Source organism: Thermococcus sp. GR6, from assembly GCF_012027415.1.
GTDB classification, from domain to species: Archaea; Methanobacteriota_B; Thermococci; order Thermococcales; family Thermococcaceae; genus Thermococcus; species Thermococcus onnurineus.
On record NZ_SNUM01000002.1, the window covers coordinates 341487 to 560459 of the forward strand.

The 218973-nt window shown below is 52.5% G+C and carries 232 protein-coding genes, 8 tRNA genes, 2 rRNA genes and 1 pseudogene (2 of these 243 running past the window's edge); 101 read left to right on the forward strand and 142 right to left on the reverse strand.

The genetic code is table 11. The annotated features are described in order from the left end of the window. From trxB to E3E32_RS07995, 4 genes are all read right to left on the reverse strand, one after another. Positions 1-972: the 5' portion of a thioredoxin-disulfide reductase gene (gene trxB / locus E3E32_RS07980; RefSeq protein ID WP_167731286.1), read on the reverse strand. It extends 21 nt beyond the left edge of the window; the window shows 972 of its 993 coding nt (coding positions 1-972); its start codon is at positions 970-972; the stop codon falls past the left edge of the window. A gap of 71 nt (positions 973-1043) precedes the next feature. Next, positions 1044-1886, reverse strand: coding sequence for a hypothetical protein (locus tag E3E32_RS07985; RefSeq protein ID WP_167731287.1), 843 nt, complete (start codon positions 1884-1886; stop codon positions 1044-1046). A 45-nt stretch (positions 1887-1931) separates the two neighbouring features. Beyond that, a complete protein-coding gene (locus E3E32_RS07990; RefSeq protein WP_167731288.1) occupies positions 1932-2459 on the reverse strand; it encodes a metal-dependent hydrolase in 528 nt (175 codons plus the stop codon). Next, positions 2456-3661 (reverse strand): ATP-binding protein, encoded by a 1206-nt coding sequence (locus E3E32_RS07995; protein ID WP_167731289.1) that lies wholly within the window; start codon positions 3659-3661, stop codon positions 2456-2458. The genes E3E32_RS07990 and E3E32_RS07995 overlap by 4 nt, the downstream gene beginning before the upstream one ends. Before the next feature lie 61 nt (positions 3662-3722). On the opposite strand from E3E32_RS07995, the gene E3E32_RS08000 reads away from it, so the two are divergent. Genes E3E32_RS08000 through E3E32_RS08015 form a run of 4 tightly spaced genes read left to right on the forward strand, consistent with a single transcriptional unit; the run spans position 3723 to position 5650 of the window. Further along, positions 3723-4208, forward strand: coding sequence for a THUMP domain-containing protein (locus tag E3E32_RS08000; protein ID WP_167731290.1), 486 nt, complete (start codon positions 3723-3725; stop codon positions 4206-4208). Positions 4209-4246: 38 nt separating this feature from the next. Beyond that, entirely contained in the window at positions 4247-4945 is a 699-nt protein-coding gene (locus E3E32_RS08005; protein WP_167731291.1) for a SagB/ThcOx family dehydrogenase, read from the forward strand. Continuing rightward, a complete protein-coding gene (locus E3E32_RS08010) occupies positions 4942-5115 on the forward strand; it encodes a hypothetical protein (RefSeq protein ID WP_167731292.1) in 174 nt (57 codons plus the stop codon). Before E3E32_RS08005 ends, E3E32_RS08010 begins: the two co-directional genes overlap by 4 nt. A 46-nt stretch (positions 5116-5161) precedes the next feature. Then, on the forward strand, positions 5162-5650 hold the full coding sequence (locus E3E32_RS08015) for a ferritin family protein (protein ID WP_167731293.1): 489 nt from the start codon (positions 5162-5164) through the stop codon (positions 5648-5650). Between the two features lie 274 nt (positions 5651-5924). On the opposite strand, the gene E3E32_RS08020 is transcribed toward E3E32_RS08015, so the two are convergent. The 37 genes from E3E32_RS08020 to E3E32_RS08200 all read right to left on the reverse strand — a co-directional run bounded on the left by E3E32_RS08020 (position 5925) and on the right by E3E32_RS08200 (position 35626). Beyond that, on the reverse strand, positions 5925-6383 hold the full coding sequence (locus E3E32_RS08020; RefSeq protein ID WP_167731294.1) for a 4Fe-4S dicluster domain-containing protein: 459 nt from the start codon (positions 6381-6383) through the stop codon (positions 5925-5927). Next, positions 6380-7372 (reverse strand): respiratory chain complex I subunit 1 family protein, encoded by a 993-nt coding sequence (locus E3E32_RS08025; protein ID WP_167731601.1) that lies wholly within the window; start codon positions 7370-7372, stop codon positions 6380-6382. The genes E3E32_RS08020 and E3E32_RS08025 overlap by 4 nt, the downstream gene beginning before the upstream one ends. A gap of 5 nt (positions 7373-7377) precedes the next feature. Further along, positions 7378-8658: a nickel-dependent hydrogenase large subunit gene (locus E3E32_RS08030; RefSeq protein WP_167731295.1), complete on the reverse strand. Its 1281-nt coding sequence runs from the start codon at positions 8656-8658 to the stop codon at positions 7378-7380. Beyond that, positions 8655-9224 (reverse strand): NADH-quinone oxidoreductase subunit C, encoded by a 570-nt coding sequence (locus E3E32_RS08035; protein WP_012572554.1) that lies wholly within the window; start codon positions 9222-9224, stop codon positions 8655-8657. The genes E3E32_RS08030 and E3E32_RS08035 overlap by 4 nt, the downstream gene beginning before the upstream one ends. Then, entirely contained in the window at positions 9224-9751 is a 528-nt protein-coding gene (locus tag E3E32_RS08040) for an NADH-quinone oxidoreductase subunit B family protein (RefSeq protein ID WP_012572553.1), read from the reverse strand. Before E3E32_RS08040 ends, E3E32_RS08035 begins: the two co-directional genes overlap by 1 nt. A 4-nt stretch (positions 9752-9755) precedes the next feature. Continuing rightward, positions 9756-10103: a hydrogenase gene (locus tag E3E32_RS08045; protein WP_167731296.1), complete on the reverse strand. Its 348-nt coding sequence runs from the start codon at positions 10101-10103 to the stop codon at positions 9756-9758. A 1-nt stretch (position 10104) separates the two neighbouring features. After that, the gene (locus E3E32_RS08050) at positions 10105-11703 is read right to left on the reverse strand and encodes a proton-conducting transporter membrane subunit (protein WP_167731297.1); all 1599 of its coding nucleotides are present in this window, start codon (positions 11701-11703) and stop codon (positions 10105-10107) included. After that, a complete protein-coding gene (locus E3E32_RS08055; RefSeq protein ID WP_012572550.1) occupies positions 11700-12059 on the reverse strand; it encodes an NADH-quinone oxidoreductase subunit K in 360 nt (119 codons plus the stop codon). Before E3E32_RS08055 ends, E3E32_RS08050 begins: the two co-directional genes overlap by 4 nt. After that, positions 12056-12502, reverse strand: a complete 447-nt coding sequence (locus E3E32_RS08060) for a Na(+)/H(+) antiporter subunit B (RefSeq protein ID WP_167712072.1) — start codon at positions 12500-12502, stop codon at positions 12056-12058. Before E3E32_RS08060 ends, E3E32_RS08055 begins: the two co-directional genes overlap by 4 nt. Further along, positions 12499-12795: a hydrogen gas-evolving membrane-bound hydrogenase subunit E gene (gene mbhE, locus E3E32_RS08065; RefSeq protein WP_012572548.1), complete on the reverse strand. Its 297-nt coding sequence runs from the start codon at positions 12793-12795 to the stop codon at positions 12499-12501. Before mbhE ends, E3E32_RS08060 begins: the two co-directional genes overlap by 4 nt. After that, positions 12792-13058 (reverse strand): DUF4040 domain-containing protein, encoded by a 267-nt coding sequence (locus E3E32_RS08070; protein WP_012572547.1) that lies wholly within the window; start codon positions 13056-13058, stop codon positions 12792-12794. The genes mbhE and E3E32_RS08070 overlap by 4 nt, the downstream gene beginning before the upstream one ends. Continuing rightward, a complete protein-coding gene (mnhG, locus tag E3E32_RS08075; protein ID WP_012572546.1) occupies positions 13055-13426 on the reverse strand; it encodes a monovalent cation/H(+) antiporter subunit G in 372 nt (123 codons plus the stop codon). Before mnhG (E3E32_RS08075) ends, E3E32_RS08070 begins: the two co-directional genes overlap by 4 nt. Then, complete coding sequence (locus tag E3E32_RS08080; RefSeq protein ID WP_012572545.1) at positions 13423-13686, reverse strand: cation:proton antiporter; 264 nt, start codon at positions 13684-13686, stop codon at positions 13423-13425. The genes mnhG (E3E32_RS08075) and E3E32_RS08080 overlap by 4 nt, the downstream gene beginning before the upstream one ends. Continuing rightward, positions 13683-14189: a monovalent cation/H+ antiporter subunit E gene (locus E3E32_RS08085; protein WP_167731298.1), complete on the reverse strand. Its 507-nt coding sequence runs from the start codon at positions 14187-14189 to the stop codon at positions 13683-13685. The genes E3E32_RS08080 and E3E32_RS08085 overlap by 4 nt, the downstream gene beginning before the upstream one ends. Before the next feature lie 137 nt (positions 14190-14326). Next, on the reverse strand, positions 14327-14914 hold the full coding sequence (gene mobA / locus E3E32_RS08090) for a molybdenum cofactor guanylyltransferase MobA (RefSeq protein ID WP_167731299.1): 588 nt from the start codon (positions 14912-14914) through the stop codon (positions 14327-14329). Positions 14915-14966: 52 nt separating this feature from the next. Beyond that, positions 14967-16535, reverse strand: coding sequence for a proton-conducting transporter membrane subunit (locus tag E3E32_RS08095; RefSeq protein WP_167731300.1), 1569 nt, complete (start codon positions 16533-16535; stop codon positions 14967-14969). Between the two features lie 11 nt (positions 16536-16546). Next, the gene (locus tag E3E32_RS08100) at positions 16547-17032 is read right to left on the reverse strand and encodes a Na+/H+ antiporter subunit E (protein ID WP_167731301.1); all 486 of its coding nucleotides are present in this window, start codon (positions 17030-17032) and stop codon (positions 16547-16549) included. After that, the gene (locus tag E3E32_RS08105) at positions 17029-17433 is read right to left on the reverse strand and encodes a sodium:proton antiporter (protein WP_167731302.1); all 405 of its coding nucleotides are present in this window, start codon (positions 17431-17433) and stop codon (positions 17029-17031) included. The genes E3E32_RS08100 and E3E32_RS08105 overlap by 4 nt, the downstream gene beginning before the upstream one ends. Continuing rightward, on the reverse strand, positions 17430-18185 hold the full coding sequence (locus E3E32_RS08110) for an MnhB domain-containing protein (RefSeq protein WP_167731303.1): 756 nt from the start codon (positions 18183-18185) through the stop codon (positions 17430-17432). Before E3E32_RS08110 ends, E3E32_RS08105 begins: the two co-directional genes overlap by 4 nt. Continuing rightward, positions 18186-18440 carry a hydrogenase subunit MbhD domain-containing protein gene (locus E3E32_RS08115; RefSeq protein WP_167731304.1) on the reverse strand — a complete coding sequence of 85 codons (255 nt, stop codon included), beginning with the start codon at positions 18438-18440 and terminating at the stop codon, positions 18186-18188. Beyond that, on the reverse strand, positions 18433-18792 hold the full coding sequence (mnhG, locus tag E3E32_RS08120; RefSeq protein WP_167731305.1) for a monovalent cation/H(+) antiporter subunit G: 360 nt from the start codon (positions 18790-18792) through the stop codon (positions 18433-18435). The genes E3E32_RS08115 and mnhG (E3E32_RS08120) overlap by 8 nt, the downstream gene beginning before the upstream one ends. Further along, complete coding sequence (locus E3E32_RS08125) at positions 18789-19070, reverse strand: monovalent cation/H+ antiporter complex subunit F (protein ID WP_012572536.1); 282 nt, start codon at positions 19068-19070, stop codon at positions 18789-18791. Before E3E32_RS08125 ends, mnhG (E3E32_RS08120) begins: the two co-directional genes overlap by 4 nt. Before the next feature lie 41 nt (positions 19071-19111). Next, on the reverse strand, positions 19112-20140 hold the full coding sequence (locus E3E32_RS08130; RefSeq protein ID WP_167731306.1) for a formate/nitrite transporter family protein: 1029 nt from the start codon (positions 20138-20140) through the stop codon (positions 19112-19114). A 5-nt stretch (positions 20141-20145) separates the two neighbouring features. Beyond that, positions 20146-20427, reverse strand: coding sequence for a hypothetical protein (locus tag E3E32_RS08135; protein WP_167731307.1), 282 nt, complete (start codon positions 20425-20427; stop codon positions 20146-20148). Beyond that, positions 20387-21208 carry an NADH-quinone oxidoreductase subunit B family protein gene (locus E3E32_RS08140; protein WP_167731308.1) on the reverse strand — a complete coding sequence of 274 codons (822 nt, stop codon included), beginning with the start codon at positions 21206-21208 and terminating at the stop codon, positions 20387-20389. Before E3E32_RS08140 ends, E3E32_RS08135 begins: the two co-directional genes overlap by 41 nt. Continuing rightward, a complete protein-coding gene (locus E3E32_RS08145) occupies positions 21205-21702 on the reverse strand; it encodes a 4Fe-4S dicluster domain-containing protein (protein ID WP_167731309.1) in 498 nt (165 codons plus the stop codon). The genes E3E32_RS08140 and E3E32_RS08145 overlap by 4 nt, the downstream gene beginning before the upstream one ends. A 1-nt stretch (position 21703) precedes the next feature. Continuing rightward, on the reverse strand, positions 21704-23458 hold the full coding sequence (locus E3E32_RS08150; RefSeq protein WP_167731602.1) for an NADH-quinone oxidoreductase subunit C: 1755 nt from the start codon (positions 23456-23458) through the stop codon (positions 21704-21706). A gap of 10 nt (positions 23459-23468) precedes the next feature. Continuing rightward, positions 23469-24392 (reverse strand): respiratory chain complex I subunit 1 family protein, encoded by a 924-nt coding sequence (locus E3E32_RS08155; RefSeq protein WP_167731603.1) that lies wholly within the window; start codon positions 24390-24392, stop codon positions 23469-23471. A gap of 10 nt (positions 24393-24402) precedes the next feature. Continuing rightward, positions 24403-26475: a proton-conducting transporter membrane subunit gene (locus E3E32_RS08160; protein WP_167731604.1), complete on the reverse strand. Its 2073-nt coding sequence runs from the start codon at positions 26473-26475 to the stop codon at positions 24403-24405. Between the two features lie 2 nt (positions 26476-26477). Continuing rightward, positions 26478-27692 carry a complex I subunit 5 family protein gene (locus E3E32_RS08165; RefSeq protein WP_167731310.1) on the reverse strand — a complete coding sequence of 405 codons (1215 nt, stop codon included), beginning with the start codon at positions 27690-27692 and terminating at the stop codon, positions 26478-26480. 3 nt (positions 27693-27695) lie between these two features. After that, positions 27696-29138 carry a hydrogenase 4 subunit D gene (locus E3E32_RS08170; protein WP_167731311.1) on the reverse strand — a complete coding sequence of 481 codons (1443 nt, stop codon included), beginning with the start codon at positions 29136-29138 and terminating at the stop codon, positions 27696-27698. A gap of 4 nt (positions 29139-29142) precedes the next feature. Beyond that, a complete protein-coding gene (locus E3E32_RS08175) occupies positions 29143-29643 on the reverse strand; it encodes a 4Fe-4S dicluster domain-containing protein (RefSeq protein WP_012572526.1) in 501 nt (166 codons plus the stop codon). A gap of 5 nt (positions 29644-29648) precedes the next feature. After that, entirely contained in the window at positions 29649-31784 is a 2136-nt protein-coding gene (fdhF, locus tag E3E32_RS08180; RefSeq protein ID WP_167731312.1) for a formate dehydrogenase subunit alpha, read from the reverse strand. A gap of 350 nt (positions 31785-32134) precedes the next feature. Beyond that, positions 32135-32893, reverse strand: coding sequence for a formate dehydrogenase accessory sulfurtransferase FdhD (fdhD, locus tag E3E32_RS08185; RefSeq protein ID WP_167731313.1), 759 nt, complete (start codon positions 32891-32893; stop codon positions 32135-32137). 47 nt (positions 32894-32940) lie between these two features. Further along, positions 32941-33771: a Coenzyme F420 hydrogenase/dehydrogenase, beta subunit C-terminal domain gene (locus E3E32_RS08190; protein ID WP_167731314.1), complete on the reverse strand. Its 831-nt coding sequence runs from the start codon at positions 33769-33771 to the stop codon at positions 32941-32943. Then, positions 33768-34451, reverse strand: coding sequence for a 4Fe-4S binding protein (locus E3E32_RS08195; RefSeq protein WP_238516391.1), 684 nt, complete (start codon positions 34449-34451; stop codon positions 33768-33770). Before E3E32_RS08195 ends, E3E32_RS08190 begins: the two co-directional genes overlap by 4 nt. After that, a complete protein-coding gene (locus E3E32_RS08200; protein WP_167731315.1) occupies positions 34448-35626 on the reverse strand; it encodes a nickel-dependent hydrogenase large subunit in 1179 nt (392 codons plus the stop codon). Before E3E32_RS08200 ends, E3E32_RS08195 begins: the two co-directional genes overlap by 4 nt. A 274-nt stretch (positions 35627-35900) precedes the next feature. On the opposite strand from E3E32_RS08200, the gene E3E32_RS08205 reads away from it, so the two are divergent. The 4 genes from E3E32_RS08205 to E3E32_RS08220 all read left to right on the forward strand — a co-directional run bounded on the left by E3E32_RS08205 (position 35901) and on the right by E3E32_RS08220 (position 38665). Beyond that, the gene (locus tag E3E32_RS08205; protein ID WP_012572520.1) at positions 35901-36113 is read left to right on the forward strand and encodes a TRAM domain-containing protein; all 213 of its coding nucleotides are present in this window, start codon (positions 35901-35903) and stop codon (positions 36111-36113) included. 113 nt (positions 36114-36226) lie between these two features. After that, entirely contained in the window at positions 36227-37504 is a 1278-nt protein-coding gene (locus E3E32_RS08210; protein ID WP_167731316.1) for a tRNA (N(6)-L-threonylcarbamoyladenosine(37)-C(2))-methylthiotransferase, read from the forward strand. Positions 37505-37677: 173 nt separating this feature from the next. Continuing rightward, positions 37678-38079, forward strand: a complete 402-nt coding sequence (locus tag E3E32_RS08215) for a hypothetical protein (protein ID WP_167731317.1) — start codon at positions 37678-37680, stop codon at positions 38077-38079. A gap of 19 nt (positions 38080-38098) precedes the next feature. Next, the gene (locus E3E32_RS08220) at positions 38099-38665 is read left to right on the forward strand and encodes a signal peptidase I (RefSeq protein ID WP_167731318.1); all 567 of its coding nucleotides are present in this window, start codon (positions 38099-38101) and stop codon (positions 38663-38665) included. On the opposite strand, the gene E3E32_RS08225 is transcribed toward E3E32_RS08220, so the two are convergent. Beyond that, entirely contained in the window at positions 38662-39018 is a 357-nt protein-coding gene (locus E3E32_RS08225) for a cupin domain-containing protein (RefSeq protein ID WP_167731319.1), read from the reverse strand. The genes E3E32_RS08220 and E3E32_RS08225 overlap by 4 nt on opposite strands. 108 nt (positions 39019-39126) lie before the next feature. On the opposite strand from E3E32_RS08225, the gene E3E32_RS08230 reads away from it, so the two are divergent. The 3 genes from E3E32_RS08230 to E3E32_RS08240 all read left to right on the forward strand — a co-directional run bounded on the left by E3E32_RS08230 (position 39127) and on the right by E3E32_RS08240 (position 42760). Further along, entirely contained in the window at positions 39127-40764 is a 1638-nt protein-coding gene (locus tag E3E32_RS08230; RefSeq protein ID WP_167731605.1) for a metallophosphoesterase, read from the forward strand. Positions 40765-40860: 96 nt separating this feature from the next. Next, the gene (locus E3E32_RS08235) at positions 40861-42081 is read left to right on the forward strand and encodes an inorganic phosphate transporter (protein WP_167731320.1); all 1221 of its coding nucleotides are present in this window, start codon (positions 40861-40863) and stop codon (positions 42079-42081) included. Between the two features lie 4 nt (positions 42082-42085). Then, positions 42086-42760 (forward strand): TIGR00153 family protein, encoded by a 675-nt coding sequence (locus E3E32_RS08240; protein WP_167731321.1) that lies wholly within the window; start codon positions 42086-42088, stop codon positions 42758-42760. A 45-nt stretch (positions 42761-42805) separates the two neighbouring features. On the opposite strand, the gene E3E32_RS08245 is transcribed toward E3E32_RS08240, so the two are convergent. After that, entirely contained in the window at positions 42806-43033 is a 228-nt protein-coding gene (locus E3E32_RS08245) for an Lrp/AsnC family transcriptional regulator (RefSeq protein ID WP_012572508.1), read from the reverse strand. A gap of 52 nt (positions 43034-43085) precedes the next feature. Between E3E32_RS08245 and E3E32_RS08250 the strand changes: the two genes are divergently transcribed. Next, a complete protein-coding gene (locus E3E32_RS08250; protein WP_167731322.1) occupies positions 43086-43733 on the forward strand; it encodes a phosphotransferase in 648 nt (215 codons plus the stop codon). Here the strand turns inward: E3E32_RS08250 and E3E32_RS08255 are convergent. Next, entirely contained in the window at positions 43701-44027 is a 327-nt protein-coding gene (locus tag E3E32_RS08255) for a hypothetical protein (RefSeq protein WP_167731323.1), read from the reverse strand. The two genes, E3E32_RS08250 and E3E32_RS08255, sit on opposite strands and share 33 nt — an antisense overlap. Before the next feature lie 68 nt (positions 44028-44095). Here E3E32_RS08255 and E3E32_RS08260 point away from each other — a divergent pair, with 68 nt between their 5' ends. Next, on the forward strand, positions 44096-45967 hold the full coding sequence (locus E3E32_RS08260) for a S9 family peptidase (RefSeq protein WP_167731324.1): 1872 nt from the start codon (positions 44096-44098) through the stop codon (positions 45965-45967). A gap of 6 nt (positions 45968-45973) precedes the next feature. On the opposite strand, the gene E3E32_RS08265 is transcribed toward E3E32_RS08260, so the two are convergent. From E3E32_RS08265 to E3E32_RS08275, 3 genes are read right to left on the reverse strand one after another with little or no spacing between them, the layout of a single operon-like run. Continuing rightward, positions 45974-46828: a methyltransferase domain-containing protein gene (locus tag E3E32_RS08265; protein ID WP_167731325.1), complete on the reverse strand. Its 855-nt coding sequence runs from the start codon at positions 46826-46828 to the stop codon at positions 45974-45976. Positions 46829-46873: 45 nt separating this feature from the next. After that, positions 46874-47809, reverse strand: a complete 936-nt coding sequence (locus E3E32_RS08270) for a dipeptidase (RefSeq protein ID WP_167731326.1) — start codon at positions 47807-47809, stop codon at positions 46874-46876. 9 nt (positions 47810-47818) lie between these two features. Beyond that, complete coding sequence (locus E3E32_RS08275) at positions 47819-48898, reverse strand: hypothetical protein (RefSeq protein ID WP_167731327.1); 1080 nt, start codon at positions 48896-48898, stop codon at positions 47819-47821. A 63-nt stretch (positions 48899-48961) separates the two neighbouring features. On the opposite strand from E3E32_RS08275, the gene E3E32_RS08280 reads away from it, so the two are divergent. The 3 genes from E3E32_RS08280 (at position 48962) to E3E32_RS08290 (ending at position 51525) form a co-directional block, all read left to right on the forward strand. Beyond that, on the forward strand, positions 48962-49513 hold the full coding sequence (locus tag E3E32_RS08280) for a DUF531 domain-containing protein (protein ID WP_167731328.1): 552 nt from the start codon (positions 48962-48964) through the stop codon (positions 49511-49513). Then, positions 49486-49962 (forward strand): signal peptidase I, encoded by a 477-nt coding sequence (locus tag E3E32_RS08285; protein WP_167731329.1) that lies wholly within the window; start codon positions 49486-49488, stop codon positions 49960-49962. Before E3E32_RS08280 ends, E3E32_RS08285 begins: the two co-directional genes overlap by 28 nt. 813 nt (positions 49963-50775) lie before the next feature. Further along, positions 50776-51525: a biotin/lipoate A/B protein ligase family protein gene (locus E3E32_RS08290; protein WP_167731330.1), complete on the forward strand. Its 750-nt coding sequence runs from the start codon at positions 50776-50778 to the stop codon at positions 51523-51525. A 4-nt stretch (positions 51526-51529) separates the two neighbouring features. On the opposite strand, the gene E3E32_RS08295 is transcribed toward E3E32_RS08290, so the two are convergent. Further along, complete coding sequence (locus E3E32_RS08295; protein WP_240910606.1) at positions 51530-52228, reverse strand: hypothetical protein; 699 nt, start codon at positions 52226-52228, stop codon at positions 51530-51532. Positions 52229-52370: 142 nt separating this feature from the next. On the opposite strand from E3E32_RS08295, the gene E3E32_RS08300 reads away from it, so the two are divergent. Further along, positions 52371-52447, forward strand: a tRNA-His gene (locus E3E32_RS08300). Between the two features lie 299 nt (positions 52448-52746). Here E3E32_RS08300 and E3E32_RS08305 read toward each other — a convergent pair. Next, on the reverse strand, positions 52747-53034 hold the full coding sequence (locus E3E32_RS08305) for a hypothetical protein (RefSeq protein WP_167731331.1): 288 nt from the start codon (positions 53032-53034) through the stop codon (positions 52747-52749). After that, positions 53031-53987, reverse strand: coding sequence for an endonuclease NucS (locus E3E32_RS08310; protein ID WP_167731332.1), 957 nt, complete (start codon positions 53985-53987; stop codon positions 53031-53033). The genes E3E32_RS08305 and E3E32_RS08310 overlap by 4 nt, the downstream gene beginning before the upstream one ends. 108 nt (positions 53988-54095) lie before the next feature. Here E3E32_RS08310 and cobO point away from each other — a divergent pair, with 108 nt between their 5' ends. Both cobO and E3E32_RS08320 read left to right on the forward strand, forming a co-directional pair. Further along, positions 54096-54623 carry a cob(I)yrinic acid a,c-diamide adenosyltransferase gene (cobO, locus tag E3E32_RS08315; protein ID WP_167731333.1) on the forward strand — a complete coding sequence of 176 codons (528 nt, stop codon included), beginning with the start codon at positions 54096-54098 and terminating at the stop codon, positions 54621-54623. 107 nt (positions 54624-54730) lie between these two features. Continuing rightward, complete coding sequence (locus E3E32_RS08320) at positions 54731-54982, forward strand: UPF0147 family protein (protein WP_012572490.1); 252 nt, start codon at positions 54731-54733, stop codon at positions 54980-54982. Between the two features lie 65 nt (positions 54983-55047). On the opposite strand, the gene E3E32_RS08325 is transcribed toward E3E32_RS08320, so the two are convergent. Together E3E32_RS08325 and E3E32_RS08330 are read right to left on the reverse strand one after the other, a co-directional pair. Continuing rightward, positions 55048-55605: an aldolase gene (locus tag E3E32_RS08325; RefSeq protein WP_167731334.1), complete on the reverse strand. Its 558-nt coding sequence runs from the start codon at positions 55603-55605 to the stop codon at positions 55048-55050. Then, a complete protein-coding gene (locus E3E32_RS08330; RefSeq protein ID WP_167731335.1) occupies positions 55602-56183 on the reverse strand; it encodes a hypothetical protein in 582 nt (193 codons plus the stop codon). The genes E3E32_RS08325 and E3E32_RS08330 overlap by 4 nt, the downstream gene beginning before the upstream one ends. A 76-nt stretch (positions 56184-56259) precedes the next feature. Between E3E32_RS08330 and E3E32_RS08335 the strand changes: the two genes are divergently transcribed. After that, positions 56260-56337 (forward strand) — tRNA-Tyr (locus E3E32_RS08335). Between the two features lie 136 nt (positions 56338-56473). After that, positions 56474-56914, forward strand: a complete 441-nt coding sequence (locus tag E3E32_RS08340) for a Tfx family DNA-binding protein (RefSeq protein WP_167731606.1) — start codon at positions 56474-56476, stop codon at positions 56912-56914. On the opposite strand, the gene E3E32_RS08345 is transcribed toward E3E32_RS08340, so the two are convergent. Then, the gene (locus tag E3E32_RS08345) at positions 56879-57553 is read right to left on the reverse strand and encodes a CidB/LrgB family autolysis modulator (protein WP_167731336.1); all 675 of its coding nucleotides are present in this window, start codon (positions 57551-57553) and stop codon (positions 56879-56881) included. The genes E3E32_RS08340 and E3E32_RS08345 overlap by 36 nt on opposite strands. Beyond that, a complete protein-coding gene (locus E3E32_RS08350) occupies positions 57550-57903 on the reverse strand; it encodes a CidA/LrgA family protein (RefSeq protein ID WP_012572485.1) in 354 nt (117 codons plus the stop codon). Before E3E32_RS08350 ends, E3E32_RS08345 begins: the two co-directional genes overlap by 4 nt. A gap of 80 nt (positions 57904-57983) precedes the next feature. Between E3E32_RS08350 and E3E32_RS08355 the strand changes: the two genes are divergently transcribed. Continuing rightward, the gene (locus tag E3E32_RS08355; RefSeq protein WP_167731337.1) at positions 57984-59432 is read left to right on the forward strand and encodes a DUF2139 domain-containing protein; all 1449 of its coding nucleotides are present in this window, start codon (positions 57984-57986) and stop codon (positions 59430-59432) included. Between the two features lie 14 nt (positions 59433-59446). Here E3E32_RS08355 and E3E32_RS08360 read toward each other — a convergent pair whose 3' ends face one another. Beyond that, positions 59447-59752 (reverse strand): DUF3213 domain-containing protein, encoded by a 306-nt coding sequence (locus E3E32_RS08360; protein ID WP_167731338.1) that lies wholly within the window; start codon positions 59750-59752, stop codon positions 59447-59449. Between the two features lie 10 nt (positions 59753-59762). Next, a complete protein-coding gene (tes, locus tag E3E32_RS08365; RefSeq protein WP_167731339.1) occupies positions 59763-61535 on the reverse strand; it encodes a tetraether lipid synthase Tes in 1773 nt (590 codons plus the stop codon). A 161-nt stretch (positions 61536-61696) separates the two neighbouring features. Here tes and E3E32_RS08370 point away from each other — a divergent pair, with 161 nt between their 5' ends. The 5 genes from E3E32_RS08370 (at position 61697) to E3E32_RS08390 (ending at position 67326) form a co-directional block, all read left to right on the forward strand. After that, positions 61697-62056, forward strand: coding sequence for a hypothetical protein (locus E3E32_RS08370; RefSeq protein ID WP_012572481.1), 360 nt, complete (start codon positions 61697-61699; stop codon positions 62054-62056). A 9-nt stretch (positions 62057-62065) separates the two neighbouring features. Continuing rightward, on the forward strand, positions 62066-62653 hold the full coding sequence (gene udg, locus E3E32_RS08375) for a type-4 uracil-DNA glycosylase (protein WP_167731340.1): 588 nt from the start codon (positions 62066-62068) through the stop codon (positions 62651-62653). A 309-nt stretch (positions 62654-62962) separates the two neighbouring features. After that, on the forward strand, positions 62963-64621 hold the full coding sequence (locus E3E32_RS08380) for a Na+/H+ antiporter NhaC family protein (protein ID WP_167731341.1): 1659 nt from the start codon (positions 62963-62965) through the stop codon (positions 64619-64621). 73 nt (positions 64622-64694) lie between these two features. Further along, the gene (locus E3E32_RS08385; protein ID WP_167731342.1) at positions 64695-65597 is read left to right on the forward strand and encodes a pantoate kinase; all 903 of its coding nucleotides are present in this window, start codon (positions 64695-64697) and stop codon (positions 65595-65597) included. Between the two features lie 49 nt (positions 65598-65646). Beyond that, a complete protein-coding gene (locus E3E32_RS08390) occupies positions 65647-67326 on the forward strand; it encodes an ATP-dependent DNA ligase (RefSeq protein WP_167731607.1) in 1680 nt (559 codons plus the stop codon). Here the strand turns inward: E3E32_RS08390 and E3E32_RS08395 are convergent. Beyond that, the gene (locus E3E32_RS08395) at positions 67316-68035 is read right to left on the reverse strand and encodes a hypothetical protein (protein ID WP_167731343.1); all 720 of its coding nucleotides are present in this window, start codon (positions 68033-68035) and stop codon (positions 67316-67318) included. The genes E3E32_RS08390 and E3E32_RS08395 overlap by 11 nt on opposite strands. A gap of 106 nt (positions 68036-68141) precedes the next feature. Here E3E32_RS08395 and pyrE point away from each other — a divergent pair, with 106 nt between their 5' ends. Then, positions 68142-68699: an orotate phosphoribosyltransferase gene (gene pyrE / locus E3E32_RS08400; RefSeq protein WP_167731344.1), complete on the forward strand. Its 558-nt coding sequence runs from the start codon at positions 68142-68144 to the stop codon at positions 68697-68699. Here pyrE and E3E32_RS08405 read toward each other — a convergent pair. Together E3E32_RS08405 and E3E32_RS08410 are read right to left on the reverse strand one after the other, a co-directional pair. Further along, positions 68649-69482, reverse strand: coding sequence for a MinD/ParA family protein (locus E3E32_RS08405; RefSeq protein ID WP_167731345.1), 834 nt, complete (start codon positions 69480-69482; stop codon positions 68649-68651). The genes pyrE and E3E32_RS08405 overlap by 51 nt on opposite strands. Positions 69483-69530: 48 nt before the next feature. Next, positions 69531-69746: a helix-turn-helix transcriptional regulator gene (locus E3E32_RS08410; RefSeq protein WP_167710965.1), complete on the reverse strand. Its 216-nt coding sequence runs from the start codon at positions 69744-69746 to the stop codon at positions 69531-69533. A gap of 107 nt (positions 69747-69853) precedes the next feature. Here E3E32_RS08410 and rlmD point away from each other — a divergent pair, with 107 nt between their 5' ends. Further along, positions 69854-71113 (forward strand): 23S rRNA (uracil(1939)-C(5))-methyltransferase RlmD, encoded by a 1260-nt coding sequence (gene rlmD, locus E3E32_RS08415; protein WP_167731346.1) that lies wholly within the window; start codon positions 69854-69856, stop codon positions 71111-71113. A 63-nt stretch (positions 71114-71176) separates the two neighbouring features. Then, a complete protein-coding gene (gene lrpA / locus E3E32_RS08420) occupies positions 71177-71602 on the forward strand; it encodes an HTH-type transcriptional regulator LrpA (RefSeq protein ID WP_167731347.1) in 426 nt (141 codons plus the stop codon). A 626-nt stretch (positions 71603-72228) separates the two neighbouring features. Here lrpA and E3E32_RS08425 read toward each other — a convergent pair. Continuing rightward, positions 72229-72306: transfer RNA gene (locus tag E3E32_RS08425), tRNA-Gly, on the reverse strand. Between the two features lie 10 nt (positions 72307-72316). Further along, entirely contained in the window at positions 72317-72952 is a 636-nt protein-coding gene (locus tag E3E32_RS08430) for a class I SAM-dependent methyltransferase (protein ID WP_167731348.1), read from the reverse strand. Between the two features lie 100 nt (positions 72953-73052). Between E3E32_RS08430 and E3E32_RS08435 the strand changes: the two genes are divergently transcribed. After that, entirely contained in the window at positions 73053-73688 is a 636-nt protein-coding gene (locus E3E32_RS08435) for a hypothetical protein (RefSeq protein ID WP_167710964.1), read from the forward strand. Here the strand turns inward: E3E32_RS08435 and E3E32_RS08440 are convergent. The 13 genes from E3E32_RS08440 to gcvT all read right to left on the reverse strand — a co-directional run bounded on the left by E3E32_RS08440 (position 73685) and on the right by gcvT (position 88397). Then, positions 73685-73984 (reverse strand): DUF2103 domain-containing protein, encoded by a 300-nt coding sequence (locus E3E32_RS08440; protein ID WP_167710916.1) that lies wholly within the window; start codon positions 73982-73984, stop codon positions 73685-73687. The genes E3E32_RS08435 and E3E32_RS08440 overlap by 4 nt on opposite strands. A gap of 32 nt (positions 73985-74016) precedes the next feature. After that, positions 74017-75723 (reverse strand): archaeosine synthase subunit alpha, encoded by a 1707-nt coding sequence (gene arcS, locus E3E32_RS08445; protein ID WP_167731349.1) that lies wholly within the window; start codon positions 75721-75723, stop codon positions 74017-74019. 9 nt (positions 75724-75732) lie between these two features. Continuing rightward, positions 75733-76635: a coiled-coil protein gene (locus E3E32_RS08450; protein ID WP_167731350.1), complete on the reverse strand. Its 903-nt coding sequence runs from the start codon at positions 76633-76635 to the stop codon at positions 75733-75735. A gap of 147 nt (positions 76636-76782) precedes the next feature. Next, positions 76783-77625, reverse strand: coding sequence for an ATP-dependent Clp protease proteolytic subunit (locus tag E3E32_RS08455; RefSeq protein ID WP_167710913.1), 843 nt, complete (start codon positions 77623-77625; stop codon positions 76783-76785). Positions 77626-77672: 47 nt separating this feature from the next. Further along, on the reverse strand, positions 77673-78620 hold the full coding sequence (gene arcC, locus E3E32_RS08460; protein ID WP_167731351.1) for a carbamate kinase: 948 nt from the start codon (positions 78618-78620) through the stop codon (positions 77673-77675). A 51-nt stretch (positions 78621-78671) separates the two neighbouring features. Then, positions 78672-80942, reverse strand: a complete 2271-nt coding sequence (locus E3E32_RS08465) for an ABC transporter substrate-binding protein (RefSeq protein ID WP_167731352.1) — start codon at positions 80940-80942, stop codon at positions 78672-78674. Between the two features lie 64 nt (positions 80943-81006). Beyond that, complete coding sequence (locus E3E32_RS08470) at positions 81007-82269, reverse strand: NAD(P)/FAD-dependent oxidoreductase (protein ID WP_167731353.1); 1263 nt, start codon at positions 82267-82269, stop codon at positions 81007-81009. A gap of 90 nt (positions 82270-82359) precedes the next feature. Further along, complete coding sequence (gor, locus tag E3E32_RS08475; protein ID WP_167731354.1) at positions 82360-84321, reverse strand: glyceraldehyde-3-phosphate:ferredoxin oxidoreductase; 1962 nt, start codon at positions 84319-84321, stop codon at positions 82360-82362. Between the two features lie 156 nt (positions 84322-84477). Further along, positions 84478-85605 carry a fructose-1,6-bisphosphate aldolase/phosphatase gene (fbp, locus tag E3E32_RS08480; RefSeq protein WP_167731355.1) on the reverse strand — a complete coding sequence of 376 codons (1128 nt, stop codon included), beginning with the start codon at positions 85603-85605 and terminating at the stop codon, positions 84478-84480. A 107-nt stretch (positions 85606-85712) separates the two neighbouring features. After that, positions 85713-85949: a hypothetical protein gene (locus E3E32_RS08485; protein ID WP_167731608.1), complete on the reverse strand. Its 237-nt coding sequence runs from the start codon at positions 85947-85949 to the stop codon at positions 85713-85715. 209 nt (positions 85950-86158) lie between these two features. Next, positions 86159-86298, reverse strand: a tRNA-Trp gene (locus E3E32_RS08490). A gap of 42 nt (positions 86299-86340) precedes the next feature. Next, a complete protein-coding gene (locus tag E3E32_RS08495) occupies positions 86341-87168 on the reverse strand; it encodes a DMT family transporter (protein WP_167731356.1) in 828 nt (275 codons plus the stop codon). A 32-nt stretch (positions 87169-87200) separates the two neighbouring features. After that, positions 87201-88397: a glycine cleavage system aminomethyltransferase GcvT gene (gene gcvT / locus E3E32_RS08500; RefSeq protein WP_167731609.1), complete on the reverse strand. Its 1197-nt coding sequence runs from the start codon at positions 88395-88397 to the stop codon at positions 87201-87203. Between the two features lie 102 nt (positions 88398-88499). On the opposite strand from gcvT, the gene E3E32_RS08505 reads away from it, so the two are divergent. Then, complete coding sequence (locus E3E32_RS08505) at positions 88500-89336, forward strand: universal stress protein (protein ID WP_167731357.1); 837 nt, start codon at positions 88500-88502, stop codon at positions 89334-89336. Positions 89337-89429: 93 nt separating this feature from the next. Here the strand turns inward: E3E32_RS08505 and E3E32_RS08510 are convergent, their stop codons facing one another. Both E3E32_RS08510 and cutA read right to left on the reverse strand, forming a co-directional pair. Further along, complete coding sequence (locus tag E3E32_RS08510; protein ID WP_167731358.1) at positions 89430-90038, reverse strand: DUF99 family protein; 609 nt, start codon at positions 90036-90038, stop codon at positions 89430-89432. After that, complete coding sequence (cutA, locus tag E3E32_RS08515; RefSeq protein WP_012572453.1) at positions 90011-90325, reverse strand: divalent-cation tolerance protein CutA; 315 nt, start codon at positions 90323-90325, stop codon at positions 90011-90013. Before cutA ends, E3E32_RS08510 begins: the two co-directional genes overlap by 28 nt. A gap of 73 nt (positions 90326-90398) precedes the next feature. On the opposite strand from cutA, the gene E3E32_RS08520 reads away from it, so the two are divergent. After that, positions 90399-90674, forward strand: a complete 276-nt coding sequence (locus E3E32_RS08520) for an acylphosphatase (protein ID WP_167731359.1) — start codon at positions 90399-90401, stop codon at positions 90672-90674. Here E3E32_RS08520 and E3E32_RS08525 read toward each other — a convergent pair. Continuing rightward, positions 90664-91257: a regulator of amino acid metabolism, contains ACT domain protein gene (locus E3E32_RS08525; protein ID WP_167731360.1), complete on the reverse strand. Its 594-nt coding sequence runs from the start codon at positions 91255-91257 to the stop codon at positions 90664-90666. The genes E3E32_RS08520 and E3E32_RS08525 overlap by 11 nt on opposite strands. A gap of 141 nt (positions 91258-91398) precedes the next feature. Here E3E32_RS08525 and E3E32_RS08530 point away from each other — a divergent pair, with 141 nt between their 5' ends. The 4 genes from E3E32_RS08530 (at position 91399) to E3E32_RS08545 (ending at position 94144) form a co-directional block, all read left to right on the forward strand. Beyond that, positions 91399-92292, forward strand: a complete 894-nt coding sequence (locus E3E32_RS08530) for an ADP-dependent ribose-1-phosphate kinase (RefSeq protein WP_167731361.1) — start codon at positions 91399-91401, stop codon at positions 92290-92292. Between the two features lie 112 nt (positions 92293-92404). Then, entirely contained in the window at positions 92405-92689 is a 285-nt protein-coding gene (locus tag E3E32_RS08535) for a hypothetical protein (RefSeq protein WP_012572449.1), read from the forward strand. A 142-nt stretch (positions 92690-92831) separates the two neighbouring features. Next, on the forward strand, positions 92832-93368 hold the full coding sequence (gene tfe, locus E3E32_RS08540) for a transcription factor E (RefSeq protein ID WP_167731362.1): 537 nt from the start codon (positions 92832-92834) through the stop codon (positions 93366-93368). A gap of 41 nt (positions 93369-93409) precedes the next feature. Further along, positions 93410-94144, forward strand: a complete 735-nt coding sequence (locus tag E3E32_RS08545; protein ID WP_167731610.1) for a DUF2110 family protein — start codon at positions 93410-93412, stop codon at positions 94142-94144. Here the strand turns inward: E3E32_RS08545 and E3E32_RS08550 are convergent. The 9 genes from E3E32_RS08550 to E3E32_RS08590 form a co-directional block, all read right to left on the reverse strand. Next, positions 94128-95495, reverse strand: coding sequence for a hypothetical protein (locus tag E3E32_RS08550; protein WP_240910607.1), 1368 nt, complete (start codon positions 95493-95495; stop codon positions 94128-94130). The genes E3E32_RS08545 and E3E32_RS08550 overlap by 17 nt on opposite strands. A gap of 128 nt (positions 95496-95623) precedes the next feature. After that, entirely contained in the window at positions 95624-96541 is a 918-nt protein-coding gene (locus tag E3E32_RS08555; RefSeq protein ID WP_167731363.1) for an Mrp/NBP35 family ATP-binding protein, read from the reverse strand. A gap of 130 nt (positions 96542-96671) precedes the next feature. After that, entirely contained in the window at positions 96672-97667 is a 996-nt protein-coding gene (porB, locus tag E3E32_RS08560) for a pyruvate synthase subunit PorB (RefSeq protein WP_012572444.1), read from the reverse strand. 10 nt (positions 97668-97677) lie between these two features. Further along, positions 97678-98862: a pyruvate synthase subunit PorA gene (porA, locus tag E3E32_RS08565; protein WP_167731364.1), complete on the reverse strand. Its 1185-nt coding sequence runs from the start codon at positions 98860-98862 to the stop codon at positions 97678-97680. Between the two features lie 11 nt (positions 98863-98873). Continuing rightward, positions 98874-99191 (reverse strand): pyruvate synthase subunit PorD, encoded by a 318-nt coding sequence (gene porD / locus E3E32_RS08570; protein ID WP_012572442.1) that lies wholly within the window; start codon positions 99189-99191, stop codon positions 98874-98876. A 62-nt stretch (positions 99192-99253) separates the two neighbouring features. After that, complete coding sequence (locus E3E32_RS08575) at positions 99254-100189, reverse strand: 3-methyl-2-oxobutanoate dehydrogenase subunit beta (protein WP_167731365.1); 936 nt, start codon at positions 100187-100189, stop codon at positions 99254-99256. 5 nt (positions 100190-100194) lie between these two features. Next, positions 100195-101382: a pyruvate ferredoxin oxidoreductase gene (gene porA / locus E3E32_RS08580; RefSeq protein WP_167731366.1), complete on the reverse strand. Its 1188-nt coding sequence runs from the start codon at positions 101380-101382 to the stop codon at positions 100195-100197. A 10-nt stretch (positions 101383-101392) separates the two neighbouring features. Then, the gene (locus E3E32_RS08585; RefSeq protein WP_048055100.1) at positions 101393-101710 is read right to left on the reverse strand and encodes a 3-methyl-2-oxobutanoate dehydrogenase subunit delta; all 318 of its coding nucleotides are present in this window, start codon (positions 101708-101710) and stop codon (positions 101393-101395) included. Between the two features lie 38 nt (positions 101711-101748). Beyond that, complete coding sequence (locus tag E3E32_RS08590) at positions 101749-102306, reverse strand: pyruvate/ketoisovalerate ferredoxin oxidoreductase subunit gamma (protein WP_048055181.1); 558 nt, start codon at positions 102304-102306, stop codon at positions 101749-101751. Between the two features lie 229 nt (positions 102307-102535). Between E3E32_RS08590 and E3E32_RS08595 the strand changes: the two genes are divergently transcribed. Beyond that, positions 102536-103498, forward strand: a complete 963-nt coding sequence (locus E3E32_RS08595) for an inorganic phosphate transporter (RefSeq protein ID WP_167731367.1) — start codon at positions 102536-102538, stop codon at positions 103496-103498. Here E3E32_RS08595 and hflX read toward each other — a convergent pair. Continuing rightward, positions 103478-104764 (reverse strand): GTPase HflX, encoded by a 1287-nt coding sequence (hflX, locus tag E3E32_RS08600; protein ID WP_167731368.1) that lies wholly within the window; start codon positions 104762-104764, stop codon positions 103478-103480. The genes E3E32_RS08595 and hflX overlap by 21 nt on opposite strands. Before the next feature lie 110 nt (positions 104765-104874). Here hflX and E3E32_RS08605 point away from each other — a divergent pair, with 110 nt between their 5' ends. Beyond that, positions 104875-105234 (forward strand): carboxymuconolactone decarboxylase family protein, encoded by a 360-nt coding sequence (locus E3E32_RS08605; protein WP_167731612.1) that lies wholly within the window; start codon positions 104875-104877, stop codon positions 105232-105234. Between the two features lie 39 nt (positions 105235-105273). Here the strand turns inward: E3E32_RS08605 and E3E32_RS08610 are convergent, their stop codons facing one another. After that, positions 105274-105609, reverse strand: coding sequence for a nascent polypeptide-associated complex protein (locus E3E32_RS08610; protein WP_167731613.1), 336 nt, complete (start codon positions 105607-105609; stop codon positions 105274-105276). A 228-nt stretch (positions 105610-105837) separates the two neighbouring features. On the opposite strand from E3E32_RS08610, the gene E3E32_RS08615 reads away from it, so the two are divergent. The 3 genes from E3E32_RS08615 (at position 105838) to E3E32_RS08625 (ending at position 107044) form a co-directional block, all read left to right on the forward strand. After that, positions 105838-106209 carry a hypothetical protein gene (locus E3E32_RS08615; RefSeq protein WP_167731369.1) on the forward strand — a complete coding sequence of 124 codons (372 nt, stop codon included), beginning with the start codon at positions 105838-105840 and terminating at the stop codon, positions 106207-106209. A gap of 83 nt (positions 106210-106292) precedes the next feature. Then, the gene (locus E3E32_RS08620; protein WP_167731370.1) at positions 106293-106772 is read left to right on the forward strand and encodes a hypothetical protein; all 480 of its coding nucleotides are present in this window, start codon (positions 106293-106295) and stop codon (positions 106770-106772) included. A 17-nt stretch (positions 106773-106789) separates the two neighbouring features. Next, positions 106790-107044: a hypothetical protein gene (locus tag E3E32_RS08625; protein WP_206205260.1), complete on the forward strand. Its 255-nt coding sequence runs from the start codon at positions 106790-106792 to the stop codon at positions 107042-107044. A gap of 4 nt (positions 107045-107048) precedes the next feature. Here the strand turns inward: E3E32_RS08625 and E3E32_RS08630 are convergent, their stop codons facing one another. From E3E32_RS08630 to E3E32_RS08640, 3 genes are read right to left on the reverse strand one after another with little or no spacing between them, the layout of a single operon-like run. Beyond that, positions 107049-108080: a tetratricopeptide repeat protein gene (locus E3E32_RS08630; RefSeq protein WP_167731372.1), complete on the reverse strand. Its 1032-nt coding sequence runs from the start codon at positions 108078-108080 to the stop codon at positions 107049-107051. Continuing rightward, the gene (otg, locus tag E3E32_RS08635) at positions 108056-108595 is read right to left on the reverse strand and encodes a methylated-DNA--protein-cysteine methyltransferase (RefSeq protein WP_167731373.1); all 540 of its coding nucleotides are present in this window, start codon (positions 108593-108595) and stop codon (positions 108056-108058) included. The genes E3E32_RS08630 and otg overlap by 25 nt, the downstream gene beginning before the upstream one ends. Further along, entirely contained in the window at positions 108582-109301 is a 720-nt protein-coding gene (locus E3E32_RS08640) for an RNA methyltransferase (RefSeq protein WP_167731374.1), read from the reverse strand. Before E3E32_RS08640 ends, otg begins: the two co-directional genes overlap by 14 nt. 45 nt (positions 109302-109346) lie before the next feature. On the opposite strand from E3E32_RS08640, the gene E3E32_RS08645 reads away from it, so the two are divergent. From E3E32_RS08645 to E3E32_RS08670, 6 genes are all read left to right on the forward strand, one after another. Further along, on the forward strand, positions 109347-110246 hold the full coding sequence (locus E3E32_RS08645) for a 2-dehydropantoate 2-reductase (protein ID WP_167731375.1): 900 nt from the start codon (positions 109347-109349) through the stop codon (positions 110244-110246). A gap of 34 nt (positions 110247-110280) precedes the next feature. Continuing rightward, complete coding sequence (locus E3E32_RS08650) at positions 110281-110928, forward strand: TIGR00153 family protein (RefSeq protein ID WP_167731376.1); 648 nt, start codon at positions 110281-110283, stop codon at positions 110926-110928. Then, complete coding sequence (locus tag E3E32_RS08655; protein ID WP_167731377.1) at positions 110925-111848, forward strand: hydroxyacid dehydrogenase; 924 nt, start codon at positions 110925-110927, stop codon at positions 111846-111848. Before E3E32_RS08650 ends, E3E32_RS08655 begins: the two co-directional genes overlap by 4 nt. Before the next feature lie 107 nt (positions 111849-111955). Then, positions 111956-112033, forward strand: a tRNA-Ala gene (locus E3E32_RS08660). Positions 112034-112377: 344 nt separating this feature from the next. Further along, positions 112378-113484, forward strand: coding sequence for a M20 family metallopeptidase (locus E3E32_RS08665; protein ID WP_167731614.1), 1107 nt, complete (start codon positions 112378-112380; stop codon positions 113482-113484). Positions 113485-113574: 90 nt separating this feature from the next. Next, positions 113575-114852 carry a phosphoadenosine phosphosulfate reductase family protein gene (locus E3E32_RS08670; protein ID WP_167731378.1) on the forward strand — a complete coding sequence of 426 codons (1278 nt, stop codon included), beginning with the start codon at positions 113575-113577 and terminating at the stop codon, positions 114850-114852. On the opposite strand, the gene E3E32_RS08675 is transcribed toward E3E32_RS08670, so the two are convergent. Continuing rightward, positions 114847-116763, reverse strand: coding sequence for a S16 family serine protease (locus tag E3E32_RS08675; RefSeq protein ID WP_167731615.1), 1917 nt, complete (start codon positions 116761-116763; stop codon positions 114847-114849). The two genes, E3E32_RS08670 and E3E32_RS08675, sit on opposite strands and share 6 nt — an antisense overlap. 117 nt (positions 116764-116880) lie before the next feature. Here E3E32_RS08675 and E3E32_RS08680 point away from each other — a divergent pair, with 117 nt between their 5' ends. From E3E32_RS08680 to E3E32_RS08690, 3 genes are read left to right on the forward strand one after another with little or no spacing between them, the layout of a single operon-like run. Then, a complete protein-coding gene (locus tag E3E32_RS08680) occupies positions 116881-117426 on the forward strand; it encodes a universal stress protein (protein WP_012572421.1) in 546 nt (181 codons plus the stop codon). Between the two features lie 9 nt (positions 117427-117435). Then, positions 117436-118713: an SLC13 family permease gene (locus E3E32_RS08685; protein ID WP_167731616.1), complete on the forward strand. Its 1278-nt coding sequence runs from the start codon at positions 117436-117438 to the stop codon at positions 118711-118713. Positions 118714-118716: 3 nt separating this feature from the next. Then, on the forward strand, positions 118717-119166 hold the full coding sequence (locus E3E32_RS08690) for a universal stress protein (RefSeq protein WP_167731379.1): 450 nt from the start codon (positions 118717-118719) through the stop codon (positions 119164-119166). Here the strand turns inward: E3E32_RS08690 and E3E32_RS08695 are convergent. Next, positions 119163-119417, reverse strand: a complete 255-nt coding sequence (locus tag E3E32_RS08695; protein ID WP_012572418.1) for a hypothetical protein — start codon at positions 119415-119417, stop codon at positions 119163-119165. The two genes, E3E32_RS08690 and E3E32_RS08695, sit on opposite strands and share 4 nt — an antisense overlap. Then, the gene (locus E3E32_RS08700; protein ID WP_012572417.1) at positions 119414-119923 is read right to left on the reverse strand and encodes a metalloregulator ArsR/SmtB family transcription factor; all 510 of its coding nucleotides are present in this window, start codon (positions 119921-119923) and stop codon (positions 119414-119416) included. The genes E3E32_RS08695 and E3E32_RS08700 overlap by 4 nt, the downstream gene beginning before the upstream one ends. A gap of 82 nt (positions 119924-120005) precedes the next feature. Here E3E32_RS08700 and E3E32_RS08705 point away from each other — a divergent pair, with 82 nt between their 5' ends. The 4 genes from E3E32_RS08705 to E3E32_RS08720 all read left to right on the forward strand — a co-directional run bounded on the left by E3E32_RS08705 (position 120006) and on the right by E3E32_RS08720 (position 125583). Continuing rightward, a complete protein-coding gene (locus E3E32_RS08705) occupies positions 120006-121367 on the forward strand; it encodes a TldD/PmbA family protein (protein WP_167731380.1) in 1362 nt (453 codons plus the stop codon). Next, positions 121364-122659, forward strand: a complete 1296-nt coding sequence (locus tag E3E32_RS08710; RefSeq protein ID WP_167731381.1) for a TldD/PmbA family protein — start codon at positions 121364-121366, stop codon at positions 122657-122659. The genes E3E32_RS08705 and E3E32_RS08710 overlap by 4 nt, the downstream gene beginning before the upstream one ends. 64 nt (positions 122660-122723) lie before the next feature. Continuing rightward, entirely contained in the window at positions 122724-123386 is a 663-nt protein-coding gene (locus E3E32_RS08715; protein WP_167731617.1) for a DUF257 family protein, read from the forward strand. Positions 123387-123426: 40 nt separating this feature from the next. Then, a complete protein-coding gene (locus tag E3E32_RS08720) occupies positions 123427-125583 on the forward strand; it encodes an alpha-amylase family glycosyl hydrolase (RefSeq protein WP_167731382.1) in 2157 nt (718 codons plus the stop codon). A gap of 39 nt (positions 125584-125622) precedes the next feature. Here the strand turns inward: E3E32_RS08720 and E3E32_RS08725 are convergent, their stop codons facing one another. Genes E3E32_RS08725 through E3E32_RS08750 form a run of 6 tightly spaced genes read right to left on the reverse strand, consistent with a single transcriptional unit; the run spans position 125623 to position 133513 of the window. After that, complete coding sequence (locus E3E32_RS08725) at positions 125623-126198, reverse strand: PH domain-containing protein (RefSeq protein WP_167731383.1); 576 nt, start codon at positions 126196-126198, stop codon at positions 125623-125625. A 38-nt stretch (positions 126199-126236) separates the two neighbouring features. Continuing rightward, a complete protein-coding gene (locus E3E32_RS08730; RefSeq protein ID WP_167731384.1) occupies positions 126237-127085 on the reverse strand; it encodes a hypothetical protein in 849 nt (282 codons plus the stop codon). Next, the gene (locus E3E32_RS08735; protein ID WP_167731385.1) at positions 127082-128335 is read right to left on the reverse strand and encodes a DUF58 domain-containing protein; all 1254 of its coding nucleotides are present in this window, start codon (positions 128333-128335) and stop codon (positions 127082-127084) included. The genes E3E32_RS08730 and E3E32_RS08735 overlap by 4 nt, the downstream gene beginning before the upstream one ends. A 1-nt stretch (position 128336) precedes the next feature. Then, complete coding sequence (locus E3E32_RS08740; RefSeq protein WP_370456376.1) at positions 128337-129308, reverse strand: AAA family ATPase; 972 nt, start codon at positions 129306-129308, stop codon at positions 128337-128339. A 7-nt stretch (positions 129309-129315) separates the two neighbouring features. Beyond that, a complete protein-coding gene (locus E3E32_RS08745; RefSeq protein WP_370456370.1) occupies positions 129316-130311 on the reverse strand; it encodes a hypothetical protein in 996 nt (331 codons plus the stop codon). Further along, entirely contained in the window at positions 130295-133513 is a 3219-nt protein-coding gene (locus E3E32_RS08750) for a transglutaminase domain-containing protein (protein WP_167731388.1), read from the reverse strand. Before E3E32_RS08750 ends, E3E32_RS08745 begins: the two co-directional genes overlap by 17 nt. Before the next feature lie 150 nt (positions 133514-133663). Here E3E32_RS08750 and E3E32_RS08755 point away from each other — a divergent pair, with 150 nt between their 5' ends. The 7 genes from E3E32_RS08755 to glmM all read left to right on the forward strand — a co-directional run bounded on the left by E3E32_RS08755 (position 133664) and on the right by glmM (position 138749). Further along, complete coding sequence (locus tag E3E32_RS08755; RefSeq protein WP_167710883.1) at positions 133664-134449, forward strand: BtpA/SgcQ family protein; 786 nt, start codon at positions 133664-133666, stop codon at positions 134447-134449. Positions 134450-134552: 103 nt separating this feature from the next. Next, on the forward strand, positions 134553-134678 hold the full coding sequence (locus E3E32_RS10205; RefSeq protein WP_255453214.1) for a hypothetical protein: 126 nt from the start codon (positions 134553-134555) through the stop codon (positions 134676-134678). 4 nt (positions 134679-134682) lie between these two features. Next, positions 134683-135030, forward strand: a complete 348-nt coding sequence (locus E3E32_RS08760; RefSeq protein ID WP_167731389.1) for a hypothetical protein — start codon at positions 134683-134685, stop codon at positions 135028-135030. Next, complete coding sequence (locus tag E3E32_RS08765; protein WP_167731390.1) at positions 135014-136195, forward strand: hypothetical protein; 1182 nt, start codon at positions 135014-135016, stop codon at positions 136193-136195. The genes E3E32_RS08760 and E3E32_RS08765 overlap by 17 nt, the downstream gene beginning before the upstream one ends. Next, positions 136192-136953 (forward strand): hypothetical protein, encoded by a 762-nt coding sequence (locus E3E32_RS08770; RefSeq protein WP_167731391.1) that lies wholly within the window; start codon positions 136192-136194, stop codon positions 136951-136953. Before E3E32_RS08765 ends, E3E32_RS08770 begins: the two co-directional genes overlap by 4 nt. Before the next feature lie 4 nt (positions 136954-136957). After that, positions 136958-137341, forward strand: a complete 384-nt coding sequence (locus tag E3E32_RS08775) for a hypothetical protein (protein WP_167731392.1) — start codon at positions 136958-136960, stop codon at positions 137339-137341. 58 nt (positions 137342-137399) lie between these two features. Beyond that, entirely contained in the window at positions 137400-138749 is a 1350-nt protein-coding gene (gene glmM, locus E3E32_RS08780; RefSeq protein WP_167731393.1) for a phosphoglucosamine mutase, read from the forward strand. Here glmM and E3E32_RS08785 read toward each other — a convergent pair. From E3E32_RS08785 to E3E32_RS08795, 3 genes are read right to left on the reverse strand one after another with little or no spacing between them, the layout of a single operon-like run. Further along, positions 138746-139321, reverse strand: a complete 576-nt coding sequence (locus E3E32_RS08785; RefSeq protein WP_167731394.1) for a hypothetical protein — start codon at positions 139319-139321, stop codon at positions 138746-138748. The two genes, glmM and E3E32_RS08785, sit on opposite strands and share 4 nt — an antisense overlap. Continuing rightward, positions 139318-139890 carry an AAA family ATPase gene (locus tag E3E32_RS08790; protein ID WP_167731395.1) on the reverse strand — a complete coding sequence of 191 codons (573 nt, stop codon included), beginning with the start codon at positions 139888-139890 and terminating at the stop codon, positions 139318-139320. Before E3E32_RS08790 ends, E3E32_RS08785 begins: the two co-directional genes overlap by 4 nt. Continuing rightward, positions 139887-140687 carry a hypothetical protein gene (locus E3E32_RS08795; protein WP_167731396.1) on the reverse strand — a complete coding sequence of 267 codons (801 nt, stop codon included), beginning with the start codon at positions 140685-140687 and terminating at the stop codon, positions 139887-139889. The genes E3E32_RS08790 and E3E32_RS08795 overlap by 4 nt, the downstream gene beginning before the upstream one ends. Before the next feature lie 133 nt (positions 140688-140820). Here E3E32_RS08795 and E3E32_RS08800 point away from each other — a divergent pair, with 133 nt between their 5' ends. Then, complete coding sequence (locus tag E3E32_RS08800; protein ID WP_167731618.1) at positions 140821-141414, forward strand: hypothetical protein; 594 nt, start codon at positions 140821-140823, stop codon at positions 141412-141414. Here the strand turns inward: E3E32_RS08800 and E3E32_RS08805 are convergent. From E3E32_RS08805 to pyrB, 3 genes are read right to left on the reverse strand one after another with little or no spacing between them, the layout of a single operon-like run. Next, positions 141391-142953, reverse strand: coding sequence for a D-glucuronyl C5-epimerase family protein (locus E3E32_RS08805; RefSeq protein WP_240910621.1), 1563 nt, complete (start codon positions 142951-142953; stop codon positions 141391-141393). The two genes, E3E32_RS08800 and E3E32_RS08805, sit on opposite strands and share 24 nt — an antisense overlap. A 44-nt stretch (positions 142954-142997) precedes the next feature. Beyond that, positions 142998-143453, reverse strand: coding sequence for an aspartate carbamoyltransferase regulatory subunit (gene pyrI / locus E3E32_RS08810; RefSeq protein WP_167731398.1), 456 nt, complete (start codon positions 143451-143453; stop codon positions 142998-143000). A gap of 2 nt (positions 143454-143455) precedes the next feature. Then, entirely contained in the window at positions 143456-144388 is a 933-nt protein-coding gene (gene pyrB, locus E3E32_RS08815; protein WP_167731399.1) for an aspartate carbamoyltransferase, read from the reverse strand. A 119-nt stretch (positions 144389-144507) separates the two neighbouring features. Here pyrB and E3E32_RS08820 point away from each other — a divergent pair, with 119 nt between their 5' ends. Genes E3E32_RS08820 through E3E32_RS08830 form a run of 3 tightly spaced genes read left to right on the forward strand, consistent with a single transcriptional unit; the run spans position 144508 to position 146094 of the window. Then, complete coding sequence (locus E3E32_RS08820; RefSeq protein WP_167731400.1) at positions 144508-145398, forward strand: thiamine-phosphate synthase family protein; 891 nt, start codon at positions 144508-144510, stop codon at positions 145396-145398. After that, positions 145395-145688: a VanZ family protein gene (locus tag E3E32_RS08825; RefSeq protein ID WP_167731401.1), complete on the forward strand. Its 294-nt coding sequence runs from the start codon at positions 145395-145397 to the stop codon at positions 145686-145688. The genes E3E32_RS08820 and E3E32_RS08825 overlap by 4 nt, the downstream gene beginning before the upstream one ends. Continuing rightward, entirely contained in the window at positions 145675-146094 is a 420-nt protein-coding gene (locus E3E32_RS08830; RefSeq protein ID WP_167731402.1) for a secondary thiamine-phosphate synthase enzyme YjbQ, read from the forward strand. Before E3E32_RS08825 ends, E3E32_RS08830 begins: the two co-directional genes overlap by 14 nt. A 154-nt stretch (positions 146095-146248) precedes the next feature. Here E3E32_RS08830 and E3E32_RS08835 read toward each other — a convergent pair whose 3' ends face one another. Both E3E32_RS08835 and E3E32_RS08840 read right to left on the reverse strand, forming a co-directional pair. Next, complete coding sequence (locus tag E3E32_RS08835) at positions 146249-146518, reverse strand: PLDc N-terminal domain-containing protein (protein WP_167731619.1); 270 nt, start codon at positions 146516-146518, stop codon at positions 146249-146251. An 89-nt stretch (positions 146519-146607) separates the two neighbouring features. After that, positions 146608-147954, reverse strand: coding sequence for a cyclic 2,3-diphosphoglycerate synthase (locus tag E3E32_RS08840; protein WP_167731403.1), 1347 nt, complete (start codon positions 147952-147954; stop codon positions 146608-146610). A gap of 208 nt (positions 147955-148162) precedes the next feature. On the opposite strand from E3E32_RS08840, the gene E3E32_RS08845 reads away from it, so the two are divergent. Together E3E32_RS08845 and E3E32_RS08850 are read left to right on the forward strand one after the other, a co-directional pair. Further along, entirely contained in the window at positions 148163-148618 is a 456-nt protein-coding gene (locus E3E32_RS08845; protein ID WP_167731404.1) for an alanyl-tRNA editing protein, read from the forward strand. Positions 148619-148630: 12 nt separating this feature from the next. Continuing rightward, positions 148631-149995 (forward strand): TldD/PmbA family protein, encoded by a 1365-nt coding sequence (locus E3E32_RS08850; protein WP_167731620.1) that lies wholly within the window; start codon positions 148631-148633, stop codon positions 149993-149995. A gap of 8 nt (positions 149996-150003) precedes the next feature. Here the strand turns inward: E3E32_RS08850 and E3E32_RS08855 are convergent, their stop codons facing one another. Continuing rightward, positions 150004-150792 (reverse strand): extradiol dioxygenase, encoded by a 789-nt coding sequence (locus E3E32_RS08855; protein WP_167731621.1) that lies wholly within the window; start codon positions 150790-150792, stop codon positions 150004-150006. A 113-nt stretch (positions 150793-150905) separates the two neighbouring features. Between E3E32_RS08855 and E3E32_RS08860 the strand changes: the two genes are divergently transcribed. Continuing rightward, a complete protein-coding gene (locus E3E32_RS08860) occupies positions 150906-151187 on the forward strand; it encodes a hypothetical protein (protein ID WP_167731032.1) in 282 nt (93 codons plus the stop codon). Here the strand turns inward: E3E32_RS08860 and thrC are convergent. The 5 genes from thrC to E3E32_RS08885 are packed head-to-tail and all read right to left on the reverse strand — an operon-like array spanning position 151171 to position 155815. Further along, entirely contained in the window at positions 151171-152304 is a 1134-nt protein-coding gene (gene thrC / locus E3E32_RS08865) for a threonine synthase (protein WP_167731405.1), read from the reverse strand. The genes E3E32_RS08860 and thrC overlap by 17 nt on opposite strands. 7 nt (positions 152305-152311) lie before the next feature. After that, a complete protein-coding gene (locus tag E3E32_RS08870) occupies positions 152312-153400 on the reverse strand; it encodes a hypothetical protein (RefSeq protein WP_167731406.1) in 1089 nt (362 codons plus the stop codon). 38 nt (positions 153401-153438) lie between these two features. After that, on the reverse strand, positions 153439-154041 hold the full coding sequence (gene psmB, locus E3E32_RS08875; protein WP_167731407.1) for an archaeal proteasome endopeptidase complex subunit beta: 603 nt from the start codon (positions 154039-154041) through the stop codon (positions 153439-153441). A 35-nt stretch (positions 154042-154076) separates the two neighbouring features. Continuing rightward, on the reverse strand, positions 154077-154799 hold the full coding sequence (locus E3E32_RS08880) for an ABC transporter ATP-binding protein (RefSeq protein WP_167731622.1): 723 nt from the start codon (positions 154797-154799) through the stop codon (positions 154077-154079). Continuing rightward, positions 154799-155815: an iron ABC transporter permease gene (locus E3E32_RS08885; RefSeq protein WP_167731408.1), complete on the reverse strand. Its 1017-nt coding sequence runs from the start codon at positions 155813-155815 to the stop codon at positions 154799-154801. Before E3E32_RS08885 ends, E3E32_RS08880 begins: the two co-directional genes overlap by 1 nt. 84 nt (positions 155816-155899) lie before the next feature. Here E3E32_RS08885 and E3E32_RS08890 point away from each other — a divergent pair, with 84 nt between their 5' ends. Continuing rightward, positions 155900-157843 (forward strand): hypothetical protein, encoded by a 1944-nt coding sequence (locus E3E32_RS08890; RefSeq protein ID WP_206205261.1) that lies wholly within the window; start codon positions 155900-155902, stop codon positions 157841-157843. Positions 157844-157854: 11 nt separating this feature from the next. Here E3E32_RS08890 and nurA read toward each other — a convergent pair whose 3' ends face one another. Genes nurA through herA form a run of 4 tightly spaced genes read right to left on the reverse strand, consistent with a single transcriptional unit; the run spans position 157855 to position 164973 of the window. After that, positions 157855-159189: a DNA double-strand break repair nuclease NurA gene (nurA, locus tag E3E32_RS08895; RefSeq protein WP_167731409.1), complete on the reverse strand. Its 1335-nt coding sequence runs from the start codon at positions 159187-159189 to the stop codon at positions 157855-157857. Further along, positions 159182-161836 carry a DNA double-strand break repair ATPase Rad50 gene (gene rad50, locus E3E32_RS08900; protein ID WP_167731410.1) on the reverse strand — a complete coding sequence of 885 codons (2655 nt, stop codon included), beginning with the start codon at positions 161834-161836 and terminating at the stop codon, positions 159182-159184. Before rad50 ends, nurA begins: the two co-directional genes overlap by 8 nt. Further along, on the reverse strand, positions 161833-163203 hold the full coding sequence (gene mre11 / locus E3E32_RS08905) for a DNA double-strand break repair protein Mre11 (RefSeq protein ID WP_167731411.1): 1371 nt from the start codon (positions 163201-163203) through the stop codon (positions 161833-161835). The genes rad50 and mre11 overlap by 4 nt, the downstream gene beginning before the upstream one ends. 9 nt (positions 163204-163212) lie before the next feature. Beyond that, positions 163213-164973 (reverse strand): DNA double-strand break repair helicase HerA, encoded by a 1761-nt coding sequence (herA, locus tag E3E32_RS08910; RefSeq protein WP_167731412.1) that lies wholly within the window; start codon positions 164971-164973, stop codon positions 163213-163215. Positions 164974-165175: 202 nt separating this feature from the next. Here herA and rimI point away from each other — a divergent pair, with 202 nt between their 5' ends. Genes rimI through E3E32_RS08925 form a run of 3 tightly spaced genes read left to right on the forward strand, consistent with a single transcriptional unit; the run spans position 165176 to position 166586 of the window. Further along, positions 165176-165679, forward strand: a complete 504-nt coding sequence (gene rimI / locus E3E32_RS08915) for a ribosomal protein S18-alanine N-acetyltransferase (protein WP_167731413.1) — start codon at positions 165176-165178, stop codon at positions 165677-165679. Then, positions 165676-166191, forward strand: a complete 516-nt coding sequence (endA, locus tag E3E32_RS08920; RefSeq protein WP_167710861.1) for a tRNA-intron lyase — start codon at positions 165676-165678, stop codon at positions 166189-166191. Before rimI ends, endA begins: the two co-directional genes overlap by 4 nt. Beyond that, on the forward strand, positions 166191-166586 hold the full coding sequence (locus E3E32_RS08925; RefSeq protein WP_167731414.1) for a hypothetical protein: 396 nt from the start codon (positions 166191-166193) through the stop codon (positions 166584-166586). The genes endA and E3E32_RS08925 overlap by 1 nt, the downstream gene beginning before the upstream one ends. 23 nt (positions 166587-166609) lie before the next feature. On the opposite strand, the gene E3E32_RS08930 is transcribed toward E3E32_RS08925, so the two are convergent. Beyond that, complete coding sequence (locus E3E32_RS08930; RefSeq protein WP_167731624.1) at positions 166610-167797, reverse strand: glycine C-acetyltransferase; 1188 nt, start codon at positions 167795-167797, stop codon at positions 166610-166612. A gap of 146 nt (positions 167798-167943) precedes the next feature. On the opposite strand from E3E32_RS08930, the gene E3E32_RS08935 reads away from it, so the two are divergent. Further along, a complete protein-coding gene (locus E3E32_RS08935; RefSeq protein ID WP_167731415.1) occupies positions 167944-168924 on the forward strand; it encodes a replication factor C small subunit in 981 nt (326 codons plus the stop codon). Then, a complete protein-coding gene (locus tag E3E32_RS08940; protein ID WP_370456371.1) occupies positions 168924-170426 on the forward strand; it encodes a replication factor C large subunit in 1503 nt (500 codons plus the stop codon). Before E3E32_RS08935 ends, E3E32_RS08940 begins: the two co-directional genes overlap by 1 nt. A gap of 4 nt (positions 170427-170430) precedes the next feature. Here E3E32_RS08940 and E3E32_RS08945 read toward each other — a convergent pair whose 3' ends face one another. Genes E3E32_RS08945 through moaA form a run of 3 tightly spaced genes read right to left on the reverse strand, consistent with a single transcriptional unit; the run spans position 170431 to position 173292 of the window. Beyond that, on the reverse strand, positions 170431-171444 hold the full coding sequence (locus tag E3E32_RS08945; RefSeq protein ID WP_167731416.1) for a class I SAM-dependent methyltransferase family protein: 1014 nt from the start codon (positions 171442-171444) through the stop codon (positions 170431-170433). After that, entirely contained in the window at positions 171380-172330 is a 951-nt protein-coding gene (locus E3E32_RS08950; RefSeq protein WP_167731417.1) for a DUF835 domain-containing protein, read from the reverse strand. Before E3E32_RS08950 ends, E3E32_RS08945 begins: the two co-directional genes overlap by 65 nt. A 38-nt stretch (positions 172331-172368) precedes the next feature. Continuing rightward, on the reverse strand, positions 172369-173292 hold the full coding sequence (moaA, locus tag E3E32_RS08955) for a GTP 3',8-cyclase MoaA (protein ID WP_370456377.1): 924 nt from the start codon (positions 173290-173292) through the stop codon (positions 172369-172371). A gap of 129 nt (positions 173293-173421) precedes the next feature. Here moaA and E3E32_RS08960 point away from each other — a divergent pair, with 129 nt between their 5' ends. The 3 genes from E3E32_RS08960 to E3E32_RS08970 are packed head-to-tail and all read left to right on the forward strand — an operon-like array spanning position 173422 to position 178576. Next, the gene (locus tag E3E32_RS08960; RefSeq protein WP_167731418.1) at positions 173422-174168 is read left to right on the forward strand and encodes a hypothetical protein; all 747 of its coding nucleotides are present in this window, start codon (positions 173422-173424) and stop codon (positions 174166-174168) included. Beyond that, positions 174134-175549, forward strand: a complete 1416-nt coding sequence (locus E3E32_RS08965; protein WP_167731627.1) for a ribonuclease E/G — start codon at positions 174134-174136, stop codon at positions 175547-175549. The genes E3E32_RS08960 and E3E32_RS08965 overlap by 35 nt, the downstream gene beginning before the upstream one ends. Before the next feature lie 48 nt (positions 175550-175597). Then, a complete protein-coding gene (locus E3E32_RS08970; protein ID WP_167731419.1) occupies positions 175598-178576 on the forward strand; it encodes a type ISP restriction/modification enzyme in 2979 nt (992 codons plus the stop codon). A 73-nt stretch (positions 178577-178649) separates the two neighbouring features. Here E3E32_RS08970 and radB read toward each other — a convergent pair whose 3' ends face one another. Further along, positions 178650-179324, reverse strand: coding sequence for a DNA repair and recombination protein RadB (gene radB / locus E3E32_RS08975; protein WP_167731420.1), 675 nt, complete (start codon positions 179322-179324; stop codon positions 178650-178652). Positions 179325-179335: 11 nt separating this feature from the next. Then, positions 179336-179970, reverse strand: a pseudogene (locus E3E32_RS08980) (MBL fold metallo-hydrolase). Positions 179971-180071: 101 nt separating this feature from the next. On the opposite strand from E3E32_RS08980, the gene E3E32_RS08985 reads away from it, so the two are divergent. The 9 genes from E3E32_RS08985 to E3E32_RS09030 all read left to right on the forward strand — a co-directional run bounded on the left by E3E32_RS08985 (position 180072) and on the right by E3E32_RS09030 (position 188941). Next, a complete protein-coding gene (locus E3E32_RS08985; protein ID WP_167731421.1) occupies positions 180072-180452 on the forward strand; it encodes an ASCH domain-containing protein in 381 nt (126 codons plus the stop codon). Next, on the forward strand, positions 180442-181146 hold the full coding sequence (locus E3E32_RS08990) for a DUF1614 domain-containing protein (protein ID WP_167731422.1): 705 nt from the start codon (positions 180442-180444) through the stop codon (positions 181144-181146). The genes E3E32_RS08985 and E3E32_RS08990 overlap by 11 nt, the downstream gene beginning before the upstream one ends. Before the next feature lie 66 nt (positions 181147-181212). Continuing rightward, the gene (locus E3E32_RS08995; RefSeq protein ID WP_167731628.1) at positions 181213-182052 is read left to right on the forward strand and encodes a ribose-phosphate diphosphokinase; all 840 of its coding nucleotides are present in this window, start codon (positions 181213-181215) and stop codon (positions 182050-182052) included. A gap of 9 nt (positions 182053-182061) precedes the next feature. Next, on the forward strand, positions 182062-182358 hold the full coding sequence (locus E3E32_RS09000; protein ID WP_167731423.1) for a hypothetical protein: 297 nt from the start codon (positions 182062-182064) through the stop codon (positions 182356-182358). Further along, positions 182355-182516 carry a hypothetical protein gene (locus tag E3E32_RS09005; RefSeq protein WP_167731424.1) on the forward strand — a complete coding sequence of 54 codons (162 nt, stop codon included), beginning with the start codon at positions 182355-182357 and terminating at the stop codon, positions 182514-182516. The genes E3E32_RS09000 and E3E32_RS09005 overlap by 4 nt, the downstream gene beginning before the upstream one ends. A 485-nt stretch (positions 182517-183001) precedes the next feature. Next, positions 183002-184488 (forward strand): 16S ribosomal RNA (locus E3E32_RS09010). A 52-nt stretch (positions 184489-184540) separates the two neighbouring features. Continuing rightward, positions 184541-184617, forward strand: a tRNA-Ala gene (locus E3E32_RS09015). Between the two features lie 120 nt (positions 184618-184737). After that, positions 184738-187767: ribosomal RNA gene (locus tag E3E32_RS09020) — 23S ribosomal RNA — on the forward strand. Together the 16S and 23S rRNA genes with 1 tRNA gene alongside form the textbook arrangement of a ribosomal RNA operon. 607 nt (positions 187768-188374) lie before the next feature. Beyond that, entirely contained in the window at positions 188375-188941 is a 567-nt protein-coding gene (locus E3E32_RS09030) for a DUF366 family protein (protein WP_167731425.1), read from the forward strand. Here the strand turns inward: E3E32_RS09030 and E3E32_RS09035 are convergent. Together E3E32_RS09035 and E3E32_RS09040 are read right to left on the reverse strand one after the other, a co-directional pair. Then, a complete protein-coding gene (locus E3E32_RS09035; RefSeq protein WP_167731426.1) occupies positions 188938-189546 on the reverse strand; it encodes a hypothetical protein in 609 nt (202 codons plus the stop codon). The two genes, E3E32_RS09030 and E3E32_RS09035, sit on opposite strands and share 4 nt — an antisense overlap. Before the next feature lie 70 nt (positions 189547-189616). Further along, positions 189617-190492 (reverse strand): PhoI, encoded by an 876-nt coding sequence (locus E3E32_RS09040; protein WP_167731427.1) that lies wholly within the window; start codon positions 190490-190492, stop codon positions 189617-189619. 135 nt (positions 190493-190627) lie between these two features. On the opposite strand from E3E32_RS09040, the gene lysS reads away from it, so the two are divergent. Together lysS and E3E32_RS09050 are read left to right on the forward strand one after the other, a co-directional pair. Further along, on the forward strand, positions 190628-192208 hold the full coding sequence (gene lysS / locus E3E32_RS09045) for a lysine--tRNA ligase (protein WP_167731629.1): 1581 nt from the start codon (positions 190628-190630) through the stop codon (positions 192206-192208). A gap of 127 nt (positions 192209-192335) precedes the next feature. Next, positions 192336-192917 (forward strand): indolepyruvate oxidoreductase subunit beta, encoded by a 582-nt coding sequence (locus E3E32_RS09050; RefSeq protein ID WP_167731630.1) that lies wholly within the window; start codon positions 192336-192338, stop codon positions 192915-192917. A gap of 3 nt (positions 192918-192920) precedes the next feature. On the opposite strand, the gene E3E32_RS09055 is transcribed toward E3E32_RS09050, so the two are convergent. Continuing rightward, positions 192921-194087: an MFS transporter gene (locus E3E32_RS09055; protein ID WP_167731428.1), complete on the reverse strand. Its 1167-nt coding sequence runs from the start codon at positions 194085-194087 to the stop codon at positions 192921-192923. 89 nt (positions 194088-194176) lie between these two features. Here E3E32_RS09055 and E3E32_RS09060 point away from each other — a divergent pair, with 89 nt between their 5' ends. The 4 genes from E3E32_RS09060 (at position 194177) to E3E32_RS09075 (ending at position 198213) form a co-directional block, all read left to right on the forward strand. Further along, on the forward strand, positions 194177-195091 hold the full coding sequence (locus E3E32_RS09060) for a phosphate uptake regulator PhoU (protein WP_012572355.1): 915 nt from the start codon (positions 194177-194179) through the stop codon (positions 195089-195091). Between the two features lie 66 nt (positions 195092-195157). Then, on the forward strand, positions 195158-196078 hold the full coding sequence (locus E3E32_RS09065; protein WP_167731631.1) for an isoaspartyl peptidase/L-asparaginase family protein: 921 nt from the start codon (positions 195158-195160) through the stop codon (positions 196076-196078). Continuing rightward, the gene (locus E3E32_RS09070) at positions 196079-197263 is read left to right on the forward strand and encodes an MFS transporter (RefSeq protein WP_167731429.1); all 1185 of its coding nucleotides are present in this window, start codon (positions 196079-196081) and stop codon (positions 197261-197263) included. It abuts the gene before it with no gap. A 2-nt stretch (positions 197264-197265) separates the two neighbouring features. After that, entirely contained in the window at positions 197266-198213 is a 948-nt protein-coding gene (locus tag E3E32_RS09075) for a radical SAM protein (RefSeq protein ID WP_167731632.1), read from the forward strand. Here E3E32_RS09075 and E3E32_RS09080 read toward each other — a convergent pair. Genes E3E32_RS09080 through E3E32_RS09090 form a run of 3 tightly spaced genes read right to left on the reverse strand, consistent with a single transcriptional unit; the run spans position 198203 to position 200213 of the window. Next, a complete protein-coding gene (locus E3E32_RS09080; protein WP_167731430.1) occupies positions 198203-198694 on the reverse strand; it encodes a hypothetical protein in 492 nt (163 codons plus the stop codon). The genes E3E32_RS09075 and E3E32_RS09080 overlap by 11 nt on opposite strands. Then, complete coding sequence (locus E3E32_RS09085) at positions 198684-199619, reverse strand: serine/threonine-protein kinase RIO2 (protein WP_167731431.1); 936 nt, start codon at positions 199617-199619, stop codon at positions 198684-198686. The genes E3E32_RS09080 and E3E32_RS09085 overlap by 11 nt, the downstream gene beginning before the upstream one ends. Before the next feature lie 42 nt (positions 199620-199661). Next, the gene (locus tag E3E32_RS09090) at positions 199662-200213 is read right to left on the reverse strand and encodes a hypothetical protein (protein ID WP_167731432.1); all 552 of its coding nucleotides are present in this window, start codon (positions 200211-200213) and stop codon (positions 199662-199664) included. A gap of 83 nt (positions 200214-200296) precedes the next feature. Between E3E32_RS09090 and E3E32_RS09095 the strand changes: the two genes are divergently transcribed. Further along, positions 200297-201424, forward strand: coding sequence for an MFS transporter (locus E3E32_RS09095; RefSeq protein WP_167731433.1), 1128 nt, complete (start codon positions 200297-200299; stop codon positions 201422-201424). Here the strand turns inward: E3E32_RS09095 and E3E32_RS09100 are convergent. Beyond that, positions 201411-202607, reverse strand: coding sequence for a proteasome-activating nucleotidase (locus E3E32_RS09100; protein ID WP_167731434.1), 1197 nt, complete (start codon positions 202605-202607; stop codon positions 201411-201413). The two genes, E3E32_RS09095 and E3E32_RS09100, sit on opposite strands and share 14 nt — an antisense overlap. Before the next feature lie 233 nt (positions 202608-202840). Between E3E32_RS09100 and cas6 the strand changes: the two genes are divergently transcribed. Further along, on the forward strand, positions 202841-203590 hold the full coding sequence (gene cas6, locus E3E32_RS09105) for a CRISPR-associated endoribonuclease Cas6 (RefSeq protein ID WP_167731435.1): 750 nt from the start codon (positions 202841-202843) through the stop codon (positions 203588-203590). On the opposite strand, the gene E3E32_RS09110 is transcribed toward cas6, so the two are convergent. Continuing rightward, positions 203547-204455 carry a glycosyltransferase 4 family protein gene (locus tag E3E32_RS09110; RefSeq protein WP_167731436.1) on the reverse strand — a complete coding sequence of 303 codons (909 nt, stop codon included), beginning with the start codon at positions 204453-204455 and terminating at the stop codon, positions 203547-203549. The genes cas6 and E3E32_RS09110 overlap by 44 nt on opposite strands. Before the next feature lie 55 nt (positions 204456-204510). Between E3E32_RS09110 and E3E32_RS09115 the strand changes: the two genes are divergently transcribed. After that, entirely contained in the window at positions 204511-205833 is a 1323-nt protein-coding gene (locus E3E32_RS09115) for a glycosyltransferase (protein ID WP_167731437.1), read from the forward strand. Between the two features lie 5 nt (positions 205834-205838). Further along, a complete protein-coding gene (locus tag E3E32_RS09120; protein ID WP_012572329.1) occupies positions 205839-206204 on the forward strand; it encodes a DUF2304 domain-containing protein in 366 nt (121 codons plus the stop codon). Here E3E32_RS09120 and E3E32_RS09125 read toward each other — a convergent pair. From E3E32_RS09125 to E3E32_RS09135, 3 genes are read right to left on the reverse strand one after another with little or no spacing between them, the layout of a single operon-like run. Beyond that, on the reverse strand, positions 206201-206740 hold the full coding sequence (locus tag E3E32_RS09125; protein WP_167731633.1) for a cytidine/deoxycytidylate deaminase family protein: 540 nt from the start codon (positions 206738-206740) through the stop codon (positions 206201-206203). The genes E3E32_RS09120 and E3E32_RS09125 overlap by 4 nt on opposite strands. Before the next feature lie 5 nt (positions 206741-206745). Beyond that, positions 206746-207528 carry a M48 family metallopeptidase gene (locus E3E32_RS09130; protein ID WP_167710848.1) on the reverse strand — a complete coding sequence of 261 codons (783 nt, stop codon included), beginning with the start codon at positions 207526-207528 and terminating at the stop codon, positions 206746-206748. 6 nt (positions 207529-207534) lie between these two features. Next, positions 207535-207900 carry a BlaI/MecI/CopY family transcriptional regulator gene (locus E3E32_RS09135; protein WP_167731438.1) on the reverse strand — a complete coding sequence of 122 codons (366 nt, stop codon included), beginning with the start codon at positions 207898-207900 and terminating at the stop codon, positions 207535-207537. A 153-nt stretch (positions 207901-208053) separates the two neighbouring features. Here E3E32_RS09135 and E3E32_RS09140 point away from each other — a divergent pair. Continuing rightward, positions 208054-208131 (forward strand) — tRNA-Arg (locus E3E32_RS09140). A gap of 312 nt (positions 208132-208443) precedes the next feature. Here E3E32_RS09140 and E3E32_RS09145 read toward each other — a convergent pair. Both E3E32_RS09145 and dph5 read right to left on the reverse strand, forming a co-directional pair. After that, positions 208444-208521, reverse strand: a tRNA-Val gene (locus E3E32_RS09145). 42 nt (positions 208522-208563) lie between these two features. After that, positions 208564-209358: a diphthine synthase gene (gene dph5, locus E3E32_RS09150; RefSeq protein WP_167731634.1), complete on the reverse strand. Its 795-nt coding sequence runs from the start codon at positions 209356-209358 to the stop codon at positions 208564-208566. 357 nt (positions 209359-209715) lie between these two features. Here dph5 and E3E32_RS09155 point away from each other — a divergent pair, with 357 nt between their 5' ends. Next, positions 209716-210447 (forward strand): helix-turn-helix domain-containing protein, encoded by a 732-nt coding sequence (locus E3E32_RS09155; protein WP_167731439.1) that lies wholly within the window; start codon positions 209716-209718, stop codon positions 210445-210447. A gap of 10 nt (positions 210448-210457) precedes the next feature. On the opposite strand, the gene E3E32_RS09160 is transcribed toward E3E32_RS09155, so the two are convergent. Continuing rightward, positions 210458-211243, reverse strand: a complete 786-nt coding sequence (locus E3E32_RS09160) for a 4-phosphopantoate--beta-alanine ligase (protein WP_167731635.1) — start codon at positions 211241-211243, stop codon at positions 210458-210460. 205 nt (positions 211244-211448) lie between these two features. Between E3E32_RS09160 and E3E32_RS09165 the strand changes: the two genes are divergently transcribed. After that, the gene (locus E3E32_RS09165; RefSeq protein WP_012572337.1) at positions 211449-212297 is read left to right on the forward strand and encodes a sulfide/dihydroorotate dehydrogenase-like FAD/NAD-binding protein; all 849 of its coding nucleotides are present in this window, start codon (positions 211449-211451) and stop codon (positions 212295-212297) included. Next, positions 212298-213746, forward strand: a complete 1449-nt coding sequence (gltA, locus tag E3E32_RS09170) for an NADPH-dependent glutamate synthase (RefSeq protein ID WP_167731440.1) — start codon at positions 212298-212300, stop codon at positions 213744-213746. A 15-nt stretch (positions 213747-213761) separates the two neighbouring features. Here gltA and E3E32_RS09175 read toward each other — a convergent pair whose 3' ends face one another. From E3E32_RS09175 to E3E32_RS09190, 4 genes are all read right to left on the reverse strand, one after another. Further along, positions 213762-214226, reverse strand: coding sequence for a hypothetical protein (locus E3E32_RS09175; protein WP_167731441.1), 465 nt, complete (start codon positions 214224-214226; stop codon positions 213762-213764). Positions 214227-214474: 248 nt separating this feature from the next. Next, positions 214475-215275, reverse strand: a complete 801-nt coding sequence (locus E3E32_RS09180; protein WP_167731442.1) for a TrmB family transcriptional regulator — start codon at positions 215273-215275, stop codon at positions 214475-214477. A gap of 181 nt (positions 215276-215456) precedes the next feature. Further along, positions 215457-216755, reverse strand: coding sequence for an MFS transporter (locus tag E3E32_RS09185; RefSeq protein WP_206205263.1), 1299 nt, complete (start codon positions 216753-216755; stop codon positions 215457-215459). A gap of 14 nt (positions 216756-216769) precedes the next feature. Next, positions 216770-218973: the 3' portion of a PEP/pyruvate-binding domain-containing protein gene (locus E3E32_RS09190; RefSeq protein WP_167731443.1), read on the reverse strand. Its footprint extends 307 nt past the window's final position; 2204 of the gene's 2511 nt are visible here — the last part of the coding sequence; its start codon lies beyond the right edge, outside the window; its stop codon occupies positions 216770-216772.

Here is a 218973-nt window from a genome sequence, read left to right on the forward strand (position 1 = left end):
CCACTCCTCGAGGAGCTCCTTCGCTGAGTTGGCAGCGATGGCACCCTGACCGACTGCAACGGCTATCTGCTTGAAGACGTTGGTTATATCACCAGCAGCGAAGATGCCCTTGACCTTGGTGCGCATGTGCATATCAACCGGAATGTAGCCGTACTCGTCGGTTATGCCGAGGTGCTTGACGAAGTCCGTCTTCGGCTCGTATCCTATGAAGATGAAGACGCCGTCAACGGCCATCTCCGTCTCCTCGCCGGTCTTAACGTTCTTGAGCTTCACCGCCTCGACCTTGCTGGTTCCCTTGATCTCGGTGACGACGGTGTTGAGTATCGTCGGAATTCCGCTGGCCTTGAACCTGTCCTGGAGTATCTTGTCGGCCCTGAACTGGTCGCGCCTGTGGACGAGGGTGACATCGACGCCTATGCTCTTGAGGTAGAGGGCCTCCTGCAGGGCGGTGTTTCCGCCGCCGACAACTATGACCTTCTTGCCTTTGAAGAGCGGGCCGTCGCAGGTGGCGCAGTAGCTGACTCCCCTGCCTGTGAACTCGGCCTCGCCTGGAACGTTGAGCTTCCTTGGGGCGGCGCCGACGGCTATGATTATGGTCTTGCCCTTGTACTCCTTGCCGTTCTTCGTCCTGACGACGAACTTGCACGGCCCCTCGTAGTAGGCGCACTCGGTCGGGTCGATCCTCTCGACCTCGTCAAAGACTATGTCAACGCCAAGCTTTTTGACGTGCTCGTGCATCCGGGTGGTCAGCTCCGAGCCGCTGATGCCCTCCGGGAAGCCGGGGTAGTTCTCTATGAGGTCCGTCAGTGCCATGTTTCCGCCGAGGTCCTTGCTGATTATCAGGGTCTTCAGTCCGAAGCGTGCCGCGTATATCGCTGCGGTGAAGCCAGCCGGTCCCGCGCCTATGATGAGCACGTCCCAGGCCTTCTTCTCGTACTCGCCTCCGCGTGAAAATCCTCCCAGACTGAACATCTCTCTCACCCCCAGGCTTTTCTAACGTGGGCTATTTAAAAGCATTATTGCCCACAAATGTGTAAATATATTCACACGACAACCTTCACCTTGACCTCTCCATCAGGTACCCTTTCCCCGGGTTTGACCCTTAAAGTTGCCCTATCGTGAATGTCGCTCCCGAGGGGAACGTCGAGGGTGAGCTCTATAATGTACTCGCCGTGTCCTTCTAAGAGGACGCTCTTTCCAAGGAGCTTCTTGAATTCCCTCGGATCGACGACGTTCTTGTTGGATATTATCATGAGCTTCTCCCTCATGAACTCCCTGCTGAATTCAGTGCTTTCCCTTGTTTCAGCAAGCTTCTCAGTGACCTTAGGGTCTTTCCTCTTCAGCTCCATCCTCACTCCTCTGCACTTCTGAACGATGGCGTAGATCCATCCGGAAAAGCCCCACTCGGTTATGTCAATCCTTGCATGGGCAAATTCCATCTCCTTTGAGGCCTCCAGCGATTGCTTGTCGATCTCGAACCTGTAGGACGGAATTATAGGTATCAGCAGGATGTTTTTAACCTCTGGATCCATGAGGAGGTACGCTGGAACATCTATGAGGGTCTCCTCGCTCTTATTCATGATCAGGGAGAACCTCTCTGGCTTCAGTTCTATTCTGTCTGTTTCTAACTCCTCACTCTGAGTGAACTTCCTGTCGATATGGTAATGCCGTCCCTTTCCAGAGCTCGACCAGTACCCCCTAAGGGTGATTCTCCCCTTAACGAGCCTCATCCTCCTCGGGAGAACCAGCTCGTTTCCCTCGATCCTTACCTCTCCCCTGAACCTTTCGGCTTTCTGCCTAGCAGTCTCCCGCTGGCTATAGCCCCAGAGAATGATCGCTAAGATGATGAATATGATCAAGAAGAAAAAGAAAATTCCCGGATCCATAACACCACCGATCGGTGTTGTCTCCTGGAACGATAAACCTTTTCCTCACACCATCGAGACGTCCCTGTCGAGTACTAGGTGGAGCGTGTAGCCGCTGAAGGCCGCAAAGCCGAGGAAGACGGATTCTTCAAATGGCAGTCCAACCCCAAAGTTCCCGAGGGCGAATGCGATCAGGCCGTAAACGAAGGCAAAGAGCAGGGAGTGAATTATACCCCTGTGCTTTGGCATTATGGCCGTGAAGCCATACCATGCTATGACTCCTGCTATGGCCCCAATAACCCATGCGAGGGTGATGTTCTCCCACTCAGTCCCGATGTTTACAATGTCTACGCTCCTGAGGTAGACGACGCTGCCGACTGCAACTGAGACCAGCGGCTTCGTTCCGCGGTGGATGAGGGCGTTGGGATGATCCATGTCCGGCAGGTCGCTTCCCAAAACGTAGAGGGCGTAGCCGAGCACCATTGCCATTGTGCTGAGCTCAATCGGAAGACCAAAGTTTTTGAGGAGGGAAGCCACCGCGATGGCCAGGGGATACGTTATTATCCCGGCCAGCACGTGCTCCTCGTAGTTCATTCTGTCTCCTCCCTATTCGAAGCCTCCTCGAGGAACTTTCTGACGTAGTCTGGAATCTTGTAGTTGCCTTTTGGATCACCGACGAGGAAGCCGAGCCTTATTAGCTCGTTGAGCTGATCGTAGACCTGTATTCCGGGCCTCTTGACATGCTTCGCGACCTGTATGTAGCTGATCGGTCCGCCGTTGAACTCGAAGACTATCGCTTCGACGAGGTCCTTGTAGTTCTTAGGAATCCTTGTGAGATACTCTTCGAGGCTCTTGGGCTCCTCGAGGATAGTAGTGACCACGTAGTCGTCTATCGGATCGAACTTGTGCTTGGCAGCTTCGCTCAGAACGTAGTGAAGTAAGCGAAGAATCTGTCTCGGGTTGCCCTTTCCGAGCTCGTGGATGAGCTTTATGGCCTCCTCCGTGAACGGATAAAGCGGGTCGTCGGTGTCCCTTATCCTGACCATGTTGAGCCTCTTCTTGACGAGCTCGTAAGCCTCGTCGAGGCTCATCGGCCTCAGCTTGAACTCATAATGCAGACGCATGAAGAATGCGGGAAATATCTTGCTGTACTCTTCGTAGGCCTCGGGCACACAGGCGAAGGCCACTATACAACCCTTGGGCATGTTGCTTATAAAGTGCCTCAGCATCTCGAAGAACTGTATCTTCTCCTGCTCACTCGCGGTCTGCATGTTCTCGAGCTCGTCGAGGAGAAGGGCACAGTAGGGGTACTTGCTCATCTGCTCCGTCAAAAGCTCGGCTATGTCCCTGCTCTTGTATTCCTTGGTATCGCTTAGCATCTTTTCCAGTCTGTCAATAAAGCCAAGCTTTTTGCTCAGGTTCTCAAGGAAGATGTTCGTCCTGCTCTTTGGCGGCTTCAGTGCGTAGAATATGTCGCGCGTAAGTTTGAGGATGTCATTGGTATCAACCTTGACGTAGATGGCTTTTCCTTTATTTTCTTCAATGGCCTTTGCTATGGTTTTCAGCCTCTGGGTTTTGCCCATTCCAAGGGGGCCGACTATGGAGAGGGCTATGGAGCTTTTATTTCCTATGATCTCGGAGAGTATCATCTGCAGGCGCATGTCGATTTCCTGATAGACGTGAATGCCCTCGACGTCGGCTATTCCCTCACTTGCGAGTTGCTCAAAGGGGTTCCGAGAAAGGCCATAAACCTCGTATGACTGGTAGGGGTAAAGCTTAAGGCCGCCGGTTTCCATTTTAACTCACCGCATAGTTTAGGATTGTAAAATATAAAAGTTTGTCCATCGGTGAGCAAAAATGACAGTTCTGATCGTTACGGCACCTCAGGGCCGTGAGGGGGATGCAATCCTCGAGCTGGAATGGGCGCTGGAGAAGGTTAAGGTCAAGGGAACGGACTGGAAGGGTGTTCTCCTGGCCGAGACACCCCTGTCCCGAGAGGAAGTCCTCGAAAGGCTTAAGCGCTTCGAAACGCAGACAATACAGAGGGTCATCCCGCTGGAAGTTCTTGTTCCTGCTAGAAGGGAGGAGATAGAGGAAGCCGCCCTTAAACTTGCAGAAAAAATCGATGGAACCTTCGCCGTTCGGGCAAAGGTTAGGGGAAACAGGACACTAAAGGCGAGGGAGCTTGAGATTGACCTCGGCTCTCTAATCGTCGAGCGCTACGGACTCAAAGTGGATCTGAGCGAGCCGGAATATACCCTCGTCGTCGAGGTTATTGGAAAGAAGGCCGGAGTGGGGGTTCTCAAGCCCGACGAGATGCTCAGGTTCGAGGTGAAGGACTAATGGGAAACCTAAAATACGATTAAAGACCAATTCATAACATGGACTACCGACACGTCTCGTATATGGTGATTCTGCTCGTCATAGTCTCTTCGCTTCTGATACTTGTAAAGCCCTACCTTGGGCGTGGAGGAGGTGAGACCATCTCAGGCAAAGTCGTTCTACTCCCGGAACCTAGATTAACAGGTGAGATGAGCCTTGAAGAGGCCATAGCGATGAGAAAGAGTGTACGCTCCTATAGGAACGAGCCTCTAACCTTGGAACAGCTCTCTCAGCTTCTCTGGGCTGCTCAGGGTATAACGCACGGGAACAAACGAAGTGCCCCGAGCGCTGGAGCCACCTATCCCTTTGAGGTCTATATTGTCGTTGGAAACGTCGAGGGCCTTAAGCCGGGTATCTACCACTACGATCCCTTTAAGCACAGCCTGACGCTGGTAAAGGAGGGCGACTACAGGAAGGCACTACAGAAGGCTGCCCTCGACCAGAAGTGGGTCGGAAACGCTTCTGTTGACATAGTCCTCGTGGCCTTCTATGAGAGAACGACCTCATATTACGGCGACAGGGGAATAAGGTATGTCCACATGGAGGCCGGACACATCGGGCAGAACATATATCTTCAGGCCACCGCCCTCGGACTTGGAACCGTCGCTGTTGGGGCCTTCTATGATGATCAGATATCCGAAATACTTGGGACAGAAGGTGTTCCTCTTTACATTTTTCCGGTGGGTGTTCCAGGATGATAGACCACCACACGCTCGGCTATCTTACCTTTGCCCTCATAAGCTTGACGATGCTCAGTGGAGCTTTCATTTTCCTCTCGGAACGAAAGAACTTCTGGATCAAGGTTCACGTAGTCCTCAGCGTCGTGACGTACCTTATTATGGTAATTCTCATATGGTTTGTGAGGTGAACTCAAGGTTTTTAGTCCTATGAGAGTAGTGTTATTGTGATTGACCATGTATGACGTTGACGAGATAATTGAGACCCTCCAAAAATTGAACTACGAGGAGGTTCTGGCTTACTGGATAGAAAGTGAAAAGGAGGAGGCAAAATTTTACAGAAAGCTGACAAAAAGAGCCCGGGATCTTGGACTCGGTGAAGGGCTCGTGAAGACTTTTGAGAAGCTTGCTGAGGATTCCCTGGAACACGCAAAAGACCTAGAGGGACAGTTCAGAGTAAAGTACGGCAGAAAGCCGAGGAGTGAAGTTCCACCGCTTGAAGTTCTGCCCCTTCTCGATAAGTTTGAGAGGGCCGACCAGCTCGAGGAGATACTCAAAGCCGCGATGGAGAGCGAGCTGATAGCCCACGAGTCCTACAAGCTCCTTGCAGAGAGGGTTGGAGACGAAGAGCTAAAGAAACTCTATGCAAAGCTGGCCGAAGTAGAGTGGGGCCACTACGAGCTTCTCAAAAAGAGGTACGAAGAACTGAAAGTCAGAGCCATCTAACGTCAAAATATAGTAGAAAATCCTTCTTGTATTTTTAGATGTCCGTTGTTGTTCCGTTTTTTGTCTTCAAATGCCTTGTTATAGATAGCTGTGTCAAAGCGTGCATAAAAGATCGCGGCGTATGTTTCATAAGTGATGTTCTCATACTCCTGCTCCACTTAGAAGCTCTACTAGAAGGTCGTTAGGCCCCCATAAATGAGTACTCCCACTAGAACAGAATAAAAGAGGTATGAGGGAATAGCTTCACGTTCGCCTCCGGACTTCCGTACTTCCTTCACTTTTTGGCCTCTTTCCCTGCCTCCTTTTTCTCTGCGGCTTTCTTGGCAGCTGGGGCTGCCTTCGCTTTCTTTTGCTCCTCCAGTTTCTTCTTTATCTCTTCAACCTTTTCGGGCTTGAGCGGGATGAACTTGTCGTCGTAGTTGTTGTAGCTTGCCAGCAGGAACTCATCGCTCATCTGGAGGGCTGCGGTCGGACAAACGTCAACACACTGCGAGCAGTAGACACATCTAGCGGTCCACAGAGCGACCTTCCTTATCTCAGGTAGGAAGACGAAGACGCCGGCTGGGCAGACTGTGACGCACATCCTGCAGCCGACACACTTGTCCACGTTGTACTTCAGCTGGCCCCTGAAGTTATCTGGAACCGGCACTGGTTCAGTCGCAGGAAAGAGGTTGGTGGCAGGCTTTTTGAACATGTTTCTGAGTACGGTGGGGATGAGCGGGGAGAGCCTCACATTATCACCTCCATAGCGATAAGGAGTGCGCCGATGAGCGAAGCTAAGAAGACGTTCTTCCAGAGGAATCCGACGGCCTGCGTTATTTTGAGTCTGCCTGTAGTGGCCCTGAAGACACTCTGCACAGCAAAGAGCAGTATGAATACCTTAAGTGTATGGAAGAGCAGGTTTACGACGTTTGCTGGAAGTCCGGTGAGGTTGAAGTAATCTGCTATTCCCCAGGGGAAGAATATTGCTACGACGAGCGATGCTGCTATGTAAGTTTTCAGTGCCTTCGTGAGCTTTAACAGGGCCAGGTAGCGCCCGCTGTACTCGGCGAGCAGTCCCTCGGCTATCTCTTCCTCAGCATCTGGTATGTTGAAATATCCGACTTCTATTTCACTTGCCAGCCAAATGACGAAGACGTAAAGGAGGATTACAGCACCTACGAGGCTGAGCGGGGTACCTATTTCCCAAATGTTGTACTGGTAGAAGACCTCCATGCTGAATGGCTTGTTGACTCTGAGTTTTCCAAGACGCCACAGTATGGCGAATAGGGCTAGCATCATGGCAGGCTCTCTGGAAACCATTATTGCTGCTTCCCTTGCAGCTCCTATTTTTGCGTAGGGGCTTCCTGAGCTTATGCCACCGAGTATCTTGAAGAAGCCAATGAGGGTGAGGAGATATATGAAAACGATGACGTCTCCCTTGCTCGCGAGTAGTGGAGCAAAGCCCATCGGGGTGTAAGCGAGGAGTGCTATGGCCGTTGCCAAGGCGAGTATAGGTGCGGCTCTAAACATAAAGTTAGCCGTGTTGGGGATTATTGTTTCCTTGCTCGCTAGCTTGAAGAAGTCATAGAGGGGCTGGAGAAGCGGTGGCCCTACCCTTCTCTGCATCCTTGCGACGAGCTTTCTGTCTATACCTTCCCAGACGAGCGATGCCAGTGAGACGAAAGCGTAAAGGCCTATTAAACCTGCTACCGGATAAACGATGTTCGCCATTACGTCCATCCCCATCACCTCGAGCAGCCGAAGCCGACCGGTGTTGGGTCGCCTTTAACTTCGGGGTTTATCTCGCGTGTCTTCTTTATTGAGAGTCTCAGCAGGTCGGTCTCCGTAAGAATTCTCTTCTTTCCATCCTGTACTACGGCAACCCTGTCTGTACAGCTCAGGCACGGATCTATCGAGGCCACTGCCAGCACGAAGTCTGCCATCTGATCACCTGTCACACCCTTGGCAACTGCGAAGAGGTTCGGGAAAGTTGGCTCCCTTGGTTTCCAGCGGAGCGGTTTATCGGAGCCTTTCTTTCCGCGAACATAGTGTACCAGCTCGCCACGCGGAGCCTCGTACCTTCCGATTCCCTCTCCGTCAACCATAATCTTGAGCTTGGCAACCAAGACGTTGTCCTTTGGGAATGTCTTTATCTTACCCTCTGGCATCTGGTCTAGTGCGTGTTCGAGCATGTCGAGGCTCTGGTATATTTCTCCTATTCTTACGGCTGCCCTGTCGAATACATCACCGTGCGGCTTTTCTCCCGTAACGTCCTGTGGCATCACTGGCTTAACTCCTAGGTCAGGGTAAACACCAAGCCTCTCACTCCACCTGGCGTCGACCTTTAGACCAGAAGCTCTGGCAGTCGGTCCCACTGCACCCTGCTCAAGGGCGACGCGCTTGCTTATCACCGCACAGTCCCTCAAACGGGCTTCTATAGTGGGGTCATGGAGGAAAATCTCTTCTATCTGAGGCATTATGCTCCTGTAGTACTTTATCATATTGAGAATGAGCCGCTTCCCTTTTTCATCGATGTCTCTTCTCACACCGCCTATGGTTACCATCGAGTAGTTCACGCGGTTCCCTGAGATGGCTTCAAGAACATCCATGACCCTCTCGCGTGCCAGCCATGTGAGGTGAAGGACCGTGTCGTAGCCTATGTCGTGGCCAAGGACACCGAGGTTAAGCAGGTGGGAGTGAACCCTCTCGAGCTCGCCTATTATGGCACGGATGTACTCAGCCCTCTCTGGCACTTCTATTCCGGCCGCTTCCTCAACGGCTCTGGTGTAGGTGTGGTTGTGGGAGAACGAACAGATGCCACATATCCTCTCCGCGAGGTACATTATCTGGACGTAATTTCTCCTGTATGCTATCCACTGCAGGCCACGTAGATTGTAGCCAAGCTTAACATCAACGTTGACTATCCTTTCGCCATCGAGCGTAAGTATGAACTTCTCAGGTTCCTCTAAGCCGGGATGAATTGGGCCGAACGGTATCTTTATCCAGTACTCGACCTTCTTGGTCATTTATCTCCCCCCTTCAGGTAGTACGGGTGTCCAGCGTTCTTGACGATCTCTTCTGGTATGCCTTTCTCGTCGAGTCTGAGCGGGTAGATACCTTCTGGGAAGTCGTCCGGGAGGAAAAGCCTTCTACTGTCGGGGATACCTTCGAAGACTATGCCCATCATCTCAGCGGCTTCCCTTTCGTACTGGAGTGCTATCGGGAAGATGTCGCTGATATCGGGAATTACTGGATCGTCTTTGGGTACTCTAACATCGACGAGCAGTGAGACTGCTGGAGCATTGTCGTAGTGCAGGAGGATGTGGCTCATATAGCCTATCTCTTCCCCATAGTCCTGCTCTATTCCTATCGAATAGTGGGCCTCTGGATCGAGTTCAAGGAGGAACTTCATGAGCGCTTTGTAGTCTTCTCGTGGAACGATCACCCAGACGCGCTTCCTTCCCCACTTGTTCTCCCGTATCTCCACGTGAGCATTGGGGAAACGGCTCTTTATGGTCTCAGCGACAGTATCTTCCTTGGTTGGTTCTCTAACATTATCAACATTCTCCATGATTCTGTTATCATCAGCCATCACTCTTCACCCTCCGGAACTTCGCCTTTCAGGATTTTAGCCAGCTTTTCAAGGGCCAAAACGACGCCGTAGAGTATGGCCTCGGGCCTTGGTGGACAGCCTGGCACGTAGACGTCAACCGGAATGATGTTGCTCAGCGGCGCATTGGTGAATGGGCTCTCATAGAACACGCTACCGCCAGTGGGGCACGATCCCACTGCTATGACTATCTTTGGGTCTGGTGTCTGCTCGTAGACAAGCTTGACCCTTTCAAGGCTCTGGTCTGTGACTGGCCCTGTTACTAAGAGAACATCAGCGTGCCTGGGGCTTCCCACGAGCTTGACGCCAAAGCGCTCGGCATCATAGCGCGGGGTCAGGGCGGCTATGATTTCGATGTCACAGCCGTTGCAGCTTCCACTGTTTACGTGAAATACCCAGGGTGATCTTCCTATGAAGCGGCACAACTGGGCTATTCTCTTCTCCAGCATCTCGCGCTCACTCGTGGTTCCGTTTGTTCTATTCTGGTCAGCGGGAACCTTGATGCTCATTCAATCACCCCCAAATCAGTATCACTCCGAGCACGAAAGCCGTCGTTATGAGTAGGTAGCTTACGTAATCAGTGAGCAGACCTGTGTGCTCATTCCTGAGGAGGGCGAAGAACCTTTTGAGGGCGTATGTGAGACCCCACATGACGTTCTTGCCAGTGTAGTAACCTTCGTAATGCTCGAAGCCTGGGATTATCTTGTCCGGGTCCTCACCACTGATGAAGACTTTCGTGCCATCACCGGCTTCTCTCGTACCCATTCCAGACTTCTTGGCCCATTCGTTCAACATCCATGCTATGATGAGGCCGATAATAAAGATAAAGACAAAGTAAAGAGCGTCCCAGTATCCAAACATTTCACGCACCCCCAACAAGGCTCATTAGAGCGTTTATGTACTCAAACCTGAACTGCTCCAGCATCCTGGCTGCAGGTATCATGACCTTGTCGCTTATCTGCCACGGGAGGAGCCCCATGACGATTATTGCAAGCACGAGCAGGAGCATTGGGAGCATCATTGAGGTTTCTGGGTCTTTGGCGGCCATCACCTTCTCGCTCGGCCTACCAAAGAACGTGTAGAGCACCCTGACGTAGGCTGCCGTACAGAATGCCGTTCCAATGATGGCTATTGCACCAAGGATTGGATTGAAGATGGCCGAACTCTCATAGATGAGCCACTTGCTGGCAAAGCCGTTCAGTGGGGGCATTCCTACTATAGCGGCTGCACCTATAAGAAATGCAAACGTTGTTTTGGGCATGGTTTTCGCCAATCCACTCAGCTCGTTGAGATTCCTCGTGCCAAGCTGGTGGATTACGACACCCGCAACGAGGAACAAGAGGGCCTTCATGAGCGCGTGGTTTACAGTGTGGTAGATTGCACCTGCCAGGGCTATCTCGCCTGTCTGAGTCCCGTAGGCAGCTATACTTATTCCAAGGCCCAGGAGTATGTAACCTATCTGTCCGACGGAAGAGTAGGCCAACAGTCTCTTCATATCCGTTTGGATGACTGCCATTGCGTTGCCAATTATTAGCGTTAAGCACGCAAAAATGATGATGACCCATCCTATCGCGCTCATATTAATGTGGGGCTGGAGATACGCTTTAAGCACGATACTGTGGGCCATTGGAGTGTAGATGCTGAAGAGTATTCTCGCTATCGCATAGATTCCACCGATCTTAATGACTAGACCCGAGAGCATTGCCGAGATGCTGCTCGGTGCCGCGGGGTGTGCATCGGCGAGCCACATGTGAACTGGGGAGGCACCGCTCTTAAAGAGCAGCCCCGCTATGAAGAGGGCCAATGCAACCTTGGCAGTGACAGTGGGATTCTGCACGATTTTAACTGCGAGATACCCCATTGTGAGGGTTCCGTACTGGCCGTAGAGGAGGGCCACACTAAGGAGCACGAAAGCACTGGCTATCGAGCCAACGAACATGTACTTTATGCCGGCTTCGATGCCCTCCCATGTGTCATTCCTGAATGCCACCAGGGCATAGCTGGCTATGCTCATGATTTCGAGGAAGACGTAGAAGTTGAACAGGTCGCCGGTTATGGCTATGCCAAGCATTCCCAGCTCAAGGATGAGTATGAGTGTGTAGTATTTGTCGAGTCCGGTGTCGTGCTTCATGTAGCCGATGGAGTAGATTACTGCCATTAGCGAGACAAACGCCACAATGAACACCATTATTGCGCCGAAAAGGTCGACTTCCCAGACTATCCTAATTGGGAAATCAACCCCCTGGCCGAATGGTGTCTCTGCACCAAGGGTGTAAACTATAATTTCTCCAGTGTTCCAGATGTGGTAGAATATCACCGAACTTATGATGAACGTCAGCGCACTTATGAGGACTGCCCAAGCATCTCTCGCTTTTTTTCCTGCAAGATTCACTATGGGCATCGCAAACGCTCCGAAGAGCGGGATGATTATGAGGTAGGGAAGTATCGCTTCCCCGTTCATCCTCTCAACCTCCTGAGGGCGTTAACGTCGAGGGTACCGTAGTGGCGGTAGGCGTTTATCGTGAGGGCCATCGCAAGAGCCAGAACACAGACGCCAATGACGATGCTCGTGAGCACGAGAGCTTGTGGAAGTGGGCCAACCATAGGGCTCTTGAGCGTCTCGTAGCCTGTGTAAATTGGCGCGGTGGGGAGCTCGTTAAGCTCCATGCGGTATCCGAGGCTTACAAGGAGCAAGTGGATGCCGGAGTCTATAATGTCCAATGCGAGGATGAGCTTGATGAGGTTTCTCTTGTACAGGAAGGCGTATATGCCCAGAGCTATCATTAGGAAGGCTGTGATGAACTGGAAGGGTATCATGACTTCCACCTCCTGTAAAGTGCTATGGCAGCCATCGCGCTGACGAGGCCAGTGAAAACCTTCAAACCGACGGCTAGGTTCATTATTGGGAGGAACCCAGCTGAAAGAAGCGTTCCGGGCTCACCATTGAGGATTGGGCCGTTGTTCCAGAGTATGTTGTAGAAGAACGCCGTGCCTATGCCGAGCATTGCTGCGCCGAGGAAGACAAGTCCGCCGATTCCCTCAAGGACTGAGTAGAGGTGCTTGTTGTATGCCTTCTTCATCTCTTTCAGGCCGAATGCTATGAGGAAAAGTATGCCCGCTCCCGCTATGGTGGCGCCTCCCTGGAAGCCACCACCTGGCGTCAGATGACCGTGGGAAACCACGTAGGCTCCGAATATCCCGATGAGTGGAATGGTTGTCCTCGCCATGGTTTTAACGATGAGTCCCATATCATCGGTCATTCCTCATCCCTCCTCCAGGGCCTGAGAAGCACAACGGCTCCAGCGATGGCCGTGAACAGGACGGTAGCCTCTCCAAGGGTATCGTAGCCACGGTAGTCAAAGACTATGTCCGTAACGATGTTTGTACCACCGACTTCTTCCACGCCGTGGGTGATATAGTAGTCGTCAGTGTAGCGGAGGTTCTTCCAGTCATCCCCACCCAGCCCAAATTTGAGGCCGTAGTCAGGGTTGGCTATGTAGAGTAGCGCTCCGAGAATGAACAGCAGCGAAAGGAAAGCGAGGGTTCTCTTCATGATCCCTCACGCTCCCATCTCTCTGTTTTAGCGATTCCATACACAACTATGGCCGTAACAACACCTGCACCAACGGCCGCTTCAGCTATCGCAACGTCTGGCGCATGGAGCATGTAGAACTCCAAACTTAGGAGCAGGCTCATGGCTGCAGATGCAAGAGCCGCACTGAGCAAGTCCCTGAGGCGTATCGTGAGATATGCGGTAATGAGGACGCTGATAAGGATCCCGAACTGAATAATCTGGTCAATTGTGATGGGGTTCATTCCTCACCACCCCCGAGCTTCCCTTCGTAGGCGTCGATGACAGCTTTGACAGGTTTAACGCCGCTCAGGTGAGCGGCCTTAGCTATGGCGTGTGCGCCGGTCGGGTTGGTGAGTAAGAGCGCTATGAGAGCTACAACGCTGTGGAGTGTCATCTGGAGGTACTTTGGATCGCCGGTAACGTCGAGCCGGTAGAGGGAATGGACAACGACCGCTAGAACAGCGAATATAGTCCCGAAGGTTGTGCACTTTGTTGCCCCGTGGAGCCTTGTGTATACGTCGGGAAATCTGTGTAATGCAATGCTTCCCAGGAGGTTGAACGTTATGTTTATCGCGAGGAAGGCGTAGATAACGTAATCAACGGTGTTCATTTCAATCCCCCCTGCATGTAGCGGGCTATAGCGAGGGTTCCTATGTAGCTCAGAAGGGCGTAGACTATCGCGATGTCGATGTATATCGTCCTGTCATAGGCCGCCCCCAGGAGAACCATGCCGGCCACTACCAGCGTGTTGAGGGTATCAACTCCCACGACCCTATCTGGCACGGTTGGTCCGAGAAGAACCCTCAACACGGCTATGAATGCGCCGACCATTATTATCAGTGCTGAGTAGAAGAATACTGGTTCTATCATCTTCCCAACCTCCTCGCCCACTTCTCGAAAGATCCAGCCACAGGCTCGGAGCTTTCAGGCTTCTCAAGTCCCTCGGGAATGTCAATCCAGTGGACGTAGAGGGCCTTCTCCTCAGGACAGGCATCGATGGTGAGCGTTCCAGGTGTGAGTGTTATTGAGTTGCTCAGGATTGTGTACTGGGCGTCGTTTTCGAGGTCAACAGGAACGCGCACTATGCCTGGCCTTATCTTGCCGGTTATAACGAGCCAAGCGACGTGGAAGTTGGCCTTGACCATGCCCCAGAAGAGCGGGCCGATGGAGTAAACTATGAACTCAAACCATTTTATTGGGTTTAGGAAGCGGCCAGCCTTTTCACCAATGACGCCTTTGGTAGTGTATGCTATTACCGCCGAGAACACCAGACCGGCTATTAGTTCCTCGCTGCTCCATAATAGTCCGCTGCTGCCTGCCGTCAGCCCCAGCCAGAGGATGTAGCACCAGATGAAGGCGGCAATAAATGCCATCTTTCTATCACCCCACGTTTGGTTCAAAACACCCTTTTACAATTTTGTTTACCATTTCCTAGACCTAATTGGATGTTCACTTTTAAAAGAGTTTTTTGAAGCTTAGAATTGAAAATAAAAGTATGTAACACCCTGTTCTAAACCAAAGGTTCAGAAATTCCGAGTTTTCTCAGATCATCTTTTCTGTTCACGTTGAAAAAGCTTTCTCTCCATTCAGGGGGGACTTTTTCTATTGCTAAGTAGCAGACGTTGACTTTTTCTATGGCCCTCTTTATCTTATATTCTTCCAAAGCTAGTTGCTCCTCAATAATGTCCAAGAATCCCATAGAATATGCTGCATGCAGGGGTTCTATGTGCCCATTAATCCAGCGCGGGACGCAGACAGCCTTCCTACTCTTGTGGAAGTACTTGATTATATAATCTACAAACTCAGGCACTATACGGGGCATGTCCCCTGCCGTGACGAAAGCGTCCCCTAAGCTTAGAGCAGTATATATTCCTCCAATTGGGCCAACGAGAAGCTCATCAACAAGAACCTGATAGCCAAAGGTTTTCAGCTTTTCAGCGTTTTCAGGAGAGGCAACGATAACAACCTCATCTATTTCATCCGCTGATTCAAGTCTCTCAATTGTATGAAGGATTAATGGCTTTCCGTCGATTCTGTACAGAAGTTTGTTTCCACCAAAGCGCTTTGATCTGCCCCCCGCTAGAACCGCTCCGATCAACTCCTTCCCTCCACGTTGGCGCTTTAGTGTGCCTGAAGAATATAAAAAAGGATTAAAGGCCCATCTTCAGCTTTGCCGCGTATTCCAACGCCGTCTGGATGTAGAGCTTGTAGTCCATGGCCTGGCTTACAGCGGGGTTAATGTAGTGTTCGATGATGTATGGTGCGAAGAGTCCAAGCAGCAGGCAGATGACTGCCAGTATCAGCAGAACCCCGCTCATGCTGCCGTGTTCCCTGATGGTAGCATTCTCCTTGGACTTGCCGAGCCAGATCTCCTGGAACACTCTAACGTAAGCCACCAGTGCAATCACAGAGCTCAGCACTAGGATTAGGGCCAGGGCAGGGCTTTTCTCCATGAAGGCGTTGAAGAGCAGTAGCTTGCTGAAGAAGACGTTGAATGGTGGGATTCCGACGAGGCTGAGGGTTGCTATGGCCAGGCCGAAGGTGGCGACGGGCATCTGCCTGCCGAGGCCTGCCAGGTCTGAGATGTCCCTTGAACCGACCGCGTGGATAAAGGCACCCGCCGCGAGGAAGAGGAGGGCCTTGGCGATTGCGTGGTTAATGATGTGGAAAGCCGCTGCCTGAAGTGCCAGCTGGGTTCCAACGCCAACTGCCATCGCCAGATAACCCATGTGCATTACCGTTGAATACGCGATGAGCTTCTTCACGTCGCGCTGGACGTTCATCATGAGGGCACCGAAGAGTGCCGAAACCGCTCCAAGAGTTATCAGGATAACGCTGAGTGTATGGATAACCCCACCGAGCGAACCGCTGAGTTCGCCGCCGTAGACTGTGTAGAGGAATCTGATGAGTGAGTAGACACCGACGTTGACGACTAGTCCTGAGAGTATGGCTGAGATTGGGCTTGGTGCTGCTGGGTGTGCTTCTGGGAGCCAGAAGTGGTTCGGGACTATGGCAGACTTAATCAAGAACGCCCAAGTAGCCAAAGCCAAGGCAACGCCTGAAGCTATCGCGATATTGCCGTAGGTGGTGCTCGCTATCGGGAAGCTCAATCCGTGGATTAATGCGCTCAAGTTGGCCATGTTCAATGTTCCAAACGCCCCGTAAAGTGCCCCAAGTGCGAGGAAGTACATGGTCGTCCCGAGAGCGCCGATAAAGGCGTACTTGAGGCCAGCGCAGACTGAATCGCCTCTGTCCCTATAGAACATGACGAGGGCGTATGCTGCGATGCTGGTGACTTCTATCATGACGAAGAGGTTGAAGGCGTCGCCTGTGAGGAGAACGCCGAGTAAACCTGCCTCAAGGCCGAGGTAGAGGGTATAGTACCATTCTAAGCCCTCCTCGTGCTCCAGGTAGCGGTAGCTGTAAATCGCAATCAGGAACATCAGCGCAGCAGTAACCAGGGCGAAGAGGGCGCTCATCCTGTCAACTTCATATATTATTCCCACTGGGGCGGCCCAACCGCCGAAAGTGTAGATTAAAGGCTTGCTGGAGTTATAAACTTGCCTGAATATCTCGTAGGAAGCGAGTAAAGTCAAACCCGTGCCTATTAGGGCGTAAGCTTGAGTCACCTTCCTGTTGCCCTTGACTATTATTGACGTGAGAGGGAGAGCAAAGGCGAAGAGTATTGGTATCACGGGGGTGAGTCCCACGATGTCCATTTTCCACCACCTCACTCGAATATTTTCTTCGCGTATTTCTCAAAGTCGGCGGAGATCTCACTTCTGGCTTCTTCTGGGTTTTCCGTGCTCGTATCAATCCAGTTCACATAGAGATAGTTCTCGTCCATGTCCACCACAACGGTTCCGGGTGTGTTGGTTATGGAGTTCGCCACGAGGGTCTTGGCGTACTCGGTCTTCACGTCAATAGGCACTTTGACTATTCCGGGCTCGACGTTTCCGGTAATGATTCTGAGCATCACGTCAATGTGGCTTTTGACTTCGGCGATTAGCATGTACCAGAGGAAGTAGGCGCCAAGCCAGAGCCACCTAGCCGGATTCAGCGCTTTAGTGTCGTTCTTCACGAGGAACTTGCCCGCTAGCAGTCCTATGGCGATTGCGATGATGGCTCCAGTTGCTAGGTCATAGGGCGTTGCGGAGCCGGTGAACATGATGTAGGTAATGAACGCGAGCATTGCGGTGGGAATCACACCCCTCATATCTTCTCACCCTCCAGCGGCGATGAGCGTTTTACACCTATTTCCCTCGCGTCGAGCGTGCCATAGAGCCTGTAAATCTGAACGATTGCAAAGGCTATCAGCACGTTAACGGCCATTCCAATAACGACGGCGGTAATCACCAGCGCCTGGGGGAGAGGATCAACCGCTGTCTTTAGGAAGCTCCCAAGTGCGCTCTTCTCAAGGCTCGGGAGAATTGGTGGGGCCGTCGGATAGGTCAGGCGGTAGCCGAGCATAACCACGAGCAGGTTCGCGGTGTCTCCGATTATAGTCAGTGCTATGAGCTTCTTGACGAGGTTGGGCCTTCTGGCGATTCCGTAGAGGCCGATGAGCAGTGTTGTAATGAGTGAAATTACCACGAGGCTCCAGAGGAAGCCTATCATCTCCTCACCCCCAGGATTTTCTTGAATTTCCCCTCTGGAATCGCCAGGAGGAGGAATACTGCTGTAAAGCCGGCTCCGACAGCGAGGAACTCGAAGAAGTTGTAGTAAATCAGCGAACCGCCAATGAGCTGGCCGTTAATCTCTGCAGGGAATACCGGCTGATTCTGCATTATGTAGCCCTCGCTGAGGAGTGGAACTAACGCCACTAACGCTATTCCTAGGAGTCCGATAGAACGCAGGATTAACGCCCTGGTCTTGTCTAAGCCATTGTTTTCGAGGGCGTACTTAGAGTAAGCTGCAATTATCAGCAATGGAGCAACTGCTAAGGCTGAACCACCCTGGAAGCCACCACCGGGCGTTAAGTGACCGTGCAGGGCTATCGAAGCCGAAACGGCGAGGATCATCGCAACGATAACCTTTGTAACCGTCCTGATCGGTAGGGGGAGTGGTTTCACCTGCGTTGACTCCGTTTTAACATCCTTCTCCTGCTCCTTGGTGAGCCTGAAGATGGTCAGGCTGCCTATTATTGCGAGGAAGAACACTGCAGTCTCGAAGAGCGTGTCAATGCCACGGTAGTCCCAGAGGATTGAGGTAACAACTTCAGGACTTTTGGCCGAGTAATCCCCGAAATAGCTGTTTTCAAGGTAGAACTCACCGAGGGGCCTGACGTCCTCTGGCTGGGGGGCTTGGAAGACGTAGGCCAGCGTGATGACCGCGGTGAGCAGGAGGATGAGCGTGACCCAGCGCTTCATTCACACCACCTCGTACCTTTCGGTCTTGCTTATCACGAAGACAAGCAGGGCGGAGTAGATTCCTACTGCTATGGCAACATATGCCAGGACGATGTCCGGTGCCATTAGGATGTAGAAGGCTATGGCGTAAGCTATTGCCTGTACGGCGGAAAATCCGACCGCCTTGAGCAGGTCCTTCTCTGTGATGGCCAGGTAGGAGAAGACCATGCCGAGGACTGCGACGATTGCTAAGATCAGCAGGTGGATTTCAATCATTGCCCCTCACCTCTGCCAGGTGGTCGACCTTTGGCTTCCACTCCACGAGCCTGGCCTTATGGGCGGCGTACGCTAGTGCAGTAGCTCCCGCTGGTGCCGCTAGGAGGATGATTATTCCCGTGATGAAGCTGGCCCCAGCTATGGCGTACCTGTGGGGTAGGAAGTCCGCACCGAGGGCAAGCAGGGCAACGCCAAAGAGGGGAACCACCGCTCCGCCAATCGTTCCAACTGTTGCAGCGTGTAGCCTGACGTAGAAGTTGGGGAAGCGGAGTAAGCCTATGGCTCCGAACAGGTCGCAGATGCCGCCGATGATTATCATGACTGCTCCAAGGTAGAAGAGTATCTCGCTCATGCTCCCACCTCCCCGTTCGCCAGATACTTTGCGACGTAGATGTCCAGCAGGTACGCCCAGAGGGCGAGTATTATGGCCGCACTCACGAGGAAGGTGGACTTGAAGTAGACTGCCAGGATGGCCATAAAGGCTGCGATATCAAAGCTCATACAGTCAACGGCGAGGATAACATCTGGAATACTTGGCCCCTTAAAGGCCCTAACGGCATAGATGACGAACGCGGCTATGTAGAGGGGAATGATGAGCTTCATGAGCGTCATGAACGTGCTTTCGAGCATTTTTCTCACCTCTCGCGATGGATGGAAAAAGGAAAGAGCAGTCAGGCCGGCCTGGCCTTCTTGTAGAGAACGAAGGCACCAACGATGTAGTAGGCCGAGAGCACCAGCGGAACGAGGTACATGGCACCCTTGCCAAGGGCCTGGTCGAGGGCTATGCCGATTCCCGCTGGGACGAGCGCCGCGACGGCCCAGAAGGCTATGAAAACGATAAGGAAGTCAATGATCTCTTTGATGAGGCGGTCAGTGGTCAGCTCGGGGTGGCTGAGGTACCAGTAGTAGAAGGCCACGAAGAGGAAACCGCCAATGGCGTTACCGAAGGTTACTGGGATTATATTGTGGAAGAACTGGGTCCAGGTTATGGCGTAGTCACTGAGGAGTATGCCCGCTGGAATGGCCCACATGTTGGCTATGGCGTGCTCGAAACCTATGGCAACGAAGGCGAAGATCGGGAACCATATGGCGAGTATCTTGCCGGCACCGTCCTGAACCCTGGCCGACTGCCATATTGCGACGTTGACGAGCCAGTTACAGCCAATACCGAGGAAGAACAACGCCAGTATGTCCTTCGAGACCTTGCCGGTGGCTATGCCTACCGTAACCTGGCCGAAGGTGTTCGGGTCTCCAACGTGGCCGAAGAGTCCGGTCAGTGGAACGACCAGGAGTGCGAGGAATATCGAGCCTATGAAGTTTCCACCGTAGCTTCCGAACCAGTTGTAGAGGACACACTTGAAGTCGGCGTAGCCCTTCGCTTTGGCCGAGCTGAGGAACTGGACGTTTCCTGTCCAGAGGTCGGCTCCCGCTAAGATGACTGCTATGAGGCCAACGGGGAAGACCGCACCGAGGAGTATCTTAAAAGCGGATATGTTGCCGGTGTCTGGGAAGAGCTTCGGGCTATAACCGGCCGCTGCAACCACTGCCAGGAGGAAACCAAAGGCGATAAAGGCTCCTGCCATGAAGCCTGCGAAGAGCAGCCTACCCGGGGTCGTCTTGAACTTGGGGGTGGCCTTCTTTGCTACGGCCTCAAAGGTTGTATCTACTCCATACAGGATTTTTTCCTTTGTATCAGCCATCCAATTCACCTCCTCTCTATTTTGAGCCTTTCATTCTCCCTAAGGCCCCGGAGGGCCTCCAAGATGAGCCGCCTATCCCCCTCATCCAGCTTTTCGAAGGGAATCAGGGGGGCATCGGCGAGCGTGAAGTATGACCGTCCGAGGGATTTTCTGAGCAGATGGGCTGTCTGAAGGCTTATCTCCCCGAGTACTTCCTCTACCTCAAAGTCTCCCTCCGTGTGGGAGAGAGCACCCGCGAGGTAGGTCTTAAACCCAATATACGAACTCTTTACCAGCATCCAGGGCATCTTTGACCCTCCAGTACTCTCTTTCGAGAAGCATCATGCAGAAACCCAATCTAATGTCCCCGCATTTTGCAGCGTAGTCCTTGACGCGCCTGGCCAACTCCTCTCTGGGGTTTTCGCTCTTCTCGGCCTCTTTAACGAGCCCCATGAAATCCTCGAGGATCTTTTCCCTGTCGAGGTATCCCACGAGGTGCCTGAGCCTCTCCATAAGGGTCAGCATGATGCGCTCCTCCAGCGGCCCCTCTGGGAGCTTGAAGGGAACCAGCTCATCGCTGTACTCCTGATAGCTGAGCTTCTTCTCGACGAGTCCCACGAGCTGTGCTATGCCGTAGATTATCTCCTCCGGTCTCGGTGGACAGCCGGGGATGTAGATGACCGGACCGACCTTCTCGCCCTCGTCCCTCAAGTCAGCGATGAGCTCCGCTATACCTCCCCTCCGTGGATACTCGCTTCCCTCCCTGCCGCTCTCGGGCCTTCTGTAGACTGGATAGCCGTTGTAGAATATCCCTCCGCTGCAGGTGCACGTTCCTATCGCCACTATCACCCTCGGCTCTGGCGGCATCGCCTTTATGGTCTCCTTGGCGCCGTAGTAGGCCTGTCTCGTGAGCGGACCCGAGACGAGGAGTGCATGGGCGTGTCTCGGTGAGCCAACCAGTTTGATTCCAAAGCGCTCGACGTCGTAGAACGGCGTGAGCACGTCGATTATCTCGATGTCACAGCCGTTGCACGAGCCGGTGTTGAGGTGGAAAACCCATATGGAGCGGAGCTTCGGCTTTCCGCTCATAGAACCACCTCCTTGCTGGCTTCTATGGTTCCATCAACTGTCCCTTTCCTCCTGCAGTCCCTGCAGAGCCAGACCTTCTCTTCCAGAGCCTCCTCCTCGATGATCTCTTCGGGGAGAATCTGGAGGGCCTTCCTCACCTGCCTCTCAGTGAAGTCGGCGTACCTGCCGCAGTTCTTGCATTTCACGAGCCTGAGCCTAACAACCTCCACGTGGTCCATCCTGTCGGGTGAAGCGGCCTCGAAGAGGTTCGTGAGCTTGATCGCTCCGGTGGGACAGACCTCCTCACAGCGAGCACAGCGGATGCACCTTCCCACATCGAGGACGATTTCTCTAACTCCTCTGTTGTAGTCGTCTATCCTGAGGAGTGCATCTGGCGGACAGGCGTTAACGCAGGCACCGCAGCCTATGCAGAGGGTCGCGTCTATCTGTGGAATTCCCCTGTACTCCGGAGGAGCTTCAAGCTTCACGAAGGGGTACTTCAGCGTCACGGCCATCTCAGACCCTCCTTGAGGCCTTTATGGAGAGCTTGTTGAACTCCGTCTCGCTGAGAACCCTAACCTTCCCGCTTTCGACGTCGACTATCTGGACCCTCTCCGTACAGGAGTAGCAGGGGTCTATGCTTGCCACTATGAGCGGGGCGTCGGCTATGGTGTAGCCGCGCATCATGTCGGGAACAGCCGGCAGGTTGTTGTAGGTTGCCGCCCTGGCCCTGTACCTGTAGACCTTGTTGTTCTCGCCGGTCATGACGTAGTGAATGTTCTCGCCCCTCGGTGCCTCGGTCATGCCTATCGCTTCCGAGTATGGGGGTATCTCCTTGTACTCCGCCAGAATGTCTCCTCCGGGCATCTGGTCGAGAGCCTGCTCTATTATCCAGATGCTCTCGAAAACTTCCTCTATTCTGACGAGGGCCCTCGCCAGAACGTCACCCTCCTTGTAGACTGGGACCTTGAAGTCGAGGTACTTGTAGGCCGCGTACGGGTGGTCCCTTCTCACGTCGAAGTCCCTTCCGGAGCCCCTGCCGAGGGGTCCATCAACGTCCCACTCCTTGGCGACCTTGTAGGGCAGAACTCCAACGCCTTCAAGGCGCTTTACGAAGGTGCTCGTTGAGATTGCCTCATTGACGAGCTCCTCGAACTCGGTCTTTATCTTCTTGAGGACGTCCTCCAGCAGGGATTTTCTGTATTCCAAAAGGTCTCTCCTAACACCGCCGACGAGGAGCATTCCGTAGGTCTTTCTGTTGCCCGTCAGCCTTTCCGCGAGCCACATCACGTGCTCCCTTATCTTCCAGGCTTTCATGAAGCCGTAGTCGTAGCCAACGAGGTGGCAGGCTATTCCAAAGTTGAGCAGGTGACTGTGGAGTCTCTCTATCTCGAGGACTATCGTCCTGATGTACTCCGCCCTCTCCGGAACCTCTATACCCCCGGCGTTCTCAACCGCCTGACAGTAGGCTGTGGAGTGTGTGCAGCCGCAGATTCCACATATTCTCTCCGCTATGAAGCAGACCTGATCGTAGGTTAGCCTTCCCTCGGATATCTTCTCTATGCCCCTGTGGGCGTAGAAGCCGCGATAGTCAACGTCTGTTATGGTTTCTCCCTTAACATAGAGCCTGAAGTGTGCTGCCTCCTCAAGGGCCACATGATACGGTCCGTAGGGGACGACTATCTCGTCCTTCTTCGGCTCCTTGTAGGGGTAGAACTTCTCCCCTGGCGGGCTGTTCGAGTAGTGGAAGTCCTTCCTGAGCGGGTAGACGCAGGACGGCCAGTCGTCCGGAAGGACGAGCCGCCTCGGATCGGGGTGGCCTTCGGCGGTGAGGCCGAGCATCTCCATGGCTTCCCTCTCGTACCAGTTCGCACCCCTGTGCTTGGCCGCTATCGAGGTGAACCTCGGGTCGTCCTCCGGCAGGTAAGCCCTGACGCCGAGATAGAAGTCACCCGCCTTTCCGTTAACGCTGAGCCAGTAGGTGATGCTGAACTTGCCGTTTAGGGGCCTCTCGTCGGTGGCCACCATCGATGAGAGCTGGGTCTCCTTCCACTCCGGATGGTTGAGGAAGTAAAGGACTACCTCCGGGAGGTCTTCCCTCTCGACGGTTATGATCCACTGGTTGTAAGCGGCCTGCTTGACGTCCCTTATCTTCTCCCCGAACTTCTCGATAATCTCATCTAAGTACTCCCGCGTTACCTTGGCCTTTTCATCTCCCCGGTGTACGCGCTTCTTTTTCAGAGCCTCGTTAAACTTGATAACTTCAGACATGAGCACCACCTCACCATCCCAGGGAAGCTATCACCAGCGCGACTATTCCCGCAAGGAATATCACCGTGTTCTGCCTGATGGCTTGGATTACCTTCATACGGGCCGTCGTTGACTCTATGATGGCCGACATGGTGTAGAAGATCACTAGCAGAGCCAGCTGGGTGATCAGTGCTATTGCTCCACCGTATGGCGTCGATAGGTCGGCGAATCTGCTCACAAGAGGTAGTGCTATGAAGCTCGCGAACAGCCATATCAGGGCTACGCGCTTTATCAGCATGGCCCACTTGAAGATTCCAAGCAGCTTTCCGCTGTACTCGACGAGTGGACCCTCGAGTATCTCGGTCTCAGCCTCGGCTATGTCGAAGGGTATGAAGGCGCACTCGGTATAGACGGCGTAGGCGAGGAAGATGAAGGCGAGGACAACGGAGGGTGTGAGGCTGAGGTTGAGTGGAATCCCGCTCACGCTGAGCGAGTGGGTCTTGAGCGCGAGTATGCCTATCGCTATTCCCAGTATCGGCTCCACGCTGAGGATGAGCATCATCTCCCTGTTGGCACCCGCGTTTGAGTAGGTGTTGTTTACGAGGAAGCCCGCCATCATCATCGAGATCGAGAATATCGCCAGCACGTAGAGGAAGACGAAGATGTCCCCTGTGAAGGCCACTGGGACGAAGTTCCCGAAGGGGAGGAGCAGGGCGGCTGAGACTGCTGAAGCAAAGGCCACATAGGGAGCTATGAGGAAGCCCAGTCTGTCCGTTGGAAGGATCGGCTCCATTGAGAGCAGGCTTGAGAGGTCGTAGTAGGTCTGGAAGACTGGGGGCCCCTGCCTCTCCTGGACGGTAGCCTTGATCTTTCTGCTTATTCCGTCGAGGAGGGGCGGAAGGAGGATGATTATCATCAGTGAAACGGCCGCGAATGCAATTTTTTCGAGCGTCATCTTCACCACCTCACAGCACCATCAGTGCGAGTATAACTGCCAGGATTACCAGGGCTATTGTGAGCGCTGCGTTGGGCTTCATGAAGCCTTCATCGAGGAGCACTCCCGAGACCCTCGCTATTTTGATCAGGGGGGCAAGGAAGTACTCGTCAAAGTATACCTCGGGGCACTTCCTCTCGTATGCCTTGCCGATCCCCGTTATTCCCCTGCTTATAGAATCGCATACTCTGTGGAGAGCCCTTGTTGTTGTGATGTACGCATTGGCGACTGCACCAATCAGGGCGGATCCGAACTCGCTGAGAACGTGGCCGGTGTGGTAGAGCGGGTGGATGTACTCCTCGAAGGGCTCGTAGTAGTTTATCGCCTTGAACTTGTAGTGCTCCATCGCCACGGGCTCACCGAGGGTCCAGGGTCTGTAGGTTTTCTTTGAGACCGGGAAGAGCAGGTACATGCCGAGGAAGATCCCGCCGAAGAGTGTCGCAAAGAGTAGCGGTTTGAAGTAGCTCTCTGCCCCTGTCGGCATAAGCGGAGCTTTAATCGTGACAAGCCAGTAGTTTGTGTCCGTCAGTCCTGAGACATCTATACCGGCTAGGGATGCCCCTGGCGAAAGCAGTATCGGCAGGATGAGGCTTGGAACCAGTCCAAGGAGGATGCAGAGTGAAGCCAGGAAGCCCTTGGCAATGAGCATCGGGGATGGGACTTCCTCAGCATCCTTCGTGAACTCCGTAGGTTCTCCTCCAAATGCGGTCGTGTAGAACTTGATGAATGAAGCCAGCGTTGCTGCGCTTATGAAGAGGGCCATCACTCCAAAGAACACTATCAGGCCGTTGCCCGAGAGGAATGTTGACTGATAAATCATCCACTTGCTCATAAAGCCGTTGAACGGAGGAGTTCCAGCTATTGACATTGCGGCTATGAATGTGAAGAGCGCCGTAAAGGGCATCAGTTTGGCCAGACCTCTCAGCTGGTTGAGATCCCTGCTGCGGGTTCTGTAGAATATTGAGCCCGTCGACAGGAAGAGCAGGCCTTTGAAGAACGTGTGGTTAACGAGGTGGTACAGACTTGATGCTAGGGCTATGGCCCCGAAGGCTGAGTACATATCTCCCCTGGCTATGAAAACTATCCCAACGCCCATGCCGAGCCAGATGTAGCCTATCTGGCCGATACTGTGGTAGGCCAAAAGTCTCTTGGCATCGGTCTGCTTCAACGCGTAGAGGGTTCCAACTGTCAGAGTTACTGTTCCAAGCAGGGCAACTGCATATCCGAAAGTCTCGTTTGGCTTCATGATAAAGCATGTAGTCCTTATCAGGGCATAGACCGCAACCTTCTCCAGTGCTCCAGCCATTAGAGCGGAGACGTTGCTCGGGGCGACCGTATAGGCCTCCGGGGCCCAGAAGTGCAGCGGAACAACACCTGATTTGCTTCCAAAGCCTATCAGGAAGAGGACGTAGAATACTGGGCTTAGTTTTAAGGCCGCTAGACTCTCAAAGTTAAGCCCCTCGATTGAGCTAACATCTGCATACAGCAGGGCGAGGGCGATTATCAGTGGCAGTGTGCTCACTATGTGCATGGTCACGAAGTACTTCCAGCCGGCTTTTCTGACCTCCTCTTTGTCGCTTTCCCAGATCGTCAGGAGGTACGATGTAAACGTCATGACTTCCCAGAGGAAAATGAACCAGAACATGTTGGCTATTGTGACTATGAGTATCATGGAGAGCATAAACACTGAATATATGGTTATGTACATCCAGCCTCTGCCCGACTTCTCGTAGATTGCCATGTATCTCGGGGAATATATTGACGCTGCAAGTCCGAGGGCGCCGAAGATGAAGCACATTATCAGCGAGAGCCCATCAATCTGGAACGGAATCTGGGCCACTCCTAAGTCATAGGTGAATTCGATGGTCTTCCCGCTGAGGACATCTGGTATTGACACAAAGGTAAAGGCTAACAGAGCTATGGAGGCTAGAGCCGTAAATATGTGGCCAATGCTGATTGAAGTCTTGAAGCTCCTTTTGAGGGCTAACGCTGCGGGTATGGAGAGGAAATACAGGATGACGGCGAGCGTAAAGAGTCCCTTCATCTTCACCACCTCACCCATATGTAGTCACAGATGAACTGGCTCACTAGCGAGAGAATTAGCAGTATAACCACTGACAGGGCTATGCTCCCTGCGAGCTTCCTTATCACATCTGGCTCTCCTTCGCTTAGGATGTATGCGTGGACAGCTCTGAGGAACAGTATGAACGCTATCACCCACTCAACGGCCGTAAAGTATGCCAAAGCTGGGCTCACTGTAAGGAGGGTTTTTATGACGTTGAGCTTGCTTAGGAAGAGGTTGAATGGCGGGACACCTTCGAGGGCAAATATTGAGGCCATCACTAATCCTGCGGTGAGCTGGTCTGCTTTCATCATGCCTTTGGTTTTCTCCAGGCTCCTCGTACCGAAGACGTAGAGGAGTGCGCCCGTTGATATGAACGCCGCCGCCTTCGCGAGTCCATGTGCCACGACGTAGTAGTCAATGCCCTTCTCCACTCCTGCAACGCCGAGGAGGCCTGCCAGGATGAGCAGGTACATCCAGCCCATGTTGTCTATCGTTGACCACGCGAAGAGCCTCTTGACGTCGTCCTGGAGAGCGTAGCTGAGTATGGCAGCCAGCATGCTGAGCACTGCCATTGCGCCGATGAGATAGACTATCCAGGTTGCGACGCTCCATCCCACGGCATCGAGAACCCTAATAGTTCCGTAGAGGCCGAGCTCAACCATGGCACCACTCATCAGAGCCGAGACTGGGCTCGGTGCGGCTGGATGAGCATCGGGAAGCCAGAAATGGAGCGGGAAGAGGCCAGCCTTGGCCGCAAAGCCTAGGAGGAAGAGAGCGACTATTGCGTTTGTGTATTCAGTTATCGGACCAAAGTTGAAAGTCCCGTGGGCGGCATAGTAGAGAGTAACAGCCAGCATCAACGGCGATGTATCGAAGATGTGCATGGTCACGAAGTACTTCCAGCCAGCCTTCTTGACGCTCTCCTCTGGCCAGTCGTAGATTATCAGGAAGTATGAGGCGAGCGTCATTATCTCCCAGAGGAAGAGGAAGCTGAGCCAGTCCTGGACCATTGGGATGAAGAGCATTGAGACTATGAATATTAGGATGGTCGGATAATAAGGTATCTTTGGCTTGAAATCGTATATCTCCAGGTATCTGAACGATGCCACGAGCGCCGCTATGCCGAGTATCGCGACGTTGAGTACGAAGAACACTGCAGTTCTATCGAGTGAAAGAGTGAGCGTTACGTCGAACATTTTTCACCACCCCACTTTGACGATCAGTGGATACGCTATGTACGGGGCCAGCACGGCCAGAACAAGCAGGATAATCATCACAGCCTTCATCAGTGGCGTAATCTCGACTTCTTCTCCGCCCTCGCTGAAGACCATGCCGTGTATCCTCTTCAGAGACACCATGAGGAACACTGCTGAGTCGAGGAGAAGTAAAACAAACATGGCAATGATGAGGACGCTCTCTTCCATTGCCTTGGCATTGCTGAGTATTCCCAGCTTTCCGAAGAACACGCCGAATGGTGGGACGCCAGCTAAACCGAGCAGGGCAAAGGTCCAGCTGTAGCCGACCACAGGGGATTTAATGAGGCCCTTTATCTTGTCCATCTCAAGGGTTCCCAGGGCGTAGCTGAACGTTCCAGCCGTCAGGAAAGCGAGACCTTTGATGTAGGCATGGTTGAATAGCTGGAACATTGAAGCCTGAAGTCCCCCCTGCAACCCGAGGACTGCCGTCGCGAGGGCCACGTACATCAGTCCAGACTCTGCTATTGTTGAGTAGGCGAGCAGCCTCTTCGCGCTCTTCTGGAGAGGATACATCAGGATGCAGATTATCTGAGTGGCGATGATGAGGGTTGCCATGACGTAAAATCCTTCTTTGGGTATGGGATTCATGAACTGGATGAATCTGGCCAGCAGGTAGACACCCATCTCAACCATCGCTGCACCGTGGAGGAAGGCTGAAGCAGGTGTTGGGGCGACCATTGCATCTGGAAGCCATGAATAAAGCGGAAACTGGGCACTCTTGGTAAAAGCAGCTATCATGACCCCGATAAAAACGACGAGTTTAAGGCTGTCATTGAGGCCAGAATATGCAAATATGCTCAGGTCGTGAAGGTATGTGATTCCTATACCTACCGCGGTGTATAGACCTATCACCGCTCCAAAGTTGGTAACAAGCAACGCTTTATATGCCGCCCTTTTGGCCTTTTTACCTCCATAATAGCCTGCTACACCCCAACAGGCGAGGCTCATAATTTCGAAGAATATCAGCAGCTGGAGAACCGACGAGGAGTAAATGAATGCGAGTGTTGCTCCGATAAAGAGCACCATCCAAGCGTAAAACCTACCCTTATCCTCATAGACTGGGTGCTCTTTGTTCTCCGGGCTCATATAGTCTTTTGCATAGATCATAAAAAGCAGTCCGGCTGTTATCACAACCAGGCCAACGCACACACTCATTGGGTCTATCAAGAGGCCGTAGATCTCACCGAGGGTTGTGGAGCTCATGAGAGTTTTGTGTATAGTAGGCATTCCAGATGAATAGAACTCATAAACTCCCGCGAGATTGAGTATTGTGGCAAGGATGACAGTGATGAGCATGAAGTAATCCGCTCTTTTACCGTCGAGTTTGAACAGTAAAAGGCCTCCAACCAGCGGAATTGAAAAGGAAAGAATAAAAAGCTCTTCCATGCTATCACACCCCCGTCAGCGGGATGCGCTCTGCAGTTTTGGCGAGTTCTATGGTTTTCTCCGTAAACTTCTCCCTTCTCTTCTTGACTATCTCGTTGAAGTCGCCGTAGATGAGAGCATCTGTTGGACAGGTCTCAACACAGGCTGGAAGCTTTCCTTCGGCTCTCCTGTGGGCGCAGAGGTCACATTTGCCCATTATCTTGTTGATGAGATCGAGCTCGGGTATTCCAAAGGGACAGACTATGCCGCACATGAGACAGCCGATACACTTCTGTGGAGCGAGCAGGACTGCTCCATCCTTGTCGCGGTAGAGGGCGTTGGTCGGACAGACCTCAACACAGGGAGCTTTCTCACAGTGGCGGCAGTTGAGGGCCATAGCGGCCATTTCCTGCCACTCAAAGACGCTGATGAATGACATTCCACTGTGTTCGCGCTCGCAAGCTACCTCACAGGCGCGGCACTCGATGCACTTTGAAAAGTCAATAAAGACTGTCTTTCTAGCCATTTAATTCACCCCCTAACGACCTCAATCTTGGGTATGAGTGGTGGAAGTTTCTCCATGAGCTTCCTGGCCTCTTCCTCTGTGATCTTAGCGACGTTACAGGCACAGGCTTTGGTTTCCGGTATCTTTGCTACCGGGTCGAGGGCATCGTTGGTGAGGACGTTTGCTCCCCAGTGCCATGGGACAGCTATTACGCCCTTCTTGACAGCCCTGGTGACCTTTGCCTTAATCGGATATGCTCCTCTCCTTGTGACGACCTTAACCCAGTCTCCACTCCTTATTCCAAGCTTTGCTGCGTCCTCCGGATGTATCTCGGCCAGGGGCTCTGGCCAGCGCTTTTTGAGTGCACAGCTCCTCATGGTCATAGTTGCGGTGTGGTACATTCCGACGTATCTGTGGGTCGTAAGGAGGAACGGATACTCTTCGTCTGGAAGCTCAACAGGCCCCTTGTACTCCGGAACGGCCGCGAGGTTGGCCTTTCCGCTGGGAGTAAGGAACTTCTCCTTGTAGAGAACCCTCGTTCCTGGGTGGTCTGGGCTCGGGCATGGCCAGTGGAGTCCTGCAAGGTTCTCCTTGAGCCTCTCTGGGGTTATACCGCGATACTGCGGAGTACAGGCGTTGATTTCCCTGAGAACGTCGGCTGCATCGTTGTAGACGAATCCACCGGATCCAGTCTTGTCAAAACCGATGGCCTTACCGACCTCGCTCAGAATCCACCAGTCGGGCCTTGCTTCTCCGGGTGGTTTTGCCGCCTGGAAGCTCCACTGCACGCGTCTCTCTGTATTGGTCAGAGAACCCTCGTTCTCGAGCATGGCCGCGGCTGGCAGGACTATATCAGCATATTCCATAGTTGGGGTCGGGACGATGTCCTGGACGACCATGAACTCGAGCTTCTCGAGGGTGTGCATCACGTGGTTGGCGTTTGCCTCGCTTATGACGGGGTTCTCACCCATGACATAGTAGGCTTTGACCTTGCCCTTGTCAGCGGCATATGCCGCCTCCACAGTTGTTAGTCCAACCTCGCCGCTCAGCTCAACACCCCAGAACTCCTCAAAGAACTTCCTCTTTTCAGGATCAGTGACGGCCTGATAGCCTGGGAAGACGTTTGGTAGGGCCGCCATGTCACATGCTCCCTGAACGTTGTTCTGACCGCGCATTGGGGAACAGCCGGCACCTTCTTTGCCCTGATAACCGCAAATGGCCGCGAGCGTTCCAAGGAGCTTGACGTTTTCAGTTCCGTGGGTGTGCTGGGTTAGACCCATGGCCCAGGTTATGACACCCTTTCCTGCGGTCGCAAAGGTCCTTGCAGCTTCAATGATGAGTTCCGCCGGGACACCGGTTACCTTCTCGACGAACTCGGGTGTGAACTTCTCGACGGCTGCCACAACTTCATCGAAGCCAACGCATCTTTCCCTCACGAACTTCTCGTCGTAGAGCCGTTCCTTGATGATGACGTGGATGAGACCGTTTATCAGCGCAATGTCGCTTCCCGGGTAGTGCTGGAGGAATATGTCGGCGAACCAGGCCGTCCTGGTGAACCTCGGGTCAGCGACTATGACCTTAGCGTCCCTCTCCTTGGCCTTAAGGACGTAGCGGAAGCCAACAGGGTGGGTCTCAGCGTAGTTGTGGCCGATGATGAAGATGACGTTTGCCTCTTCAATGTCCTTGTAGGTGTTGGTCATTGCGCCGGCACCGAAAACAGCCTTGAGACCCGTGACAGTCGGTGCATGGCAGAGCCTTGCACAGTGATCAACGTTGTTGGTGCCGAGCATTCTGGCCAGCTTCTGGATGAGGTAGTTAGGCTCGTTAAAGGTCCTTGCTGAACCAAAGAACATGAGCTGATTCGGGTCGTCCTTGGCGTAGGCCTTGAGCCTCTCGGCAACCTCCTTTATTGCCTCGCTCCAGCTTATCTCAACGAACTTGCCCTGCTCCTTGGCCTTGAGGGGTCTCTTGAGCCTGTCCTTTGCGAGAAGGTACTCAACGACGGCGTTGCCTTTAGGACAGAGCTTTCCGAGTTCGTTTGAGATGTTGGGGATGTCTTTGGCGTATTCTATGCCTACGGGATAGCCATCAACACTCCTGATGTAGAGCCTGCACCCTACACCACAGTAGGGGCAGACCACTGGGACGAGCCTTTCACTCATTCTCCACACCTCCACATTGGGGAACATTTTTGGACGTCAATGTACTCTATATTGCGTACTGTACATCATTTACTTTTCAACGATAGTTCGCTGTTTGGCTTAAAACACTTTTTAAATCGCTTGGTTTTTAACAAAAGGTTATATCTATGGAGAAACAGCGAAATAAAGCCCTCAGAAGGCTTTTTTTAAGTTTGTTTGTATACTGCCAGATACTGGAGTAAACAAAATCACTTAAGGTCATTTATGGACGTAGAACATTGAATTAAGAATGCCATTGATGGACATGTTTGACTATTCATCAAGCTTTGTCCTTCAGGACGGGGGAAGTTAGAACAAAACAGGAGTAAGTCTTAGAACAATAATCGATGCTCCCCGGAGTACACGTTGAAGCGCCTTCCCCTCGCGAAGCCTATTAGGGTTACCCCGTGCTCCCTGGCGAGCTCCACACCCTTATCCGTCGGCGGTGATTTCGTCACCACTACTGGAATGCCCGCGTTGACTGCCTTCCTTACCATGCCGTAGGGCATCCTGCCGCTCGATGCCAGGATAAGCCTTTCAAGGTCGAGTCCGTTGAGGACAGCGTATCCTACGACCTTATCGACGGCGTTGTGCCTGCCTATGTCCTCGCTGAAGGCAACGACATTGGCGTTCAAATCGAAGAGGGCCGCCCAGTGGGTGCCCCCTGTCTTTCTCCACGTCTCAGCCAGCGTTGTCATCGTGGAGGATATCTTCAATACGAGGTCGGGGGTTATTTTGACTTCCTCGCCCTTCCTGCTGAGAATTTTGCCCTCCTTCATTCTGTAGGGGTCGCCGCAGGGGGTGTGTTTCACAACCAGCTCGCCCGTGGTGGGGGTATCCTTCACCTTCACATAAATCTCCCTGCCCTCAACCCATACGTCAACTATGTCCTCAGGTCTTTCATAGCCTCCGCATACGACAAATCCGGCTCCAAGTTCCTTCAGCTGGTTGGGTGAAGCTGGAAGTTCGGCGATAAACTCTTCGTCCTTTTCGTGTACTGCGAAGATTTCGAAGATCTCCTCGACGCAGACGTAGTCCTCTGTAGGAACGAGCCCATCTTGCCACTTGAGAATTTTCACTTTCTTTATCAACCCAACCACCTTCCAAAAAGGATAACAGGAAAATGAAAAAGTTGTCCTCAGAGCAGATACATCATGTTCTTCTGCGCTCTCGCAAGCTTTTCCCTGGCCGCTTTGAGGACTTCTCCCATCACGTGGGAGCCGTCGCGCAGCTCTATGTATCCGTCCTTCTCGGCGCTCTTAACGAGCTCTTCTGCCTTAAGGTTGCGCGTTATGAGGACAGTCCATCCCCTCTCGCTCTCCACGAAACCGGCCGAGATGTCGCTCCAGGTTCCGGTGTAGTCCGTACAGACCAGACAGCCGGCTTGGAGGTACGAGTAAACCTCTTTTATCGGCAGTGAGAGCACTGAATCACCGTGGTATATCTCCAGGTAGTCTCCCTTAAGGACTATGTCCTTGATATCCTGGGCCATTATGCCGTGCTTCATCCTGAGGTAGTTGAGGAATGCCTCGAATGCGAATGTTCCTATGCAGAAGAGGCTGACGATGTACTTTATCCTCTCTCCGAAATCACTTTCCAGGAGTGGGAAGTCCCTCATCTGGCCGAAGAACTGGGCCTGGCAGGGGAGGCAGACCACGGCAACGTTCTTTAGGTCTTCCTCCTCTATCTTGGCCTTCATCCTGGAGGCGAAGGGCACTATGCTCCACTTGTTTCCGGCAGTTTCAAGGAGTTCTTCCCTTGTCCTCGCAACTACCGCCTGACCCTCCAACCCCTCTGTCCTTTTGGCCGTTACAACGCCATCTATGAGGCCCTTCTCCAGGGCGTAGGCTAGGAGGGCTGTAACCGCACCGCCACTGGCAACCTTTCTTTTGAGGATTTCCTCATCGGTTGCCCGCGCGAGATAAATTCCAAAGACGTTTCCCAAAAGGTTGTCTGTAACACTCATCATCTCGCACCACCCATGGACAGAATCTGTGAGGCGCGCGGACACCTTATATAGCAGGTGCCGCAGCGGATACACTTCTCCTGAACGAGGTTAGGCCTCTTGTCTATCAGCTTGATTGCGTTGGTCGGGCACGACAGTTCACAGGCACCACAGCCTATGCAGAGGCCCGTAAGCACTATGTCGTCTATCAGGTCAAAGCCGCTCAGCTTCTTTATGTCGGCGCTCACCTTGAAGAGCCTCAGCCTTCTCTCGTCACCGTTGATGTAGAACTTGAAGAAAGACTGGAGCATCTGCGGTGTTGGTGGGCAGCCGGGGATGGAGTAATCAACTTTAATCACACTGTTTATGGGTTGGAAGTTTCTGTGGTCAGGCCTTGGCTCCTGCCCGCCGCGGCAGAAACGCAATATTCCGCTGAAGGTTGCACACGAACCGAAGGCCACCACAGTGTGAGCTTTTTCCCTTATCTCCTTCAGCTCTTCAAGAATCCTTGGTTCGTTCATACATGCTCCACCGGTTATTATCGCTACGTCGTACTCGTCGAGCTTGCACTCATCCTTCCGCAGGTATGATATGTCGAGCTCTATCAAATCCATGAGCTTTGGATATGCGCGAATGATGCTGACATTGCATCCCTCACAACCCCCTACATCAACATGAAGAACCTTGAGCTTCTCCATAATCATCCCTCCAACCTCACAACGTGGGTCGTACATGGAATACATGGGTCGTATAGGCGCATAACGGCCTCGGCCGCTTTAACGCTCAGACCTTTTGCCATCTCCTCCATCACGGGAATGTTGAACATAGTGGGGACGATTATCTTGGAGGAGACCACCCTGCCCTCGTCTCCAAGTTCGATCAAGTGGATGAGCGTTCCCCTTGGCGCCTCGTAGACTCCAACACCCTTGCCTGGCCCGAAAACTATGTTCTTTGTTCTGAACGGCTCGTCCATCTTTATGCTGTCAAGGATTTCTTCGAGCCTCAGGAGGGCTAGCGTTGTATCCTGAACCCTCGCGGTGTGAAGGCCATAGAGGGAAGAATCTGTAAACTCTCTGTAAACTTTCATCCTTGCCCTTGGGCCAGCTTCAACATTTTCCTCGCCGTAGAAAGCTATGAGTGTGGTGGACTCCTTTGAGTGGGGGTTATCCTTTCTGTATTCATAATAGGGCATTGTCTCAATTCTCTCAGCGTTTATATTGAATCTGTCCCCGTAGAACAGGCTGCTTACCAGGTAGTTGTTTTCCGCTTTCTTTTCCCTGAGTTCATCGGCAACTTCTGTCTGGATATCCTCATCGGTCAGCAAGTGTGTTATCCCCTCCCACTGCTCCGTCAGCTTTGGAAGGCGTGCTTTGAGGTTGTTGAAGACGCTCCACTTGGGGACAGAGAACATTCCTCCCACGGTGAGGTTTGGGGGATGTGTTGCTGCGCCTCCCATCTTGAGAAGGTAGTCGCTGATCTTGGCGTGGAAGTCCATGAGCTGGAACAAAACTTCTTCCCTTTTCTCCTCGATTAGCAGGTCCCCAGCAACCATGAGGAACTCGAGCATGTGGCTCTGAATCCTGTTCACGAGGCCAAGGGCTTCTCTCATCAGTATTCCGTTTCTTGGCGGTGTTATTCCAATGGCATTTTCTATGGCCTCGCTCATCGCTATACCGTGGGACGCATGACAGAGACCGCAAATTCTCATGACAGCTTCGACCGCGAAAAGTGGATTTTTGCCTACTACAAGCTTCTCAAATCCCCTAATCGGGGCAGTGGCGATAAAGAGTGCATCTTGAACTGTTCCGTTTTCTTCATACAGCACGAGCTTCGCCTCACCAGCGATTCGGCACACTTTGTTGAGGGTAATCTCACTCAAATTATCACCTCCAGATGAAATCCACTCCACCTAATCTAAACTAATGGGCTTATGGATAAAAGCGTTTTCTGAACCTGAGGTTTAAAACGGAATCTTCGGTCGAAATCTCACTTTTTTCAGCTTGTTTTGGTGTCCCAAACATTTTTGTTTACTTTTTTGGCAAAGGTAACTCACTGGAACTGCCCAAAGGTTTATAAAGTATCAAACTAAATAGACTTGGTGCTCTTCTGGAGCCATCCAAAGGGTACCAAAGTTGAAAGAGTTGGTGTTAGATATGTATGGAAATGGATTTGACGGTGGCTACGAAGCCCCTGTTAAGGTTGGAGAAAGGTATAGAGTTAAGATCGAGGGCCTTGGAAAAGGTGGCGATGGTATCGCCAAGATAAAGGGCTTCGTTATCTTCGTCCCGAACACTCAGGTCGGCGACGAGGTTGAGATCGTCATAAACTCAGTCAAGAGAAAGTTCGCTTTTGGAGAGGTTATTTGATTTCCTTTCCCTCTTACTATTATACTTTTGGAACTCATTATTCATGTTTTTTGATTTTGTATCCACAGACCTGACCAGCATGCTTTTTAAACCCCCAAGCCCAGGCGAGTGCGATGATAAAGGTTCACGTTGAGACCTACGGCTGCACCAGGAACAAAGCGGACGCCGAAATAATGGAGGCAATCCTCCTTAGAGCGGGCTATGAGTTAGTGGAGACTCCGGAAAGTGCTGACTACGTTGTTGTGAACACCTGCGCCGTAAAGGACCCTACTGAGAAGCACATGAGGGAGCGCATAAAAGAGCTCCTTGATTCTGGTAAAAGGGTCATCGTTACGGGTTGCCTCACACACGTCAACCCTGATATAATAGACCCTCGCGTTTCTGGAATACTTGGAGTAAAGAGCATAGACAGAATAGCTGAGGCAATAGACCTTGCCGAGCGCGACGGAAAGCTGGTGAGTGTTGAAGGCTGGCGCGAGAGAAGTCTTGACAAGCTTGGGCTTCCCCGCCTTTGGAGAAGTGGCGTTGCCTTCGTGGTTCCGATAAGCGAGGGCTGCCTCAACGCGTGCACCTACTGTGCAACGCGCTTCGCTCGTGGGGTTCTCAGGAGTTACAAACCTGAACTCGTGGTTAGGTGGGTCAAGGAGGCTTTGGCGCGCGGATACAGGGAGATACAGCTTTCCAGCGAGGACACCGGCTGCTACGGCCTCGATATTGGGACCAACCTGGCGGAGCTTCTCGATGAGATAACGTCCATAGAAGGAGAGTTCAGGATAAGGGTCGGCATGATGAATCCAAACCATGCAATAAAGTTCCTTGACGAGCTTATCGAGGTATATCAGGACGAGAAAGTCTACAAGTTCCTCCACCTGCCCGTCCAGAGCGGGGACAACGAAGTGCTGAGGAGAATGGGGCGCACTTACACCGTTGAGGAGTTCGAGGAGATAGTTAACGAGTTCAGAAGGAAGATTCCCGGGCTGAACCTTAACACGGACATCATAGTTGGTTTCCCTGGAGAGACCGAGGAAGCATTCCAGAACACAGTGGAACTGGTTAAGAGGGTGAGGCCTGATAAGATAAACGTTTCCCGCTATTCGCCGAGACCTGGAACGATAGCTGCCAAATGGAAGCAGCTGCCCGGCTGGAAGGTCAAGGAGCGCTCTCGCTTGCTCCACAGGCTCAGACTCCAGATCGCCTACGAGATAAACCAGGACTACGTTGGAAGGGAGATTGAGGTTCTCATCCACGGCGAGGGCAAGAAGGGCGGAGTGGAGGGCAGGACTTTCAACTACAAAGACATAATACTTGATGATGGGGCACCGGGTGAACTGATAAACGTCAGGGTCACTTGGGCAGGTTCCACATATCTTAAAGGCACTGTTTTACACTGAGGTATTTTTTGCAGATTCTACAATATTAATTGTTGTGCATACGATAAATTTGCGGTTCATTTGTAGAACCTACAATATCCTACAGTGAACCAACATGGTTTGTTTTAGAAAACTATTTATATATCTCATTCAACCAAAAGTCACAAGGCTATAGTCAGCAGGGGTGAAGTCCCATGATGAGGAACAATAAGAAGAGGTTAATCCCACTCGCGCTGGCGCTTGTCCTGGCGCTGGTTGGTGCTGCGCTTGCTGTGCCTGTTATTACAGTGAACGTTCAGGAGCTTGGTCAGGGAAGCAAGACGATCACTAGCACTGTCACCACGGCCGATGTCACCTGGAACCTTAACGCCAACAATCCTGACTACGTAGTCAGTGCAACGGTTACCATAACCACTGATCCCGGAGCTGGAACCCTCTACGTCAAGCTCTACAGCGGCACGACTCTAGTTGCATGGGGCCAGGTTACTCTTGATGGAAGCGGTACTTATACTGTGACATTCACCAACGGAGCCAGCGCTGATGGTGTTCCCCTCAGCAGCTTTGACACTGTTTATGTGGTCTACCAGGGTTCATGAACTCTCTAGGAGGCTTTGAATGAATGCCAAGCGCCGTGATATCCTTTCCATTTTGACTTATGTTCTCCTGTTCTTAGTCGTCTTGGTAGTTGTCCTTAAGTTCGTCTTCGGCTTTCAGTACGTTGTCATCCTTACTGATTCAATGAAGCCAAACATCAATCCCAACGACCTCGTTGTTACATATCCCTCTCACAATGTTCACGTTGGTGATGTTATCCTATACAACATCGAGATTGGAAACTCCACTTATAGAATCCTCCACAGGGTTGCCGAAATCCGCACAGATGAAAACGGACAGATCTATTACATTACTAAGGGAGACAACCGTGAGAGACCTGATCCATGGGTGGTATATCCCGATCAGGTCATCGGCAAACCTCTCCTCGTCATTCCCAAAATCGGCGTCATCTGGTACTACACCCCGCTGATAATCCTCGGCCTCATTATTATATTTATAGCCTCCCTTGCATATGACCTCGCATGGGCGTTTCTTGAAGAACCCCCAATCCCTCCCAAATCCAGAAAAGCTGATTTTCAACTCCTTAGGAGAAAGAAAATAAAGGTCTATCACCACAAGCGCCGCTAGGTCCATTCGTCGTCTGGAATGGCTTCCCGTTTGGCCGGAATCAGACAGAGGAACTCGAAGGTTTCGCTCAGTGCCTTGTAGCCGTGGGGCTCATTGGGCGGGACGTAGAGGAAGTTTCCAGCCTTAACGTGGTGCTCTCCCTTCCCGTTGGTTATTATTCCTTCGCCCTTCATGATGAATATCTCGTGCTCCCAGTCATGACTGTGGAGGGGTATCTCAGCACCCTTCTTGAGGACGAAATACCTCATCGCGAAGTTCTTGGCCCCGAGCTTCGGAGAAACGAGCCATCTGATGGTCACTCCCTCAAAACCGGTGTCTTTCTCGGGCACCTCGGTGTAGTGTCCGACGAACATGGTATCACCCCATTCTCTTGGGTGAACGGATATTTAAATATGGTGGGTCAGAAAAGCGAATCAAAAGGGCTTTAAGGCCGTGTATCAATCTCCTCTTAGGTGAAGTCCATGAAGAAAGCCACTTTTGCAATCCTGCTCGTCTTCATTGTGCTGGTCTCGGGATGTATCGGCTCCAGCGGAACCACCGGGACAACGGGAACGTCGACGTCTCCAACTTCCACGCCTTCAGAGGGCATAGACTTCGATAGCTATGAGAAGGGCCAGGTTCTGACAGGGTGGTACAACCTTGCCGATGTCTCAAAGATCTACGTGAGCAAAGGCTATGAGGATTTGGCCAAGCACTACTTCCCGGACGCTCAGATTCTTCCAGCTAAGGACTATGCTGGTGGCGTCGCGATCCTCTCTCCCGCCGACGCAAGGGCTCTCCTTAAGGGTAAGCCGATTCTCATCACAGTCAACGACTATTTCGGTTACATCATCTACAAGCTCGGCATCAAGTTCGTTGGCAAGGATAAGGGTATCTTCGCTGTCTTCAACCAGGATGGGAAGGCGTACTACGTCTTCACCGGAACGAGCAAGGCCGGGGCAGGTGCTGCCGTTGAATACGCGCTGGAACTTAAGAACGGCGGAAGCGTTAGGACGGACGATGTTGTCAGGATGGGTGACTTTGAGGGAATTTTGGTTAAGGTCATAGGCGACAACAATTGGAACGGAATCCCGGACGAGGGCGAACACTGGTATCTTGACTCCTTCAAGATCAAGGAGCCGTTCATCTACTACTGGCGCGTCGTTGAGGGAGAAAACGTGACGGTCAAGGGTGGTTTCATAAGCAACGTGAACGGCTCTACCGTCTACATCCACGCTTTGAGCTTTAACATCACTGTTGAGGTAAAGAATGCCAAGGGCATTGAGCTAACGTACATCATTGAAAACACCAATCCGGAAGTCCTCCAGCTTCCGGAGGGTACCGAAGCGGAAAACACATGGGTAAAGTTCACCACGAGCGCAGATTCATTCAACATAGCTCCCAAGGAGCTTGGCGACTATAAGATTATAGCCTTCGGTGACCACAGATCGGACGGTGGCACCGAGATCCCTGAGGTGTTCCTCAAAATAATGGAGGAGATAAACAATAATGAAGAAGATGCTGTGTTCATCATAGACAGCGGTGACCTTATCTATTCGGGAACGGTTGACCAGTGGGCGGCCTTGCTTGATGAGTGGGAGTGGGAGAAGCCGATATTCATTGCCCCAGGTAACCACGAGTACAGGGGAGAGGGAATAAACATTTACCATATGCTCTTCGGTCCGACAGATTACTCCTTTGTTCTCGGGGATTACTACTACATCTTCATGAACAACATCGAGAACGACTACAGCCTGAGCGACGAACAGTGGGCCTGGCTCCAGGATGAGCTTGAGAAGGCCAAGGAGATGGGTAAGAGGCCCGTCATAGTAATGCATGCACCGCCCGTTGATCCCAGGCCTGAGGGAGACCACGGCATGAACCCAACCGATGGAAAGAGGCTCCTTCAGCTTATGAAGGAGTACAATGCCTTTGGAATCTTTGGCCACATCCATATGTTCTGGAACGGAACCATTGACGGCGTCCACCTCGTAGTTACCGGTGCCGCTGGCGCTCCGCTATATGCGGCTCCGAACGAGGGCGGCTTCGACCACTACACGAGGCTCTTCATGAGGACTGGCGGAGGCATTGATGTTGAGCCCGTCAAGGTCGAACCATGATTTCTCTTTATTCTATTTAGGCCTATATAGAACATTGCGGTGCACTATATTCTACTGCGGCAAGATATTTATATCCTTAGGGGAAGCGTTCTCTCGGTGATAAGCGTGGATCCATGGCTGCTGATAACCATTGTTCTTGGATTCGCGATGGCTTGGGCCATTGGAGCCAACGATGCGGCAAATTCTATGAGCACTGCCGTCGGCGCTAGGGCAATAACTCCCAAGCAGGCAGTTATCATCGCGGGTGTTCTGGAGTTCACCGGTGCATACTTTTTCGGCAAGAGCGTCACAGAGACGATAAGAAAGGGCATAATCTATCCCGACAAAATCACAGATCCAACGGTTCTGATATACGGTTCCGTCGCGGCCTTGTTGGCTGCAACGATTTGGCTGGTAGCGGCTACCAAATTCGGCCTCCCGGTTTCGACGACGCACTCGATCATAGGTGGCATAGTAGGTTACGGAATAGCCTACGCCGGCCTGAGCATCGTCAATTGGGACAAGATGGCGCAGGTCGTCCTCAGCTGGATACTGTCCCCGGTAATAGGTGCCCTAATGGCTTACTTCATCTTCAAGGCCCTGACCAAGAGCATCTTCGAGAGTGGAAACCCCGTGAGGAGTGCGAGGCTATGGTCTCCCTTCTGGATAGGGATGGCCTTCGTGGTCATCGGGGCCATGTTCTACATCAAGGTTCTCCACGGGAGTGACCTCAAGATGGGGGTCATTTTCTATGGAATACCTCTTGGCATAATCGTTTTCATCCTCAGCTACTTCCTCATAAAGGTCCGCTTCCCCTCGAGCGACCCGTACATTGGCGTTGAGAGCATATTCAAGAAGGTGCAGGTGGTCACCTCTGCCTACGTGGCTTTAGCTCATGGAGCCAATGACGTTGCCAACGCAATAGGCCCTGTTGCCGCCGTTTACGCCGTCGCAACGATGGGTCTGGCTGGAATGCAGGTGCCTGTTCCGAGGTGGATTCTCGCCCTCGGAGGAGTAGGCATAGCGGTTGGCGTCGCAACCTACGGCTATCGCGTCATGGAGACGGTCGGCAAGAAGATAACAGAGCTCACCAACACGAGGGGCTTCACCATAGACTTCTCCGCTGCAACGGTGGTTCTCGTGGCTTCCTGGCTTGGAATGCCGATCTCAACGACCCACACGGTGGTCGGTGCCGTCATAGGCATAGGCTTGGCCAGAGGAGTAAAGGCAATAAACAAAAACATCGTGAGAGATATAATAATCTCCTGGTTCGTGACGGTTCCGATAGCGGCCGTTGTGAGCGCCATTATATTCAAGGTGCTTATGGTGGTGGGGTGATATCATGCAGGTGTGGACCAAACTCTTCGCGAAGAGCCCGTTCAAGCCTCTAATTAAGCACGCTGATGTGGTCCTCCAGACAGTTGAGACCCTCGAGAAGGCCCTTCGCCTTTGGTACGAGGGGAACTTCGAGGAAATGGAGAGGGTGGCCATCGAGGTCGACCGCCTCGAGGACGTCGCCGACAGGATAAAGGAGGAAATAAGGGACTCCCTCAGCTCCAAGCTTCTCATGGCCGTCGCGAGGGAGGATGTTCTCGTATACCTCCACATGCAGGACAAGGTTGCCGACGCTGCTGAAGACACCGCCAAGTGGCTCCTCATCAAGAGACCGAATGGAATCCCGGCCGATATTAAGGATATAATCCTCCAGATGGGGACGGAGAGCATCAAAGCTGCTAAGCTTGTCCACGAGGCTATAGTCCAGATGGACCGCGTCATAGAGAGCGGCTTCACCGAGAAGGAAATCGAGAGGGAGTACGAGATAATCAGGGAGATAGAGAGCGTCGAGAGTAAGATAGACGGACTCGATACGAGGCTCATGCAGCTCGTCTTCGAGAAGGAGAACGAGCTGAGCTGGGGCGACGGTTTCTACATCCTCAACATAGCAAGAACTCTCAGTAACATATCCGACAAGGCCAAGGATTCGGCGGAAAGAATAAGGCTCATGATGAACAAGTGAGTCTTTTTTCTTTTCTCAGAAACGAAAGTAGGAAAATCGAGAGGTTCAGATGGCTATCATCGTCGAGGTCATCTGTATCTCGGACATTTTCCTTATCTTCTCAGTGATGAACTGGTCCAGATCCTTGAGCGTGTCGGTCTCAACCTTAACTACAAGGTCGTACTCGCCGTAGACGACGTATGCTTCTTTAACCTCCGGCATAGCGAGAAGCTTCTCCATAACTTCCCTTTCCTTTCCAGCGGCTGTAACCATCAAAATAAAAGCCGTCACCATGGCTATCACCAAAAGTATTTTATCGGCGGAGTATTTAAGCTTATCGAGGCCTATGTTCGACCACCTGATAAGCAGAGCTCAGCTGGAGCGCTTTTACTCTCACCTGGAAGGGTTAGGATTGGCCGAAATAAAGCCTTACGCCAAAGGGACGACGAGCCTTATTTTCAGAGCCAGATTAGAGGAAAAAAGCGTCATAGTTAAGCTCCAGCGTCCGGATTCTCCGAGGATGAACTTCAAGAGGGAGGCGGAGATCATCAAGATACTCGAGCCATACGAGGTAACGCCCCGGCTTGTAGACTACGGAACCTTTGAGGGCCTCGAATATCTCATTCGCGAGTTTGCAGAGGGTGAGATAATCTTCTACGCCGAGGTTGAAAAGCGCCATCTCTTCGAGATAGCCCATAAAACGGCCCTTCTTGACAGGCTCGGCCTCGATCATGGCCAGATACAGGGCGGAAAGCACATAATAGTTGGTAAGCGCGTCTGGCTTATAGACTTCGAGAAGGCCGGCTTCAGGAAGCCCAAGAACCTCACATCGGCGATGGCCATGCTCTTCATCAACGACAACTACATCTCGCGCAGGATAAGGGAAAAGTTCGGCGTTGGGGGATCTTTTCTAGACGAGATGAGGAAAGAACTAAGGAATTATAAGAGAACCGGAAACCTCTCAGGCCTTATGGGACTTCTTTCTCGCCTTTAGTCTGTCCGCGTAGAGAGCTAGGACTGGAATCACCACTGCCATCGCTATGAGGCCCATTCTCGGATCCCATATGTAGTTGAAGACAAGTATCACGACTATCGCTATGGCTATCATGAGGAAGAGATCCCTGTCGAAGAGCCTCGACTTCGCCAGTATGTTCTGTTCTCTGGCTACGTAGGCCAGGTAGAGCGGTATCCCTATTGCAGCGAGGACTACTCCAAGGTACGTCCTGAAGGCCAGTGATACGGCGAGTCCCGCTATGAGAATTATTCCAACGGCGTACTCATCTTTCATGTTTCCACCTGTCCACTGGGTTAGGCTTATATACTTTTAAGGCTCTCTACTAAATCGGTGATACCGTTATGAGCAGCATCGAATGGAACGAAAAGACCTTTTCTAAGTTTGCTTATTTGGGCGACCCCCAGATCAAGGGAGATAGGGTCGCCTACGTTCTGACCAAGGCCAACATGAAGGACAATAGGTACGAGAACACTGTGGTGGTTGAGGACATCGAAACTGGAACAAGGCGCTTCATCGAGAACGCTTCCATGCCTCGCTTTTCTCCGGATGGCAGGAAGCTCGCCTTCATGAGGCCCAACGAGGAGAAGAAGACTTCCGAGATATGGGTTGCCGACGTTGAAACGCTTAGCGCCAAGAAGGTTCTGGAGGCTAAAAACGTCCGCTTCATCCAGTGGAACGACGATTCCCGGCGTCTCCTTATTGTAGGCTTCAAGCGCAGGGACGATGAGGACTTCATCTTCGAGGACGATGTCCCTGTGTGGTTCGACAACATGGGCTTCTTCGACGGCGAGAAGACCACCTTCTGGATTCTCGACACCGAGAGCGAGGAGATACTCGAGGAGTTTGAGAAGCCGCGCTTCAGCTCAGGTATCTGGCACGGCAACGCCATAGTCGTCAACGTTCCTCACCGCGAGGAGGGCAAGCCCGCCTTCTTCAAGTTCACCGATATCTACCTCTGGCGCGATGGAGATGAGGAGAAACTCTTCGAGAAGGTTTCCTTCCAGGCGGTTGATTCCGACGGCAAAACCATCCTCCTTCGCGGCAAGCCCGAGAAGAAAAAGCTCAGCGAGCACGACTTCCTCTACCTCTACGACGGCGAGCTGAAGGCTATAAATGAACACCTCGGCAGGAATACAGGCCAGGCTAGGCTCGACGATGGCAGAGTCTACTTCACCCTCTACGAGGCTGGCAGTATCAACCTCTACCTGTGGGATGGTGAGGTTGAGTCTATAACCGTTGGCGAGCACTGGGTCATGGGCTTCGACGTCGACGGTGGAAAGGTTGCGATGCTCATCGAGACTGCAACGCGCTTGAGGGAGCTCTACCTCTACGACGGCGAACTTAAGCAGCTCACCGACTACAACGGGCCGCTCTTTGAGAGGCTCAGGACCTTTGAGCCGAGGCACTTCAGGTTTAAGTCCCTCGACCTCGAGATAGACGGCTGGTACATTAAGCCAGAGCTGAAGGAGGACGAGAAGGCTCCGGTCATAGTCTTCGTCCACGGCGGGCCGAAGGGAATGTACGGCCACTACTTCAAGTACGAGATGCAGCTGATGGCGAGTAAGGGTTACTACATCGTCTTCGTGAACCCGCGTGGAAGCAACGGCTATTCAGAGGACTTCGCCCTCCGCGTTCTGGAGAGAACAGGCCTCGAGGACTTCCTGGATATAATGAACGGAATCGAGGCGTTCTTCAGGCTTGAACCGCAGGCCGACCGCGGGAGGGTTGGAATAACGGGCATCAGCTACGGTGGATTCATGACCAACTGGGCGCTGACGCAGAGCGAGCTCTTCAAGGCTGGAATAAGTGAGAACGGCATAAGTTACTGGCTGACGAGCTACGCTTTCTCCGATATAGGTCTCTGGTTCGACAGGGAGGTAATCGGAGATGACCCGCTGAACAACGAGAACTACAGAAAGCTCAGCCCGCTCTTCTACGTCGAGAACGTCAAGGCACCGATACTGCTCATCCATTCGCTGGAGGACTACCGCTGCCCGCTCGACCAGAGCGTCATGTTCTACCACGCCCTCAAGGACCTCGGCAAGGAGGCCTACATAGCGATATTCAAGCGCGGTGCTCACGGCCACAGCATAAGGGGTTCTCCAAAGCACAGGGCCAAGCGCTACAAGCTCTTCATGGAGTTCTTCGAGAGGAAGCTCAAGAAGTACGAGGAAGGTTTCGATGTGGAGAAGATTCTGAAGGGCTTAGAGTGAGCCCGTTCATTTTGTTCTTTTCTCCGGCTTCCTCGCCACTACACCGAGCGCTTCCTCGGCCCTTCTAACACCAACGAAGCCTGCCTTTCTTAGGCGCTCCATCACGCCCTTCTGGAGGTCTTTTCTCCTGTACTTCTTCCCGGGGTTTCCAACGTAGTGGAAAAGCCTTCCACCGGGCTTTAGGATTCTGAAGAGCTCCTCATAAAACTCTCCGCTGTAGAGATGACCCGCCAGAGAAAAGCGCGGGGGATCGTGGATTATCACATCGAAGCTCCCGTCGTTGAACCTCTTTACGACCTCGAAGGCATCCCCGTGGATGATCTGAATCTTCCCGCCCTGGAAGAGCTCCCTGCTCCAGGGGTTTATTCTTGCCAGTTCTATGACGCTCTTATCCTTTTCTACCGTTATCACGTAAGCACCGCGTTTCGCGGCCTCTATCGATGTGTATCCGAGCCCCATGCAGGTATCTAGAACAGTTTCACCCTCCTTGGGTTTGACGGTATTCACCTTGTTGAGGGTGTCTTGGAGGGGGTTTATGTCCTTCGTCCGGTGCATCCTGATGCCGTTTATCTCTATCGTGGGCGGAACCGTTGGCACGAGCTTGTAGTAGTGCTCTCCGGCTATTGCCGCCTTGTAAACGCCCCCGTTTTTGACGAAGTAAACGCTCCCCTCGTCCCTCGCGACCCTTTCGATTACGCTCCTCTCAACGCGCGTCCCGTCGGGGAATATGAAATCGTTCCCTTCAATGGTTATCAGCCATGAACGCCCGGTCTTTCTCAAATCCAGGTTAAGCCTCGCTCCTCCTCTCGCGAAGAGCAGCCTTCTCGCGTCTCCTGCGGTTAAGAAGTAGACCTCCTCCATGGACTCACCGCGGATTGCTGAGAAAAAGAGGATAAAAAGATTCCGTCATCCGATAACCCTTTCAAAAAGGCGCTCGAGGTTCCTGAAAGTTATCGCTCTAACTTCTTTCGCGCTGAAGTTCTCGTTCAGCCTCTCGAGCAGCGCCGGAATCTTCGACTCGTCCTCAAAGCCCTCAACGCTCCTCCCGTTCCAGCCGGACAGGTAATACACGAAGTCGAAGCCGAGTCCTACGTGCTTGTATCCTGCCAGCTCGGCCATATAAGCGATGTGATCAACGTACTTCTCCAGCGTTGGCTTTTCCCTGTCTACAAAGCTCGGAATGGCAACCGCCCCGATAACTCCATCTCGCTCTGCTATGGCCTTTATCTGCTCGTCCGTGAGGTTCCTCGGATGATCGCATAGCGCTCTCGCATTGGAGTGCGAGGCCATAACGGGGAATGCGGTAACGTCTAGGGCATCCCAGAAGCCGGCTTCGTTTATGTGGTTGAGGTCTATGAGGATTCCCAGTTCCTCAGCCTTTCCGACGACTTCAACGCCGAAGTTGGTCAGGCCACCGTTTGTCCTCTCGAAGACACCATCGCCTATGGCATTGCGAAGGCTCCATGTGAGCGTTAGAACCCTCAGGCCGAGGTGGTGGAAAACCTCCAGCAAATCCAGACTGTCCCCTATCGGCTCTCCTCCCTCAAGGCCCAACCAGAGGGCAATCCTTCCTTCCTCGATGGCCTTTTTCATCTTCCCAACGCTTTTCACAAGCTCGAAGCGCTCGCTCTCCGCAACATCTTTCTGAAGGGCGTTGAGAACCTCCAGCCCGTATCTCAGGGCCGAGCCTCTCCTGTCCGATTTTGTCCAGATGGCCATCACTCGAGCGGCTACGCCCGGGGCAAAGAATTGGTTAAAACTTTCCTCGAGGACAAGGGTTTTTCCCTTCTTCCTCTCGTCATAGACAAAAGTAGGCAGGTCTGAATGGGCATCAAATATCATGCGGACCCCTCACTGGCTCCCCTCTATGGTCCCAATCTCGTTGAGTGCCTCCTCCTTTATCTTTGGATCTGGGATGCTTTCAATAATCTTCTTTACCTCTTCGAACTCCTTCCTTCTGACCAGCTCAAGGGCTATCGCCTTCAGTGCCTCGCTTCTCTTGTGGATATCCTGGATTTCTTTTGCGAATTTCAGTGCCCTTCTCAGGTTTCCAAGCTCGGTTAGGAGCCTTGCTATGTGCTGGACGTTGACGTCGGTGAATCTTGGGTTCTCGCAGCACTCGAAAGCCTTGTCCACAACGTCGAGGTATTCCATGTTGTTCACTCTTTTCATCCAGAGGGCAACTTCAAGCTCTCCAATGAGCCTAATAACACCGCTGTACTTCTTCTCTATAAGGGCCAGCGCGTAGTGGTTTTTCCCTTTGAGCAGGGCTGCACGTATCTGTGGAAGTCCAACGTCGTAAACCGTTTTTGCAAGCTCTATCTTCTTCTCGACCATCGCCGCACGCTGATTGACGTGGAGTTTGTCAAATATGTCAAATGCCATTTTATAAAAGTCCATGGCCTTGTTCGATGGCAGGGTATCTCCAGCCTTTTCAAGAAGATCTCCTATCCTCAGTATGCCGTCCACCTTGTGGGTATAGCTGGTCTCGGCCCCGATTATAGTATCGAAGGCAATGTTGAAGATCTCTAGGGCATTGTCAGGATAGCCTGCAATGGCGAGATAATAGGCAAGGGTCGAGAGAACCATGCCCTTCTCTATGGGACTCTCTATCTCGTTCGCCTCATCTATCGCCCGGTTGAAGAAGTCCATCGCGTCCTCTTCGTACTCCATTATCGCGAGGGTGGATGCGATTATGGAATACGCCACGGCCTTGTTAGCAGGGTCTCTGAGTTTCTTCGCGATGTACATGGCATCCTCTATGATGCTCGGAATCCACTCCATTGGGCCATCGTGCTGGTATATGGCTACGGCTATCTTGGTGAGAACCTGCACCTGGTCTATGGGGTCCTCAATCTCGTGAACCTTTTCAAGGGCCTCCTCATAGTAGCCCCTTTCAACAAGCAGGTTTATTTCCTCTGGCGTGGTCATACTAAATGTTTAGTCTGCTATAAATCCTTATAAACCTTTGTTGGACACTTTTTCAGAAGGACCATGTTGACTGTTGCGCTCTACAACACATACGACCCGAAGAAGCTGCACGAGGCCCATCTGAGGGCCATAGCTAGAGCTGGACCTATAGCTTACGCCTACGGTTTTCACCTAGCTCTGGTGGGATTCCCATTCGAGGGCAGGCCTGTTGATGTTGCCGAAGAGATAGCCGGCCACACCACCATAGGCGAGGGAGGGAAGTATCTCCTCGAGCTCGCCCAGAGAAACCGCTTCCATCTCCTCGAGTTCCCGAAGAGGGGATTTCCCCCGCAGTTCGGTACACCGGTTGCGACCACCAGAAAACCAAGCGAGGAGAAGGAGATAACTCCGCTTGAGCTCGCGGAGAGGGCGTTGAAAGGCGAGAGTTTTCTGCTCTTGATAGGCCTTGGAAGGCATGGCCTCCCGAAGGAAATATTTAAGATGGCGCGCTATCATATGGATATAACCGGGAAAAGGGTCAGCCTTGAAACATGCACCGCGATAGGTGCCATACCCGCGAGAATAAGCACTCTAATGGAGGCGTTGAAATGGATGAGTCGTGGAAAAAGGACATAGCATGGATCCTAATCGCGTTCATAGCAGTTTTTGCACTCCAATTCGGGCTTAAGATGGCCCTTCACACGGACTCACCGCTGGTCATAGTGGTGAGTGGCTCCATGGAACCCGTCTTTTACAGGGGGGATGTCGTCCTCCTGAAGGGGATAAGTGAAAACAACATAGATGAAATCCGCGTTGGCGACGTGGTCGTCTATAAGCGCCCGGGTTACGAATACCCGATAATCCACCGTGTCAGGGAGATAAAGGAGGTAAACCTTGGAGGGAAAACTGAGAAGTGCTTCGTCACATGGGGCGACAACAACTGGGCTCCCGACCCCGATTATCCAACGCCTTACGGGCCAATCCCGTGCGTTCCGGCCTATGCCGTCGAGGACAAGGCCCTGCTAGTTTTCCCGAAGATAGGCCTCATCCCGCTCGAGATAAGGGAGCGCCTCGGCCTGGGATGATGTGAGGGTAGGTGGCCGAGAGACCGATGAGGAGCTAATCGGCCCCTGACCGGCAAACTTTGCCTTCGCAAAGTTTGATCAAAGTTCGTATGTCTTTTTTGACTATCCTTTTCTTAGATGGTTTCAAACTCAAATTGCTGCTTGTAGAATGTTTCACTGAGAATACGGTGCTCAAAGAACACCGAAAGGAAATGGAAACTAATATCAGTGGTTTCCTTGATAATGAAACCAGCATAAATCCACACTCCTACCGAAGACATACAAACGCATTCCGGCAGTTAATCGGATCATACTTTTTGATCAAACTTTGCGCTAGCAAAGTTTGTTTTAGTGGGGCTTCGTCCCACAACCCCATTCTTCTCTAAAATCTGGGAAACTACGGTTTCTCACCTTCCTTTTTCTCTTGATCCACTGGAGGCTCCTCCCCCTCACCCTTGACCAAGGTTTGTGATTCTTGGTGAGTTTACCCAACTAAGTTGGTTTTTACTTGACTTGGGGGCTTTTGTGAGGAACTACCTCATAAGGGCCCGTTAGAAGGTTTTCTCTCCTCAGCGCCCGAAGGGCGCTTATCCAAAAAGCAAACCCCATCAAAAATGAGCGTTTGCAGAGTTCCACAAATCACGCAAGCTCAGAAAAAAGAAAACCCATTCCAAAAAGGCCCCCAACGAAGGAATCACGAACTTTGATGAAACTTTTCGCAGGCAAAGTTTCTTATCCGCTCAGTGGTGACCGCTTTCATCACCCGTCAGGAGGGCTTGGCGTCATCATCGCTGGGCTTAAAAACGTTCTTGATTTTTTAACATTGGTGATAGCATGAGGTTCATTCCGCTCATAGTTGCCAGGCCAGAGGTTCAGATGGCGATAGACGAGGCAATAATGCGCGCTAGAATCGAGGGCAAGGTCCCCGACACGGTGCGGCTCTACGCTTTCAGTCCCAGCTCGGTAACTATAGGCCGCTTCCAGAGCGTCAGGCACGACGTTGACCTCGATGCCGCCAGGAAGCTCAGAATTCCGGTTGTAAGGCGCATAACCGGTGGCGGAAGCGTCTTCCACGACGAGTTCGGTGAGATAACCTATTCGGTGGTCATTGGTGAGGACTACCATTCCGCCCTGAGGAACGTCGAGGAGAGCTATCGCTACCTGGCAGGTCCGCTCGTCGATGCTCTGAGGGAGCTTGGCCTCCACGCCGGCTTTTCCGGCCTGAACGATATCGTCGCCAACGGCAAGAAGATAAGTGGCTCTGCCCAGACGAGGAGAAAGGGGGTAATCCTCCAGCACGGCACGTTCATGTACGCGACGAGGGTGGATATACTCGCGAAGGTTCTGAGGATTTCGAAGGCAAAGCTTTCCGATAAAGGAGTTTCGAGCATCTGGGAGAGGGTTACGACGCTGGAGCGCGAAGGAATAAAGCTGAACCGCTGGGAGACCTACGAGCTGCTGAAAGACAAGTTCTTTGCCGCATTTGAGCTGGAAGAAGGCCAGCTGACGGACTACGAGCTCGAACTTGCAGAGAAACTGATAGGGGAGAGGTACGGAAACCCGGAGTGGAACGAGATGAGATAAAAAGCTATCCTCCCAGAGATTCTATCCCCTTTCTCAGCCTTTCCACCCTCCGATCCAGCATCCCGAGTGTAATGATGTTAGAGTAGTCTATCATGTACTTGGAGGCTATCTCGTAGAACAGCTCGTCTTCGCCAAGCTCCTTCTTCAGCTTTCTGAAGTTCTCCTCAAGGCGGGTGAGCCTGCCCTTCGAGCGCTTCAGCATCTCGTTGCCGATCTCGATGGCGAAGCGGAGGTATTCGTCGTCCACCAGGACCTTTCCATCCTTTCCAAGGGGAGCGGTAAGGTATTCGGTGGCGTTTATCTCAACGAGATAGCGCTTGGAGATTACCTTGAAGGTGGTGTACTTGAAGCCTGAAGCTAAGCCTAGCTCGTGGAGCTTCTTTGCCTTCTCAAGGTCTTCGGCAACGACGTGGAAGATGGGTGGCTGGCTCTTGAGGAAGATGATTCCCTCTTTGGCATTTTTCAGGGCTTCTTTTGCTTCTTCAAATTCTATGAGTCTGTGGACCTTTATCAGCCAGCGGGAGAGGGGCTTTGCCCCCAGGGCCGGCTCCTCGATGATTCCAATCCTCCCCGAGCAGGAGGATGTGGTGTAGATGCCCTTTATCGAGTTGATGAGAAGGAGAAGGCCTATTATGTCTTCGTCGACTTTACCCTCATTTATGGCCGTGAAGAGGCTCGCGAGCGCTTCTCTCTTGGCTTTCATCTCGAAACCTCCCCGTGTGGTTTGACGGTTTTCAATCTCTCCTCTGAGTTCGGTTATTGAATGTAAAAGGTCTCAGCTCCCTCTTTCAGCCCGTTCTGACGAAAACTTTATAAAGCTAACTCAAAAGGTTTAGCTGGACATGGCCGGGGTGGTGTAGCCTGGTTAGCACAGGGGACTGTGGATCCCCTAGCCCGGGTTCAAATCCCGGCCCCGGCCCCATAATTCTAACAAACTTTCGCCAAGCGAAAGTTTGATCAAAGTTCGTGGTTCCTTCTTGAAGCTCGCTTCTAAAGTGTGATTGCCGTTAAATTTAACCTCCAGAGTGTTGGAATCCGCTATAGCACGCCCTTTCGTGAGGAGTTCACTTTTAAACCGACGCCCGAAGGGCGTCAAAAAAGAAAAGTGGACTGAAATATACAGTGGTTTTTATGAGAAATCCTAGTATTAGAAGGTATGAATTTGGAGCATGCACTCTTTAGCAAGCAACATCTCAAAGTGGTCACAAACTGTGGTCAACCTTAGCTTCGGAATGAGCGGTTTGAAGTCGAGCTCGTCGAGCTTCTGTTGTTGAGATAAAATCTTTTGCCTTGGTAAATTCTCGACTTTACCTCTATGGAGATTACCTCGTTAAACTGCGTCTCTAACACCCATTTATTGTTCTTAATAAAGTTCTCAAACGCTTCTTCTTCATTCAATCCTTCACCAAATCCAAGCACTTGAAAGTTTTCCATGTCAGGATATATCTCGTTAGGGGACGAATATGTAGCTCCATCCGGTGTTATGAATATAAACAATCTTTTTCTCATATTACCACCTCTAAGGTTAGCATTCTCAGCAGTTCTTCGTAACTATATTCTGCCGATTTGTCTAGGTCATCAAAATAGTATCTAACTGGCAGGATTTTGGAATTATCAAAGGCAGATTTTGAAAAATCTCTGGCGATTAATATTCCCCCAACAGTTTCATTGCTAAATTCGCTTATGTATCCTGTTAATTGTTCTATGTCTTTTCTTTGTGCCCTCCCTGTCTTAACTTCTACGAGCAGATACTTATTTGTTCCAGTTGGATGTCTTAGCTTGATGAATATATCGACGTATCCCTCAGGAAGGGCTTTTTCACCAAGCACTTCAAATTCATCTGGAGACTTATCAACACCAAAAAATTCCAAAGCATCATCGAGAACGGAACTCTGGATTTTTCTTCTCACGAGGGACTGGAGTATAAGTTCTTTAAAGTAGAACTTTTCCGGAATTTTTTGGTTTTCTCGTTTGAAAACAATTTTGGGTTCAAAAGGCTCGGCCTCGAACTCTATATACTTGGTTTTGCCATTAAATGCGTTTCCCATCTCAGAGACATTGTAAAAGGTTATTGTATCGGCTTGAAAATGTGTCTTTCTATAGCCACCTCTCAAAAGCAAGTTCTCAGCTACGTAAGAAAATTCAGGCCTGACCATTGGCTCATTAAATTCTCTCTCCTGTTTTAAGAACAGCCTGAAAGGAAAATAATATGTCCTTTTTGATCTGAAGGTTATCGGCGGCCAAGGAGGAAGATTCTCCGCGTTTTTGTAGGCAACTTTTCTAACAACCCGGTACAGGTTTCTGACTCTTGCTCCGTACAGAAAAGAGACATAATCTCCAACGTTTATGTCGAAAAATGTCCAGAGACCATTTATATTGTTTGTAAAACCAGCAAGGGCGTATTCTATGCAAAGTTCTAGATTTCTTCTGTTTGAAAGGGATATTAAAAAGTAATCTGGCATCTTGGTTCACCCAACTAGAAGGTTATATGAGCAAGAATTTAACCCTTTCTTTAATTTCATCCAAACCCCTAAAAACCCTTGGCGATTATATCCACCCGGTGAATCCACATGCCCTGGAAAGACAAGCTTGGCTTAGTTCACATATACACCGGCAACGGGAAGGGGAAGACAACCGCCGCTTTTGGCCTCGCGGTGAGAATGCTCGGCTCCGGCGGGAAGGTGATAATCCTCCAGTTCATGAAGGCCGGGAACGTTTACGGAGAGCAGAAGAAGATAGCCGAATGCGGTGCGGTCATAGAGTCCTTTGGGTTACCGAAGTTCGTCCACGGCAAACCCGAGCCCGACGACATAGAGGCCGCCAAGAAAGCCCTTCAGCGCGCAAAGGAAGTTGTCTCGAGCGGAGAGTGGGACTTGGTCATCCTCGATGAGCTCTGTGTTGCTTTAGGCTTCGGCATGCTCGACGTCGATGAAGTCAAGGAGCTCATCAAAAGCAAAGCACCCCACACCGAGCTCGTCATCACCGGCCGCTACTGCCCGGAGGAGCTCTTCGAGTTAGCTGACTACGTCACCGAGATGAGGGAGATAAAGCACCCCTATCAGAAGGGCATCCTTGCGAGGAGGGGGGTCGAGTACTGATTTTCCTTCTTTAGTTTCGACGTTAACCGAAAAGTTTTTTAGTTAGGAAAGCTTAAGATAACCCGAGGAGATTTTAGTAACAATTCTTTAGAAAAGGGGGTGATAGAATGAGCGAGCTGATTCACCAGATTGTGCAGGTTCTCAAGGAGCAGGTCGTCCAGGACACTGTCGTTCCGAGGAACATTAGGAGAGCCGCTGAGCAGGCCATAGAGGTCCTCCTCGACGAGAGCAAGGAGCCGGCCGTCAGGGCCGCCGACGCGATAGCCATCCTCGAGGAGATTAGCGAGGATCCGAACATGCCTATGCACACGAGGACCATCATCTGGGAGGTTCTCGGAGCTCTTGAGCAGGTTAAGTGAGCGCTTTTACTTTTCCCGCTCATTTCCTGCGTTTTGAGGGTTCTCTTCTTCCGTGTGTTTGATAATCATTTTCTGAGCAGATACCACAGCTTTGCGCTCTCCTCAACCAGTTCGGCCTTGTAGAATGCTTCCCTCAGGCTCTTCCCGACGGTGACGATGCCGTGCTTTTCCATCAGAACTGCATCTGACTGGCATACGACCTCTGTGACAGCCTCTGCCAGCTCCTCCGTTCCGGCAGGCCTAAAGGGTACAATCGGTATCCTTCTGAGGTACAGCTCCGCCTCTGGAGTTATTACCGGGAGCTCTATCTCGAGCATGGTCGCTGCAATTATTGAATACGGCGGGTGGAGATGGGCTATAGCTTTAACATCTTGTCTCTTGCGGTAGATCGCCAGGTGGAGCCTGTACTCTGATGAGGGTCTAATCGCCGACAGTTGTTTTCCGTTCATGTCGATTACCGCCACCTGCTCCCTCGTTATGTCGTCCATGACGGCCCCGGTTGCTTTAATGAAGATCAGGTTCCCCCGTCTGATGCTCAAGTTCCCGCCGAAGGCCGCCGTAAGTCCCCTCTCATGGGCGAGGTGGGAGTACTTAACAAGCTGGGCCTTAACAATACGGCTCATTTTCTCACCACCTTAACCCCATAACCGCAGTCTGCACAGTAGGCCTTCTCCTTGCGCCAGGCCAGCTCGCCGCCGCATATCGGGCAGGTGTGAATATCGTCCTCCTCCTTCCAGCGCTCGTAGGTCTCACCGTCTATCACCAGGAACATCCCTTCCTCGTCCTCCTCAAAGTGGCCCAGAACCGGGCTGCTCTCGAGCTCAAGGCTCTCCTCGTCTATGATTGTTGGCTCGATGCCGATGTTGCCCTCGTATTCAAGGTCGTTGGTCGGCAGTATCTCCACCACGAAGGCCTCTATCTTTTTATCGTGGTAGGCTATCACCTCAAGCGCGTCGCTCAGCTCTCCGCTGGACGATATTACGTCGATGACGAGATTCTCGTTCCTCGGGAAGACCAGCGCAATTAAAAAGCGGCCCCTAAAAACGGCTAGACCTTTGTCCAGACAGATCTCCTCGAGGCCGAAACTCTTCATTGTTTCTCTAACGTCTTCGCCACTTGGCAGGTGGCCCCTCTCCATTATGAAGTCCCCTATCCACTTCGCGAGTGGCATTGCGAGCGTTATGGGTTCATAAAGCTTCATGCTCTCACCGAAGTTAAGTTGGGAGAAAAATTTATAAACCTACCCAGGGCATTATGGAACGGGCTGGCTGTAGGGTCCCGCGGTAGCCTAGCCTGGGAGCGGCGGCGGACTGTAGATCCGCAGGTCCCCGGTTCAAATCCGGGCCGCGGGACCACCAGAATTCTCGTGGCTTTTCTGGAGGGATAACTTGGCTGGAATTTTGCCCTCTCTTCCTAGATTACGTTGAAGTCTTGCCTTTGGTACGGAAAAAGTTTTAACCCATTGATACATGTTAAACTCTGGTGTTTAAAATGAGAAGTAAGAGCTTCCTAACGGAGCAGCAGATTAAGATCCTCCGTCTGCGCGCTAGGGGTTTGAAACAGAGCGAGATAGCCGAGCTTTTAGGCACGAGCAGGGCCAACATAAGCATTCTTGAGAGAAGGGCCCTTGAAAAGATTGAGAAAGCTAGGAACACCATCACCATCTGGGAGCAGATAAACTCCAAGATAAGTGTTGAGGTCAGGAAGGGGGAGGACATCTTCACAGTCCCTGACAAACTCTTCAAGAAGGCGGACGAGCTTCAGATCAAGGTTCCTTACAGCACGGCGGAGATAATAGCCTTCCTCGTCGAGCACGCGCCAATAAGCGACAGAATAGCCAAGCGTGACTTCACGCTGTTCCTGGACGCCAGGGACAGGTTGAGGATAAGCGAGTGCCTACTTGAGGAGTTCGATGAGATAGGGAAGCAATAGAGACGTGAAGACGCCGTTAAGGGCCATAGCCAATCCGCTCACCGCCCCGGCCAGCTCGTCGTCGAGGATTATCCTAGCCGTCCCGAGGCCATGGGAAGTAACGCCCATGGCTAATCCTCTCGCTATTCTGTCCTTCACGCGGACGAGGTTCAGCAGCTCGACCCCAAGGGCATTGCCGAGGATCCCCGTCAGGATCACCAGAACGGCCGTTAAAGCTGGGAGGCCACATATCTTCTCGCTTATTCCGATGGCTATTGCAGTCGTGACGCTCTTCGGCGCTATGCTGAGCAAAACCTCCTCGCTTCCCCCGAGGAGCTTCGCCATGTAGAAGGCACTGAGTATGGCTATCGTCCCTCCAGCGACGATTCCTATGGTCGTCTCCTTTGAGTATGCCTTTATCGTGCTCCGGCCTTTGTAGACAGGGATTGCAAGGCTGACAACAGCCGGTCCAAGGAGGAAGCTGAGTATCCTGGCGCTGTCCATGTAGTAGTCGTAAGAAATCCTTCCAGCTTTGAGGATGAGCGCTATCGTGAGTATCGACAGAAGAACAGGGTTCGTATAGAATGCCCTCTTTCTGTTGTGAAGCTCCGAGAAGATGCAGAATACAACCAGGGTGAGCGTTATCCCGAAGGGGTTCATCCGGCATCACCCCCTTTTCTTCCCCTTATCAACTCAACCGTTTTCGCCGTTGCCAGGAGCGTTACAATGAAGCTGATGAGGAGCGCCCCGAATATTGGCACCACTTGGCTCTTTATCAGGCCAAGGTATGTCACTATGCCGACTCCCGGCGGAATGAAGAGAACGCTCATGTTCCTGACGAAGATCTCCGCTTCGTTCTCGACCCATTCTAACTTTATCACCCCGCTGAGAAGTGCGCCGAGCAGCAGGAGCATCCCGAGAACGCTTCCAGGGATTGAAAGACTGAGGGTTTCGCTCAGCCACTCGCCCATGAGGAAGAAGCCGAAGATTATCGCCAGCCCGCGATACATGGTTTCCCCTACGGCGCGGGGGTATAAAAGTCTCCCGAAAGTTCAATAAGAGGAAAGCTATATTCAATCCCGGTGATATTATGGAGCTGAAGAACTACCGCTTTCCCCCGCGTTACGGCCCCGAATGGGGCAGTGGTGGAATATTTGGCCTTAAATATTACAACGGCGTGCTCTACTACACCTTGGCCTTCGAGGCCGAGGCTCACTTCGTGAGGGACGGCGAGGAAAAAACCTACGACTTTACCCTAGTCGGGGAAGGCCCCACGAGCGGAGGGGATACCTACAACGCCGTAACGGGAGTCGATGAGTTCATCTACTTCGGCGGCTGGGTTCACGCTCCGGCCGTTTACAAGAACCGTACCATAAGCTTCGTCAACAAATACTCCCACGTCCACGTTTACGATACGGAAAACGACTCTATACGACTCCTCTGGAAGGATTCAATCCACCATGAGACCGACTGGGCCGGGGAGATAAGCGATATCATCTACGACCCATACGGCGATAGACTTCTGCTCGCGAGGGAGGACGGTCACGCCAACCTCGGCGTTTACTCCCTGGATAGGAGAACCGGCAGGGCGGAGGAGCTGATAGGTGATCCTTCGCCAAAGGGAACCATCGTCCATGATGTGGCGTTCTTTGGAATCGGCAACAACTTCACGGAGGGGCTGAGGGAGTTAAGGGCTCTTGATTTGATAACCGGGAAATGGAATACCTTCAGGCCTGGAAGCAGCGTCGACGGGAGGCCCTATATAAAGGCAGAGCTTGGAGCCATGGCTTCCGCTTACAACAGGGCCTTCGCCTTTGTTCGTGGGGGTCTCTTTGCCGGCAACCCGCTCATGGGAGAGGACTTCACCTTCTTCAGGCTCTTTGACTTCTGCACCTTCTACGCGCCCTTCAGGGTGAACGCGATAAACGTGGGCGGTGGAATACTGACTGCTTTCAACGCCTATCACGACGCGGCTTATCTGCCATCTGACGAGTTCAACTGGGTCACCACCAACACGGTGGCCGGCCCCAGCGTCCTGGTTTACATAGCCCCGCCGATGGTAAAAATCGTTGGGGCCTTCGGGGCACGGATAACGAGCATCGAGAAGATGGATGGAAAAATACTCCTTGGTACCAACACCGCGCCCAATACCGGGGCAACCGAGGCCACCCCATTTGACACGGGGAACAGGGACATAGTCGTGCTCGACGAGAAGATTCTCCAGGACAGGCCGCCAGTGGTGAGCTTTTCCATACCCCTAGTCCTCCCGGGCATGGCAAGGAACTTCGGTGCAGGAACCTTCGGAGGAATCCCACTTGATGGCTACACCGAGCCGAGGGCGGTCTTCTACGCCAGCTCTGACAACAGGCTCACCGTTTACGAGTACGACCTCTCGTTCCCCCCATCTGGGGCTTACGCAGAGACCTTCGAGCTGAGACGCGGGAAGAACGTCCTGGACTTAAGCTCCTTCAGCGGGATAGTGTCCTTCGAGCTTGAAAAAGAGGACATGAAGGGAAAAGTGAGAATAGAGCTCCACTGATTTCTTTTATCCTCTCAGGACTCCATCCTCCCGAGTATATTGCCCCAGGAGTGGCTGGACTCCAGGAGCTCCGCAACCGTTAGGTGTTCCTCCCCGACAACTTCTGGCTCAAGCTCCTTGAGCTTTTCAAGGAGTTTCTCCCTGCTCAGCTTCTCCTCGTCGAAGACCACAAAGCCGTTCTTGGCGTAGCCGTTGATGAACGCTCTCCACACATTCGCGTTTTTCAGGAGTTCATACTGCTTGACCACTGCCATCTCCCAGTCTATGTTGCCGAATTTGAAGCTGAGCTTGGTGAGCCTCTTTTCCCCGTTCACGGTCATTCCTATCACCTCAGGCCTTGGTGTTTACCCCGAAGTAGTCCTCTATCTCGATGTAGGTCTTCCTGTAGAGCTCGCTGTTCTTCATCTTTTCGACGAACTCCTTGGTTCTAACGTACTTGTCCTTCTTGTAGTCCCAGTCCGGGTGCAGAGTCTTCCACTCCTCCCAGGTGTAGCTGAACTGTGCCTGCACCTTGTCCCTGTAGAGCTCCGGAATCACGTTGAATGTACAGAACGGCACTATCCTTCCGTCGGGCATGGCGTAGTGGATGACGCAGCGCTCAACCCTCTCAACGTCGTAGTTGTACTCGTCCATGAAATGCATCATTCCGAGGAAGAGCGCGTTTTTGTGGAACTTGCCCAGGGCGTCGTAGTTGCCGTGCATGAAGGCGTTCTTTATGAGGTCGAGGACGTCGAGTCCCTCTGGCGCGTACTTCTCATCGTAGAAGCTCTTGAACTTGATGAATATCTCAGCTCCGAGCTTGAGCTTCTGGAGCTTTCCAAGATGCTTCCAGTTCTCTATCTCATCAGTCTTGGTCTCGAGGTACTCAACGAAGCCCTCAACGTCGAGGAACCTGCTTATCGGCACCACCCTCTTCTTTTTCCTGTCGAGGAAGATGTAGGTTGCCGCTCCGCAGCAGTAGTGGCTCGTCATGTAGTACTTGCTTCCCGTGAAGGCTTCAAAGAACCTTGCTATGTGACCGGCAATTGGTATCGGGTACCAGTCCTCCATGGCTATTGTGCCGTTGGTCTGCTCCTCTATGCGCTTTATGGCACCTGGTATGGTTATCCTAAAGCGCTGGCGCTCCTTCTTGGGAACCCTTCCAACGAGGGAAATTGGCTGGAAGTTGACGCCGCGGACGATGTCGAGATGGTTGAGGCCGAAGTTGATTATAGCGCCGAGTTCGTGGTCGTTGACGTTCCTTATGGTAGTTGGTACGAGGACTATTCCTGGTCCGCCGGCCTTCCTAACGTTCTGGAAGATGAGCGGGATCTCCCAGTGGTTTTTCCAGTTGGTCTGGGGCGTCATTCCATCATAGCTCAGGTAGAGCGTGTTAACTCCAGCTTCTCTGATCTTCTTGACGAGTTCTGGCTCAAAGGCGAGCTTGATTCCATCGGTGTTGAGCTGGACGTGGTCGTAGCCCTCTTCTTTTGCTATTCTAATGATCTCGATGAGATCGTTCCTTAACGTTGGCTCTCCGCCCGTGAGCTGAACGGCGTTGGCCCCGATGGGATACTCCTTCTTCGCATTGCGGAGCATCATGCGGATCTGCTCAAGTGTCGGCTCGTAGATGGGCTGGCCTTCCTTGGCATAGAAGAAGCAGTACCAGCACGATAAATTACATCTGTTTGTCAGGACTATGTTCAACAGGCTCGTGTGGGAGCGGTGCCTGGCGCAGAGTCCACAATCGAAGGGACAGTTGACACCTGAATTCTCAACGTTGAAACTCATGAGGTTGAAATCGTACCTCCACTTCTGGAATCGATAGTACTGCTCAACGCTCTCATAATAAACATCGGTGATCAGGCCTTCGGGACAGCGCTTTGTTATCCAGACCTTTCCATCCTTCTCCCAGATCAAAGCGGGAACAACCTTCCTCGTCTCGGGACAGAGGGAGTACGTCCTGTGCGGCAACGGCCCACCATAGGCCCTGCTCGCATTCTTCAACATCTCCTCAAACTCCTCAGGGGTTATCTCTGGAAACTCCAGTACGTCCCTGACCCTCTTCGTGAGCTGCTCGAACTCTTTTTCGCCGCTGGGTACTTCACCAATGCTCTCGGCCATATGTGTTCACCTCTTCAACTCCAACTTCTAGTCATTTCTCCAATCCGCAGGTATAAAAACTTTTGCGTAAATATGCAGATTTTCCTTCATAGGTATGGCACGTGCCTGGGCAGCAGGCGAAGGCGTTAAAAGCCAAGGCTCAAACTTAATGCGGTGGTAGAATGCCGGCGAGAGAGATGAGGATGGAGATGTTCCTCCGCGCGCTCCTCAAGAGGGACTTCACCAAGGCCAGGGCTCACCTTGAGAAGCTCCAGAAGATGGCAGGGAGCGACGAGTGGGGAAGGGGTTACGGCAAGGCCATAAACGGTTTCATGAGCGCCATAAAAGACAACGACCCTGATGCACTGATAGTCCAACTTATAAGAGACCATGACCGGGAGAAGGCCGAGAAACTGCTCGAGCACTTTGAGGGAATCCTTGAGCACGAGTTCCGCGACGAGTATGAGAAGGGCTACTACACCGCCTGGGTCGAGTTCCTCAAGGCTTATCTAGCCCAGAAGACGCTCGCACTGAAGCGTTGAGGTGTTTTCATGGGCAAGGAAGAGCTGATGAATAAGCTCGAGGAGAAAATAAAATCCTGTCGGAAGTGTCCCCTTGGCGAGCTCAGAACTAACGCCGTACCCGGTTCGGGAAGCTATAACGCCAAGATCATGTTCGTCGGTGAGGCACCTGGCTACTGGGAGGATCAGAAGGGGCTTCCTTTTGTTGGGAGGGCAGGAAAGGTTCTCGACGAACTCCTGGCTGAAATAGGCCTGGGCAGGGATGAGGTTTACATCACGAACATAGTCAAATGCCGTCCGCCTGACAACCGCGACCCTACGGAGGATGAAATAAAGGCCTGCTCACCATACCTCGACAGGCAGATAGACATCATAAGGCCGAAGGTCATCGTTCCACTTGGGAGGCACTCGATGCGTTACATACTCGAGAAGTTCGGCTTCGAGGTCGAACCCATAAGTAAAATCCACGGAAAGGCCTTCGAAGCCCACACGCTGTTTGGAAAAATCGTCATAATGCCAATGTACCATCCGGCCGTGGCTCTTTACCGCCCAGCGCTGAAGGAAGAGCTCAGAAAGGATTTCCAAAAGCTGAGAGAGCTGACTGGAGAATCTTTGTGAAAATTTCTTAACTTCTCAATTACTCTTCTGAGTGACTTCTCCTTTCTGCCTTCTTTTAAGGTTTAGTTGTGCTTTTCTGAAGCTTTTTCTGGGAAAGGTTTTTATGGTATTAGTGAGCATTAATGTACTTGAGAGTCTCAATTAACGCAGAAATTCATGAAATTTGCCTTGGATGCAGTAACTAGGTCTTTAATGGGTGGAAATGTTCCAGAAAATTTTTCGAGAATAAGGCAATACGACAAAGGATATACAGAAAGCTTTATATTCTCTCCGTGTTCCTTTGCATGAAACACCTCAGGAGGTGAAAATGTGTCGGACTTTGGTGTGTTGGCATTGCTGCCCCCATTGGTTGCCATTATCTTAGCTATCTGGACAAAGAGGGTCATCCTGGCGCTGTTCGCGGGCGTCTGGATTGGTGGAGTGATGGTCGCTGGCGGTAATCCGGTAGTCGGGACCACCCAGACGCTGGAGTGGATTGTCAGTAGCGTTACAAGCGACTGGAACGCTAGGATACTCATATTTGACTTCCTGATAGGTGCGGGTGTCGGACTTATCTACAAGTCCGGCGCAGTCCACGCGCTGGCGGCTTCCCTGGTAAGGAGGGTCAAAAGCAGCAGAGGAGCCTCAATCCTCGGATGGATCCTTGGTGTACTGGTGTTCTTCGATGACTACACCAACACCATAGTCGTCGGAAACACCATGAGGCCCATAACCGACAGGATGAGGGTTTCCAGGGAGATGCTCGCTTACATAGACGACTCTACCGCGGCACCCGTGGCTGGTCTTGCGCTCGTCTCAACGTGGATAGGCTATGAACTTCTCATGATAGGCAAGGGCTTTGATAACGCCAACATCGTTTACGGAACTTATGATGCCTGGCTGTCTAGCGTGCCCTATAGGTTCTATTCGATACTGGCAATACTACTCGTTTTCATCGTTGCATACACCCACAGGCACTACGGCCCCATGCTGAAGGCGGAATATCGCGCTAGGACTGAGGGTAAAGTCCTCCGTGACGGTGCGAAGCCGCTCATGACCACCGAGGTTGACCTAGGCACGCCCAAGGAGGGCGGAAGCCTCTGGGACTTCGTGATTCCGATCCTCGTCCTCGTCGGCGTCTCCATGCTTGGTCTCTGGTATACCGGAGCGGCCAACCTTGAGGCATATAGTCAGGATCTCGGCTGGTGGACCGAGTTGGAGAACCCGTTCGGTGTCAACTTCCTCAACTACAGCTTCATTGAGTCCTTCCGTGAGGCCGACGCTGCCACCGCGCTTCTCTGGGGCTCCTTCTCAATGGTCGTCGTTGCCAGCATAATGCTTTTGGGCAGGAGGAAAATGACGGTGGAAGAGTGGGAGGACACAGTAGTCAGGGGAATGAAGCAGATGCTCTTCGCCAACACCATCCTTGTCCTTGCTTGGAGCCTTGGAACCGCCGCTGAAAGCGTCGGAACCGGCGACTACGTCATCAGCCTTGCGACCAGCTCTGGGGCGAACCTCGGACCATGGATGCCGCTGATAATGTTCCTCTCTGCGATGTTCGTTGCATTTACCACGGGAACCAGCTGGGGAACTTTCGCCATAATGGTTCCGCTCGGAGTTCAGCTCAGCCTGGCTTTCACCAACGGTCAGGTTAACGAGATAGTCTTCGCCACCATCGGAGCCACATTTACCGGAAGCATCTTCGGCGACCACTGCTCACCTATCAGTGATACCACCATCATGAGCTCCATGTTCAGTGGTTCTGACCACATAGACCACGTCACAACCCAGATACCCTATGCCTTCACGGTTGCGACAATTGGCAGCGTGCTGTACCTCCTGTTCGCCCTGGGAGTCACGAGTTGGGTGATACTCCTGCCGCTGGGTATAGTCCTCCTCGTCGGTGCGTGGTACGTCCTCAGCGAGTGGTACGGCAAGAAGTACGGCATACCTCACGGCAAGGTGCCCATCTACGTTGCCGAGGAGTGATTTCCTCTTTTTCCATCCTTCCCTTCACCAATTTTAAAAACATGAGAGAGCACTCTTCTTGGAGGTGAGAGTGATGCTGATTAGAGCTTTCGTTCCCGCCCACATCACAGCCTTTTTCGTCCCGCGCTTTCACGATGATCCGCTCAAAGCAGGCTCTCTGGGGGCCGGTGTGAACCTCTCCAAGGGCACGAACGTCTTTCTCAGTGTTGAAACCGGAACGCTGGAGAGACACATTCACGTGGCCTTCAACGGCGAGCCCGTGAAGAAGGACGAGGCCATGATAAGCTACTCCGTCGCTGAAGAGCTCGTTCCAATGGATTTCACAGGTGAGGTTGAGATATGGCAGTACTTCGACTTTCCCAACGGCTACGGCTTTGGCAACAGTGCCGGCGGGGCCCTGGGCACGGCTCTGGCTCTGAGCTACTCCTTCGGTGGGACGTGGCTCAGGGCTTCGCAGACGGCGCACAGACACGAGGTTCTCAACAAGGGTGGTCTGGGTGATGTCGTTGCACAGCTCGCGGGAGGGATAGAGGTTCGGGTTAGGGCCGGAGGTCCGGGGATAGGCCTGGTCGATAACCTGTTCTTCGAGGACTACAAGGTACTCGTCGTCCCACTCGGGAGGCTCTCTACCAAGGAGGTTCTCGACGGGGACGTCATCAACGCCATAGAAGCCGAGGGTTCTAAAGCCCTGGAGAAGCTTTTGGCAGAGCCTAAACCCGAGCGCATGATGATCCTCGCAAGGGAGTTCGCCGAAAGGACCGGTTTGCTGGACGGCGAGCTCCTTGAACTAGCCAGAGAGCTTGACAAAGTGATCTCAAACCCGAGCTCGATGATAATGCTCGGTAGGGGTCTCTTTGCCCTCCTTAAACCAGAAGAAGTTGAAAAAGCCCGGAATACCCTCACTGACCTGGAAGTTCCGTTCGATGTCGTCGATGTTTTCACGGGCAAGCCCGAGGTTGGCAGGTGGGTCGGATAGTCTTTTATCCCCTTACTTCCTATTCTCTTTGGTGGTGAGCATGGGAGACATGAAATACGCTGAACTTTCTGACCTTTACCGCAGGCTCGAGAAGACTACCCTCAAAACGCTCAAGACTAAGTTCGTGGCCGACTTTCTGAAGAAAACTCCAGATGAGCTGCTCGAGGTGGTTCCCTACCTGATTCTGGGTAAGGTCTTCCCCGATTGGGATGAGAGGGAGCTTGGTGTTGGTGAGAAGCTCCTCATAAAGGCCGTATCTATGGCAACCGGTGTTCCTGAGAGGGAAATAGAGAACTCCGTCAAGGACACGGGTGATCTGGGCGAGAGCGTTGCCCTGGCATTAAAGAAAAAGAAGCAGAAGAGCTTCTTTAGCCAACCGCTCACGATAAAGCGCGTTTATCAGACTTTCATTAAGATAGCCGAAGCGAGCGGCGAGGGAAGCCAGGACAGGAAGCTGAAGTATCTCGCCAACATCTTCATGGACGCCCAGCCGGAAGAGGGTAAATACATAGCGAGAACCGTTCTCGGCATGATGAGAACGGGCGTTGCCGAGGGCATACTTCGCGATGCCATAGCCGAAGCTTTCAAGGTCAAAGCCGAGCTCGTTGAGCGTGCCTATATGCTCACGAGCGACTTCGGCTACGTTGCAAAGGTGGCAAAGCTCGAGGGCAACGATGGCCTGGGGAAGGTCCACATCCAGATTGGGAAGCCGATAAGGCCGATGCTCGCCCAGAACGCGGCGAGCGTCAAGGAGGCCCTCCTCGAGATGGGCGGCGAGGCAGCATTCGAGATAAAGTACGATGGAGCGAGAGTTCAGGTTCACAAGGACGGCGACAGGGTTGTAATCTACTCCAGGCGGCTGGAGAACGTCACGCGCTCTATCCCCGAGGTCGTTGATGCCATAAAGACGAGCATAAAGCCTGAAAAAGCGATAGTTGAGGGCGAACTTGTCGCTGTGGGTGAGGGTGGAAGGCCAAGGCCCTTCCAGTACGTCCTCAGGCGCTTCAGAAGGAAATACAACATCGAGGAGATGATAGAGAAGATTCCGCTGGAGCTCAACCTTTTCGACGTCCTCTACGTCGATGGAGAGGCCCTGATCGACACACCCTTCCGCGAGAGGAGAGCTAAGCTCGAAGAAATCATCGAGGAGGGTGAAAAGATTAAGCTTGCCCAGCAGCTGGTTACGAAGAAGGTCGAGGAGGCCGAGGAGTTCTACAAGAATGCCCTTGAACTCGGCCACGAGGGTCTCATGGCGAAGCGGCTCGATTCCGTCTACGAGCCCGGAAACAGGGGCAAGAAGTGGCTCAAGATAAAGCCCACCATGGAGGATCTCGACCTTGTCATAATCGGAGCGGAGTGGGGCGAGGGAAGAAGGGCACATCTGCTCGGCTCCTTCCTGGTTGCGGCCTACGATCCGCACAGCGGTGAGTTCGTGCCGGTCGGGAAGGTTGGCAGCGGCTTCACCGATGAAGACCTCGTTGAGTTCACCAAGATGCTCAAGCCCCTCATCATCGGTGGTGAGGGCAAGTTCGTGGAGATTGAGCCGAAGGTGGTCATTCAGGTTACCTACCAGGAGATACAGAGGAGTCCGAAGTACAGGAGCGGGTTCGCTTTAAGGTTCCCGCGCTACGTGGCCCTGAGAGAGGATAAAAGTCCTGAAGAGGCCGATACGATAGAGCGCATCGCCCAGCTCTACGAGTTCCAGGAGAGGTTCAAGGCTAAAAAGTGAATTCTAAAGTTGGCTCCTCTGTTTCTTCTTCACTTTCTTCTTCCGGGGCGAGTTTCAGTGCCAGCCCGGCCGCTCTCTTCGCCATCAGCGGGGTTGCGAGCATGAAGGCCGTCGAGACTGCTCCCAAAATCGCCACCGCCCCGGCAGACAGTCCCTGGACGACGGCCAGCGGAGGCAGGTCGTAGAGGGTATGTGCCACCATTGAGAAGGCCAGTCCGTAGAACTTTTCCCAGCCACTTCCACCCAGCAGGAAGCCTATCGAGATCGCTGCCCAGACGGTGTGGAGTCCGATGAGAACCGCCCTAACCCCGATCAGGTATACATCCTCCCCAAGGACGATTATCCCCGCGATGTAGAGAATGCCCTCCATAAGACCGAGGAAGAGGCCAGTTCCAATCACGAGTTTCCACTTCTCCCATCCAGGGGAGTCTCTGAAGAATCCCAGCGGGAGGAGTTTGATAGTCTCCTCGACGAGGCCTGCTATAAAAGCCAGAGCCAGCCAGCTCTCAAGGAGAAGAACGGGGAGCTCGAGGAATGATGCAAGTACCAATGCCAGAAGTCCCATTCCAAAGCTTCTGCCCATCCATCCGACTTCTGGAAGTGCCCGCCAGGTTCTCAGTGTATGTTTTATTCCCAACGGGACGCTGAGACCCCCAACGATGATCACGACGGCAAAGTAGTACTCAATAACCCTCTCGACGGTCAGCATAATATTTTCTCAGCCTTTATCTCTTATTAACCTGACGCTAAGATTTTTAAACTTCGTGTCTATTTCTCCCTGAATCTATGTGACTATTAACATTAAGGTGTCCAAAATGAAGGACGAGCTCATCGAGATGATCTTTCGGGAGGGGGCTATACTCTTCGGGCGCTTCGTTCTCACCTCCGGAAAGGAGAGCGACTACTACATCAACGTCAAAAAGCTCATCACGAATCCCCGGGCGCTGAAGCTCATTGCAAAGCTGATGAAATCGAGGGCCGAGGAGCTGGGTCTTGAGTTCGATAAGGTGGCCGGCCCTGAGCTTGGAGCAGTTCCGATAGCCACTGCCTTAGCCCTCGAAACGGATAAGCCCCTCATCATCGTCAGGAAGAAAAAGAAGGAATACGGCACCGGTAGGCAGATAGAGGGCGAGGTGAAGCCTGGCGACAGAATACTCCTGGTCGAGGACGTCACGACCACCGGGGGTAGCGTCCTCAGGGCGGCAGAGATTCTTGAGAAAGAAGGTGCGGAAGTTGTTGCTATAAGCGTTGTTGTGGACAGGGAAGAGGGAGCCAAAGAAAAAATGACGGAGAAGTACACTTTTCTTCCGCTCGTTACGGTCTCAGAGCTTTTTGCCCGCAGGGATTCTGCCCCCTCGCAAATGAGAGAATAATGATTTGTAGAGCCTGTGGAGAGACCCTTCCTTTTTCTTTTCCCCGAATATCCACTCACTCATGATGTCGCCCGCCTCGACGATGGCTTTTGAGGCTTTTGAGTGAGGTGCGTAGTCAACAACTGGCCTTCCCTCGTTGGTTGCTTCTGGAACCTGATAGTCATAGGGAACTATTCCCACAACCGGAACATCGACGCTATACTCGAGGAACTCCACTATTTTGTCGATGTTCTGCGAGGATTCTCGGACCTTGTTAAGTATGACCCCAACTTTCAGACCATAGGCCTCCCCGAGGGCCTTCAGTTTGACAACTTCGTTTTCTATCATTTTGTGAACTGAGTGTATCGGACAGCGCTCTATTTCTACTACGATTAGCTGGTACTGGGCAAGCCTGAAGGTTGAAATAGTATCGAAGGGTATTCCGACCGGTGAATCTATGAATGTAATCTGGTATCTCGTTTGAATCTCTCTCACGATGTCCTTAAGCCTTCTCTGATCTAGGTCAAGGACGTCGTAGAGCTTTGAACTTCCTGGGAGCACATCGACACCCGTTTTGACGTCATGGTAGACTGCATCCAGGACCCTCATCTCGGGATCCTTTAGTAGGGTATGGAGGTTGTAAACCGGATTGTATATGCCGAAGTGGAATGCGAGCTTTGGAAGATAGAGGTCGCCATCTATGACCAGAGTTCTGTAGTTGTTCTTGGAGAAGTAAGTGCTCAAATTAGTTGTCATGGTGGTCTTTCCTGCCCCACCCCTACCGGTTATGACTACTGATACCACTGGCTAGGCCTCCTTAGTGTTTTATTCTAAAAAATGATTGAAAAAGCCTCAGATGTAATCCTCAATGGTCTTTGCTTTCACCATGATTGAGGCTTTATCCCGGCCGTAGAAAACCTCTACGAGACCGTCTGATTCTAATTGTTTTACAGTTTTAAGAACCGCGGGCATGGGAGTCTCGAGCTCGGCGCTCAGGCTCTGAAGGGCCACGGCCCTCTTTTTGGTGGCGAGGACTTTGTAAACAACATCCTTACGCCTGCCGAACATCAACGGCACCGTTATTTACTACTCTCTCCACCTAAATAAACCTTCCGAAACTATCTTTGACACTCGTTCAAGGGCAGATTTATAAGGCCCCCTCTGAAGGAGGAATCATGAGGGGAGTCGTTGAGAGACTGGATTTGGAAGGACTGGGCATAGTCAGGCTGGGTAAACGGGAAATTCACGTCCCATTTACAGCCCCTGGCGATATCGTCGAGATTAAAAGATGGCGGAGAAAGAAGAGAACGCTCATAGCAACTGAGTATGAAGTAGTTGGGCCTTCTGAGATTCGAACCGAGCCAAAGTGCCCATATTTTGGAACCTGCGGCGGCTGTCTCTTACAGCACCTTCCCTACGATGAGCAGCTGAAGTTCAAATCTGACAAGCTTTCGGAGATTCTTGGTTTTGATGTCGAAGTTATTCCTTCGCCGGAGATATATGGTCACAGAAATCGTGTTGATATTGTCATTTCGACAAACGGGATTGGCTTCAGAAGGAGGGGCACTTGGTGGAACGTCGTGGACATCGAGGAGTGTCCCGTCTTCGGAAAAGCCAGTGGAAAGGTTCTCCGTTCGCTCAGGGAGTTTATAGAGGATCACAAGCCAAGCCTCTATGAGATAGGCAAAAACAGGGGCTTTTTGAGGTATGTAGTCATTCGTGAGGGCAAGTTCACGGATGAACTGATGGTGAACCTTGTAACTGCCGAGGGAGAACTTCCCGAGGGGTTCCCGGACTACTTTGACTACGCTGACTCTATCTACTGGAGCGTGAACAGGACACCAAGCGATGTCTCCTATGGCGATGTGGAAAGGGTTTGGAAGAAAGAGTTCATACGCGAGAGGCTCGATGACGTTGCTTACCTTATCCACCCCAACAGCTTTTTCCAGACTAACAGTTACCAAGCGGTTAACTTAGTCAGGGAAGTTTCCAGACTCGTGGAGGGTGAGAAAGTTCTCGATCTGTATTCTGGCGTCGGAACCTTCGGCGTTTACCTTGCGAAGAGGGGCTTTACCGTTGAGGGCATCGAGATTAACCCCTTCGCGGTTGAGATGGCCAACAGAAATGCCGAACTAAACGGGATTGATGCAGTCTTTTCGGTTGGAGAGGACAAAGACGTCGAGAACTTGGCGAAATACGACACGATAATCCTCGATCCGCCGAGAGCGGGCTTGCATCCAAAGTTGGTCAAGAAAATCTTAAAAGATGAACCCCAGACCATCGTTTACGTCTCCTGCAACCCAAAGACCCTTAAACTGAACTTGAACGAGCTATCTGGAAAGTACTCTGTGGAAGAAGCAATTGGTCTCGACATGTTCCCTCACACTCCCCACGTCGAAGTGGTTGTCAAACTTAAACTCAAGGTTTGGCTTTAGAACCGACAAGTTCAAAAACTTAATATACTTGGTCTGCATAACATAAGATAGAGGTGATGAAAAATGCTTGATGAAAGGGACAAGATTATAATCGACATGCTCACCAGAGATGCCCGCACTCCGTTCACGGAGATAGCGAAGGTATTGGGCATCAGCGAGACGGCCGTCAGGAAAAGGGTCAAGGCTCTCGAGGAGGCTGGGGTTATACGGCAGTACACCATCGTGGTTGATCCGTCAAAGCTCGGTTACAACCTCGTCAGCCTTACTGGGGTTGACACACTCCCTGAGAAGATATTCGAGGTCGCAAACAAGCTCAAGGAGTTCGAGTTCGTGAGGAACGTCTACCTCACGAGCGGTGACCACATGATAATGGCCGAGATCTGGGCCAAGGACGGAGAGGACCTTTCAGACATAATCTCCAACAAGATAGGTAAACTTAACGGCGTCACCAAGGTTTGCCCTGCCATAATCCTCGAGAAGCTGAAGTAGAGCCTTTGAGAAAGGCTCGCGAAAATTTTCTTTCTCATTTTTGGTGTCGTAGATTTAGAGCGTGCACTCTTAGAACTTCGCTGGAAGTAGGGGTTAATTTTGAAAAGGTGCGTCTTTAAAGCAGTTTTATGCCTTATTCTGGCGTCCTTCGGACGCCTTTTGGAGAGTGAAACATCACAAATCGATAATTGAAAAGTGAACCCTCTTGAAAACAAGCATTTTAGAATCGCACCCAAGTTTTCTGTCAACGCTTCGTGAGAGGCGAAGCATCCCGATGTGTTGAGACGAAGTTTCAACATTTGAAACAAAGCAAACTTTGCTTTGCAAAGTTTAATCAAAGAAGCAAACTTCCCAACTTGTCAGAGAAGAGTTTGCATGTCCTTTAAAGATTGCAAGTCCAGTATGGACTTGACTCAAAACAAGCCAATAAAACGAGTCTCACTTTCTCCTAACTTCCTTTGGGCGCTAAATTTATCGTGAAACACTAAAAACTGACTGTATAAAGACAAATCCCCTAAAAACTAGACAGTTAAAAACGACATGCGAACCCTGATCAAGCTCAGCGGAGATGTTGTCTCGTGCGGCGAGGCAAGGCATCAACGTCGCGAAGGCGAAGTTTGTGAGAATGGTGCGGTGGCCGGGATTTGAACCCGGGTCACCGGCTTGGGAGGCCGGTGTCCTAGACCAGGCTAGACTACCACCGCGCGTTTAATACTAAGTTCCCCTGGGCTTAAAAGCTTTACTTTGGTTTTCTGGCTTCCTTGCAATGATTAGCCTCACAATCCCCCGATAGTGGCTTTCCTCGTGTTCGACTTCAAAGTATTTTCTAACGAGTTTGTGCGTCTCCCTTAGAGTGTTGTCCTCTATGAGCCAGCCGAGGAAGAGGTCTAGAGGCTTTAAAAACAGCCAGTTTAGGAACTTACACTCGCTCTTCGTGTGTTCCAGGAATATTGCCCTGCCGCCGGGCTTTAAGACTCGGTAAATCTCTTTCATAGCCTTCTCTGGATTTGGCACAGTGCAGAAGACAAAGGATGAAATCACGGTATCGAAACTTTCGCTTGGAAACTCCAGTTTTTCAGCGTCCATAATATAAAATCGGGCGTTCAGACCGAGTTCTCTGGCCTTCTTCTCTGCTATCTTGACCATCTCAGGCACAGCATCGACTGCATGGAGCTCAACGTCTGGAGGGTAGTAGGGAAGGGTCTTGCCAACACCGACGCCTATCTCAAGAGTTCTTCCCTTAACAAAGCTTATAGCCTTTTGTCTCAGCGGACAGAAGAACCTCTCGAGAGGTTTTTCGAGGAAGTTATAGCGTTCACCAAGCTTGGCGTACTTCTCCCGAAAGCTCATGGGATTTGCTGGAGTTTTTGTGCTTAAAACCGTTGCTGGACATTCTTGCCTACAAGCAAGGCTTTTAAGAGACTCGGCCTTAGCCCCATCGGTGAGAAAAATGCCGTACCTGATCATTGAGCATCTCGAGGAGATAAGTGACTGGCTCTGGCTGGAGTACAGCCACGTTGCGGAGTGGTGGGGAGACAGGCTGATATTCACCAACGTTCGCGAGGACGAGCGCGAGAGATTGGCAAAGCTCGGGGGTGTCATCACTGAGAGCGTCACAAAGTTTCCCTTTGACCGCTCGAAAATCATCGTCCTCGACCTCCAGGCCGAGGAGGAGCTCAAGCCCGAGGACATCGACGGGGACACCATGATAGTAGTCGGTGGAATTCTCGGCGACGCTGTGCCGCGCGGCAGAACGAAGGAATTCATAACATCGCGTATGGAGGGAGTGAAGGTTCGCCACATAGGAAAGCCGCAGTACTCCATAGATGGCGCTTCGATAGTTGCCAAGCTCATAGCAGACGGTAAAAAGCTGGAGGAGATTGAGTATGAGGAGAATCCAACGATAAAGCTCGACGAATTCAGCGAGATAACGCTGCACTATGCGATACCGAAGTTGGACGGAAAGCTGCTCTTAACACCGGGTCTCATAGACATTCAGAAGAGAGATCTTGGATACATCGATGATGCTGGGGACATCAGCGACGAGGAGCTGGAGGCGTTTTTCGAGGGGAAGGTGGAGCTTTAAATCTTCTTCCATCTCTCACTCAGCTTCTCGATTTCCCTCCAGACTCTCTCCCTGTCAGCCTTGTCAACGACAAGAAAGACATCCTGAACTGAGCCATCGCTCTTCGCTATAAGCTTCAGCCCCGTCGGGGTCTCCCGCGAGACCTTTATCTCGAAGCCCCTTGAGTCGCTCGAGTAGATCCTCCCGGGAATTACCTTTTTAACTCCAGGAATGGCCGCTATCTCTTCGAGGGGCTTTTCAAGGCCTTTGAGAAAGTGGTGCTCCCTCTTGACACCACGCTTGAAGTGTCTGGGCATGTGGGGAAGATAGAAAAGAGGGTTTTTAGGGCTTACGCCCTCTTCCTTACCTTCACGGCAACTCCCTTCTTAGCTCTGATCATCTCCTCGCCACTGAGGACGGCCTTGCCGACACCGACGACTTTCTCGTCCCTGACGATACCTACTATATCATCTGGGCGGATTCTCTCATCGGCCTCGCCAACACCCACTGCGAAGACATCACCGCGAAGGTCGAAGTCTATTTTCACCCAGTAGGACTTGGTTGCATCATAAATCCTCTGCATGCCGAAGGGCGTCACGCTTATCACGCCGTCCTTGTAGGTTCCCGTCTGCTGGCCGTCGACGAAGAGGCGAAGCATCTTGGAGCCCTTAACCTGGCCTTTATCTGGCAGGACGGCCTCTCCAGCGCCAATACCAAAATAGAAGTCAAAGACCTTCCTTATGCCCTCGAAGTAGCGGTATGTCCTGTCCTCCTTTGTTCCTTCAAGCTCGAACTCTCTAAGGGTTTCAGTCAGTGACCTGAGACTTTCCTTGCTCGTGGTCCCGTTCTCAACACGGGTGAAGATTATCTCCCTGCCTGTCATTTCAGCGGCCATCTTGGCTATCTCGACGTAGGCCTCGTCGAGGTGAGCTATTATCGGAACGTCCTTCGGGTACTTCTCCAGCGTCTTCGCGAGGAGCTCTGCCGCTGGTTTAATCTCTTCCTCACTCCAGTGGCCGGTGACGACTATGTCGTACTTGGCCAGCCACTCCCACTCCCTCGGGACGACGCCGAAGGGTGAGGTAAGGATAAGCTCATGGACTTTGGCAATGCCAGAGCCGAGCGCCTCTTTCACAGCTTTGCGGTAGAGCGTGTGGGAGCGCGAGAATGAATAGGGCTTCTTGGCCGAGCAGGGGAAGAGGAGAAGCAGTCCGGTGTTTTTCGGCGGGACAAAGCGCTCAACCACGCGGGAGTGCCAGCGCTTTACCTCAGGCCTCCTTATCGAGGCGTCGCTGATGAAGTAGACCGTCTCCTTCTGGATCGGTGTGTATTTTTCGAGGTAATCGCCGTGCTCCAGATCGGCTATTCTGAGAATGCCCGCGTTGTACTGCGTTGGGAAGAAGTTTTCAACCAGATAGCGGAGCTTGCCTTCTTCGAGGGCCTTTCTGACGAGAAGGATTGTCTCACGGGCGGAGTCAAGAGAGTTCCCGCCTTCCTTCCAGATGAAGGGGCTGTACTGAGTGAAGGTCTTGCCCTCAAAGTCGTAGAGCTTGAGCGAACGGGTGTCGAAGGCATCAACACCAAGATAAACCGCCAGTGGATAGAAGAATGGTTCCAAATCGGCGATTATCATGATGTTGGGAAACCTCTCGCGGATTTCCCTTAAAATTCTCACGAAGTGGCGGTATTCCCTGATAAGAATCTTCGAGTTGCCGAGGTAAACTGCCTCAAAACCATAGCGCTCGATTATTTTAAAGAACTCTGGCAGGTATTCCGTCCGGCGGAGTGCGGGCAGATAGAATGCGTTGAATCCTTCATAATTTATGCTCCAGAGCCTTCCTATGGTCTTCTGGATAACCTCGTCCGGCGTGTAGAAGCCGAGAGGTATTGCCGGAGCAAGGTTGAAGTCATAATCACCCGGCTCTTTGGGGTGGAAGAAGGAATTGAACGGGGAGAGGGTAAAATCTATCCCTGCCAAAGCTGGAGTTCTGAAGGAGTACTCTCCCAGCCTTACGAGACCCAGCCTTCCAGGGCCTTCGTGCCTGAGTACCTCCATGGTCAGGCCTCAGACGAGGTTGTACCTCTGGAGGAGCAGCAGCTCGTCCAGCGTGAGCTTCTCGCCGCGCTTGAACTTCTCGAGTGCCTCAACCGCCTTCTCGAAGCTGGCGTCCTTCTTGGCGCGCATCCTGGCGACGAGTCTGTAGGCAATGAGCTCCTTGTGCTTCTCGTCGTACTCTCTTATCTTCCTCTCGATCTCGCGGAGCTCCTTCCTGACTTCCTTGATCTTTTCGCGGAGCTCGACGACCTTCTGGTGGTACTCGTCGGCCTCCTTCTTGATCTCGTCGGCCTGGTTGAAGGCCTTTATCATCTGCTCGTGGAACTGCTGGCTCTGATTGGCTAGCTTCTGGATCTCCATGCTGATGGCTCTCCTTGCCTTCTTGAGCTGGTCGACCTTCTTCCTAGTCTCGACGAGCTTGTTGTGGAACCTCCCAGCCTGCTGGATTATCTCGAGCTCGGTTGCGAGAACCTGAATCTGGTCGACGATCTGCTTCTCGCGCTCTGGGGTTATGTTCGGGTTGGTCTGGAGCTCCCATTCAAGCTTCTCTATGCGCTCCTGTATCTTCTCGGGTGGCATCTTGAGTCTTCTGAGCTGGTTGTACTCGTCCCTCTTGGTCCTGTACTCGAGTATCTCCTGGTAGAGGAGGTCGAGCTTCGCATTGATCTCCTCGCGGTTTTTCTTCAGCTCCTGAATCTGCTGGTTGATTTCATCCCTCTTGGCTTTATACTCCCTGCCTTTCTGGCGGAGCTGTTTTACCTCGTTATTCTTCTCATCTCGTTTCTGAATCCAGATTTGAAGCTCTTTTTCGAGCTCCTCAAGTTTGGCCCTTATCTCGTTTCTCTCCTTTTCCAGGGCCTCAATCTCCCTCTTGATCCTCTTAATTTCTTCTGGGTCCACTTTCACTTGCATCTCTCTTCCCCTTCCCTCTTTTTAGAACAGTCTATAAACTTACTCCAAACATCTGGTAGGTGAACGGCGAGAGTAAATAAAAACTTTTTGGCTAAAACTTTGGGGCTGGTTCAAAAAAGGAATGGAAGTAAAGGAAAAATGAAGCCTTTAGGGGTTCTCGCCCTTTTGGGTGTACGGCATAAACTCAACAGTACCCCGCTGCCTCATTGGCTGCTTATAGAGCTCCATAAGAGCATACACTTCCTCAGGGACGCCTGTCTCGACGTGGAGACCGAGTTCCTTGGCATGTTCGTATGTTATCGGATAGTCATGGGTCCACCTGCCCTCGGTCAGTATCTGGGCGAGTTCTTTAGCCTTTTCCTCTCCATAGCGGTCTTTCAAGAGGTCGAAGACGAGGTCTCTGACCTGCTTTATGGCCTTTTCAGCCACATCCGCCAGAATCAGGGTCTGATCATCCACCTTGTCGGGGCCTTTCTTCTCGACGGCTCTAACTATGCTCGGCCCTGGATACTGGCCAAGCTGTGGATCAACAGGTCCAAGAACCGCGTGCGGATCCATTATTATTTTGTCAGCCGCGAGCGCTATGAGTGTTCCTCCGCTCATAGCATAGTGGGGTACTATGACCCTTGTCTCCGCTGGATGATCCTTCAGTGCTCTGGCTATCTGGGTTGCCGCTAGCACGAGGCCTCCAGGGGTGTGGATTATCAGATCAATTGGCTTATCCTTCGGCGCCATCCTAATGGCCCTGAGAATTTCCTCGCTGTCCTCGATGCTTATGAACTTGTAGAACGGGATTCCGAAGAGCCCAACGCTCTCCTGTCTGTGTATCATCGTTATGACCGTTGAGCCGCGTTTTCTGGAGAGCCTCTGCAGTATTCTAGCCCTTGCCATCTGTAGCCCCCTGTACTGCATCTGGGGCCAGAGGAGCAGGTAGAGAAAGAACAGCCACCACAGGAGCGAGCCGAAGAATCCAGTTGTTGCATCAGCCATGTTACCACCGAATAGAGAAGGAAGAAGAGATATTTATAGGCTTTGGTTCAGCCCTTTATGACCTGAGTCCCGGTTTTGCCTTCAAGCGCTTCCACGGCCCTGTCCAGCGCGGCTATAACCGCTCTCTCGCCGCCCCACTCGACGAAGCGTATAGCGGCGAGAACCTTTGGCCCCATGCTGCCCTTCTTGAAGTGGCCCTCCTCATAGTAGCGCTTGAGCTCTTCGACGGTAACTCTTCCGAGCCACTTCTCGTCGGGCTTTCCGTAGTTTATCGCCGCACCGTTCACGTCGGTTAGAATCATGAAGATGTCGGCGTTTACCTCTTCTGCGAGCTTCTCTCCGGCAAGGTCTTTGTCTATGACGGCCTCAACTCCCTTGAGCATTCCGTTCTCCTCGATAACGGGAACGCCACCGCCACCGCTGGCTATAACTATGAATCCCTTCTCAACTAACTCCTGAATCACAGGGGTCTCGACGTGACCTATCGGGTCCGGACTCGGCACAACGCGCCTCCAGCCCCTTCCGGAGTCTTCGATGACAGTCCAGCCCTTCTCTTTGGCCAGCTTCTTCGCGGTTTCTTCGTCGTAGAACGGGCCGACCGGCTTGCTCGGGTTCTGGAAAGCCAGGTCGTTTTTGTCAACGAGCGTCTGGGTGACTATGGTGGCGACGGGCCTCTCCACGCCCCTCCTCTTCAGCTCGTTTCTTATCGCCTGCTGGATCATGTATCCTATCTGGCCCTGAGTCATCGCTCCGGCAACGTCCATGGGCTGGGCTGGAATGCCGTGAATCTGCTGTCCAGCATCCATATGGAGGAGAAGGGCACCGACCTGAGGACCGTTTCCATGGGTGATTACAACCTCATAATCGCCATCGAGGATTATATCGACTATTTGCCTGGCAGTTTTCATAACATTGCTCATCTGTTCCTCGTAAGTACCCTTTTGACCTCTCTGAAGAATCGCGTTCCCGCCGAGAGCTATGACTACCCTCTTCATAAGCTTCACCCCCCAGATGCCTATCTACGCTTAGGAGAATAAAAACGTTCGTTAGGAGCCAGTCCTGTTCACTGGAAAAAGGTTCGGGAAAAGGTGGGAGAACTTGGCAAAGGTAAAGTCCTCATCTTCCCGCTCCCTCGGGACAAAGCCATTGATTTCTGCGAGGTAGTTCAGGAACTCTGAGAGGGTGATGTTGGTGGTTAGGTTGAGGAAGTGCCGGGGCTCAAATATAGGCTTCGAAGTCCAGTGAGGGGTGGTTCCCCAGAAACGGATTATGTAGCCGTGCCAGAACGTTTCTTTCTTGTAGATTTCATAGTAGGCCTTGTAGATGTCCCAGAACTCCCTTTTCACCCTGAACCCTAGTTTTTCAAGGACTTTACTGATGTATTGACTTATCCACATGCTCTCGTCCATTGGGTTGTAGCGTGGGGTGTTGTCCACCAAGAGTATTATCTCCATGGGTTCTCCGTCGAAGTACCACGCTCCGTTTATCTTCTCCAGTGTGTGATTCTGCTTTTCCAGTTCTAGCTTTGCTTTTTCCATGCCCTCCTCGAAGAGCTCCAGCCCATAGCTCCAGTTTCCCGCTTCACTCAGGTTGAAGAGCTCGTAAACTCCACTCACGTTTTTCTCGCCGGGGTGAACCGGCCCGAGGTTGTCGAAGGCAGGGACCGACCAGGGGATCTCCTCGGCAAGATAGCTCCTGTTGACGAGGTAGTTGAGTGCAAGGCGAACATCTCTCACTGCGAAGGGGTTGAAGTAGACTTTATCGCCCTCCACCACGAGGGGAGCGTTTCCGTTGTGAGCTGGATTGAGAACGAGCCCGTAGCGGTTCTCCGCCTTGGGATAAAGCTTGAGCTGTCCCTTTCCCTCGTACCACTTAAGGTCGCGGTAGTAATCCGCCGGCATGGGGTCCATGAAGAGGTCGAGGTCTCCGTTTAGGATGTCTTGGAGAACCGTCCGGGGGTTCTGCATTCCATAGCAGACCATAACCTTAGGGGTGCCTTCAGCCGGCAGGAGTTTTCCGAGCACTTCCCTCTCGCCCTCGAACTTTTCCAGGCGATATATCATATTCGGGGCGTCGAGTTCCGTGAACACGTAGGGGCCGTTGCCTATGAGCATGTGGCCATAGCGGCGGTAGAACTCGAGGTCCGCCCCAAGCCTCCCATAAGCTGAGTTCCAGTCTATTCCGGGAAACTTGGGGGCTTTCCCTTCGAGGATATCCTCAATGACGCTTGAGAGGTCTTTCAGAGTTTTCTCGTCGGCAAGGTCTATCGGCATGTCCCACTCCGGGTAGAAGTGGTGTTCTTCCTTAGGTATGAGGGTGTAGTTGATGTTCCATATCCCATAGTGGTACTCGTTCGCGGCGAGCTCACCCATCGCCCAGTACATCTCCCACGGCATGGTCGGATAGAACAGATACTTCTCCGCCAGCAGGTCGCTGACGAGTGGGTCTCTGCTCTTGAGGTAAACCGTGTAGCCTTTCTCGTCGAACCTGAAGCCGAGGACGTTGGGGAAGACTGTCTCGTCGGTCGCGATTTTCTCCTCGTAGTACCGGTCGCCTGGAAAGTCTCGGTAGGCCCAGGCGTAGAGAAAGGCAATGAAGTTCTTGGTGTCGTTTATGCTTCCTTTGACTCCGTTGTGCCACTCCCCAAAGCCGCAGCGGTAGGTTATCGCCACCTCGTAGCGTTCGCCCGGGTGGGGGCTTATCCATCCGAGGGTCTGGTTGTAGATCACTGCGTCTTCCGGAACCTCCCCGGCGGTCTCATCGATGGTCCAGTTGCACCTGTAGGGCACGTAGGTGCCGTTGAAGAGGTAGGCTCCTTGGTCAAAGACCCTGCTCAGGAAGTGCCATCGGTCGAAGTTGAACCCGTAAACCGGGTTGAGGGGCGGGTAGATACCGCATGTGCCGACGGAAAACGCAACGTCTAGTTTTCCATCAGTTGTCTTGGCGGTCATCGGCGCCCATCTCTTGTCGAGGCCGAGGAACGGGTCGTACATAACTTCCTTAATGTCCTTACTGGCGATGTAGTACTCCTTGATCTCAATTAGGGCTATTCTCGTGCTCTCGTAGATGCCCATCCCAGCGAGAAACTTCATCAGGTCCCGGTACTGAACATCGCTGGTGATGTTGTTCGAGGCGAACTCCGAGAGCTTATCACTGGTGAAGTTGAGGAGCTCACCGAGGGAGCTTGAGTTCGTATAGTACTCCGTGCCAAGGACGTTGAGAGCGAAATTTTGGGCATCGTTGGCCGGTGGACTAGTTCCCGTTGACCACATAGATGAGATGAGCATGAGGATCAAAAGGGCGGAGAGTTTCTCCATGGTTCACCACGTTTCATAGTACGAATGAATTGTAAAAAAGCGTTTCGGTAAATGGGTAGGAAATTCAGAGATACCACTCGGAGAAGCTTTCGAGGCCGAGCTTTTCGAGCGTCCTCATGACGCCCAGGGCTATGCCGTCAACTTCTATTCCGCCGGGCATCTTGTAGGCGTCGCCAACGACGTAAACGTTCTCAATCGGAAAGTCCTCGACGAGCTGGCCACTAGCGACCCTGTTCACGGGGTTCCCGCCGAGGTAGGTCTGAACGAGCAGTATCTCGCCCTCCTTGTCAAGGTTCGGAAAGATTCTGTGGATGTCCTCGATGCCCTTCTTCTGCTCGGCCTTGACGTTTCTGCTCTGCAAAGCGTGGTGGAGCATTATCAGGGTGTATCCCTCTTTAGCGAGCTCTGGACTTATCGAGCTCGGCTCGTTGTAGCCGTTTATCCTCTCCGTGTCGAGGGTGAAGACGACAGTGTTTCCAATCCTGGTCTCTCCCTTCAAAGCGACGTTGTACTTTATTCCCTCGCTGGGCTTGAGAGAATCGACCCGCTTGAGGTAGTCTTTATCGAAGTTGTTCCTTCCAATGAGCTCAACCGTCTCCCTTATACCGATGTTGGAAATCAGCACATCGTAGAGGAACTCCTCATTATCGGCTGTGATGACTCTCTTAGCCTCGACATCAACATCCACCGCTTTCTTTCTTGTGAGGATTCTTCCCCCATTCAGCCTGATTATCGATGAGAGTGCCTCTGGAATGGACTTACAGCCGCCCTTGACTAAGCCAGGCCCACCCCATCTCAAAGCGGCCTTTATCTCCTTTGCCAGCTCAATCGCTGGAACGTCCAGAACGCTGTCGGCCCAGCCGAGGAAGCTTTTGATGAAGAGGTCAACGAACTCGTTGTCACCAATCCTCTCGCGTATCCACTCGCGGCCGCTCATCTCGGCTTCTTCTCTATGGAGCAGCTTCCCGCGCTTGATGTCGAGCAGGAGCTTTGTCGCTTTAGCCTTCTCAGTGAGGCTGAGATATTTCCAGCCATCACGGTAGGAGAAGGTTCTCCCCTCGTAGAAGATCATGCCCTTTGGATTGGAGTTCACGATTTGAACATCTGCACCGAGGAGCCTGAGGAGGTAGGCCAAAGGCCCATCCTCGCCGTGGGGTATCATGTGGAACGCTCCAGTTGAGAGACCAAAGCCTTTGTAGTTTAGGTTTGTACATCTTCCCCCGATGTAGGGTGCTTTTTCAAGGACAGTAACTTCGTGACCGTTTTTAGCCAGGAATGATGCGGTTAGCAGTCCGCCGATTCCGGAGCCTATAACCACTGCCCTCATTCTATCTCACCTGAAAAGCTGATATTGGGAGAAAAATATAAGGGTTGTTCTTTGTCGAGAACTTAACAGTTAAAATAACAGGGAAAGTTGTTAGAGCCTCCACTCCACACCAAGCATCTCGCTGTACTCATTGAGCACTTTTTCAAGGTATTCCTTCGCCGTGCCAACCTTATCTATCTTAAACTTTTTCGCCCACTTTTCGTTGCCGAACTCCTCACTGCCAGCAGCGACCAGATCAATGACGCGCATGCTGTCCCAGAATACTGGAATATATCCGGCCTTCTTTGCGAACTCAATGAGGCGCTTTATCTGTTTCTTCGCGTGCTCCTCCATGTCGACGTTCTCTCCGTAGGCGTCCATGAAGAGTGCCTTAAGGACAGGCTTCATCCATCCCCTGTGGAAGCGACACCAGCCAACGTTGTCGTACCAGAACTCCCAGAGTGCGCTCGCTATTATCTTGCTCGCCAGCTCGTCCGGCTCAAGGAAGACGCCGAACTGGTAGAACGTCCAGTACCTTCCCTGAATAGGTAGCGGGATGTAGTTGCCTATGGCCCAGTACATCGTCGGCGTCATCTCACCGTCCTCGCCGAGCGGGACGAACACGCCATAGTCCCTGAAGCTCTCACCGTACTTGAGCCTGTCCTTGAACTTCTCGTCGAGTATCTTGCTTGCCTTTCTCTTGCCGAAGCCAATTATCCTCGCTAGCTCATTTTCGGCAAAGGCAACGCGGTGCGCTAACTCGGCCACGAGCTTAGCATTGACCTCACTCGCCTCGACCGGGCGCTCAAGGAGGGCCTCCTTGGTGAACTCGGGCTTTCCACTGATGCCAACCTCCTCCGGCTTTAGCAGACCGCGGTGAACCAGTTCAAGTACCCACGCTGCTGTCCCGCCGAACTCAATCGCGTCGAAGCCCATGGCATCAACGGCGTGGACGCTTATGTCGCTTGCCCTCAGGCTTATGCTTCCGCTGAGCGGGCCGTTGGCTTCGTAGGGCTCGTATTCGACGTGGTGGCCCCTTCTGTGCTTCTTACAGACCACTGGGCACGGCTCACCACAGGTCGTCCAGTTCTTAGTCTTGATGGCTTCCTCATTAAAGGGCTCCCAGTAGTGCTTCATGATGTTTTCATGGATCCTTATGCGCTCCTCTTTCGGTATGTACGGCATCTGCCAGTTGAGTATCGGGACAAAGTCGCCTTCCGCGGGATAGTTTCCACCGAAGGTTCCACCAGTGTTGAGCTTCGGGTTAAAGCGGTACTTCGTTGTCTTCTCGCTGATAATCTCATTGTATGACTTCTTGTGGACGCCCTCAACGATGGTCTTGGCGATCTTGAAGTTGGAGATGTCTTCTTCTGGGAAGGCCTTCTTCTTTGGCTTTCCTCCGAAGATTATGCCGACCACGTTGTGTGCCCTGAGGAGAACGCTTCCGGAACCACCGCGGGCGGCCCAGTCCTCGCTTCCAACGAGCCTCTTACCGTTCCTCAACGCCTGGGAGAATATCGCGCCGTAGTTGGTGTTCAGGGCCGCCGGGCCAACGACGGCTATTCTGTACTCCATGCCTTGAAACTTCTCGCCGAAAGTGTCAATGAGATACTGAGTGAGGGCATAGACACCCTCTTCGTCCTTGTAGCCGCGCCAGATTTCGACGACCTTCTCAACCTCAATCTCGTGAAGCTCGACTTTGACGTTTTCGCCGTCGTTATAGAGGAGTACCACGACGGGCTTCTCTGCTTTGCCTTCGAAGGTGACGAAGTCAACCCCGACATTCTTGAAGGCGTAGGCCGCTCCACCCATGGCTGAGGGGAAGAGCGTTCCATAGAGCGGTGAGCGGAAGAAGAACATCAGCCTGTGAGCTCCGGGAAGTGTCGAGCCAGCAAAGGGTCCCATTCCCATGATGACAATATTTTCTGGATCATATGGCTTGAGTTCATAAGTTCTAAGGCTCTCGTGGAGCTCGATTCCATAGTCGATGACTCCGTAGATTCCTTCTTTTTCCAGCTCCTCGCTCTCCACTTTATTTTCATTTAGGTTGAGCTTGAGAACCGTGAACTTCATACTCTCACCTCTTTGTATCACTCTGAGTGTTAGTTTTGATATGGGGGATATTTAAGGCTTCCGCCAACCCTATCAAGAAAGTAGGATGTTTAGGGTATAAAAACTGTTCGCTGGGGGTTTTTGTGGTAAATTTAGAAGAGATAATAGAAGAAAAGCTCACTCAATGTCCTCAAAGCGCTCCTCAAGCTTCTTGAGGACTCCCGGAAGGGTAGTATACTCCATATCTTCGAGCGGCAGCCTGTGGGGCTCGAAAGGCCCGTGCCTGCGTATGTACTCGGTTATCTCGAGAGCCTTCTGCCTGGCGTAGTCAAAGGCCGGGTCGTCGAAGAGGTCAACCGGGCCGACGAGCTTTCCTTCTGGGCTTATCTGCCAGCCAAGGGCAACAACCCTTGGTGGACCGTCAAACCTGGTCGGATTGGCCTGATGCATTGGAACTGGCATTATCGGTCCGTTGTGGCTTCCGCGCATCCAGCCGCTGACGAGGTGCGGGAAGGCGAAGGGCTCGAGGACTTCTCCAAGGGCCGGAAGTCCGCTCTGGGCCCTGACAATGGCAACTGGGTCATCCTTGCCGACGTACTCGCCGGCTATCTCGTAGAGCTTCTCCGTGCTGATAACAGCTACCGGTTCGTCCTTGCTTATCTTGTGGCCCTCTTTCGGGTAGACCCTCTTGATGACGTAGCGGCTCTTGGCGCCGATGAGAGCTAAGAGGTCGTAAACTTCCTCTGGAGTGTTAAGGATAACGCGCTTGTGCTCCTTAATGTCCCAGACTTCAAACCTGAAGCCCATGTGCATGCTGGGGTCTATGACGAGGCCAGCGGTGTTGAACGGGTCTGCAAACATCCTGAATATCGGCAGGTTAAACGCACCGGGCTCGGTCTTGTCCATGTGGAATGTAACTATCGGCTCGCTCTTCCTAAGCGTAATCTCCATCTCGGCGACTCCTGGGCCCATTCCTCTGATGTTGCCGCTGAAAGCGTCCTTGAGAAGGTCTTGGCCGGCACCGTAGAGGCCGAGCTCCTTGGCGATCTCGGTAGCCTCCTCGAAAGCCTTCCATGCGAGCCCGTGTATATCTGGGCTGTCGACACCCTTCTTGTGAGTCATGATGAGCTGGAGATCATCACCAGCGTAAGCCACGTAGAAGTCGATTATAGTGCCTTCTTCTTTTGCCTTCGCCAGAACTTCTTCAGCCGTCTCAATAAGCTGAGGATGAACCCTGGAATGTCCAGGCCATCCACCTATGTCGGCCTTTATAACACTGATCGTTATTTTCTCTCCAATAGCCATGGCAATCACCTCGATGGCTTTAATCACTTTTATGCTTATAAAACGTTAATATCACCGTCGATGATACACAAGAACTCGGCAAAAGGGTAATGAAAAAAGAAGAGCTTTCATTCGCAGATGTCGGTCCAGCCAAACTTCTCTTTGGCGACTTTGATGAGGTTTTTGAGCTCCTCCTTCTTGATGTTGACGCTGGAGCTCGCGCCAACGAGGGCTATGATGCCGTGGACTTCCTCCTGGATCTGGATGACATCGTCGTGAACCTTAATGACCCTGAGTTCTCTTCTGGCGGTCTCGTCTTCGCTTATCTTGAACTTGTCTTTTCCGATGAGAATCGGTTCCTCCATAGCCATCACCTTAATTATGTTTTTGTAAGTCAAAGTTAATAAAACTTCCGTTGGTACTGGCCGGCTGTTGGGGTTACTAGCTGCTTCAGAGTATCCTCATCAGTTACTTCTCCGTGCTATGTCTATAAAAAAGGCAAGGGCTCACAAACGCAGGGGTCTATCAAAAGGAACAGTGTGCGTTAGACTCTCGGAAGAAGTTTTTCCAGAAATGGTGGGGGCGCGGGGATTTGAACCCCGGTCCGCGGGTTTCTCCGGGTCAGAGCTCCAAAGGCTCATCCCCAATCAGCAAACCCGCAAGTCCTCATACCTCTGGAGCCCGCGATGATGGACCAGGCTACACCACGCCCCCATCCGGCTTAACCTTAGCTAGGGGAGGTTTATAAGTTTTGTGCTATTCTCTTCCAATAACGATTCCGCAAACTATCATCGCCAGTCCCACAACCGTTGATGGAGCTATGCTCTCGCCCACGACCACCGATATGAAAACTAACGAGAGGAAGGGGACAATATAGGCCAGGTTTGAGGCAAAGGCCATGTCGTTCTCCACGGCTCTGTACCAGAGCAGGAAGGTCAGGCCCATCTCGAAGAGGCCGACGTAAATAGCTCCGGCTAGAGCCTTTGGTTCTGGGAGGGCGAGGCTTCCGGTGAGGAAAGTTGCTGTCGCTACATAGATGAAGCCGAAAAGGAAGTTCCAGAACATCTTCTCAACTGGGGACCTCTCGTCGCGGAGGTTCAGTATCCAGTAAGATGCCCATATCACTGCGCTCCCGAGGCCCAATGCAACACCTACCGGGTCTGTGAAGTTCAGTTCGGCCAGGTTCCCTTTAGTTGCAACGACGAGGATCCCGAGGAAGCCGAGGAACAAGCCAGCTATTGCCCTAGCACTGGGCCTCTTTCCGAGGATGGGGATAGAGAGGACAACCAGCATCAGCGGCCAGGTATAGTTAAGGGCCTGTGCCTCCTGGGCCGACAGGCGATCGTAGGCCGAGAAGAGTACCGTGTAGTAAATAAGTGGATTAATCAGCCCAAGATAGGCCGAACGAAGGTTCTCCCTTCTCGGTGCGAAATCTTTGGCATAGAGAACGCCAAAGACGAACAATGAAGTTAGCGAGGCGTAGAAGACCAGCTGAAGTGGAGTTAGATACCCGAGCGAGAGCTTGAAGGCAGATGCAACCGTTGACCAAAGGAGAACGGCTCCGATTGCGTGCTTTTTAGACATGGGGTAAAGATATGGAAAGGGTAATAAAAACCTCACTCCTCCCTGAAGGCGCCGTACTTCTTGGGGTCATAGAACGGGGGAGCAACGGTTACGGCTTTCCTGGGCTTGCCCCTTATCTCAACCTCTATTTCGACGCCAGGTTTGGCATACTCCGTCTTAACGAAGGCAATGCCTATTCCAATGCCGAGGAGAGGTGAGCTGGTTCCGCTCGTGACCTCGCCGATAAGCTCGCCGTTGGCATAGACCTTGTAGCCCTCCCTTGGGATTCCCTTGTCGATCATCTTGAAGTGGACAAGCTTCCTTGGAATGCCGCGCTCCCTCTGTTTGAGCAGAGCCTCCTTTCCGATGAACTCCTTGTCCCAGAATATGGCGAAGTCAAGGTTTGCCTGGAGTGGGGTAACTTCGTCGATGTCGGTGCTGAGGAGCTGAAGCTCCTTGGTCTCGTTGCCGTACAGTGTGTAGCCAGCCTCAAGCCTGAGGGTGTCACGGGCGCCGAGTCCGGCAGGCTTAATGCCGTACTTCTCGCCGGCTTCGAGTATTGTCTTCCAGACGTGGAGGGCCTTCTCGGGCTCGCCCCTCTTCTCTGGATTGGGGTGGTATGGGTTGGCGTCCTCGAAGTAGACTTCAAAGCCGTTTTCGCCGGTGTAGCCACTCCTTGAGAGGAGCATCTTTATGCCGTCGAGCTCGACTTCCTTGGCCTGGAACCACCAGAGCTCGTTGATGTCGATGTCGAAGAGATCCTTTGCCAGATCCCTTGCCTTCGGTCCCTGAATGGAGAACATTGCCATCTCGTAGGTCTTGTTATCAATCTCAAGGTCGAGCTCCCCGAACTTCTCTATTCCGCGCTTTATCGCGTTGAACCAGGCTTCGAGCTTCTCGAATGCATCGCTGTCACAGACCATCATGTAGGTGTCATTCCCCATATTGAAGACAAGGGTCTCGTCTTTCACAGCTCCGCGCTCGTTAAGGACGAGGGTGTAGGTTCCGCTTATCGCGGGGGGCTTGCTTATGTCATTGGTAGTAACGTACTGGAGGAACTCCAGCGCGTCCTTACCCTTGAAAATGAACTCCCCCATGTGCGAGACATCGAAGATGGCAACGCCGTTTCTGACGGCGAGGTGTTCATCCTTTATGCTCGAGTACCAGATAGGCATCTCCCATCCAGCGAATTCCTCAACCTTCTTGGCATTTTCCTTATGCCAGTCAAAGATGTGGACTCTCTTGGCCATGAGTATCACCGCTCAAAATTCGCTCTGAGCGTTATAATCCTTTCCAATCCAGGAGCAACTGTAATAAACATTGATGAACAATATGATACTAAGGTGATCCAAATGTTTGAGAAGATTCTGTACCCAACTGATTTTTCCGACGTTTCGCTCCACGCTCTGCGGAACTGTATTCCCAAGCTGCTCCCTTTGGGAGTCAGGGAGCTCCACCTCATTCATGTCGTTGACATAACTGTCGCCGAGTTTGAGGCCTTCGAGCTGGAAGACATTTACCGCGAAAAGCTGGATGGGCTCGCTAGAGAGCTGGAGACGAAAGGAGTAAAGGTAAATCCAATTGTGAGGATAGGTATTCCCTCGATAGAGATCGCGGAAGTGGCCGAGGAGAACGATATTGATCTAGTAGTTATTCCGAGCATGGGCGAGAATATCTGGAGAACAATGTTCGTTGGCAGCACTGCATCGAACCTCGCCAGAGCCACCAAAAGACCAGTTCTCCTCCTTAAGTACCTGAAGAGCGACGATAAATTCGAGCTGTCCGTCGACTGTGCCGAAATCTTTAAGCGTCCCCTCGTCTCGCTGGACTTCTCCAAGTGCTCAATAAGGATAATAAAGATCGTCAAGGGGTTCGAGGAACTCGTGGATAAAGGTATACTCCTTCACTCCGTTGATTACGGTAAGGTCGAAGAGCTCGAACACAACATAGATGTTGCCAAGAAGAACCTCAAGAAGTCGGCCAAGGGAATAAAGGCGCCGTTTGAACTTGAGGTTCTCGTGGGTCCTGCCTCTCAGGCCATAATAGGAACCTCCCTGGCAAAGGGGGCCACACTTATAGTTATTGGCAAGAAGGGGAGGAGCTTCATAAAGGATCTACTCCTTGGGAGCACGGCGGAGAGGGTTATAAGAGATTCAAAAATCCCGGTGCTCCTGGTTCCGTGTGAATGAGACCTCAGACTGGAACGGCTTCCACATCAAGTTTCGGTAGCTACCCTGTTGCCATCATCGGTCGATTTTTCCTTTTCCTCCCGGCTTATAAACCTACTCCCTTGTACTCTCGCCTCTCATCACGGCACTGGCTATCATGTGGGCCAGTCTAAGGGGCTCTGGAGTGAGCCCGATTTTTGTGGTTACTCTGACCACCTCAGTAGCCCTTTCGTAGTCAAGGCCGACCGCCTGGAGGTAGAGCCTTTCGGGGATTAGTTCCACCAGAGGTGGCGCTTTTCTTAGTAGGGTTATCCTCTCCTCAGCATCAGAAAAGTGCTTCCTCAGGGCTTTCTCCATGGCTCTCAAGTCTGGCTTCTTCCTGACGACGACTATCACTGGAAGTCCCGTCTCCCGGTGGAGCATCTCCAAATCCACAACGTTAAAGCCCGCGTAGGTTATCCCTTTGAGCATGATGATTCTCAAATCCCTGAAGCGTGAGCTCTTAACGGCGTCTATCATTGCGTTCGTCGCATCTAGCCCATCGACGGTTATCCAGCGCGAGAGAACGCCGACTACCTCCTGGGAGCCCTTCATGACGACGCCGATTAGAATCGTCTTTTCCCTCTCTAGTTTTGAAGAAAAGGAGAAGGTTCCGTCGTCAAAACCTACAACCCTAATCTGGGGCTTCACCTTCCTTATTGCCCCAGAACTTCCTCGAGCCATTTCGCGTACTCCCCGTTCACCTTGTCGACGTCTATCCTCGCTATTAGCGGCACGGTGTAGGGGTGAAGTTCCTTTATCGTCTCCCGCAGCTCTTTCCACTTGCTCACATCCGTCTTGAGGAGCGCGCCGACTTCATTATCTTCTTCGATTTTTCCCTCCCACCAGTAAAATGCCTTGTGCTCCCTAAGATTGGCGCAGGCGATGAGCTTCTTCTCGAGTAAAGTTTTAACAGTCTTTTCGGCGCTCTCCCAATCCGGAAATGTTGTGTAAACGAGTATCATTTCCATTATCTCACCTCCTAGTGAACTTTCGACGGATAAGCTTAAATCGGTTGTGGGGTTAGTATCGTTGGGATGTGGTATGGAGCGGGTGCGGGCACACCTTAAAATCTACGGCCGCGTTCAAGGAGTTGGTTTTAGATGGAGCATGCAGAGGGAAGCGAGAAAGCTGGGCGTGAGTGGTTGGGTTAGGAATCTGCCCGATGGAACCGTGGAGGCTGTAGTGGAGGGCGACCCTGAGAGGGTTGAGGCTCTAATAGGCTGGGCCCACCAAGGACCATCTCTGGCGAGGGTAACCAGAGTGGAGGTAAAATGGGAAGAACCTGAAGGACTGGAAGGCTTCAAGGTCACTGGCTGACCTCGACTCTCTCGAGGAGCACCCTCTTGGGGCAGTACTTGACCTCACAGTAGTTGCAGACGAACTTTTCCTTGTCCTTTTCCGGCGTGTGGAGGATGAGTTTCTTGAAGCCCTCCATTTCCTTGACCTTCATGAAGACCTCTACGGGTAGCGTTCCGTCGATGACTATGTAGAGCTTGCTCGGCTCCTCGCGGAGGTTTCTGCTGAAGACTTCCATTACTGGGACCTTGTTCTCCGCTAGTAACTTTAGAACCTTTGAAAATCCGGTTAAATAAGCGTCCTTCTCCAGCTCTATCTCGAGCACTTCCCAGCCCATCAGCGGAGCGACGTCTATGAGGCTTGGCAGTGGATTGAGCTTTTCGAATATAAGCTTGAGTGGATAGGTCTTTTCGATGTACTCTATTGTGTGATAGACTATCTTCCTGTTGACGCCAATGATTCTTGCCAGCTCGCTTATTGGCACCTCAACGTCTCTGAGGTATATCTTCCCGTTCTTTACGCTGAGGCCGTTCTCGAAAAGGAACTCCGCAACCTTCCTTCTGGCAGGATAGTTCTTGAAATAGGCCTCGAGTATGAGCATCATTTTTGTCCACCTCTTACTCACATGTGGGTAGGAATGGATATTTAAATCTTTCCCTACATGAGGACTATGGATTTTCTTTCTTAGAGCACCGCAAGGTTATTAACGGGGGCACCCATATCCTACTTTTCAGAGGTGAGTGTGATGGACGATGGGTTCGACGTGATAGGAATCGGCAACCTTAACTACGATATCATAATGCTCGTCGAGCGTTTTCCGGAGTTTCATGAGAAGGTAAGTGCTGAGAAGGCCTTTTTCGGTCTGGGCGGAGCAGCAGCCAACACGATCTCCTGGCTGGCCCACTTTGGGCTGAAAACGGGCTTTCTCGGTGCCATTGGGAGGGACGAGATAGGTGAGGCGCACCTTTCTTACTTCAGACGGATAGGCGTCGACACGGGTGGTATACGAGTCGTCGATGCTCCATCGGGGATAGCAGTCGCCATGATACACGGAGAGGACAAGAGGATAGTGAAGTACCCCGGCGCCAACCTCATGAAGGAGGTCGATTTTGACTACCTTGCTAGGACAAGGCACATCCATCTCTCTTCAAATCCCCCCGAAGTCATAGTTAAGGTAGTTAATTTCGCACATGAGAGGGACATAACCGTTTCTCTGGACATAGGGGAAGCACATCTTCCTGGGGAAATCGAGGAGAAGGTTGATTACCTCCTAATGAACGAAGACGAGTTCAGGAGGAAGTTCGGTGAGCTCGACCTCTCCAAAGCTCGAGCGAAAAACGTTATCGTAACTCTCAACGGAGGAGGTGCATTGATTAGGAATGAAAACGGAGAGATCTGCGAAGTCAAGGGGCTGAGCGCAGAGGTCGTCGATTCTACCGGTGCAGGTGATTCCTTCGACGCTGGGTTGATATACGGCGTTCTCAATGGATGGAAGCTGAAGGATGCTGCCAAACTGGGGATGTTGCTTGCTTACCTAACTGTTCAGAAAGTTGGTGCAAGAACGGCCATAATTCCTCTGGAAAAGGTCGTCAAGGTTGCTGAGGAACTTGGCCTTGAACTGCCATTTCGAGTCCAGTGAATCCTCCGAGTCTGGGCCTTAGCCCCTGACCTAAGTTTTTTAGAAACCCTTAAAAGATTGAACCCCAAATGGTTAAGAGAGCAGTGAACCCCGATTTCGGAGGTGACTCAGTTTGGAAATCGTAGTGGACAACTTTAAACCAAAGATTACCCGGCCATTCAAGAGGAAGAACGAGTATTGGGTTAAACTCATCGACCAGAGCGGAGAATATATCATGAAGTTTAAAAGTCCGCTGGAAGCTGAGGACGCAATATACGGCATGCTCGATGATCTCCAGGTTTACGGTGGTAAAGTCAGGCTCAAACTCAGGGAAGGCAACGTCATCGAGGACATTGAGGTAATAGAGCTTTACAAGCCCTCCGCTAAGGAGCTGCTTGATGAGTACTTTACCGATTGATTCTTACCCAACGTTCTTTTCTGTTCATCGGCGTTGGAAATATGACAAAAACCTATATATACTCCAGGCCATATAGTCTATTATTGGACAAACATTGGGGATTAAACCCAGGGTGGTCAAATATTCTCTGGAGGTCGTTATTGTGACAAGGAGAAAGAACAAGGAGCTCCTGGAACTCGCTATGGACATGGGTGGAGAGGAAGCTGTTGAGGTAATTAAGGCTCTCGAGAAGAAAAAGGAATCCACGGATGAGGAGCTCGCGGAAATGACTGGCATCCGGGTCAACACCGTCAGGAAAGTTCTCTACATGCTCTACGACCAGGGTTTGGCAGAGTTCAAGCGCATAAGGGACAAGGAGACCGGCTGGTATTACTACTACTGGCGTCTCGAAACCAAGAGACTTCCGGAGATAATCCGCTCCAAAAAGATGGCCGAGCTTAAGAGGCTCAAAGAGATGCTTGAGGAAGAGACGAGCGAGATCTACTACCACTGTGGCACTCCAGGCCATCCGAAGCTCACCTTCGATGAGGCCATGGAGTACGAGTTCCAGTGTCCGATATGTGGCAACATGCTCATGCAGTACGATAACACCGTCGTCGTCGAGGATCTTAAGAGGCGCATAGAGGAGCTCGAGATCGAGCTCGGCCTCAGGAAGAAACCGAGGAAGTCGAAGAAGTAGGTTTGAATGGTTTGGTTTGATGAACTTCGGGGATGGTGAGAATGCAGGAAGTAGTTATTCTGGAGAAGGTTTACGGGGACAGGAGCGGCTTTTTGAAGCTCGATAAAAAGCTCAAGGCCCTCCTCGGTGATCTGGAAGTTGAATGGAAGCTCTCAGCGGTTAAGAAGCAGTGGGTCAAGGTAAGTCTCAACGGTGAGGACGAGGAAATCTCAGCAAACCTCGTAAGGGAGGAGTTCGGCGAGATTCCCTACAGACTTAAGGCCGTTGAAGAAGGCAAAACCTACCGGGGAAGGTTCATAGACCTGGGAAAAGTCGGCTACGGGGCTTACGTTGACATTGGAATATTCACTCCAAAGCCTAAGGATGCCCTTCTACCGCTCTATTACCTCAAGGAGACCTTTGGAGAGATGCCGGTCAGGGAAATGATAAGGAAGTTCGGCTGGGTTGACAACCTTCCCGTTGAGGTTACGGTCACTAGAGTCGAGTTCGGCGCGAGAGAGGTTGAGCTTGCCTTCAGCGATGCTCAGCTCAAGCGCATAAAATCCTGGCTGAGCGACGGCCACGACAAGCTCTTCGTGACAGGAACAATAAGCGAAAACGTCGAAAAGGCCCTTATAAGGACAGGGCACGGCAGGGATGTCAAGCGCATGGAGGAGCTCGGATTGATGGAGACGCTCCTGATACTCAAGAAGGGCACTCAGGCACCGGGAATAATCAAGGAAATCGGCCCGCACCTTAAGGGTGCTGTAATAGGTGCCATCAAGTTTGAGGAGTGAGCCCATAGAGCATCCTCGCCGTGAGGGATGCGAGGATTACGAAGCAGTAGGGCAGTATCTCCGGGATGAACAGCGCAAGGGGAATGTAAAAGACCGCCAACATCGCGAGAAAGGGCGTCTGGCCCCTCATTTTCATGCTTTTTTCTCTGTAAATTACTGCGTAGGCTATAGCCAGGATCGCCAGAGCCGTATTGAAAAAGAACTTGGCTATGTAGTCCCAGCACTCCGGAGTCATGTGGCTGGGTATGTTTACGGGAAAGCCGAATTGGGTATACATGAGGGCCACGCCGAGTGCGCTCATAAGTAAGTAAGCATAGTTTCTTAGATGCCTTTTTGGGAAGGCCAGCGCAAAGATGGCGGGAATTGGGAGGAGATACGGATTTATTGCTATCGTGAGCAGGGTGAACAGAGACAGAACCAGCGTTTGCAGCAGTGCCTTTACTCTCTCCGGCGAGAAAGTCACGTTGCTTATTATTGCCAGCGTGATGAGGAAAGATGTCAGGCCGAGGACGCTCCCGTCAATGTGGTGGAGATGGTCCCTGAACATTGGCGAGGCAAAGGTGAGGCCGAAGACTATGAAGCCCAACTCGCGGGCGCGCTTTGGCGAGATATAAAAGGAGAATGATATTAGCAGAAGGATAAGCACCCAGTGGGCAAAAACAAGATTCTCCTCGATGGGTGGAACTATCTTGAATAGTACACCCAACATTGCCCCTAACGGAGAATCCACGGAGCCCCCAACGGCAAATTTGAGTCCCTGGAAGAAGTATTCAAGAAAAACCTCACTCATCTTTGGAATAGGGGCAGTGAGATACCACAGCATGAATAGGGAGAGGGTCAGGCTGTAGAAGCTGCCGGCATGGCTCTTATCGTTGCGGAGAGTGAGCAAGAAGACCCAGGCTATAATGACGAGCAGTACCACAAAGCCGACCTTTGATTCGAGTGGAGGATTCCAAAGCTTCTCAAAAGCACGCTCCGTCAGGTAGATGTTGTCCTCGGAGCCGGTTATGATAACGGAGTGGTTGAGAACGATGATTCCGGGCAGAAGCGACTGGTTTTCGGGAAGGCCGGTCTGGGGCCAGAGGATCATCATCATGGGGTTGTTATAAACATTCCCAATAAGGACTAGCGTCTCGTTTCCGTGTTCCTTTACAGTTGAAAGCTTCTCATCGACGTAATACGCCCAGGCCTTTGCCCAGGTCTCGTTTCCGGCAACCACAGTGTAAGTCGAGTTTGAGTCCAGAAAAGCCTGAAAAGCTCCCTGACTTGGATAGTATGTCAGCTCACCGGCAGAAACGAGGGGAGCCATGAGGATGATGAGGGTTATTAGAACAAGGGTTCGCTTCATCATATCCCTCCCAGGGAGATACCCAAACATGGTTAAAAAGTTAATGTAGCCTGGCCCAGCGCGGCCTCACGGCAACGGCGTCTGCCGGCCTCGGCCGCGATAAAGAAGTGAGAGAAAAGGGCTTAAAGGCTTTACTCTTCCTTCGATTCCTCGCTGCCCTCTTCCTTGGTCTCTTCGCCCTTCATATCCTCGAGCTTGGCGATAAGCTTGTCAACTATCTCCGTGAAGGCCTTGGCGGCCACGGTGTCCTCGTAGAGGACTATCGGTATGCCAGTGTCACTGGCTTCCCTTGCCTTGAGGTCTATTGGTATCTCCCCGAGGAAGTCAACGCCCTCTTTTTCGGCGAGCTTCTTTCCACCACCCTTACCGAAGAGATCTATCTCGTTGCCGCAGTGCGGGCAGATGAGGTAGCTCATGTTCTCGACGACTGCTATGTAAGGCACTTCCATCCTCTTCATCATGTTGACGGCTTTGCCTGTGTCTAGCAAAGCGACCTCCTGCGGTGTGGTGACGATTATCGCCGCGTCGAGCTGGAGGGTCTGGGTGACCGTGAGTATCTGATCGCCCGTTCCCGGTGGGAAGTCTATTATCATGAAGTCCAGCTCACCCCACTTGACGTCTCCGAGGAGCTGCTTTATCGCCTTGGTAACGAGGCTTCCGCGCCAGATGATCGGCTGGTCCTCTGGGACGAGAAAGCCCATGCTCATGACCTTTATGGGCGTGGTCTGGCCGAGAAAGTCATTCATCGGGGGTATCATCTCGAATCTACCGTCTTCCATTCTCTCTGCCAGAACCTCGGCTTTCTCTACACCGAGCATCTTTGCCACGTTCGGCCCGTGTATGTCCGCGTCGAGGATTCCGACAAAGTAACCCTTCTTTGCAAGGGCGGCGGCGAGGTTGACAGCAACGGTGCTCTTCCCGACACCACCCTTACCGCTGAGAACGGCTATTTTGTACTTCCACTTTTTCTGCTTCTCGTTTATCCTCTGAGTGAGTGGGTCAGCACCCAGTCCCGCTATGTTCAGGGTGGGGGGAGTTTTGATAGTCATCTTTAACCACCTCCGGATTAGGTTTTCCTAAGAGCTTAAAAGTTTTGTTATAAAAGAGACCCTTATGGGTCATTTTTGTAGAACAATCATCAGGTGAAAGCAGAAATTGGTAGAAGAAGAAAGAGGGAGGTCACTCCTCCGGCTTCGGGAGGATGACATCGACGCCAAGAACCTTCCACATGGCCTTGATCTGCTCGCGCATTATGTCGATGGCCTCGGGCTGCTTGAAGAGGTGCTTGAACCTGCCCTGGAGCTTGAGGTACTCTTCGATGGGCTTCTTGAACTCGATGGCAACGATCCTGCCACCCTCGCGCTTGACCTTGGCGCCTCCTCCCGGTGCCTGTATCTTGATGTTGTGGAAGTCACCGTTCTCGATCTCAAAGAGCGGCCAAACACCGGTCTCGATGGCGAGCCTAGTGATCTCAATGCTCTTCTCCGGCGGGGCGCGCCAGCCTGGGACACAAGTACACTGGACCTGGACGAAGGCCGGGCCGTCGACCTTAGCGGCCTTCTTCATCTTCTTGATGAAGTCATAGGGGTTAGCGACGCTGGCGGTTGCCACGTACGGGATCTGGTGGGCGGCAGCGATGAGGGCAACCCACTTCTTGGGCTTGTCCTCACCGATGGAGAGCTTTCCTGGCGGTGAGGTGGTCGTCCAGGCACCGTAGGGGGTTGAGCTCGACCTCTGGATTCCGGTGTTCATGTAGGCCTCGTTGTCGTACATGAGGTAGACGACGTTGTGCCAGCGCTCGAGCATACCGCTGAGGGCCTGCATACCAATGTCTGCCGTACCACCATCTCCACCAATAGCGAGGATCTTACCCTTCCTGCCGACCTTCTTCCAGGCGGCCTCGACACCACTCGCAACTGCGGCGGCGTTCTCGAAAGCGACGTGGATCCACGGGGCCTTCCAGGCGGTGTACGGGAAGACGGCGCTGACGACTTCCATACATCCTGTGGCTTGGGCTATAGCGAAGGCGTTTGGATCACCGTACTTCTCCTCCATGGCCTCGCTGAAGGCCTTTGTGGCAAGCCTGAGAGCAGCTGCACAGCCGCAACCAGCACAGGCGGCGTGACCAGGTGCCCAGTACTCGCGAGTGGTAATTGGGGGCTTCCTAACGGCCATCTTCCTCACCTCACAGTATCTCCTTTCTAAGTCCTATCCAGTTGACTTCCTCAAACTCCCCCCCAGTGAGGGCCTTCTGCGCTATTGCTAGGGCCTCATCGAGGTCCTTGAAGGTGACGTCCCTGCCTCCAAGGCCGAGGATGAAGTCAACTATCTTTGGCTTCTCACTCTCGTTGACCAAGGCCCTGCTGAAGTCCTGGAATAAGGCTCCACCGACGCTGAAAGTGACGTTCTTCTCGAGAAGCGCGAGAACCTTTGTCTTCTTTGCGAGCTCCCTGACTTCTTCGGTTGGGAATGGCCTGTAAACGGTGATCTTGGCGGCACCGACCTTAACGCCCTTCTCGCGGAGCATGTCGACATACTCCTTGAGGGTTCCGGCGAGGGAGCCCATGGTGACGAAGATTATGTCGGCATCTTCGGTCCTGTACTCTTCAATCTTCTGGTACTTCCTTCCGAACTTCTTCTCGAACTCGGCGAAGACCTCATCGATGACCTTCTTAGCGTTCTCGTTAGCTTCCCAGACGCCATAGCGGGCCTCCATGTAGTGGGCTGGGAATCCGAGTGCACCCTGGGTTATCGGCTTGGCCGGATCGAGATAGGCGTGCTTTGGCACGTACTCGCCGAGGAACTCGTCGACGAGCTCTTGGTCTGGGATCTCAACCGGCTCGACGGTGTGGGTCAGGATGAACGCGTCAAAGCCTACCATTGCAGGAAGGAGAACCCTTTCGTCTTCGGCGACCTTGAAGGCTATCAGGATGAGGTCAAGGGCTTCCTGATTGTTTTCGGCGTAGAACTGGAGCCAGCCGGTGTCGCGCTCGCTGATTGTGTCCTGCCAGTCGTTCCAGATGTTGATCGGAGCTGAGAGAGCACGGTTTCCAACGGCGATGACTATCGGAAGCCTCATTCCTGCTGCGATGAAGAGTATCTCGTGCATCAAAGCGAGACCCTGGGAAGCGGTCGCGGTGAAGGTCCTAACACCTGCCGCCGAAGCACCGACACAAGCAGAAATTGCTGAGTGCTCGCTCTCGACCTTGATGAACTCTGCGTCAAGCTCTCCATCGGCTACGAACTCACTTATTTTCTCAGGAACGAGAGTGGAGGGCGTAATTGGGAACGCTGCGATAACCTTTGGCTTGGCCAGCTTGGCCGCCCAGGCAGCAGCCTCGTTAGCCTTCATAACCTTCCTAATCGGCATCTTTCACCACCTCACTTGGTCTCCCTAACCATAACTATTGCCTCTGTCGGGCACTCGTTTGCACAAATTCCACAGCCCTTACAGTAGTCGTAGTCGAAGACCGGATAGTTCTCATCGTCGAGATATATGGCTGGCTCCGGACAGTAGATGTAGCAGAGATAGCACCTAACGCACTTGTCCCTGTTGAACTCCGGCATGAAAACTCTCCAGCTTCCGGTCTTGTTCACGACACTGCTTCCCGGGAGGTAGACAATCGCTCCCGGAGTCATCTTTTCGCTATACTCCTTCTGAACCCTCTCAATGTCGGCCTTAAACGGACTCTCGGCCATGTATATCACCTCGGGTGAGTTGTCAACTTGACACTTAAACCTTTAGGGTAAAGATGGAAAGCTCAGCCGAAGATCTCGGCGAGCTTCTTGAGCTTCTCCCACTCGTGGAGGACCCACTGCTGGAGGATATCGATATCCTCCTTGGTCATGTACTTGAACCTGCCCTGGAGCTTGAGGAACTCCTCAATGGGTTTGGGATCCTTCTTGGTGCTCGGCATGTTGATCTTGTACTTGCCGTTCTCGTACTCGAAGAGCGGGAAGTAGGCGGTCTGGACTGCCAACCTGGCTAGCTCGATGCTCTTGTCGGTCGGTGAGCGCCAGCCAGTTGGACACGGCGCGAAGAGCTGGATGAAGCTCGGTCCTGGGGTCTTCTGGGCCTTCTTGAGCTTCCTTATGAAGTCTTCTGGGTAGGCAATGCTTGCGGTAGCCGCATAGGGTATCTCGTGGGCAATGACGATGTCGATGACCTTCTTCTTGTGCCTCTTCTCGAGGAAGTGCTCCTTTCCACCGGGGGTGTTGGTGGTCCAGGCACCGTATGGTGTTGAACCCGACCTCTGGATTCCGGTGTTCATGTAGGCCTCGTTGTCGTACATGATGTAGACCGCATCGTGGCCCCTCTCAAGGAAGCCCGAGAGAGCCTGGAGTCCTATGTCGGCGGTTCCACCATCGCCTGCCCAGCCGACGACCATTATGCCGTCCTCGCCCTTAACCTTGTAGCCCTTGGCTTTCAGAGCAGCCTCGATTCCGCTTATGACGGCACCGGTGGTCTCGAACGCGGTGTGGAACAGGTTCGCGTCGAGTGCGCTGTATGGCCAAGGACCAGCGATGATGGTTGAACAGCATGCTGGAATTGCGAATATTGTCTTCTTCCCATAGGCCTTAAGGACGTACCTAAGGCCGAGTGAGGCACCACAGCCCTGGCAGGCGGTGTGGCCCGCGTAAAAGTGCTCCTCCGCGGGAATGCTCAACCTCTTCTTAACGTTCTCTGGAATCTCCATCATTCTCACCTCTTAAGGTGGTACCAGTCCACCTCTACATCTAGTTCTCCTTTCTCGATGATTGCCTTCATGTTCTCTGCTATCTTCTTGACATCGCTCACAGTGAAGTCTCTGCCTCCAAGGCCGACGATGTAGTTCTTTATGATCGGTTTTGCGTCGGTGTTGTAGAGCACACCCTTGGCCTCGTTGAAGAGTATGCCCTCCTGGCCAAAGGAGAAGTTCCTGTCGAGGACGGCTATTCCCTCCACATTCTTGGCCAGTTCGTAGAGCTCGTCCTTCGGGAATGGCCTGAACCAGCGGACCTTGGCTGCTCCGACTTTGTAGCCCTCCTCACGGAGAATGTCAACGGCCTGCTTGACGGTTCCCATGAGTGAACCCATGCCCATGAAGACGAAGTCAGCATCGTCAGTCCTGTAGAGCTCTATCATCTGGCTGTAGTCCCTTCCAAACATCTCGCCGAACTCCTTGCCAACTTCCTTGATGACCTTTCTAGCCTTCTCCATAGCCTTTTCTATCTTGTAACGGAACTCGTAGTAGTCAGCGGGAGTTCCGAGGGCTCCAACAGAGACTGGGTTGTCGAAGTCGGTGAGCGTGTAGAGCGGCTTCCTCGGCGGGAGGAACTCATCGACGAGCTCTTGGGGGATCATCTCAACGACGTCGTAGGTGTGACTCAGGATGAAGGCGCTCTCAACGACCATCGCTGGCAGATTGACGGTCTCAGCAACCTTAAAGGCCATCAGAACGCCGTCATAAACCTCCTGATTGTTTTCGGCGTAGAACTGCATCCAGCCCGTATCGCGCTGGGCTAGGGAGTCGGTCTGGTCGTCCCAGACGCTCCACGGCGGGGCCATAGCCCTGTTGACGTCAACCATAACTATCGGCAACCTCGCGCCGCTCGCCCAGTGGAGCATCTCGTGCATCAAAGCGAGACCCTGGGCAGAGGTTGCCGTAAAGGCCCTCGCTCCAGTTGCTGAAGCTCCTATACATGCGGCCATAGCAGAGTGCTCACTCTCAACAGCCACGTACTGAAGGTTCTCAACCTCACCGTTGGCTATGAACTCCGCTATCTTCTCGATGATGCTCGTCTGAGGGGTGATTGGGTAAGCCGCCACAACCTCAACGCGGGCGTGCTTGGCGGCGTAAGCGGCCGCGTAGTTGCCGCTCACAACCTTTCTAATCGGCTTGTACTCCATGCTCAACACCTCACTTCTCTTCTTTCTCCATCGTTATAGCCTTGGTTGGGCATTCGTTCGCACAGATACCGCAGCCCTTACAGTAGTCATAGTCGATGCCGACGTAGCCGTCCTCGCGGATGTATATCGCTGGCTCGGGGCAGAACTTCCAGCAGATGTAACACTTGACGCACTTGTTATCATCAACGACTGGTATGAACGTCCTCCAGTCACCAGTGAAGTTGATGAGGGTCGTTCCCAGGGTTATAGGGGCCTCTGGATACTCGTCCACGGATTTGAGGACGATTTTGGTGGCCCCTTCTTTCTTTTCACCAAACAACGTGTTCAACTCTCTTCACCCCTTGTAAGGATTATAAGGAAAGAGAATCAGAGCTCGTAAATGACGGTCTTGTTGAAGGCCTCTTCTGCAGCCTTGGCATTCTTTTCGCCGAGGGCTCCGGAGAAGACGTCCTGGATGGCCTTCTGGACGTGCTCAAGGCTGACGACGCCAGTGGCCTTGGCGACGGCACCGAGAATGGCGGTGTTAGTGATCGGGAGGCCGAGTATCTCAAGGGCTATGGTGGTGGCGTCGACCAGAGCGAGCTTGGCGGGCTTCTTCTTGAGCTTCTCGAGGACTTCTTCCTTGCTTTTCTCGGTGTTGACGATAACGATTCCACCGTCCTTGAGACCTGCGGTGACATCGACAGTGTCGAGAAGGGACGGATCAAGGACGACGACTATGTCAGGTTCGTAGATCTGGGTCTTAATCCTGATGGGCTTCTCGTCGATCCTGGTGAATGCCGTAACAGGTGCTCCACGCCTCTCAACTCCGAAGAACGGGAACGCCTGGACGTATTTGCCCTCAAGGAAAGCGGCTGAAGCTAATATGTTGGCAGCCGTAACTGCACCCTGTCCACCCCTACCGTGAAAACGAATCTCTATCATCATTCCTGCCTCCTTAAATTTGTCAAAACTTATTCATCTATTGCATTTATTTAAGTTTCGGTATTGGGTTAAGCAGCCTTCGGCAGATGTCTTTGGGTAGGCATGAACTTTGTCAGTCGTCAATGGAACAATTATGGCATCATTTCTCGAAAAAAGTTCGTGCAGTCATTGGCAAAATTTTTTAAGCCACAGTCTAAAGGGAGATATATAGACTATATAGGTGGTCCCTATGGACGGGCTAGTGATAGCAGCAATAGCAGTGGCATTCTACATAGCTTGGAACATAGGTTCGAACGACTCAGCCAACGCTATGGGAACAGCAGTAGGTGCAGGAATACTCAGCTTTCGGCAAGCCACCCTCACCATAGCGATATTCGTCCTGATGGGTGCCTATCTGAAGGGCTATAAGGTTATGAAAACCGTCGGCAAGGGCATCGTCCCCGAAGGCTACCTCACGATAGAGATGGCGGTAATAGCACTTCTCGCCGCTGGCGTCTGGGTCACGATAGCCACCGTCAAGGGCCTTCCGGTTTCCACGACTCAGGCCATAGTTGGCGGTGTTATAGGAGTTGGTCTTGCTGTCGATGCTCCAATCAACTGGTACACGCTCGTTAAAATAGCATCTGCGTGGGTTGTCTCGCCCATACTGTCTGGGATTCTGGCGATAATCCTGTACAAGTTCTATTCCAAGGTTATTTCGAGCATAAAAAGCGTCTCTACGATTGAGGCCCTCTACAAGGCTCTCGCTATACTCGGCGGCTCGTACATGGCCTTTAACTTCGGCACCAACGAGGTCGCCAATGCATCTGGACCTCTGGTCGGTGCCGGCTTCGTGGAGCCGAAGGTTGCCGGAATTTTTGGTGCGATAGCGCTCTCGATAGGCGCTCTAACTTTTAGCTACGCGGTGATGCACACTGTTGGAAAGAAGATAACCGCCCTCGGCCCGATCTCGGCCTTCGCAGCACAGTTCGGTTCGGCAATAGCTGTGAGCCTTGCCAATATTTTCGGTCTCCCGGTGAGCTCCAGCCAGTCCATAGTCGGTGGAGTCATAGGAGTTGGTCTCATCGCGGGAGAAGGTGTTGACAAGTCCGTCATAAAGGACATAGTCTTCGGCTGGGTAGCGACGCCGCTGACGGCGATATTCATCGCCCTTGGAATCTTCAAGGCTTTCTCATTGGTGGGGCTGGTTTAGCCGCTTTATCTCGACCCCCAGCCTCGTCAGCTCCTTTATCATCCCCGTCTGGATGTAGGCTTCTATTTTCGTCTCCTCACCGTACTCAACAGACAAAACCTCACCGATAGCATTTATCAGAGCCATGACCTGAGGAACTTTCTCAGGCTCCCTCACGGTTATCTCAAAGGCCCCATACTTGGGCAGGGTTAGTACCACCTCTTCCAGCGCCCCATAAAGCTCCTCCAGCTGACCGAACTTGGCCGAGATGGAAACGGCGCGGGAGACGTTTATCCCCCTCTCCTCGACTATCTCCATTATCCTCTCAGCCTTATCTTTAACGTCCTCCTCGCTCGTCAGGTCCCTCTTGTTGAGGACGACTACCATAGGCTTATCCAAGGCCTTAAGCTCCCTCAAGACGTTGAGCGATGCCAGGAACTTCCTCCGTATCTCCGGCCAGGGCTCGCTCACATCGAGAACGAGCAGGACTATATCGGCCTTAACTATCTCCTCCAGCGTGGAGTGGAAGGCTTCAACGATAAACGGCGGGAGGCCGTCAATGAAGCCGACCGTGTCGGTGACGAGAACCCTCTTACCGCCGAGCTTGAAGCGCCTCGTTGTCGTGTCCAGGGTGGTGAACATCTGGTCTCTTGCCTCTATCTCCTCCCTCGCGAGAGTGTTGAGGAGTGTTGACTTTCCGGCGTTCGTGTAGCCCGCTAAGGCGAGCAGAATGAAGCCGACCTCTTCCCTGCGCTTCCTTTTAACCTCGCGGTCCGCCTTTACCCTCTCCAGCTCCTTCCTTATCTTGCCCATGCGGTAGCGGATGTGCTTAAGGTACTGCTGGGTCTGATACTCACCCATTCCCTTGAATCCTGCCCTATCGCCGAGCTTTATTCTCCTGATGGCCTCCTTCACGAGGGGAACCTCATACTGCAGGCTCGCCAGCTCCACCTGGAGCTTTGCCTCTTTTGAATGCGCGCGCCTCTCGAATATTTCAAGAACCAGCTGCCACTTGTCTATTATTTCCACCCTCAGCTCCTTCCAGAGGTTGTAGGCCTGACTTGGCGTGAGCTTGTTGGCGAAGATGACCTTATCCGGCTGAAGCTCCCTCACGAGCTCTTTGAGCTCCTCGAGCTTTCCCTTTCCGATGTTGTACTTAGGGTGCTCCTCACGGTTCTGTTCGAGAATCGCCACTACCTCGTAGCCGGCACTCCTTAACAGCTCCTCGAACTCTTCCCGGCTTATCCTCTCGCGCCTGGATTTTCTGATGACCCCTATTGCCCTCATCATCAGAGCCTCAGTTTCTCCCTTTATATCCTTTTGGAGCAGGTAGTTCTCAACCCAAAGTTTAGGATAGGCCTTTAAACCTGGAATGCAATCTTTATACGGTGATCCCCATGGACTGTGAGGACGTCCAGGTTAAGTTGAAGGAAATAGAGGAGCTCCTTGATAAGCTCGGCAAGGAGCACCCGAAAGAGATAGCCGCCTTTTCTAGGTTCCTCCGCGAGGTTGTTGACAACAAGGCCCTCACAACGAGGGAGAAGGAGCTTATTGCCCTTGCCCTCGGCATAGCTCAGGGCTGTGAGTGGTGCATCTATCTCCACACCCAGAAGGCACTCGAAGCGGGCGCTAAGAAAGAAGAGCTCATCGAGGCCGGTCTCGTCGCGGTTCTCATGGCCGGCGGTCCAGCGCTTATGCACCTCATACCGCTCATGAAGGCCATAGAGACCTTTGAAAAAGAGCATGGAACGGAGTGATTTCCCTTTCTACTTTGTATTTAATAAAAGGAAAATTTCTCAGCCCTCAGTGAGCTTGAGGATGGCCTCCGCGAGGTCGCCCTCGGCCTCTTCAAGCGCCTTCTTTGCCGTCTCGTAGTCAACGCCCGCCTGCTCCATGACGAGTTGGATATCCTCCTCGGAAATTTTGAGGATTGGCCTTACCTCCTCCCTGCCGGCAACTATCTGGTAGCTCTTCTCTCCCTGAGCGGTTATCACCATGGCTGAAACGTCACGAAGGATTATCTCCCTGTCTGGGAGCTTTATAACGACCTCCTCAACGTTTTCAAGTTCTTCCATCTTGATGCCCATCTGGCGCATGAGCTTCTTCATCTGCCTTGGGTTCATTCCCATCATCGCTATCACCTTGAGAAAAATCCGGGCTGGATTTTAAAAAGGTTGGCGAGTTTCGATGACGATTTATGAGCGTAATGTTTAAGTTCTTTCTCCCATATTTTCTTAGATGCCTATGAAACGGGGACTTGCGGTCTTTCTGGTGTTCCTGTTCCTTCTGCCGCAGGTGGCCACGGTTACATAACATTTTCTTCTCGGGAGTGGCAGGCCTCGATTACAGCGTACAATGCAATGTTCACGACAAAAATAAAGGCGTGTCATGGAGAATGCGGAGTCTCCCTTGGTTGTTACGATGAGATTTACGGCACTCTTGTGGAAAAGAACGAAAGCGTAAGATTATATCAGCAGCGGGTTCTGATTGATCCTTGCTGGGTCTTTGGTGCATGTCCAGATCCCTGCGATGACTCTTTTGAATCCAAACTGTTCTGGCATCACCCAACCCTCTACAGGATACTCTATGTTGAGAGGCAGAAAACCTTTGGAGTTCTTCTTTTGATGACATTTGTTGTTTTGCTCCTCATTTGGGAATGGAAAAAGCGGGAAGATCCATTATGGCGTGGAAACCTGAAGAAATACCGGAAGGAGAAATATCCTTCAGCCTGATGTAATTGCGATGTCTTTCCTCTTGATGTACCTTCTTTTTACCTGAGTAACATTTAAATCCAATCACGTAGAAAATTTAGGGGATGTCCATGTTGAGAAAGGCCATTGTACTGATGCTTCTCTTAATCCCAATCCCCAACGCTTTCGCTTTGAATCTATTTGATTTAGTCCATCTCGATGAGCCCGTCTATTGGGTCGATATTACCTGTCACAACTGCACTCTGGATGAAGTCTTAAGCCTCAACGGGGACGAAATAGTAATCTTTAAGCCTTACGACAATGAAACCTTGGTTAGAATAACCGCAAGGGGGGACTCAGTTTTCCGCAGCTTTGAGGAAAAACAGTATGATGTGGGCGTCTTCAACCTGAGTAGCTACGACTGGGAATACATCAAAACTTCTTTTCTCGAGAAATACGAGGAGGCAGGTTTCAACGTCTCCGCTCGCTACAAACGGATTCATATGTTCATTGGGGATGATATGGTCTATACATGGCTACCTACCAAATGGTGCTACTACTACTGTGGATACTGCTGGGAAACGTACGAAGCCAAGCGATGGTGAGTATGAGGGAAGGAAGGGTGGAGTACATGCTCATGAGGCCTCTGGTAGATCCGGCATGGGCCTTCGGTGGTCCAGACCCTTGTGAGTACAACCTCAGCCCCGAGAACTACTCAGAGTTCCTCAAAAAGTGGGACTGGGAGCACTCACGTGTGATTACTGAGACCCCATCTGGTAACCCATATTCAATTTCCTTGGAACCACGAGTGGTGGGGGCTCTGATAGGAGCCGTGCTCATTTTGGCGACTGTTTTGAGAATTAAAAGAATGAGATGAAAATTCACCCCTTTTTCCCTTCCTCTGGGAACTTCGATGTCTCCTCGTTCGCCTTTATTATCTTTGTCCTGTACTCCTCGTACCTCTTCTTTGCCTCTTCGGCCTTCTCCTTCTCGCCGAGGTACTCATAGGCCTCAGCGACGTGCTTCCACCACATCGGGTCTTCTTCGGCCTCCTTGAGGCAGTACTCGAGGAACTTCTGGTAGGCTTTCTTTGCCAGCTCCTCCCTTCCGAGCTTCCTCGCTATGTTTCCGACGTCCTCCCAGAAGACGCCTTCCTCCTGTGCTTCCTTGGTGTAGTAATCCAGGGCCTTCTCCCATGCCTCCCTAGCTTTCTCCTCGTTGCCCAGCTCCTCGTAGAGCTTAGCGACATCCTCCCAGAACCAGGGCTCCTCCTCGGCGTACTTCTCAAGGGCCTTAGCTGCCCTGTCCATGTTCCCAGCCTTCTTCCAGTACTCGTGGGCCTCCTTGAGGTAGTAGGTGTCCTTCTCCTTCTCATAGAGGGCCTCGTATATCTCAGCCGCCTTCTCGTACTTCTCGGCCTTCTCGTAGGCCCAGGCTGCGCTCTCCATCCAGCCGAGCTTCTCGTACATCTCGGCGGCCTTCAGATAGTTGCCGGCCTTCTCGTACTTTCTGGCTGCTGCCTTGTACTTGCCCATCCTCTCGAGCTTCTCGGCCGAGCGGAAGCGGTCGGCCAGGCCCAGATCGGGCTCGCTGATGTACCATATGCCAAAGGCAAGAATTGCAACGAAGAATACTATTATCCCCGCGATTATGTTAGGGTTCTGCCAGGTTGCGCTGAGGTATGTTCCATAGCCGCTTATCACCGTGAATATCGCCAAGATTGCTCCATACTTCCAGCTCTCGGCGTAGAACGTCAGCGCGGTGAAGAAGAGCAGGGTCAGTGTAACGCCGAGGAATCCAAGGGTAAGAACTACCCTCAAGAGCATGGTGAAGCCCCATTTGTAGATTATCGCTCCCGCTATCGCTATGATAGCAATTAAGAATCCTATCAGGTACGCTTTGAGCTTGTCCATTCTTCCACCCCCTCAAGCTTCAGCAGGAAGGTCTTGTACTCGAGCTTTGGCGTGTAATAGCCGGGTCCGTCCCAGGCCACGACTCTGTGACAGGGAACGACTATGGGGTAGGGGTTCCTCTTCATAGCCCCTCCAATGGCCCTCGGGGAAGTTCCAAGGGTCTTTGCCAGCTCTCCATACGTTACAACGCTTCCTCTTTTAACCCTTTTTGTTAGCCATTCGTAAACACGGCGCTCAAAGGATGTTACACCCAGAAAACCCAGCTCCGGAAGGAGCTCCTCGTTCTCGAGTTTTCCAAGAATGACGTCGCGGACGAGTCTGGGATAGTCTGACTCAAGTAGGGTTAATTCGACATTGACACCCCTTTTCTTGAGGAAGAACGCCATGTTGGCGATTCTCTCCCTCAGAAATCCCTCCCCATCTAGGGAGAAGGTAATCCCTTGAATTTTCTCGTCGAAAATCACCGCGATCCAGACTTCCTCCCCCGCGATATCAAAGCGCTCAACGCTCAGCATCTCCACATTCCTCCAGTCTTAACGCCGCTTTTCTCAAGGGTCCGATGAGCGTGTGAACCTCCCTTCCGTAGAGGATGGTTCGCCCCATGAAGCGCCGGAAAATCTTGACGAAAACCTCCTTCCTCTCGGGGTCCTTCGGGTAATCCAGAACGTCCAAAAGCCTCTCCCAGGTTCTGATGAGGGCCTCCTTCTCCTCCCGCGTTGCCGGTTCGAGTGAGGGATGGGGAGCTTCCCTTCCGCCCTTGGCAAGCTCGTAGAGTATCACCGCAACGGCCTGGCTGAGGTTCATGACTGGGTAAATCTCGCTTGTCGGGATGGTGACCGTTAGATCCATCCTCTCAAGCTCCTCGTTCTTCAGGCCGATGCTCTCGCGCCCGAAGAAGATGCCAATCCTACCTGAATAACCCTGGAGTGCTTCCGCCAGCTCCCAGGGCATCATGGGTGCCCTGTCTGGGATGTAGCGCTTCCCCGGCTTCCCGGTAGTGCCCACAGCCAGATCCACGAGTCCCAGCGCTTCCTCGAAGGTCTCGACGATGGCAGCCCTCTCTAGAACGTCCCGCGCGTGGACTGCATAGAGATAGCTCTCCTCAGTGATGTTGGGATTGACCAGGACTAGCTCATTGAAGCCGAAGTTCTTCATCGTTCTCGCTATCATGCCTATGTTTGCGGGCCCCTCAGGTTCGACCAGAATCACATTGAGCTTCATCGGTAAGGCTTTAAGGGGGAGGCTTTAAACGATTGCGGTGGTGAGATGAAGATTTACGTCCTCGGTGCGGGTTCGATAGGTTCACTTTTCGGTGCCCTTCTGACGAGGGCTGGAAACGATGTAACGCTCATCGGCAGGGAGGAGCAGGTGAGGACGATAAATGAGAACGGCCTTCACGTCCTTGGCGTTGAGGAGTTCACAGTTTATCCCAATGCAAGCCTCTACGCTCCTGAAGAGCCCCCAGATCTTCTCATACTGGCCACAAAGTCGTATTCAACTAAAACTGCCCTGGAGTGCGCAAGGAACTGCATCGGCCCGGAAACTTGGGTGCTGAGCATACAGAACGGCCTCGGGAACGAGGAGTTGGCTTTGAAGATAACTCCAAACGTCATGGGGGGAATAACCACCAATGGGGCCATGCTGGTTGAGTGGGGCAGAGTGAAGTGGACCGGCAGGGGAATAACGGTCGTAGGAAAGTATCCTACTGGAGCCCATCCCTTCGTGGAAGAGGTCGCGGAGACTTTTAACGGGGCCGGAATAGAAACGCATACAACCGAGAACGTTATCGGCTGGAAGTGGGCGAAGGCCATAGTCAACTCCGTCATCAATGGACTTGGAACTGTTCTCGAAGTGAAGAACGGCTCTCTGAAGGATGATCCCTACCTCGAGGGCATCTCTGTGGATATAGCGCGCGAAGGATGCATGGTGGCGCGGCAGCTGGGGATAGAGTTTGAGATCCACCCACTGGAGCTTCTCTGGGACACAATAGAGAAAACCCGTGAGAACTACAACTCAACCCTCCAAGACATAAAGAGAAGAAAGAGGACAGAGGTTGACTACATTCACGGAAAGATAGTGGAGTACGCGAAGAGTGTGGGGCTTGAGGCTCCAAGGAACGAGCTTCTCTGGGCGCTCATTAAGGCCAAGGAGGAGCAAAGTAGATAAACCCACCAATCGAGGTTATTGTGGGGGATGAAAAATGCCCATATTTGGCGGAAAAGAAAGTGGGGTTTTTGATACTATTGAAAAGCACCTTGAGGTTGTCAACGAGTCCCTCGTTGCCTTTAGGGAGCTTATGGTTGCTTACTTGAATGGAGATCTTGAAAGGGCTAAGGCCTTCGAGAGGGAAGTGGATCAGCTGGAAAGCAAGGCTGACAAGCTCAGGAGGAGCATAGAGACGATGCTCTATGAGGGGGCTTTCCTTCCTGCCAACAGGGGTGACTACGTCAGGCTTTCAGAGCTGGTTGACCAGGTGGCAGACGCTGCCGAAAGCGCTGCCCACACGCTCATTTTGGCTAAGCCGAAAGTTCCGCTTGAGCTCAGGGATGAGCTCATGAAGCTTGTGGATTCCGCCATCGAGACGTACAAGGTTCTTGTCGAGGCTGTCAATGCACTCAACTCCGACGTTGACAGGGCCATAGAACTCGCAAAGGTCGTTGAAGATGCCGAGGAGAAAGCTGACGAAGTTGAGTACGACATTAAGGGCAAGGTTTTTGAAAGCGAGACTGTCACAACCTATGCAAAACTTGTATGGAACCAGATACTGACGAAAATTGGCGACATAGCCGACCGCGCTGAGGACGCCTCCGATCAGGTCATGCTCATGGCAATAAAGAGGAGGGGATGAATGTGGTCAAGGTTTTGGTTGCCGCACCGCTGCACGAGAAGGCAATAGAGGTTTTGAAGAACGCTGGGTTTGAGGTAGTTTGCGAGGAGTATCCAGATGAGGATAAACTGATAGAGCTCGCCAAGGATGTTGAGGCGATTATAGTCAGGAGCAAGCCTAAGGTGACCAGGAAGGTTATCGAGGCGGCTCCAAAGCTCAAGGTTATCGGAAGGGCTGGCGTCGGCCTCGACAACATCGACCTTGAGGCCGCCAAGGAGAGGGGCATAAAGGTCGTCAACAGTCCAGCCGCCTCAAGCAGGAGCGTCGCTGAGCTTGTCGTCGCCCTCATGTTTGCCGTTGCCAGAAAGATAGCCTTCGCCGACAGGAAGATGCGCGAGGGCGTTTGGGCCAAGAAGCAGTGTATGGGAATCGAGCTCGAAGGAAAGACCATAGGCATAGTCGGTTTCGGCAGAATAGGCTACAACGTGGCCAAGCTAGCAAAGGCTCTTGGTATGAACGTCCTCCTCTACGACCCATACCCAGATGAGGAAAGGGCCAAAGAAGTTGGAGGAAAGTTCGTCAGCCTGGAGGAGCTTCTCAAGGAGAGCGATGTTGTTACGCTTCATGTCCCGCTTATCGATGCCACCTACCACATGATAAACGAGGAGCGGCTGAAGCTGATGAAGCCGACCGCCATCCTTATCAACGCGGCCAGGGGAGCCGTTATAGACACCGAAGCCCTTGTCAAGGCCCTCGAGGAGGGCTGGATTGCTGGAGCTGGCTTGGACGTCTTCGAGGAGGAGCCACTGCCCGAAGGTCACCCGCTTACGAAGTTCGACAACGTTGTCCTCACCCCGCACATCGGCGCCTCGACCGTCGAGGCCCAGATGAGGGCCGGCGTCCAGGTCGCCGAGCAGATAGTTGAGATTCTAAAGAAGTGATGGCCTTTCCTTCTACCGTCTATTTTTCATCTACGTTGTGTCTATGGAATGCCCGAAATATAACCAAAACTTTTTAAAGCTGGATCAGGTTCACTATAACCGGGAGTGGGCCGGTAGCTCAGCCTGGTACGAGCGCCGCCCTCGCAAGGCGGAGGCCGCGGGTTCAAATCCCGCCCGGTCCACCAAAAAACAAACTTTTCGACAGAAAAGTTTGATCAAAGTTGGCATCTCATTCTGAAGTTGCCCACTTCTAAGCGAGTTTACATTTAAATTGTCAATCTTCAGGGTTTACGCTTCAAAATAATGCCCCTCTGGGCATTAAGGGGGAAAACCTCTTAACTTGCCAGCTTTTTGAATTAAACTCACTTTAAATTGGCAAGCTTAAAAAAGATGCAAACTCATTTCCTGCCCGTTTAGTGAGAAGTTTATCCTTTGATCAAACTTTGTCCCACAAAGTTTGCCTGCACAAGCAAAAGTGTTTGAGAAAGGGCTTTAAGATGCTTGCCATTTTTAGTCTTTGGTGACCATCATGGAGTTCGAACTCCTCAAGAAGCTCGTCTCCATTCGCTCTCCCTTTGGCGAAGAAGGAGAAATCTCCCGTTTTATTGCCTCGTTTCTTGAAGAGCACGGCTTTAGGGTGGAGCTCCTCCCGGTTGAAGGCTTTGGCGACGACGTGATTGTCTATCTCCCTGGTAAGGGCCACACCGTTGTTCTGAACGGCCACATGGACACCGTGAATCTCTCGAAGGGCTGGACAAGGAATCCCTGGGGCGAGCTCGATGGCGATAGATTTTACGGCCTCGGCAGTGCGGACATGAAAGCAGGTCTTGCCGCTATCATGGCTGCCTTCATTGAGATAGCTGAGCTTCCGAGAAGAGAGCGGCCAAACATCATATTCACCGCCGTCTCCGACGAGGAGGGCTATTCCCGGGGAACCTGGAGGCTCATAGAGAGTGGAAAACTTAGTGATGCTGACATCGTGCTCGTTGCCGAGCCCACTAACGAGAAGCTGATGCTCGGCGCGAGGGGACGGTTCGTGATCCAAGTCGAGGCCTTTGGAAGAAAGGCCCACGCAGCCCGGCCGGAGTTTGGAATCAATGCCGTTGAGGAGCTTGGGAAACTCGTTGGAAACCTCTCAAGGATACGTTTCAAGAGGCACAGGAAGCTCGGCACGGGCTCATACTGCACGCTCCACATCGAAGGAACCGCCGACGGTCTGAGCGTTCCCGACTATGCGAAGGCGATAATAGACAGGCACGTTGTCGTTGGTGAGGACTGGGAAAAAGTCAGGGGCGAGCTCCTAAAACTTGCTGAGAGGCTCGATCTAAAGGTCGAACTCAAAATAGAGAGGTTCCCGAGGCCAACGCCCGAGATGCTGCCCTACACTGTAAGGGAAAACGACCGCTTTGTGAACCTTTTCAAAAAGGTCCACGGCTCGCTCTTCGGAAGGGAGCCGGAGATAACTTACGGCAGAAGCGTCGGGGACTTCAACTACTTCGGAACATATCTGGGCAAGCCAACAATCGTTTACGGGCCCATCGGAGGGAACTGGCACTCCGCCGATGAGTGGGTGAGTGTAGAGTCACTGAGGAGGGTTAAGAAGGTCTACGTGGAGTACCTGAAAGCTCTGGCATAGCCTCAGGAAACCGGTCTTCATCACGGCTCAGTCCAGGGAGTTCTCGTCATCGGCGGCAAAGGTTTTAAGCTTCTCCTAAAATCTTTTTCTATGTTCCATGTGATGGCCAGGGCAAGGAAAGACGCCAAAGCCCTTCAGTATATAAACGAGCGCAACTACGGGGGTTTTCTAAAGGTTTCGGGCCTCGGCGGCGGAAGGACTCTTGGGGAGGTTGAGAATGCCCTCAAAGAACTCCTGAGGGACCCCTACATTCCTATTCTGCTCTTCGGCGAGAAGGAGAAGGATTTGATGGAAGATGTTTTGCCGGTCCTTCGCGAGACTGGAAAGCCCTTCTACGTTCGGCTCTTGAGAACCAAGCGCGTCAGAAACATGCGCGTCGATGAGCTCTACGGCCACCTGGAGGAGATAAAGGCCAGATTCAGACTTGGAATCGAGTGGAGTGGCGCTTACAGGCTCAATCCGGATAATCCCTTCGGCATCGAGATAAACCCCGACTATGACATCTACCTGGCTCTCGGCGAGGACTTCAGAAAGGCGATGAAAGGCATTCTCGACGTTGAGCTGGGAGAAAACTCCCTCGTTCTTAGAAAACTAATGAACCAGGAGGTCTACTTCTCCGGTCCGAACAAAGTTGCCGAGGTCAGCAAAAAGCTCGGCGTTCCGACTGAGGTTCTTTGGAGGTGCCCATGTCCGGAGGACGTTTCCCTTGAGAGTCTGATAGAGCTCAACCAAGATTACATCGATACCTTTGCAGAGGCGAGCAAGGCCTTCCTGCGGCAGTTTGAGGATTATGACCTCATCGTCCCATGGAGCGGTGGGAAAGACTCGACTGCCACACTGATACTGGCCAGTGAGGTCTTCAGGGACGTCACGGCTATCTACGTCAGAATGGAATACGAGATGCCGCTCACGGATGAATACGTTGAGAAGCTCGCCAGAAAACTTAAAATCAACTTAGTCCGCGTGGATGTCCCGATGCCGCTCGATGAGTTCGGCATGCCGATCCACAGGAACCGCTGGTGCACGAGGCAGAAGGTGGAGGCGCTCTACAAAGCGGCGGGTGAGTTTGAGAGGCCGCTTTTAGTGGTCGGCGACCGCGATGGGGAGAGTGCAAGGAGGAGGCTTAAACCTCCAGTCATCGAGAGGAAGAACGATATCCTCGGAAAGTTCCTTGAAGTCATGCCCATCAAGTTTTGGAGTGGAATGATGGTTCAGCTCTTCATTATCATGCGCGGTTTCGAACTGCACCCACTGTATTACGAAGGCTTCTACCGTCTGGGCTGCACAGTCTGTCCGAGCCTTGCAGAATGGGAGGTCAAACTGTTAAAGAAGAGGGGAGTGAAGGTTCTCCCCTCGGGTTATTCATAGCTTTTTACCAACGGCCGCTCCGACGATGAACGATCCAACGAGGAGCGCTATTATCAGTCCGTCGCTTAGAGCCTTTGATGTTGACGTTGCTGAGTTCGTTGCAGTTTTGGAGTCCGTTGAGGTTGGAATCACTATCTGGGGAATGCCCGTGGTGTTGTCCTGCAGAACGTTCACTGGTGTCGGTAGTGTGCTGAGGAAGAGTCCAGCGGTTTCCTTTGCGTACATGTAGAATATCATAGCCGTTTGAATGTCCTCGGGGCTTCCATTCTCCTCGTAACTCTCGGCGAACTCGTAGTAGGCTATCGCCAGCACGGGCGTTATGCCCTGGCTCTGGGCAAGGGCTATGGCAACTTTGGCGTCCTCCTTCATGCGCTTGAGCTTGTCTAGGAGGACGGTCTGGTTGTCTATTCCGAGGGTGTCGAGGAATACCTGTGCCTGTACGCGGGCTTCCATTGCCGTAAACAGTGCCGCAGAGTACTTGCCGTCCTCGTAGTACTGCTCCGCCTGTACTATGCTCTGACTCAGGTCTCCTCCGACTGTCCCGTACATTGACTCTATGTATGTGACTATAAGGTTGGACTCATCGATGTAGTCCCTCGCAACGGCTTTGACGACTTCCCTGCTTATAACATCGCCCCCGGCGAATCTTTCGCCGAGCCGGGCCCAGAATACGGCCGTCTTTGCCCTCTCATACGCAAAGGCGGCATCCCCAACGGCGTTCCAGTAGTCATTGCTGTAGTAGTACTTCCAGGCCTCGTCGAGTATGCTCTTTGCCTGCTCAACCCTCTCCTCGGCGGCGGCCACTGCCTGGAGCATCGTTGTGCCCCTTATCGTGACGTTGGAGACTATCCTCTCGGAGGCGTTTATCTGAGACTCCACGGTTTTCAGAATCTTCTGGACGTCCTCGGGACCCTCAACACCCAGGTACCAGTCCACGTGGCGGATTATTATCCTCGCCTGGAAGTCCTTGCTGAGGGTGGTGTAGTACCTTCCGTCGTCAAGAGCGCTTTTTGACTGGTTCAGTATTCCATCGGCCTCGTTGAGGGCCTCCCTAAGGGTCGTGTACGTCGCGTAGTTCACGTCGCTCTTCTTCAGTTTCTCGAGGGTCTCCCGGTAGTAGGCCGTTGTGTTATCGTAGTCCTTCAGTGCATCTTCCTTAAGGAAGGAGGTGTCTATTTTGACGTAGGCCGGAGCCTCTGGCCTTGGAATTCTGTGGCCAGTGAAGTAGTAAACGGCATCGTAGATGTCTTTAATCTCGATTACCTGAAGACCCCAGCGCTCCTTGGCGTACTCGACGACGTCGACCTTCTTGGTCTGGGTGTTTATCTCAACTATTCCCCCGATTTCTCTCTTCTGGGTCTCTTCAACGTACTGAATCCTCTGGCCCTGGGGAATGAGAAATACCTCCGCACCTACATCATGGGCTGCGGCGGCCTTTTCAAGTATCCCTCCAACGGGTCCTATGGTTCCGTCGGGGTTTATCATGCCCGTCATCATGACCTTCGGGTTGACCTGCCAGCCCTCAAGGGCCGCGATTATTCCAACGGTCATAGTTCCTCCAGCTGAGGGACCACCTATGATTGGAGAATCCGCCTTTATCTGGATGAAAACGTCGTACTTGCTCATGTCGACGCCGAGAACCTTTCCGGCTATCTGCGCCGCAAGTCTCGCGCTCGCCTGCATGTCCACCTCCGCCAACGGCCACGTCTCGACGTAGACGTGTCCGCTTCCCGGGGCGACTGTTATGACGAAGTCCGTGGCAACGCCAACGAGCTCTCCTTCGGCAGTCCTTGAAACGGCTGGAGCTTTGAGAATCACCGTGTGTCCTTCACTGGGACATTGAGCTGCTGTGAAGGACGCGAACGGCAGCAGAAGCATGAGTATCAGCAGCGAGACTACTGCCTTTTTCATTTTTCTCACCCGGATTTTAGCTCGTTAAGGCATAATAAAGCGTTTGTGGTTCAACCCTCTAAAATGGGCGGCAAAAAGCTTAAATCACCTCTTTATCCTCCCAGGTTGGGGGTAGCTATGGACATCTTCAGCAAACTCATCGCGAAGAAGTTCAAGAACATCGCGGGCGATAGGTACGAAGAGATAACGAAGCGCTATCGGGAGTTCCTTCTCCTTCCTGAGGAGTTCGTTCTTCCGGAGATAAACTCGATTCTGATTCCCATTGACCGCTTTGCCCATGGGATTCCATCCGAGCTCTACGAAACGCTTGAGGCCTACGCCGGGGCGTCAGTTACACTTGTTTACGTCTCCGAGAGCATGGCATTCAGAATGATTGAGCAGACCCTCGGAAAGCTTGAGGCCGAAAAACTGAAGATCGCTGAAAGGGCGTTGGGGGAGAAGATGCTCACGGAAATAGCGTCTAGCCTGAATGATATCGGTCTGAGGGTAAGCAAGAGGCACATATTCGGGAGCAAGAGTGACGTCGTTATCAAACTCGCCGAAGAGTTTGACCTCCTCGTGATCTCACGGGGCTACGGCTCGGAGATAACCAAGATGTCCCCGCTCAGCCCGGTCGTCCTCAAGATAGTCCAGCACGTGGTTAAGCCAACGATAATTTATTAGGTGATGCCGATGGAGCAGGTGATCATAGCGGTTGCAGTGTTCCTCTTTACATACGCGCTCATAATCAGCGAGAGAGTTCACAGAACTGTAGCGGCTCTCTTTGGGGCATCGATAGTCCTTTTTCTGGGCATTGTCCCATGGGAGAGGCTCCCGGAGTACCTTGACCTTGGAACGCTTCTCCTCCTCATAGGTATGATGATAATCGTCAACACTGCCAAGGCGAGCGGTCTCTTCGAGTTCATAGCGATAAAAACTGCCAAGTTTGCAAAAGGAAGCCCGATGAAAGTCCTGATCCTGTTTTCATTTGTCACAGCTCTTGTAAGCTCTGTCCTCGATAACGTCACGACGGTTTTGCTGCTCACCCCGATGCTCCTCTACATAACACGCCTCATGGACGTTAACCCAATCCCGTTCCTCCTGGCGGAGATATTCGCCTCCAACATAGGCGGAACGGCGACTCTCATCGGAGACCCCCCGAACATAATGATAGGCTCCGCGGCAGGGCTGAGTTTTACCGAGTTCCTCCTGAACATGGGGCCAATAGCTGCCATCGATCTGGCCATCGCACTTGGAATAATCTACCTCGCCTACAGGAATGAGATGAAGACCAGCAAGGCGAAGAGGGAGAGGATTCTTTCCACCATTGAGAGGCTGAGGGAGGACGAGGCCATAAGGGACTACACCCTTTTCAAAAAGTCTGTAACCGTGATAATCGGCGTCGTCCTGCTCTTTTTCGTCCACGACAGGCTGGAGATACCGCCGGCCGTCGTCGCCCTTACTGGAGCCTCGGTTCTGCTCATGTGGAGCAGGATGGAGCCCACGGAGATACTCGAAAAAATCGAGTGGACGGCGATATTCTTCTTCATGGGGCTGTTCATAATAGTCGGCTCCCTCGTGGAAACCGGCGTTATCGATGATGTCGCCCAGTGGCTTTTAGGCTACGTTCACACAACCGGCCAGGCGCTCGTGATGGTGACCTGGTTCTCGGCGATAGCGTCGGCCATAGTGGACAACATTCCGCTAACGGCCGCCATGATACCGCTCATAAAGTCGATGGGAACCTCAATGGACGTGTATCCCCTTTGGTGGGCTTTAAGCTTGGGTGCGTGTCTCGGAGGCAACGGCACGGCCATAGGTGCCTCCGCCAACATAGTTGTCCTTGGTATAGCCTCCCGCGAGGGAGTGAAAATCACCTTCATGGACTTCCTGAAGATAGGCCTGGTCATAATGTTCACAACGGTTGCTGCTGGCATGGGCCTGCTCTGGATTAGGTACATAGGGGTGTGAACGATGAGGATACTCGTGCTCGTTGATGGCTCAAAGTGGAGTCAGAAGGCGGCGCTTCATGCTATCTCGATGGCCAAGAAAAAGAAGGGTAAGGTCACCCTCTTCTCGGTTCTCGACAGAAGGGAGGCGAAGGCCCTTGCTTTCAATATGGGCATGCTGAGCCAGGATTTGAAAAACGTCCAGAAGTTCGAGGAGGAGATCTGGAGGGAAATGAAGAAGAGCATAAGGGACATAATGACGAACCTCCTTGAGCTCTGTCACCAGGAAGAGGTAAATTGCTCATTCAGGATAGTGGAGGGGAACGCGAAGGAGAAAATCCTTGAGGAGGCGAACTCTGGGAAGTATGGCCTTGTTGTCATGGGGGCCTACGGAAGGAGCGGAAAGACGAGAATAGGAAGCCTGCTTGAGGAGATCGTGGGCTCCATAGAGCCGCCCGTCATGATCGTCCGCTAACGCTTCCATAGTGCCAGGACGAAGAGGAGCAGGACGATTACCTCCAGTCCGCCCACGGCTATGCTTATGTCTCTCTCTATCCACGCGGCCAAGTGAAGTGCCTCCAGTATTTTCTTTATCGCCATCAGGAGGAAGGCGATTATAAGGTAGAGCGCCGCGCGGAGGTGGCTCTTTCTGTAGGCTATGAGCGACACTCCGGCTAAAGCCAGGGCAAGGATTATTGCTACAATTGCTAGGACAGTCTCAATCATTCCTCATCACCCACGCTTGTGAGCAAGTCTATCAGGCTGTCGGCAAGCTTCTCCCAGAGGCTCGGGCGGTAGTCCCTTATTACGCGTGCTATTATCGCAGGGTCGTAGGTGAGAGTGTATATCACGTTCTTTCCCTCTCGTCTTGCCTCAACTATTCCAAGCTTCACCAGCTCTCCCATGTGGTAGCTCACCGTCGGCTGGCTGAGATTCAGGCGCTTTGCTATCTCGCTTTGTCCCATGGGTCCCTCCATGAGGAGGAGCAGGATTTTCCTTCTCGTTTCCGTTGATATCGCTATGACAAGCTTCTGGTACTCCTTCTCGAAGCCCCTGGGGAAGATGTAGCGCCTCTTGCCGAGCTTTTTTGAAAAAATCCTGCCTTCCTTCTCCAGCCTGTAGAGGTGGTATTGCAGGTCGCCTATGCCTACTCCCAGCTCTCTTGCCAGCTCTCTGAAGGTTATCCCGGGTTTGCTTTGGATGCGGTGGAGGATTTCATTACGCCTCTCCATGTCCAACACTTAAACTCTTGTGGTTCACCCCTCTATAGGAACGAATATAAATGCTCTCCCTTTTATGTCCTCTGGTGAGAGTATGGAGAGATTGATGAGGAAAGCTGAGGAGCTGGCGAGACGTTACGGTATATTATATTATGAAATACGGATAACCAAGGTCACCGCTTCACACCTCACCATGCAGAACTCTCAGCTTGAGGAGCTTGCTCTTAACACCGAAATCGGTATAGGCGTAAGGGCCTTCAATGGGGCCTGGGGCTTCTCAAGCGCCAATGACATGAGCAGGGTGGAGAGGGCGATAGAAACGGCCATGAAGATAGCGAAGCTCTCGAAGGGTGACTCGAGGATATACCTTGGCGATCCCGTGAATGACAGGGCGGAGATAAAGGTCAAGCAATCTTTTTTGGACGTTGACATCGAGGACAAGCTTTCTCTTGTCAAGGAGGTTGATTCACTCCTTAAAGGAGATTCCATTTCAAACAGGAGCGTTTCCTATGGGGACGGTCTAAAGGAACAGCTCTACTTCAACTCCCTCGGGAGCGAGATAGAGACGGTAGTTCCGAGGATAAGGCTGAGCTTTTCGGTCACGGCCAAAGGCAACGGTGAGATGCAGCAGTACTGGAAGAGCTTCGGGGGAGCAGCCGGCTGGGAGTTGGTTGAAGGGGTTGATCTGACTCACTGGACGGCCTTTGTGAGGGAGAAGGCCATCTCCCTGCTCAGCGCGAAGTCCCCTCCCTCCGGGGAGTTTGACGTGATAATGGATCCTGAGCTTACAGGCGTCTTCATCCACGAGGCTCTGGGTCATGCGGCCGAGGCAGATGCTATAAAGACGGGCGAGAGCATCCTGACGGGGAGGCTCGGTGAGAGAATAGCCGTGGAGGAGCTCACCGTCGTTGACGACCCAACTCTGCCCGGCAAGTTCGGCTCCTATATCTACGACGACGAAGGGATCAGGGCGAAGCGTGTAGAGATAATCAAGAACGGCGTTCTCCTTAACTACCTCAACGACAGAGAGACAGCGGCGGTTCTGAGTTTGGAGCCCAACGGTCACGGCAGGGCTCAGGGCTACAGCTACCAGCCCCTCGCGAGGATGTCCAACACCTACGTTGAACCCCGGGATTGGAGCTTTGAGGAGATGCTGAGCGAGGTTAAGCGTGGCCTCTACATGATAGGCGACAAGGGTGGTGAGGTTGATACCGCCAACGGAACGTTCACCTTTGGAGCTAAAGAGGGCTACATAATCGAGAATGGCGAGATAAAGGAGCAGGTTCGTGACGTCGCTCTATCCGGCAAGATACTTGACGTCCTAAAGAATATACGTGCCATAGGGAGCGACCTGATCGTTGAGTTCCCCGGCTACTGCGGCAAGGGCCAGTGGGTTCCGGTTGACGATGGCGGGCCGCACGTTCTAACGAGGGCTGTTGTGGGGGGATTAAGATGATCGAGAGACTCATCAGAATCATGGAGCGGGAAAACGTTGAGTGGGAGATTTACTGGGAGAGAGGTCGTGGCGGTTCCTTTAAGATAGAGAACGAGAAGCTCGAGCGCTCCCAGAGGAAGTTCCACTCAGGAATAGGTCTCAGGGTCGGTTATAAAGGCAGGCTTGGGTTTTCCTATATAACAGGCATCGGCCATGATATAGAGACCCTTGAGAACTTTGTGAAGAGAACGATAAAGCTCGCCAGGGTCAGTGAGGTTCCCTTCAGGGGCTTCCCGTCCGAGAAAAAGCCTGCCAAGATTAGGGGTCTATATGATAAGCGTATAGACGAGATACCTTTTGAGGACGCCCATGCCATGGCGCAAAACTTCGCCGAAAGGATGATCGAGCTGAAGGCGGGGAGGGAGGAGTACACTCTCTCCGGCTCCTTGGCATTTGGAGTGAACTTCTATGGCATAGCGAACTCCAACGGAATTTTCCTGGAGGATAAAAGCACCGGAATGAGCGTGAGCACATACGCGGTTAAGAAGGGAACCAGAACCGGGAGCGGCTCATACTACCAGTCCTACCGCTCGCTCCAGTCGTTTGAAGAGCTGGAAAGGGCAATAAAACTGGCGATTGAGGATGCGGATATGAGCTGGGATGCGGAAAGGTTTCGGCCGTATGAAGGCGAGCTTCTTCTCGAGCCCCCGGCTTTCAGGGCCATAATGGGTATCTTTCTAGAGAACCTCTTTGGAGACAATGTCCACTACGGCCGCTCGCGCTTTGTCGAGCTTGGGAAGAGAGTTGCCAGCGAGAAGCTGACGATAACTGACGATGCCACAATTGATAACGGGATCGGGAGCTACCCCTTTGATGGCGAGGGTAATCCGGGAAGGAAAACGGTGCTTGTTGAGGAAGGTTTCTTGAGGGGATTTCTCCTTGACGAAACCTATGGATGGCTTTTGGGCATGGAAAGCACCGGTAATGCAGTGAGGGACTTTAGAACCGTCCCCCACATAGGGACGAGCAACGTGGTGGTTGAGCCGGGAAAGGAAAGCCTGGAGGACTTTGAGGGAATTGTAATCAAGAAGGTCTTCGGCGAGCACACTGCAAACCCGATAAGCGGCGACTTTTCCCTGACGGTTGAGCTTGGATATGTAGTCAGAGGTGGTAAAGTTGAGCCCTTCAAAGACAACATGCTCGTCGGCAACGTCTTTGAGTTACTGGACTCAATAAGAGCCGTTGGAAAAGAGCTCATCAGAAGAGGCTCCTTTTACTCGCCCAGGGTTCTAGCAATTGGCAAAATCATATGAAATCTTTATCCCCTCGGTAAGCTTTTATACTTCGGTAGTCAAAAATATGCTGGGTGGTACAAGCATGGTCGGTCATGGAATTGACTCGATACTCTTTAAACTCAGGCCAGGAGAGACCGTGCTGGTTGAATACAGTTCAGTGTCCTCACCCGAGCTTCTTCTGTATCTTATGTGCCGCAGGTGCATGGAAAGAGGTTCTCCTATTTTAATCGACGACATCTCTGACACCTTCGCCGAATACGTTGTTAGACTTTATCTTATGGGTCTGAACACTGACGATCTTATGGGGGCTCCCGTAATAAAAATTGGCGGAAACCGCGAAGTGGGAAACGTTATTGGAAGGGTTGAGGTTGATAAGTACTCCCTGGACTTCAAGTATTATGAAAAAATTTACGAGAAAGTCCTACCAAAAGATGTCATTTGCAATCCCGTCTTAGGCATTTACAAGCTTTTCGTGGCCCTTGAAAGGCAGGAAGTTATAAGGCTCGTCCGTAATATCTCGATGTTTGTTGGGAAGAAGAGCCGCTTCGCGCTCTACTTCATAAACAGGGATGTCATGGAGAAGAAAGTACCGGAGCTTCTAGACCTCCTCGAGGAGACTGCCAGCACTGTGCTCCAATGGAACGCCGACAAGGGCAAGTACAGACTCAGGGTTCTCAAGGCGGCGAACGATGGGATACTGGGTTCCAACATCTCCCTGCGCTTCAGAGACATAGCCGGAATGTGAACTTTTTTAAGCCCTTTTCCTTATCACTTCTGGTGATATAATGAAGCGAGCACTCGTGCTGGTTTTCATACTCCTTCTCATCCTACCCTCAGTGGAAGCGTACAGCGTCCCCGAGCGTGGGGTCATCTATCAGGTCATGGTAGACAGGTTCTACGACGGCAACCAGAGCAACAACGAACCCTTCTACGATCCAATGCACACCAACTACCGCCTCTACTGGGGCGGCGATCTGGAGGGCCTTATAGAGAAGCTCGACTACATCCAGAGCCTCGGTGTCTCGATGATCTGGCTCTCGCCCCTGAACGACAACATCAACAGGATGGCCGGTAGAAGCGCTCCTTACCATGGCTACTGGACGCACGACTATAAGCGCATAGAGGAGCACTTCGGTGACTGGGAAACCTTCAAGAGGCTCGTTGAAGAGGCGGAAAAGAGGGGAATCTGCATCATCGTTGACTACGTCCCCAATCACTCGAACCCTGCGACGGATGGTGAACTCGGCTCGCTCTACGACAACGGAACGCTCGTGACGAACTACTATTACGACGCCAAAAATGCAACGGTGAACCCCTACACCGGCAGTAAGGAGTTAATATATCATCACAACGGGGACATAGGCGACTGGTTTGGCTTTCAGCTCAAATACGCTAACCTCTTTGGCTTAGCCGACTTCAATCAGCTCAACCCCTGGGTGGATTCATACCTGAAGGAAGGTGCGAGGCTCTTCGTCGAGGCCGGCGCCTGCGGCTTCAGGATCGACGCAGTAAAGCATATGGATCTGGGATGGCTGGAGAGCTTCTACCTGGGCCTCTACTCGAGCTCTGAAAGGCCGCTCTTCATCTACGGTGAGTACTACTCCCTCAGCCCCCAGAAAACCGACGATATGTACTACTTCTACCTCTACTCGAACGTCTCTCCCTTGCTCGGTATACCGATAAGGAACGACATCGTGAGAACCTTCGCCTATGGGGGAAGCGTGAAGGATCTCGCGAGGGAGCTCGAGGATTATTATTCACTCTTTGTTTATCCCAACAAACAGGTCAACTTCCTCGACAGCCACGACCTCGTTCGCTTCCTCAACGAGAACCATCGTCTGGACCGCTACCACATGGCGCTAGCACTGACAATGACTCTTCCTGGCATTCCGGTTATCTACTACGGCGACGAGAGCTATCTGGTTAGCAAGGACGGAAAGGGCGACCCCTACAACAGGCCCATGATGGTCTTCAACAACACAACGGAGGCGGCGCGGATAATCAGAACCCTTGCGGAGCTGAGGAAGACCAACGACGCTTTAGCCTTCGGCGACTTCAGAACCCTCTACGCTGACTACAACGTCTGGGCATTTGAGAGAGCCTTCGGGGCCCATAGACTCCTTGTGGTCATGAACAAGGGTCCGGACAAAAACCTCACGCTTTCGCTCGACTGGAGCGATGGGAGATACGTCGATGCCCTCCATGGGGCCGAAATGGTGGTTGAAAATGGTAGAGCAAGCGTGACACTCCCGCGCAATTCCATCTACATCTTCCACGTGGAGGGGGAGCAGAAAGAACCTCTCATAGGCTCGCTCACGCCTTACACAGCTCAGCCGGGCCAGAGGATTCTCATAGCCGGAGTGGGCTTTGGAAACGATGGAGAGGTATTCATCGGCGGCGAGAAGGCGAAGGTGCTCTCGTGGGAGGACGACCAGATACTTGTTGAGGTCCCTGAGGTGGAAACTGAGGACTCGTGGATTTCCGTCTACGTTGAGACGAGTTACGGAAAGAGCAACACCGTAAAGCTGCGCTACTATTCCAGTGAGGACGTTCCCTCGCTGATAGTCGTCAATGGCAGCAACCTGACGGGCTTCCTCTGGATCAAGGGAAGCCTCCCGGAGTTGGCCGAGCCGAGGCCGCTGATAAAGTCGAGTACGGGCTACTACTTTACAGTCGTGCCGCTCCCCAACGGGACGGTCTTTTCGGTCGAGCTCTACAGGGGTCTGCCATGGGGCGAGCTTGAGCCGCTTAACATCACCCTTTACGGAAGGACAAATTCAGTGGTTCTTCTTACCACGGAGCCCATAGAAGTCCCGACGGAAAAACCGACTACAACGTCTCCAGAAATGCCGGGCGAATCCTTGGACTGGATTTCTTATGCAGGCCTTGTGATACTCGGAGCACTCCTGCTCCTGCTGGCCTTTAGAAAGGGCAGGCTTTGATTTTTCTCCCTTTATGAAGAGGATTAAGGAGCGGAAAAACTAAATCTGCTCCAGCAGCTTCTTTCTCTTTTCCTCGTACTCCTCCTGAGTAATAATGCCCATATCGTAGAGCTCCTTGAGCTTCTTGAGCTTTTCGAGCGGATCCTCTTCTTTTTTGGCAGGCGGATGCTGGACAATGGCTTCCGCAGGCACGGTTCTCGTTATGAACTCCTTAGGCTTCTTTAACGTCCACGTCTCGCTAGTCAGGCCCTTCTTCACGTCGATGGAAACCGGTTCGACGGCTATAGCGTTGAGGGCGTCCTTTATAGCGTTTATGGCCTTTCTCGCCTCTTCCTTGTTCATCCAGCCGAGTCTGAGGGTAATGTTCTCTTCTCCCTGGATTATGAACTCCGAGGACATTACTCCAAGCTTCACCGTTATCTGCTCCAGCTTCTGGTAAGGGATAGCTTTCATCTCGTATCTTCCGAGGATCTTCTCGTCGAGGTATATTATCCTCCTATCAGTCACGAGAAGCCACTTGGGTTTTTCCAGGCTGATCTTCTTCCTTATTGAAAAGAGCACCTCCTCACCGGGCTCAAGGTGCCTGAGTACGGCCTTGGGTAGTTCCTTCTCCACGTTAACTCACCGTCAGTTCTTGTGGTGTTCGTGTTATATTAACTTTCCTCGCGATACAAGAGAAAGAGCGTCTCCCTATCAACACTCTCTATAAGGGGTTTGAGGGGCTTTCTCTTCTCTCCCATCTTCAGAAAGACTTCCTTAGGCCTCTCTTTCAGCTCTGCTTCTATCCTGATGACATCCCACTCGAAAGCTACGGATGGTAGTATCGGGAAGCTTTTTTCTCCCTCCGATGTCTGGACTATCACCTCTCCACCTCCGTGGGAGGAACTAATCTCTACGGCGAGCACAACTTTCCTGTATTTCCCGCCCTCTACGGAACCGTAGGCTATAGCTAACCCGATGGCAAGAAGGATAACTGGCAGGAGGATTGCGCTCATCTTGATACCCGAAACCTCCCCGAGATTCAAAAGGCCAAGCGAAAGTGCCAACGCGCCGAGGACTATCGGAACACTGTAGGTCATGGTCTGAATTCCCATTCCTCTCCTCCCGAGCTTTTCAAGCACTTCCTCCCATTCCTCCGCAGTCTCGATGTAGTCTGCCAGCAGACTCAGGCCGATTAGGAGGAATATGGCTTGGAGATTGGGGAGGTATTGGCTGGCAAAGATGGTCTCGCTCAGTTCTCTGTATGCCTTTGGAAACGCTATTGGGAGGAACTGTGAAGCCCAGATGGTGTATGGGACGGTGTAGAGGATCGCCGAGAGAGAAACCACCCTACCTGCGGAGCCGCTCGACAGGAAAAGACCGAGGAGTATGGCGGCTATCGAGGCCATTATGAGGTACCTGTTCTCCGCTGGGAATAGGCTCGAGTAGGCAAGTGCCGTTAGGGCTATGGCAGGGCCTACAACCGCGAGCTTCAGGAGGGTGAGGAGGGTTTTTGAGCTCATCCTATCTCACCCAGGAGTTTGCTCAGTATCTCACCAATGTCCTCTTCTCCGGGCAGCCACCTGACGATGTAGGCCCCGACTCCCTCGAGCTCCCTTACAACTGCCCTCTTTTCCATCTCGATGAGCGTTCCCGTCTCAGGATCGAGCGCCGGATAAACAGAGATGTCGACTATTACCGGCTTTGTCTTCCCCCTATGGATGTTCATGATTGTGAGCGCTCCCCGTTTGGCCTCCTTCTTGTTGCTCTCCAGCAGGTTGGAGACGTAGATGACGAGGGGGGTGTACTGAAGGAGTATCCTCTTGAGCCTCTCCACGGCGTCGCCGAAGCCCTCCTCCTCAACGTGAACCCTCTCAAAGTCCATCATGGTTTTCACCATTTTGTGGAGCTGTTTCGGCCCAGTTGCAGGTGGAAGGAACTTCCTTGCCCCGGTCAGGTAGAGACCGACGTGGTAGTCCTTTCTGAGGAAGCGGTACGCCATCGAAGCCACGAGGTTCATGGCGTGCTCGTAGGGACTCTCGCTTTCCGTTCCGACCTTCATTGAGTCGCTGGCATCGACGATGAAAAGCACCGTTTTCTTGCCCTCCCTCTCGAACTCGTTAACGAGAACCTGCCCCGTTCTGGCAGTTGCCTTCCAGTTGATGAGCTTTACTGGATCGCCGGTCTGATAGCGCCTTATCTCCTTGAAGTCCGTTGAGATAGGTCCCCTTATGGAGAAGCTGGTCTCGGGAATGCTTATCCTTGCCTTCCTCCTCGTTTCGGCAATGGGCACGCTCCGGAGAACCCTTGGAACCGCCCTAAGCTTGAGCTCCTCCCCGTAAACCCCCCAGAGGTAGCGCGTCCCGAGGGGGTTTCTGGTGGTCACTTCACTCTTTGGCAGGGTGTAGAAGCCCCTCATAATGGGCCGTATCCTGTAGGAGTAGCTAGCCTTCAGCGGACCAAGCCCTTTGAAGAAAACCCCCGTGTTGCTTCCCTCCGTTAGCGCGACGTTCTTCGGGAGTGGGTCCTTGACCACGACGATTCCAATTCCACGCTCGACGCGGATCTCAACACGCACCTCGATTTCGTCACCGAGCCTTATCTCACGCTTTGAAATTTTTCTCCTGACGGTAACACCGCTCGGCGGATCTATGAGGGTCGCCAGTGCGAGAACAGTCAGCGGAATAACAGCTAAGCTTATCATCCCGGGAGCCAGGAAGAGCGTTCCCAGGAGGAGTGCCCAGAGCATGTAACCTACGAGGTTCCTCCGCATATCAGCCACTCCTGCCCTCTTTGGGCACGGGCGTCTTTTCGAGAGCCTCTCTGACTATCTCCTCTCCACTGATTCCCTCGAAGGCGTATTCGGGCTTGATCATAATCCTGTGGGCGAGGGCATCAACCGCGAAGACCTTGATGTCATCTGGAAGCACGTAGTCCCTATTGTTTAGGAGTGCGTTAGCTTTTGCCACCTTCATGAGGGCTATTCCACCCCTTGGGCTTGGCCCGGCTTCAACTCTCTCGTCGGAGCGGACGTTTCTTACCAGCTCTGCTATGTACCTCAGCAAGTCCCTGCTGATGAAAATCCCTTTCTCAACGGTTTCCTGCATCCCCACAAAGGTCTCCCTGTCTACCAGAGGCTCCATGTCTCCTGTCGGGTCGTCTTTGCCCCAGCTCAGACGCGCTTCGAGAATGGCTATCTCATCCTCGAGGCTCTTGGGATAGCCAACGCGGAGCCTCAGCAGAAACCTGTCGAGCTGAGCCTCCGGCAGCGGATAAGTCCCCTCAAACTCAATGGGGTTCTGGGTTGCAATCACGAAGAACGGCCTCTCTAGAGGGAAGGTTTCGCCTTCAATTGTCACCTGCTTCTCTTCCATAGCCTCGAGGAGAGCCGACTGGGTCTTCGGCGGCGCCCTGTTTATCTCGTCCGCCAAAAGAACGTGCGTGAAGATCGGACCCTTTATCAGCTCGAAGGTTCCCTTGTTCTGACGCCACACCTTCGTTCCCAGGATGTCTGCTGGAAGGAGGTCCGGTGTGAACTGGACACGTGTGTACTTCAGGCCGAGAACTTTTCCGAATGCCTTTGCCAGAAGCGTTTTTCCGAGCCCGGGATAATCCTCGAAGAGGATGTTGCCGTTCACGAGGGCGGCTGCCAAAGTCTTCCTGATGACCACCTCGTTGCCGAGGTAAACCCGTCCAATCCTATCGATTATCCCCTGTGAGATTTCAAAGGCCTCTTTAACATCCATCATACTATCACCCCATCATCGTCCTGAGTTCGTCAAAAACCTCCTTGACGATTTTCATCCTTCTCTCAAGCTCCCTCCTTTCGTAGGCGTGCTTTATCCAGATTGGCGTGAGAATCGACGTTTTTCTGCTCTCATAGTCCGCTATCCTTGAGATGAGACTTTCAAAACGCGTTCTGTCGTCGAAGAGCCTTGCTCCATAGTAGGCAATGAAGGTTATAAGCGGGCCCTTCTTTCCCCTGACGACAAAATCTTCCACCGCCTCTCTGGCCTTAGCGAGCTCAGGTCCGAGCTTTTCTATCGTCTCCGACTCATGGCGCCTCCACTGGGAGAGCAGGTACTTCTCTGGGTCCCTTTCCCCCACATAGGAGTGGACCATCGAGCCGGCGACGATGACGCCGAGGACGAGTACGAGCCACTCTCCGTAGAAAACCAGGCCGGGATAGTTCTCACTTAGCCCTCCTCTAACGCTGGAGTACAGACCAAGAATTCCGCCGAGGATGCCGATTCCAACGAGGTTGCGCTCTATGACATCTGCCCATGAACGTCCCCTCTGACCCAGCTCTGCTATCGTATAGCCTATGAACAGAGCCATTCCTGCGTAGAGGAAGGTGTTGCCGACTGTCTGCAGGACGTTCACCTGCGATAGGCCGTAGAAGAGGAGGAGAAGTCCAGTCCCTCTGATTACTCTCTGGTTCTTCTCGAGGTGGGGAGCTAGTAGCACTGTCCCAACTCCCAGGATTATCAGTGCGGCGGGGGTTCTCCATTCGAAGGGAGGAAGGAATGCCAGCGTAGCCGCACTTCCAGCAACGCGGATCATGAGTGACTCGACTTTCTTTCCCGAGGATTCCAGGATGTCCGCGGCCAGCATGAAAACCGCCAAGACAATGGAAGGGACAACCAGCGCCCCCATCCACTTGATCTGGGAGGAGAGGGCGTAGATCAGCGCGACGGCTCCAATGTACAGCGTCAGCCTTCCCCAGTTTGGCCTAAACAACGCAACCACCTCCAACAAGGGTGAGGAGGGCCCTGTAGAAGCGTATGAACTCCTCCCTTGACACCTCACGGTGGCTGTACTTGGCCCTCTCGAATATCTCCGTAAGGAGGTCGAGCGGCTCCCAGGGATACATCATATCCGTCAGCATTGTGGATATCTCCCTCGGGGTCATCTCGTCGACGTCCAGCCCGAGCTCTTTGGCCCAAGGCAGGAAGCATTTTTCGTAATAGCCAACCACGGCTTCGTTGTAGCTTTTTACTATCCTCGCAGTTGCTTTTTCGACGAGCTCACCGCAGCGAACCTCGAGGATGTGCTTACCGAGCGGGAGCTCGAGTCTGAATTCCCTGCCCTTTCCAACGAGCTCGCCGTCAACGTAGAGCTCAGGTTCGTCCTCGCATTCAATGCTTATCTCCATAGTCTCGCCCTCCCTGAAGAGGGGTATCCCGTTGTTGAAGATTATCTTCAGGATTTTCTCACGCTTGGCCTCTGGAGGCTTTTTTCTCACAAGCCTGTACCTGATGATGACTGCACCTATGAGAAGCGCGATTCCGATGTAGAGCCAGGGAATCTTCCTCTTCCTTGCTATAACGACGTGGAAGGTCTTTTGGGTTGGAAGGTAGTATGTCGAGCCCTCGAAGAGGACCTTAACGGTTGCGTTCACCTCGTCCTCAGGCACGGGAACCTCAACCGTTGCCACTCCAGACGAGTTCGTCATCACGCGCTTCACGAGGCCGTCTATCACGACATCTAGAAACACACCCTTAATTGGCTCGTTCGTTGAGTCCACAACTTGGAACCGTATCTGAGCCTCTTCCTTGCCTTCAGCCCTTGACGTCAGCAGCTTTATCTCGACTGGAGAAACCACCACCACGGTGCTTCTGCCCAGGGTGTAGGCTCCGTGGCGGAACTCTATCGATCTATCTCCAACTGTCGGGAAGGGCTCCAGAGTTAGGGTAAAGCTTCCGTTGACCACCTGGATGGTGTAGGTCTTTCCTGGATAGACGTAGGCCTCTAGCGTGGCGTTCTGAACCCCCACGAGCCTTCCGCTTATCTTGACAGGCCTGCCCAGCTCTGCCTCTGTGGTTTCTGGAATTTTTAGCTCGACGGCGGCTACATCTACCTCCGCGGTGGCGGGGGAGTAGTCAGAACTCCCAGGGTATCTCAGGGTGAGGGTATGGCTCTCTACCGAGGGAACTGGAAGAATTATTGAGAACTCGCCCCTCTCGGAGGAGTTGACGGTTCCGATGAGATTCCCATCGAGATAGTACTCTATGCTTGCGTTGGCTATTGGCCTTTTGTCCCCTCCAATCAGGGTTCCTGCAATGGTGATGTTTCCGGGCCTCGCCAGAACCAGCTCGGGCACCGAGAACTTCGCGAGTCCCCTGACGGTCACAAATGTTGCAGTCATCGAGGGGAGATAGGGATGTCCAATGGGTGGGATGTAGTAGATCGATATCTCCTTTGTTCCGGGGGATATGTACTCCGGTATCTTGGCTCGGAGCGTGAAGATTTCCCGGGAGATGTTGGTGTAGCCGATTAAAATTTCCCTCTGGCCGTCGCTTAGGAACGCATATATGATGCCCCACTCTGGAAATTCTCCCGTGATGGTTCCGCTCACAGCCCCTCCGATCTTGAAGGAATCGCCGGCCGTAACGGTATTTGGAGCTATCACGCGTATATCGGTTCTCTCTATCACAAAGATGGGGAGGTAAACTGGGAAGCGGTACCCTTTGTCTACGACGACAATTTTCTCAACGTGCCACCCCAATCGAGAATCGTGGGGAGCCTGCAGGCCTATGGAGACTCCCGCTTTGCCCCAGACCGTAGTCCAGGAGTAAACGAGCTCCGAGCTTGTTATCACCTTTGGGTTCTCGGCATCGCCGGTTATGTCGAGATCCAGCCACCAAATATCTCCCTTGGCGAGAGACGCAGCGGGCACCTCGGGAACTACCGTAAAGTTCCCTGGGACTATCACTGGGATGAAGCGCACTATTGACTGCGGAACTCCGGCGTTCGTTGAGGCGTTTACCATGATTGGATAATATCCGGGCTCCTCAAAGGGCCCCACTCTCATGTTGTATATCCCCGGCTTCTCGAAGGTTGCTATCGTTTTTCCCGTGGGATCCATTACGGTTACCGTCGCGTTCGTCCCGCTCGCAACGCGCATGAACTTCGCCGTTATTTCGCCGTATCCTCCTGGGGAGAGGGTCATATTTGTGGGCGAGACCTCGAGCTCGAAGGGGATGAAGGGATTTGGATCTGGGTGGAATGGATCAAAGATAAGCCAGCCAGCTTTTTCAAAGTAAATCTCTGCCCAGAAGTGCAGGTTTTTTTCGGTCACTACCTGCGTCTCTGGAACTGCATCGATGTAAACGCCCTCCACGAGTCTTGCTGGAAGGCCGTTGAGCCTTGCGAGGATGACTAAAGCTGATGAGAAGTCGTAGGAATTACCTGCCTTTGACTCGAAGAGGAACCATTTCAGCCTGTCCGTATCATTCGGGGGTGAGGGGTTTTCAACGTACTGGTAGTTGTTTGCCAGGTATCTCACTATCTTCAGTGCCTTCAAGTAGTCCAAGCTCTCTCCGGCGGTTATACTCAGCGCAAAGTTCTTTAGTTCAATATCCTCGGGTGCGCTTAGATAGAGAGTCTGGTTTTCAGCAGTGAGGTTTAGGAGATATGGCCAGTCGAATGTATAGGAGACGGCCGAGAAGGAGTACGTGCTGATGTTCAGGCTCGCTCTGAATAGGTTGTATTCCGGAACGGCCTCGATACCGGGTGCGTTCACCCTCGTGGTGTAGAGTGAGGTGTAAAGGTTGTCGTGGAGCGGGAAGAACGAAATGACCGTAATTTCGTCCCTCTCTGCGTGGTGGGGAACATTTATCTCCGGTGGTGCGATGACATTGCCCGGAACGGCTGTGACGTTTCTCGTAACCCACCTTCCGTCCACGTAGTCCGTGTAGACGTTGAGCCTGAGGTAGTGGGTGTGGGCGGCCCCGGTAACGAGCAGCATGAACTGAGTTGGCCCGGGAACCTTTATCGGAGGACCGGTCTCGTTGGTATAGTTTCCCGGTTCCTCCCGGGGAAGAAGAAACCGTTCCAGGCTTTTCGTCTGAGGTGGGGCCCTTATCAGAGCTGGGCCTAGTACGGATGAGGCTAATAGGATGGAAAGCAGGATGAGGGTGAAAAACGCGACGTATTTTCGCTTCACCATGATATTCTTATTTCCTCTTTAGTTTATATAAAGTTTTTCCATAGTGTAAAAGTTTTAGCGTTGATGGATTTTTGAGCTGAGTAATGGGCATCAATTTCCACTCGGGCAAAGTTTAATATCTCTCCTTCCAACCCTAACTGGTGGTATTCCATGGACTTTGAGAAAAAGCTCCTTATCGGGATGGTGCACCTCAAGCCCCTGCCGGGTTCATACCTCTACGATGGTGACTTTGATTCCCTCATTGAGCGGGCCATAGCGGACGCGAGAACGATTGAGGAAGCTGGCTTCGACGCGATCATGGTGGAAAACTTCGGGGACGTGCCCTTCCCGAAGTACGTTGACAAAACTACAGTCGCGTCTCTGGCGGTCGTTGCCAGGGCCATACGCGAGGAGGTTTCAATTCCCCTCGGGATAAACGTCCTCAGGAACGACGGGGTTGCAGCCTATTCGATTGCCTACGCCGTAAAGGCCGACTTCATCAGAGTGAACGTCCTGAGTGGAGTGGCCTACACCGACCAAGGGATAATAGAGGGCATAGCCCACGAGCTCGCCCGGATCAAGAAGCTGCTTCCGAGCAAAATAAAGGTCTTTGCCGACGTCCACGTCAAACACGCGGTTCATTTCGGGGACTTTGAGGACGCCTTGCTGGACACCGTAGAGAGAGGTCTTGCCGATGCAGTCGTGGTGAGTGGGAGGGCAACAGGAAAGCCCGTTGACCTAGAAAAGCTCGCCCTGGCGAAGAAAATCTCCCCCGTGCCGGTCGTAGTTGGTTCTGGAACTTCCTATGACAACCTTCCCCTGCTCTGGAAGCATGCGGATGGCTTCATAATTGGCACGTGGATAAAGCGCGGGGGGAAAGTCGAGAACGAGGTCTCGCTTGAGAGGGCCAGAAAGCTGGTTGAGCTTGTGAAAAATCTTCGGGAAAGCTTGTTCTGAATTTTCCAAAAGCCTTATTACCCATAACTGCGTAATTTGTAGAAATGCAAGCCCTGTCCCGCTTTTCTTTTCCACGAGATGGGTTTGTTGGGGAAGTGAGTATATGGGTTCGGAACCCCTCACGGGCTTCCACATTCTCGGTCCGCTGATCGGGCTTTTTCTGATCCTTGGGGCAGTGGTTCTGTTCTTGGTGTTCCTGAAGTGGTTCTGGAGGTGGCTCAGGAGATGAGATTATGAAAACATTCAGGCCGGTTTTGGTGGTCATTTTCTTAGGCTGGCTACTGATAGGGTCTATGGTGGCCTCCGGGGAGACATCTGAACCCTACGCGCGCCCTCCACCGAGTGATTCTGAGCTCGCGGCCCTAAACCTCAAACTGACATCTGGATACACCATGCTGGGCACTGCTGAGGCCTACAGTCTTGCTGAGTTTGTGTTTGCCTGCAGGGAATCTGATATATACAACGAAACCCACAAGTTTGAGCTTTGGATGGGCTATTTTACCAACACCAGTAAGGAAAGGGAGTACTTTGAGAGCATCTTAGATGGATGGAAATCCTTCAAGGATGAGCTACCAGATTGATGGGGTCGATGGTTCATCCGACTTTAAGTGGACTGTGTTCAGAAGGACGATAACCTATGAGTGCCTCTCCTCAAGCTGTGAGAAGTGGTGGAATGACCATCCAGAACAGGTTCCCATTCCAGAGATCGCCGTGAGCTACATCGTCATCGAAGGACCATATATAATCCGGGCTTACGGGTGGTACTACGACGGGGATCCCTCGTGCGATGCCGGGTCAATACTCCCGAAGCTTATCAACAAATACCTGAACACTGTACCCGGCAACAGGTTTTCGCTACCTATCCCCAGCGGCGGAGCTGACGTGTCCTCTAGTGTACCGGATAATGAGGGCGTTGCTATTCCATCCACCTCTACTGAAACGGAATTGGAACCCCAAACTGCGGGCAACTCATCCCATTTTAGGAAGTCAAACGTCACCTTAAGCCCTGAGGCAAAGGCCAGGATGGATGAGACAATGAAGAAGCTTCAGGCACTCAGCGGCGGAAACGTGGAAGTAATACGCATCAAAACGCCCGAGGGGGAGCTGATCAAGGTCATCAACAAGGATGTCGGTGGTGCGAAAGGAACCGCCTTGAGCTTCAAGCTGAAGTACTACGGAAACAAATACGTCCTCGATAAAACCGTCGACTCCTCCATTGGGGCACTCGATGGGCTTCTGGAGAGGTACTCCGTGCCGGTTGTTGGTCTTTTCAAGGACTACATCAAGGCCAACAAGGACAACGAGCTCTTCCAGGGAGAAGATGCCGTCAGGAAGACTGCACTTGATTTACATGTTAACGGGAGGAGCGCTTCACTCTACAACGACATGAGCGGCATCGAAGAGAGGGAGCTGAAGCTCTCGCCGGGTAAGAACTTGGCACCGAGCAACCCCGCGACCAAGCCAATCGAGTTAACAATCCAGTCGCTTGGTATAGCCGTCAAAAAGGCCGTGGCCCAGGACTATGCGTGGGAGTTCAGAAAGACCGCTGAGACAGCGGTTCGCTACAAAAAGCTCGGCTGGAAGTACAAGGACATCATAGCGGCTACCATACGGGACATGATGGAAGAAACTAGCTATGATCGTAGAACCCAGACCCTCAACGCCCAGTCCAGGGGAGAGTACAGAGACCAGGAAGCGCGGATACGGTTCTATATCAACAAGCTCTTCGAGGAGGGGAGGATATGAAAGGTTGGGCATTTCTTTTAATCCTGCTCCTTTTCGGGGGCTACCTCTACCTCAACGGCTACGTTAAAGTCCCGGACAACCTTGGACCGGATAACATCCCAGGCTTTAACCCTAATGGCTCATCTTCGGATGACCCACAGGGTCAGTATACAAACTCGGAGGCTTCATCCTTGAGGGATGCGGTTATCTCAATGGGTATCCCGGATGCATATGTCTCGCTTTCGAGCGAGAGAACACTGGTTCGGCTGGAAACACCTGCGGTCAACGAGAACCTTGCCGGGATTCTCTATGCAGTGGCTGAAAGGGCCTATGAATCAAATCCTGCTAAAGAAGTCCGTGTCGAGGCTTACTATCTTGGTGAGCCCGTAGTGGCATTGACGGTTAGAAACGGTGACTTTTCGAATCCGGAACTTGAGGACATCAGGACGCAGGAGTTTCGAGTTGAGAGCGATCTGGGAATCTTTGATGTAATTATTACCAACGTCTCAATCACCAACGAAAGTACAGGCGTTACGTTGGAGTACCTGGCTGACAGGGACGGTTTCTGGAAAGACTACTTTGCCATGTCATTCCTCATCCTTGAAGATGTTCCATGGGTGGAGACTGTCTCCATAACATACCTGGCTGACAACGGGACGGTGACGCTCTCAATGTCCTCAGAAGATTTGTTGCGCCTTCAGAAAGGAGATGTAACTACTGAGGAACTTCCTGGACTCGTAACGGTTAGTTCCTCCAGTTTGACAGCTGAGAAGGGGTGAAAAAATGGGACTGCTAAAGAAGCTTATCATCGGCTTTTTTCTTCTAATCGTTATTGGCGTAGTCGCTGTTTTTGGTGTTCAGTACTACTACCTCAACGCCTACGACCAGGTCTTGGTTGAGGGCAAGACCGAAACGGTTTCTGGAGACGTCTTCTATCTTTCGAATGTCCTCGAGCCGGGCAAGTACTACATCACTGCTGAAAGCGAGGGGACTGTTGAGAAGATAGTGATACTCGACGAGAACGGCAACGTTCTGACTGAATCTGAAATGGAGAGCATGATCTACGGCTCAAGCCAGCCCTTCCAGGTTAGGGTGGACTACAAGGCGCCGATGAATGTCGATAGCTACGAGGTCAAGGTGGCCATATACAGGCTCGTGAAGAAGTGACGAAAGGGTTATATTTTGCCCATTCTACTTTTCTCCATCATTTTCACGGGTGGTTCTCATGGGGAAGTACTTCGGCACAAGCGGCATCAGGGAGATCGTCAACGAAAAGCTGACTCCAGAGCTTGCTCTGAACGTCGGAAGGGCGCTGGGCACCTACCTCGGCGTCGGAACCGTTGTCGTCGGCAGGGACACGAGGACGAGCGGCGGGATGCTCAAACGGGCGTTAATAAGCGGACTTCTATCAACTGGTGTTGACGTCATCGACATAGGCCTCGCACCTACCCCGCTCACCGGTTTTGCCATCAAGCTCTACGGGGCTGACGCAGGGGTTACAATAACCGCCTCCCACAACCCTCCCCAGTACAACGGCATAAAGGTCTGGCAGCCCAACGGGATGGCATACACGCCAGAGATGGAGAACGAGCTTGAGGCGATAATTGATTCCGGGAACTTCAGAAAGGCCGCGTGGAACGAAATTGGAAAGGTTAGAACGGCCGACCCTAAGAAAGAATACCTTAGAGAAGCGCTGAAGATAGTGCACCTTGATAATTCTTACACCGTTGTAATCGATTCTGGAAACGGTGCGGGTTCTATTCTCAGTCCTTACCTCCAGCGCGAGCTTGGGAACAAGGTTATCAGCCTTAACTCTCACCCCAGCGGTTTCTTCGTGAGGGAGCTTGAGCCGAACGCGAAGAGCCTGTCAATGCTGGCAAAGACCGTCAAAGCCATGAAAGCGGACGTCGGAATAGCCCACGACGGTGACGCCGACAGGATTGGTGTGGTCGACGACGAGGGCAACTTCGTGGAATACGAGGTGATGCTCTCGCTTATCGCGGGCTACATGCTCAGGAAGTTCGGGAAGGGTAAGGTAGTTACAACCGTCGATGCCGGCTTTGCCCTAGATGACTACATCAAGCCCCTTGGCGGTGATGTTCTGAGGACGCGTGTCGGTGACGTTGCGGTGGCCGATGAGCTTGCCAAACACGGCGGAATTTTCGGCGGCGAGCCCTCGGGAACGTGGATAATCCCCCAGTGGAACCTCACCCCCGATGGTATCTTCGCAGGAGCTCTCGTTCTTGAGATGATAGATAGGCTCGGCCCGATAAGTGAACTCGCCAAGGAAGTGCCGCGCTACGTTACGCTCAGGGCCAAGATTCCGTGTCCCAACGGAAAGAAGGCAAGGGCCATGGAGATAATCGTCCACGAGGCGCTGAAGTCCTTCGACTACGAGCGACTTATAGACATCGACGGCGTCAGGATTGAGAACGGTGACTGGTGGATTCTCTTTAGACCGAGCGGAACGGAGCCGATAATGAGGATAACCCTCGAGGCCCACACCGAGGAGAAGGCGAAAGAACTGATGGAGAAGGCCGAGAGGCTGGTAAAAGACGCAATAGCGAGGGCTTAGTTCCTAAGAGCTTCTTTTACCCTCTCAATACTATCCTCGATATCCTCCTTATCGAACTCGACGTAAACTGCCTCCGGGAACCTCGCCATTAGGATTTCAAACAGTATTCCGGGCATCTGGACGAGCCTGAAGTTCTGCTCAATCACCAGCTCCTTCGAGCGCTTCAGCCTTTCCTCCTTGCTCAGGTAGAAGAACTCCTGGACAGTCTTGTAGGGATAGCTCTCCGGGTCACTCGAGCTCGTGTGGAAGATGCCGCACGTTGGGGAACCCCTGACTCCAAGAAAAACCACTTTCTCAGGCATCTCCTCAGTCAGAACCCGGCCTATGAAATCGGCTATCGTTTTTGCCTTCTCTACCATCCCGAGGTGCATGTAAGCTTCCCTGCTCATGGGCGGTCTTGGCCAGCCTATCAGCTCGTATTCGGGGCATGGGTAGGCCAGAACCTGCCACTCATCGCCAAGCTGAGCGAAAAGCCTTCTCAGCTCCTCAGCCGTCCTGTACTCCTTCTCCTTCGGACCCCTATAGACGTAAAACGGGCTGAGCAAACAGGGAGCAATGATGAGAAGCTTCATCCAACCACCTCTTTAATGATCTTCTCAACCCTTCGACGGAGCTCCTCTAGAGTTCCCTCGTTCACCACCACGTAATCCGCCATGTCCTTCAGCTTTGAAGTCTGGTACAACTCCTCTTCGGCGTCGTCCATCCTCTTAAAGTCCTCGAAGCTTTTGATGCTCTTATCCTTTCCTGCCTTCCTCCGTACCAGCCTCTCGAACCTTATCTCAGGCTTTGCCTCGACGTAGATGACCTTTCCCCCAAAGCGCTTTATCGCCTTGATTTCCTCCCGGGAGCGGACGCCATCTATGATTATGTTCTTGCAGTGCCTCTTCTTGTCTATGGCGAGCCTGATGAGTATATCGCCGCCGTATTTGTCTTTAAGATACTTACCGAACTCTATCAGCCTCTCTCTTGTGGGCTCGGCCTCCTCAGGCAGCTCCGGAATCCACGAGTAGTCCTCGACGTTGTGGGTGAGCAGGTCTATAAGCGGATCACTGCAACTGACTCTACAGAAGCCCCTCTCCTCAAAGAACTTCGCCACCGTTGTCTTCCCGGCCGCTATCTTGCCAACCACGCCGACTATCATCGCCGCCACATCCTCCAGATTAAGTTAGCACCGTCCGTTGATTCCATCAGGCCCTCATAGGTCAGGTCTATTACAAAATCCACGAGGGCCTTTTTATCGTACACCACGGGCTTCTCGAAGCCAAACAGGTACTTCAGCTCGAAGAAGCCTATGTGGAGGAAGCGGAAGGGATTGAGGAGTGCTATTCCGTCTTTAAACTTCAGATCAAATGGAAAATCGGCCAGAACAAGCTTTGCTTTCCTCTCCTTTGCGAGGTTCAGGAGCTTTTCCTCGTCCGGGAAGAGAACTTCGATTGGTTCGCCCTCAATTGGCTCGTATTTCATCTTCGGGAACGCGTAGCGTATTCCGACGGCCTCGTATGGGAGGTTGAGCCTCTCTGCGAAGCCGAGCAAAGCCTTTGCGTTGAAGCTGAGGAAAACGAGCGTTTTTAGGTCTCCTTCAACTTCGGGCCACTTTCTCGGCGGGAAGTTTAGCTCGGCCTCGATTATTGGTAGGAGAAACTCAAGAGCAGTCCCTTTGACGAGCTCCACGTTTTTCCTCAGCTTCCTCCGCTTTATCTCGAGGTCAAGATTTGAGTAAACGGTTACCTGCCTGACGCCGAGCCTTTCCTTCAGCTTTCCGATGACGAAGCTGTTGCCTATGACGACGCTCTTGTCGGTTCTATCGTGGGCTATAATGAAAAGCTTGTCTCCTTCGGGGTTGTAGCGAACTTCGTCTATCCTGAATGGGCTATTGGGAAATCCATTTTCTAACCTGATTTCTCTCACGAGCTTGGTTATCTCTTCAACGCCTATCATCGAACCACCTTTTAGCGTCCCTATTTTGGCCGGCCGGTTTTTAAGGATTCTTTTGGAGGTTGTCCTCGCGAGTGTTTCATATTGGGAACAAAAATTTATAAATTGTGGAACAAACTTCGGGCTGGTGATGAAGATGAGGAGTCTCAAGCCCAAGGAGATAGCGGTAATAGGAATTATGCTCGGTCTTTCGCTGATGCTTGAGGTCATGCCAATAGAGATGCCCACCATATGGGGCATGAAGATAGACCTCGTTGCAGTCCCGATTGTTATGGTCTACCTCCTCGTGGGTTTCACCGGGGGACTGATAGCGCTTTTCCTGCTCTTCGTTGGGCTGAGTATAATTTCCCCGTCAAGCTGGCTCGGAGCCAGTATGAAGGCCACCGCGACCCTGGCGGTTCTAATCGGCCTTGAAATAGCGAAGAGAGCAACGCGCTTTGACATCGAGAATGCATCCCCGAACAGAATTGTCCTCTTCGCCATCGTTGGCTTTCTCGCTGGAATAGCCATCAGAATACCCCTCATGGTGGCCCTCAACTACTACTACGCCCTCCCCATATGGCTCGGCGTTCCGAGGGAGGCAGTGATAAGCACCGTTGAGAAGTGGACGGGTGTTCCCTTCTGGGTTGCGATAGGGCTTCCAAACGCGGTACAGAGCGCCATAGATGTTTTCGTTGGTCTGGCGGCAACGCTGCCCGTGTTGAGGTCACTTCCCCATCTCCTTGAGTAGCCGGGGAATGTTCTCTGGCTCTAGTCCTCTTTCTTTTAGATATTCGTTCCACTTCTCCGCGTACTCCAGGAAGGTCTCGTCGCCTGTTTTCATGTAGAGCCAGACGAGGAGCTTTATGTGCAGCCTGTGGTAGAACTCGCTCGAGGAGTCGTAGATGCTCGCGTACCTGCTCCAGTCCCCGGTGTCAAAATCAGGCAGGGCTTTTTTGACGCTCATTGCACCCTCCCAGAAGAGATTGTAAGCCCTCTCGTCGCCGGTGACTTTCCAGTAGTGGTACAGCCCCTGGAGAGCTATTATATGGCCGTTCAGAACGAGTTGCTCCGGGTAGTAGTTGTACTCCAAGTACCAGGGGCCATATTTCGTCTGGACAACGAAGCCGTTCTGACCGAGCGGGAGGTCGAATGAGTTCAGGAAGAGCCTTGCGGTTTCGAGATAAGTTTCGTTTTCAGTGAGGTTGTATGCCAGTGCATAAAGCCCTGCCGCCATGCCCTGGGCGTAGCCTGAAACCCACGGGACGCTCGCGTTCTGGAAGTGGAAATAGATGTGGAAGACAGCGTATTCGGTGCCGCTGTACCTTCCGTAGGTGGCGAACGGAAGAAGCTCGTCCAGGATTTCGAGCATGACATCGTAATTGCCTCTCTCGTAGTATATCTCCGCCCAGTGGAGTGCCGAGACTGGGTATAAGTTGAAGCCCCTCGCGGGGTAGTAGATTAAGGGCAGCCTGCTCCAAATCGGGCCGTCCTGGACTTTGAGTGCACCGTAGTAGGGGGAGTCATTGAAGAAGACAAGGATCAAGTCTTTCCTTCCCGGCTTGCTCCAGTGGGAGTAGTAATAATCCGTGGCCCTGAGGCCCAGAACTAGAGTCCTGACTGCGGGCCCATCGAGGCTGCCAAGCTTGGCCATCAGGCCGAGTGTTTTGATGTGGTAGCTTAAATCCCTGTATGCCTGCAGGTAGCTCAGGTTCCCGGTTTCCTTCCATAAGTTAAAGTACTTCTCCCTCAGCTCTTTGTTGACCGTGAGCTCGGTGGGAAAGCCTGCCCGCTCAAGGATATCCCATACGGCTGTGGAATCCTCGAGAAATATGATGGTCGGCACGTCCCGGCCGATGACGCCGCTGAGCTTTTCGTCGAGCCTCATAACAAAGATGCCCGGCTCGTGGACGGGCTCCAGCGTTATCAGGTAGGTCTTTCCGGTCTCTGTGCTTACGGTTACTTTTCCACTGACATCAAATTCGACACCGTTCCAGTTGATTGCCCATCCTTTAATCTTGAACACAACCCTTCCGGGCGCTCCAGTGTATGCCAGCATTGGAACGTTGGTCTCGTTTATCTTTGCATTACCAATCTCGATATTAAAAAGAGCCATCTCAAAGGCGGCGTTTTCGTTTTCAATCATTGCGTATACCCTAATATCTCCATCGTTTTTTGTGCTCTGGGTTCTGGTGAAGTCCGTCTTCGATGGGCTTCCCCGATAAACGAATCCGGCTATGCTCACGATGAGGATGAACGCAACTACTAACGCCGCAACGTTTCTTTTCATACCACTCACAATTAAAAAATAGGGGCGGGGATTATAAGCCTTTCTCAGAGGTTGCTCAGAATCTCGTCCTCCTCCATCGTCCTCTCGCAGTAGTGACAGCGCACCTTTAGTGGTCTCTTCGAGACGATGTAGAACCTCGAAACGACGTGCTCGTGGTTGCTCACGCAGTTGGGGTTGGCGCAGCGGAGGATTCCCACTATTTCGTCCGGAATCTCCACGTTGAACTTCTCCGCCACCTTGTAGTCCCTTACGATGTTAACCGTGGCGGTTGGCGCGATGAGCGATATCTTGTTGACCTCCTCCTCGCTCAGGAACTTGTCCTCGATTTTAACGATGTCCTTCTTGCCTAGCTTCTTGCTGTGGACGTTTGAGGCAAGGAGCAAAACTCCCCCGTTAGGCCTGTTTAGGCGGAGTATCTCGATGACCTTGAGGCCCTTTCCGGCCGGAATGTGGTCTATGACGGTTCCTTCCTTAATCGCGGTGACCTTGAGCTCGGCCATCTTTATCCCTCCAGAACTCCAAGAGTGAGTCCGAGCAAAGCCATTCTAACCGGAACGCCCGAGAAGACCTGGCGGAAGTAGAGGGCGTGGGGTGTCCTGTCAACCTCTGGATGTATCTCGTCGACCCTTGGGAGCGGGTGCATTATCTTGAGGCTCTCCTTTGCGTTCTTCAGAACGGCGCAGTTCACCTGATAGCTCCCCTTGACCTTGAGGTACTCCTGTTCGTCGGGGAAGCGCTCCCTCTGGATCCTCGTCACGTATAGGACGTCCAGCTCGGGAACCGTTCCCTCCAGATCTGTCGTCTCGTGGACCTTAACGCCCTTCTCGCGTAGCTCATCGACTATATGCTTGGGCATCCTTAGGAGTTCCGGTGAGATGAGGTAAAGCTCGACGTCGTAGAAAGCTAAAGCTTCCGCCAGACTATGCACCGTTCTTCCGTACTTCAAATCACCAAGAAGGCCTATTCTGAGGCCGTCTATCCTCCCGAAGGCGCGCTTTATAGTGTAGAGGTCGAGGAGAGTCTGCGTGGGATGCTGGTTGCTTCCATCGCCGGCATTGATGACGGGGATTTCAGCCACTTCGGCGGCGAGTCTTGCCGCACCCTCCATCGGGTGGCGTATAACTATTACGTCGCTGTACTGCTCAACCGTTTTTATGGTGTCGGCTAAACTCTCCCCCTTTTTGACGCTCGTGCTTGCCGCGGAGGAGAATCCTATCACAGAGCCTCCGAGGCGATGCATCGCGCTCTCGAAGCTCAGCCTCGTCCTCGTCGATGGCTCGAAGAAGAGCGTGGCTAAAATCTTGCCCCTTGCGTACTCAAGATGGCCTTTCTCGTTGAGCTCCCCCTCAATCCTCTCGGCAATCTTCAAAACGAACTCGATGTCTTCCTTGGAGAAGTCCCTAACGCTTATCACGTCACGTCCTTTCCATTCCATAAGTGCCCTTCTGATGTAAAAATTGATTAGTTTTTAAACATTTTTTGACATAAATTTGTTGACAGTAATGCTTTAAACTCTGGTTCGAATTTTCAATAACCGGGTTTTAGGGTGGTAGCATGAGGACGCCGAGCCTCTATATTGCCGAGGAACTCATGCCATTCCTCAGGGCCAAGATAGCTGAAAGCCTGTACAAAAGCGGCATGAAGCAGGTTCAGATTGCCGAGTACCTCGGTATAACCCAGGCGATGGTGAGCAAGTATCTTGCCGGTAAGTACAAAGTTCCGCCAAAGAAAGTCGCGGACGAGCTTGAAAAGCTGGCCTCAGAAGTGTCAAAGCTCATACTCTTCGGGGGAAGCAGAGAAGACGCCATAGTTCTCACTTCCCGCAGGTTCTTCGAGCTCTTCCAGAATGGCTTTCTGTGCAGGTTCTATGCTGAGTATGCTGGAGTAAGTGAGGAATCCTGCCGCTCGCTCTTCTCGGCCCAGCCCGCTAGGGGAGAAATCCTTGAAATGCTCAATCTGGCCCTCAACGAATTGCTTAGAGATGAGACGTTTCCCTCGCTGATTCCTGAGGTTAGGAGCAACTTCGCCTATGCTCTTCCCAACCCAAGAGGCTCAGAGGACGTTGCTGCTATCCCGGGTAGGATAACCTCCGTCAAAGGAAAAGCCTTCGCACTGCCCCCAGAGTTCGGTGCAAGCAGCTTTACAGCCGGGATACTCGTTGAACTTGGGAAAATACGACCTGAAATCAGGAGCGTCCTGAACATAAGGTACGGTGAGGATGTGGAGAATGCCCTCAAAAAGGCTGGCTTTAAGGTCGCAAGGGTTAAAACCGGTGGACTGAGTGAGGATGAGGCTGTTAAGAGGATCGCGGCGGTTTTCAAGGATGGAGCCTACGAGGCCATCATCGACGAGGGTGGCTTCGGCGTCGAGCCCGTCGTTTACTTCTTCGGGAAGGACCCCGTCGAGGTTGTAGAGAAGCTCAAAAGGCTGGTGGAACTCCTTTGAGGCGAAAACTCCTTGCTTTTTACATACTTCTGCTCCTCTTCCTCAATCTAGCCCCTAGGATTCCTTCCGCTCCGGTTGAAAATGGCGACAAACTCGCACACTTTGCCGAGTTCCTAATTCTAGGTTTTCTGGGCTGGCCCCTCTGGCGTTACCTCACTCCCCTGCCCTTTCTCCTTGAGTTTCTCCAGCTATTCGTCCCGGGCAGGACTTTCTCGCCCTACGACATGGCCGCAAACCTAATAGGCTTTGCCCTTGGAGTTCTCTTTGGGTGGTGGTATGAAGGTCGTTAAGAAAGAGCTCCATTTCTCAACGAAGGGTGAGATTGATCTCATTGACATAACTCATGATGTCGAGAGAATTGTCGAGGAGTCGGGAATAAAGAACGGCCAGGTTCTTGTCTTTGTTCCTGGTGCAACTGGGGCGATAGTTACAATAGAGCACGAGTCGGGTCTCTTGGAGGACTTCAAGCGAGCTTTGAGGGAGCTGGTACCCAAAGGTAGAGACTACCTCCATGATAGAATCGACGACAACGCCCATTCCCACCTGAGGGCAACCCTGCTCGGCGCGAGCGAGTGCTTCCCCGTCGTTGACGGCAGGCTCCTCAGGGGGACGTGGCAGCAGATATTTTTCGTTGAGCTGGACGTTAGGCCGAGGAAGAGAAAGGTCGTTGTCCAGGTTATGGGGGGTGATTTATAAAGGCTGAGAACTCCTCTTTTCAACCATTTATGGACCTTGAGAAGAGCAAGTTCTAATTATAAGGGGGTAATAACCCGCCCAAGTTCATTGACTCCGCCTTCGGCGGTGCTCCCCGGGCAGGGATAGTTGGGTGTCATGCCTAAAAGGCTTCCGGTCAGTAAACCGGAATGTCCTCGTTGGATTTGGGGCTTTCCTCCCTCGGCTCCTCATACTTGTGGCTGGACTTAACGATAACGTAGTAGATTATCGCGCCTATTATTCCGAGGAAGAGTGCTACAATGATCCATACCACCTTCTCAACGTCGGGCATGCGTTTCTGGTTAACCAGCACGTCGTAGATCACCCACACAATCGCGACAAGGCCTAAAATGCCCAAAATCCATCCAAATCCCCATAGGGCAAAAAATATTCCTGGTTCCATCATGGCATTCACCAAAGATTGAGTGGATCTCTTTTTATAAAAAGATTACTTTTGACTGGTAGTATGGAAAAGAAAACGGGAGATTAAGAAGCTCACTTCTTGAGCTTCTCGCACTTTTCGACGAACTCCTTGAGGATGTCCTTGAGCTTCGGCTCGCCGATCTCCTCGAGCTCGTACCTGACGCGGACTGCCGGCTTGTTGAGCTTCATGACGCGCCTGAGGTCGATGGGGGTGCCCATGATGACGACGTCAGCGTCGGCCCTGTTGATGGTCTCCTCGAGCTCCTTGATCTGCTTGGCACCGTAGCCCATTGCTGGGAGGATGACGTCAAGGTGGCTGTACTTCTTGTAGGTCTCGATGATTGAGCCGACGGCATAGGGCCTCGGGTCGATTATTTCCTTAGCTCCGTACTTCTTGGCGGCTATGTAACCAGCACCGTACTTCATGCCGCCGTGGGTGAGGGTCGGACCGTCCTCGACGACGAGAACGCGCTTGCCCTTGATGAGCTCTGGCTGGTCGACATAGAGCGGTGAAGCTCCGTCGATGACGATGGCGTTCGGGTTGACCTTCTCGATGCTCTCCCTGACCTTCTGGATGTCGTCCCTGTTGGCGGTGTCTATCTTGTTGATGATTATGACGTCAGCAGCCCTGAAGTTGGTCTCACCTGGGTGATACTTGAGCTCGTGGCCAGGCCTGTGGGGATCGGTGACGACTATCCAGAGGTCTGGCTCGTAGAACGGGAAGTCGTTGTTTCCGCCGTCCCAGAGGATTATGTCGGCCTCCTTCTCGGCCTCGCGGAGGATCTTCTCGTAGTCAACTCCAGCGTAAACGATCATGCCCCTGTCGATGTATGGCTCGTACTCTTCCCTCTCCTCGATGGTGCACTCGTGCTTGTCGAGGTCCTCGTAGCTGGCGAAGCGCTGGACGATCTGCTTCCTGAGGTCGCCGTAGGGCATCGGGTGTCTTATGGCGACGACCTTGTAGCCCATCTCCTGGAGGAGCTGGGCAACCTTTCTCGAGGTCTGGCTCTTTCCACAGCCGGTTCTGACGGCGGTAACCGCTATAATCGGCTTGCTGGACTTGAGCATGGTGCTCTTCGGGCCGAGGAGCCAGAAGTCAGCGCCAGCGGAGTGAGCGCGAGAGGCGAGGTGCATGACGTGCTCGTGGGAGACGTCTGAGTAGGCGAAGACAACGATATCAATGTTGTGCTCCTTGATTATCTTCTCAAGGTCGTCCTCACTCCATATCGGTATTCCGTTCGGGTAGAGCTCGCCGGCAAGCTCGGGTGGGTAGAGTCTGCCCTCTATGTCGGGAATCTGGGTTGCGGTGAAAGCAACGACCTCGTACTCGGGGTTGTCCCTGAAGAAGACGTTGAAGTTGTGGAAGTCCCTTCCGGCGGCACCGAGAATGAGTACCCTCTTTCTCTTCTTTTCGGCCATGTTAACCACCTCAAAAGTTTTTAGGTTGGCACTGATGTATCGTTCTTGACAGTTATAACGGTTTTTGTTGAATAATGCAAGTTCCTTGCGGGAATTATTCGGTGAGGGCATTTATGAACTGAAAAACATTCAAACCAGACTGAATAATCCCTGTTTCAGTTTACCCGTAGCTTTAATAAACATATATTCCAACCTATTAGGGTGCCTTATGGAGCCAGTTGAGGTTAGAACTCACACCGCCCTCCACGTGGTCAAGGGTGCGGTCGTTAAAGTTCTCGGCGAGGGCGCTAAGTGGACGGCGAGCGTTTATGTTGGTGGGAACCATGGAAGGTTAACCGTCAAGTTCGACAGGAAACTAACTCCCGAGGAAGTAGCAGAGATTGAGCGCCTCGCCAACGAGAAGGTAAAAGAAAACGTTCCAATTCACATCTATGAGCTTCCGAGAAAGGAGGCCGAGAAAAGATTTGGTGAGGATATGTACGACCTCTTTCCGATACCGCCAGAGGTCAAAACGCTCAAGGTTGCCGTCATCGAGGATTGGAACGTCAATGCCTGCAACAAGGAGCACACGGCAACGACGGGCGAAATAGGGAGGATAAAGATAAGGAAGGTTCGCTTTAGGAAGAGCAAGGAGCTTTTGGAGATAAGCTTTGACGTGGTGTGAGGTGGGAGCGTGATCGACCGCCTTGAGAGAGCCCTCAGGCGGGCGGAGCGGTTTAAGGTAGAGTATGCTGAGCTTAGATTTGAGAGCATCAGTCTCCTAACTCTCGACTACAGAGACGGTAGATTCGATGCCTTCTCTAGGAGATTGAGGGAAGGTGTTGCAGTTAGGGTTCTGGCTGATGGTGCTTGGGGTTTTTCTTCGACGAGCAGGCTTGATAATCTTGAAAGAGCCATTGAGGGAGCTTACAAGCTTGCTAAGGCGGCAGCCCAAACCAAGAAAGAGAAGATTGAGCTGGCTGAGGTAAAGCCCGTCCAGGACTTCGTGAAGAGCAAGATGAAGATTAAACCCGCCCAAATAGATGTCGAAGAGAAAGTCGCCCACGTTAAGGAGCTGGGTACCCTGCTGCTGGAAGATTCCACCGTTAAATCAGTCTGGATTCACTACGAGGATGCGGGCGGAAGGAAGGTTCTGGTGACGAGCGAGGGAGCAAAAATCGAATGGGACTACAACTACCTCTTTCAGATGGCAACTGCCGTTGGCCGGTCCGGCAACATTGTCGCCTCCGCCGGAGACAACATCGGGAGCGTCGATGCCGGCTGGGAGATTTTTGAGAGGAATCCCAACGAAGAGGTTGCCAGGAGAATCTTGGAGCGTCTCCGTCCGCAGTTTTATGCTGTTCGGCCGAAGAGGGGCGAATGGCCCATTGTGCTCTCCCCAAAATTCTCGGCGCTGATAGCCCACGAGGCTCTCGGTCATCCAGCGGAGGCCGATTTGACCGAGAAGTCATCTTTCAAAGGCTTACTCGGTCAGAGGATAGCCCCAGACTTTGTGAGCATGAGCGACGGGCCGATGGAGAACGGCTTTGGAAACGATAAGTACGACGATGAGGGCGTTCCGGTCAGGAAGGTGGAAATTCTGAAGAATGGCATCCTGAACGAGCTTATGGTTGACAGGGAACGGGCTTTCAGGCTGAACATTGAGCCGAACGGGCATGCAAGGGCCGAGAGTTACCTTAATCCTCCGAAAATCAGAATGAGAAACACCTTTTTCGAGCCCGGAGACTGGAGCTTTGAGGAGATGCTTGAGGACATCGAGTTTGGATACTACCTTGTCCTTCCGAGGGGAGGACAGGCCCAGCTCAACACCGCTTTCCAGGTCGGTGTTGCCCTCGGTTACACGATAAGGAGTGGAGAGCTGGCAGAGCCGGTAAAAGACACTTCCATAACTGGAATCGCGATTGAGGCCATCAAAAAGATTTCAGCCGTTGGAAAGGACTTCGGTTTCGCCTTTGGGGCATGTGGAAAGGGTGGACAAATGGCCTGGGTCAGCTCCGGAGGTCCGCATATGAGGTTCGACGGCGGCATTTTAATAGGTTAAGAAAGAGACTAAGTCCTTACGTAGAGCGCCGCCCCCATACCGAAGTAGCTCGGGCAGGCGTAGGCGGTGATTTTGAGCTCCATTGGAACCTTTCTCAGCGAGCCGAGCATTATCAACAGCTGCCAGTAGCTGTCGGGCAGGGCCTTTCTTATGAGCTCATTGTCGATGTTCAGAAGCTCTTCCAGTCTGTCCTCGCGAATGAGCCCCATAATGAGTTCGTCGTACTCCTTCGATTCGGGGACGTAGCCATAGGGGCCGTTTGGATCGTGAGCATGCCCGTGGTCGGCGCTGATTATAAGGGCGACCTTCTTCTCGTAGTCTTCGAGAACCTCAGCAAGAACCTCGCCGAAGCGGACGAGGATCTCTCTCGGCACTTTCCTCGCTGGCGTTACGAGGACAAGCGGCCTCTTTTCGAGAAAGTGGAGGGGTATTAGTTCTCCCCACGTCAGCGGGAAGCGGGAATACTCGCCGCTCAGGGCAGCGAAGTTGATGTCAACCACCGGAATGCCTTCGGCTTTAGCCTTCTTGTAGATCCTTCCAGCCAACTCGCGGTCAGTGTCGTATTCTCCTGGAAGCTCAACGCCCGCAAAACCGAGCCACGAAACGAGGTGTTCGGTCATTATAATGCCGAGATGGTCGCTCATTCTGACGTTGTGCGGACTGACCAGAACGTAAGCTTCCACTCCAGAGAATGTCCTTCCGATTTCCTTCAGCGTCTCGGCGAGCTTTTTCGTCTTTTTATCCTTCGGGTCAAGAACGTCGTTGCCGTGGGGCATCATGGCGACTCCGCTGAGCATTGCCACCACCGGTTTCGAAGTATCCTGGTCGATTTATAGGCCTTGCTGCATATTGATGTGCCCTAGTGTCCTTGTTCAAAAGTTTTTTAAACTTTTACTTGAAAGTAAAAGTGGTGTTACCGATGGATTTCGCGCTCTTCATGGAGCGCTACGGCTACGAGATTCTCCTTCGTGTCATGATTCTATCGGCGTTTGGGATAATAGCTGGTCTCTTCGCGTTTTGGGGCTATTTCACCGGTGGAATAGCCCCTCTACTCGTGGGAGTGTATGCCTTTCTGATGGCCGGCATGGGAAAGCTCTACCTGTTCCTCTTCGCCGAGAATCCTAGGAAAATGGAGAGCGAGAACGAGTTGAACAGGGAGAGGGGCAGGAAATTCTTTATGAGTCGCTTTTGAGACATCCCTCAAGCTTTTCAAGCTCGCACTCCTTAACGCTTCTCCCCTCTATTTGAGAAATGGTTTTCAGGCCGGAACCGGTGAGGATTGAGACAACTTTCGCTTCCTCGGGGATGTTGAGCTTTTTGAGGGCGGCTATTCCTGTCGCGCTCGCGGGCTGGACGAAGAAGCCTTCTCCGGCGAGTTTCTTTTGTGCCTTCAGAATCTCTTCGTCGCTAACAGTCACGCACTTTCCGCCCAGCTCACGGAGAAGCTTAAGGACGACGTTCCCGCTTGGGGGATAAGGATTCTCTATGGCATGGGCTATCGTCCGTGGAGTCTCAAAGCGCTCTATCCTCTCTTTCCCTTCAGAGAAAGCCCTGCATATAGGCGAGCAGCCCTCTGCCTGAACCGCTACGAGCGTTGGGACCTTATCAATCAGTCCGCTCGCGAAGAGCTCGAGGAAGCCCTTTGCTATTCCTCTGAAAAGTCCGCCAGATGAGGTCGGAATCAGAACGTAGTCGGGCGTTAGCTCCTCGGCGATTTCGAAGGCGATGCTCTTATACCCATCCACTCTGAAGGGGTTGTCCGAGTTCATGAAATAGATGCCGAGCCCTTTTCCGAGTTCCAGACTCTCGAAGTAGAGCCTTCCGTAGTCGCCCATTACTCTTATCACGTCGGCTCCATAGACGGATACGGCCTTGAGCTTCTCATCGCTCGCGCTCCCTGAGACGAGTATCTTGGCTTTCAGGCCCGCTCTTGCGGCGTAGGCTGCAACGCTCGCCGCCATGTTGCCGGTCGATACAGTCCCAACGGCTTTGTAGCCGACCTTAACTGCGTAGCTCATCGCCAAAAATGTTCCCCTGTCCTTGAAGCTCCACGTTGGATTGGCTGTCTCGTTCTTGAGGTAGAGCTTTACGCCGAGCTCTTTGCCAAGCTTCGACCTAATCAGCGGAGTATCCCCCTCACCGAGGCTCAGCTCGAGGTTTGGCTCGACCGGCCAGAAGTCGTAAAAGCGCTCCCAGACACTCTTTGCTATGTACGGCTCGCCGTGGAAGAGCTCGAACTCAACGGGCTCGCCGCACTCACACCTCTGAACCGGTTCGGTGTATTCTTTCCCACACATTGGACACTTCATCTTCACACTACTCCCTCCTCTCGGCGATGAGGAGAACGGAATCTCCCTCAATCCTTATCGTGTAGTTCGCATAGGTGTTGCCTTTGGCCAGCTTCTCGAGGGCCTCTCCAAAGGCTTTCGCGCTCTCCTCGTTGGAGAAGATTACCTTCCACTGGAGAAGATAGCCGCTTGCGTTTTGAGTCAAAAGCAGTCTGTCGCCGCGCCAGGTCGAGGAAATACTCCACGCAGTCTTGTTGTCGTAGCCGTGGTCTCTCAGGAGGATGTAAGCGTAGAATTCGCCCATCCTGTCGTCCTTCAGAACCCGAGAGCTCTCCGGAATGTTCAGCGTGACGTTTACCGGCGCGATGTTCTCGAGGTAAAGCTCAGGGTGCATAACCTGCTGGGTTGAGATAGGATAGCGGCTGTAGGCTTCATTCACAAGCTCCCAGTTACCTTTCTCGTAGAGGTACCTCACGAACCTGTCACCAAAGAAGTAGGAGAATATGTTGATGTCCGTGAGCGGATTCTCGCTCAGGGAGCGTATCTTGTGGATTGGAATCCCGTTCCTCTCGCAGTAGAGATCCGCCACGAGATCAGCGTCGCCCTCAACGAGCGCCCGTACAGCCAGAGTTGCATCAAAAGTGTCGGCACTGTATTTGGCGTCGAACCACTGCTTCTGGAGGACGTGAACCGACTCGTGGGCTATCGTTCTCTTTGCGACGTCGAGGCTGGCCATGAAGTTCTCCTGAATGATATATATCCTGTCTCCCATCGTTGCCGCTATCCAGTTGGCTCTCCTTTCGGTCTCTTCCTTGATGTACTGGTAATCTGGAGGGAGCATCAATGTCATCTTGTAAGTGAGCTCCTCGATTTTCATCCTCTCCACGTCGGCTTTTGAGGGTTTCCACATAGCGAGGGCCTCGCTCTCGGTGATCACTATTATCTGGGGCATCTCCTTGAAGGTGAGGTTCCTTATCTCCTGAACCTGGTCGAGGATTTCATTTACCTGCTCAAGAACGATGTTGGGGGTAACAGTCACCCTTTCGGCCCCGTAGAGTGCAAGAATGAGGAGCAGGATGAGTGTTATTGATACAAGCTGTTGAGTCCTATCTTTCATATGACCAGCTCGAAAAGGGAATTAAAAAGAGCTTTGGTTCAATCATTGAACTCGACGAACTCCTCCGTTATGCCTTCCTTTGTTATGACAACGACCTGGATTTTCCTGCTTCCCGTGTAAACGTCCCTCTTTCCGGCGGTTCTTACCGCTCTAACGGCAAGCTCCTTGGCTTCTTCAATGCTCATGTCCTTTTTGTAGCCGTCTTCGAGGACGGCTATCGCGAAGGGGCTTCCTGAACCCGTTGCCGTATAGTCGTCGAATATCAGTCCGCCAAGGGGGTCGAGGTTAGCTAAAGTTGGTTCCTCAACGTAGCCGCCGAGGATTATCTGAACCAGGTATGGGAACCACTTGTTCCCGTTGAGGATGTTGCTCAGCAGGTTGGCCATTGCCTTCGTGCTCATTGGTCTGCCCCACGTAAACTGGTAATAGCGCGCCTCTGCCTCGAGCATTCTCGCCAAGGCCTGAACGTCGCCGACGCTCCCGGCGGTTGTTATGGCTATCCTGTCGGTGATCGGGATTATCTTCCTGATGTTGAGCGTTTCGACCATGTGGTCGAGCGAGGCCTGAGTATCGGCCGCGAGGACGATACCATCCTTGGCCTTTATTCCCACAGTGGTGGTGCCGGTCTTCTTCGTTTCCATTCTCTCACCTCTGCTCCATATTCTCACCGGACGTTTTAAACTTTTGCGAGCTCAGGAAGGACTATCCTGTGGCCGCTTACCTCGACTATTTTGGCTTTCACGCCGTAAACTTCCCCCAGAACTCTCGGGCTCAGCTCTTCGGGCTTTCCCTCCCAGCGCTTCTCTCCTCTGTGGAGGAGAATCAGTCTGTCCGCGTAGCGGAGCGCTAAATTCAGGTCGTGGAGAACCGCTATCACAATTTTCTCATTGCTAAGTTCGCGGAGCAGTTCCATTACCTGGAGTGCATGGTTGATATCGAGGTGGGAAGTAGGTTCGTCGAGGAGGATAACGTCGCTGCCCTGAGCTAGGGCCCTCGCTATCAAGGCGAGCTGGTACTCACCACCGCTCAGGTTGGTTATCTGCTCCTTTCTGCGTCCCCACAGGCCCACCTTCTTCAAAGCTCCCTCGACGTCGCCCCTGGTCGCGTAGGTTCCGAGTTCGACGAACTCCTCTATCGTGAAGGCAAACTCCGGATAGGAGCTCTGCGGCACGTAGGTTATCAGCTTCGCTCTTTCCTTGGGCTTGAGGGAGAGGACATCAATCCCGTTGAGCTTTACGTGGCCGATGGGCTTGAGTATTCCCACCAGGGACTTCAGGAGCGTTGATTTTCCCGCCCCGTTGGGACCGATTATCGCGAGCAGCTCACCCTTATCTGCCCTAAACTCGACGCTCTTCAGAACCTGCCTCTCGCCGTAGGAGAAGGAAACGCTCACATCCATCATGAGTACAGCTCCCCCCTCTTGTGCTTCATCAGGAGGTAGAGGAAGAATGGTGCCCCCATCAGGGCGGTGATTATTCCCACCGGAAGCTCGGTTGGCTTCGCCACGGTTCTCGCGAGAAGGTCAGCCATCACCAGGAGGACTCCACCGAAGAGCGCCGACGCCGGAGTGAGTTCCCTGTGGTTGGGGCCGAGAATGAGACGTACTATGTGGGGACTGACGAGGCCGACGAAGCCGATTATTCCGGCAGTGGAGACGGCAAAGGCAGTTAGAAGTGCTATAACTCCAATGAACAGCTTTCTGTAAAGGTGCACGTCCAGACCTAGCGCTATGCTTTCCTCGCCGAAGAGTATTAGATTCAGCTCGCGCCACCTCGAGAGGAGAAATCCAACCCCAAACAAGGCGATGATGAACATCTCTCCCACGTCGTCCCAGTCAGAGCCATTGAAGGTCCCCATGAGCCACATCCACGTCACGTGGGCCTTTTCCCCCTGGCTTATGACGAGGTACCATGTTATCGCACTCGCTAAGAAGCCGTAAGCTATGCCAGCCAGGAGAAGCGTATCGACCGGGATGTGACCGTCAACTTTGGAAACAGAATAAACGACGAAGACAGAGATGATAGCAAAAACCAGTGCAAAAGCTCCCATATGCGCCGGCGCGTATATGGCGGCAAGCGCGGCCCCTATTCCGGCACCAGCACTTACGCCTATTATGTACGGGTCAGCTAGCGGGTTCTTGAAAAGTGCTTGGGAAGCGACTCCGGCCGAGGCCAGGCTCATCCCGACGAGGTAAGCCAGCAGAACCCTGGGCAGGCGGAGCTTCCAGATGATGATGAAGTACTTTGGCTCCTCCCCCGCCTCAATCGAAGGGAATAATCGTGCGAGGACAGATTTTATCCCGTAATATATGCTCCCAGTGACGTCGGAAGGACTCACGTTTACCGAGCCGATGTAAACGCCCAGGAAGCAGGCGATAATGGAGAGAGTTATCAGCGCGGGGAGCCACTTCTTCATGGCCGTGGATTATTTGTCCACCCGTTTAAAGCTTTCGGGCTAAGTATAAATAGTTCGGACGCGATATTCTATAGGGTGATCATGATGACAAATAGACTCCTTGCGGTTTTTACGGCACTGCTGCTGCTCGGTGCCCTTTTACCGTCCGCATCTTCTGTGGTCATAGTTACAGGTCCGCGTCCGCCCCTCATAATTGTGGGCAATATCCCCAGTAACTTCGTCGTTGGTCCTTATGAGGAATACACCGTGTACTTCTACGTGGCGGACGACTTTGGACTTGGGGATGTCAGTGCTTACTACCGGGTAAACGGGGGTGAATGGCGGCCGGCGTACGCTAAAACAGCAGCCGCTGGCGAGAATTGGTCAATCTATCAGTCAATAATAAATCGTTTTTACGGTGAGACTCAGAACTTCTACGTCTTCTACCGTAAGCTCAACATTCCCGGTGCGGCTCCTGGAACAAGGATAGACTTCAAGATTGAGGCCACCGACGTTGAGGGCCACACTTCGGTGAGCCCTGTGTATACTTACTACGTCACCAACCCAGCCGGACCGAAGGTTCTGATAGTTGACCCCTCCGTCGAGGCGATGGCCTTCGAGCGCTCTCTGGATTCCCTGATGCTTCAGTTTAACCTCTCCAGGGAGTTCTACCACTACAACCTCTCCGACTTCGAGGCCATAGCAGAGCCACTTGCCGAGCTGAAGGCCTGGATGTTCACGGAGCACCACTGGGAGGCCCTTGCGGGGAAGTACAACATCAGGATAGTTTCCCCCGATGAGCTAACTGAGGCGCTCAATGAGTTCAGACCCGAAGTTGTGATTCTGTCCAACCTGTGGCTTCCGGAATGGGGTCTCTCAGTGGAGCAGATGGCCGAGCTGGAGAACTACCTTGAGGTCAACCATGCCGGATTGATAGCCACCGCTGGCACACTCTTTGATGCCACCAACCCCCAGCACGTTGGGGGCATTGATGGTGGCCCGAGCGTAGCCAGGATGGTCGGTCTGGAACTCCTTCCTGTGGCGGAAAGTGCCAGAGGCGCTCTCAATCTCACCAGCGTCCCGGTTATAATCCCCCACATTAACACGGGCTATTCTCTTATCCTTTCGGAGAAGGAGCCCTTCGCAGGAGGCAGGGTTGGTGCTAACGTCTATTCCACGGCCGGCTGGCAGTACATCCTCCCATCCGTTCAGTTTGGTATAGCCAAGAGGAGCGTTATGCGCTTTGCCAGCGAGAACGGTCTGAGGATGCGGGAGATGGGAGACGTCGTTAAAAGCTTCACAGGGCTTCAGTTCAACTTTTCTATGGCAGCTTCCCTCTCACTCGCCGAGGCCATCAGCCAGATGAGGGTCTCTGACGATAGCATTTCACTGAGCTTTGGCAACTCTTCAGCGGAGCTCACCCCGGACAGAAGGGTTCTCGAGCGCATAAGATTCCTCCATAGCATCAGGGAATACATGCCCGTGCTACTCGCTCGCACAGGGGACTACAGCGGGGGGATACTCGCGAAGGAAGGTGATTACAGAGCAGTTTACATCTCCCTTGAACTAGAAGCCGGCGGAGAAGAGGAACTCGCTATCCTCAAGAATCTAATCGACTGGACGCTTGACTACGAACCGCCCCAGATGCCTGAGGTGGTCATACTCTCAAACGACATCGACTGGGGCATAAGGGGCACTCTGCTGGCCTCTCAGCTAGAGGCTCTTGGCTTCTCCGTTAGGCGCGTCACTGCCGACGAATTTGAGACCTACAAGCGGGGCAGAATAATAGTCATCTTTGGCGGTCCGGAGGCCTACGACGGCGTTGGCTCTTACGTACAGCAGGCTCTAAGCTTGGAGGAGCAGAACGCGATAATAAACGGCGAGGCCGGGATGTTCATCAAGACCGACGTCTGGGCCGAGGGACAGGTCGTCATCGTCTTGGCCGGGCAGGACAGATGGGGAACGAGTAGAAAAATAAAGGCCTACCTGGAGGGTCTGGATCCGGCTTACGCCGAGCTCCTGGCGGTATTCAACGCTGCCGTGTCCTGAACCTTTCTTTTTCACTCCAGCGGGCTCCTTCCGTACTTCAGGAAGACCCTCAGCTCCGGCGATTCCCTCTTTATTATGTTGAGCAGGGCCGCGAGCTCGGCCTCGAAGGCCTTCTTCTCTATCTTTACTCCCTCATGCGCCCTCTGAAGGGGTCTGAAGTAGCCGTTGCTCTCGTGCCAGAGGATTTCGCTCAAAAGCTCATCGTTAATTTCCCTGTTGCTCTGGAGCAGGTATATAACGCCGCCCCTCATGGTTCTGATGTAGGCCATTGCCACACCGTTCTCGATGTAGTGCTCGACGGTGGGGAAGTGCTTCCTCAGAACCTTTGGCATTCTGTGGCTTATCGCCTTTCCTCCCTGCGTTATGACGTAGTATCCTGCTCGCTCCTCTCCAAAGCGGCTCCTGAGGTAGGCGTCGAGATAGGGGACGTCCACGATGTCTATGCCGAGCTTTTGAGTTATTTTCCTGTTATAGAAGCTCTTGGCGATGTAGACGAGATTCTTCTTGAGCAGCTTCTCGAGGGAGTAGATGTACTCAAGGTATCCGAGGACGACGTGGACAGCATTTCTGGCGTCGTCAAGGGACAGCTTTTTCTCCTCTCCGTACTCGTTCAGAATCTCCTGGAATATTTCCTCGGCGCTCTTCTCGCCTTTGAGGTAGGCATCGAGAGTCTTTCCAGATATCCTGACTCCCCTGTTGGGCAGGGTTGCCGCTAGGTCTCTAACCGGAAATCCCTCCATGGCCTTGTAGAACTCCTCAAAGTCATCAAGCCTCTCATCGGCGAGAATAACTCTCCCATTGACTTTCCCGTGTTCCTCCAGCCTCTCCTTGAGCTCCGAATAGTGCTCGTCCAGCATCCCTATGAACTTTTTCACGAGGTCTTCGAGGCCTTCCTCCTCGAGAGCGCCTCTTATCGTGGTTATCCCCTTCACACTCTCCGGATAAACCGGAGGCCTCGTGAGCGAGCCGGTAAGCGTACCGTCCATCATGACGTAGTCAACGTTCCCAATCTTCGCCGCGAGGTAGCCGAGCTTGTTCTCAAGGGTTTCCATCTGGAGGCGGATAATCTGGTCCGATATGCCCTGATTGTATAGCATCGCGTTGGTATAGACGAGTCTGTATGCCGGTCCGTTTCCGAATGCATAGGAAGAAACGGCGTAGAATATCGTCCCGCTGAGCCTCTGCTTGCCCTGGCTTCCGTCGACGGCATAAACCCTGCTATTGACCCGCTCCTCTGGAAGCTCACGCCACTCTATATCTTTCAGCTTGTTCTGTGCCTCCGCGTAGCTCCTCTGGAGCATCGCCTTTATCCTGTCGACGCTCGCCCTGTCTATGAGCCTATACACTCAGCTCCACCTCCCTCACGCTCGAAACGCCGTTCTCGAGGCTTACCCGTATCACCCTGTCGGCCGCGTCCTTCAGCTCTTCGTCGTGGGAAACCACGATGACCTGCGGAATCTTTCTGAGGTAACGCTGCATTATGTCAACGAGCCTTCTCCTTCTCTCGTCGTCGAGGTAGGGAGTTGGCTCGTCGAGTATAAGCAGGCTTATTTCTCCAGCCAGGTAGAGTGAGAGTGCAAGTCTGAACGCCAAGCCGAGGGCAATCCTCTCGCCGCCGCTGAGGAAGCCGAGGCCGTATTCCTTTCCATTGTAGATGACGCCCAGCTTCACCTTGTTCTCCTCGGCCTTGACGGTAACTCCGGAGTACTTCTCCTCCGTCAGCTCTTCGAATATCTCGCTTGCCAGCTCACCGACCTTGGCCAAGGCCCCCTCCTTCAGCATGGCTTTGTAGCGTCTCACTTTCTCCCTGAGGTTCTGCACTCTCTCCCGAGCCTTCTTCAGGTTCTCGAGCTCTTTGATTTTTTCTTTCCTCTCCTCTTTTTCTTCCCTGAACTTCTTGAGGTTCTCCATGGTTTCCTCCCGCTTCTTCTCCAGGGCTTCGAGCTGAGCCCTCTTTCCTGCAAGCTCCTCTCTCAATGAGGTGAACCTCTCTCTGATCCCGGCGTGCTCCTCCGGGCTGTAGAGCTTCTCCTTCTCCTTAAGCCTCTTCCTCAGCTCCTCGAGGGAAGAGAACTCTCCCTGAAGCTTCTCTCTTGTCTCTTCCAGCTCTTCCTCCGTCCGTTTGAGGCGCTTCTTTTCTCTCTCAAGCTCACTTTCCGCCCCTTTAAGCTCCAGGTACCTCCTGTATGTCGGCTCAAGCTCCGAGAGCTTCTCGTCGAGTTCCTTGATGTCAGAGAAGCCGAGTTCTCCGAGTTTCTTCTCGAGTTCGGCGAGCTTTTCCTCGATGCTCTTCAGCTTCTTCTCGAGAACTGCCTTCTTTTTCTCGAGGGCTTTGGCCTTTTCAAGCTCGTCCTTCAGGCTTTTGAGCTCACCTTCGATCTTTCCAAGCACCCCCTTCAGGTTCTCGTAGTCTTCTGCCTTTTTCTCGAGCTTCTTGAGGTCGTAGGACTTGAGCTTCTCCTCGAGCTCCTTTATCTGCTCGAGGAGCTCCCTCTGGGTTATCAGCTCGCGCTCCCCCTTGAGAACCCCCTCGACTTTCACGAGCTCCCGTCTGAGCTTTCTCTCCTGCGAGTCGAGCTCCTTAATCTCCTTGGAGACATCCTTAACCTCGGCTAAGTACCTCTCCATCAGATCCTTCCTGTGCTCCTCTGTCAGCTCTCTGTTGCAGACCGGGCACTTGCCTTTGGCCTTTTTGAGCTCCATGATGGCCTTGTTCCTCTCGCTGACCCTGTTCTTCAGCTCTCCCCTCTTCTCGTTTATCTCCTCGAGCTCCCTCTGGATTTCTTCCTTTCTCTTTTTGGCGGTCTCAATCTCTGCGGCTAGCCTCTCAATCTCTTCTGGCTCGAGCTTGAGCCTCTTTCTCAGCCTATCTAAGTTGGCCTTCAGGGTTTTGGCCTCTTCGTAGGCCTTAACGCTCTCCTCGAGTTCAGCGAGCTTTTTCTTGAGCTCTTCCCTCTTCTTCTCCAGCTCTCCGAGGCGATTCTTCATATCACTGAGTTCGGCCAGGCGCTCCTCTATGCCTGAAATCTGCGCCCTGTAGTTCTCGGCGAGCTTCTCTCCATTTGCCTTTTCATCAACATACTGCTTCCTGAACTCCACCAGCTTGAGATAGAGCTCGGCGCTTCCCTTAAGCCTGTTGGACTCCTTAACCTTCTCTTCCAGCTCCCTGAGGCGGCTCCGGCTCTCTTCGATTCTCCTCCCCAGCTCCTGGAGCTTTGCTTCGAGAGCTTTTACATTCCCCTCCCTCTTCCTGGTCTCGAGTTTGAGAGCGTTGATTTCTTCGGAGAGGGTATCGAGATCCCTGAGTCTCTTTTCAACGCCTTCCAGCTCCTTTCTCAGCTTTGGAATCTCGGGCGAGAGCTCATTTATGACCTTGAGGGTCTCGGCCAGCTCCTTCTCCATGTCTCCAATCAGTTCGTCTATGTTCTCCGTGCTCTTGAGGTAGTCCTCTATCGCCCTTATCCTTGCGTCTATCTCCTTCCTTACCTCGAGCAGGTTCTTGTAGGCGTTCTCGTACCTGTCGAGGCCGAGAACCTGCCTGACAACTTTCTCCCTGCTCTCGTCGCTCTCGAGGATGGCGTCTATCTCACCCTGTCTTATGTAAATCGCGTTGAGGAAGACGTCGTAGGGGACGAGCTTCTCCATCCAGTCCCTTACCTGCTTCTGGCCGCTCTCCAATCCCTTCCAGCCGCTTCCGTCGTGGTACTTGACGAAAGAAAGTCCGCGCGTTATGTTGCGGTGTATCTGGTACTTGACGCCGTCCTTCTCGAAGAAGACTGTGATTTCAGTCGTGGTGCCGCCTATCCTCAGGAAGTCATCCTTCTTCAAGTCCTTCGGCTTGCTCGGCCAGTAGAGGCCTATCAGGAGTGCGTCCAACAGGGAGCTCTTTCCGCTCCCGTTCTGGCCAATTATGAGGTTTATCCCACTCGTGAAGGTTACCTTCGTGAGCTTGTGGGAGCGGAAGTCCTTGATTATGAGCTTCTCTATCTTCATCTCCCACCACCGAGCCAGGCTAAGAGGTCAGAACCCTTCTTAGGCTTGACTTTTGCTTTGGTCTCCTCTTTCTTCTCCACTTTTTCGAGCTTTTTGGCTTCTCTTTTCTCTGAAATTTCATCTTTCTCTGTCGATTTTTCTTCGTCTTTCAGCTTCTCTTCGGGCTTTTCTCTCGGTTTGTTCTTGGGTTTCTCATCCCATCCCTCGCCGAGGAAGAGCTCAACGACAGCCTCAACAGCCTCAAACTTTTTCTCGCCTGTCAGCTCTATAGCTTTCAGCTCGACCGGGAGGAAGTACTCGCTTGGCCTGGGCAGTTCTCCACCTTTAACCGTCTTCAGCTTCCTCTCGAAGCGCGTCCTGATGTAGAGATACTTAACGTCCAGGAGATCACGAAATGTCGAGACATCGAAGGGCCTCTCCCACTTGAGGTCGAGCCTCACAAAGGCCTCGCTCGGGATTTTTGTACTCAGGCGTTTAATTTCTCTCTTGGCGGTTTCTTCATCTGCATCTATCCTGATGTCCACGAATGGCCGAACTTTAAGCTCAACGAAGCGCGGTTCGAAGTCCTCCACGATGTAAAAGCCCTTCTCGATTCCAGCCTTTGGCTTGAAGGCTCTACCGTCCCAGCGGTATCTGAGCTCGTAGTCGCCAAAGTCCCAGCGCTGGAGGGAGCCGGGATAGACGACCTTCCCGATGTCGTAGTTGGTCTCGAACCTCCTGTGGATGTGGCCGAGGGCATAGTAGACGTAGCCCTTCGGTAAGTCCTCCATCTTCAGCTCGAAGTAGTCGCGCTGGCTCTCGGGAATGACACCCATCATCCTTTCTATGAGCTCCTTGATGCCCTGATGGAGCATGAGGATTGCATCGCTCTCTGGCTTGAAGATATCACTCAACCTATTGCGCTCTAACCAGGCGGCGCTCATGTACTTGAGTCCGTGAATCTCGACACTTTTTCCTCCTCTCTCAAAGACACCCTTGACGAGGTACTTCCCGCCTATCTTCTCGCTCGTCAGGTACTCGTTCTCGACCTTCTCCTCCCTCAGGCCGACGAGGTAAAGGAGGTCGAGGCTTTCGAGGAGGTGATAGGCTGAAATCCTCCTCTGAGTTCTGTCGTGGTTGCCCTCTATGGCGAAGACGGGAATGCCATTCTCTTTTGGAATGCTTAAGATTTCAATGGCTTCCTTTATGGTCTCGGGGCTTGGCCTGCTCTGGTGGAAGAGGTCGCCGGCGATGAGTATGAAATCGACTTTTTCCTCGACGACTTTCTCTATTGTCTTTCTGAAGGCCTGGGCGAACTCTTCAGCCCTGTACGGCAACCTGTACTGTTCGAAGCCCAGGTGGAGGTCTGCTAGGTGTGCGAACCTCATCCTAACACCTCAGAGGTCTATCTCTATGCCCTCCTCCTCGTAGAAGGCCTGTTTCTCCAGCTCCTCCTTCTCCCGAAGCGCCCTCTCGTGCCAGCGAGCGACTACACCTATGTCTTCGCCGCCGTAGTCTCCTCCCAATGCCTTGAAGTTGTGTATCTTGACAAGTGCAGGCAGGCTTATGGCCTGGCCGACTATGACTGCCTCACCCTTGCCGAGTGCTGCTATGTCTCCAAGCAGATCGGAGCTCAGCTGTTCGCTCGCCTTGAGAACGTAGTCTTGGTCCTTGGGATTGACTATCCTGAGGATGATTTTTGTGTTGGTCTGGCTCAATACGTCTTCGTTGAGCTTGTTGGGCCTCTGGGAGACTATGCCAAGACCAACGCCGAACTTCCTTCCCTCGCGCGCTATCCTGCTCAGAATCCTGACGGCGTCGTTGTGCTCCCCCTGAGGTGCAAAGATATGGGCTTCTTCGACTATTATCAGCACGGGCTCCGCTAAAGCTGGACTCCTCCTTTCGATTTCGCGCATTACCTTCTCGAACTTCTCTATCTCTTCGGCTGTCTTCGAGTTCGGCCTCTCTTTCAGCTCCTCCCTCAGCCTGAAGAGGTTCTTCCTCGCCTGTTCGTAGTCAACGCGAGCCTCGAAGACCTTTCCAAGAAGTTTGCCCACAACGACCTTCATCTGACCCTCGTCAAGAGGACCGAGGTCGATCACGTTGGCCTTGCCGGGCTCTATCTGGGCTATTAAATCTTCGCTCGTGAGGAGAGAGCCGTAGTTCCTCAGGAAACGCCTAATCCTGTAGACCACTCCGCGAAGCGTTTCGATCCTCTCGCTCTTTAGCTCCTCCGTGATATAGGCCCCTTTGCCCTCATCCCAGAAGTAGGCAGTTCTGTTGGCTATCCAGTCGTTGAGCGTGTTCATCAGAGCTTCCATGAGTTCCCTTCCACCTAAATCTGGGTTTTCGTACTTAACCGTCTCCCATGCCTTGGCCAGGAACTCCCTCTGTATCGTAGCGTTGCTGGCGACCTCTATGAGGTCGGCCAACTCTTCGCTGTCCATTTCTTCCGGCATTATCTTTGCCTCGATGAGCTTGACGTAGTCCTTCCCGGTTCCCGGAAGCTTCAGCTTGACGTAGTCGCCGTGAGGATCGAGGACTATCACCGTTCCCCTCAGATCGTTGACTATGCCCCCTATTAGAACAGCAACCGTGTTGGACTTGCCCGCTCCCGTAACGGCCAGAACCGCAAAGTGCCTTGAAACCAGCTCATCGGCGTCGAGGTAAATCGGCACGTCCTCTCTCAGTAGGAGCGTTCCCACATCAATGAATCCCTCTCCACCGTAATAAATCGCCTTGAGCAGCTCTGAGCTGGCCTTATAGACGGTGTTGCCGTTTGGAACCGGTACGCGGTTGGGTACTATCTCAGCCTTCTCGCCGTTAAGGAGGACCTTACCGAGCACACGGACGTTCACTATCAAAGCCTCGTTCTCGCCTATGCTCTCACCGTACTCCTTTATGTCGAGCTGGAGAGAGTGGAAAGTGCTCTTCCCCTCGCTAAGGAGCCAGTTTATGTTTTTGAGACCCCTAATCGTGCCTATTACCCACTCGACGTCGTCACTCCAGCGGCAGTCCCTCTCTTTTGCCTCCTTGCAGAGCTTGGCGACGACGAAGTCGCCGAACTTCAGATCTACATCGGGCTGAGCGTAGAATTGAAATGAGCTGACGGTGGCTTCACCGGTTACTATTCCAACGGCTTCCTCTTTAATTCGCATAACACCACCTGCCGATTAGGTTGGTTTTTCCGGGCTATAAGTTTTACTCAATGGGATAGTGGGAGTGAAGAAAACGGCGACAATCAGCCAGGAATCCGGTCATCATCCCTGGGTCAGGTTCGAGAGTGCTCATCACGCCGGGGTGGCCACCCCGCTTAGAGTTCCCTCAAGCCTTAAAAGCTTTGGTGTGTTAGGTTATAATATGAGTGTCTCCGTCCGGGAACTGGGGAGAAGGATTCCCCTCTCGATGGTGGTTATAAGGCCCGCCAAGCTCTTTGACATTCCAGATATAGTTAGGATAGAGCGTGCCTCGTTTCGTGAGCAGTACCCCAGGGGCGTCTTTCTCGTTTTTCTCGAGAACAATCCGGATACGTTTCTTGTCGCGGAGTACAACGGCAGGGTTGTCGGCTACGTCATGGCCTACCTGAGGCCCGACCTGGAGGGCCACATAATGAGCATCGCTGTCGATCCGGCTTACAGGGGCAATGGCATAGGCTCTGCTTTATTGAGTGAGGCGATAGAAAGACTGATAAAGAAGGGCGCGCGCTACATAGGGCTTGAGGTTCGTGTCAGCAACGAAAATGCCATAAAGCTCTACGAGCGCTTCGGCTTTAGAAAGATTAAAAGGATAATAGGCTACTACGCCGACGGCGAGGATGCCTATTACATGCTTATGCCGGCCGACGAGTGGGGTGGAAGGAATTGAAGGAGCCGATAGAGTTCAAGCTCAGCGGTGACAGGGCCTTCAGCGAGAGGGAGAAGGCGATAAACCAGCTCTACAACAAGCGCTATTTCGGCGAGGTCGTCAACGGAAAGCTCTTTCTTTCGCTCATCGAGGCGGCATACCTGATGGAGAGGGGCAAGATAAAGGTTCTTGACGGTGGTAAGGAGCTTTCCTTCGAGGAGCTCTTTGAACTCGGCCGGAAAAAGGACGACCAGTTCGACATCAAATACCTCGTTTACAAAGACCTGCGCGACAGGGGCTACATAGTCAAGTCCGCCCTTAAGTTCGGCTCCCACTTCAGGGTTTACAGGCGCGGAATGGACGAGCACTCCCAGTGGTTGATATGGGTCGTTCCGGAGAACCTCCGCTTCAGCCCCAACGATATAACGGCTCGCGTGAGAGTTGCCCACGGTGTCAGGAAGAACATGGTTATGGCGGTCGTTGATGAAGACAACGATGTCGTGTATTATAAGATTGAATGGGTGAAGTTCTGATGATACCCCTCATTGCGCTCTTTCTGTGGCCTTTTCTTTGGTTCATCGTTCGCGTCGCCTATCACCGCCTCTCTCTCGGTTCCTGGCCGGACAGGAGATCAACGGTACTGTTCCTTGCGGTGTCCTTGCTTTCCACTGCACTCGGCATTTTGCACTTCATAGCCCTATTTGGCGGTGGCATATACGTTGCACTTCTCTTGTTAATCCTCTGGGCGGTAACTCTTGGGTGGATTGTTCCGAAAGCGGACAACAGGCGCATGCTCGAGCTGGGCCTTTACGGTGAGGAAGCCAGCCCGGGAAAACTACAGGAGCTGATGGGCGTTGGGCTTGTTGCCCTCTTCGCCTCGTACGTCCTCGGCTTCGTCGTCTTCGGTTCCTTTTCGGGAGGCATGTGAGAAGAGTAAAAGGGAAAAAGCCCTCACTTCAAGAACCCGGTCTTCTTTCCGAGGTCCTCGAAGGCGTCGATGACGTACTGGAGATCCTCCTTGCTGTGGGCCGCTGAGGGCTCGAGCCTTATTCTGGCAGTTCCGAGCGGAACTGTCGGATAGACGATGGCCTGCGCGAAGATGTTGTACTCCTCGTAGAGCCTCCTGCTGAACTCCTGGGCGAGCTTCTCGTCGTAGAGCATGACCGGGGTAATCGGGTGCTTGGTGTTGCCGAGGTCGTAGCCGAGGTCTCTCAATCCGTTCTGGAGGAAGTGGGTGTTGTCCCAGAGCTTCCTAACCAGCTCGTCGCTCTTCTGGAGTATCTCAACGGCCGCTATTGCGGCGGCAACGTCAGGCGGGTTCGGAGCGCTCGAGAAGAGGAACGGTCTGGCCCTCTGGCGGAGGTACTCGATGGCCTCCTCCGGACCGGCAACGTAGCCACCTATGACACCGAAGGCCTTGCTCAGCGTACCCATCTCGAAGTCGACCCTGTCGTGGAGCTTGAAGTGGTCCACTATACCTCTTCCGCTGTCTCCGAGGACACCCTCACCATGGGCGTCGTCGATGTAGAGTATAGCATCGTACTGCTCAGCCAGCTCGGCCATCTCAGGGAGCGGGGCGAGGTCACCGTCCATCGAGAAGACACCGTCGCTGACGATGATTTTCTTCTTCTTGTCCTTGTTCTCCTCCAGCCTCTTCTTGAGGTCCTCCATATCGAGGTGCTTGTAAATGACCTTTGGAGCGCCGCTGAGGCGCATTCCGTCGATTATGCTTGCGTGGTTGAGCTCCTCGCTGATGAATACTCCATCCTCACCCTTCTTGAGGAGCGCACTTATAGCTCCCAGGTTGGCGTTGTAGCCGCTCTGGAAGAGAATTGCGGCTTCTCTCTTCTTGAACTTGGCCAGCTTCTCCTCCAGCTCAACGTGGAGCTCCATGGTACCGGCTATGGTTCTGACGGCGCCGGCACCGACACCGTAGTCGAGAATAGCCCTGATGGCAGCTTCCTTAATCTTGGGATGTGCAGCGAGTCCGAGATAGTTGTTCGAACACATGTTGAGAACGCGCTTTCCGTCAACTACAACCCAGGGCCCCTGGGCGCTCTCGAGCTTTCTAATAGTCACGTAGAGGCCCTTTTCCTTAAGCTCCTGGAGCTCTTCCCTAATCCAGTCGAGCTTCGCCATGAGAACCACCGAAAGTTTTTGGACACTGAGGTATAAAAGTTTTGCACTTCTCCTTTGGGTTCATCAGGGCCTGGAAGTGGGGGTTCGGGAGGGCAAAAGGCTTAATACCCCGGAGGCGCATAAGCCTTTTAGGAAAGGTGATAGCTATGCCAGAGGAAGTCCAGGAGGTTAAAATCCTTGAAAAGCCGTGGGTTGAGAAGTACAGGCCGCAGAGGCTGGAAGATATAGTCGGTCAGGAGCATATAGTAAAGCGCCTCAAACACTACGTTAAAACCGGTTCGATGCCCCACCTCCTCTTCGCAGGGCCGCCTGGTGTCGGAAAAACCACTGCCGCTTTAGCCCTAGCGAGGGAGCTCTTCGGCGAGCACTGGAGACACAACTTCCTCGAGCTCAACGCGAGCGATGAGCGCGGTATAAACGTCATCCGCGAGAAGGTGAAGGAATTCGCGAGAACTAAGCCGATAGGCAGTGCAAGCTTTAAGATAATATTCCTCGATGAGGCGGACGCTTTAACCCAGGATGCCCAGCAGGCGCTTAGGAGAACAATGGAGATGTTCTCGACCAACGTGAGGTTCATACTCAGCTGTAATTACAGCAGCAAGATAATCGAGCCAATACAGTCGAGGTGTGCCATCTTCCGCTTCAGACCGCTCAACGATGATGACATAGCAAAGCGCATCAAGTACATAGCCGAGAACGAGGGGCTTGAGCTCACTGAGGACGGCCTTCAGGCGCTCCTTTATGTCGCTGAAGGCGACCTCAGGAGGGCAATAAATGTCCTTCAGGCAGCTGCTGCGCTCGACAGAAAGATAACCGATGAGAACGTCTTCCTCGTTGCGAGCAGGGCTCGTCCGGAAGATGTACGTGAGATGATGAACCTTGCCCTCGAGGGCAACTTCCTCAAGGCCAGAGAGAAGCTGAGGGAGATTCTCCTCAAGCAGGGGCTCAGCGGCGAGGACGTTCTCATCCAGATGCACAAGGAAGTGTTCAACCTCACAATTCCAGAGGACAGAAAGGTCGCTTTGGCGGACAAGATAGGCGAGTACAACTTCAGGCTCGTTGAGGGAGCGAATGAGATGATCCAGCTCGAGGCTCTGCTCGCTCAGTTCACCCTGATGGGTAAGTGATGGCCATGCCCTCCTTCGATGTCCCCTGGGTTGAGAAGTACCGCCCGAGAAGGCTGAGCGAGATAGTGAACCAGGACAAGGCCTTGGAGCAGGTAAGGGCATGGATAGAGGCATGGCTGCATGGTAATCCCCCGAAGAAGAAGGCTCTCCTCCTCGCTGGACCTCCGGGGACGGGCAAGACCACCACCATCTACGCCCTGGCCAGAGAGTACGGCTTCGAGGTCATCGAGCTCAACGCGAGCGACGAGAGGACCTACGAGAAGATAGAGCGCTACGTCCAAGCAGCATACACGATGGACATTCTTGGAAAGAGGAGGAAGCTGATATTCCTCGACGAGTCAGACAACATAGAACCAAGCGGAGCAAGAGAGATAGCGAAGCTCATCGACAAAGCCAGGAACCCGATAATCATGTCAGCCAACCACTACTGGGAGGTTCCGAGGGAGATAAGAAACAAGACCCAGATAGTTGAATACAAGCGTCTGAGCCAGAGGGACATAATGAAGGCCCTCATAAGGATTCTAAAGGCAGAGGGTGTAACCGTTCCGAAGGAAATCCTCCAAGAGATAGCCAAGCGCGCCAATGGCGACTTGAGGGCGGCAATAAACGACCTTCAGACTGTTGTCTCGGGTGGAATCGAGGACGCCAGAGAGGTTCTCGCGTACCGTGACGTGGAGAAGAGCGTCTTCCAGGCATTGGCTCAGCTGTTCGCAACGGACAACGCCAAACGCGCAAAGTTGGCCGTTCTCGGCGTTGACATGTTCCCCAATGAGCTCCTCCAGTGGATAGACGAGAACCTGCCTTACGTCTATTACAAGCCGGAGGACATAGCGAGGGCCTACGAAGCGCTTAGCAGAGCTGATATATACCTCGGCAGGGCCCAGAGGACGGGTAACTACGGACTCTGGAAGTACGCCACGGACATGATGACCGCCGGCGTTGCAGTGGCTGGCGTCAAGAAGAAGGGCTTTGTGAGGATTTACCCGCCGAAGACGATAAAGCTCCTCACCGAGAGCAAGGAGGAGCGCTCGCTCAGGGATTCGGTGGTCAAGAAGATAATGAGCGAGATGCACATGGCGAAGCTCGAGGCTCTTGAAACCCTCAACATCATCAAGGCTATATTCGAGCACAATCCTGACATGGCGGCGCACTTCGTCGTCTTCCTCGACCTGAGTGAGAAGGAGGTCGAGTTCATAGTTGGCGACAAGGAGAAGGCGAAGACGATATGGGGCAAGAGCCTCAACATTCACAAGCGCCTTAAGGAGGAGCGGAGCGAGCTCAAGGAGCACGTTAAGGCAGCAGTCGAGACATCTGAGGTGAAAGAATCCGAAGAAAAAGTCGAGGAAGCAGAAGAGCTCGAAGAAGAGGGGATAAGCGAAGAGGAGCTCGAAAAGGCAGAGGAAGAGATGGAAGCCGTCGAGAAGGAGAAGAAGGCCGAGAAGATCGACAAGCCCAAGAAGAAGGGCAAGCAGGCTACGCTCTTTGACTTCCTGAAGAAGTGAGGCTTTATTTCAAAATTTTCACGTCCGCACACACTTTGAACACGTGCGGCTTGAAGTCGCTCACCTTTTTTACTTTAACCTCGCAATCTTTTCCCTGCCTCCTGCATTCTTCAAGGATTCTCCGTCTGAAGGACTCGATCTCGTCCTCGTGGACGAAGTCATAGTAGTGGAGCCATTTCTCGGCCCTGCTCAGGGCTAGGGCCAGGGCATCCACCCCTCTTGGTGTGGGGCTTATCACGCGGTCGAACACTGGCAGCTCTGGGAGAACCTTGAAGGCATCGCCGTGGAGGAACTCTATCTCGCCCTTCAGGTTTTTCCTGTTCAGCTCGATGTTCTCAAGGCCGAGCCTGTAAGCATCTCCGTTCAGCTCGACGGCGGTAATCTTGACCCGTTTATAGCGCGCTATGACGAGGGCGTACGGTAGAACACCGGCGAAGGGAATCAGAACCATCTCACCATCGTTTACGAGCTGAGCTAATCTATACCTCTCGCCCTTCATCCTCGGGTTGAAGAAGGCTTTGCTTAAGTCCACCTTTATCCTAACGCCGTTCTCCTTGTGAACTGTCGTCAGCCTCTTCTCGCCCCAGATTATGGAATAATCACGAATTCTAAATGCCCCCTCATGGAAGCCCTTCTTTGCAATGACCTTCAGAAACGGGTGAACCTTCCTCAGGCCCCAGATGATATCCTTGATCCTGTGCTCCAGCTCGGGCGGGATCTGGATTATTGCGATGTCCCCTACGACGTCGTAGCGCCTCAGATAGGAGAGCTCCTCTTCGCTAAGGCGCTCTGCCAGAACACTTTCTAGGTTTTTGTAAATCTGCCTCTCCGGTCTGAGGGGGAGCTCAATGTCCAGGACCTCGTAGCCGAGTTCCTTGACTATGGGATCGTCTAGGACGGGCAGGAGAACATGGTTTTCTTCCCTCTCTGGTCTCCTCTTTCCGTCATATAGGTTAAGCTTTTTCAGTTTCCTCTTTACTGGCTCCGCTTTCTCCTTCGGCACTCTTATTGCTGGCATTGTTTTCTCCCTCTTGTTCCCGGCTTTTAACGTTTGTTCTCTTTGCCAGTTTGTCTAAATCCTCGCGTAGTAGGGTTCCAAAGAATGCCTTGCTGGAAAGCAGCTCCTCGATCTCTTTTATGTTGGGTCTCTTGAATTCCCTGGCCAGGATGTTGAACTGCTTCTCATCTAGAATCTGGGGTATGGCGAGGACTATCATGTATGCACCGCTGACAACTGCATAGTCCTTGAGAGTGAAGAGGAACTTTGCTATGGCGCTGAACTCCGAGTAGAACATCAAGTACTCTATTCCCTCGATGTAAATTGCACTTTTCTCGTGGTTTCTCATGAACTTGACGGCCTCTTCCCGGAGGATATGCAGACTGCTGGGGCTGACGGCATGCCTGTGGGACACCCCACTGAGCCACAGGAATCTCTCCGGCTCTATTCCAAATTCGCGTACCCACTCTTCCCATGTTCGCCTGCTAATGACGAGGATCGGCACTTTCTCTCTGTGGAGCGCCTTCAGCAAAAGCTTGGCCTCTTCAGTGCTCTCGACGAGAAAGACATCAGACTTTTTTATCCCGCTCCCCCCTTCTTCTTTCCTGACATATATTTCACAAATCTCCCGCTCTAGACACCTGAGTGACAGAAGTGATAGGAGCAAGAACATTCCGATTGTTATAAGCTCGAGCATGGGGCGTAGTACGTTTCTCCCAAAGGCCGTGAGGATAATAACTGTCCCGCCGAGGAGTCCGAGGAGAGTTAGCGTGACTGCGAGTCCAATAATAGCCTTTTTGGAGTGGCTGTTTGCGAGATAATAGTAACGCCTAACCCTGACGAGCCAGTAGGTGGTAATGATGAATAGCAAAATTCCCCCCATGAAGGTTATGAGGTCAACTCCCATCCAGTCACCCTTATAGTTTAGGGCAAAGTAGTATTAAACTATTTCCAGTAGGGCTCTCTCATCAGGACTGCCTTCCGGAAGAGCTCAACAAGTTCTGCATCGCTGGCATTGTTCCTTAGAGCAGTTGCAAAGTCTATGAGGTCTCTCTTTCTCAGCAGACAGGTTTTAAACTTGCCGTCTGAAGTAACCCTAAGGCGGGTGCAGTTGGCGCAGAAAATCGTGTTGTGCATAGCTCTGACGACTTCAACCTCGGCTATTCCGTACTCTGTCGGAACAAAGTACTTCTTGCGCCTGTGCATTCTTCTCTCACGAGTCTCTACAGCCATCTCCTCGAGCTTCTGCTCAACGGGCTTGAGCGGGTAAAAATATTTCCTGAAAAAGCTCGTTTGTGTCATTTCTCTCGGCGCCTCGAGCTCTATCAGCTGGAGAATTGACTTCGTTTTAGCCGCGAAGTTTATCATATCCCATATCTCGTTGTCGTTGAGGCCCTTCATCACTGTCATGTTGAGCTTGACCGGGCTGAGGTATCTGACGGCCTCCTCAATGCCATCAAGAACGACATCGAGCATGTCAACGCCGGTTATTTTCTTGTAAACATCGGGCTTAAGGCTGTGGAGCGAGACGTTCACCCTGTCAAGGCCAGCTTTTGCCAGGGGTTTTGCCAGCTCCTTTAAGCGACTTCCGTTGGTCGTCATCGAGAGGTCCCTTAGGTAGGGTTTTATCCTTCTCACTATCTCGATAATATCGCTCCTTACAGTCGGTTCGCCGCCGGTTAGCTTGACCTTCTCTATCCCGAGGTTCGAGGCTACTCTAACGAGCCTTTCGATTTCTGCTGGAGTGAGTTCTAACCTTGCGTTGAAGTGCTGGCCCTCTCGATGGCAGAAGAAACATCTGTAGTTGCAGTCCCGTGTGATTGAAATCCTGAGGTTCGTCACCGGCCTGCCAAAGCGGTCATAGAGCACCATTTCAAGCACCAAGATGATTAACATTTTGGCTTAAAAAAAGGTTTGGGTAAGTGATTCTGTTTACCCAACGATCATCGAAAACTACAAGTAGGGGGAGAATCTAGATAACCCTCAGGGGGTTTTCGCATGAACGTTGACGAACTGAGGGCCAGGCTGTCCCGTCTCGAGGAGCTCCACGCTCAATTTGAGCATCAGTTTCCTGGCATCTACGAGGAGAAGGACTATGAAGCTCTTCTTGCAAGGATCAAGGGACTTTACACGCTCTCCAGAGAGAAGCTTGAGATAGCCTCTGTTCTCTACCGGGAGATGGCCCAGATCGGTGGAAGGGCTGAGGAACTTGCCAAGGAGCTCCACAGGAACGAGCACCAGATGAAGTTCCGCCTTGAGGAGATTCTGTCTCTACTGGCGAAAGCAACCGACTATGACGCCCGGCTACGGCTGAACACTGCTCTTGACAGACTTGTTCATTTCCACCGGGTTTACGATTACGCTGTGAGCAGGGCAATTCAAGAACTTGCCACTGAGGTTGAAGGACTCACCCTTCTGGCCGAGGGCGAAAAGGAGAAAAAGGTACCCGTGAGTATAATGGACAAGCTCCGGAAGATTGAAGAGCTTGAGGCCGAGCTCGAGGTTATGAAAACCTTCATGCTCAGGCTTTACTCTCACCCCGGCGACGTTCACAAGGTTGAGGAGGCCCTAAAGGACTGGCATTCAAGGGGCCTGCTGTGGGTCGAGGCGAGGAACGTGGAGAAGCTCAGCGGCGTTGGGAGAGCCGGCGAGATACTCGAAGGTCTGACGCTCATAGGAGTGGTGGAAAAGAAAATGAGGGGTGGTGAAAGTGTCTACAGACACAGGAGTTTCAGTTCGGGTTAGGGGCATCTACAGCACGGCCCTCACGAAGCTCTTCCTCGACAGGGGCTTTGGCATCTCCCAGCCGAGCCAGAAGATCGTCGAGCGCTTCAACCTCGAGAAAACCTATGACGAGTTTGACGTTGATGTTTACGACAAGAAGGACCATCACGGTGTCGTTCTCGTTGGGACGAGGGTTGAGGAGGTTAGGAAGGTCCTTGAGGACGAGCTGATAGATGTTTTCTTTAGAAAGCTTCCCTACCAGCTCTATGGGATATACAAGGGAATGATCGTCAAGAGAGACGAGCGTTACGTTTACATCGACATAGGCAGTGCCATAGGCACCGTCGTTGCCGACGAGCTTCCAAACGCTATGGAAGGCGACGAAGTCCTCGTCCAGGTCAAGAAGCACAACCTCCTGCCGCACCTGAGCGTTACTTTGACCATTCCCGGTGACTACGCGGTGCTCATTCCAAAGCCGATAGGGGCACAGAGGCACGTGAAGATATCCAGAAAGATACGCGACCAGAGCGAGAGGGAGAGGCTTAGGATCCTCGGACTCAGCATAGACCTCGGGGAGTGGGGAATACTCTGGAGGACTGCCGCAGCCTACAAGGACTGGAACACCCTCAGGGATGAGATAATAAAGCTTTCCAAGCTCGCCGACAAGCTCAAGAAGGCGGACTCCTACACGGCTCCATCTGTCATAATTGAGGGCAGGAACATCTACGAGGTCGAGTTCGGTGGAGGGGCAAAGAAGAAGCTCGACGAGGTAAGAAACAAGGTTGTTCCCACCGTTGAGGGTCACCACCAGCTGAAAGCCTACGACCCAGAGCTCAGTTTTGCAGTTGAAATAGCCGAGGGAATCCTCGCCAAGGTTCCTGGCCAGAGAGAGAGGGTGAAGCAGGGCTTCTGGGAGGCTTTGATTACCAACAAGGGGCCGAAGAAGGGCTGGCTCTTCAGCCTGGAGCACTACAAGCCCGACGGCCAGAGGATAAAGATAGGGCCGGGCGAGATAATTGAGGTCTCCATGAACCCGCTCAAGGTTACCATAAAGCGCCACCTCAAGCCCGGCAAGTTCTACGACGGCCTTGACATTCCGATAGAGTTTGGCGACTACGTGATTACTGAGATAGAGGCAGGTAAGTGGTGGTTCGTCCACAGGTACTACGACAGAAACGGCAACCTGAAGGGCGAGTACTACAACATCAACACCCCCGTCGAGATTTACCCTGACAGGGCGCGCTACGTTGACCTTGAGGTCGACATCGTCAAGTGGCCGGACGGCAAGAAGGAGATAATCGATAAGGACAAGCTCACCGAGCACTACGAAGAGGGCATCATCACAGAGAAGCTCTACAAAGCCGTGCTCAGGATAACCCAGGAAGTGTTTGAGAGGGTTTAAGGGCAAACCTTTAATATTTTCTTCTCCTTTTCTATCTCCGGTGATAAAATGAAGCCGGGTGTTCTGAGGGGTTATTCCAAGGCTCTCAAAAAGGTTCATCAGGCAGGCGCGACTACCGAGTATTCTTACCGTACCGCTTTTCACGAGTTCTTGCGCGGTCTGTTCCCGAGGGAGTACAACGTCAAAATAATCCACGAGCCAGGTAGGGAGACTTTTGGAGCACCCGACTTTAAGATATTCACCGATACTGGGATAATTGGATACATAGAGACGAAAGCCCCTGACCTTGACCTCCACAGGCTTCCAAAGAGAGATAAAAGCCAGATCAAACGCTATTCTGAGAGGCTCGACAACTTCATTCTGACGAACTACCGCGACTTCATCCTCTACCAGAAAGGTGAGAAGGTAGAGGAGGTTTCGCTTCTAGATGAAGACTTCAATTTAATCGAATCGAACGTTGAGAAGTTCCAGAGGCTCATCGACAGGTTCCTGAGCTTTACCGTTCCCAAAATCAAAGACCCCGAAACACTTGCGCATGTGCTTGCCAAGAGGGCAAAAATCCTAAAGGATGTGGTTCTGGAAAACCTCAAGGACGATGAGCAGTTACAGTACCTTCACAGGGCATTCAAAGAGCACCTCATGAGTGGAATGAAGCAGAGCGAGTTCGCCGATGCCTACGCTCAAACAGTAGTTTACGGCCTTTTCATGGCGAGGTTCACAATAAAAGTCCAGCTGACGAGGGAGAACGTGGCATTTAGGGGTGTTCCTAAGTCCCTTCGCGTCGTCCACGAGATATTCAAGTACGTGGCGGCTGACCTGCCCGACTATCTCGAATGGATCGTGGAAGAGCTCATCGCGATACTCAACAACGTGGACGTTGAGGAGCTCAAGAGGCGCTTCCACTTCGGGAACGGCGAGTTCGATCCGTTCCTGCACTTCTATGAGACGTTTCTGGCGGAATATAATCCCAAGCTCAGGAAGTCGAAGGGTGTTTACTACACTCCAATCCCGGTCGTTGAGTTCATCGTCAACTCGGTGGACGAGATACTCCGCGAGAGGTTTGGGAAGAGGCTCCACGATGAGGGTGTTACTATACTCGACCCTGCTACGGGAACCGGGACGTTCCTAGCGGGAGTCCTCGACAGGATACACCAGAACATCAAGGGGACGCTCTTCCAGCTCTACCTCAAAGAGAGGTTGCTCAACAACATCTATGGGTTCGAGATACTGATTTCGCCCTACTTGGTAGCCCATCTCAAGCTCTCGATGGTGCTCAACCAATGGGGGATAACGCTGAGGGACGACGAGAGGTTCAAGATTTACCTCACCAACGCCCTCGATTTAATGCGCGAGCGCGGACAGGCGGGGCTTTTCGAGAGGGCCCTGGATAAAGAGAGCGAAGAGGCCGACAGGGTGAAGAGGGACACGAAGATTTTCGTGGTCATCGGGAACCCGCCTTATGAAACAAGAAAGGATGAAACTTACATTCAGACTCTCCTAAAAGACTACATGAAAGGCTTGGGAGTTGAGAAAGAGAAATCCAGAAACGCCCTACAGGATGATTACGTCAAGTTCATCCGCTTCGCCCAGTGGAAGATAGATCAGAACGGTAAAGGAATAGTCGGCTTCATCACGAACAACTCGTACCTTGACGGCCTCGTCCACAGGAGGATGAGGCAGAGCCTCATGGAGAGCTTCGATGAGATATACATCCTCAACCTTCACGGGAACGCGAGGAGGGGCGAAAGCGACGAGAACGTCTTTGACATCCAGCAGGGCGTTACCATAGCGCTCTTCGTTAAGCTGAGAGAAGGGAAGCACAGGGCTGAGGAGTGCAAGGTCTATTACCATTCAATCGTCCACGACGCAGGGAAGACGACGAGGGAGGAGAAGTACGAGTTCCTGAGGGGCAACGGCTGGAAGTCAATAGAATGGAAAGAGCTTGAGCCTAAAGAGCCCTACTACTTCTTCGTGCCCAAAGACCTCAGCCTTGAGGAGGAATACTCCAAGTTCCCGAAGCTGGACGAGATTTTTGAGGTTTACAGTTCAGGAGTTGAGACGGGCAAAGACAGTGCCTTAGTTGGATTCTCAAAAGGTGATTTGATGCCAGTTATTAAAGATATTCTAAATCCTGACGTTTCAAATTCACAACTGGCAGAAAAGTATGGTCTCTCTTCAACGTCGGGGTGGAGATTTGAGGAAAAAAGGGTGAAGATTGTCGGTACTTCTATGGACCATTCAAAATTCAGAAAATTGAGTTACAGACCATTTGATCAAAGGTGGGTCTACTATGAACCCAAGATCCTGAGACGCGCTCATGAGAAGATCATGAAGCATTTCTTAACTGGTAGCAACATTGGGATAGTAGCTGAGAAGATAGTTCCAAAAGTTGAAAACACTTGGAACTCAATTTTTGTTTCTGAAACTCTAACGGAATTGCACCTTACCGGTTCCAAGTCTTATCTCTTCCCCCTTTACCTCTACTCCGACGACGGCAAGACTAAAAGACCCAACATCAAGCCCGAGTTCCTTGAAGAGCTCAGGAAGCGCTACGGGGAGATAACGCCGGAGGACTTCCTCTACTACGCCTACGCGGTTTTACACGACCCCAAGTATCGCAGGCGCTACGCCGAGTTCCTGAAGTTTGACTTCCCGAGGATACCGCTCTACGACAGGGAGACCTTCAAGAAGTACAGGGACATCGGCGAGGAGCTGGTCAAGCTCCACCTAATGAAGGTGGACTTCCCAATCGAGCCGAAGCTCGTAGGGGACGACCTAACCGTTGAGAAGGTCAAGTACGACGGTAAGAACTGCGTGGCCATAAACAAGACCACCAAGCTCTGCGGAATCCCGCCTGAGGTCTGGGAGTACACTATCGGCGGCTATCGCGTGATAGAGAAGTACCTCAAGGGCAGGAAGGGAAGGAAGCTCAGCTTGGAGGAGCTTGAGCACATTTACAAGGTCGTTGAGATACTGAAAAGGACGATAGAGCTTGTTAGGGAGCTTGAGAAAATCCTAGTGGGCTGAACACACTTCCTCCTTTTCTTCCTGTGAGATATTACCAAATCAGTAATATACTTGGCCAGCAATATTTGTTCGACTATTCTTCTCTCCCAAGCACGTCCTCTATGCCCTTCTCGGTTATCCTGAAGTACACCATGCTGCCCTCTGGCCTGAACCTGTGCCTCTCCAGAAGGGCCACGCGCAATCCGGGAGTGTTCAGCTTATCCAACCTCAGAATGTCCTTGCAGCGGTATCCGAGGGTGTGCTCGGCAACTGGCTTCATCCTCTCGGCGCGGCTGTCGAAGTGCACCTGATTTATCACGATTACTGGGATACCGAGCTTCCTTGCGAGCCACAGGAGAACCTGCAACTGCTTCCCGAGTTCGGCGGTGAGATTCTTCCTCTGCTCTTCAACCCTGTAGTGGGCCGTTATGGAATCCACGACGATGAGGGAGAAACTCTTATCGACGATCTTCTTCAGGCTTCCTATTGTCCTTCTCTGTTCCTTGAAATCTGCTGGAGTGAAAAGAATGAACCTCTGGAGGGCTTCCTCAGGGTCGAGGCCCCTGGATTCAGCCATCTGGGCGAGCCTCTCGGGAGAAAAGCCGCCCTCTGTATCGACGTATGCAACCTTCCCGCCGCTCAGGAGGCCAATCTGAACGGCAAGGGTGGTCTTTCCGGTGGCGAAACTCCCATAAACTTGGGTCAGAACCTCGGGGGCTATGCCCCCTCCGAGAAGTTCATCCAGTGATTTGACTCCCGTGCTCAGCATTACCTCCACCGCTAAAGCGAGAGCTCCTCGTAGAGCTTGAGGGGCTTCACCAAGGTCCAGATGCGCCTCTTCTTGAGTTCCTCCAGGAGCTTCTCGACACTCCCCCCCCATAGACCCCGTAGTGCATAGGGATGGCTATCTTTGGCCTTATGTCCTCGATTATCTGAGCCGCTTCGCGTTCGTTCGCCGTTGAGCGGCCGCTTATGGGCACCAGCAGGATGTCGACCTTTCCGCGGAGCCTCTGAATGGTCGGCATCGAATATGTGTCCCCCGTGTGGAACAACGTTTTGTCCCCTTCTATTAGGTATCCAACCGGGTACTGGCTGGAGGGATGCTCGACGTATATTGCGGTAACCTTGACGCCGTTCTCGAGCTCTATGGTCTGCTCTTCCTCGATTTCCATAACTTTCGTTACCCCGTCGCTGATAGCCATGAGATAGACTGGCTTAGGTCCGATAACGGTTGCGTCGCGCAGCCTCGAGAGGAGCTTGACCTTGCCGTAGTGGTCGCTGTGCTCGTGGGTTATCAGGATGTAGTCGACCTCTCCTATTCTGTCGTCGTCAACCTCGGGATACGGGTCGATGAGCAGTCTCACACCCTTCGTCTCGACCCAGAAGCACGCGTGTCCATACCAGATAATCCTCATAGGTAATACCTCCCTTCATTGGTTCGGTGAGGTGGACTTAAAGTTTTTTGTTTGCTCCTTTCGACGTTGGTTTTATAAGCCGGGAGTGCGTTATCCTCTTGATGACAGCGGAAGTTGAAACCCGAAAGAAGGGTCTAATAGTGAGAGAGCCCTTCGCGACGCTCATCGTTGAGGGTAAAAAGGTCTGGGAGATAAGGAAGTTCCGCACGAGGGTGAGAGGTGAGATCCTGATTCTGAATGGAGGGAAGGCTCTGGGGAAGGCTGAGCTGGTCGAGGTTCGCGGACCCTTCACGCCCGAAGAGCTTGCCGAGCACAGGGACAAACACCTCGCCGACCTCGAGTTCCTCAGGGCCTATTCGAATGGAAAGCCCCTCTATGCGTGGGTTCTCCGCAACGCGGAGAAGTTCGAAAAACCTGCAAAGGTGAACATTGCCAAGGGAGCCCAGGTGTGGGCGAACGTGGTGATGAGGGATGAACAATAGGCGCCTCATAATTCCTCCGGTCTCACTGCCAATCCTTGTAGTCATCTTCATCCTCTTTCTCCTCGTTTTTCTCCTGTTCTCGAGCATAGTTATGGCGGCCTTTGCGAAGCTTGGAATCCCTCCGCAGGTCGCCTATGCGCTTTTTCTTTTCGCATTGCTCGGCAGTTTCATCAACATCCCCATAGCTGAGGAAACCTCCTACGAGCCGGTCATACGGGTGGGGGAGGTTCGGTTCTTTGGAATCCCCTATCCAGTCCCCTATTTTGATTGGGAAGAGAGAAAGGTCATAATAGCCATAAACGTTGGCGGCGCTTTGGTTCCCCTCAGTATCGTCATCTACGAGCTTCTCAGGCTCGTCTATCTCGGGCAATTCGGGCTGCTCTTCAACACGCTCCTCGCGGTTGCGATAGCGGCCCTCTTTAGCCATGCCATAGCGAAGCCGGTTAAGGGTCTAGGAATAGCAATGCCGCTATTTTTGCCTCCTTTGATGGCTCTGATCCTGGCCCTTCTTCTTGGTGACGGAAACCCTCCGCTGGTGGCCTACGTGAGCGGAACGATGGGAGTTCTCATAGGGGCTGATTTGATGAACTGGCGCAAAATCAAGAACCTCGGCGCACCGATGATGAGCATAGGTGGGGCTGGAACCTTCGACGGTATCTTTTTGGCCGGTCTGATTGCCGTTCTCCTGGCATAACGGTGGGTTTATAAGGCCTGGGTTAAACATGGAAGTGGCAAGATTCGCGGTTATGGGGTGATGCTCATGATAGTGGTCGGAAGCGGTGCGAGGCACCTGGAGGACGAGATAAGGAAGCTCGGCGGTGAGGTTCTCGACGTCGAGATTAAGAAGTTCCCGGATGGGGAGAAGTATGTTCGCGTTCTTGGCTCGGGCGATGAGGCCCTTGTGGTTCAGTCAACATTTAAGCCACAGGATGAGAACCTCATCGAGCTGCTCCTCATAGGCGACGCCCTCCGCGAGAGGGACTTTGGGAAGCTCAATGCCATCGTCCCTTACCTGGCCTATTCCAGGCAGGACAGGGTTACAAAGGAGGGCGAACCGATAAGCGTTAGGGCTATCATGAGAGCGCTTGGCCTCTACTACGACGAGCTTTACGTCTTCGATCTGCACAATCCCGAAACTCTCAGGTTCTTCCCAGGTAAGGCGGTGAACCTCTCGCCGGCAAGGGCGATAGCTGAGTACTTTGGCGAGAAACTCGGCGATGGTATAATCCTTGCCCCGGACAAGGGTGCCCGGGAGAGGGCTAGAGCGGTTGCCGAGAAGCTCGGACTGGAGTACAGCCACTTCGAGAAGAGGAGGATTTCCCCAACTGAGGTTCAGATGTGGCCAGTTGATATCGACGTGAAAGGCAAAAACGTGCTTATAGTGGACGACATCATAAGCACGGGCGGCACGATGGTTAGAGCCGCGAACCTGCTCAGAGAGATGGGTGCTGAGAAAATATTCGTGGCGGCAACGCACGGCGTCTTCGCTGAGGGGGCGATAGAGAGGGTTGGCAAGGCAGTTGATGAGCTGGCGGTTACCAACACTATTCCTACCCCCGTCTCGAAGATAAGCATAGTGCCAGATATACTCGGACTGTGAGGCGGAATCATGGCTCGGGCGTTCTCCCTTGCTGCCCTCCTCATCTTTCTGACGTTCTTCTGGGCAGGATTCCTTCTGCTGGTGTCTTTCCTCGTGCTTGGGCTCGCTGATTTGAACCCTCAACCCGGCTATGGAATTTCGATCGTTCTCTCGCTATTGGTTCTCCTCTCACTAACGAAACGTCTCCTTCTCTCCATTAGGGTGGATGAGAACGCCTCTATGAAGCTGGCCCTCGTGGTGGGCTTCCTCTTGGTTTTAGTCTTCTACTTGACTATACCACGTTTCTGTGGGGGGTGTGGCGGATGAAGAGGATTGCCCTCTACACCCTTGGCTTCGTCTTCATGACGTTCCTTGCCGCGGTCGATTTCGTGCTCTTCGTGGACAGGTTTGTACCCCTGAGCGGACGCTGGATGCCCTTCCTGGTTTCTCTCCCGATGGTTATTCTCGGTGGTTACGTTGGATAGACCGTTGGTGAGGGCCTCGGAATGGGTCACGATGAGGCGCTCAACATGGGCGTTGCTACCTCGGTGGTTTCGGGTTTTCTGCTTCTCACCTTTTCCTCCTCTGATTCAGTGCAAAAATTTTTGCCATTTTTATGTCTAAATTGTGCATTTTGTCGGCGCTTTTTGACAGATTCTTTTTCAAAAATACGGCCGGGTATGGGTTTTGCAAAAATTTTTCACTGCTGGGGTTCACCCCTATTGGGTGGAGCGCCCGAACAGGGCGCGACGAAGCCCAGGCGCCAAGACGGCGGCGTCGGGGGGAAAGGGCGCAAAGCGCCCAAGATGAACCCCGCCCTCCAGCCATGGGCACAGCAACGTGCGCTCCCGAGGAAACGCCGAAAGGCGGACCCCTCGGGGGTAAGGCAGGCCCGGTACCCCGACTAAACCCCGGACGGAATTTGGTACTTCCCGCCATGGGAAGTCCCACCGGCCGTACTCCTTGCTCAATTCCGGTTGATCCTGCCGGAGGCCACTGCTATGGGGGTCCGACTAAGCCATGCGAGTCATGGGGCGCCTTGCGCGCACCGGCGGACGGCTCAGTAACACGTCGGTAACCTACCCTCGGGAGGGGGATAACCCCGGGAAACTGGGGCTAATCCCCCATAGGCCTGAGGTACTGGAAGGTCCTCAGGCCGAAAGGGGCTTCGGCCCGCCCGAGGATGGGCCGGCGGCCGATTAGGTAGTTGGTGGGGTAACGGCCCACCAAGCCGAAGATCGGTACGGGCCATGAGAGTGGGAGCCCGGAGATGGACACTGAGACACGGGTCCAGGCCCTACGGGGCGCAGCAGGCGCGAAACCTCCGCAATGCGGGAAACCGCGACGGGGGGACCCCCAGTGCCGTGGCATCGCCACGGCTTTTCCGGAGTGTAAAAAGCTCCGGGAATAAGGGCTGGGCAAGGCCGGTGGCAGCCGCCGCGGTAATACCGGCGGCCCGAGTGGTGGCCGCTATTATTGGGCCTAAAGCGTCCGTAGCCGGGCCCGTAAGTCCCTGGCGAAATCCCACGGCTCAACCGTGGGGCTTGCTGGGGATACTGCGGGCCTTGGGACCGGGAGAGGCCGGGGGTACCCCTGGGGTAGGGGTGAAATCCTATAATCCCAGGGGGACCGCCAGTGGCGAAGGCGCCCGGCTGGAACGGGTCCGACGGTGAGGGACGAAGGCCAGGGGAGCGAACCGGATTAGATACCCGGGTAGTCCTGGCTGTAAAGGATGCGGGCTAGGTGTCGGGCGAGCTTCGAGCTCGCCCGGTGCCGAAGGGAAGCCGTTAAGCCCGCCGCCTGGGGAGTACGGCCGCAAGGCTGAAACTTAAAGGAATTGGCGGGGGAGCACTACAAGGGGTGGAGCGTGCGGTTTAATTGGATTCAACGCCGGGAACCTCACCGGGGGCGACGGCAGGATGAAGGCCAGGCTGAAGGTCTTGCCGGACACGCCGAGAGGAGGTGCATGGCCGCCGTCAGCTCGTACCGTGAGGCGTCCACTTAAGTGTGGTAACGAGCGAGACCCGCACCCCCAGTTGCCAGTCCTCCCCGCTGGGGAGGAGGCACTCTGGGGGGACCGCCGGCGATAAGCCGGAGGAAGGAGCGGGCGACGGTAGGTCAGTATGCCCCGAAACCCCCGGGCTACACGCGCGCTACAATGGGCGGGACAATGGGATCCGACCCCGAAAGGGGAAGGGAATCCCCTAAACCCGCCCCCAGTTCGGATCGCGGGCTGCAACTCGCCCGCGTGAAGCTGGAATCCCTAGTACCCGCGTGTCATCATCGCGCGGCGAATACGTCCCTGCTCCTTGCACACACCGCCCGTCACTCCACCCGAGCGGGGTCCGGGTGAGGCCTGATCTCCCTTCGGGGAGGTCGGGTCGAGCCTGGGCTCCGTGAGGGGGGAGAAGTCGTAACAAGGTAGCCGTAGGGGAACCTACGGCTCGATCACCTCCTATCGCCGGAAATCCGTCCGGGGGGTTTAAGGGGTGCCGGGCCTGCCATCCGTGGGCCGGTAGCTCAGCCTGGGAGAGCGTCGGCTTTGCAAGCCGAAGGCCCCGGGTTCGAATCCCGGCCGGTCCACCACGAAGAGGTGCACATCCCGAGCACGGCTCGGGGTGGAAGGGTCCTAGGCCCCGAACAGGGGTCACGATGAGGACCGTGCATAGGTGGATTGACCCAAAAAATGCCCAGCCCCCTGAGTAGGGGGCAGAAAACCTAAGCCGCCTGGTGGATGGCTCGGCTCGGGGCGCCGACGAAGGGCGTGGCAAGCTGCGATAAGCCCCGGCGAGGCGCAGGCAGCCGTCGAACCGGGGATTCCCGAATGGGACCTCCCGCGGCATTTGCCGCACTCCCAGTCGGGAGGGGGAACGCGGGGAATTGAAACATCTTAGTACCCGCAGGAAAAGAAAGCAAAAGCGATGCCGTGAGTAGGGGCGACCGAAAGCGGCACAGGGCAAACTGAACCCTTCGGGGAAACCCGGAGGGGATGTGGTGTTGTAGGGCCCTGCGTCGGAGCCTCGAGGGTGAAGCCGAAGTCCGCTGGAACGCGGCGCCGTAGAGGGTGAAAGCCCCGTAGGCGTAAGCCCTCAGGCTCCTGCAGGGTTCCTGAGTACCGTCGGTCGGATATCCGGCGGGAAGCTGGGAGGCATCGGCTCCCAACCCTAAATACGTCCCGAGACCGATAGCGAACTAGTACCGTGAGGGAAAGCTGAAAAGCACCCCTGGCAGGGGGTGAAAAGAGCCTGAAACCAGGCGGCGATAGGTGGGTGCGGCCTGGAAGGGTTGAGCCTCCCCGAAGGAAACACGGGCGACCGTGGAGTACGAGGGGAGGGGACCGGGGTTGCACCGTCCGTCTTGGATCACGGGGCAGGGAGTTCACGGCCGTGGCGAGGTTAAGGGGGTTAAGCCCCGAAGCCACAGGGAAACCGACAGGTCCGCAGGCGCTTCGCCGAGGGACGGGGTGTGAAAGCGCCCGGAGTCACGGCCGTGAGACCCGAAGCCGGTCGATCTAGCCCGGGGCAGGGTGAAGTCCCTCAACAGAGGGATGGAGGCCCGCTAGGGATGCTGACGTGCAATTCGCTCCCGTGACCTCGGGCTAGGGGTGAAAGGCCAATCGAGGCCGGCGATAGCTGGTTCCCGCCGAATTATCCCTCAGGATAGCCCGGCCGGAGGTAGGTGGTGGGGTAGAGCACTGATTGGGGGTTTAGGGGGAGAAATCCCCCGGCTCCCTGTCAAACTCCGAACCCACTACCGCCGTAGATGGCCGGAGTAGGGGGGCGGTGTAAGCCGTCACCCGAGAGGGGAACAACCCAGACCGGGGTTAAGGCCCCTAAATGCCGGCTAAGTGTTACTCCAAAGGGTGTCCCTGGCCTTAGACAGCGGGGAGGTAGGCTTAGAAGCAGCCATCCTTTAAAGAGTGCGTAACAGCTCACCCGTCGAGGTCAGGGGCCCCGAAAATGGACGGGGCTTAAGCCGGCTGCCGAGACCCCGGCGCACGGACCGATTGGTCCGTGATCGGGTAGGCGGGCGTGCCGATGGGGTGGAAGCTGGGCCGTAAGGTCCAGTGGACCCGTCGGTATTGTGGATCCTGCCGGGAGTAGCAGCATAGCCGGGTGAGAATCCCGGCCGCCGTAGGGGCCAGGGTTCCACGGCAATGTTCGTCAGCCGTGGGTTAGTCGGTCCTAAGCCAGCCCGTAACTCGGCGCTGGCGAAAGGGAAACGGGTTTATATTCCCGTACCGCGGTGGTAGGTGCGGCAACGCAAGCCCGAGGGGTGACGCCTCGGGGTAGGCGGACCGGTCCACAAGGCCGGCTAAGCGTATAAGCCCGGGGAGTGCCGTAATGGCGAGAACCGGGTGAAAGCGCGAATGGCCTCCCGTAAGGGGGGTTCTGCCGATCCCTGGGGCCCGTGAAAAGCCCCTCGGGAACGATCCACCGCGACCGTACCGAGAACCGACACCGGTGCCCCTGGGTGAGAAGCCTAAGGCGTGTCGGGGGAAACCCAGCCGAGGGAACTCGGCAAATTGGCCCCGTAACTTCGGGAGAAGGGGTGCCTGCGGGTGCGTAACCCGCAGGTCGCAGTGACTAGGGGGGCCCGACTGTTTAATAAAAACACAGGTCCCAGCTAGCCCGAAAGGGTTTGTACTGGGGCCGACGCCTGCCCAGTGCCGGTATGTGAAGCCCGGGTACAACCGGGTGAAGCACCGGTAAACGGCGGGGGTAACTATAACCCTCTTAAGGTAGCGAAATTCCTTGTCGGTTAAATGCCGACCTGCATGAATGGCGTAACGAGGTCCCCACTGTCCCCGGCTGGGGCCCGGCGAAACCACTGCCAGGCGCATATGCCTGGGACCTCCGGTGGGAAGCGAAGACCCCATGGAGCTTTACTGCAGCCTGCCGTTGCTGTACGGCGGGGGGTGCGCAGCGTAGGCGGGAGGCGTCGAAGCCCGTCCTCCGGGGCGGGTGGAGCCGTCCATGAGACACCGCCCACCCTCTGCCGTACAGCTAACCCCCGATGGGGGGACAGCGGTAGGTGGGCAGTTTGGCTGGGGCGGCACACCCTCGAAAAGGTATCGAGGGTGCCCTAAGGTCGGCTCAGGCGGGTCAGGAATCCGCCGTAGAGTGCAAGGGCAAAAGCCGGCCTGACTGGACCCGTAACAGAGGCGGGTCCAGCCGCGAAAGCGTGGCCTAGCGAACCCCTGTGCCTCCCCGGTGGGGGCCAGGGATGACAGAAAAGCTACCCTGGGGATAACAGAGTCGTCTCGGGCGAGAGCCCATATCGACCCCGAGGCTTGCTACCTCGCTGTCGGCTCTTCCCATCCTGGCCCTGCAGCAGGGGCCAAGGGTGGGGGTGTTCACCCATTAAAGGGGAACGTGAGCTGGGTTTAGACCGTCGTGAGACAGGTCGGATGCTATCTACCGGAGGTGTTGGCCGCCTGAGGGGAAGGCTCCCCCAGTACGAGAGGAACAGGGAGCCGCGGCCTCTGGTCTACCGGTTGTCCTACAGGGCATAGCCGGGCAGCTACGCCGCGTCCGATAAGGCCTGAAAGCATCTAAGGCCGAAGCGGTCCCCGAAAATAGGCGGCCACTCCCAGGCGCAGGGGGTCGGGCGACCGGTCCTTTGCCTGGGACGAGGGCTCGGGAAGAAGACCCGTTTGATGGGGCGGGGGTGTAAGCGGGAAGGGAAACCGACCCGTTCAGCCTGCCGCTCCCAACAGCCCGAGGTTTCTGCCTCTGAAAGGGGGGCTGGGCATTTGATAGGTCAATCCACCTATGCACGGTCCTCAAAGCCCTTAACTTCTCGCGCTTCTGTGCACTTCAATCGCAATTGCTAAAACTTGCCTGTGGATTCTAACTTCGGTGATGTCAGTGAAGCTGCTCGTTCTCGATTTGGACGGCACACTCTGGGATCACGAAGACGCATCACTCCTTACTCCACCCTATGAATTTTACGACGATTACCTCGTAGATGCCACGGTGAAGAGCTCCGTCTGTTTCCAGGAGTTCGCGAGTTCATTGAGTGGGCGAGCGACCGCTTTATACTCAGCATAGCTAGCTGGAATCTTGAAGAGAAGGTTAGGCCAATTCTCGAGGGTTTTGGATTGTGGGACTACTTCCTCTTCCCTAAAATCGAGGGACATCCGAACAAGGCCGACATGATACTTCGCACAATCGAAGAGCTCCAATCGATTGGGCCACGAAATCGAGGAAGTAATCTACGTAGATGACAGAACGCTCCATGTCGATAAAGTCTTTTTAAAGATTCATAACGTTAATTTCATCCATATGTGGGTGGACGTTAAAGGTTTAGACGAGCTGAAAAAACTGCTGGAGGGTTTGTGATGGAGCTGCTCATAGTTAAGGACAAGCGTATTGACTACGACGGTTCTGCAATCCAGAGCCACTGGACTTACAGGAACTTTGGAATACTTGGCAACTCACTCGTCGTCTTCCGCGGTAAGTGTGATGTGAAAGTGGAAGAGATGATTGACATCGAGGATCTGAGGCAGAACAAGGAGATAAAGAGCGACGATATGGTGCACTACATCATCGAGGTCTTCGACTTTCCCAATGTCCTGCTTGCCTCGGCCCTTCAGAAGCTTTTCATAGCCAAACTCTGTGAAGTTCTTGGTGATTACGGTATCAAAACCATCAGGAAGGGCGACGACATCTACGTTAACGGGAGGAAACTCAGCATATCAATAGCGACCGTTTCACCTGTCAGCATCAAGGTTCACATAGGCATTAACGTCGAGGCAAAGGGAATTCCCGAGGGCGTCGAGGCCATTGGCCTTAAGGAGCTCGGCATCGAGGACATCGACGGCTTCATGGAGAAAACCGGAAAAGCCCTCGTTCAAGAGTTCAAAAAGGTGAAGAAGGACAGTCTGAAGGTCAGATGGGCGAGCTAAAACGCCCAAAAGAGGGCGCTTCCCACGAGTGGAACGGCCAAGTTGTCATCCAAGTAGGGCTGGTACTCTGCAAGCATCAGAATTCCTGCCCATGCTATTTTCATTATTGTTGTGGCATCGAGCAGTGCGAAGGCTATTATCGTGGCAGTTACTACGTAGCCAAGGCTTCCGGTCCAGTGCTTCTTGAGCTTGACGTTGAAACCATGCCGTTTGAAATAGTGATGCCTGATGATTCCTGTAACTCCGTCGCTTACTGCCATAGTCAAAAGCAGTGCCGTTGCGTACTCTCTAGGCAGGAAAAACGCAACAGCTGAAGCGGAGAATGCAAAGAAGACCTCTCCGTAGTTGTGCTTGATCTGATACCACGAAAACTCGCTGTTCTTCAGGTGCGGCCAAAGCTGAAAGGCGCCGAAGATAAAGGCTGCAGCACTGAAGACCTCCTTTGGGATCAAGCCTTGATAGTACATTAGAACCGCTGGAACAATGCTGAAGTGGATGATTTTTCTGTTGATCCATGCGTAGTCTTCTCCGAGATGCCTTGTTAGCCATATAGCGGCAATTATAAACGTCGCGGCGATTATTGTGTAGATGGGCCATGAGGCCATTTGATTCCACCTGAAGTTAAAAATGAAAGAATGTTAATATGCTTTTCGCTCAATGCCTTAGTGTTTTTAGCTAGCTGCCGAAAGCCGACCGGACTCTCCTGAGACCCCAGTAAAGGTCGCTGGCGTGTACCACAAAGTACCACTCATCGGTTTTAACGAGCTCTCCCCTTGATTTTCCCACCAGCTCGCCGTAGAGTCCCTGAATCCGGACTCTGGGTGCAGTCGTGGAGAGCTTCATCGTTATCTCTACAGGCTTCCCATCCTCCCAGACTATTCCAACCTTTAGTCCGGCTTTTGTTTCCTTCCTTTTCCTGAGGCCGAGCTTCAGATAGCGCAGTCTCTCCCCCGGGATGTCGTTCTCCTCGGCTTTTTCTTTGAGGTATTCTTCGACTAAAGTTAGCCCATGGAGGCCGAGCGCGTAGCCGAAGACGGGTATGCCTAAATCCTTCCTGCTCCTGCCTTTGTACGCGTAGACCTCTATTCGCCTCCCCGAACTCTTTGATGCCAAGTAGAATCCCTTCGGCTCCTCACCCCTGAACTCCTCCAGGAAATCCATAAGCGCCTCATAGGCTGAGAATGGAAGAGAAAAGCTTGCCCATGTTCCCCATACTCTAGGAGGTATTGAGACAAAGTTCATGTCCTCCAGATGGTATTCTATGGCTTTCGGCTTCAGTATTAGGAATCCCCTGTCTGTTGCCTCAACATCGACCAGTGCCCTTCTCCCGGGCACAAATGCGAATTTACCATCCTCTTCGAAGTCACTAGCTTTGAGCAGCCTGTCCCTCCTAAGCTTTCTTACCTCTCTTGAGCTGACAACAACGGGGACCGGTGTTTTTCTCCCGGTTTCCTTGTCGTAGGGTACCTTAAATCCCGCCTTAAGGAGCTCCTCCTGTATCTCCAGCGACGCCGGAAAGAATACCTGCATCCTCTCGAGCTCTAACTCCATTCGAAGACCTCCTTCTTTTTTACGCTCTTGAGTTGTTTACTATCAATGCTTATAAATTTTTCCTTCTTTTAGTTGTTATTGGCTGGTGAGCTTAAACTTAAAAGCCCCTCCACCAAGCTACCTCGGGTGAAGAAAATGGTGCACTGGGCTGACTACATGGCTAAGAAAATCATCCAGGAAATGGGAGACAAGGAAGAGTACGTGGTAGAGAGCGGCATAACCCCGAGTGGTTACGTTCACATAGGCAACTTCAGGGAGTTTTTCACTGCATATATTGTCGGTCATGCCCTCAGGGACAGGGGAAAGAAGGTTCGCCACATTCACATGTGGGACGACTACGACCGCTTTAGGAAGGTTCCCAAGAACGTTCCGAGCGAGTGGAAGGAATACCTCACCATGCCTGTCCGTGAGGTTCCAGATCCCTGGGGCTGCCACAATAGCTATGCCGAGCACTTTATGAGCCTCTTCGAGAAAGAAGTTGCCAAGCTTGGCATCGAGGCTGACTTCCTCTACGCGAGCGAGCTCTACAAGTCGGGAGAGTATGCAGAGGACATCAGGCTTGCCCTGGAGAAGCGCAACGAGATAAAGGCAATCCTCGACAAGTACCGCGAGAGGGCCAAGCAGCCGCCTCTCGAAGAGAGCTGGCAGCCTGTCATGGTTTACTGTCCCAAGTGCAGAAAGGAGGCTGAGTTCGTTTCCTGGGACGGCGAGTGGAAGGTAGCCTATAAGTGTCCCCACTGCGGAAGCGAGGGAGAAACAGACATCCGCGAGGGCAACGTCAAGCTCCGCTGGCGTGTTGACTGGCCGATGCGCTGGGCACACTTCAGTGTGGACTTCGAGCCCGCTGGCAAGGACCACCTCGCCGCCGGCAGTTCCTACGATACTGGCAGCGAGATAGTGGAGAAGGTCTTCGGAAAGCCCGCTCCGCTAACGCTCATGTACGAGTTCGTCGGCATAAAGGGAGAGAAGGGCAAGATGAGCGGAAGCAAGGGTAACGTGATCCTCCTCAGCGACCTCTACGAGGTTCTTGAGCCCGGTATAATTCGCTTCATCTACGCCAAGCACAGGCCCAACAAGGAGCTTAAGATAGACCTCGGCCTCGGTCTGCTCAACCTCTATGATGAGTTCGATAAGGTCGAGAGGATATACTTTGGCCTTGAGCACGCAAAGAACTCCGAGGAGGAAGAGGAGCTCAAGAGAACCTATGAGCTCTCGATGCCGAAGGTTCCGGAGAGACTCATCGCTCAGGCACCTTTCAGGTTCCTGGTTACACTCGTTCAGATGCCTCACCTCGACGAGGACGGCATAATTGAAGTCCTCAAGGAGCAGGGACACATACCCAGGGAGCTGAGCGAGGAGGACATCGAGAGGATAAGGCTCCGCATTGAATTGGCCAAGAACTGGATCGAGAAGTACGCGCCAGACAACGTTAAGTTCAGTATCCTAGAAAAGCCGCCGAAGGTTGAGCTTACGCCTGAGATAAAGGATGCTATTGAGGAGGTGGCCAACTGGCTCGAGGCCAACGAAAGCTTCACCGTCGATGAGCTCAACAATATTATCTTCGACGCGGCCAAGAAGCGCAGCATTCCGAGCAAAGAATGGTTCAAGGTGCTCTACAATCTCTTCATTGGTAAAGACAGGGGTCCAAGACTGGCACCGTTCCTCGCTTCAATGAACAGGGAGTTCGTCATCAAGCGCCTCCGCATGGAGGCCTGATTCTTTATTCTTTTGGCATGCATGATGACTTTCTGGCTCAACTTTTTCGACGGGGGAGGTTTGCTTGTCGAATTTCTTTGACAACACCTTTTTATTTCTTATTCTCTAATGCTTTCCGGTGGTGCTCATGGAGTTCAACCTCATAATCACTGGAGTCGGTGGTCAGGGTGGTTTGACCCTCTCGCGCATAGTCGGGAACGCTGCCATGGCCGAAGGATACAACGTTAGAATCGGTGAAACTCTTGGAATGAGCCAGAGGTACGGGAGCGTTCTCAGCTACCTCCGCTTCGGCGAAGAAGTCTACTCCCCGCTCATCGAGGAGGGAAAAGCGAACCTTATGCTCGCCCTCGAGCCTGCAGAAGCCCTTAGGAACGCCCGTTTCCTTGGGAAGAGCAGTTATGCGATAATCAACGCCTATCTCATCCATACGGCAACGACCCTCGTTGGCAAGGAGAAGTACCCTGAGCTCGATGAAATTAAGGATGCCATCGGTAGGATCTGCTCCGTTGACATGCTCAACTTCCAGGAGGAAGCCGACAAAATAAACCCAAAAACGCTGGGCGTCCTCATGCTCGGCTACGCCTACGGCAAAGGGCTGATTCCCCTCAAGAAGGAGAGCATCTACGGAGGTATAAAGGCCACCCTCCGCGAAAAGCTCTGGGAGGTAAACTTCAAAGCCCTGGAAAGGGGCATCGAGCTTGCCCGCTGATTTTCACTTATTGTGTTTTATGAAAAATGCATAGAAAATCACCGTCGCTACTATGTAGAGGAATGCCGTTGTGTAAAATGGATAGCTCAGAGACATGCCAAAGAGGAGGCCGCCTATATAGTTTCCAGCGCCACGCATGAAGGTTGAGAAGGCCCTTCTTATTCCAGCTGCGGTTGCCTTTTCCTCGGTACTGAAGAAGCCCATCATGAAGGAGTCGTTTATGGGCCAGACTATGTTCATGAGTATGGAGCGGAGTATGTAGAGCGCCGCCGCCAGCAAAAACGTCTCTATCGATGGGAATATCAGGAAGAGAAAGGCTGCAAAGCTTTGGAAGGACGTTATGACCTTAACAGGTCCTATCCTCTCGACCAGCCTTGGCAGCCCGAAGGAGCCGAGGCCCATAGCGAGCTGCTGAAAGAAGAAGATGCCGCTTATCGCGGCGAGCGTTTGTCCGAACTGGAGCTTGAAGTAAAGGCTCATGTATGGTATTGTTATCCCCGCGCCGAGGCCTATTAGTGCGCTCGGCAGGGAGAATTTGAGTATCTTGATTATCAGCTCACGGTTCCAGTCTATCTTCGGGTTCTTAACTGGGACGTCGCTGATTATGAGGAGCGCAGGGATAACCAGGACGAACTGAAGGAGCGCGAGCGAAACGACAAGCCTGTAGGCTAGGCTCTCTGTCAGTCCAAGGTCTATGAAGAACTCCGGGGCAAAGCCCGCTATGAGGACTCCAAGGGCGTTGAACAGTGTCCCAAGTCCAAAGCTTATCGAGAAGGCATGGTGCCTCTGCTCCTCCTTTACCTCTTCACTGAGGAGTGCTGAGAAGTTGGGCTGTCTGAGCCCCATATTTGCGCCCACCAGGAAGAAGCCGAGAGCAAGGACGTAATCGTTAATTGCGAGCACCTGCAGGAGTCTTCCAGCCAGTCCTAAGAGAGCGCTTAGTATGAGGGTTTTCTTGTATCCCATCCTTAACGAAATCTGGCCCGCTATGAGGAAGAAGAGGCCCCCAACGAGAGTCTGAATTGAAAAGAACGTTCCCATTTGGGCCATGTCGTAGCCGAGGGCGGTCAGGTAAAACGGCATTATGAATATCGAGAACTGGAGGAAGAGCTGTCCAGCGGCATTCGCGAGTATGAGCACCTTGGCGTCCTTGGTGTACTCTCCAAGCATGTTTGCAATCTAAATCTTAGCGTTTATAAGATTGTCGAACTGAAGCTTTTTATACATGCCAGGTTAGCTATATATCGGCGGTGATATCTATGGAGTTCAGGAAGATTCAATTTACCGGCAGGAGCTCCTACATAATTTCTCTACCCAAGAAATGGGTTACGGAGCACAACCTGAAGCAGGGCGACGTCGTTCCTCTCGCTATAAATCCCGACGGAAGCATAACGATTTTTCCAAAGGAGCCGAGAGAGGTAAGTGAGAGAAAGATTCTCAAGATTTCGCGCGAGTACTCACCAGACATGGCAGTGAGGCTTGTCATCTCGGCGTACATTCAGGGCTATGACGTTCTCGAGATACATCTCGCTGAGGAGATGCCAATATATAAGGTCAAGATACGCAAGGTTCTCCAGAGCCTTCCTGGTGTTGAGATAATTCTCGACGAGCCTCAGCGAATGGTTGCCAAGAGCCTTCTTGATGAGGAAGAGGTCAATCTTGCGGAGCTTCTCAACAGGATACGCTCACTGATAATATCTATGCTCGGTGATCTCGAGATGCTTATAGCCGCGCCCGGGGAGGAAGAAATACTCCGTGACATTAATGACCTCGAAAATGAGCTCGACAGATTCTACTTCCTCATAATTCGTGCAGTCAACAGGCTCCTAACCAAAAGAGGCGTCACAGAGGAGAGTGGCATAATCAGGAGGACATTCGATCTTCTTGGCATACTGTTCATAGTCAGGAACATCGAGCGCATCGGTGACCACATAACGCGCATAGCCGAGAACCCGAGCGAGATAAACGTCCCGTACCTCAAAGAAAAGTTCAGTCAGATGATGGCACAGATAGAGGAGCGTGATCTAGGTAAAATAGACAGGTTGATGCTCGAGCTCAAGGAGGAAATACGCTCCATTGACTACCGTAGCTCAATAGCCCTCGAGAGCTACCGCAGGATTCTAGAGTATCTGGAGAACATAGGTGAAACTATAATCAACATGGCGCTGAGCTGAAGTTCTAATCTTTTCGTTTCCACAACTCTTTTAACCCTTCGAGATTCATTGCCTACGGTGATTCTCATGGTTGCGATAATAGTTCACGGTGGTGCTGGTACCATAAGGAAGGAGGAACGTATTCCAAAGGTTATTGAAGGTGTTAGAGAGGCTGTTCTTGCCGGCTGGCGCGAGCTAAAGAGGGGTTCGGCTTTGGATGCCGTTGAGGAGGCCCTCAAAGCCCTTGAGGATAACCCTATCTTCAACGCCGGAACTGGTTCCGTCCTGACTCTCGACGGCAAGGTCGAGATGGACGCGGCAATAATGCGCGGCAAAACCCTTGAAGCCGGTGCAGTTGCTGGGATATGGGGCGTTAAGAACCCCATAAGCGTTGCGAGGAAGGTAATGGAGAAGACCGATCACGTTCTCCTCAGCGGAGAGGGTGCTGTTAAGTTCGCCCGGTTGATGGGCTTTGAAGAGTACGACCCGAGGACAGAGGAGAGACTCAAGCAGTGGGAAGAGCTCAGGAAGAAGCTCCTTGAGACTGGGGAAGTGAAGCACTGGAAGAAGCTGAGTGAGCTGATTAAGGAGTATCCCGAAGTCCTGAGGAGCACGGTTGGTGCGGTTGCCTTCGACGGCGAGGAGGTTGTGGCTGGTACATCAACCGGCGGCGTTTTCCTCAAGATGTTCGGCCGCGTTGGTGATACACCGATAATCGGAGGCGGAACCTACGCCAACGAAGTTGCCGGGGCTTCCTGTACTGGCCTCGGCGAGGTCGCTATAAAGCTGGTTCTGGCCAAGAGCGCGACCGACTTCGTCCGCTTGGGAATGGATGCTCAAGCTGCCAGCGAGGCCGCGATAAGCCTTGCCACAAGGTACTTTGGCCCCGATACCATGGGTATCATAATGGTTGATTCCCGCGGAAACATTGGCTTCGCCAAGAACACCAAACACATGAGCTACGCTTTCATGAAAGAAGGAATGGAAGAGCCTCACGCAGGTGTCTGAATGGGAAAGTGGGACATCTGGTTCCTCCACGCTTCAACGTTTTTCTTCTTCCTTGGAATGGCGGTAGTCAATCCTCTAATCTCCCCCCTAGCTATGACCCTCGGTGCTGATCCGTTCGTCGTCGGAATGATTGCGGCGATAGCCTCAATAGTGGCGTTGGTATCCAAGCCCCTGGGGGGAGTCCTCGGTGACAGGGGTCTGCGTTTTCAGATGATGGCTCTTGGCTCTTTCTTCGGCGCCCTTGCGGGTGGTCTCTACGTTGTCTCGGTCCTAACTGACAATCTGACGGCCTTTGCCGTTGGCAGAGCCGTTCATGGTTTCGGGATGGCCCTGTTCTTTCCCTCTTCTCTCTCATCCGCTATAGACCTAGCCCCTGAGGGAAGGATTGGAGAGACCCTTGGATGGCGTGGGATGATGTTCTCCTTTGGCAACCTTATGGGGCCTGCCATAGGCGGCTTCGTGGCAGATTTACTTGGCTTTCAGGCGGCTTTCCTGCTCACAGTGCTACTTTCAATAACAGCTATAGGCTTCGTTCTCTTAGCGTATTCTAGGGTCAAAGGCAGGGTTGAACTCAGGCACCATGAGAGGCACGAAAAGCCCCAGTACAGGGCTCTGCTTAAGCCCTTCTTCGTGGCCGCTTCGCTCGCCCTATTTTTCATGGCGGTTGCCTACGGTGGGATGAGCACTTTCCTTCCGGCCCTCTATAAGTCTATCGACCTTGGAACGAGCGTCTTCGGCCTCTACGCGAGCGTGATGGGCGGGACCAGTCTTCTGACGAGGGTACTCGGTGGAAAGGAAGCTGACAGGAGGGGCCCCCTGCCGGTAGCAACGGTCGGCCTGAGCGGTGTTCTGATAGCCTATATTCTACTGGCCCTCTACACCGAACCACCTTGGGCTTACGCCAGCGCCGCCATACTTGGAGCCGGCTTCGGTTTGGCAGTTCCATCCCTACAGATGATGGCGCTGGCGAATCTGCCAAGAAGGATAAGAACCTTTGGTTCCAGTGTCTATACGATGTTCTTCGACCTTGGCTACCTGACTGGGCCAATAGTCCTTGGATACGTCGCCCAGCTCAAGGACTACACCGCTGTGTTCCCACTCCTACCCATCATAATGGCGCTGTCCCTTCTCATTGCCCAGTTGCCAAGGTTTTTAAAAGATGGTAAAAACTCCACAGGGGGATGAAGGTGCTGATAAGGGTCTCCTATGGAACGGCTATAGCGATGGGTCTAATCAAGGCCAGGATGCTCGCCAGACCAACCACCGCTTACCTCATGACACATTACGATGGCCGCTGCAGGAACAACTGTGCCTTCTGCCCCCAGGCAAGGGAGAGCAGGGCGGATCTAAGCAGACTTTCCCGTGTGACGTGGCCTGCTTTCGAGGTTGAGAGGGTCGTGGAGAAGCTTCCCGATGGGAACTTTGCCAGAATTTGCCTTCAGACGGTCGATCATCCAGGACTAGTGGACGATGTTCTTGAACTCCTCGGACTTTTCCGGCCTTTGGGCTTGCCCATTTCCGTCTCCATAACACCAGTGGATAGGGAAATCTTGGAAGAGTTTAAAGCCCTTGGCGTTGACTACATCGGCGTTGGCCTTGACGTGGCTAGTGAGAGACTCTATCCAGAGATTAAGGACTCTCTTTACTCGTGGGACGATATGTGGGGTTTTACTGAGGATATCATCGAAGTTTTTGGTGATGGCAAGGCTTTTGTCCATCTGATAATTGGTCTTGGTGAGACCGACAGAGAGGCAGTTGAAACCATAGCAAAGGCTTATTCTATGGGTGCCCAGGTCTCGCTTTTTGCATTCACTCCAATTAGGGGAACGCACCTTGGGACCGCACAACCGCCCAGCCTCGAACGCTACAGAAAGATTCAGCTCGCGAACTACTTGCTTGAGGAAGGAATCATCGGGCTGGATGACCTCGAGTTCGACGTGAACGGCTCGCTAATAAGCTTTGGGATTTCCAAAGAAGAGCTGGCTGAGATAGTTCCTCCTGATGTTTTTGCAACCCATGGCTGTCCTGGTTGCAACAGACCCTACTACAATGAGAGACCCAAAAAGGAGCCTTACAACTTCCCTCTAAGACCAGAAAAAGAGTACGTAAAAAGAGTCCTCGACTCTATTCTTTAAGCGCCTCTATGATTTCGTTGAATTCCTTCAGCGAGAAGTCTGGCTTGACATTTTCTCCCTTCGCGAGCCTCACCAGAGCTTGAGTGAAACGGTGCAACTCTTCGTCATCCTTTACGAGGCTAAGCGTGACTTCCATACTCCCGGCCAGTTCACGGAGCCTGCCTTCTTTCTTCATAATAAACAGGAGATCCCCTAATCTCTTGATGCCGAGCCTGTAAAGGTCCTTACTTGGAGCTCGGTATATGCCCCTGATAGCGCACTTAACAGCCCCACGGTAGTTGTCCTCCTGAACAAAGATGTCGGCCATTCTGAAGCAGGCCTCGAAGTAGAACTCTGGCTCTTCGTCCTTAGCGAGCTCCATTATCTTATCAAGCTTTCTCTTGGCGGTATTCAAATCCTTCACGTTCTCGGCCTCTATGGCCTCTCTAAAAAGTTTCACTATTCTCTCCCGTCTGTTGAGAGGCTCGTACTTAATCACCATTTGCCTCCCCCCTACTCTCGTTCCAGGCCTCCTCAAAGGCCGGCCACACATTATCAAACTTCCTCTCGATGCGCCACCTTCGCCTGAAGGCGTTAAGGAGAACTGTTATGTCCCTCTTCAGAAGCTCGTAGCTTTCAGGGTAGGCTGTCGTCAGGTACTGTGCCCAGTCGATTATTAGAACGTCGTCATTGCTTGTTAAGACGATATTGAACTCACTCATGTCGGAGTGCACTATTCCAAAGCGCACTATCTTGAGGTATTCCTCGAGAACGCGGTCAAGTATACACTCCGCTTCCTCTCGGGTTAAATCTGTGTCACGGAGCTCCGCTAATTCAGTTCCTTCCACGAACTCCATCACCACAACATGCCTGTTCCAGGCTATTGGCTTAGGAACTCTGGCTATAGGGCTGAGCAGAGTCAGTGCCTCATATTCCTTCTTGGCTATCAACCTCGAAACGTAGAGCCAGCTCGTATGGTGCTTATCCTGAAAGACTACTCCGTGGTAGCCAGCTTTTCTGGAGCTCGTTCTCCCGCCTATGCGGTTGAACTTGACGGCAACTTTCTCTCCACCTGATGTTATGCCAATGTAAACATCCGCGTCTTTGCCAACGCCTATCTGTGCCGTGCTTATCGCTTCTACAACGCCTTTTTTCGCCAGTGCCCTTATGGCTAAAACATCATAGCCGTGTATCGTCAGCTGGTAACCGATGTAGCCGATGTCACTTCTCCTCTTGACAAGCGACCAGTCGTCGAGCTTTCCGAGGCGGAACGAGGCTGTTTCAATGTCAACCCTCGCAAAGCGTGCTATGTCCTCCAGAGGGACCCACTTGTGGTGACGCATATTGAGCTCTACCCCTCTGAGTATGCGGAAGTCTAGGTCTCGCAGTTTTGGATAGGCCTCCAATGCAAGTAACTTGCTTACCATGTTCTCTCCCTGAACTCGCTTTGGGTTGGAGATTTATAAACGTTAGTTGGCCTGGGAGCAGAAGTTGTAGACGAAATGTACCTTTCCAGAATATCTCTGTAGTCCATTTCTTAGATGAATTTCTACGCTAACTTCAACTGGATGGGTGAAGTCACAAATTGGTGCGATTGAATATTCAAGTGTAATTGTTCCTTTTCCTAGAATGCCTAGATCGCTGAGTTCCACCACGTTGATCGTGAGGTAGTCTTCAAACTGCTTTTCCATCCTAATGCTCTTCCAAGGACCACCCCTTGGGAAAAGGAAATACACTGTTCCGTCTCCGGGACTCTTGATGGTCACTTTGATGGAAGTTATGGCTGTATCTCCCGAATGGGAGATTGAGATTCGGATATGTCCGTTCATCTCTGCCAGAGTGCTGACATGGGCCAGATCTTCTTCCCCGTAATAGAGCAATACTGTTGTCCAGTTGCCAAACTCCACAGGCCCACTTAGATATCCTTTGACGGTTAGTTCCCTTGGAGCTGTCAGATACAGCATCCCGATCATGACTACCGCAATGATCCCAATTGCTAGGGGTAGTTCTTTCTTTGCCATAGCCGCCCATAAATTACTATCTATAATTGTCTTTAAGTCTTTGGACAGATAATTTTTTAAGCGCTTAACTTTTTATCGAAACCATGCGCCGCAGGCTTTTACTCCTTATATCCCTTGGCTGGATTTTCAACTACGCCCACAGGATGGCGATTCCGCCCCTGATTCCAATGATAAAGGCCGAACTCGGAATAAACAATTCCGAGGCTGGTCTTCTGATGACCTTCTTGCTCTTTCCTTACGCTCTCATCCAGGTTCCTGCGGGCTATTTCGGCGATAGAATCGGGCGAAAAAGACTCCTCGTGCTCAGCATAGTGGGTTACTCACTCTCATCTGCTCTGATACTCTTTGCACGGGAATACTGGGGGCTTCTTGCAGTTAGGGCCCTTTACGGCCTATTTTCTGGCCTCTACTACGCCCCTGCAACTGCTCTGATAAGCGAGGTCTACCGCGAGAGAAAGGGATCTGCCCTGGGTGTTTTCATGGTAGGTCCACCGGTTGGAAGTGGAATAGCACCTCTTATAGTCGTGCCTATAGCTCTCAACCTTGAGTGGCGCTATGCTTTCCTGGTTCTCTCTGTTATGAGCCTTCTCGTTGGCCTTGCGCTGGCCTTTGCGGTAAGGGGAGAAGTTTCAAAGCCAAGCAGGGTGAGCTTTTCAATTCCCAAGAATGTTTTCCTCCTGAGTGCTGCCAACTTCATAGTTCTAGCTGCCTTTTTCGGCCTTCTCACATTCCTCGTTTCATTTCTTGTAAATTCCGGCGTCTCCATTGAGATGGCTTCCCTGCTTTTTTCACTCCTCTCTGTCATAGGCATAGCGGGTTCTCTCTTTGGGGGAGGACTTTACGATAGAATCGGGAGGCGGAGCATCGCGGTTGTATTTGGACTCAACGCCTTGTTGACCTTTGTTTTGACAGTTACGGCATCGCCATTGGTCATAATACCTCTTGGTCTCACCTTTTACTCCGTGGGAGCCATAGTCACAGCTTATACTTCGGAGAAGGCCAGTGGGGAAAACCTCGGCTCAGTCATGGGCTTCGTTAATATGGTTGGATTCTTCGGGGCAACGATAGGTCCTTACTTCCTTGGCCTTCTGATAGATGGCTTTGGCTACAAGATGGCTTTCTTATCAATTCCTGTGATGTATCTCCTCGCCTGGGCAATAATCAAAGTTGAAGAAAAGCTAGAAGAAAAGGAAGGTCTCAGCCGTACATGACCTCGTGCATGGCTATCTGCTGGGCGAGCCTCTGCTCCGAGCCAAAAACTTTCTCAATAGCTTTGAGGAAGTCTTCCTGTGTCACGTACTCACGTCTGTCCCTTATGGCAAACATTCCAGCCTCCATGGTTATGGCCTTCAGATCTGCACCGCTCGCTCCCTCAGTCATCTCTGCTATTATTCTCAGGTCAACGCCCTTGAGGTTCATCCTCTTAGTGTGGACCTTGAGTATCTCGAGCCTGCCCTTGAAGTTGGGCAGCGGAACTTCTATGAGCCTGTCGAACCTTCCTGGTCTGAGGAGTGCTGGATCGAGGATGTCTGGCCTGTTGGTGGCGGCGATGATCTTGACATTGCCGCTTGGATCGAAGCCGTCCATCTCCGCGAGAAGCTGCATAAGGGTTCTGTTGACCTCCCTCTCACCACCGGTTGTCTCGTCCATTCTCTTCGCTCCGATGGCGTCAATCTCATCGATGAATATAATGGCCGGTGCCTTCTCCTTTGCCAGCTCGAAGAGTTCGTGGACTAAACGAGCGCCCTCACCGATGAACTTTCTCACGAGTTCGCTTCCAACGACGCGGATGAATGTTGCGTTAACCTCATGTGCCAGGGCCTTTGCCATGAGGGTCTTTCCACAACCGGGTGGGCCGTAGAGGAGAACACCCTTGGGGGGCTCTATGCCTACCTTCTCGAAGAGCTCCGGGTGTTTGAGAGGAAGTTCCACAGCCTCCCTCAGCTCCTGGAGCTGTTTGTCCAGACCGCCTATGTCATTGTAACTTACTGTCGGCCTCTCAATGACCTCGAAGCCAAGGACACTTGGATCCTTCTCGCTTGGAAGGAGCTCAACGATGGCCATTGTCCTCTGGTCGAGGGCAACCCTCGCGCCGGGCTTCAGGTTCTCCCTTTCGATCCAGGGAGCTATCCTGACGACAAAGCGCGGGCCGTTGTAGTTCTGGACTATCGCTCTATCCTCGTCGAGAAGCTCTATCAGTGTTCCAGCGAAAGCCGGTGGTTGCCTGAGTCTTGACATCTCCATCCTCAACCGTGAGAGCTCTCTCTCGAGCCTTTCCTTATCTGCCTCAAGGGTTCTTACCTGGAGCTCAAGCTGCCTAATCCTCTTTTTAAGGTACATGATGTAATCATCGTACTCTTCGGAGGGTTTTATCCCAACATCTTCAATACTCATAATCTTTCACCTCTCACGGGTCAACTTGTGTAGAAGGGCCTTTTTAACTCTATCCTTACATTATAAGTCCTTCCTTATAAGTTTTGATTTGTGTTTCTTTATATATTTTTGGTAACAGATGTGTGGACTCTTCTTGACTTAGCTTTGAAGTAATGGGCGGAGGGTTTCTTTGCGAAATTTTTATTAACTATGAGTGCCAATTATAGAGGGGTGCTGTAGCAAGGGGTGATGGAATGAGGGTTGAGATAAAGTTTAGACCCACAGAGGAGGATACGATTCTTCCTTTCAACTACAATTACGATGTCTATACTCAGCTCATAGAGAAGATGGCCATAGTTTCTCCCGAGATTGCCCGTGAGGCCGAAGTGAGCCACGTCGATTACTTTACGTTTTCCCGCATGATGGTGAGGAAGCGCGAGCTTATTCCTGACAGAGGCATAAGAGTTCTCTCTGATGATGTCTCTCTCTACATCTCTTCCTCCTCCAGTGAGCTCATAAGGGCCGTTGTTGAGGGCTTCATCGACAGTCCTATCCTTCAGATAGGCGATGCTACCTTCATAACCGAGGATATAAAAATTTTGAAGGAGCCCAAGATAAAGGATAGTGCCCTCTTCTCGACCCTTAGTCCTATCATGGTAAGAACAGTCAAGCTCAGCAGCAACAGGATGAAGATATGGGATCTCTACCCGAACGAGGAGGCATTCTTCGATAAGCTCCGCAAGGTCATGCTGATGCGCTACTCTGCGATCATGGGTTCCATGCCTGAGGATAGGGATTTCAGCATAGATGTTATCAAGTTCAAGCCCGTCCGGATACTCGTGAAGGACACATACTATCGTGGCTCTCTGATGATATTCCGCTATCGCGGCTCCCTCGAGATAGCTCGCTTCGGCTATGAGAACGGCTTTGGAGAAAAAACCAGATATGGCTTTGGTATGGTCAAAGTGATTGATGAAGAACTAAGACGAGAAGACCAAGAGTAGCCTCTATCAGCCAGACTATCGCGACAAGCTTCGGCTCGTTCACTCTTATTTTTCTCATTATCGTCCCCAAAAAGCTCGGATAAGGTGGTGCTTGGAGCGTCCCGTCCGGGAGGACTTTAGTTTTTCCGTGTCTTCTCACTCCAAAGCGAACGCTTGTTGCCTTTATGATGAAGTCTAAAAAGTGTGGAATCAGGAGTATTGCAGTATAAACCTCGACTTTTCCAATAATCCCTATTAATCCTATAAGTGCCCCCATGCTGAGCGTTCCCGTGTCGCCGGGAAAGACTTTCGCTGGATACTTGTTCCAACACAGGAAGCCGAGAGCCGCGCCGAGACCGGTAAGTGCAAGCAGTTGAGCACTTCCGTCTGTTATTAGTGCCAGGAAGAGAAGCGCTATGGCGGAGGTGCCAATCTCGAGTCCGTTGAATCCAGCAAGCATATTCACCAAGTTGGCTGAACCTGTTACAAAGAGCACGGCAAAGATGGGATAGAGTATCCCGAGGTTCAGGTCAAAGCCGAAGATATCGATATGGGATGAAACCCCTATGATCACAACTGGAATTGACACGAAAAGTGAGAGGATGACCTTGTGAAGCTGCCTCAGATTGGTTAGATCATCAACAACGCCGATAATTCCGAAGAGGAGAAACACCATTGTCGCCAGGGAAATCTTATCGGTCAAAAACGGCGAAATTGCGACTGGCAGGGCCAGGATAAGAGCGATCCCACCCATCTCCGGCACTTCTGGCTGGTCAAGCTTGTGGATGTCCCTCCCGACAATGCCGGCTCTTCTCATCCTTTCTGCGATGTATGGCGTCATGATGAGTGTCAGGGTTAAACCTATAAGAGGAGCAACGGCTATCATATTAGACACCCACCGGTGTTACAACGGCCCAAAAATAAACCCTTCGGTGAAAACCATGGATATAAGGCTCGTCGTCTTTGACCTCGACGGAACCCTCATCGGGGCACCAAAGCCTTTTGCCCAAGTCAAGGAGGAGCTTAAATCAAGGCTGCTGGAGATGGGAATTCCCCAGGAGATTATTGGTGACCTCACTCCAATGTACGAAAATCTCCATCGGATAGCGAAGGAAACAGGGAGAAGCTTTGAAGAGCTATACTCAATAATGGTCGGGCTCGAAGTGGAACGAATAGAGGAGAGCTTTCTCTTCGATGGCGTTCTCGACGTTCTGGAGTTCCTAAAGGCAAGGGGCATTCCAATGGCGATAATGACGAGGAGTTCCCGCGAGGCAACGATGAAGGCCCTCGAGATGAACGGCGTTATGGACTACTTCTCGTTGATATCCACCCGGGACGATGTTCCGGCCAGGGAAGTCAAGCCGAACGCTGGTCAGCTTGAAAGGATAATTACCGCCTTTGGGGTCGAGCCGAGTAAGGTTCTCGTCGTTGGAGATCACGGCTACGATATAATTCCCGCCCGGGAGCTAGGTGCGCTGAGCGTCATGATCACTGACCACACCGCCGGGAGGATGAGTTTCAGCGTTGAGGCGAAGCCGAACTTCGAGATTGAAACGATTAAAGGCCTCCTTCCGCTGTTGGAGAACCTATTGAGTACATACGTGGTCGTTCCTGCCTACAACGAGGAGAGAACCATTGGGACAGTTCTTGACGATCTCCTGCGCTACTTCCGGGCTGAAGAGATAATCGTCGTCAACGATGGCAGCAGGGACAAAACAGCCGAGGTAGCACGCTCCAGAGGCGTTCACGTCCTTACCCACCTTGTCAACCGAGGCCTCGGTGGGGCCCTTGGGACGGGCATTGCCTATGCCCTCAGGAAGAATGCGAGACTTATACTCACCTTTGATGCCGATGGTCAACACCTAGTGAGTGATGCCCTTCGCGTTATGAAGCCAGTCGCCGAGGGCAAAGCCGACTTTGCAGTTGGCTCGAGGCTCAAGGGCGACACGAGCGAGATGCCCTTCGTCAAGCGCTTTGGTAACTTCGTCCTTGATGCCATAACAGCGGTCTTCGCGCGGAAGTACGTCAGCGACAGCCAGAGCGGACTGAGATGCTTCAGTCGGGAGTGTGCGTCAAAAATAACGATAACCTGCGACCGCTATGCAGTTTCAAGCGAGATAATCATAGAGGCCTCGGGGAACGGTTGCAGGATTGTGGAAGTTCCCATTAAAGCAGTTTATACGGAGTACTCCATGAAGAAGGGCACAAACATCCTGGAGGGGGTTAAGATAGCCCTTAATCTGCTGTTCGACAAACTGAGGTGATGAGTATGTATGCGGTTCAGTACATAACTATAGTTATTGTTCTCGCATTGATGGTCTATGTGCTTGGAAGGTATGGGCGCAAGGAATTTGAGTGGGGAGACTTCCTGTTCTGGGAAGCACTCCTGCTTGGCCTCCTGATAGTCGCAATATTTCCTTTGGAGATAGCCAACGAAATAAAGCACATCCTTGGTCTTGGTAGAGGTCTCGATGCCCTCTTCGTTATAAGTATTGGCCTTGCATACATACTGATGTTCAGGGTTTATCTCGCTGTCGACAAAACCGAGCGCGAGATAACCGAGCTCACAAGGAAAATCGCCATGGAGCTGGAGGAGATAAACAAGCGACTGGAAAAAATAGAGAAGAACCTTTAACCTTCCACAAACTCTCCGAAGAGCTCCTCCAGGAAGAGCTTCACCCTCTCTTTCGGGAGTCTGAACTGCCTTATCTTCACTATTCCTTTCTCCTGCGCTTCCCTGAGGAGTATTTCAGTTGCCTCGTTGGGGTACATTTCCTCGTATACTATCTCCTTTATGCCTGCGTTGATGACTAACTTGAAGCAGGTGTCGCAGGGAAAGTGGGTGACGTAGAGCGTTGCCCCCTCGAGGCTTATGCCCTTTCTGGCTGCCATGGCTATGACGTTCTGCTCCGCGTGAACCGCCCTGTGGCAGTGGCTGTCCACTATGAGGCAGCCTACATCAATACAGTGCTCCATTCCCCTCGGCGCACCGTTGTAGCCTGTTGCAAGTATGTACCCGTCCTTGACGGCAACGGCGCCAACGCGGAGCCTTGGACAGGTTGCTCTAAGGCTCACAAGTTTCGCTATCAGCATAAAGTACTCGTCCTTGGTTGGCCTGATGCGCTTTATGCGCTCTGCCTTTTCCCGGTCTAGGAAGATTTCAACGCTCATAGCCATCACTGCATGCGCCTGTTGAACAGGTTACTACCATTTATTTCAACCAAGATTCTGAATATTCTCTCATCATAACTTGGATGGGTCTCTATTATGGCTGTTTTCTGCTTCCTCTCTATTGCCGGCTCAATGCTCGGCAGCGAGCTCAGCCTGACCCCTATCCTGAGATCCTCGTAGTATTTGAGCTCCTCGAGGGCGCGCTTCAGGCTCATGGGGACGTCTAAGAGTCTGAGTGCGGTTTCGTCCGCCTGGAATTCCCTGTTCTTCAGGAAGCTGGCGCGGGTAACCTCGTAGAGTCCGTATAGTCCGAGTGCCGCTATCGTGACAGTGGGGCTGTGGGCTAGGAAAATCAGCACCGCTGTGAACACAATCATAAGGTACCTGCCGTAGGCTATAAGGGGAAACATCTTTGTGTCGCCATTCTTTATGTGGCCGAGTTCATGGGCGGCAACGGCTAGTATTTCGTCTTGGTCAAGAACCTCGAAAAGTCCGAGGGAAAGGACTACCGTGTTCTTAAATGAGTATGCGTTTGGGATGTAGTCGTCAAGGATGTAAACTCTTGGCATTGAGAGGCCTGCCTTCTTTGCCATTCTGGCTATGCCGTCGTAGAGCCAGGGGATCTCACTTCTTTCAAGGGGGATATAGTTACCCTTGATGTCGTGAGTGGAGACCCAGAGGTAGAATGCGAAGATGAGGCCAAATGCCGTCAGTGATATCTTGAGGCCCAGTTCTTTTAGAGCCACTACTGCCAGCAGGACCTCTAGGGTTATTATGATGAAGAGCATCTTTCATCACTTCTTAATTTTGGAGAGGTATGCGTAGGTCGCTTCCCTGAAGTTTGTCATGAGGGCGTCGAGGATACTCTTCACTACTTTTTCCTCGAACTCCTCCCTTGTGGTGGTTATTGAGTAGACGTATCTCATACCACCCCTTCCCTTCTCAACGCTTCTTTTGAGCAGACCGCGCTCGCAGAGGCGGTTCATGAGAATGCTTATAGTGGAGCGCCTTATGTCTGGATGCTTCTCCTTCATGTATTCGTAGACCTGGCCGGCGGTGGCCACCTTAACCTTCCACATGTGTTCCATTATCTCTGCTTCGAGGGGTGGGAGAACCGCCTTTATACCTTCTTCGGTAAGCTTGAACTCGTGGGGCTCCATGGGTATCACCTTTTTCTTCCTTACCTTACTTTATTTTATTTAGGGTGCCTTAGCTAAAAAGTTTTTGTGCTTTTTGGTGCTTCCATGTACTTTTAAGTCCAGTCAATTCCGGAATTAGGTTTTTAAATCTACCCCCCGAGTAGTTATGGGCATGGGCCGGTGGCTTAGCCTGGATAGAGCGTCGGCCTCCGGAGCCGAAGGTCGCGGGTTCGAATCCCGCCCGGCCCGCCACAGGAAACTTTTGCCAAGCAAAAGTTGCTCGTTAGAGGTTCATCAAAGCTCGTATGTCTCTTTTAGATTCGTCAAGTTCCGAGAGTTCCCAGATTTACGGGTTATTTTTGGGTTTCACTCAAAAAAGCGCCTGGAGAGCGCTGGTAAAGCAGAAACAATTTAATGTGCCGCTTTGAAAGTGGAATCCGTAGCACTCATTCGTCTATCAGAAGGACATACAAACTCATTCCAACAGTTGAAAAGAAGTTTACTTCTTTGGTCAACCTTTGCCCTGCAAAGTTGCTAACTTCGCCTGCGCGAAGTTTGTAGGACTGGTGGGCCCGCGGGGCTTTGAACCCCGGACCTCCGCCGTGTGAGGGCGGCGTCATAACCAGGCTAGACCACGGGCCCGTCCCGGGAATAGTGGAAGGGAACGAAAATATAAAGCTTTCGCTAGACCTCGTCGAGTATCTTCCTCGGTGCACCGGCGAAGGTCACTAAGTATTCCGCCTCAACAATGTGCAGTCTTCCCGGAACGACCATAACGTGCGGCTGTCTGCCGAAGTCCTCGTTGAGCATGTCCCTAACGTAGCCAGCTTTGAGCGTCGGATTGAGCGAGCCCGCACGCGCAAGAACGACTACCAGCGTATCAGGCGTGAAAACACCTTCCCCCTTCATCTCCTCAACCTGGAGGAGAATCTCCATAGCCTTGTTAGCTGTCATGTAGCGATTCTGATCAGCCTTTATGTCAAGGAAGAGCATCGTGTGAAGCCCCCGCTCTTTGTTCTCCCTTATCACGTCGTAGTGACTCGTTGGAAACCAGTTTTTCTCTGGGTAAGCCACGGTTGCGCTCTTGCCGAACTTGTATACCTGAAGGCCGGTTATTGCTATGGCGGAATAGATGCTTGGCGCGTGGATGACGTAACTCTCGATTCCCATCTCCTTCGCCCTTATGCGGAGGTCGGAGTGAGTGGTTGCCACCATAGGGTCACCCGCGGTTAGAAAGGCGACGTCCTTGTCCTTCGCCTCGCTAAGAACGATTCTCTCAAATTGGAGCTCGACTTCTTCCCTGCTGAGCCTCCTGATGGGCTTCCCTATGAGTTCCTCAATCTTATCAAGCGTCGTCCCGGCCAAAAGCGAGGTGTAGAACTCGGCAAAGACGAGGTCGCATTTTCTGGCCATCTCAAGGCCCTTGAGCGTGATGTCTTTTTCGTCGTAGAGTCCTAACCCAATGAAGTATATCGCCATTTTCCCCACCGACCGAGCGTAGGGTGGGGGGTTTTTAAGTTTGACCGCCAATGTGGGCAACTCTGAAACTGCATTTAATCTCTCAATTACTGACTAAACCTGGATCCAACTTAAAATGACCCTTTTAACGCGAGTTCACTTTGTTTTGGATGTCCACACGACGTTAGGTTGGAGAGAACTCGCATAAATATTACTGTTCGGTGAATGGACCCATCAACAAGCAAGCCAAATAAGAAGAATGACCTGTAAAACTGCAATCTTGGAAGTTAATCACTTTTGATCAACCTTTTCTCAAGAGAAGTTTGCCTGTTAGGCAATTGCCGAAAGGTTTATAATGATTGACGAATATCATCCACTATGCTTGAAAAGGAGAAAGAAGCTCTTGCCAAGAGGATAGCCGGAGAAATAACCCTCTCCTCCGACCCCGGAAAGACCATGCGCAAATGGAGGGAGATATTCGGCATAAGTCAGACGGAGCTCGCCGAATACCTCGGCGTCTCTTCTTCCGTCATAAGCGACTACGAGGGTGGGAGGAGAAAGAGCCCCGGTGCTTCAACCATCAGGAAGTTCGTTGAGGCTCTTCTGGAGATAGACGAGCGGAGAGGAGGAAACGTCATAAAAGCCTTCAGCAAGACCCTTGGAAGTGAGCTTCCGACCAGCGCTATCCTTGATATAAGGGAGTTCGCACTGCCCATCACCATCAAAGACCTCGTTGGAGCCGTCAAGGGTGAAGTTGTTGCAAACATGCACCTTCTGGATAGAAGGATATACGGATACACAGTCGTTGACAGTATAAAGGCGATCCTCGAGATGTCGGCGGAAGAATTCCTCAAGCTCTACGGCTGGACGACTGAGAGGGCGCTAATATTCACCAAGGTAACGACCGGAAGGAGTCCAATGATAGCCGTCCGCGTTCAGGGGCTCAAGCCGGCAGTAGTCGTCCTTCACGGCGTCAAGAAGCTCGATGAGCTTGCGGTAAAACTGGCCGAGCGCGAGAGGGTCCCACTGGTGATTTCCCACGCGGGAAGTGAGGCAGAACTTATAACAGGGCTGAGAAGACTTGTAGAAAAGACAGAGATGGAGCTCTAGCGGGCAAACTCTAATCGAGCTGCTTCTTCCGCCATATCCCACCTTCCGCGAGCTTAGTTAGTCTGTCCCTTATGTGGAGCAGTACGTCGCTCAGCGTTTTTCCATTGTCATACTCCTCGATAATTCTGATGAGCTCCTCCCTGCTGTAGTCCTTCATTTCACGAGCGAGCTCTGTCATCCTCGGATAAGCCCTGACGATGTTGTCTACGATGGTTATATCTGCCATCCTCGCTGAACGAGATAATGGGTTCAAATCAATGGTTATCACAAACTTGCCCATCCTAACGAGGGCCTCAGTCCTGTCACCGTCCTCCAGAGGAACGACTACCACGTCGGCCTTCCAGATGCCATTCTCATCGACTTTTCCGCGCTCGTGCTCTAGGCCGGGAATCCTCTTTGTTGGGTTTATACCGAGGAGCTCTATCTCGGGATCGTATTTGCGGAGTTCTCCTGCTATCGCTTTAACACGATCCTCTGTGCGATAGAAGAGGTTTATCTCGAGCTTGGCATTGAGTGCTCTGGAGAGCTCTATTGTCTCCTTCGGCACCAAAGCGGCAACGTTGCCGTTCACGGAGACAACGGGATGCTCCGCAAGGAGGAGCTTCGCGACCGCTGCCCTCATGGCCCTCTCGGCGGGTTCTATCGTCCTTTCGCCGATGAGATAGTCGAAGGCCTCTCCCCTACCGTGGGCGATCAAGCCGGCCTTCGCCGTCATTCCCTTCTCCATTCCCTCGATGATCTTCTCTCTATAGTAGAGGCTCCAGTAACGCGGATGGCTTGGAGGTATTTTCACCATTTCCATCACCCGGTATTGGTTTGGCATAATATGATAAAAAGCCTTCCTCGCCAAATTTATCCTTTAGCCCGTCCATAATAAAGTCTGCAGAGAACTTTTTTGGGGCGGCTCGGAGTTCTGAACCTTTGGTTTAAAAAAGGAATATAAACCTTAGGTTCAAAACCTTGGGTGAACAAATTTGAACACATGCCTAAGGTGGTGCATTATGGGGTATAAAATAACAAAAAAGGAGAACCTGAGCGCCATAGACTTCTTCATGGAGGTCGAGGCACCCCACATAGCTCGCTCCTGGAAGGTGGGCCAGTTCGTGGTTTTGATTCCCGATGAGAAGGGCGAAAGAGTCCCGATGTCTGTCTATTATGCTGATGACGGAAGGATAGGTATGTTTCTCAGGCGCCATGGAATCACAACCTTCAAGCTCTGGTATGAGTTCGACGTTGGAGACGAGATTCTCAGTATAACAGGCCCTCTTGGAAAGCCGATTGACGTCAAGTACTACGGCAACGTTGTCTTTGTCTCGGATGCTGTCTGTGCGCAGGCCGAGAGCTACGCAACGCTCAAGGCCATGAAAGAAGTTGGAAACTACACTATAGCGATTCAGACCTTTGAGAACGCCGCAAACGTTTATCCAGAGAAGTACCTAGCAAAACCGGTAGCGGACGAGCACTACCTCACAACAGAGGATGGAAGCGTTGGTATAAAGGGCCACTACCTTGATGTCCTCAAGGAGCTCATCGAGAAGGACAAGGTGGATATAGTCTTCGGCGGTGGAAAGCTCGGCTCCCTCAAAAAGCTCGCTGAGCTAACAAGGCCCTACGGAATCCCCACGATAGTCACGGTCAGGCAGATAATGGTTGACGGAACAGGAATGTGCGGTTCGTGTAGGGTTCTTTACGACGGTGAGATAAAGTTCGCTTGCAGGGACGGGCCGATGATGGATGCTCACAAAATAGACTGGGACGATGCCATAAAGAGGAACGCCCGCTTTGCTGAGCAGGAGAAAATTGCAAGGGAGAGATACCTTGCCAAGCTGAGGGAGAAGGGGGTGATCTGAATGGCGAGAGCCAAACCTAAGCTTATCAAGGAGCGCGTTCCCACTCCGGAAGTGCCAGTGGAGGAGAGGGTGAGGAGCTTCGTTGAGGTTAACCTCGGTTATGACTTTGCTTCGGCCCTAAAGGAAGCGGAGCGCTGCATACAGTGTCCACCCGAGTACGCGCCATGCATCAAAGGGTGCCCTGTCCACATAAACATACCAGGATTCATAAGGGCCCTACGTGAGAACCCTGATAACCCGGATGAAGCCGTCAAGAACGCCCTGCGTGTAATATGGAACGATAATACCTTACCTGCTGTTACGGGAAGGGTCTGCCCGCAAGAGGAGCAGTGTGAGGCTCCCTGTGTGATGGGTAAGGTCGGAGAGCCGATAAACATAGGCAAGCTGGAGAGGTTCGTGGCTGACTACGCGAGGAAGCACGGCATAGAGGAAGTGCTCCTCAAGGAATTCATGGGAGACAATGGGGGAATGAAGGGAAAGGTCGCAGTGGTCGGAAGCGGGCCTGCTGGCCTGACCTGTGCGGGAGAGCTTGCGAAGATGGGCTACAAGGTTACCATCTTCGAGGCCCTTCACAAGCCAGGTGGAGTACTCATCTATGGAATTCCCGAATTCAGGCTCCCGAAGGAAATACTCGAGAAGGAGATAGCAAAGCTCAGGGAGTTGGGAGTTGAGATAAAGCTAGACTACATCGTCGGGAAGACTGTAACTCTTGAGGAACTCCTTGAAGAGTACGATGCAGTCTTTATCGGCACCGGTGCCGGTACTCCAAAGCTCCTGAACATACCCGGAATCCTTCTCGACAGGATTTACACCGCAAACGAGTTCCTCACGAGGATTAACCTCATGAAGGCCTACCTCTTCCCCGAATATGACGAGCCGATAGCGATAGGGAAGAAGACAATCGTTATTGGGGCTGGAAACACGGCGATGGATGCAGCGCGCTCCGCCCTCCGGCTTGGTACTGAAGTTACGATAGCCTACCGTCGCGGAAGGGAAGACATGACCGCCCGTATCGAAGAGATTCAGCACGCTGAGGAAGAAGGTGTTAAGTTTGAGTTCTTCGTGAACCCGGTCGAGTTCATAGGGGACGAGAACGGTAAAGTGAAGGCAGTGAAGTTCGAGAAGATGAGGCCGCTCGATGAGCGCGATAGCAGAGGTAAGAGGAAGATAGTTGGCACCGGTGAGTACATAACGCTGGAAGCCGACACTGTCATCATCGCCATTGGCCTTGAACCCAACAGAATAATAAGCGAGGAAGCCACCGGTCTCAAGACGAACTCCGATGGAACACTTGTGGTGGACGAGAACCTCATGACGAGCATCCCGGGCGTCTTTGCAGGCGGAGACGCAATAAGGGGAGAAGCGACCGTCATCCTAGCGATGGGTGATGGAAAGAAGGCGGCAAAAGCCATCCACAATTACATACAGGCCAAGAAGGCGAACGCTTGATACCTCTTTTCTTCTCTACCATTGCCTTTTCCTGTCACCGAAGAAAAACTTCATGAAACCAGAGAAGTCCTCGCCGCGGAAGGCCGCGTAGAGGCTTTGTGTCTCCTCTGGTGTGAGCCACTCTATTCTCTCTGGAATCCCATCTTCAAAGAGATAAAGTATCTCGTCGTCCTTTCTAGCAACATCAAGGGTGTATATTTTCTTTCCCTGTTCTTGAGCCATTTTAATTTCTCTAGCGACAAGAGAAGTGAACTTGCCTACTATTGCTATTGCAACGAATATCTCGGCGTCCTGTATCATGTGATCTGTCATTTTTAGACCGTAGTCTGATGGTATAATGAAGTTGTTAGAGCCAAGTTTCTCTTCGAGAATTTCAAGGATTACCTTCTCTGTGTGAGTGTGGTAGAGTATTGTCGGCTCGCTCAGGTAAACGAGCGGCCCGTATTTCTCCTTTTTCTTTCGCCGGAAAAATCCAAGCATGAGACCACCTCAGGTGGGGATAATGTCCTCATCGTCTCCTCGGGAGGGATGACACTCATCATCGGTTTGCGGACGGAAACGGCTGCTTAGGGCCTTTATTCTGGGAACAGAGTCATTTTCACGGACTTCTTTTCATTGCCCTACGGCACCATTCATCGTCCACTTGCTTTGACCCCTCTTTTCGAGGCTCCCAAGAGAATAACTAACCTTAGTATTCAAAGGCTTTTTGGTTGTTCATCGCTTTTTAGTTATTGTCTTGATTTGTCAATTAAATGAAGGATAATCATCCTCTGAAACGTCGGGATAAACGGAAGCCTCACTATCAAACCTTTTAGTATTTCTCCCTCTTGGTAGACCATAATAGACTCTCTACCGTCTCTAATAAAGATTCCCTCCACACTGTAAGATGTGTCACCTGTAAATAGTGCCTTCGCGAGTAATTCAAAATTTCCCTGATCATCCTCTAGAGCCTTTTCTAAAGATACCGGAAATACTTCTCCAAGCTGACTTAAAGTGTCGATATAGCGTTTGTTTCTCTTGGGTTTGGGAAGGATTATTTTTGTATTCAGTCCTTTACGCTTTGCAATTTCGAACGCTTTCTTGAACTTAAACCCTAGTTTCCAGTCGACAAGTGCTGAAATGAACTCTTCTTCTGCCCTTTCTGCTAAACCCTCAATGTTGCTTTTTATGTTCCATTCGCCCTGTAAATACCAGATTGGAAACCATTCTTGTCTCTGTTCCTTTTGATAACTCTTCAGTTTGATTATGACATCCTCTGCCGATTTAATGTACATATCCCTAAGCGAGGCAACCACTTTTTCAGGATCAGTAGCCTTAAAGTAAGTAGGGCTCCCTTCGCTTATATCCACAAAACCCTTCTTATGAAGCTCTTTTAAAACCTCGTAAACCTTTGGCCTCGGAACTTCACTTTCCTTAGCTATCTCACTCGCTTTTGATGGCCCAAGGATTACTAAAGCGGCATAGACCCTCGCCTCGTACTCCTTGAGACCAAGAACCTTAAGCTTCTCAATAATCTCCTGCTCAATCACCGTAACCACACACCTCCATTTCCTGTAGCTCCTAAGCTAAATATATATCTTTGCTTGGGCCGCTGGTGTTTGCATAAGTAAAAAATAAACACAGAGAGTTCATTTTAATCCTTCATAACCTCTTCTGCAAAAAATATCGGGATGAGCACTATCAGAAACATCGCAATCACTATTGAGAAATTCACATAGTACGCTGTGGGCGAGGGACGCTACCAGTCCGGTATATCGTGAGAATCGCTCCGCCCACAGGAGGAGCTATGGAGGAGCCCATGTTTCTAAAAGTGGTAAAAAGGCCCGTTGTTAATCCCAGCCTCTCCCGGGGAGCAGAGAACGTTAACAGGTTAATTAGGGACACGTTCAGGAGAGCCATTCCCATAGAGCCCATACTCATAAATCCCAGCACATACGTAACTCCATCATAGAGGTGGAGAACGGCCAGTGAGTATCCCAACACCGCCGTTAAGATTCCAAAAACGGAGAGGGTCTTCGCCCCAACCCGGAGTATAACGCGACCTGCTATAGGAGCGGTTATCAGATATGTTAAAACAAGAGGTGCCATATAAAGGCCGGCCTTAAACACGGGGAGCCCGTATCCATGGGGTTCGGGCATCTGTAGCAAATACGTCAAGGTTAGCGAGTTTATCTGAAATGCAAATGCCACGACAAAAGTCGCAAAAACAGCGGCCTTAACATTCCTGTTAAAGATCTCGCGAGGAATGAAAGGATGCTCAGTTTTGGCCTCATGGAAAAGGAATGCAAAAAGGGAAACGGCGGAGAAGGTTATCAGAAAGATAACCTTTCCAGATGTCCATTCCCACTGAGGACCTTTTGATAAGGCTATTAAAAAGGACACCAGAAAGGCCGCGAAAAGAGATATTCCAGTCAAGTCTATCCTTTTATCATGCTGAACGAACCTGCTTTCCCTCACGTATAGAGCAATTAATACAACCAGCAGAGTAGCAAAAGGAGCAACCGTATGGAAAGTGGCCCTCCATCCGTAGTTTTGCGCAATCCAGGCCCCTACCGGAAACGCAATGATAATACCCACTCCATTCATAGCAGAGATGAGCCCCTGGGCCATGGGTGCAAGCCGCCGGGGGAACTGCTCCCGGACTAAAGAGTAAGCTAGTGGCAGCATGGCCATGCCCACACCTTGTACGGCCCTTGAGAGAAGCAACGCTCTAAAGGTGGGGGCATACCCATTGAGTACTAGAGCAAGGGTGTAAAGAGAAAGGGCCGTTAAGAGGAGCTTCTTTTTCCCGTAGATATCCCCCAGGGTACCAAAGACCAGCGCACAAATTGTCCCTGTGATTAAATAGGCTGTGAGGATCCACGACACATCAGCCTGCGTTATGTTGAATTCTTGCTGGATATAGGGTAGGCTTGGTATTAACATTGTCTCGGTATAAAGAACAAGGAGGGATGCAAGACTAAGGAGAGGGGTGACTCTCCAGGCGTACTTGGTATCATAGTCCGTCATTTGCTCACCTCCTCTCACTCGGTCTCAACGGGGAAGACCAACCCCCTGTTGCCGTCAACCCGGATGTACTGCCCGTCCTTGAGCACTTTTGTTGCCATCCCGGTTCCCATAACTGCAGGAATGCCGTACTCGCGTGCGACAATGGCAGCATGGGACAATGGCCCGCCGGTATCAACCACCACCGCCATCGCCAGCCGGAAGAGGGGTGTCCAGGCTGGAGTTGTGTAAGGTGCAACTAGCACATCTCCAGGCTGGAGCTTGTGGAATTCTGAACTGTCTCTGATTATACGAGCGGGACCCTCTGCCACTCCTGGACTGCCGGGTATGCCGACCAGCAGAGCCCTCTGTGCATCCTCAGAGGTATCTTGGACGTACAACAGCCGCGGGTCTATGAAGGGCTTGTCTTTTAGGCTCGCCCATTTTTCCTTCCTCCGAGACACTAGAGCACGGAGTTTCTCTGCAGTATCTTCTGAGAGTGGCCACTTCTTTATCTGCTCTATTTCACTTAGCTTTAGGTAGAAGATGTCCTGGGGAACCTCCAGTACTCCGGCATCTACTAGGCGTTTGCCCATTGTCAATAGAGCGCGCCTTAGTATCGGTATTGGCATCATAGCGTAAAAGCGCCCGTCCTCGCGGAGCCTGTGGAGCTGACGCGCTTCTTCAAGAACGCTCAGGAACATGGAGCGGAAAGGCCGTAAACGCAGCAGTGGATGGGCCAGTACCTGATCGAGGGCCTCTCTGAATCTCGCACAGGAGTCTCCATGTTTCACCTCCGAGGTGGCGAGACTTGCGACTATTCCAAGCACAACCTCCGGCTCCTCCCTCCACGTTCCATGAGAAATCAACGCCGAGCCCCTAGCTTCACGATGCCCGTATTTTTCGAGGAATGCCTCGAATTCGGATAGGAATTCTTGACCTGCTGGCGTTTTTTCGAGAACAGAAATCAGCTGTTTCGGCTCATATTTGCGGAAGAGCTCCATAAGTTCAGGGTTTTTCCTTACCATCTCTGAGAGCTTCTCCAGTTCAGTATTTGCCTCTGTAACTTTTGTGTTAATGCATGTAAAGAGGAGGGTTGAGAGCAGGTGCCTGCGCCTAAGCGTCCGCAGTGAGAGGGATATTATCCCAGCAGATATCAAGGCTCTGGGGAGATACCGTTTACGTATTTCACCCGCCAGTGACGGTATTGAGAGCGCCTCGTGCACCGTATCAAGAAGCTCCTCCCACGTGCTTTCTTCCGGATCGCGCTTTTTCAGCGAATCAACGCGGGCTTGAATCTCGGAGAGGAGCGGGTCGGATTCCCATTTTGCTGAGTCGTACCGTAAAGCCAGCCATATCAGCCGGAAGGGTGCCAGCAACACCTCCCATGAGGGACGTATGGAGAAGTCAGGGCGAACTTTTACAGTTATACCGTCCTCCTCCACAAAGATCTGTTCCAAAGCAGGCACCTTGATGCCGAAATAACGCGCAATCTGTCCTACGGCACTGGAGAAAATGGTCTCAATCCACGCCATGTCCAGCGGATAGGGCCTCTCCGGGATTATCTCTGCTAGAGTCCTTATGAGCATCCTGTTGAGTTTGCCCAATCTAGGCAGGGGTTCGGGGAGTGTGGTAATGGGACGCGCCTGAAGTATGAATATTTCCCCGTTGGCTAATGCCCACTCGATGTCCTGCGGTCTGCCAAAATAGCTCTGGATTTTAATGCCGAGGTCTGCGAGCTTTTTTAAAATATCGTCCGACACAACCGGTTGAGTGACATTCGATGTTTTGATCTCTTCAACTCCTCCATCAGCCTTGGGCTTAACAACAACTTCTCTCCGACCAAAACGTCTCTCTACAATGCGCCAGCCAAAACGGGTTTTGCGAAGGACGTAGTGATCCGGTGTCACCAGACCAGATACAACGGCCTCACCGAGTCCAACGTTCACGTTTATGACCACTTCGTCCCGTGCCCCCGTGATGGGATTGGCCGTGAACATAACGCCCGAAGCCTCAGCTGGTACCATGCGTTGAACTATAACGGCCATTTTTGCCATTCTGTGGTCTATTCCCATCTTCTCACGGTAGGCTATTGCACGGTCGTCCCATAGAGAAACCCAGCATCGGCGTACGGCCTCTACAACGGCATCGGAACCGACTACGTTAAGAAAAGTCTCATGCTGTCCAGCAAACGCAGCATTAGGCATGTCTTCAGCCGTTGCAGTCGAGCGCACGGCAACGG

What these genes read in the sequence shown, in the direction of transcription:
- E3E32_RS09095 (WP_167731433.1), top strand. Translation starts at nt 200,297, where the DNA reads ATGCGCCGCAGGCTTTTACTCCTTATATCCCTTGGCTGGATTTTCAAC.
- E3E32_RS09155 (WP_167731439.1), top strand. Translation starts at nt 209,716, where the DNA reads ATGCTTGAAAAGGAGAAAGAAGCTCTTGCCAAGAGGATAGCCGGAGAA.
- E3E32_RS09030 (WP_167731425.1), top strand. Translation starts at nt 188,375, where the DNA reads ATGGAGCTGCTCATAGTTAAGGACAAGCGTATTGACTACGACGGTTCT.
- E3E32_RS08750 (WP_167731388.1), bottom strand. Translation starts at nt 133,513, where the DNA reads ATGGTGAAGCGAAAATACGTCGCGTTTTTCACCCTCATCCTGCTTTCC.
- porA (WP_167731364.1), bottom strand. Translation starts at nt 98,862, where the DNA reads ATGCCGATTAGGAAGGTTATGAAGGCTAACGAGGCTGCTGCCTGGGCG.
- E3E32_RS09085 (WP_167731431.1), bottom strand. Translation starts at nt 199,619, where the DNA reads ATGGTAAGCAAGTTACTTGCATTGGAGGCCTATCCAAAACTGCGAGAC.
- E3E32_RS09175 (WP_167731441.1), bottom strand. Translation starts at nt 214,226, where the DNA reads ATGCTTGGATTTTTCCGGCGAAAGAAAAAGGAGAAATACGGGCCGCTC.
- E3E32_RS09000 (WP_167731423.1), top strand. Translation starts at nt 182,062, where the DNA reads ATGGCTCGGGCGTTCTCCCTTGCTGCCCTCCTCATCTTTCTGACGTTC.
- E3E32_RS08175 (WP_012572526.1), bottom strand. Translation starts at nt 29,643, where the DNA reads ATGGCTAGAAAGACAGTCTTTATTGACTTTTCAAAGTGCATCGAGTGC.
- E3E32_RS08680 (WP_012572421.1), top strand. Translation starts at nt 116,881, where the DNA reads ATGGACATCTTCAGCAAACTCATCGCGAAGAAGTTCAAGAACATCGCG.
- E3E32_RS08115 (WP_167731304.1), bottom strand. Translation starts at nt 18,440, where the DNA reads ATGATTGAAATCCACCTGCTGATCTTAGCAATCGTCGCAGTCCTCGGC.
- E3E32_RS08395 (WP_167731343.1), bottom strand. Translation starts at nt 68,035, where the DNA reads ATGCTGACCGTCGAGAGGGTTATTGAGTACTACTTTGCCGTCGTGATC.
- E3E32_RS07990 (WP_167731288.1), bottom strand. Translation starts at nt 2,459, where the DNA reads ATGAACTACGAGGAGCACGTGCTGGCCGGGATAATAACGTATCCCCTG.
- E3E32_RS08940 (WP_370456371.1), top strand. Translation starts at nt 168,924, where the DNA reads ATGGCCATGCCCTCCTTCGATGTCCCCTGGGTTGAGAAGTACCGCCCG.
- E3E32_RS08140 (WP_167731308.1), bottom strand. Translation starts at nt 21,208, where the DNA reads ATGAGCGGAAAGCCGAAGCTCCGCTCCATATGGGTTTTCCACCTCAAC.
- gltA (WP_167731440.1), top strand. Translation starts at nt 212,298, where the DNA reads ATGGCGAGAGCCAAACCTAAGCTTATCAAGGAGCGCGTTCCCACTCCG.
- E3E32_RS08360 (WP_167731338.1), bottom strand. Translation starts at nt 59,752, where the DNA reads ATGACCGTGAACGGGGAAAAGAGGCTCACCAAGCTCAGCTTCAAATTC.
- porA (WP_167731366.1), bottom strand. Translation starts at nt 101,382, where the DNA reads ATGGAGTACAAGCCGATTAGAAAGGTTGTGAGCGGCAACTACGCGGCC.
- E3E32_RS08015 (WP_167731293.1), top strand. Translation starts at nt 5,162, where the DNA reads ATGTATGACGTTGACGAGATAATTGAGACCCTCCAAAAATTGAACTAC.
- E3E32_RS08630 (WP_167731372.1), bottom strand. Translation starts at nt 108,080, where the DNA reads ATGGACAAGCTCAAAGCGTACCTGATAGGATTCTTAATTGCTATCATA.
- E3E32_RS08155 (WP_167731603.1), bottom strand. Translation starts at nt 24,392, where the DNA reads ATGACGCTCGAAAAAATTGCATTCGCGGCCGTTTCACTGATGATAATC.
- E3E32_RS08510 (WP_167731358.1), bottom strand. Translation starts at nt 90,038, where the DNA reads ATGGCTCGAGGAAGTTCTGGGGCAATAAGGAAGGTGAAGCCCCAGATT.
- fbp (WP_167731355.1), bottom strand. Translation starts at nt 85,605, where the DNA reads ATGGCTATTGGAGAGAAAATAACGATCAGTGTTATAAAGGCCGACATA.
- E3E32_RS08195 (WP_238516391.1), bottom strand. Translation starts at nt 34,451, where the DNA reads ATGATTATGGAGAAGCTCAAGGTTCTTCATGTTGATGTAGGGGGTTGT.
- E3E32_RS08685 (WP_167731616.1), top strand. Translation starts at nt 117,436, where the DNA reads ATGGAGCAGGTGATCATAGCGGTTGCAGTGTTCCTCTTTACATACGCG.
- E3E32_RS09100 (WP_167731434.1), bottom strand. Translation starts at nt 202,607, where the DNA reads ATGAGTATTGAAGATGTTGGGATAAAACCCTCCGAAGAGTACGATGAT.
- mnhG (WP_012572546.1), bottom strand. Translation starts at nt 13,426, where the DNA reads ATGAACACCGTTGATTACGTTATCTACGCCTTCCTCGCGATAAACATA.
- E3E32_RS09050 (WP_167731630.1), top strand. Translation starts at nt 192,336, where the DNA reads ATGGAGTTCAACCTCATAATCACTGGAGTCGGTGGTCAGGGTGGTTTG.
- E3E32_RS08530 (WP_167731361.1), top strand. Translation starts at nt 91,399, where the DNA reads ATGGACGATGGGTTCGACGTGATAGGAATCGGCAACCTTAACTACGAT.
- gcvT (WP_167731609.1), bottom strand. Translation starts at nt 88,397, where the DNA reads ATGGCCAAGAGAGTCCACATCTTTGACTGGCATAAGGAAAATGCCAAG.
- E3E32_RS08485 (WP_167731608.1), bottom strand. Translation starts at nt 85,949, where the DNA reads ATGGAGGAACCGATTCTCATCGGAAAAGACAAGTTCAAGATAAGCGAA.
- rlmD (WP_167731346.1), top strand. Translation starts at nt 69,854, where the DNA reads ATGAGGGGAGTCGTTGAGAGACTGGATTTGGAAGGACTGGGCATAGTC.
- E3E32_RS08330 (WP_167731335.1), bottom strand. Translation starts at nt 56,183, where the DNA reads ATGAAGCTTTATGAACCCATAACGCTCGCAATGCCACTCGCGAAGTGG.
- E3E32_RS08805 (WP_240910621.1), bottom strand. Translation starts at nt 142,953, where the DNA reads ATGAAAAGAAACGTTGCGGCGTTAGTAGTTGCGTTCATCCTCATCGTG.
- E3E32_RS09070 (WP_167731429.1), top strand. Translation starts at nt 196,079, where the DNA reads ATGGGAAAGTGGGACATCTGGTTCCTCCACGCTTCAACGTTTTTCTTC.
- E3E32_RS08345 (WP_167731336.1), bottom strand. Translation starts at nt 57,553, where the DNA reads ATGAACCCCTTCGGGATAACGCTCACCCTGGTTGTATTCTGCATCTTC.
- E3E32_RS08650 (WP_167731376.1), top strand. Translation starts at nt 110,281, where the DNA reads ATGCCCATATTTGGCGGAAAAGAAAGTGGGGTTTTTGATACTATTGAA.
- E3E32_RS09110 (WP_167731436.1), bottom strand. Translation starts at nt 204,455, where the DNA reads ATGATAGCCGTTGCTCCTCTTATAGGTTTAACCCTGACACTCATCATG.
- E3E32_RS08820 (WP_167731400.1), top strand. Translation starts at nt 144,508, where the DNA reads ATGAGGACGCCGAGCCTCTATATTGCCGAGGAACTCATGCCATTCCTC.
- E3E32_RS09125 (WP_167731633.1), bottom strand. Translation starts at nt 206,740, where the DNA reads ATGAGCGTTGAAATCTTCCTAGACCGGGAAAAGGCAGAGCGCATAAAG.
- E3E32_RS07995 (WP_167731289.1), bottom strand. Translation starts at nt 3,661, where the DNA reads ATGGAAACCGGCGGCCTTAAGCTTTACCCCTACCAGTCATACGAGGTT.
- E3E32_RS09185 (WP_206205263.1), bottom strand. Translation starts at nt 216,755, where the DNA reads ATGACGGACTATGATACCAAGTACGCCTGGAGAGTCACCCCTCTCCTT.
- E3E32_RS08520 (WP_167731359.1), top strand. Translation starts at nt 90,399, where the DNA reads ATGGAGCGGGTGCGGGCACACCTTAAAATCTACGGCCGCGTTCAAGGA.
- E3E32_RS09115 (WP_167731437.1), top strand. Translation starts at nt 204,511, where the DNA reads ATGGATATAAGGCTCGTCGTCTTTGACCTCGACGGAACCCTCATCGGG.
- E3E32_RS08995 (WP_167731628.1), top strand. Translation starts at nt 181,213, where the DNA reads ATGATAGTGGTCGGAAGCGGTGCGAGGCACCTGGAGGACGAGATAAGG.
- E3E32_RS08925 (WP_167731414.1), top strand. Translation starts at nt 166,191, where the DNA reads ATGATACCCCTCATTGCGCTCTTTCTGTGGCCTTTTCTTTGGTTCATC.
- E3E32_RS08035 (WP_012572554.1), bottom strand. Translation starts at nt 9,224, where the DNA reads ATGGCTGATGATAACAGAATCATGGAGAATGTTGATAATGTTAGAGAA.
- E3E32_RS08085 (WP_167731298.1), bottom strand. Translation starts at nt 14,189, where the DNA reads ATGGCATTTATTGCCGCCTTCATCTGGTGCTACATCCTCTGGCTGGGG.
- E3E32_RS08990 (WP_167731422.1), top strand. Translation starts at nt 180,442, where the DNA reads ATGAACAATAGGCGCCTCATAATTCCTCCGGTCTCACTGCCAATCCTT.
- E3E32_RS08755 (WP_167710883.1), top strand. Translation starts at nt 133,664, where the DNA reads ATGGACTTTGAGAAAAAGCTCCTTATCGGGATGGTGCACCTCAAGCCC.
- thrC (WP_167731405.1), bottom strand. Translation starts at nt 152,304, where the DNA reads ATGAAGTGTCCAATGTGTGGGAAAGAATACACCGAACCGGTTCAGAGG.
- E3E32_RS08095 (WP_167731300.1), bottom strand. Translation starts at nt 16,535, where the DNA reads ATGGACATCGTGGGACTCACCCCCGTGATACCAATACTCTTCGCCTTT.
- E3E32_RS08010 (WP_167731292.1), top strand. Translation starts at nt 4,942, where the DNA reads ATGATAGACCACCACACGCTCGGCTATCTTACCTTTGCCCTCATAAGC.
- pyrB (WP_167731399.1), bottom strand. Translation starts at nt 144,388, where the DNA reads ATGGAATGGAAAGGACGTGACGTGATAAGCGTTAGGGACTTCTCCAAG.
- E3E32_RS08590 (WP_048055181.1), bottom strand. Translation starts at nt 102,306, where the DNA reads ATGATAGAGATTCGTTTTCACGGTAGGGGTGGACAGGGTGCAGTTACG.
- E3E32_RS08645 (WP_167731375.1), top strand. Translation starts at nt 109,347, where the DNA reads ATGAAGATTTACGTCCTCGGTGCGGGTTCGATAGGTTCACTTTTCGGT.
- rimI (WP_167731413.1), top strand. Translation starts at nt 165,176, where the DNA reads ATGAGTGTCTCCGTCCGGGAACTGGGGAGAAGGATTCCCCTCTCGATG.
- pyrI (WP_167731398.1), bottom strand. Translation starts at nt 143,453, where the DNA reads ATGGCCGAGCTCAAGGTCACCGCGATTAAGGAAGGAACCGTCATAGAC.
- E3E32_RS07985 (WP_167731287.1), bottom strand. Translation starts at nt 1,886, where the DNA reads ATGGATCCGGGAATTTTCTTTTTCTTCTTGATCATATTCATCATCTTA.
- E3E32_RS08135 (WP_167731307.1), bottom strand. Translation starts at nt 20,427, where the DNA reads ATGCCCTGGATGCTGGTAAAGAGTTCGTATATTGGGTTTAAGACCTAC.
- E3E32_RS08775 (WP_167731392.1), top strand. Translation starts at nt 136,958, where the DNA reads ATGGGACTGCTAAAGAAGCTTATCATCGGCTTTTTTCTTCTAATCGTT.
- E3E32_RS08455 (WP_167710913.1), bottom strand. Translation starts at nt 77,625, where the DNA reads ATGGCTGATGCAACAACTGGATTCTTCGGCTCGCTCCTGTGGTGGCTG.
- E3E32_RS08355 (WP_167731337.1), top strand. Translation starts at nt 57,984, where the DNA reads ATGGAGCTGAAGAACTACCGCTTTCCCCCGCGTTACGGCCCCGAATGG.
- E3E32_RS08605 (WP_167731612.1), top strand. Translation starts at nt 104,875, where the DNA reads ATGGACTGTGAGGACGTCCAGGTTAAGTTGAAGGAAATAGAGGAGCTC.
- E3E32_RS08370 (WP_012572481.1), top strand. Translation starts at nt 61,697, where the DNA reads ATGCCGGCGAGAGAGATGAGGATGGAGATGTTCCTCCGCGCGCTCCTC.
- E3E32_RS09090 (WP_167731432.1), bottom strand. Translation starts at nt 200,213, where the DNA reads ATGGCAAAGAAAGAACTACCCCTAGCAATTGGGATCATTGCGGTAGTC.
- E3E32_RS08885 (WP_167731408.1), bottom strand. Translation starts at nt 155,815, where the DNA reads ATGAAGAAGTGGCTCCCCGCGCTGATAACTCTCTCCATTATCGCCTGC.
- E3E32_RS09065 (WP_167731631.1), top strand. Translation starts at nt 195,158, where the DNA reads ATGGTTGCGATAATAGTTCACGGTGGTGCTGGTACCATAAGGAAGGAG.
- E3E32_RS08160 (WP_167731604.1), bottom strand. Translation starts at nt 26,475, where the DNA reads ATGAAGGGACTCTTTACGCTCGCCGTCATCCTGTATTTCCTCTCCATA.
- E3E32_RS09035 (WP_167731426.1), bottom strand. Translation starts at nt 189,546, where the DNA reads ATGGCCTCATGGCCCATCTACACAATAATCGCCGCGACGTTTATAATT.
- E3E32_RS08050 (WP_167731297.1), bottom strand. Translation starts at nt 11,703, where the DNA reads ATGAACGGGGAAGCGATACTTCCCTACCTCATAATCATCCCGCTCTTC.
- E3E32_RS08615 (WP_167731369.1), top strand. Translation starts at nt 105,838, where the DNA reads ATGTTCACGACAAAAATAAAGGCGTGTCATGGAGAATGCGGAGTCTCC.
- pyrE (WP_167731344.1), top strand. Translation starts at nt 68,142, where the DNA reads ATGAAGGACGAGCTCATCGAGATGATCTTTCGGGAGGGGGCTATACTC.
- gor (WP_167731354.1), bottom strand. Translation starts at nt 84,321, where the DNA reads ATGAAGTTCACGGTTCTCAAGCTCAACCTAAATGAAAATAAAGTGGAG.
- E3E32_RS08985 (WP_167731421.1), top strand. Translation starts at nt 180,072, where the DNA reads ATGACAGCGGAAGTTGAAACCCGAAAGAAGGGTCTAATAGTGAGAGAG.
- E3E32_RS08280 (WP_167731328.1), top strand. Translation starts at nt 48,962, where the DNA reads ATGTTGACTGTTGCGCTCTACAACACATACGACCCGAAGAAGCTGCAC.
- E3E32_RS08950 (WP_167731417.1), bottom strand. Translation starts at nt 172,330, where the DNA reads ATGGGAGTTGACCTCATAACCTTCATGGGGGGAATTTTGCTATTCATC.
- E3E32_RS08125 (WP_012572536.1), bottom strand. Translation starts at nt 19,070, where the DNA reads ATGCTCGAAAGCACGTTCATGACGCTCATGAAGCTCATCATTCCCCTC.
- E3E32_RS08440 (WP_167710916.1), bottom strand. Translation starts at nt 73,984, where the DNA reads ATGCCCAGACACTTCAAGCGTGGTGTCAAGAGGGAGCACCACTTTCTC.
- dph5 (WP_167731634.1), bottom strand. Translation starts at nt 209,358, where the DNA reads ATGGCGATATACTTCATTGGGTTAGGACTCTACGACGAAAAAGACATC.
- E3E32_RS08190 (WP_167731314.1), bottom strand. Translation starts at nt 33,771, where the DNA reads ATGATGAGTGTTACAGACAACCTTTTGGGAAACGTCTTTGGAATTTAT.
- E3E32_RS08960 (WP_167731418.1), top strand. Translation starts at nt 173,422, where the DNA reads ATGAACGTTGACGAACTGAGGGCCAGGCTGTCCCGTCTCGAGGAGCTC.
- porB (WP_012572444.1), bottom strand. Translation starts at nt 97,667, where the DNA reads ATGGCCGTTAGGAAGCCCCCAATTACCACTCGCGAGTACTGGGCACCT.
- E3E32_RS08735 (WP_167731385.1), bottom strand. Translation starts at nt 128,335, where the DNA reads ATGCGGAGGAACCTCGTAGGTTACATGCTCTGGGCACTCCTCCTGGGA.
- E3E32_RS08770 (WP_167731391.1), top strand. Translation starts at nt 136,192, where the DNA reads ATGAAAGGTTGGGCATTTCTTTTAATCCTGCTCCTTTTCGGGGGCTAC.
- E3E32_RS08800 (WP_167731618.1), top strand. Translation starts at nt 140,821, where the DNA reads ATGAGGAGTCTCAAGCCCAAGGAGATAGCGGTAATAGGAATTATGCTC.
- mbhE (WP_012572548.1), bottom strand. Translation starts at nt 12,795, where the DNA reads ATGAAGAGAACCCTCGCTTTCCTTTCGCTGCTGTTCATTCTCGGAGCG.
- cobO (WP_167731333.1), top strand. Translation starts at nt 54,096, where the DNA reads ATGCCCTGGAAAGACAAGCTTGGCTTAGTTCACATATACACCGGCAAC.
- E3E32_RS09165 (WP_012572337.1), top strand. Translation starts at nt 211,449, where the DNA reads ATGGGGTATAAAATAACAAAAAAGGAGAACCTGAGCGCCATAGACTTC.
- E3E32_RS09040 (WP_167731427.1), bottom strand. Translation starts at nt 190,492, where the DNA reads ATGGAGTTAGAGCTCGAGAGGATGCAGGTATTCTTTCCGGCGTCGCTG.
- E3E32_RS08465 (WP_167731352.1), bottom strand. Translation starts at nt 80,942, where the DNA reads ATGGAGAAACTCTCCGCCCTTTTGATCCTCATGCTCATCTCATCTATG.
- E3E32_RS08930 (WP_167731624.1), bottom strand. Translation starts at nt 167,797, where the DNA reads ATGGCGAAGCTCGACTGGATTAGGGAAGAGCTCCAGGAGCTTAAGGAA.
- E3E32_RS09130 (WP_167710848.1), bottom strand. Translation starts at nt 207,528, where the DNA reads ATGCTCTTCATCATAATAACCCTAGAGGTCCTGCTGGCAGTAGTGGCT.
- E3E32_RS08040 (WP_012572553.1), bottom strand. Translation starts at nt 9,751, where the DNA reads ATGAGCATCAAGGTTCCCGCTGACCAGAATAGAACAAACGGAACCACG.
- E3E32_RS08070 (WP_012572547.1), bottom strand. Translation starts at nt 13,058, where the DNA reads ATGAACCCCATCACAATTGACCAGATTATTCAGTTCGGGATCCTTATC.
- E3E32_RS08225 (WP_167731319.1), bottom strand. Translation starts at nt 39,018, where the DNA reads ATGTTCGTCGGACACTACACCGAGGTGCCCGAGAAAGACACCGGTTTT.
- E3E32_RS09160 (WP_167731635.1), bottom strand. Translation starts at nt 211,243, where the DNA reads ATGGTGAAAATACCTCCAAGCCATCCGCGTTACTGGAGCCTCTACTAT.
- E3E32_RS08525 (WP_167731360.1), bottom strand. Translation starts at nt 91,257, where the DNA reads ATGATGCTCATACTCGAGGCCTATTTCAAGAACTATCCTGCCAGAAGG.
- arcS (WP_167731349.1), bottom strand. Translation starts at nt 75,723, where the DNA reads ATGGAGGTACTCAGGCACGAAGGCCCTGGAAGGCTGGGTCTCGTAAGG.
- mnhG (WP_167731305.1), bottom strand. Translation starts at nt 18,792, where the DNA reads ATGAGCGAGATACTCTTCTACCTTGGAGCAGTCATGATAATCATCGGC.
- E3E32_RS08670 (WP_167731378.1), top strand. Translation starts at nt 113,575, where the DNA reads ATGTTCCATGTGATGGCCAGGGCAAGGAAAGACGCCAAAGCCCTTCAG.
- E3E32_RS08505 (WP_167731357.1), top strand. Translation starts at nt 88,500, where the DNA reads ATGTTTGAGAAGATTCTGTACCCAACTGATTTTTCCGACGTTTCGCTC.
- E3E32_RS08705 (WP_167731380.1), top strand. Translation starts at nt 120,006, where the DNA reads ATGGAGAGATTGATGAGGAAAGCTGAGGAGCTGGCGAGACGTTACGGT.
- herA (WP_167731412.1), bottom strand. Translation starts at nt 164,973, where the DNA reads ATGCGAATTAAAGAGGAAGCCGTTGGAATAGTAACCGGTGAAGCCACC.
- E3E32_RS08325 (WP_167731334.1), bottom strand. Translation starts at nt 55,605, where the DNA reads ATGAGCCGTATTGTTAAGGCCCAGCTTGTTAAGTACTCCCACCTCGCC.
- E3E32_RS08695 (WP_012572418.1), bottom strand. Translation starts at nt 119,417, where the DNA reads ATGATTGAGACTGTCCTAGCAATTGTAGCAATAATCCTTGCCCTGGCT.
- E3E32_RS08275 (WP_167731327.1), bottom strand. Translation starts at nt 48,898, where the DNA reads ATGACCACGCCAGAGGAAATAAACCTGCTTGTTGAAAGGGGCTACTAT.
- E3E32_RS08285 (WP_167731329.1), top strand. Translation starts at nt 49,486, where the DNA reads ATGGATGAGTCGTGGAAAAAGGACATAGCATGGATCCTAATCGCGTTC.
- E3E32_RS08890 (WP_206205261.1), top strand. Translation starts at nt 155,900, where the DNA reads ATGACAAATAGACTCCTTGCGGTTTTTACGGCACTGCTGCTGCTCGGT.
- E3E32_RS08495 (WP_167731356.1), bottom strand. Translation starts at nt 87,168, where the DNA reads ATGTCTAAAAAGCACGCAATCGGAGCCGTTCTCCTTTGGTCAACGGTT.
- hflX (WP_167731368.1), bottom strand. Translation starts at nt 104,764, where the DNA reads ATGAGGGCAATAGGGGTCATCAGAAAATCCAGGCGCGAGAGGATAAGC.
- E3E32_RS08880 (WP_167731622.1), bottom strand. Translation starts at nt 154,799, where the DNA reads ATGGATGTGAGCGTTTCCTTCTCCTACGGCGAGAGGCAGGTTCTGAAG.
- E3E32_RS08430 (WP_167731348.1), bottom strand. Translation starts at nt 72,952, where the DNA reads ATGAGCTTTCGGGAGAAGTACGCCAAGCTTGGTGAACGCTATAACTTC.
- E3E32_RS08145 (WP_167731309.1), bottom strand. Translation starts at nt 21,702, where the DNA reads ATGGCCGTGACGCTGAAGTACCCCTTCGTGAAGCTTGAAGCTCCTCCG.
- E3E32_RS08855 (WP_167731621.1), bottom strand. Translation starts at nt 150,792, where the DNA reads ATGCTCAGCGGAGTCGCCATGATGCCCCACGGCAACGACGTTCTTGAC.
- udg (WP_167731340.1), top strand. Translation starts at nt 62,066, where the DNA reads ATGGGCAAGGAAGAGCTGATGAATAAGCTCGAGGAGAAAATAAAATCC.
- E3E32_RS08305 (WP_167731331.1), bottom strand. Translation starts at nt 53,034, where the DNA reads ATGAGAAAAAGATTGTTTATATTCATAACACCGGATGGAGCTACATAT.
- E3E32_RS10205 (WP_255453214.1), top strand. Translation starts at nt 134,553, where the DNA reads ATGGGTTCGGAACCCCTCACGGGCTTCCACATTCTCGGTCCGCTGATC.
- E3E32_RS08610 (WP_167731613.1), bottom strand. Translation starts at nt 105,609, where the DNA reads ATGATGGGAATGAACCCAAGGCAGATGAAGAAGCTCATGCGCCAGATG.
- rad50 (WP_167731410.1), bottom strand. Translation starts at nt 161,836, where the DNA reads ATGAAGATAGAGAAGCTCATAATCAAGGACTTCCGCTCCCACAAGCTC.
- E3E32_RS08005 (WP_167731291.1), top strand. Translation starts at nt 4,247, where the DNA reads ATGGACTACCGACACGTCTCGTATATGGTGATTCTGCTCGTCATAGTC.
- E3E32_RS08000 (WP_167731290.1), top strand. Translation starts at nt 3,723, where the DNA reads ATGACAGTTCTGATCGTTACGGCACCTCAGGGCCGTGAGGGGGATGCA.
- E3E32_RS08435 (WP_167710964.1), top strand. Translation starts at nt 73,053, where the DNA reads ATGCCGTACCTGATCATTGAGCATCTCGAGGAGATAAGTGACTGGCTC.
- E3E32_RS08640 (WP_167731374.1), bottom strand. Translation starts at nt 109,301, where the DNA reads ATGAAGCTCAATGTGATTCTGGTCGAACCTGAGGGGCCCGCAAACATA.
- E3E32_RS09060 (WP_012572355.1), top strand. Translation starts at nt 194,177, where the DNA reads ATGGAGTTCAGGAAGATTCAATTTACCGGCAGGAGCTCCTACATAATT.
- E3E32_RS08055 (WP_012572550.1), bottom strand. Translation starts at nt 12,059, where the DNA reads ATGATACCCTTCCAGTTCATCACAGCCTTCCTAATGATAGCTCTGGGC.
- E3E32_RS09120 (WP_012572329.1), top strand. Translation starts at nt 205,839, where the DNA reads ATGTATGCGGTTCAGTACATAACTATAGTTATTGTTCTCGCATTGATG.
- E3E32_RS08240 (WP_167731321.1), top strand. Translation starts at nt 42,086, where the DNA reads ATGCAGGTGTGGACCAAACTCTTCGCGAAGAGCCCGTTCAAGCCTCTA.
- E3E32_RS08320 (WP_012572490.1), top strand. Translation starts at nt 54,731, where the DNA reads ATGAGCGAGCTGATTCACCAGATTGTGCAGGTTCTCAAGGAGCAGGTC.
- E3E32_RS08150 (WP_167731602.1), bottom strand. Translation starts at nt 23,458, where the DNA reads ATGTCTGAAGTTATCAAGTTTAACGAGGCTCTGAAAAAGAAGCGCGTA.
- E3E32_RS08555 (WP_167731363.1), bottom strand. Translation starts at nt 96,541, where the DNA reads ATGACTATCAAAACTCCCCCCACCCTGAACATAGCGGGACTGGGTGCT.
- E3E32_RS08675 (WP_167731615.1), bottom strand. Translation starts at nt 116,763, where the DNA reads ATGAAAAAGGCAGTAGTCTCGCTGCTGATACTCATGCTTCTGCTGCCG.
- E3E32_RS08785 (WP_167731394.1), bottom strand. Translation starts at nt 139,321, where the DNA reads ATGAAGCTTCTCATCATTGCTCCCTGTTTGCTCAGCCCGTTTTACGTC.
- E3E32_RS08215 (WP_167731317.1), top strand. Translation starts at nt 37,678, where the DNA reads ATGATGAGGAACAATAAGAAGAGGTTAATCCCACTCGCGCTGGCGCTT.
- E3E32_RS08290 (WP_167731330.1), top strand. Translation starts at nt 50,776, where the DNA reads ATGAGGTTCATTCCGCTCATAGTTGCCAGGCCAGAGGTTCAGATGGCG.
- E3E32_RS08790 (WP_167731395.1), bottom strand. Translation starts at nt 139,890, where the DNA reads ATGATAGTCGGCGTGGTTGGCAAGATAGCGGCCGGGAAGACAACGGTG.
- E3E32_RS08655 (WP_167731377.1), top strand. Translation starts at nt 110,925, where the DNA reads ATGAATGTGGTCAAGGTTTTGGTTGCCGCACCGCTGCACGAGAAGGCA.
- E3E32_RS08545 (WP_167731610.1), top strand. Translation starts at nt 93,410, where the DNA reads ATGCAGGAAGTAGTTATTCTGGAGAAGGTTTACGGGGACAGGAGCGGC.
- E3E32_RS09080 (WP_167731430.1), bottom strand. Translation starts at nt 198,694, where the DNA reads ATGGTGATTAAGTACGAGCCTCTCAACAGACGGGAGAGAATAGTGAAA.
- tes (WP_167731339.1), bottom strand. Translation starts at nt 61,535, where the DNA reads ATGGCCGAGAGCATTGGTGAAGTACCCAGCGGCGAAAAAGAGTTCGAG.
- E3E32_RS08740 (WP_370456376.1), bottom strand. Translation starts at nt 129,308, where the DNA reads ATGGATGTTAAAGAGGCCTTTGAAATCTCACAGGGGATAATCGATAGG.
- lysS (WP_167731629.1), top strand. Translation starts at nt 190,628, where the DNA reads ATGGTGCACTGGGCTGACTACATGGCTAAGAAAATCATCCAGGAAATG.
- E3E32_RS08310 (WP_167731332.1), bottom strand. Translation starts at nt 53,987, where the DNA reads ATGCCAGATTACTTTTTAATATCCCTTTCAAACAGAAGAAATCTAGAA.
- E3E32_RS08620 (WP_167731370.1), top strand. Translation starts at nt 106,293, where the DNA reads ATGTCCATGTTGAGAAAGGCCATTGTACTGATGCTTCTCTTAATCCCA.
- E3E32_RS08665 (WP_167731614.1), top strand. Translation starts at nt 112,378, where the DNA reads ATGGAGTTCGAACTCCTCAAGAAGCTCGTCTCCATTCGCTCTCCCTTT.
- E3E32_RS08270 (WP_167731326.1), bottom strand. Translation starts at nt 47,809, where the DNA reads ATGATATTTGATGCCCATTCAGACCTGCCTACTTTTGTCTATGACGAG.
- E3E32_RS08060 (WP_167712072.1), bottom strand. Translation starts at nt 12,502, where the DNA reads ATGACCGATGATATGGGACTCATCGTTAAAACCATGGCGAGGACAACC.
- E3E32_RS08970 (WP_167731419.1), top strand. Translation starts at nt 175,598, where the DNA reads ATGAAGCCGGGTGTTCTGAGGGGTTATTCCAAGGCTCTCAAAAAGGTT.
- E3E32_RS08220 (WP_167731318.1), top strand. Translation starts at nt 38,099, where the DNA reads ATGAATGCCAAGCGCCGTGATATCCTTTCCATTTTGACTTATGTTCTC.
- E3E32_RS08945 (WP_167731416.1), bottom strand. Translation starts at nt 171,444, where the DNA reads ATGCCAGCAATAAGAGTGCCGAAGGAGAAAGCGGAGCCAGTAAAGAGG.
- E3E32_RS08105 (WP_167731302.1), bottom strand. Translation starts at nt 17,433, where the DNA reads ATGATAGGCTTCCTCTGGAGCCTCGTGGTAATTTCACTCATTACAACA.
- E3E32_RS08765 (WP_167731390.1), top strand. Translation starts at nt 135,014, where the DNA reads ATGAGCTACCAGATTGATGGGGTCGATGGTTCATCCGACTTTAAGTGG.
- E3E32_RS08700 (WP_012572417.1), bottom strand. Translation starts at nt 119,923, where the DNA reads ATGGAGAGGCGTAATGAAATCCTCCACCGCATCCAAAGCAAACCCGGG.
- E3E32_RS08795 (WP_167731396.1), bottom strand. Translation starts at nt 140,687, where the DNA reads ATGATAGGCGTTGAAGAGATAACCAAGCTCGTGAGAGAAATCAGGTTA.
- E3E32_RS08710 (WP_167731381.1), top strand. Translation starts at nt 121,364, where the DNA reads ATGATCGAGAGACTCATCAGAATCATGGAGCGGGAAAACGTTGAGTGG.
- E3E32_RS08385 (WP_167731342.1), top strand. Translation starts at nt 64,695, where the DNA reads ATGCTGATTAGAGCTTTCGTTCCCGCCCACATCACAGCCTTTTTCGTC.
- E3E32_RS08045 (WP_167731296.1), bottom strand. Translation starts at nt 10,103, where the DNA reads ATGTTTGGATACTGGGACGCTCTTTACTTTGTCTTTATCTTTATTATC.
- E3E32_RS08595 (WP_167731367.1), top strand. Translation starts at nt 102,536, where the DNA reads ATGGACGGGCTAGTGATAGCAGCAATAGCAGTGGCATTCTACATAGCT.
- E3E32_RS08350 (WP_012572485.1), bottom strand. Translation starts at nt 57,903, where the DNA reads ATGTATCGCGGGCTGGCGATAATCTTCGGCTTCTTCCTCATGGGCGAG.
- E3E32_RS08255 (WP_167731323.1), bottom strand. Translation starts at nt 44,027, where the DNA reads ATGAAAGATGAGTACGCCGTTGGAATAATTCTCATAGCGGGACTCGCC.
- lrpA (WP_167731347.1), top strand. Translation starts at nt 71,177, where the DNA reads ATGCTTGATGAAAGGGACAAGATTATAATCGACATGCTCACCAGAGAT.
- E3E32_RS09135 (WP_167731438.1), bottom strand. Translation starts at nt 207,900, where the DNA reads ATGGAGCCCCACGAGTTCAAGCTTACCGAAGAAGGTATAAAGGCGGTT.
- E3E32_RS08170 (WP_167731311.1), bottom strand. Translation starts at nt 29,138, where the DNA reads ATGGAAGAGCTTTTTATTCTTTCCTTTTCAATTCCGCTGGTTGGAGGC.
- cas6 (WP_167731435.1), top strand. Translation starts at nt 202,841, where the DNA reads ATGAGGGTTGAGATAAAGTTTAGACCCACAGAGGAGGATACGATTCTT.
- porD (WP_012572442.1), bottom strand. Translation starts at nt 99,191, where the DNA reads ATGGCCGAGAGTCCGTTTAAGGCCGACATTGAGAGGGTTCAGAAGGAG.
- E3E32_RS08730 (WP_167731384.1), bottom strand. Translation starts at nt 127,085, where the DNA reads ATGAGCTCAAAAACCCTCCTCACCCTCCTGAAGCTCGCGGTTGTAGGC.
- E3E32_RS08265 (WP_167731325.1), bottom strand. Translation starts at nt 46,828, where the DNA reads ATGGAGGAGGTCTACTTCTTAACCGCAGGAGACGCGAGAAGGCTGCTC.
- E3E32_RS08025 (WP_167731601.1), bottom strand. Translation starts at nt 7,372, where the DNA reads ATGGACGTAATGGCGAACATCGTTTATCCGGTAGCAGGTTTAATAGGC.
- E3E32_RS08935 (WP_167731415.1), top strand. Translation starts at nt 167,944, where the DNA reads ATGCCAGAGGAAGTCCAGGAGGTTAAAATCCTTGAAAAGCCGTGGGTT.
- E3E32_RS08110 (WP_167731303.1), bottom strand. Translation starts at nt 18,185, where the DNA reads ATGAAGCGCTGGGTCACGCTCATCCTCCTGCTCACCGCGGTCATCACG.
- E3E32_RS08130 (WP_167731306.1), bottom strand. Translation starts at nt 20,140, where the DNA reads ATGGCTGATACAAAGGAAAAAATCCTGTATGGAGTAGATACAACCTTT.
- E3E32_RS08250 (WP_167731322.1), top strand. Translation starts at nt 43,086, where the DNA reads ATGTTCGACCACCTGATAAGCAGAGCTCAGCTGGAGCGCTTTTACTCT.
- cutA (WP_012572453.1), bottom strand. Translation starts at nt 90,325, where the DNA reads ATGGAAATGATACTCGTTTACACAACATTTCCGGATTGGGAGAGCGCC.
- fdhF (WP_167731312.1), bottom strand. Translation starts at nt 31,784, where the DNA reads ATGAGTGAAAGGCTCGTCCCAGTGGTCTGCCCCTACTGTGGTGTAGGG.
- otg (WP_167731373.1), bottom strand. Translation starts at nt 108,595, where the DNA reads ATGCTGAGCGTTGAGCGCTTTGATATCGCGGGGGAGGAAGTCTGGATC.
- E3E32_RS08575 (WP_167731365.1), bottom strand. Translation starts at nt 100,189, where the DNA reads ATGGAGATTCCAGAGAACGTTAAGAAGAGGTTGAGCATTCCCGCGGAG.
- E3E32_RS09055 (WP_167731428.1), bottom strand. Translation starts at nt 194,087, where the DNA reads ATGCTTGGAGAGTACACCAAGGACGCCAAGGTGCTCATACTCGCGAAT.
- E3E32_RS08030 (WP_167731295.1), bottom strand. Translation starts at nt 8,658, where the DNA reads ATGACCAAGAAGGTCGAGTACTGGATAAAGATACCGTTCGGCCCAATT.
- E3E32_RS08690 (WP_167731379.1), top strand. Translation starts at nt 118,717, where the DNA reads ATGAGGATACTCGTGCTCGTTGATGGCTCAAAGTGGAGTCAGAAGGCG.
- E3E32_RS08080 (WP_012572545.1), bottom strand. Translation starts at nt 13,686, where the DNA reads ATGATAGAACCAGTATTCTTCTACTCAGCACTGATAATAATGGTCGGC.
- arcC (WP_167731351.1), bottom strand. Translation starts at nt 78,620, where the DNA reads ATGAAGAGGGTAGTCATAGCTCTCGGCGGGAACGCGATTCTTCAGAGA.
- E3E32_RS08840 (WP_167731403.1), bottom strand. Translation starts at nt 147,954, where the DNA reads ATGGCCGAAAAGAAGAGAAAGAGGGTACTCATTCTCGGTGCCGCCGGA.
- E3E32_RS08550 (WP_240910607.1), bottom strand. Translation starts at nt 95,495, where the DNA reads ATGATGAAGCGAACCCTTGTTCTAATAACCCTCATCATCCTCATGGCT.
- E3E32_RS08760 (WP_167731389.1), top strand. Translation starts at nt 134,683, where the DNA reads ATGAAAACATTCAGGCCGGTTTTGGTGGTCATTTTCTTAGGCTGGCTA.
- E3E32_RS08390 (WP_167731607.1), top strand. Translation starts at nt 65,647, where the DNA reads ATGAAATACGCTGAACTTTCTGACCTTTACCGCAGGCTCGAGAAGACT.
- E3E32_RS08295 (WP_240910606.1), bottom strand. Translation starts at nt 52,228, where the DNA reads ATGAAAGCCAAGAGAGAAGCGCTCGCGAGCCTCTTCACGGCCATAAAT.
- E3E32_RS08470 (WP_167731353.1), bottom strand. Translation starts at nt 82,269, where the DNA reads ATGAGGGCAGTGGTTATAGGCTCCGGAATCGGCGGACTGCTAACCGCA.
- E3E32_RS08835 (WP_167731619.1), bottom strand. Translation starts at nt 146,518, where the DNA reads ATGATGGAACCAGGAATATTTTTTGCCCTATGGGGATTTGGATGGATT.
- E3E32_RS08720 (WP_167731382.1), top strand. Translation starts at nt 123,427, where the DNA reads ATGAAGCGAGCACTCGTGCTGGTTTTCATACTCCTTCTCATCCTACCC.
- E3E32_RS08410 (WP_167710965.1), bottom strand. Translation starts at nt 69,746, where the DNA reads ATGTTCGGCAGGCGTAAGGATGTTGTTTACAAAGTCCTCGCCACCAAA.
- mre11 (WP_167731411.1), bottom strand. Translation starts at nt 163,203, where the DNA reads ATGAGGTTCGCACACCTAGCAGACCTCCACCTGGGCTTCGAACAGTAC.
- glmM (WP_167731393.1), top strand. Translation starts at nt 137,400, where the DNA reads ATGGGGAAGTACTTCGGCACAAGCGGCATCAGGGAGATCGTCAACGAA.
- E3E32_RS08870 (WP_167731406.1), bottom strand. Translation starts at nt 153,400, where the DNA reads ATGAAAGATAGGACTCAACAGCTTGTATCAATAACACTCATCCTGCTC.
- E3E32_RS08100 (WP_167731301.1), bottom strand. Translation starts at nt 17,032, where the DNA reads ATGAGGGGTGTGATTCCCACCGCAATGCTCGCGTTCATTACCTACATC.
- radB (WP_167731420.1), bottom strand. Translation starts at nt 179,324, where the DNA reads ATGCTGAGCACGGGAGTCAAATCACTGGATGAACTTCTCGGAGGGGGC.
- E3E32_RS08340 (WP_167731606.1), top strand. Translation starts at nt 56,474, where the DNA reads ATGAGAAGTAAGAGCTTCCTAACGGAGCAGCAGATTAAGATCCTCCGT.
- E3E32_RS08715 (WP_167731617.1), top strand. Translation starts at nt 122,724, where the DNA reads ATGGTCGGTCATGGAATTGACTCGATACTCTTTAAACTCAGGCCAGGA.
- E3E32_RS08245 (WP_012572508.1), bottom strand. Translation starts at nt 43,033, where the DNA reads ATGGTGACGGCTTTTATTTTGATGGTTACAGCCGCTGGAAAGGAAAGG.
- E3E32_RS08230 (WP_167731605.1), top strand. Translation starts at nt 39,127, where the DNA reads ATGAAGAAAGCCACTTTTGCAATCCTGCTCGTCTTCATTGTGCTGGTC.
- E3E32_RS08260 (WP_167731324.1), top strand. Translation starts at nt 44,096, where the DNA reads ATGAGCAGCATCGAATGGAACGAAAAGACCTTTTCTAAGTTTGCTTAT.
- E3E32_RS08165 (WP_167731310.1), bottom strand. Translation starts at nt 27,692, where the DNA reads ATGTTCGACGTAACGCTCACTCTTTCACTCGATAGAACTGCAGTGTTC.
- E3E32_RS09005 (WP_167731424.1), top strand. Translation starts at nt 182,355, where the DNA reads ATGAAGAGGATTGCCCTCTACACCCTTGGCTTCGTCTTCATGACGTTC.
- psmB (WP_167731407.1), bottom strand. Translation starts at nt 154,041, where the DNA reads ATGGAAACGAAGAAGACCGGCACCACCACTGTGGGAATAAAGGCCAAG.
- E3E32_RS08830 (WP_167731402.1), top strand. Translation starts at nt 145,675, where the DNA reads ATGAAGGTCGTTAAGAAAGAGCTCCATTTCTCAACGAAGGGTGAGATT.
- E3E32_RS08210 (WP_167731316.1), top strand. Translation starts at nt 36,227, where the DNA reads ATGATAAAGGTTCACGTTGAGACCTACGGCTGCACCAGGAACAAAGCG.
- E3E32_RS08450 (WP_167731350.1), bottom strand. Translation starts at nt 76,635, where the DNA reads ATGCAAGTGAAAGTGGACCCAGAAGAAATTAAGAGGATCAAGAGGGAG.
- E3E32_RS08205 (WP_012572520.1), top strand. Translation starts at nt 35,901, where the DNA reads ATGTATGGAAATGGATTTGACGGTGGCTACGAAGCCCCTGTTAAGGTT.
- E3E32_RS08845 (WP_167731404.1), top strand. Translation starts at nt 148,163, where the DNA reads ATGGAGCCAGTTGAGGTTAGAACTCACACCGCCCTCCACGTGGTCAAG.